At 62.8% G+C, this 230,128-nt stretch carries 204 protein-coding genes and 3 tRNA genes (1 of these 207 cut by a window edge); 87 read left to right on the plus strand and 120 right to left on the minus strand.

The annotated features are described in order from the left end of the window. Positions 1-395, plus strand: a 395-nt coding sequence (locus ACH6CX_RS10735; protein WP_396675392.1) for a hypothetical protein, incomplete at its 5' end; no start/stop codon positions are given. A 146-nt stretch (positions 396-541) separates the two neighbouring features. Here ACH6CX_RS10735 and tyrS read toward each other — a convergent pair. Next, entirely contained in the window at positions 542-1,846 is a 1,305-nt protein-coding gene (gene tyrS / locus ACH6CX_RS10740; protein ID WP_232940863.1) for a tyrosine--tRNA ligase, read from the minus strand. 269 nt (positions 1,847-2,115) lie between these two features. Here tyrS and ACH6CX_RS10745 point away from each other — a divergent pair, with 269 nt between their 5' ends. Both ACH6CX_RS10745 and ACH6CX_RS10750 read left to right on the plus strand, forming a co-directional pair. Then, entirely contained in the window at positions 2,116-3,498 is a 1,383-nt protein-coding gene (locus ACH6CX_RS10745; protein ID WP_232940862.1) for a peptidoglycan DD-metalloendopeptidase family protein, read from the plus strand. A gap of 4 nt (positions 3,499-3,502) precedes the next feature. Then, the gene (locus tag ACH6CX_RS10750) at positions 3,503-4,612 is read left to right on the plus strand and encodes an anhydro-N-acetylmuramic acid kinase (protein WP_232940861.1); all 1,110 of its coding nucleotides are present in this window, start codon (positions 3,503-3,505) and stop codon (positions 4,610-4,612) included. 102 nt (positions 4,613-4,714) lie between these two features. Here the strand turns inward: ACH6CX_RS10750 and erpA are convergent, their stop codons facing one another. From erpA to argC, 4 genes are all read right to left on the minus strand, one after another. After that, on the minus strand, positions 4,715-5,068 hold the full coding sequence (erpA, locus tag ACH6CX_RS10755; RefSeq protein ID WP_232940860.1) for an iron-sulfur cluster insertion protein ErpA: 354 nt from the start codon (positions 5,066-5,068) through the stop codon (positions 4,715-4,717). 156 nt (positions 5,069-5,224) lie between these two features. After that, complete coding sequence (locus ACH6CX_RS10760; RefSeq protein ID WP_232940859.1) at positions 5,225-5,635, minus strand: polymer-forming cytoskeletal protein; 411 nt, start codon at positions 5,633-5,635, stop codon at positions 5,225-5,227. A 72-nt stretch (positions 5,636-5,707) separates the two neighbouring features. Then, positions 5,708-6,451 (minus strand): DUF6776 family protein, encoded by a 744-nt coding sequence (locus ACH6CX_RS10765; RefSeq protein ID WP_232940858.1) that lies wholly within the window; start codon positions 6,449-6,451, stop codon positions 5,708-5,710. A gap of 60 nt (positions 6,452-6,511) precedes the next feature. Next, positions 6,512-7,558 (minus strand): N-acetyl-gamma-glutamyl-phosphate reductase, encoded by a 1,047-nt coding sequence (gene argC, locus ACH6CX_RS10770; protein ID WP_232940857.1) that lies wholly within the window; start codon positions 7,556-7,558, stop codon positions 6,512-6,514. A gap of 112 nt (positions 7,559-7,670) precedes the next feature. Here argC and ACH6CX_RS10775 point away from each other — a divergent pair, with 112 nt between their 5' ends. The 4 genes from ACH6CX_RS10775 to hemL all read left to right on the plus strand — a co-directional run bounded on the left by ACH6CX_RS10775 (position 7,671) and on the right by hemL (position 12,287). Beyond that, on the plus strand, positions 7,671-9,482 hold the full coding sequence (locus ACH6CX_RS10775) for a chloride channel protein (RefSeq protein WP_232940856.1): 1,812 nt from the start codon (positions 7,671-7,673) through the stop codon (positions 9,480-9,482). 58 nt (positions 9,483-9,540) lie between these two features. Then, positions 9,541-9,963 carry a protoporphyrinogen oxidase HemJ gene (gene hemJ, locus ACH6CX_RS10780; RefSeq protein ID WP_232940855.1) on the plus strand — a complete coding sequence of 141 codons (423 nt, stop codon included), beginning with the start codon at positions 9,541-9,543 and terminating at the stop codon, positions 9,961-9,963. Between the two features lie 92 nt (positions 9,964-10,055). Continuing rightward, on the plus strand, positions 10,056-10,844 hold the full coding sequence (locus tag ACH6CX_RS10785; RefSeq protein WP_232940854.1) for a hydroxymethylpyrimidine/phosphomethylpyrimidine kinase: 789 nt from the start codon (positions 10,056-10,058) through the stop codon (positions 10,842-10,844). Positions 10,845-10,997: 153 nt separating this feature from the next. Then, positions 10,998-12,287, plus strand: coding sequence for a glutamate-1-semialdehyde 2,1-aminomutase (gene hemL, locus ACH6CX_RS10790; RefSeq protein WP_232940853.1), 1,290 nt, complete (start codon positions 10,998-11,000; stop codon positions 12,285-12,287). 29 nt (positions 12,288-12,316) lie between these two features. Here the strand turns inward: hemL and ACH6CX_RS10795 are convergent, their stop codons facing one another. Continuing rightward, positions 12,317-12,703, minus strand: a complete 387-nt coding sequence (locus ACH6CX_RS10795; RefSeq protein WP_232940852.1) for an MAPEG family protein — start codon at positions 12,701-12,703, stop codon at positions 12,317-12,319. Positions 12,704-12,835: 132 nt separating this feature from the next. Between ACH6CX_RS10795 and hemB the strand changes: the two genes are divergently transcribed. Beyond that, positions 12,836-13,846, plus strand: a complete 1,011-nt coding sequence (gene hemB, locus ACH6CX_RS10800) for a porphobilinogen synthase (protein WP_232940851.1) — start codon at positions 12,836-12,838, stop codon at positions 13,844-13,846. A gap of 93 nt (positions 13,847-13,939) precedes the next feature. Here the strand turns inward: hemB and ACH6CX_RS10805 are convergent, their stop codons facing one another. Continuing rightward, positions 13,940-14,476: a redoxin domain-containing protein gene (locus ACH6CX_RS10805; protein WP_232940850.1), complete on the minus strand. Its 537-nt coding sequence runs from the start codon at positions 14,474-14,476 to the stop codon at positions 13,940-13,942. Between the two features lie 40 nt (positions 14,477-14,516). Beyond that, complete coding sequence (locus ACH6CX_RS10810; RefSeq protein ID WP_232940849.1) at positions 14,517-15,134, minus strand: NAD(P)H-dependent oxidoreductase; 618 nt, start codon at positions 15,132-15,134, stop codon at positions 14,517-14,519. A gap of 181 nt (positions 15,135-15,315) precedes the next feature. On the opposite strand from ACH6CX_RS10810, the gene ACH6CX_RS10815 reads away from it, so the two are divergent. Then, positions 15,316-15,669: a winged helix-turn-helix transcriptional regulator gene (locus ACH6CX_RS10815; protein ID WP_396675393.1), complete on the plus strand. Its 354-nt coding sequence runs from the start codon at positions 15,316-15,318 to the stop codon at positions 15,667-15,669. A gap of 21 nt (positions 15,670-15,690) precedes the next feature. Here ACH6CX_RS10815 and mrcB read toward each other — a convergent pair whose 3' ends face one another. Further along, entirely contained in the window at positions 15,691-18,345 is a 2,655-nt protein-coding gene (mrcB, locus tag ACH6CX_RS10820; RefSeq protein WP_232940847.1) for a penicillin-binding protein 1B, read from the minus strand. A 219-nt stretch (positions 18,346-18,564) separates the two neighbouring features. Here mrcB and ACH6CX_RS10825 point away from each other — a divergent pair, with 219 nt between their 5' ends. Then, positions 18,565-19,593: an adenosine kinase gene (locus ACH6CX_RS10825; protein ID WP_396675394.1), complete on the plus strand. Its 1,029-nt coding sequence runs from the start codon at positions 18,565-18,567 to the stop codon at positions 19,591-19,593. Between the two features lie 20 nt (positions 19,594-19,613). On the opposite strand, the gene ACH6CX_RS10830 is transcribed toward ACH6CX_RS10825, so the two are convergent. From ACH6CX_RS10830 to ACH6CX_RS10845, 4 genes are all read right to left on the minus strand, one after another. Then, positions 19,614-21,359, minus strand: a complete 1,746-nt coding sequence (locus ACH6CX_RS10830; protein WP_232940845.1) for an EAL domain-containing protein — start codon at positions 21,357-21,359, stop codon at positions 19,614-19,616. Positions 21,360-21,462: 103 nt separating this feature from the next. Beyond that, a complete protein-coding gene (locus tag ACH6CX_RS10835) occupies positions 21,463-22,032 on the minus strand; it encodes a YajG family lipoprotein (protein ID WP_232940844.1) in 570 nt (189 codons plus the stop codon). Positions 22,033-22,088: 56 nt separating this feature from the next. Beyond that, positions 22,089-22,532, minus strand: coding sequence for a copper chaperone PCu(A)C (locus ACH6CX_RS10840; protein WP_334079103.1), 444 nt, complete (start codon positions 22,530-22,532; stop codon positions 22,089-22,091). Beyond that, positions 22,532-23,269, minus strand: a complete 738-nt coding sequence (locus tag ACH6CX_RS10845) for an N-acetylglucosaminyltransferase (RefSeq protein WP_232940842.1) — start codon at positions 23,267-23,269, stop codon at positions 22,532-22,534. Before ACH6CX_RS10845 ends, ACH6CX_RS10840 begins: the two co-directional genes overlap by 1 nt. Before the next feature lie 141 nt (positions 23,270-23,410). Between ACH6CX_RS10845 and ACH6CX_RS10850 the strand changes: the two genes are divergently transcribed. The 11 genes from ACH6CX_RS10850 (at position 23,411) to coq7 (ending at position 35,441) form a co-directional block, all read left to right on the plus strand. After that, on the plus strand, positions 23,411-25,204 hold the full coding sequence (locus tag ACH6CX_RS10850; protein ID WP_396675395.1) for a protein-disulfide reductase DsbD family protein: 1,794 nt from the start codon (positions 23,411-23,413) through the stop codon (positions 25,202-25,204). Between the two features lie 257 nt (positions 25,205-25,461). After that, the gene (aroQ, locus tag ACH6CX_RS10855) at positions 25,462-25,896 is read left to right on the plus strand and encodes a type II 3-dehydroquinate dehydratase (protein ID WP_232940841.1); all 435 of its coding nucleotides are present in this window, start codon (positions 25,462-25,464) and stop codon (positions 25,894-25,896) included. A gap of 42 nt (positions 25,897-25,938) precedes the next feature. Continuing rightward, a complete protein-coding gene (gene accB / locus ACH6CX_RS10860) occupies positions 25,939-26,409 on the plus strand; it encodes an acetyl-CoA carboxylase biotin carboxyl carrier protein (protein WP_232940840.1) in 471 nt (156 codons plus the stop codon). Between the two features lie 15 nt (positions 26,410-26,424). Beyond that, positions 26,425-27,765, plus strand: a complete 1,341-nt coding sequence (gene accC, locus ACH6CX_RS10865) for an acetyl-CoA carboxylase biotin carboxylase subunit (protein WP_232940839.1) — start codon at positions 26,425-26,427, stop codon at positions 27,763-27,765. A 123-nt stretch (positions 27,766-27,888) separates the two neighbouring features. Next, positions 27,889-28,770, plus strand: a complete 882-nt coding sequence (prmA, locus tag ACH6CX_RS10870) for a 50S ribosomal protein L11 methyltransferase (RefSeq protein WP_232940838.1) — start codon at positions 27,889-27,891, stop codon at positions 28,768-28,770. Positions 28,771-28,964: 194 nt separating this feature from the next. Further along, the gene (locus tag ACH6CX_RS10875; protein WP_396675396.1) at positions 28,965-30,101 is read left to right on the plus strand and encodes a DUF3426 domain-containing protein; all 1,137 of its coding nucleotides are present in this window, start codon (positions 28,965-28,967) and stop codon (positions 30,099-30,101) included. A gap of 232 nt (positions 30,102-30,333) precedes the next feature. Further along, positions 30,334-31,272: a tRNA dihydrouridine synthase DusB gene (gene dusB / locus ACH6CX_RS10880; RefSeq protein WP_233006719.1), complete on the plus strand. Its 939-nt coding sequence runs from the start codon at positions 30,334-30,336 to the stop codon at positions 31,270-31,272. Next, positions 31,269-31,580 (plus strand): DNA-binding transcriptional regulator Fis, encoded by a 312-nt coding sequence (gene fis / locus ACH6CX_RS10885; protein ID WP_232940836.1) that lies wholly within the window; start codon positions 31,269-31,271, stop codon positions 31,578-31,580. The genes dusB and fis overlap by 4 nt, the downstream gene beginning before the upstream one ends. A gap of 167 nt (positions 31,581-31,747) precedes the next feature. Continuing rightward, entirely contained in the window at positions 31,748-33,319 is a 1,572-nt protein-coding gene (purH, locus tag ACH6CX_RS10890) for a bifunctional phosphoribosylaminoimidazolecarboxamide formyltransferase/IMP cyclohydrolase (protein ID WP_396675397.1), read from the plus strand. Between the two features lie 141 nt (positions 33,320-33,460). After that, positions 33,461-34,759 carry a phosphoribosylamine--glycine ligase gene (gene purD / locus ACH6CX_RS10895; protein ID WP_396675398.1) on the plus strand — a complete coding sequence of 433 codons (1,299 nt, stop codon included), beginning with the start codon at positions 33,461-33,463 and terminating at the stop codon, positions 34,757-34,759. A gap of 34 nt (positions 34,760-34,793) precedes the next feature. After that, the gene (gene coq7 / locus ACH6CX_RS10900) at positions 34,794-35,441 is read left to right on the plus strand and encodes a 2-polyprenyl-3-methyl-6-methoxy-1,4-benzoquinone monooxygenase (RefSeq protein WP_232940833.1); all 648 of its coding nucleotides are present in this window, start codon (positions 34,794-34,796) and stop codon (positions 35,439-35,441) included. Positions 35,442-35,466: 25 nt separating this feature from the next. Here the strand turns inward: coq7 and ACH6CX_RS10905 are convergent, their stop codons facing one another. After that, positions 35,467-35,874 carry an OsmC family protein gene (locus ACH6CX_RS10905; RefSeq protein WP_232940832.1) on the minus strand — a complete coding sequence of 136 codons (408 nt, stop codon included), beginning with the start codon at positions 35,872-35,874 and terminating at the stop codon, positions 35,467-35,469. Between the two features lie 348 nt (positions 35,875-36,222). Here ACH6CX_RS10905 and crp point away from each other — a divergent pair, with 348 nt between their 5' ends. Then, the gene (crp, locus tag ACH6CX_RS10910; protein WP_255701134.1) at positions 36,223-36,858 is read left to right on the plus strand and encodes a cAMP-activated global transcriptional regulator CRP; all 636 of its coding nucleotides are present in this window, start codon (positions 36,223-36,225) and stop codon (positions 36,856-36,858) included. Between the two features lie 93 nt (positions 36,859-36,951). On the opposite strand, the gene trpC is transcribed toward crp, so the two are convergent. From trpC to ACH6CX_RS10950, 8 genes are all read right to left on the minus strand, one after another. Next, on the minus strand, positions 36,952-37,746 hold the full coding sequence (gene trpC / locus ACH6CX_RS10915; RefSeq protein WP_396675399.1) for an indole-3-glycerol phosphate synthase TrpC: 795 nt from the start codon (positions 37,744-37,746) through the stop codon (positions 36,952-36,954). Continuing rightward, positions 37,743-38,792: an anthranilate phosphoribosyltransferase gene (gene trpD, locus ACH6CX_RS10920; protein WP_396675400.1), complete on the minus strand. Its 1,050-nt coding sequence runs from the start codon at positions 38,790-38,792 to the stop codon at positions 37,743-37,745. Before trpD ends, trpC begins: the two co-directional genes overlap by 4 nt. Positions 38,793-38,816: 24 nt before the next feature. After that, on the minus strand, positions 38,817-39,395 hold the full coding sequence (locus tag ACH6CX_RS10925) for an anthranilate synthase component II (RefSeq protein ID WP_396675401.1): 579 nt from the start codon (positions 39,393-39,395) through the stop codon (positions 38,817-38,819). After that, positions 39,392-40,261 (minus strand): ion transporter, encoded by an 870-nt coding sequence (locus ACH6CX_RS10930; RefSeq protein ID WP_232940828.1) that lies wholly within the window; start codon positions 40,259-40,261, stop codon positions 39,392-39,394. The genes ACH6CX_RS10925 and ACH6CX_RS10930 overlap by 4 nt, the downstream gene beginning before the upstream one ends. Beyond that, positions 40,254-41,786 carry an anthranilate synthase component I gene (trpE, locus tag ACH6CX_RS10935; RefSeq protein ID WP_232940827.1) on the minus strand — a complete coding sequence of 511 codons (1,533 nt, stop codon included), beginning with the start codon at positions 41,784-41,786 and terminating at the stop codon, positions 40,254-40,256. The genes ACH6CX_RS10930 and trpE overlap by 8 nt, the downstream gene beginning before the upstream one ends. Before the next feature lie 250 nt (positions 41,787-42,036). Continuing rightward, positions 42,037-42,702 carry a ribulose-phosphate 3-epimerase gene (gene rpe / locus ACH6CX_RS10940; RefSeq protein ID WP_232940826.1) on the minus strand — a complete coding sequence of 222 codons (666 nt, stop codon included), beginning with the start codon at positions 42,700-42,702 and terminating at the stop codon, positions 42,037-42,039. Positions 42,703-42,717: 15 nt separating this feature from the next. Beyond that, a complete protein-coding gene (locus ACH6CX_RS10945; protein ID WP_232940825.1) occupies positions 42,718-43,425 on the minus strand; it encodes a nucleotidyltransferase family protein in 708 nt (235 codons plus the stop codon). 30 nt (positions 43,426-43,455) lie between these two features. Then, positions 43,456-44,514 (minus strand): phosphotransferase, encoded by a 1,059-nt coding sequence (locus ACH6CX_RS10950; protein WP_334079104.1) that lies wholly within the window; start codon positions 44,512-44,514, stop codon positions 43,456-43,458. Between the two features lie 207 nt (positions 44,515-44,721). Between ACH6CX_RS10950 and ACH6CX_RS10955 the strand changes: the two genes are divergently transcribed. From ACH6CX_RS10955 to ACH6CX_RS10975, 5 genes are read left to right on the plus strand one after another with little or no spacing between them, the layout of a single operon-like run. Then, on the plus strand, positions 44,722-47,298 hold the full coding sequence (locus ACH6CX_RS10955) for an LPS-assembly protein LptD (protein WP_396675402.1): 2,577 nt from the start codon (positions 44,722-44,724) through the stop codon (positions 47,296-47,298). Positions 47,299-47,306: 8 nt separating this feature from the next. Further along, positions 47,307-48,659 carry a peptidylprolyl isomerase gene (locus ACH6CX_RS10960; RefSeq protein ID WP_232940822.1) on the plus strand — a complete coding sequence of 451 codons (1,353 nt, stop codon included), beginning with the start codon at positions 47,307-47,309 and terminating at the stop codon, positions 48,657-48,659. Next, positions 48,656-49,702 carry a 4-hydroxythreonine-4-phosphate dehydrogenase PdxA gene (gene pdxA / locus ACH6CX_RS10965; protein WP_396675403.1) on the plus strand — a complete coding sequence of 349 codons (1,047 nt, stop codon included), beginning with the start codon at positions 48,656-48,658 and terminating at the stop codon, positions 49,700-49,702. The genes ACH6CX_RS10960 and pdxA overlap by 4 nt, the downstream gene beginning before the upstream one ends. A gap of 16 nt (positions 49,703-49,718) precedes the next feature. Further along, positions 49,719-50,516 carry a 16S rRNA (adenine(1518)-N(6)/adenine(1519)-N(6))-dimethyltransferase RsmA gene (rsmA, locus tag ACH6CX_RS10970; RefSeq protein ID WP_396675404.1) on the plus strand — a complete coding sequence of 266 codons (798 nt, stop codon included), beginning with the start codon at positions 49,719-49,721 and terminating at the stop codon, positions 50,514-50,516. Positions 50,517-50,547: 31 nt separating this feature from the next. Then, positions 50,548-51,360: a symmetrical bis(5'-nucleosyl)-tetraphosphatase gene (locus ACH6CX_RS10975; RefSeq protein WP_232940819.1), complete on the plus strand. Its 813-nt coding sequence runs from the start codon at positions 50,548-50,550 to the stop codon at positions 51,358-51,360. A gap of 43 nt (positions 51,361-51,403) precedes the next feature. Here ACH6CX_RS10975 and ACH6CX_RS10980 read toward each other — a convergent pair whose 3' ends face one another. From ACH6CX_RS10980 to ACH6CX_RS10995, 4 genes are all read right to left on the minus strand, one after another. Beyond that, positions 51,404-52,207: a CPBP family intramembrane glutamic endopeptidase gene (locus ACH6CX_RS10980; RefSeq protein ID WP_232940818.1), complete on the minus strand. Its 804-nt coding sequence runs from the start codon at positions 52,205-52,207 to the stop codon at positions 51,404-51,406. Between the two features lie 653 nt (positions 52,208-52,860). Further along, entirely contained in the window at positions 52,861-53,097 is a 237-nt protein-coding gene (locus tag ACH6CX_RS10985) for a Blp family class II bacteriocin (protein WP_396675405.1), read from the minus strand. A gap of 243 nt (positions 53,098-53,340) precedes the next feature. Next, a complete protein-coding gene (locus ACH6CX_RS10990) occupies positions 53,341-55,473 on the minus strand; it encodes a peptidase domain-containing ABC transporter (RefSeq protein ID WP_396675406.1) in 2,133 nt (710 codons plus the stop codon). Continuing rightward, positions 55,473-56,729: an HlyD family secretion protein gene (locus ACH6CX_RS10995; protein ID WP_396675407.1), complete on the minus strand. Its 1,257-nt coding sequence runs from the start codon at positions 56,727-56,729 to the stop codon at positions 55,473-55,475. Before ACH6CX_RS10995 ends, ACH6CX_RS10990 begins: the two co-directional genes overlap by 1 nt. 312 nt (positions 56,730-57,041) lie before the next feature. Here ACH6CX_RS10995 and ACH6CX_RS11000 point away from each other — a divergent pair, with 312 nt between their 5' ends. Continuing rightward, positions 57,042-58,133, plus strand: coding sequence for a CapA family protein (locus tag ACH6CX_RS11000; RefSeq protein WP_396675408.1), 1,092 nt, complete (start codon positions 57,042-57,044; stop codon positions 58,131-58,133). A 54-nt stretch (positions 58,134-58,187) separates the two neighbouring features. On the opposite strand, the gene galE is transcribed toward ACH6CX_RS11000, so the two are convergent. After that, the gene (gene galE / locus ACH6CX_RS11005) at positions 58,188-59,213 is read right to left on the minus strand and encodes a UDP-glucose 4-epimerase GalE (RefSeq protein ID WP_237064243.1); all 1,026 of its coding nucleotides are present in this window, start codon (positions 59,211-59,213) and stop codon (positions 58,188-58,190) included. 370 nt (positions 59,214-59,583) lie between these two features. On the opposite strand from galE, the gene ACH6CX_RS11010 reads away from it, so the two are divergent. From ACH6CX_RS11010 to ACH6CX_RS11020, 3 genes are read left to right on the plus strand one after another with little or no spacing between them, the layout of a single operon-like run. Beyond that, positions 59,584-61,509, plus strand: a complete 1,926-nt coding sequence (locus ACH6CX_RS11010) for a PrkA family serine protein kinase (RefSeq protein WP_237064242.1) — start codon at positions 59,584-59,586, stop codon at positions 61,507-61,509. Positions 61,510-61,525: 16 nt separating this feature from the next. Further along, entirely contained in the window at positions 61,526-62,806 is a 1,281-nt protein-coding gene (locus ACH6CX_RS11015) for a YeaH/YhbH family protein (protein WP_232940813.1), read from the plus strand. Then, positions 62,806-64,386 carry a SpoVR family protein gene (locus ACH6CX_RS11020; RefSeq protein ID WP_232940812.1) on the plus strand — a complete coding sequence of 527 codons (1,581 nt, stop codon included), beginning with the start codon at positions 62,806-62,808 and terminating at the stop codon, positions 64,384-64,386. Before ACH6CX_RS11015 ends, ACH6CX_RS11020 begins: the two co-directional genes overlap by 1 nt. Positions 64,387-64,396: 10 nt before the next feature. Here ACH6CX_RS11020 and ACH6CX_RS11025 read toward each other — a convergent pair whose 3' ends face one another. After that, entirely contained in the window at positions 64,397-64,963 is a 567-nt protein-coding gene (locus ACH6CX_RS11025) for a response regulator (RefSeq protein WP_232940811.1), read from the minus strand. A gap of 515 nt (positions 64,964-65,478) precedes the next feature. Here ACH6CX_RS11025 and ACH6CX_RS11030 point away from each other — a divergent pair. The 6 genes from ACH6CX_RS11030 (at position 65,479) to ACH6CX_RS11055 (ending at position 71,841) form a co-directional block, all read left to right on the plus strand. Next, positions 65,479-66,720, plus strand: a complete 1,242-nt coding sequence (locus ACH6CX_RS11030) for a multifunctional CCA addition/repair protein (protein ID WP_232940810.1) — start codon at positions 65,479-65,481, stop codon at positions 66,718-66,720. After that, positions 66,713-67,447, plus strand: a complete 735-nt coding sequence (locus ACH6CX_RS11035) for a pteridine reductase (RefSeq protein WP_334079112.1) — start codon at positions 66,713-66,715, stop codon at positions 67,445-67,447. Before ACH6CX_RS11030 ends, ACH6CX_RS11035 begins: the two co-directional genes overlap by 8 nt. A 106-nt stretch (positions 67,448-67,553) precedes the next feature. After that, the gene (locus ACH6CX_RS11040) at positions 67,554-68,243 is read left to right on the plus strand and encodes a response regulator transcription factor (protein WP_232940808.1); all 690 of its coding nucleotides are present in this window, start codon (positions 67,554-67,556) and stop codon (positions 68,241-68,243) included. Continuing rightward, positions 68,233-69,480 carry a hypothetical protein gene (locus ACH6CX_RS11045; protein ID WP_396675409.1) on the plus strand — a complete coding sequence of 416 codons (1,248 nt, stop codon included), beginning with the start codon at positions 68,233-68,235 and terminating at the stop codon, positions 69,478-69,480. Before ACH6CX_RS11040 ends, ACH6CX_RS11045 begins: the two co-directional genes overlap by 11 nt. Before the next feature lie 108 nt (positions 69,481-69,588). Further along, positions 69,589-70,692 carry a type 1 glutamine amidotransferase domain-containing protein gene (locus ACH6CX_RS11050; protein ID WP_396675410.1) on the plus strand — a complete coding sequence of 368 codons (1,104 nt, stop codon included), beginning with the start codon at positions 69,589-69,591 and terminating at the stop codon, positions 70,690-70,692. Positions 70,693-70,926: 234 nt separating this feature from the next. After that, positions 70,927-71,841 (plus strand): dienelactone hydrolase family protein, encoded by a 915-nt coding sequence (locus ACH6CX_RS11055; RefSeq protein WP_237064239.1) that lies wholly within the window; start codon positions 70,927-70,929, stop codon positions 71,839-71,841. 87 nt (positions 71,842-71,928) lie between these two features. Here the strand turns inward: ACH6CX_RS11055 and folK are convergent, their stop codons facing one another. Genes folK through tsaD form a run of 3 tightly spaced genes read right to left on the minus strand, consistent with a single transcriptional unit; the run spans position 71,929 to position 73,840 of the window. Continuing rightward, entirely contained in the window at positions 71,929-72,420 is a 492-nt protein-coding gene (folK, locus tag ACH6CX_RS11060; RefSeq protein ID WP_232940804.1) for a 2-amino-4-hydroxy-6-hydroxymethyldihydropteridine diphosphokinase, read from the minus strand. A gap of 2 nt (positions 72,421-72,422) precedes the next feature. Beyond that, positions 72,423-72,803: a dihydroneopterin aldolase gene (gene folB, locus ACH6CX_RS11065; protein WP_232940803.1), complete on the minus strand. Its 381-nt coding sequence runs from the start codon at positions 72,801-72,803 to the stop codon at positions 72,423-72,425. Beyond that, positions 72,803-73,840, minus strand: coding sequence for a tRNA (adenosine(37)-N6)-threonylcarbamoyltransferase complex transferase subunit TsaD (gene tsaD / locus ACH6CX_RS11070; RefSeq protein ID WP_396675411.1), 1,038 nt, complete (start codon positions 73,838-73,840; stop codon positions 72,803-72,805). The genes folB and tsaD overlap by 1 nt, the downstream gene beginning before the upstream one ends. A 358-nt stretch (positions 73,841-74,198) precedes the next feature. Here tsaD and rpsU point away from each other — a divergent pair, with 358 nt between their 5' ends. The 8 genes from rpsU (at position 74,199) to ACH6CX_RS11110 (ending at position 81,769) form a co-directional block, all read left to right on the plus strand. Then, positions 74,199-74,414 carry a 30S ribosomal protein S21 gene (rpsU, locus tag ACH6CX_RS11075; RefSeq protein ID WP_020411530.1) on the plus strand — a complete coding sequence of 72 codons (216 nt, stop codon included), beginning with the start codon at positions 74,199-74,201 and terminating at the stop codon, positions 74,412-74,414. A 232-nt stretch (positions 74,415-74,646) separates the two neighbouring features. Beyond that, the gene (locus ACH6CX_RS11080; RefSeq protein WP_232940801.1) at positions 74,647-75,093 is read left to right on the plus strand and encodes a GatB/YqeY domain-containing protein; all 447 of its coding nucleotides are present in this window, start codon (positions 74,647-74,649) and stop codon (positions 75,091-75,093) included. Between the two features lie 71 nt (positions 75,094-75,164). Next, positions 75,165-77,192 (plus strand): DNA primase, encoded by a 2,028-nt coding sequence (dnaG, locus tag ACH6CX_RS11085; protein ID WP_396675412.1) that lies wholly within the window; start codon positions 75,165-75,167, stop codon positions 77,190-77,192. A gap of 199 nt (positions 77,193-77,391) precedes the next feature. Continuing rightward, entirely contained in the window at positions 77,392-79,260 is a 1,869-nt protein-coding gene (gene rpoD / locus ACH6CX_RS11090) for an RNA polymerase sigma factor RpoD (protein ID WP_232940799.1), read from the plus strand. 119 nt (positions 79,261-79,379) lie between these two features. After that, positions 79,380-79,769 carry a diacylglycerol kinase gene (locus ACH6CX_RS11095; protein ID WP_233006716.1) on the plus strand — a complete coding sequence of 130 codons (390 nt, stop codon included), beginning with the start codon at positions 79,380-79,382 and terminating at the stop codon, positions 79,767-79,769. A gap of 133 nt (positions 79,770-79,902) precedes the next feature. Continuing rightward, entirely contained in the window at positions 79,903-80,907 is a 1,005-nt protein-coding gene (locus ACH6CX_RS11100) for an autotransporter domain-containing protein (RefSeq protein ID WP_396675413.1), read from the plus strand. An 88-nt stretch (positions 80,908-80,995) separates the two neighbouring features. Next, positions 80,996-81,072, plus strand: a tRNA-Ile gene (locus tag ACH6CX_RS11105). Between the two features lie 202 nt (positions 81,073-81,274). Continuing rightward, positions 81,275-81,769 carry a hypothetical protein gene (locus ACH6CX_RS11110; protein WP_396675414.1) on the plus strand — a complete coding sequence of 165 codons (495 nt, stop codon included), beginning with the start codon at positions 81,275-81,277 and terminating at the stop codon, positions 81,767-81,769. Positions 81,770-81,902: 133 nt separating this feature from the next. On the opposite strand, the gene ACH6CX_RS11115 is transcribed toward ACH6CX_RS11110, so the two are convergent. Then, entirely contained in the window at positions 81,903-82,553 is a 651-nt protein-coding gene (locus ACH6CX_RS11115) for a hypothetical protein (RefSeq protein ID WP_396675415.1), read from the minus strand. A 795-nt stretch (positions 82,554-83,348) separates the two neighbouring features. Here ACH6CX_RS11115 and ACH6CX_RS11120 point away from each other — a divergent pair. Then, positions 83,349-83,735, plus strand: a complete 387-nt coding sequence (locus ACH6CX_RS11120; protein WP_237064228.1) for a DUF3775 domain-containing protein — start codon at positions 83,349-83,351, stop codon at positions 83,733-83,735. Positions 83,736-83,980: 245 nt separating this feature from the next. Further along, positions 83,981-84,433 carry a DUF2721 domain-containing protein gene (locus ACH6CX_RS11125; RefSeq protein ID WP_396675416.1) on the plus strand — a complete coding sequence of 151 codons (453 nt, stop codon included), beginning with the start codon at positions 83,981-83,983 and terminating at the stop codon, positions 84,431-84,433. Positions 84,434-84,582: 149 nt separating this feature from the next. On the opposite strand, the gene ACH6CX_RS11130 is transcribed toward ACH6CX_RS11125, so the two are convergent. Continuing rightward, positions 84,583-85,314 carry a hypothetical protein gene (locus ACH6CX_RS11130; protein WP_396675417.1) on the minus strand — a complete coding sequence of 244 codons (732 nt, stop codon included), beginning with the start codon at positions 85,312-85,314 and terminating at the stop codon, positions 84,583-84,585. Between the two features lie 328 nt (positions 85,315-85,642). Between ACH6CX_RS11130 and ACH6CX_RS11135 the strand changes: the two genes are divergently transcribed. Next, positions 85,643-86,128, plus strand: coding sequence for a DUF2306 domain-containing protein (locus tag ACH6CX_RS11135; protein WP_232940792.1), 486 nt, complete (start codon positions 85,643-85,645; stop codon positions 86,126-86,128). Between the two features lie 13 nt (positions 86,129-86,141). On the opposite strand, the gene ACH6CX_RS11140 is transcribed toward ACH6CX_RS11135, so the two are convergent. The 4 genes from ACH6CX_RS11140 to ACH6CX_RS11155 form a co-directional block, all read right to left on the minus strand. Beyond that, on the minus strand, positions 86,142-88,100 hold the full coding sequence (locus ACH6CX_RS11140) for a DUF3604 domain-containing protein (RefSeq protein ID WP_396675418.1): 1,959 nt from the start codon (positions 88,098-88,100) through the stop codon (positions 86,142-86,144). A gap of 244 nt (positions 88,101-88,344) precedes the next feature. After that, complete coding sequence (locus ACH6CX_RS11145; RefSeq protein ID WP_396675419.1) at positions 88,345-89,421, minus strand: lipocalin-like domain-containing protein; 1,077 nt, start codon at positions 89,419-89,421, stop codon at positions 88,345-88,347. Continuing rightward, positions 89,414-91,795, minus strand: coding sequence for an FtsX-like permease family protein (locus ACH6CX_RS11150; RefSeq protein ID WP_396675420.1), 2,382 nt, complete (start codon positions 91,793-91,795; stop codon positions 89,414-89,416). The genes ACH6CX_RS11145 and ACH6CX_RS11150 overlap by 8 nt, the downstream gene beginning before the upstream one ends. Continuing rightward, positions 91,771-92,457 (minus strand): ABC transporter ATP-binding protein, encoded by a 687-nt coding sequence (locus ACH6CX_RS11155; protein WP_396675421.1) that lies wholly within the window; start codon positions 92,455-92,457, stop codon positions 91,771-91,773. The genes ACH6CX_RS11150 and ACH6CX_RS11155 overlap by 25 nt, the downstream gene beginning before the upstream one ends. Before the next feature lie 150 nt (positions 92,458-92,607). Here ACH6CX_RS11155 and ACH6CX_RS11160 point away from each other — a divergent pair, with 150 nt between their 5' ends. Further along, the gene (locus tag ACH6CX_RS11160) at positions 92,608-93,576 is read left to right on the plus strand and encodes an endonuclease/exonuclease/phosphatase family protein (RefSeq protein WP_396675422.1); all 969 of its coding nucleotides are present in this window, start codon (positions 92,608-92,610) and stop codon (positions 93,574-93,576) included. Positions 93,577-93,642: 66 nt separating this feature from the next. On the opposite strand, the gene ACH6CX_RS11165 is transcribed toward ACH6CX_RS11160, so the two are convergent. Next, complete coding sequence (locus tag ACH6CX_RS11165; protein WP_232940786.1) at positions 93,643-94,335, minus strand: CAP domain-containing protein; 693 nt, start codon at positions 94,333-94,335, stop codon at positions 93,643-93,645. Positions 94,336-94,461: 126 nt separating this feature from the next. Here ACH6CX_RS11165 and ACH6CX_RS11170 point away from each other — a divergent pair, with 126 nt between their 5' ends. The 5 genes from ACH6CX_RS11170 (at position 94,462) to ACH6CX_RS11190 (ending at position 99,067) form a co-directional block, all read left to right on the plus strand. Next, on the plus strand, positions 94,462-95,337 hold the full coding sequence (locus tag ACH6CX_RS11170) for an alpha/beta fold hydrolase (protein WP_396675423.1): 876 nt from the start codon (positions 94,462-94,464) through the stop codon (positions 95,335-95,337). A 180-nt stretch (positions 95,338-95,517) separates the two neighbouring features. Then, a complete protein-coding gene (locus ACH6CX_RS11175; RefSeq protein WP_232940784.1) occupies positions 95,518-96,387 on the plus strand; it encodes a putative selenate ABC transporter substrate-binding protein in 870 nt (289 codons plus the stop codon). Beyond that, positions 96,387-97,064: an ATP-binding cassette domain-containing protein gene (locus tag ACH6CX_RS11180; RefSeq protein ID WP_396675424.1), complete on the plus strand. Its 678-nt coding sequence runs from the start codon at positions 96,387-96,389 to the stop codon at positions 97,062-97,064. Before ACH6CX_RS11175 ends, ACH6CX_RS11180 begins: the two co-directional genes overlap by 1 nt. After that, positions 97,061-98,596 (plus strand): ABC transporter permease, encoded by a 1,536-nt coding sequence (locus ACH6CX_RS11185; RefSeq protein ID WP_237064213.1) that lies wholly within the window; start codon positions 97,061-97,063, stop codon positions 98,594-98,596. The genes ACH6CX_RS11180 and ACH6CX_RS11185 overlap by 4 nt, the downstream gene beginning before the upstream one ends. An 87-nt stretch (positions 98,597-98,683) precedes the next feature. Then, positions 98,684-99,067: a DUF805 domain-containing protein gene (locus tag ACH6CX_RS11190; protein ID WP_232940781.1), complete on the plus strand. Its 384-nt coding sequence runs from the start codon at positions 98,684-98,686 to the stop codon at positions 99,065-99,067. A gap of 207 nt (positions 99,068-99,274) precedes the next feature. Here the strand turns inward: ACH6CX_RS11190 and ACH6CX_RS11195 are convergent, their stop codons facing one another. Further along, positions 99,275-100,117 carry a helix-turn-helix domain-containing protein gene (locus ACH6CX_RS11195; protein WP_396675425.1) on the minus strand — a complete coding sequence of 281 codons (843 nt, stop codon included), beginning with the start codon at positions 100,115-100,117 and terminating at the stop codon, positions 99,275-99,277. A 120-nt stretch (positions 100,118-100,237) separates the two neighbouring features. On the opposite strand from ACH6CX_RS11195, the gene ACH6CX_RS11200 reads away from it, so the two are divergent. After that, the gene (locus ACH6CX_RS11200; protein ID WP_232940779.1) at positions 100,238-100,540 is read left to right on the plus strand and encodes a family 43 glycosylhydrolase; all 303 of its coding nucleotides are present in this window, start codon (positions 100,238-100,240) and stop codon (positions 100,538-100,540) included. Between the two features lie 163 nt (positions 100,541-100,703). Continuing rightward, positions 100,704-100,931: a dihydroxy-acid dehydratase gene (locus ACH6CX_RS11205; protein ID WP_396675426.1), complete on the plus strand. Its 228-nt coding sequence runs from the start codon at positions 100,704-100,706 to the stop codon at positions 100,929-100,931. Here the strand turns inward: ACH6CX_RS11205 and ACH6CX_RS11210 are convergent. Both ACH6CX_RS11210 and pepB read right to left on the minus strand, forming a co-directional pair. Continuing rightward, entirely contained in the window at positions 100,928-102,115 is a 1,188-nt protein-coding gene (locus tag ACH6CX_RS11210; protein WP_396675427.1) for a DUF3667 domain-containing protein, read from the minus strand. The genes ACH6CX_RS11205 and ACH6CX_RS11210 overlap by 4 nt on opposite strands. 79 nt (positions 102,116-102,194) lie before the next feature. Then, the gene (pepB, locus tag ACH6CX_RS11215) at positions 102,195-103,484 is read right to left on the minus strand and encodes an aminopeptidase PepB (RefSeq protein WP_396675428.1); all 1,290 of its coding nucleotides are present in this window, start codon (positions 103,482-103,484) and stop codon (positions 102,195-102,197) included. A gap of 234 nt (positions 103,485-103,718) precedes the next feature. Between pepB and ACH6CX_RS11220 the strand changes: the two genes are divergently transcribed. Further along, the gene (locus ACH6CX_RS11220) at positions 103,719-104,621 is read left to right on the plus strand and encodes a tol-pal system YbgF family protein (RefSeq protein ID WP_396675429.1); all 903 of its coding nucleotides are present in this window, start codon (positions 103,719-103,721) and stop codon (positions 104,619-104,621) included. A gap of 131 nt (positions 104,622-104,752) precedes the next feature. Then, positions 104,753-106,156 (plus strand): hypothetical protein, encoded by a 1,404-nt coding sequence (locus ACH6CX_RS11225; RefSeq protein ID WP_237064203.1) that lies wholly within the window; start codon positions 104,753-104,755, stop codon positions 106,154-106,156. Here ACH6CX_RS11225 and ACH6CX_RS11230 read toward each other — a convergent pair whose 3' ends face one another. The 5 genes from ACH6CX_RS11230 to ACH6CX_RS11250 all read right to left on the minus strand — a co-directional run bounded on the left by ACH6CX_RS11230 (position 106,157) and on the right by ACH6CX_RS11250 (position 112,447). Continuing rightward, positions 106,157-107,575, minus strand: a complete 1,419-nt coding sequence (locus ACH6CX_RS11230; protein WP_396675430.1) for a rhomboid family intramembrane serine protease — start codon at positions 107,573-107,575, stop codon at positions 106,157-106,159. Between the two features lie 250 nt (positions 107,576-107,825). Beyond that, positions 107,826-110,000 (minus strand): mechanosensitive ion channel domain-containing protein, encoded by a 2,175-nt coding sequence (locus tag ACH6CX_RS11235; protein WP_237064202.1) that lies wholly within the window; start codon positions 109,998-110,000, stop codon positions 107,826-107,828. Positions 110,001-110,073: 73 nt separating this feature from the next. After that, a complete protein-coding gene (locus tag ACH6CX_RS11240; RefSeq protein ID WP_396675431.1) occupies positions 110,074-110,220 on the minus strand; it encodes a hypothetical protein in 147 nt (48 codons plus the stop codon). 207 nt (positions 110,221-110,427) lie between these two features. Next, positions 110,428-111,258 carry a LytTR family DNA-binding domain-containing protein gene (locus tag ACH6CX_RS11245; protein ID WP_232940770.1) on the minus strand — a complete coding sequence of 277 codons (831 nt, stop codon included), beginning with the start codon at positions 111,256-111,258 and terminating at the stop codon, positions 110,428-110,430. Continuing rightward, positions 111,218-112,447, minus strand: a complete 1,230-nt coding sequence (locus tag ACH6CX_RS11250) for a sensor histidine kinase (protein WP_233006715.1) — start codon at positions 112,445-112,447, stop codon at positions 111,218-111,220. The genes ACH6CX_RS11245 and ACH6CX_RS11250 overlap by 41 nt, the downstream gene beginning before the upstream one ends. A gap of 84 nt (positions 112,448-112,531) precedes the next feature. On the opposite strand from ACH6CX_RS11250, the gene ACH6CX_RS11255 reads away from it, so the two are divergent. Further along, complete coding sequence (locus tag ACH6CX_RS11255; RefSeq protein WP_232940769.1) at positions 112,532-112,993, plus strand: EVE domain-containing protein; 462 nt, start codon at positions 112,532-112,534, stop codon at positions 112,991-112,993. Between the two features lie 32 nt (positions 112,994-113,025). On the opposite strand, the gene ACH6CX_RS11260 is transcribed toward ACH6CX_RS11255, so the two are convergent. The 5 genes from ACH6CX_RS11260 to bioD all read right to left on the minus strand — a co-directional run bounded on the left by ACH6CX_RS11260 (position 113,026) and on the right by bioD (position 117,026). After that, positions 113,026-113,280 carry a hypothetical protein gene (locus ACH6CX_RS11260; RefSeq protein ID WP_232940768.1) on the minus strand — a complete coding sequence of 85 codons (255 nt, stop codon included), beginning with the start codon at positions 113,278-113,280 and terminating at the stop codon, positions 113,026-113,028. A gap of 70 nt (positions 113,281-113,350) precedes the next feature. After that, positions 113,351-114,019 (minus strand): nitroreductase family protein, encoded by a 669-nt coding sequence (locus tag ACH6CX_RS11265; protein WP_232940767.1) that lies wholly within the window; start codon positions 114,017-114,019, stop codon positions 113,351-113,353. Next, a complete protein-coding gene (locus ACH6CX_RS11270) occupies positions 114,019-114,204 on the minus strand; it encodes a DUF3094 family protein (protein ID WP_232940766.1) in 186 nt (61 codons plus the stop codon). The genes ACH6CX_RS11265 and ACH6CX_RS11270 overlap by 1 nt, the downstream gene beginning before the upstream one ends. Positions 114,205-114,379: 175 nt before the next feature. Further along, on the minus strand, positions 114,380-116,161 hold the full coding sequence (locus ACH6CX_RS11275) for an acyl-CoA dehydrogenase C-terminal domain-containing protein (protein ID WP_232940765.1): 1,782 nt from the start codon (positions 116,159-116,161) through the stop codon (positions 114,380-114,382). A 181-nt stretch (positions 116,162-116,342) separates the two neighbouring features. After that, positions 116,343-117,026 carry a dethiobiotin synthase gene (gene bioD / locus ACH6CX_RS11280; RefSeq protein WP_232940764.1) on the minus strand — a complete coding sequence of 228 codons (684 nt, stop codon included), beginning with the start codon at positions 117,024-117,026 and terminating at the stop codon, positions 116,343-116,345. Between the two features lie 324 nt (positions 117,027-117,350). Between bioD and ACH6CX_RS11285 the strand changes: the two genes are divergently transcribed. Further along, positions 117,351-117,836, plus strand: coding sequence for a murein L,D-transpeptidase family protein (locus ACH6CX_RS11285; protein WP_232940763.1), 486 nt, complete (start codon positions 117,351-117,353; stop codon positions 117,834-117,836). A 16-nt stretch (positions 117,837-117,852) separates the two neighbouring features. On the opposite strand, the gene bioC is transcribed toward ACH6CX_RS11285, so the two are convergent. The 3 genes from bioC to bioB are packed head-to-tail and all read right to left on the minus strand — an operon-like array spanning position 117,853 to position 121,741. Continuing rightward, positions 117,853-119,460 carry a malonyl-ACP O-methyltransferase BioC gene (gene bioC, locus ACH6CX_RS11290; RefSeq protein ID WP_334079132.1) on the minus strand — a complete coding sequence of 536 codons (1,608 nt, stop codon included), beginning with the start codon at positions 119,458-119,460 and terminating at the stop codon, positions 117,853-117,855. Then, complete coding sequence (bioF, locus tag ACH6CX_RS11295; RefSeq protein ID WP_237064201.1) at positions 119,457-120,680, minus strand: 8-amino-7-oxononanoate synthase; 1,224 nt, start codon at positions 120,678-120,680, stop codon at positions 119,457-119,459. Before bioF ends, bioC begins: the two co-directional genes overlap by 4 nt. Beyond that, positions 120,677-121,741, minus strand: coding sequence for a biotin synthase BioB (bioB, locus tag ACH6CX_RS11300; RefSeq protein ID WP_233006714.1), 1,065 nt, complete (start codon positions 121,739-121,741; stop codon positions 120,677-120,679). The genes bioF and bioB overlap by 4 nt, the downstream gene beginning before the upstream one ends. 150 nt (positions 121,742-121,891) lie before the next feature. Between bioB and ACH6CX_RS11305 the strand changes: the two genes are divergently transcribed. The 6 genes from ACH6CX_RS11305 (at position 121,892) to ACH6CX_RS11330 (ending at position 127,416) form a co-directional block, all read left to right on the plus strand. Beyond that, a complete protein-coding gene (locus ACH6CX_RS11305; RefSeq protein ID WP_237064199.1) occupies positions 121,892-122,554 on the plus strand; it encodes a ComF family protein in 663 nt (220 codons plus the stop codon). Positions 122,555-122,716: 162 nt separating this feature from the next. Continuing rightward, positions 122,717-123,862 carry a beta-ketoacyl-ACP synthase III gene (locus ACH6CX_RS11310; RefSeq protein WP_334079133.1) on the plus strand — a complete coding sequence of 382 codons (1,146 nt, stop codon included), beginning with the start codon at positions 122,717-122,719 and terminating at the stop codon, positions 123,860-123,862. Positions 123,863-124,218: 356 nt separating this feature from the next. After that, positions 124,219-124,737 carry an L-alanine exporter AlaE gene (alaE, locus tag ACH6CX_RS11315; RefSeq protein ID WP_232940758.1) on the plus strand — a complete coding sequence of 173 codons (519 nt, stop codon included), beginning with the start codon at positions 124,219-124,221 and terminating at the stop codon, positions 124,735-124,737. Further along, a complete protein-coding gene (locus ACH6CX_RS11320; RefSeq protein WP_232940757.1) occupies positions 124,734-125,438 on the plus strand; it encodes an aspartate/glutamate racemase family protein in 705 nt (234 codons plus the stop codon). Before alaE ends, ACH6CX_RS11320 begins: the two co-directional genes overlap by 4 nt. A gap of 180 nt (positions 125,439-125,618) precedes the next feature. Continuing rightward, positions 125,619-126,971 carry a response regulator gene (locus tag ACH6CX_RS11325; protein ID WP_334079134.1) on the plus strand — a complete coding sequence of 451 codons (1,353 nt, stop codon included), beginning with the start codon at positions 125,619-125,621 and terminating at the stop codon, positions 126,969-126,971. A 91-nt stretch (positions 126,972-127,062) separates the two neighbouring features. Further along, positions 127,063-127,416 (plus strand): hypothetical protein, encoded by a 354-nt coding sequence (locus ACH6CX_RS11330; RefSeq protein ID WP_255774772.1) that lies wholly within the window; start codon positions 127,063-127,065, stop codon positions 127,414-127,416. Between the two features lie 80 nt (positions 127,417-127,496). On the opposite strand, the gene ACH6CX_RS11335 is transcribed toward ACH6CX_RS11330, so the two are convergent. The 8 genes from ACH6CX_RS11335 to ACH6CX_RS11370 form a co-directional block, all read right to left on the minus strand. Then, positions 127,497-128,753, minus strand: a complete 1,257-nt coding sequence (locus tag ACH6CX_RS11335) for a DUF945 family protein (protein ID WP_237064195.1) — start codon at positions 128,751-128,753, stop codon at positions 127,497-127,499. 90 nt (positions 128,754-128,843) lie between these two features. Continuing rightward, positions 128,844-129,740, minus strand: a complete 897-nt coding sequence (locus ACH6CX_RS11340) for a hydroxymethylglutaryl-CoA lyase (RefSeq protein WP_232940753.1) — start codon at positions 129,738-129,740, stop codon at positions 128,844-128,846. 2 nt (positions 129,741-129,742) lie between these two features. Further along, a complete protein-coding gene (locus tag ACH6CX_RS11345; RefSeq protein ID WP_334079135.1) occupies positions 129,743-131,740 on the minus strand; it encodes an acetyl/propionyl/methylcrotonyl-CoA carboxylase subunit alpha in 1,998 nt (665 codons plus the stop codon). 68 nt (positions 131,741-131,808) lie between these two features. Continuing rightward, positions 131,809-132,603, minus strand: a complete 795-nt coding sequence (locus ACH6CX_RS11350) for an enoyl-CoA hydratase/isomerase family protein (RefSeq protein ID WP_237064194.1) — start codon at positions 132,601-132,603, stop codon at positions 131,809-131,811. Positions 132,604-132,666: 63 nt separating this feature from the next. Further along, entirely contained in the window at positions 132,667-134,274 is a 1,608-nt protein-coding gene (locus ACH6CX_RS11355) for a carboxyl transferase domain-containing protein (protein ID WP_232940750.1), read from the minus strand. 90 nt (positions 134,275-134,364) lie between these two features. Then, complete coding sequence (locus tag ACH6CX_RS11360) at positions 134,365-135,534, minus strand: isovaleryl-CoA dehydrogenase (RefSeq protein WP_232940749.1); 1,170 nt, start codon at positions 135,532-135,534, stop codon at positions 134,365-134,367. Between the two features lie 25 nt (positions 135,535-135,559). Continuing rightward, complete coding sequence (locus ACH6CX_RS11365; protein ID WP_396675432.1) at positions 135,560-135,991, minus strand: MerR family DNA-binding transcriptional regulator; 432 nt, start codon at positions 135,989-135,991, stop codon at positions 135,560-135,562. 132 nt (positions 135,992-136,123) lie between these two features. Beyond that, positions 136,124-137,185 carry a hypothetical protein gene (locus ACH6CX_RS11370; protein ID WP_232940747.1) on the minus strand — a complete coding sequence of 354 codons (1,062 nt, stop codon included), beginning with the start codon at positions 137,183-137,185 and terminating at the stop codon, positions 136,124-136,126. A gap of 159 nt (positions 137,186-137,344) precedes the next feature. Here ACH6CX_RS11370 and serB point away from each other — a divergent pair, with 159 nt between their 5' ends. Then, the gene (gene serB / locus ACH6CX_RS11375; RefSeq protein ID WP_237064193.1) at positions 137,345-138,406 is read left to right on the plus strand and encodes a phosphoserine phosphatase SerB; all 1,062 of its coding nucleotides are present in this window, start codon (positions 137,345-137,347) and stop codon (positions 138,404-138,406) included. A gap of 27 nt (positions 138,407-138,433) precedes the next feature. Here serB and ACH6CX_RS11380 read toward each other — a convergent pair whose 3' ends face one another. From ACH6CX_RS11380 to epmB, 5 genes are all read right to left on the minus strand, one after another. Beyond that, on the minus strand, positions 138,434-138,559 hold the full coding sequence (locus ACH6CX_RS11380; protein WP_255701128.1) for a hypothetical protein: 126 nt from the start codon (positions 138,557-138,559) through the stop codon (positions 138,434-138,436). A 318-nt stretch (positions 138,560-138,877) separates the two neighbouring features. Further along, the gene (locus ACH6CX_RS11385) at positions 138,878-140,860 is read right to left on the minus strand and encodes a M1 family metallopeptidase (RefSeq protein ID WP_237064192.1); all 1,983 of its coding nucleotides are present in this window, start codon (positions 140,858-140,860) and stop codon (positions 138,878-138,880) included. A 138-nt stretch (positions 140,861-140,998) separates the two neighbouring features. Next, positions 140,999-143,086, minus strand: a complete 2,088-nt coding sequence (locus tag ACH6CX_RS11390; protein ID WP_396675433.1) for an EAL domain-containing protein — start codon at positions 143,084-143,086, stop codon at positions 140,999-141,001. A gap of 160 nt (positions 143,087-143,246) precedes the next feature. Continuing rightward, positions 143,247-144,956, minus strand: coding sequence for a hypothetical protein (locus tag ACH6CX_RS11395; protein ID WP_396675434.1), 1,710 nt, complete (start codon positions 144,954-144,956; stop codon positions 143,247-143,249). A 165-nt stretch (positions 144,957-145,121) separates the two neighbouring features. Next, positions 145,122-146,159, minus strand: coding sequence for an EF-P beta-lysylation protein EpmB (gene epmB, locus ACH6CX_RS11400; protein ID WP_232940742.1), 1,038 nt, complete (start codon positions 146,157-146,159; stop codon positions 145,122-145,124). Between the two features lie 114 nt (positions 146,160-146,273). Between epmB and efp the strand changes: the two genes are divergently transcribed. Together efp and epmA are read left to right on the plus strand one after the other, a co-directional pair. Continuing rightward, positions 146,274-146,846, plus strand: coding sequence for an elongation factor P (gene efp, locus ACH6CX_RS11405; RefSeq protein WP_232940741.1), 573 nt, complete (start codon positions 146,274-146,276; stop codon positions 146,844-146,846). 106 nt (positions 146,847-146,952) lie between these two features. Continuing rightward, positions 146,953-147,906: an EF-P lysine aminoacylase EpmA gene (gene epmA, locus ACH6CX_RS11410; protein ID WP_232940740.1), complete on the plus strand. Its 954-nt coding sequence runs from the start codon at positions 146,953-146,955 to the stop codon at positions 147,904-147,906. A gap of 15 nt (positions 147,907-147,921) precedes the next feature. Here epmA and ACH6CX_RS11415 read toward each other — a convergent pair whose 3' ends face one another. From ACH6CX_RS11415 to acs, 11 genes are all read right to left on the minus strand, one after another. Further along, on the minus strand, positions 147,922-148,722 hold the full coding sequence (locus tag ACH6CX_RS11415) for a GNAT family N-acetyltransferase (protein ID WP_232940739.1): 801 nt from the start codon (positions 148,720-148,722) through the stop codon (positions 147,922-147,924). Positions 148,723-148,883: 161 nt separating this feature from the next. Further along, positions 148,884-149,714, minus strand: coding sequence for a serine O-acetyltransferase (gene cysE, locus ACH6CX_RS11420; RefSeq protein ID WP_232940738.1), 831 nt, complete (start codon positions 149,712-149,714; stop codon positions 148,884-148,886). A gap of 49 nt (positions 149,715-149,763) precedes the next feature. After that, complete coding sequence (locus ACH6CX_RS11425) at positions 149,764-150,750, minus strand: serine/threonine protein kinase (protein WP_237064187.1); 987 nt, start codon at positions 150,748-150,750, stop codon at positions 149,764-149,766. 77 nt (positions 150,751-150,827) lie between these two features. Continuing rightward, on the minus strand, positions 150,828-151,220 hold the full coding sequence (locus ACH6CX_RS11430) for a DUF6632 domain-containing protein (protein ID WP_232940736.1): 393 nt from the start codon (positions 151,218-151,220) through the stop codon (positions 150,828-150,830). 97 nt (positions 151,221-151,317) lie between these two features. After that, complete coding sequence (locus ACH6CX_RS11435) at positions 151,318-152,250, minus strand: DUF6999 family protein (protein WP_396675435.1); 933 nt, start codon at positions 152,248-152,250, stop codon at positions 151,318-151,320. Then, complete coding sequence (locus tag ACH6CX_RS11440) at positions 152,250-152,930, minus strand: iron-containing redox enzyme family protein (protein WP_232940734.1); 681 nt, start codon at positions 152,928-152,930, stop codon at positions 152,250-152,252. The genes ACH6CX_RS11435 and ACH6CX_RS11440 overlap by 1 nt, the downstream gene beginning before the upstream one ends. Positions 152,931-152,934: 4 nt before the next feature. Then, entirely contained in the window at positions 152,935-154,062 is a 1,128-nt protein-coding gene (locus ACH6CX_RS11445; protein WP_396675436.1) for a 3-oxoacyl-[acyl-carrier-protein] synthase III C-terminal domain-containing protein, read from the minus strand. 123 nt (positions 154,063-154,185) lie between these two features. Further along, positions 154,186-154,563, minus strand: coding sequence for a VOC family protein (locus ACH6CX_RS11450; protein ID WP_232940732.1), 378 nt, complete (start codon positions 154,561-154,563; stop codon positions 154,186-154,188). A gap of 159 nt (positions 154,564-154,722) precedes the next feature. Further along, positions 154,723-155,262: a GNAT family N-acetyltransferase gene (locus ACH6CX_RS11455; RefSeq protein ID WP_237064184.1), complete on the minus strand. Its 540-nt coding sequence runs from the start codon at positions 155,260-155,262 to the stop codon at positions 154,723-154,725. Positions 155,263-155,328: 66 nt separating this feature from the next. Continuing rightward, positions 155,329-155,748: a hypothetical protein gene (locus ACH6CX_RS11460; protein ID WP_232940730.1), complete on the minus strand. Its 420-nt coding sequence runs from the start codon at positions 155,746-155,748 to the stop codon at positions 155,329-155,331. A gap of 384 nt (positions 155,749-156,132) precedes the next feature. After that, on the minus strand, positions 156,133-158,070 hold the full coding sequence (acs, locus tag ACH6CX_RS11465) for an acetate--CoA ligase (protein ID WP_396675437.1): 1,938 nt from the start codon (positions 158,068-158,070) through the stop codon (positions 156,133-156,135). A 318-nt stretch (positions 158,071-158,388) separates the two neighbouring features. Between acs and ACH6CX_RS11470 the strand changes: the two genes are divergently transcribed. After that, a complete protein-coding gene (locus tag ACH6CX_RS11470) occupies positions 158,389-158,742 on the plus strand; it encodes a cupin domain-containing protein (RefSeq protein WP_396675438.1) in 354 nt (117 codons plus the stop codon). A gap of 19 nt (positions 158,743-158,761) precedes the next feature. Here the strand turns inward: ACH6CX_RS11470 and ACH6CX_RS11475 are convergent, their stop codons facing one another. The 4 genes from ACH6CX_RS11475 to panC form a co-directional block, all read right to left on the minus strand. Further along, positions 158,762-159,685, minus strand: coding sequence for a histone deacetylase family protein (locus tag ACH6CX_RS11475; RefSeq protein ID WP_237064183.1), 924 nt, complete (start codon positions 159,683-159,685; stop codon positions 158,762-158,764). 50 nt (positions 159,686-159,735) lie between these two features. After that, positions 159,736-161,559, minus strand: a complete 1,824-nt coding sequence (locus ACH6CX_RS11480) for a GNAT family N-acetyltransferase (protein WP_396675439.1) — start codon at positions 161,557-161,559, stop codon at positions 159,736-159,738. A 313-nt stretch (positions 161,560-161,872) separates the two neighbouring features. Further along, the gene (gene panD, locus ACH6CX_RS11485) at positions 161,873-162,259 is read right to left on the minus strand and encodes an aspartate 1-decarboxylase (RefSeq protein ID WP_232940725.1); all 387 of its coding nucleotides are present in this window, start codon (positions 162,257-162,259) and stop codon (positions 161,873-161,875) included. 14 nt (positions 162,260-162,273) lie between these two features. Beyond that, entirely contained in the window at positions 162,274-163,122 is an 849-nt protein-coding gene (gene panC / locus ACH6CX_RS11490; RefSeq protein WP_232940724.1) for a pantoate--beta-alanine ligase, read from the minus strand. Positions 163,123-163,444: 322 nt separating this feature from the next. Here panC and ACH6CX_RS11495 point away from each other — a divergent pair, with 322 nt between their 5' ends. The 6 genes from ACH6CX_RS11495 (at position 163,445) to ACH6CX_RS11520 (ending at position 170,954) form a co-directional block, all read left to right on the plus strand. After that, positions 163,445-164,218, plus strand: coding sequence for a DUF6515 family protein (locus ACH6CX_RS11495; RefSeq protein ID WP_232940723.1), 774 nt, complete (start codon positions 163,445-163,447; stop codon positions 164,216-164,218). 434 nt (positions 164,219-164,652) lie between these two features. After that, positions 164,653-166,575, plus strand: a complete 1,923-nt coding sequence (speA, locus tag ACH6CX_RS11500; RefSeq protein ID WP_232940722.1) for a biosynthetic arginine decarboxylase — start codon at positions 164,653-164,655, stop codon at positions 166,573-166,575. Positions 166,576-166,720: 145 nt separating this feature from the next. Further along, the gene (locus tag ACH6CX_RS11505) at positions 166,721-167,914 is read left to right on the plus strand and encodes a saccharopine dehydrogenase family protein (RefSeq protein ID WP_232940721.1); all 1,194 of its coding nucleotides are present in this window, start codon (positions 166,721-166,723) and stop codon (positions 167,912-167,914) included. An 81-nt stretch (positions 167,915-167,995) separates the two neighbouring features. After that, the gene (gene nspC / locus ACH6CX_RS11510) at positions 167,996-169,189 is read left to right on the plus strand and encodes a carboxynorspermidine decarboxylase (RefSeq protein WP_396675440.1); all 1,194 of its coding nucleotides are present in this window, start codon (positions 167,996-167,998) and stop codon (positions 169,187-169,189) included. A 73-nt stretch (positions 169,190-169,262) separates the two neighbouring features. Then, entirely contained in the window at positions 169,263-170,138 is an 876-nt protein-coding gene (gene speB / locus ACH6CX_RS11515; RefSeq protein WP_232940719.1) for an agmatinase, read from the plus strand. A gap of 114 nt (positions 170,139-170,252) precedes the next feature. Then, positions 170,253-170,954, plus strand: a complete 702-nt coding sequence (locus tag ACH6CX_RS11520) for a DUF6515 family protein (RefSeq protein ID WP_396675441.1) — start codon at positions 170,253-170,255, stop codon at positions 170,952-170,954. A gap of 94 nt (positions 170,955-171,048) precedes the next feature. Here ACH6CX_RS11520 and dnaB read toward each other — a convergent pair whose 3' ends face one another. From dnaB to rpsF, 5 genes are all read right to left on the minus strand, one after another. Further along, positions 171,049-172,494: a replicative DNA helicase gene (gene dnaB / locus ACH6CX_RS11525; RefSeq protein ID WP_232940717.1), complete on the minus strand. Its 1,446-nt coding sequence runs from the start codon at positions 172,492-172,494 to the stop codon at positions 171,049-171,051. A 183-nt stretch (positions 172,495-172,677) separates the two neighbouring features. Next, positions 172,678-173,124: a 50S ribosomal protein L9 gene (gene rplI / locus ACH6CX_RS11530; RefSeq protein WP_232940716.1), complete on the minus strand. Its 447-nt coding sequence runs from the start codon at positions 173,122-173,124 to the stop codon at positions 172,678-172,680. A 37-nt stretch (positions 173,125-173,161) separates the two neighbouring features. Further along, positions 173,162-173,995 (minus strand): hypothetical protein, encoded by an 834-nt coding sequence (locus tag ACH6CX_RS11535; RefSeq protein ID WP_232940715.1) that lies wholly within the window; start codon positions 173,993-173,995, stop codon positions 173,162-173,164. A 44-nt stretch (positions 173,996-174,039) separates the two neighbouring features. Continuing rightward, a complete protein-coding gene (gene rpsR / locus ACH6CX_RS11540) occupies positions 174,040-174,270 on the minus strand; it encodes a 30S ribosomal protein S18 (protein WP_091514984.1) in 231 nt (76 codons plus the stop codon). A gap of 12 nt (positions 174,271-174,282) precedes the next feature. Further along, on the minus strand, positions 174,283-174,735 hold the full coding sequence (gene rpsF, locus ACH6CX_RS11545; RefSeq protein WP_232940714.1) for a 30S ribosomal protein S6: 453 nt from the start codon (positions 174,733-174,735) through the stop codon (positions 174,283-174,285). A gap of 257 nt (positions 174,736-174,992) precedes the next feature. Here rpsF and ACH6CX_RS11550 point away from each other — a divergent pair, with 257 nt between their 5' ends. Then, entirely contained in the window at positions 174,993-175,793 is an 801-nt protein-coding gene (locus tag ACH6CX_RS11550) for an alpha/beta fold hydrolase (RefSeq protein WP_396675442.1), read from the plus strand. Between the two features lie 68 nt (positions 175,794-175,861). Here ACH6CX_RS11550 and ACH6CX_RS11555 read toward each other — a convergent pair whose 3' ends face one another. The 4 genes from ACH6CX_RS11555 to ACH6CX_RS11570 all read right to left on the minus strand — a co-directional run bounded on the left by ACH6CX_RS11555 (position 175,862) and on the right by ACH6CX_RS11570 (position 179,106). Beyond that, the gene (locus tag ACH6CX_RS11555; protein ID WP_237064175.1) at positions 175,862-177,211 is read right to left on the minus strand and encodes a tetratricopeptide repeat protein; all 1,350 of its coding nucleotides are present in this window, start codon (positions 177,209-177,211) and stop codon (positions 175,862-175,864) included. Positions 177,212-177,286: 75 nt separating this feature from the next. After that, a complete protein-coding gene (locus ACH6CX_RS11560; protein WP_232940711.1) occupies positions 177,287-177,829 on the minus strand; it encodes a hypothetical protein in 543 nt (180 codons plus the stop codon). Positions 177,830-177,865: 36 nt separating this feature from the next. Next, positions 177,866-178,528 carry a hypothetical protein gene (locus tag ACH6CX_RS11565; RefSeq protein WP_396675443.1) on the minus strand — a complete coding sequence of 221 codons (663 nt, stop codon included), beginning with the start codon at positions 178,526-178,528 and terminating at the stop codon, positions 177,866-177,868. A 20-nt stretch (positions 178,529-178,548) separates the two neighbouring features. Beyond that, positions 178,549-179,106, minus strand: coding sequence for an RNA polymerase sigma factor (locus ACH6CX_RS11570; RefSeq protein ID WP_232940709.1), 558 nt, complete (start codon positions 179,104-179,106; stop codon positions 178,549-178,551). 493 nt (positions 179,107-179,599) lie between these two features. Between ACH6CX_RS11570 and ACH6CX_RS11575 the strand changes: the two genes are divergently transcribed. Both ACH6CX_RS11575 and ACH6CX_RS11580 read left to right on the plus strand, forming a co-directional pair. Continuing rightward, positions 179,600-180,307, plus strand: a complete 708-nt coding sequence (locus ACH6CX_RS11575) for a 2OG-Fe(II) oxygenase (RefSeq protein ID WP_396675444.1) — start codon at positions 179,600-179,602, stop codon at positions 180,305-180,307. A 496-nt stretch (positions 180,308-180,803) separates the two neighbouring features. Then, on the plus strand, positions 180,804-181,010 hold the full coding sequence (locus ACH6CX_RS11580; RefSeq protein WP_396675445.1) for a hypothetical protein: 207 nt from the start codon (positions 180,804-180,806) through the stop codon (positions 181,008-181,010). A 187-nt stretch (positions 181,011-181,197) separates the two neighbouring features. Here ACH6CX_RS11580 and ACH6CX_RS11585 read toward each other — a convergent pair whose 3' ends face one another. The 6 genes from ACH6CX_RS11585 to rnr form a co-directional block, all read right to left on the minus strand. After that, complete coding sequence (locus ACH6CX_RS11585; RefSeq protein WP_334079147.1) at positions 181,198-182,511, minus strand: hypothetical protein; 1,314 nt, start codon at positions 182,509-182,511, stop codon at positions 181,198-181,200. Positions 182,512-182,601: 90 nt separating this feature from the next. Beyond that, entirely contained in the window at positions 182,602-183,174 is a 573-nt protein-coding gene (locus ACH6CX_RS11590; RefSeq protein WP_237064171.1) for a hypothetical protein, read from the minus strand. A gap of 36 nt (positions 183,175-183,210) precedes the next feature. After that, positions 183,211-183,804: a hypothetical protein gene (locus ACH6CX_RS11595; RefSeq protein WP_232940704.1), complete on the minus strand. Its 594-nt coding sequence runs from the start codon at positions 183,802-183,804 to the stop codon at positions 183,211-183,213. A gap of 18 nt (positions 183,805-183,822) precedes the next feature. Further along, complete coding sequence (locus tag ACH6CX_RS11600) at positions 183,823-184,392, minus strand: RNA polymerase sigma factor (protein WP_396675446.1); 570 nt, start codon at positions 184,390-184,392, stop codon at positions 183,823-183,825. 322 nt (positions 184,393-184,714) lie between these two features. Continuing rightward, positions 184,715-185,470, minus strand: a complete 756-nt coding sequence (gene rlmB, locus ACH6CX_RS11605; protein ID WP_232940702.1) for a 23S rRNA (guanosine(2251)-2'-O)-methyltransferase RlmB — start codon at positions 185,468-185,470, stop codon at positions 184,715-184,717. A gap of 47 nt (positions 185,471-185,517) precedes the next feature. Then, the gene (rnr, locus tag ACH6CX_RS11610; protein ID WP_370636649.1) at positions 185,518-188,322 is read right to left on the minus strand and encodes a ribonuclease R; all 2,805 of its coding nucleotides are present in this window, start codon (positions 188,320-188,322) and stop codon (positions 185,518-185,520) included. 225 nt (positions 188,323-188,547) lie between these two features. On the opposite strand from rnr, the gene ACH6CX_RS11615 reads away from it, so the two are divergent. Next, positions 188,548-188,634, plus strand: a tRNA-Leu gene (locus ACH6CX_RS11615). 166 nt (positions 188,635-188,800) lie between these two features. After that, positions 188,801-188,887, plus strand: a tRNA-Leu gene (locus ACH6CX_RS11620). Positions 188,888-188,952: 65 nt separating this feature from the next. Here ACH6CX_RS11620 and ppc read toward each other — a convergent pair. From ppc to ACH6CX_RS11645, 5 genes are all read right to left on the minus strand, one after another. Then, on the minus strand, positions 188,953-191,616 hold the full coding sequence (gene ppc, locus ACH6CX_RS11625) for a phosphoenolpyruvate carboxylase (RefSeq protein ID WP_396675447.1): 2,664 nt from the start codon (positions 191,614-191,616) through the stop codon (positions 188,953-188,955). A gap of 426 nt (positions 191,617-192,042) precedes the next feature. Next, positions 192,043-196,347, minus strand: coding sequence for a hypothetical protein (locus ACH6CX_RS11630; RefSeq protein ID WP_396675448.1), 4,305 nt, complete (start codon positions 196,345-196,347; stop codon positions 192,043-192,045). A gap of 301 nt (positions 196,348-196,648) precedes the next feature. Continuing rightward, positions 196,649-197,080, minus strand: a complete 432-nt coding sequence (locus ACH6CX_RS11635) for a YqaA family protein (protein ID WP_232940698.1) — start codon at positions 197,078-197,080, stop codon at positions 196,649-196,651. Further along, positions 197,077-197,742: a gamma-glutamyl-gamma-aminobutyrate hydrolase family protein gene (locus ACH6CX_RS11640; protein WP_237064164.1), complete on the minus strand. Its 666-nt coding sequence runs from the start codon at positions 197,740-197,742 to the stop codon at positions 197,077-197,079. Before ACH6CX_RS11640 ends, ACH6CX_RS11635 begins: the two co-directional genes overlap by 4 nt. After that, positions 197,715-198,701, minus strand: coding sequence for an amidoligase family protein (locus ACH6CX_RS11645; RefSeq protein ID WP_232940696.1), 987 nt, complete (start codon positions 198,699-198,701; stop codon positions 197,715-197,717). The genes ACH6CX_RS11640 and ACH6CX_RS11645 overlap by 28 nt, the downstream gene beginning before the upstream one ends. A 294-nt stretch (positions 198,702-198,995) precedes the next feature. On the opposite strand from ACH6CX_RS11645, the gene ACH6CX_RS11650 reads away from it, so the two are divergent. Further along, entirely contained in the window at positions 198,996-200,012 is a 1,017-nt protein-coding gene (locus tag ACH6CX_RS11650) for a succinylglutamate desuccinylase/aspartoacylase family protein (protein ID WP_232940695.1), read from the plus strand. Positions 200,013-200,079: 67 nt separating this feature from the next. Here ACH6CX_RS11650 and ACH6CX_RS11655 read toward each other — a convergent pair whose 3' ends face one another. The 13 genes from ACH6CX_RS11655 to ACH6CX_RS11715 form a co-directional block, all read right to left on the minus strand. Then, on the minus strand, positions 200,080-201,309 hold the full coding sequence (locus ACH6CX_RS11655; protein WP_232940694.1) for a lytic murein transglycosylase: 1,230 nt from the start codon (positions 201,307-201,309) through the stop codon (positions 200,080-200,082). Positions 201,310-201,441: 132 nt separating this feature from the next. Continuing rightward, a complete protein-coding gene (locus ACH6CX_RS11660) occupies positions 201,442-202,110 on the minus strand; it encodes a hemolysin III family protein (protein ID WP_232940693.1) in 669 nt (222 codons plus the stop codon). Between the two features lie 225 nt (positions 202,111-202,335). After that, positions 202,336-203,658: an adenylosuccinate synthase gene (locus ACH6CX_RS11665; RefSeq protein WP_232940692.1), complete on the minus strand. Its 1,323-nt coding sequence runs from the start codon at positions 203,656-203,658 to the stop codon at positions 202,336-202,338. Between the two features lie 70 nt (positions 203,659-203,728). Then, a complete protein-coding gene (locus tag ACH6CX_RS11670) occupies positions 203,729-204,913 on the minus strand; it encodes an ATP phosphoribosyltransferase regulatory subunit (RefSeq protein ID WP_232940691.1) in 1,185 nt (394 codons plus the stop codon). Positions 204,914-205,110: 197 nt separating this feature from the next. Then, positions 205,111-205,989 carry a protease modulator HflC gene (hflC, locus tag ACH6CX_RS11675; RefSeq protein WP_396675449.1) on the minus strand — a complete coding sequence of 293 codons (879 nt, stop codon included), beginning with the start codon at positions 205,987-205,989 and terminating at the stop codon, positions 205,111-205,113. Positions 205,990-206,001: 12 nt separating this feature from the next. Beyond that, positions 206,002-207,150 carry an FtsH protease activity modulator HflK gene (gene hflK / locus ACH6CX_RS11680; RefSeq protein ID WP_232940689.1) on the minus strand — a complete coding sequence of 383 codons (1,149 nt, stop codon included), beginning with the start codon at positions 207,148-207,150 and terminating at the stop codon, positions 206,002-206,004. 73 nt (positions 207,151-207,223) lie between these two features. Then, a complete protein-coding gene (gene hflX / locus ACH6CX_RS11685; protein ID WP_232940688.1) occupies positions 207,224-208,522 on the minus strand; it encodes a ribosome rescue GTPase HflX in 1,299 nt (432 codons plus the stop codon). 144 nt (positions 208,523-208,666) lie between these two features. After that, positions 208,667-208,951 carry an RNA chaperone Hfq gene (gene hfq, locus ACH6CX_RS11690; protein WP_232940687.1) on the minus strand — a complete coding sequence of 95 codons (285 nt, stop codon included), beginning with the start codon at positions 208,949-208,951 and terminating at the stop codon, positions 208,667-208,669. Positions 208,952-209,135: 184 nt separating this feature from the next. Next, positions 209,136-210,059: a tRNA (adenosine(37)-N6)-dimethylallyltransferase MiaA gene (miaA, locus tag ACH6CX_RS11695; RefSeq protein WP_233006713.1), complete on the minus strand. Its 924-nt coding sequence runs from the start codon at positions 210,057-210,059 to the stop codon at positions 209,136-209,138. A 69-nt stretch (positions 210,060-210,128) separates the two neighbouring features. Next, on the minus strand, positions 210,129-212,006 hold the full coding sequence (gene mutL / locus ACH6CX_RS11700) for a DNA mismatch repair endonuclease MutL (RefSeq protein WP_396675450.1): 1,878 nt from the start codon (positions 212,004-212,006) through the stop codon (positions 210,129-210,131). A 61-nt stretch (positions 212,007-212,067) separates the two neighbouring features. Continuing rightward, positions 212,068-213,339 (minus strand): N-acetylmuramoyl-L-alanine amidase, encoded by a 1,272-nt coding sequence (locus ACH6CX_RS11705; protein WP_370636824.1) that lies wholly within the window; start codon positions 213,337-213,339, stop codon positions 212,068-212,070. Positions 213,340-213,537: 198 nt separating this feature from the next. Continuing rightward, positions 213,538-214,020, minus strand: coding sequence for a tRNA (adenosine(37)-N6)-threonylcarbamoyltransferase complex ATPase subunit type 1 TsaE (tsaE, locus tag ACH6CX_RS11710; protein ID WP_232940684.1), 483 nt, complete (start codon positions 214,018-214,020; stop codon positions 213,538-213,540). Next, positions 214,020-215,501 (minus strand): NAD(P)H-hydrate dehydratase, encoded by a 1,482-nt coding sequence (locus ACH6CX_RS11715; protein ID WP_232940683.1) that lies wholly within the window; start codon positions 215,499-215,501, stop codon positions 214,020-214,022. Before ACH6CX_RS11715 ends, tsaE begins: the two co-directional genes overlap by 1 nt. Positions 215,502-215,673: 172 nt before the next feature. On the opposite strand from ACH6CX_RS11715, the gene queG reads away from it, so the two are divergent. After that, positions 215,674-216,792 (plus strand): tRNA epoxyqueuosine(34) reductase QueG, encoded by a 1,119-nt coding sequence (gene queG / locus ACH6CX_RS11720; RefSeq protein WP_232940682.1) that lies wholly within the window; start codon positions 215,674-215,676, stop codon positions 216,790-216,792. Positions 216,793-217,000: 208 nt separating this feature from the next. Here the strand turns inward: queG and orn are convergent, their stop codons facing one another. Then, positions 217,001-217,540: an oligoribonuclease gene (gene orn / locus ACH6CX_RS11725; RefSeq protein ID WP_232940681.1), complete on the minus strand. Its 540-nt coding sequence runs from the start codon at positions 217,538-217,540 to the stop codon at positions 217,001-217,003. A gap of 136 nt (positions 217,541-217,676) precedes the next feature. Between orn and rsgA the strand changes: the two genes are divergently transcribed. From rsgA to ACH6CX_RS11745, 4 genes are all read left to right on the plus strand, one after another. Next, positions 217,677-218,708, plus strand: a complete 1,032-nt coding sequence (gene rsgA, locus ACH6CX_RS11730) for a small ribosomal subunit biogenesis GTPase RsgA (protein ID WP_396675451.1) — start codon at positions 217,677-217,679, stop codon at positions 218,706-218,708. A gap of 67 nt (positions 218,709-218,775) precedes the next feature. Continuing rightward, entirely contained in the window at positions 218,776-219,582 is an 807-nt protein-coding gene (locus ACH6CX_RS11735) for a sulfurtransferase (protein WP_232940679.1), read from the plus strand. Positions 219,583-219,648: 66 nt separating this feature from the next. Next, on the plus strand, positions 219,649-220,500 hold the full coding sequence (asd, locus tag ACH6CX_RS11740; protein WP_232940678.1) for an archaetidylserine decarboxylase: 852 nt from the start codon (positions 219,649-219,651) through the stop codon (positions 220,498-220,500). Positions 220,501-220,560: 60 nt separating this feature from the next. Beyond that, positions 220,561-221,784, plus strand: coding sequence for an MFS transporter (locus ACH6CX_RS11745; RefSeq protein ID WP_237064150.1), 1,224 nt, complete (start codon positions 220,561-220,563; stop codon positions 221,782-221,784). Positions 221,785-221,802: 18 nt separating this feature from the next. Here the strand turns inward: ACH6CX_RS11745 and ACH6CX_RS11750 are convergent, their stop codons facing one another. The 4 genes from ACH6CX_RS11750 to gltB all read right to left on the minus strand — a co-directional run. Next, positions 221,803-223,197, minus strand: coding sequence for an HD-GYP domain-containing protein (locus ACH6CX_RS11750; RefSeq protein WP_396675452.1), 1,395 nt, complete (start codon positions 223,195-223,197; stop codon positions 221,803-221,805). Between the two features lie 169 nt (positions 223,198-223,366). Next, a complete protein-coding gene (gene hemE, locus ACH6CX_RS11755) occupies positions 223,367-224,446 on the minus strand; it encodes a uroporphyrinogen decarboxylase (protein WP_232940675.1) in 1,080 nt (359 codons plus the stop codon). A gap of 125 nt (positions 224,447-224,571) precedes the next feature. After that, complete coding sequence (locus ACH6CX_RS11760) at positions 224,572-225,990, minus strand: FAD-dependent oxidoreductase (RefSeq protein WP_232940674.1); 1,419 nt, start codon at positions 225,988-225,990, stop codon at positions 224,572-224,574. Between the two features lie 15 nt (positions 225,991-226,005). Beyond that, positions 226,006-230,128: the 3' portion of a glutamate synthase large subunit gene (gltB, locus tag ACH6CX_RS11765; protein WP_396675453.1), read on the minus strand. The gene runs 341 nt beyond the window's last position; 4,123 of the gene's 4,464 nt are visible here — the last part of the coding sequence; its start codon lies beyond the right edge, outside the window — the gene reads right to left on this strand; it ends in the stop codon at positions 226,006-226,008.

Consider the following 230,128-nt stretch of genomic DNA (forward strand, 5'->3'; position numbering starts at 1 on the left):
CGATTCGTCGCTCCGCAAGTACCCACACGCATTGCTTGATCGAATTTTTAAACAACTCAGTCGGGCGCCAGGCCCTGACTGCGGGACGCGTATTCTACACATCCGGGCTGCTGAAGCAAGTGCTTTTTCGCAGCTTTTTTTGGCTTCCCGTGCCGGCCGCTCGGGCCTTTCCGGGATCCCCGACCACCGCTTCCGGTGACCGTCGAAGGGGCGCGCATTATATCGGCCTCTTCCTGTTTGGCAAGCCTTTTTTTGAAGGCTTTTTCAGCGCCGGAAACCCATACCCGAAGGCGTCTTTTCCCGACCCTGAAGGACCGCCTGGCCCTTCCGAAGTGGCGCGCATTATAGCGACCTCTCCGTGTCTGGCAAGCTCTTTTTTGAAGAAATTTTCTTAGGAAAATCAATCACTTGGAGCTGCCTCCCCGCCACTTCTCAAGCAGCGAGGGCGCGAACTATACGGGCTCGCCCGGGGGCCTTGCAAGCGCTTTTGTGACAAAACTGTAAAAAAATTACTTCACCCCAAAAAACGCTTAGAAAGCGATCAGCCGGCAAGGGTAAACAGGTGGTATTTCTTCTTGCCCAGGCGAACGATAAAGAAGCGACCACATAGCGCATTGTCGCGACTGAATACGCCCGCGGGATCACTGTTGCGGTCAATCCCCACCGCCTGCCCGTTCACCAGTACGGCATTGCGGCCCAGCGCATCCTTCACCGGCTTGCCGGACGGGGCCATACCAGCCTCCACCAGGACGTGGATCAGGCTCTGGTCGCCAAAGTCTGCCGGCAGGTCGGAGCTGGGAAGGCCATCCTGGCGGAGCTGCTCCAGGTCACTCTCGGACAAGCCGGCACTATCCCCAGAGAACAGCGCACCGGAGATACGCTCGGCCGCGGCCAACCCTTCTTCACCATGCACTTCCCGGGTAACCTCTCGCGCCAGGATAGCCTGCGCTTCCGGCTTGCCGGCACGCTCCGCGTCGGCGCGCTCGATCGCATCGATCTCCTCAACGTCCAGGAAAGTGAAGTAACGGAGGAACTTGTAGGCGTCCGCATCCGCTGTATTCAGCCAGAACTGGTAGAAGGCATAGGGGGAGGTACGCGCCGGATCCAGCCAGATGGTGCCACTCTCGGTCTTGCCGAACTTGGTTCCATCCGCCTTGGTCACCAGGGGCATTGTCATACCGAACACCTTGCCGCGGTGCTGGCGTCGGGTCAGGTCCACGCCGCCGGTAATGTTGCCCCACTGGTCCGAGCCGCCGATCTGCAGGCTGCAGCTGTGTCGGTGATACAGCTCGGAGAAGTCCATGGACTGCAGCAACATGTAGGAAAACTCGGTGAAAGAGATACCCTCCCCCTCACGCTGGATCCGCTGCTTGACGGATTCCTTGTTGACCATGTTGTTGACGGAGAAGTGCTTACCCACATCCCGCAGGAAGTCCAGCACACTGAGGTCCCTGGTCCAGTCCAGGTTGTTGACCACCATGGCGCTGTTATCGCCGCAATCAAAGTCGATGAACTGGGACACCTGCGCGCGAATCTTCTCGACCCAGCCGGAAACCACATCCGGGGTATTCAGGTTGCGCTCTTGCGCCTTGAAGGAAGGATCACCAATCAGGCCGGTTGCTCCGCCAACCAGCGCAATCGGCTTGTGTCCTGCCGCCTGAAACCTCTTCAAAGTCAGCAGGGGTACTAGACTGCCTATATGAAGGGAATCAGCGGTGGGATCGAAGCCGCAATAGAGGGTGCGGGACTGCGCCAGATGCTCGGTGAGCTCCCCATCCCCGGTGGCCTGATTGATCAGTCCCCGGCGGTCCAAGTCTTTCAGCAGTGTCGTATCGACCCCGGCCATTGTTTCCCCTCGTGAATTAACTGACGGTTGCGCCGCCCGCCGGCGGCAAAACGGGCAGCAACATTACCCGATATCGGACGAAATACAAGCGTCTCCCGGGAGCGCCCACCACTGCAGATTGTCAACGCAGAGGAACTCAGTCATGGACAGACAGGTCAATTACCCCGTGAATCACGGTAAGATTTTTGATATAAAGGGTGTTTGGTGTTCGTTTTTTAGACACCGCAAAGCACGCAAGACAAGTACAAACAGCGCCTCCTGTTAAGACCATGCAGAATCATCGCACTACCAAGCCGCGCCTGCTGGGCGCACTGCGCCAGCACTTCCCGCGCACCCATGCCCTCGCGGCAGGTGCCGCAAGCTGCGCGCTGGCACTCGCCATGTTCGTCTCCACCCCAGAGGTAGAGGCGAAGCGCCATTCATTGCCTGTGACCCTGTCCGCAGTTGAGGAAGCTGCTCCCGCCGTGGTCATGGCCGCTGCCGACGCCGCACCCGAGGCCTCTCCAGCAACCCCCGCCCCCACCAGCAGCAAACGGGTGAAGGTTCGTAACGGCGACACCCTCTCCAACCTGTTTGACCGTGCCGGCGTGGATATCCGCCATATGTACGAGCTACTGGAGAGCGGCAAGGAAGCCAAGGGCCTTGCGCGACTGAGCCCCGGTGAGGAACTCACCTTCCATATCGCTGGTGACGGCTCACTCGACAGCCTGGAGGTGCACCGGGATCGCCTCAGCCGCCTGGAATTCAAGCGCGGTGACAGCGGCGACTTCAGCTATGCCCTGCACCAGCGGGAGGCCGACAGTTACCCGGCCTACCGCCAGGCAGAGATCGAGAGCTCCCTGTTTGTTGCCGGTAACAACGCGGGCCTGAGCAATAACCTCATCATGGAAATGGCGCAGGTCTTCAGCTCCGATATCGACTTTGCCCTCGACATCAGGAAAGGAGACCACTTCAGCGTACTCTTTGAGGAAGAATTCCTCGACGGCGAGAAGATCGACAATGGCCCTATCCAGGCGGTGACATTCGTCAACCAGGGGAAAACCTTCAGTGCGGTGCGCTACGTCGACCAGAACGGTGATGCCAACTACTACACCCCTGATGGCAAAAGCATGCGCAAGGCATTTATCCGCACCCCGGTGGACTTTGCCCGCATCAGCTCACACTTCAACCCGAGCCGCCTGCACCCGATCCATAAAACCCGCCGGCCACACAACGGAACCGATTACGCCGCACCGCGCGGCACCCCGGTATATGCTGCTGGCAGCGGGCGCGTAATCAAGGCCGGCTATAGCAGGCCCAATGGCAATTATGTGTTTATCAAGCACGGCGAGCGCTACATCACCCGCTACCTGCACCTGAACAAGCGCAAGGTGAAGGTGGGCGACCGGGTCAAGCAGCGCCAGGTGATCGGCACCGTCGGCGCCACCGGGTATGCAACCGGCCCCCACCTGCACTACGAGTTCCTGGTAGACGGCCATCACCGCAACCCTGCCACCATCGTGCGCAAGCTGCCCAAGGCCAAGTCCATCCCGGATTCCGAGATGGCGCGCTTCCGCGCCCAGACCCAGCCCCTGCTGGCAAAACTGGAAAATTACGAGCAACCGGCGCTGGCACAACGCGGCGAAGAACAAAACCAACAAAACGTCAACTGACCCTATGGGCGAGCTTTATGTCGGCCTGATGTCCGGCACCAGCGTCGATTGTGTCGACGCGGTGCTGGTCGAGTTCTCTGAGGAAACGTCGTCCAGGGCCGATATTATCGCCACGCTGGGCCACCCGATCCCCCCTGCATTGCGCGATGCCGTGCTGGCCCTCTGCGCCCCCGGCCCCTCGGAACTGGACCGGGCCGGCCAGCTGGACTGCCAGCTGGGCCAGCTGTTTGCCGAGGCAACCCTGGCCCTGCTGGATAATGCCGGGGTCAAACCGGCCGGAGTCACCGCTATCGGCAGCCACGGCCAGACCGTGCGCCACCGGCCGCCCGGCACTGTCGCCCACCCTTTTACCATGCAAATCGGCGACCCCAACACCATCGCCACCCGCACCGGTATTACCACGGTGGCAGACTTCCGCCGGCGCGATATGGCCCTCGGTGGCCAGGGCGCCCCACTGATGCCAGCCTTTCACAAGGCGGCCTTCGCGGCCGACCGCGATCGTGCGGTGGTGAACATCGGCGGCATGGCAAATATCACTGAATTACGCGCCGACGGCAGCGTGCGCGGCTACGATACCGGTCCCGGCAATGCCCTGCTGGACTACTGGATTGGCCTGCACCGCAGCCAGCCATTTGACCGCGACGGCGCCTGGGCCGCCAGCGGTCGCGTCAGCCCGGAATTGCTCAACCGCCTGATGGCCGACCCCTATTTCACCGCCCCAGCCCCCAAAAGCACCGGGCGCGAGGCATTCAATCCCACCTGGCTGGAGCGGGCTGGCGAGGGCCTAGAGCTGGCCCCGGCGGACGTTCAGGCGACCCTGGCCGAGGTCACTGCCGCCAGTATCGCGGACGCCGTGCACGCCTTTGCCAACGGCGGTGAGCTGCTGATCTGTGGTGGGGGCGCACGCAATGCGGACCTGATGCAGCGCCTGCACCGGCGCCTGCCCACCTGGTCGATCGCCAGCACCGGCAGTTATGGTATCGACGCCGACTGGCTGGAGGCTGTCGGCTTCGCGTGGCTGGCGCGCCAGACCATGCACGGGCTCCCGGGCAACTGTCCCGGTGTAACCGGCGCGGTTCGCGAAACGGTGCTCGGAGGTATCTACCCCGCCTGAGTGGATGGCGAGCGGCCAGGCGGGAGCAGGGAAGGCAGGAAGATAAGGGACAGCCGAGCTACGGGAACAGGACAGGACCCGGCCCGGGTTCATCCCGGGCGATCAGATGGAGAATGATGACCCGCAGCCGCAGGTGGAGGAAGCGTTGGGGTTTTGCACCACAAAGCGCGAGCCGGACAGGCCCTCTTCGTAGTCCACTGTTGCCCCAACCAGGTACGGATAGCTCATCGGGTCTACCACGACCTCGATGCCATCTTTCTCGACCAGCGCATCGTCGTCAGCCACCAGCTCATCGAAAGTGAACCCGTACTGGAAGCCGGAACAGCCGCCGCCGGTGACGAACACCCGCAGTTTCAGCTCCGGATTGCCCTCCTCTTCAAGCAGGCTCTTGACCTTGGCCACAGCCTTCTCGGTAACGATCACCGGCTCGGGAGAAAAGGAAACAGCTTCTGACATAAGTCTCTCTCGGCAGAATATGGGCCAGCCCACCCATTGTACTGAGCTGGGCCCGGGGGCCGCCATAGTGCTAAAACCGACGAAATCAGTCAAGTATTCGGCCGCATACACCGGCCGGCCGACAGAGGCCGACCAGCCGGTCAAAGAGAGCCGGGATTACTCGGAGTCGACCGAGATCTCCTCGGAATACTCGAGCATGCGCGGCTCACCGGCGTTGTCCATCTCAACGTTGGAAACCAGGGAGCCATTGACCTGTGCGCCCTTGACCATCTCGATCAGCTTGTAGTGCACGTTGCCCTCAACCATTGCCTTGGCGGAGAGCTCCAAGTGGCGAACGGCATACACATCGCCCTTGACGTTGCCATTGATGACCACGTGCGGCACGCGAATCTCACCTTCCACCTTGCCGCCATCGACAATCTGCAGGCGCGCGTCACTGTCGCTGTGTGCGCTGACATTCCCGTGAACGGTGCCCTCAACCACCAGGTTACCGCGGAAATGCAGGTCGCCACTCACTTCGGTCTGGCGGGCGATCAGGGTCGTGTGGTTACTTCCAGAGCTAGCCATAGTCGTCGTCTTCTCTTTCTCTTGCTTTCTAAACATAATCCAGTCAAAACCTCGTGCAATCAGCGCCTGGCATCAGCTCTTCTGAACCAGCCAGCCATAACGCTGCTCGATATTGAACCCCTTACGCGCGCTGGACTTGAGCAACAGCTCAACGCCCTCTGGCTCGAAGCCATGAGGCAACTGTAGCTCGCCCTCAATATTCTGGAAATATTTGAAGCGCAGGGCGATCTTTTCGCTGTCCACCTGCTGCGACAGGGCGCTGAGCGGATAGCGTTTTGGCTGTCCATCCTGACTGCCCACCACGGTGAAGGTCGCGTGCCCCGTCACCACGCTGTGTCGCGTGGCCGACTGCTGCACCAACAGTTTGAACTGGTAGCGCCGCTCATCGGCCATTTGCGAAAGACTGAAACGGCCGATGGAAACACCATCGCCGTCATCATCCGGCGCCATCAGGCCCCGGTAAAAGGAAATTTCCTGCTTGAGTTCGGCGATCCGGTTTTCCTTCTCCACCAGCTCGGCCCGCACTTTCTCGTCCGCCTGCTCACCGATCGCCAGTGACTGCTCGGCCGTGGCCACCCGCAGCCGCAGGGCTTCATTTTCCCTGCGCAGGGAATCGAGCCTGTCCAGGGACTCCTCGTGGGCCATGGTCTTGCGATCCAGCCCCTTACGCAGGTGGTGCTGGCCGGCGAAGTAAGCGGCCGCCGAGGTGACCAGTACCAGCAGCGTCACCCCCAGCAACGTCAGGGCGCCGGAGTAGGGCCGGTGCGGCACTACCTTCATGCGGTACTGTTTACTGCCTTTTACTTTATGTGCCATGACACCCGTGTGTTCTTATCTCGTTATGACTTACTTGTGAGCCTGTTGAATCTGACGATTCTAAGGCAGCAGCGCCGGGCTCTCCAGTCCGAGCTTCTCATTCAGGCCAAACATGATGTTCATATTCTGGATGGCCTGGGCCGAGGCGCCCTTGGCGAGATTGTCGATCACCGACATCACCACCACCGTGTCCCGGTCATCCGGCCGCGCCAGGGCAATACGGCACATGTTGCTCCCCCTGACGCTGCGGGTCTGCGGGTGACTGCCTGGTGGCAGCACGTCCACAAATGGTTCAGCGGCATACCGCTGTTCGTACAGTTCCTGCAGCTCAGCCAGACCGCTATCCCCGTTCAGCCGCGCGAACAGGGTCGCATGGATACCGCGCACCATCGGCAGCAGGTGTGGCACAAAGGTCACCCGCGGCTCGGCACTGCCTGCGGCCTGCACCCGGCGCAGTCCCTGCTCGATCTCCGGCAGGTGGCGATGGCCGCCTGACGCATATGCGCGGAAGCTGTCACTGTTCTCGGCCAGCAGCAACTCGGTCTTGCCCTGCCGCCCGGCGCCGGTGGCGCCGCTCGCGGCACTCGCCACCAGGTGCCCCGGCTCCACCAGGTTGCGCTCCAGCAGCGGGATCCAGCCGAGCTGGATCGCTGTCGGGTAGCAGCCCGGGCAGGCCACCAGCCGTGCCCCCGCAATCTGCTCGCGGTTGACCTCGGGCAGGCCGTACACGGCTTCCGCCGCCAGCTCCGGCGCGGCATGCGACTGGTTATACCAGCGCTCCCAGGTGGCGATATCGCGCAGGCGGAAATCCGCCGACAGGTCGATGACCCTTACCCCGCGTGCCACCAGTTCCGGCACCTGGGCCTGCGCCACCCCGTGGGGAGTGGCAAAAAAGACCACATCGCACGTGGCCAACTGGGCCAGGTCCGGTTCACAGAAAGCCAGGTCACAGTGACCCCGGAGGCTGGGAAAAAGTTCCGCCACTGGCTGCCCTGCCAGGGCGCGGGAGGTGATCGCAGCCAGGCTTACCTGCGGGTGCAATACCAGCAGTCGCAGCAGCTCCACCCCCGTGTATCCGGTCCCGCCGACGATTGCTACTTTGATCACTGTCTGACTCCTCGCTGCTGTATCCGTACCGGGCTCACCCATACACCGCCGGCGCGGCCTGTATAATGGAGGCTGCACTCTACCACAAGCCACCATCGGGAAAGGACGCACGGTGCTCAGGAAAGCGCGCCCCACGGGTAAAAAAAAGCAGCCGAAATGGCCCCTGCGCGAACGGGGACTGGAAAAGTGGCGCCTGCAGCTGTCATCCCAGGAGGCGCTGGCACCGCTGCTGGCCATGGCCCTGCTGACCGGCATCCTCGCGGGAGCGGTGACGGTGGCCTTTCGCCTGCTGAGCGAAATACCGGCGGAGCTGTTCCTGTCCATCCCCGAGCGCTATGAAAGCCTGCCCACCTATTGGCGCTTCGCCCTGCCCGTTGGCGGAGCGCTGGTACTGGGGGCCATCTACCAGCTGTTGAGCCCCGGCTGGCGGCTGGTGGGTGTGGTCCATGTGCTCGACCGCCTGCACAACCACCAGGCCAATATGCCAGTGGCCAACGCGTTACTGCAGTTTTTCGCCGGTGCAATCGCGCTGGTCAGCGGCCAGTCCGTGGGTCGCGAGGGCCCCGCAGTACACCTCGGCGCCGCCAGTGGCAGCTGGCTCGGGCGCAGGCTTAAACTCCCCAACAATTCGGTGCGCAGCCTGCTCGGCTGCGGTGTGGCAGCGGCGATCGCGGCTTCCTTCAACACCCCGCTGGCGGGGGTGGTGTTTGCCATGGAAGTGGTGATGCTCGAGTACTCGGTGGTGGGTTTCCTGCCGGTCATCCTCGCTGCAGCGACCGGAAGCGCCATCACCCAACTGGCCTTCGGCAACCAGCCGGCTTTCAACGTACCCGCGATCCAGCTCAGCTCGCTGGCCGAGCTGCCGGTGCTGCTGCTCTGTGCCGTAGTCATCGGCACCCTCGCCGCACTCTTCATTCGCGCCCAGAGATACCTGGCCCCCATGCAGCGCCGCGCACCGATCCTGCGTTTCCTGGCGGTCGGGCTGGTGACCGGCACCCTGGGCATCTGGGTGCCGGAGATCCTCGGCGCGGGGTATGACACCCTCGAACTGGCAATGCTGGGCGAACTTGCCCTGGGGGCCCTGCTGGTGATCGTGGCGGCGAAAATGGTGGCGACGGCGCTGGCCTCCGGCCTGGGCATTCCCGGGGGCGTGATCGGCCCCAGCCTGTTCCTCGGCGCCTGCATGGGCGGCATAGCCGGCAGCCTGGCCAACCTGTGGCTGGGCGAGTACACCGCCAGCCCGGGCTTCTACGCCATGGTGGGCATGGCCGCGATGATGGCCGCCTTGCTGGATGCACCACTGGCGGCGCTGCTGGCAATCCTGGAACTCACCTACAACCCCAACGTGCTCTTCCCGGGCATGATGATGATCGTGGTGGCCTGCCTGGTGAGCCGCTACTTTTTTGCAGCCCAGGGTATCTTCCAGGAGACCCTGCGAGCCATGGACAAGAGCGGCACCCCCACCTGGCGAGCACAGATGCTGAACCGCGTGGGGGTCGCCAGCGTGATGGAACGGCGCTTTGTGGTGTCACCACAGAAAGTGGGGCGGAGCCAGGCCGAGCGGCTGATTCAGCGCCACCCGCTGTGGGTGCTGGTAGAGTTGCCGGACGAACCCGCGCACCAGTTGTTGCGGGCAGCCGACCTCGCCAGCTTCCTGCAACGGGTGGAGGAAAAGAAAGGTGCCCCGGAGGGCAGCCAGGCGGTGGAGGGGGAGGAGCCCCCGGTGGACCTGCTCAAGCTGCCCGGCGAGCGCTTTGCGGCGGCCGGGCTCAACTGGCGCAGCACACTGCTGGAGGCCCACCAGAAACTGGAAAGCAGCAAGGCCGACGCCCTGTATATCTCCCGCGGTTATTCGGGCATGCTGGACAATGACGCCGCGGGCATTATCCTGCCGGCAGACATCGACAACTTTTATCGCAAGTGACCCCTGCTGCCCCGCGGGCCGGCATGGTCGCGAGGACGAAAACAACAAGGAATACGCAATGCTCTGGGTCAAAGCCTTCCATATTGTGGCCATGGTCTGCTGGTTCGCCGTACTGTTCTACCTGCCGCGGCTGTTCGTCTACCACCGGGATGCCACCGACGCCACCAGCCGCGACCGTTTCTGCATCATGGAGCGGCGCCTGTACCGCGGCATCGGACTGCCGTCGATGCTTGCCACCATCCTGCTGGGCGGCTGGCTGATCACCTTCAACCTCGACTACTACAAGAGCGCCGGCTGGCTGCACGCCAAGCTGCTGCTGGTGGTATTGCTGATCGGCTATCACCATATGTGCGGCGCCTATGTGAAGCAGTTCGCCGCCGGTACCGTCACCAAATCCGGGCGTTATTTCCGCATTTTCAACGAAGTACCAGTGCTGGCACTGGTGGCGATCGTGATTCTTGCGGTGGTGCGGCCGTTTTAGGCACCGGATCATTCCGGCCCACCGCCATATAACAACTAGAATTAGGGCATCTCTGGTCGCGCCCAATACCCCGGATATCGCCCCGACAGGAAATGGATACACGCCAACCCATCATTCTTACCGTCACCCACCACGACCCCAGTGGCAGTGCCGGCATCACCGCGGACACCGAGACCGCGGTGAGCCTGGGATGCCACTGCACTTCCGTGGTGTCCGCTATCAGTGTCTGTGACACCGGCGAACTCCAGGGCGTGGCGCCGGTGGAGGACACGCTGCTGGTGGAGCAGGCCCGGGCGGTGCTGGAAGACCTGCCGGTGGCCGCGATCAAGGTCGGTTACCTCGGCTCAGTGGAAAACGTACGCGCACTCCACAGCGTGCTTGCCGACTACCCCCACATTCCCATCGTGATCGACCCGGACGCCACCCTGGCCGACAAGGAGAGCCTGCTGGCTCCCCCGCTGTGGGAAGCGATGACCTCCCTGCTGTTACCGTTTGCCACCATGGTCTGCCCCAACCGCCGCGAGGCCCGTGCCATGGCCCTGGAGGCTGACGTACTCGATGCCCAGGCACAGGAGCTACTGGAAAGCGGCTGCCGCTACCTGCTGCTCACCGGGGTCCCGGCCGCCGACCAGCAGCTGGAAAACCGGCTTTACGACGAACGCGGCCTGATGCGACAGTTCCTCTGGCGGCGCCTCCCGCCCGCCGCTTACGGCACCTGCGGTACCCTCGCCACCGCCATCGCCTGCCATATTGCGCACGGCCTCACAGTGATCGAGGCAGTGAGTCGCAGCCAGCAGTTCACCTGGAGCGCGATCGCCGACAGCCGCCGGCTGGGGATGGGCCGGCCGGTCCCGAACCGCCTGTTCTGGACCAAGCGCTGAAGCAACCACATAAAGCTTTTGCCCGCCGGCATGCTCCCCATGGCAAGCCCTGTGCAGTGGCTGTCGCCAGTGCGCCGCGCATTTGCTCCCGCCGTCGGCCATCCGGATAATACCCGCCAAATTTCCAGCCAATCAGCAAGGCCGCAGATCGCTATGAGTAAATCCGAGCAACTTTTTGCCGAAGCCCAGAAAGTCATTCCCGGCGGGGTCAATTCGCCGGTGCGCGCCTTCCGCGCGGTCGGGGGCACGCCGCTGTTTATCGAGCGCGCCGAGGGTGCCTACCTGTTTGACGCCGACGGCAAGCGCTATATCGATTACGTGCAGTCGTGGGGCCCCATGGTGCTGGGGCACGCGCAGCCCGAGGTGATCGAGGCGGTGGTGGAACAGGCACAGTCCGGCCTCAGTTTCGGGGCGCCCACCGAGCTGGAAACCGAACTGGCCGAAGAACTGTGCCGGCTATGGCCCAACATGGATCTGGTGCGTTTTGTAAATTCCGGTACCGAAGCCACCATGAGCGCCATCCGGCTGGCGCGCGGCTATACCGGCCGCGACAAAATCGTCAAATTCGAGGGCTGCTACCACGGCCATTCCGATTCCCTGCTGGTGAAGGCCGGTTCCGGCGCCCTGACCATGGGCGTGCCCTCCTCTCCCGGTGTGCCGGCGTCACTGGCCGACCACACCATCACCCTGAACTATAACGACCCGGAGTCGGTCAGGCAGTGCTTTGCCGAGATTGGCGACGAGATTGCCTGCATCATCGTCGAGCCGGTGGCCGGCAACATGAACTGCGTCCCCCCGGTTCCGGGCTTCCTCGAGACGCTGCGGGAGGTTTGTGACCAGCACGGCGCACTGCTGATCCTGGACGAGGTGATGACCGGCTTCCGGGTGAGCCTCACCGGCGCCCAGGGCCACTTTGGCATCGAGGCGGATATCACCACCCTGGGCAAGGTGATCGGCGGCGGCATGCCGGTGGGCGCGTTCGGCGGCAAGCGGGAGATCATGGAGAAGATCGCGCCGCTGGGGCCGATCTACCAGGCCGGCACACTGTCCGGCAACCCGGTAGGCATGGTGGCGGGCCTGGAGACCCTGCGCCTGGTGCAGGCGCCCGGGCTCTACCAGCAACTCAACGACCGGACCGAGAAGCTGGTCAACGGCGTGCTTGAGGCTGCGAAAGAGGTGGGCATTCCCATGACCGCCAACCGTGCCGGCAGTATGTTCGGTTTCTTCTTTACCGAGGAGCCACAGGTAACCAATTACCAACAGGTCATGGCGTGCAACAACGAGCAATTCAACCGGTTCTTCCATGGCATGCTGGACGAGGGAGTTTACCTTGCCCCGGCGTCCTACGAGGCCGGCTTCATGTCCGCCGCCCACAGCGAGGAAGACATCGAGCAGACAGTGGCGGCCGCCCGCCGTGTGCTGGCATCCATCGCCGGTAGCTGACAACAGCCCCGGCCTGGCGGAATCCCCCGTCAGGCCGCCAGGGCTGCCAGCACCAGCAGGCCGATACAACAGGCGAGGCCCGCGAACCACACCAGGGAGCGGGCCCCGTGCCAGTCGCACAGGTAGCAGGCGCCATAAATTACGCGGATGCCGATAAACGCCAGCGACAGGCCCGCCAGCCAGGATTCAGCAACACCCGCCACCATCGCCGCCAGTACCGCCGCGGCAAATACCGGCAGCGCCTCAAAACTGTTGCGCTGTGCCCAGTCCGCCCGCTGGGACAACCCCTCCTGGGCCTCCAGGTACTGGCGCGGGGCACGGTTATCGTAGCGTCCCCGCCCGCTGACCTTGGCGATTACGGTGAACACGTAGGGCATAATTGAGGTTGCCAGCAGGCACCACAGGGCAACGGACATCGATTGTTCTCCTTTTGTTATCATTGCCGCCCGGACAACCCGGTGCGAGTCGCAGCGGGACTGTCCAGCCCGGCAGGCCGGGATACATTTTCTCAATTCTATTCAATTCGTTTCCTCACAAGGTCCAGCCCCATGAGTATCAGCCTTGAGCGCGGCCCCTTCCCCAACACCCGCATGCGCCGCCTGCGCGCACAGGATTTTGCCCGGCGACTGGTGCGCGAGCGGCAACTCTCCTGCGACGACCTGATCCTGCCCCTGTTTGTCATCGAGGGGCACGGCGAAACCCAGCAGGTTGCCTCCATGCCCGGTGTTGAGCGCCTCAGCGTAGACCTGCTCGCGGCCCGGGCGAAAACCCTGGTCGACCTGGGCATCCCCGCGGTGGCCCTGTTTCCGGTGGTCGATCCCTCGGCAAAATCAGACGACGCGCGCGCGGCCTACGACCCGGATGGCCTGGCCCAGCGCGCCGTGCGGGAGCTAAAAAACAGTGCCCCCGAACTTGGCGTGATCACCGATGTGGCCCTGGATCCCTTTACCAGCCACGGCCAGGATGGCCTGATGGACAACAGCGGCTATATCGTCAACGACGATACTGTCGAGGTACTGGTCGAGCAGGCACTGTCCCATGCCGAGGCCGGCGCAGACGTGGTGGCCCCGTCCGACATGATGGATGGCCGTATCGGCGCCATCCGGGCTGCCCTGGAGCACGATGGGCGGGTCAACACGCTCATCATGTCATACGCAGCAAAGTACGCTTCGGCTTACTATGGCCCCTTCCGGGATGCCGTGGGATCGGCCGGCAACCTGAAGGGGGGCAGCAAGGCCAGCTACCAGATGGATCCGGCCAATGGCAACGAGGCCCTGCACGAGTGCGCACTGGATATTCGCGAGGGCGCCGACATGATCATGGTGAAACCGGGCATGCCCTACCTGGATGTGGTTAGCCGGGTGAAGGAAGAGCTGCGAGTGCCCACATTCGCCTACCAGGTGAGCGGGGAGTACGCCATGCACTGCGCCGCTTTTGACAATGGCTGGCTGGCCCGGGAAGCGGTGATTCTGGAGTCACTGCTGGCATTCAAGCGCGCCGGGGCAGACGGTATCCTGACCTACTTTGCCGAGGAAGCGGCAAAGTTACTCAATCGATAACCCCGTTGCGGCCAGTTGGCCACCAGGGCAGCTGCAATGCATTCCGACCCTGATCCCAGCCGCCGGGACTGGCGGCTGGGAGGACGGGATCATTTAACGGAAGGTCCCCCGGACCGGGTAATCATTCTTCGGGTCCCTGATCCACTCGAGCCCGGAAACCAATTGTTCTATATCCGGCCGTGCGAATGGATTATTGGAAATATCCACCACGTGCAGGTTACCGTCCTGATTAACCACAAAAATACCCGGTTCGGCAAAGTTATGGTCCGTTTCCGCGGCAGAACGGGGTACTGAAATATAGACGCCGAGCGCTTGCATCTGCTCAACCGTAAGCCCGTAAGCAACAGGGAAAGAAACTTCCAGCTTTTCCATATGCGCTTGCAGCTGCTCGCGTGAGTCCGCTGACACCGCCATCAGCCCGACCTTGTTGGCACAGAGCCTGTCCCAGTAATTCTCCAACTGGTTCAGGTAGCGGGTGCATAGCGGGCAGTGCTGCCCGCGGTAGACAACCACCATGGTCCAGTCGGCCTCCTCACATGCATGGCCTAACTGGACGGCCTTGCCATCCAGCGTGGTTACCAGCACTTCCGGGAAGGGCTCTCCGGCTGCCGGCCTGCTTTGTCGGCTCATGGGGAATTCCTCGACTTGCTATTCAATTCCGTTCAATCAGTCAGGCTGCACCGCTCTCCCGGGTGGCGCTCCCCAGGTTGAGCTGTTTGCGCAGGTGCTCACGAAAGCGCAGCTTGTCGCTTTCTGTCTCCGGGTTTTTCATCACGTCATAGCAGACAAATGTCTCCAGCGGGGACATGTTGAAAAAGCGAAAATTCATGTGGGTGGGCATGAACAGGTCGTCGACATCCCGCCCCTTGAACAGGAATTGGTTGCCGTCACCGAATGCCTCCGCCGGTGCGTTGAACGTCAGTGAGAGCATATAGCGCTTGTCGCCCAGCACACCGCCAGTGCCATACTGCCTTTCCGGCTGGTCCCGGTGACGGCCATCGCCGTCGCAAAGTCGCCCGGACATACCCGCGGTATAAACCTCATCCATGTATTTCTTGAATGACCAGGGCACCCCCATCCAGTTGACCGGGACCTGTAACAGGATAACGTCCGCCCACTCATGCTTTTCCAGCTCCGCCTCCACGTCATAGGCATCCTGCATGGTGGTGACCTTGACCGCATGGCCGGCGGCCTCTGCCTCTTCCCTGGCGATCGCAACCATGGCAGCACTCAGCTTGCCTTCAGAAAACGGGTAGTACTGGTGGGTATTGATGATAAAGAGATTCACTCGCGGCTCCGCAAATACTGTGGATGGATAAGTCCGCGGAATACTGTTACCTTAGGTTACTACTGTCAACCAGTATACTTTTTGTAACCTTGCGGACATCAGAGCTCAACCGCGCAAGCACGCACAAGCAGTCGCCAGCTAGCGGGAGTCCAGCGGCCAGGCCCGAGAGGAAATGTGACCAATGAGTGAAACCAAGCAAAGATCTCCGGCAAATGCCGGAAACAGTGATACCTGCATGGAGCCCTGCCCGATTGAGAGGGGCATGCGCATCATCGGCGGCAAATGGAAAGGCTCGATTCTGTGGCACCTGCAGGATGGCCCCGTGCGCTTCAATGAACTGGCGCGCCAGCTGGGAGGCGCCAGCAAGAAAATGGTGGACCAGCGACTGAAAGAAATGGAGCAACAGGGACTGGTCAGTCGCGAGGTGCTGAGCACACGTCCCATTGCGGTGGCCTATACGATCACCGAATTCGGTCGCTCATCACTGTCGGTGCTGGATCAATTAAAGGAGTGGGCCGAAGCCCACGATATCTGAGCCCCCTTTAACGGGGTGCCGTCAGGGCCACTGGTCCTCATCGCCGGGCCAGGGCTCTGCCTCTTCCACCGGCACGTCGCCACGGCGCTGCAGCTCTTCCCGGCGACGCTCTTCCTCTTCCAGGCGCCGCTGGAGCTGCTGGCGCTCCTCTTCGGCACGGCGCTCCTCCTGCTGCCAGAGGTCCTCCTGACGCCGCAACCGTTCTTCCTCACCGCGCGGCAACTGCAGGGGTTCATCATCCATGCGCAGCTGCTCCTGCAACTGGCGCTCGCGCTCACGCTGGCGATCGTCTTCATCTGGGTCCACCCCCCAGCCCGGGGTCATATCCTCCCGCGGGGCGGCATCGTCGCGGCGATTGTCGTCCCGGTCATCACCGAAGAAGTCGCGGAACCAGCGGAAACGATCGCGCCCGCGACATTCCGGTGCCGGCTCGAGGCGGGTCTCGTAGGAGAACGGCATTTCCATGCCGCCCCGGCAGTACTCCGGATTCATATACTGGCCGCGCGCGTTCACCGGTTTGAATTCCACGCCCCGCGGCGGCTCCACCCGGCCGTGGCGGTGTGGCAGCTTGCGCATGACCTCGGTCCAGATCGTCAGCGCGCCGGTGGCACCGGTCAGGCTGGTGCGCTCGTTGTCGTCGCGGCCCAGCCAGACCACAGCGGTCACGTCCGGGGAGAAGCCGGCAAACCAGCTGTCGCGGTAGTCATTGGTGGTGCCGGTCTTGCCGGCAAACGCCACACTGCCCGGCAGGCGCCGCATGGCGCTTTTGCCGGTACCCTCTTTCATCGTCTGCTCCATGGCATAGCGCAGCAGGTAGGCCGGCACCTCGTCCACACCGCGGTTGCTGCGCCGGCGGAAGCGCTGTACCTGCTCGCCGTCCGCGTTCGCCACCGCCAGCAGGGTGCGCGGCTCCACATGCTCGCCGCCATTGGCGATGGTCTGATACATGCCTGCCACCTCGAACGGGGTCATTTCCACGGCCCCCAACAGCAGGGCGGGAACCCGTGGCAGGTCCGCCTGCACCCCCAGCCGGCGGATGGTCTGGCGCACGTTCTCCAGTCCCAGGTCCAGCCCCAGCCGGGCAGTCGCCTGGTTGTACGACTTGGCCAGGGCCAGGTACAGGGGCGTCGGGCCATGGCTTTTGTTGCCGAAGTTCGCCGGCATCCAGACATCGCCGTTGTCACCCTCCACGCGGATGGGGGCGTCCTCGATCGGTGTGGCCAGGTTGTACTGGTGCGGCCGCTCCAGCGCCGTCAGGTACACCGCCGGCTTGATCAGCGACCCCACCTGGCGACGCGCCTCCAGGGCCCGGTTGAAACCCGGGTAGTGGGGGCGGCGATCGCCCACCATCGCCAGTACATTACCGCTGTTGTTATCCAGCAATACCGTGGCCGCCTGCAGGGAGTCCTCCTGGATACCGCGGTCCTTCTCGATCTGCTCGGCGCGGGCACTGACCGCGTCCTCGGCCAGCTTCTGGATCCAGGGCGACAGCGAGGTATAAACCCGCAGCCCGGCAGTACGCAGCTCCTCATAGGAGTAGTAGGGGCGCAATTCCTCCAGTAACCGTTCGGTAAACGCCGGGTAGGGATTCTGCGCCGCGGCACCGGCGCTGGCCACATCCAGCGGGCGGGATCGATAGTCCTTGTGGGCCTCCTCGGAGATCAGGCCCTGCTCCATCATTACATCGAGGACAGTGTTGCGGCGCTCGAGCGCCCGCTCCGGATGGCGCCAGGGATTGTAGTAGGACGCCCCCTTGGCCAGCCCCACCAGCAGGGCCATCTCGTGCGGCTCGAGGGTATCCAGCGGTTTCTGGAAATAGAATTCGGCCGCCAGCCCGAAGCCATAAATGGCGCGGCTGCCCTGCTGGCCAAGCCACACCTCGTTGATGTACTCCTGCAGGATATAGGGCTTGTCGTAGTGGAGCTCCATCAGGATGGCCATCAACGCTTCATTGATCTTGCGCTGCAGGCTCGGCTTGTGGTCGAAGAAGATGTTCTTGACCAGCTGCTGGGTAATCGTGGATCCACCCTGCACCACACTGCCGGCCTTGATATTGGCAATCATGGCGCGTGCGATGCCCCGGGGTGAAACACCGAAGTGGTGCAGGAAATCCTGGTCTTCCACGGCGATCAGGGTGTTGGCCAGCAATGGTGGAATATCGGCGAAGCGCACCGGGTTGCGGTCGTCCCCCCCACCCAGGAGGGTGCCAATGGGCGCCGCATCCAGGCGGAATTTACCGATTTTCTGGCCATTTTCGTCGCGCAGGTTACTGAGCTCGTCGTTCCGCAGGCGGAAGGTTACCTGGGCGGCAGGCTCTCGGCCGTCTGCATGGGCGAAATCCCGCCGCCAGATACGGAACTCCATGCCCTCGCGGTGCCACTGGCCCGGCTCGGTCAGCGGTTTCTTCTCCCGGTAGCTGAGGGCATCGAACTCAGCCATCAGTTCATCCGGACGCAGGGGCATCCCCTCCCGCAGGACCAGCGGGCGGGCGAATACCCGGGCCGGCAACTGGTACTGGCGGCTGTCCAGCCGTTCACGCAGCTGCATATCCAGGTAGACCATATAGCCCGCCAGGGCCAGGGCGCCCACCAGCGCCAGCAGTCCCAGCCGCACCAGCCAGCGGTGCAGTCTTGCCTGTTTTGAAGATTTCGCGCGTTTGCGCTTAGTTGCAGCCATAGCGATGCAGTACCAACCCAATACGTAAACTATAGATAGGGGGACGTCCGCGCCGTTCCCAAATTACCTCATGCTTCCCCGGACCGCAGCACACGCCCCGGGCCGGGCATTTATAAGCCCTGCAACGGACATGTCAAACCCGGCCGACTTGCACTTGACCTGCCGGCGGCCATAATGCCCCCTGAACCAGCCCCAATCCATCCCCGAACAAGGACCCCTATGCACCAGTACGATCTCTACGGCATTGGCGCCGCCCTCCTGGACACCGAAATCGAGGTTACCGACGGCGACCTCCAGTCACTGGGTGTCGACAAGGGCGTCATGACCCTGGTGGATGAATCGCGCCAGGCCCAGCTGGTCAGCGACCTGCAGGACCACCTGGTGACGGCCAAGCGCGCTTGCGGGGGTTCCGGGGCCAACACCATCATCACCGCCAGTTACCTGGGGTTGCGCACTTTCTACTCCTGCAAGGTAGCCGGTGATGACAATGGCGACTTCTACCGGGCCGACCTGTCCCGGGCCGGCGTCTCTTACCCTGCGGCACTGGAGCAGGCCGACGCTGGCATTACCGGCAAGTGCCTGGTGCTGGTGACACCGGACGCCGAGCGCAGCATGAATACTTTCCTCGGGATCAGCGGTGAGCTGTCTGTGGCCGAGCTGGACCGGGAAGCCCTGCGGGCCTCCCGCTGGGCCTACATAGAGGGCTACCTGGTTTCCTCCGACACCGGTCGCCAGGCGGCCATTACCCTGCGCGAGGAGGCCGAGACGGCCGGCGTAAAAACCGCCCTGAGCCTTTCGGACCCCGCGATGGTCCAGCTGTTCCGCGACGGGTTGGGGGAAATGATCGGCAACGGTGTCGACCTGCTGTTCTGCAACCGGGATGAGGCGCTGGGATATACCGGCACGGATTCAGTCGAGGCGGCCGCGGCGGCACTGGCCCGGCACTGTCGCAGCTTTGCCATCACCCTGGGCGGCGATGGCGCACTGCTGTGGGACGGCGAGCGCCAGCACCAGGTGGCGGCCCCCAAAGTGCACGCGATCGACACCAATGGCGCCGGCGATACCTTTGCCGGGGCGTTTATCTATGGCCTGAACCGCGGTATGGGCTTTGCCGAGGCGGGCAAACTGGCCTGTCGCGCCGCCGCCCGGGTGGTGAGCCAGTACGGACCGCGCTTGCGGGCCGGGCAATACGGCGACCTGCAGCAGGAGCCGGAACTGGCGGAGGGCAACAGCGGACCCGCCCGCTGAGTGTATACCCGGCAGCGGGATCAGCTGCTGCCGGCTTCCCGGTCGGGAAACTCGGCCGCTGCCGCAATACCGAATCCCTGGGCGTAATCGACACCCATCTGCCGCAATCTCTCCATCAATTCCGGCGTTTCCACATACTCGGCGATGGTGCTGATGCCCATCTGCTTGGCCAGGTGGTCGATGGTGCTCACCATGGCGCTGTCGATCTCGTCGTCGAGCATGTTGCGCACGAAGCTGCCATCGATTTTCAGGTAATCCACCGGCAGCTGCCGCAGGTAAGCCAGGGACGAAGCGCCCTGGCCAAAGTCGTCCAGCGCAAAACTGCAGCCCGCGGCGCGTAACCTGTGGATAAAGATCAGGGCCCGCTGCAGGTTGTTGATGGCACTGGTCTCGGTAATCTCGAACTGTACCCGCGACGGCGCCACCCCTGCGTCCGCCAGCTCCGCCAGCACGAAGTCCACGAAGGCCTCATCCCCCAGGCTCAGGCCGGAGATGTTGATTGCATAGCTTTCCTCGTCGCCGCCGGACTCGGCGGCCATATGCTGGAACACCCGGCGAATCACCCAGCGATCGACTTCCTCGATCAGGCCGTAACGCTCTGCGGCCGGCAGGAACATCCCCGGCGGAATCAGGTCCCCGTCCCGTCCGCGCATGCGCACCAGCACCTCGTAATGGTGGACACCCCGCTCCCCGCCCAGGCTGACCACCGGCTGGCGGTGCAGCAGTAGCCGGTCCTCCCGCAGGGCCGCATGGATTTCAGCCACCCAGATCGTCTGGCGGCGCTTTTCCAGCACCTTGCGTGAATCGCTGAACAGCTTTACCCGGTTGCGGCCCTGGTCCCGGGCCGCGCTGCAGGCATCATTGGCGGAGGCGAGCAGCTGGCTGACGGAACTGGCGTGGTGATCGACTGCTACCGCACCGATGGACAGGGCCACCCGGCTGTCGCTGCCCTCCCACTGGAATGAGAACCCTTTGACCGTCTCCCGCAGGCGCAGTACCACGCGACGAGCCTCTTCGATCGAGCAATCGCGCAACAGGATGGCGAACTCGTCACTACCGACCCGGGCGAACAGGTCCTCCTGCGCGAGGCAGGCCGCCAGCAACTCCGCCAGCTGCACCAGTAACTGGTCTCCGGCGCGGTAGCCCAGGGTGTCGTTCACCACCTTGAACTGGTAAACATCCAGGTAGAGCAGTACATGGTGGTGGCGGCGGTCCTCGCAGGCGGACAGGCTCTGCTGCAGTTCCGATTCAAACAGTTGCCGGTTGGGCAGGTGCGTCAGGGCATCATGGGTATTCTGCCAGCTCAGGCGAGAGGAGAGACGTCGCGCGGCAGTGGTATCGCGCAGGATAATGACAAAGCCTTCAAGCGTGGATCCGTCGCGCACCACGTTCACACCCAGGCTGAGTGGGGCCGGGTCATTGTCGCCGGTGGGGCACTGCAGGTAGGCCGTCAGTTCATGGGAGGCAGCTTCGGCGCCGTCAGGCAACAGCGGTGGCAACTGCTCACCACTCTCGTTCCACAGGGATAGCCTCTCGTTGAGCGACTCCCCCGGCAACAATGCCACCACTCCGCCGGTGAGCTCCGCCACCAGGGGGTTGCAGTAGGTGATCCGCCCGGTCGCGTCGGCGACCAGAACCCCGTCAGCCACGGCGCCCAGCGCCAGCTCAGCGGCAGCTGCGCTGATCCGGCCGGCCGCGGCCTGGGTGTGCCCGGCCTGCGCCAGCGGGCCGAGTTCTGACACGGATTTCGGATCGAATTTGGTCAAGGTTGCGGGCTCACAGTGTTTTCGGCTGTCCCTGCCTCGCGCGAGCTGGGCACCCCAACGGGGCGCGGCGAACGGCACAGCAGTGCCGCTTCACCAGCTCCCGTCAGAGATTCGCTCGCAGGAAGCTCTTGAGTTTTTCGTCTTCGAACGCCCGCTGCAGCGTGGCGCTCAGCAGGCCATTGATACGCCCTTCCACTTCCTCTTTGGCCGGCTTGATCAGGTTGCGATCCTTGCCGCTGGAGCGGTAATTGCCATAGTAAGTGGAACCCCCGATGGTCACCGCCAACTGCACCTCCGCGGAGGAATCCACCTTACTCGTCACCAGCCCGTTGGGGCTGTCGTACTTCAGGCTGGTCAGGCTGGCCACTACCTGGACGTCGGCGCCGCTGAATACCGGTTCAAACGACCAGTTCCGGAACCCTTCTTTCAGGGTCTCAGCCAGGGCGTCCTCGACATTGTTGCCCAGCCGAACCTGAGACTGATCGGCGTAAATGCCCCCCAGGGAACCCAGTCCGCCGCCGGGCAGCTTGTTGGCGCCCTGGACACTGACCGAGAAGCCAGTACCGAAAGCCTCGGGAGCAACATCGACTTGCGGCCGCACCTGGATTTCCACCGGGCTGTGGGCACAGGCCACCATCAGGACTGCCAGCAGACTGATCACAATTTTTTTCATTGATACCTCCAGTTTGTCTTTATCCACCCGCGTGCGCGGGCGCTAAATTCCTATAGTCAGTGGTGGTGCGCCTGGCCGGCGGTACCGCGCACCGGCACACTGATAAGCTGCACTTCACCGTCGGCGAAATGCAGTCGCAATTGGACCTGCCCGCCTGCCCTGAGTTCGGCCCCGCTGAGCATCAGGTGAATCCCCCCCGGCGCCATCGCCACTGAACTGGTCGCAGGAACCGGCAGCGCCGTCAGGGGACGCATACGGCTCACCCCGTTATCTCTGACGGTACTGTGTATTTGCGCCCGGGCGCCCTCGACCCCCGGTAACTCTACCCGTTCCAGGGTGCGGGCGGTATCCCCGCCATTGCGCAGCGTCAGGTATGCTGCCGACATGGTGGCACCCGGCAGTGTCTCGCGGGCATAACCGTCGATATCCAGTGCCGCGGCCGCCAGCGGGCTGCCACTGAGCGCCGCCATTGCCAGGCAACAAAGAAGCCATTGCTTCACTATTCAGCTCCCCCCATGGAGCCGGTCAGGATCACCTGTGGCGTCCCACCGACCTTGATATCCCCGCGCACGCGGTAACCGGGTACCGCCTCGCGCAGCTTCTGGTAGATCCAGCGTCCCTCGGCATCCTGGCGCGCAATGATGATAATACGCTGATTCTCCCGCCGGATACGCTGGGCCAGGTCCTTTAACGTCGCCACCATCTCCGGGGACTTCGCCGACAGGGCGCCGGGTGACAACTTGACCGACTCCCCCTCGGGCAGCCCCGCACTGGCGCGGCTCCGCTCCCGCGCCAGCTGCGCGCGGACTTCGCCGACCAGCGGGTTATCAGGAGCCAGCTCGTCGGCACGGTTCAGGTATGCATTGACCTCACCAAAGGAGCGACGGCGCAGGGCATCCCGCGCGCGCTCGACAAACTCGATCACAATCGTCTGGATACCACTGGCCGCGCGGCGATTGTCCGGATCCAGCTGGCGCACCCGCAGGTAATAGTCAAAGGCACTGGCACCGGGTGGCCGGGTCAGGAAGCCCTGCCGCTGGGCGGCCTCGGCGCGGGCCAGGAAGAACTCCACGTTGCGCTGGCGAATTTCCTCCGGCGTCGGGCCGGCCGGCTTCGCTGGCTCAGGCAGGGGCACCGCCCGCGGGGCGGGGACCGGTGTTGAAGTAACGCACCCCGTAAGCCAGCAGGCCAGCACCATTGCGCCCGCTACTGCACGGAATCCCGAGTGATTCGACAAGCCCAACTCCAGATGTTGTTTTTTTGTACCGTTTTTTTGCACCGCAGTCACCGTTATACTGCTTCCGCCGCCGGTTTCGCAATGAACCCGTGACGGTCCGGACAGTCAGATTAATGCTGACTTTAAAGAATTTGAACTGTGATGACTGTGATGACCAACGGTTTACGAAAAAAATTCCCCCTTTTGCTGGTCCTGGCCACCCTGGTACTCGGCGCGATGCACGCGGTTGCGCAGGCATCACAGTCCCCATTTGGCACTCCCCTGGGCGGGGCCGCACAGGATGAGGCCTTCCTGAAGGTGGACGAAGCCTACCAGCAGGACTTCCTGTTCAGCGACAGCGGCGCCAGCACCATCTTCCAGATTGCCGAGGGCTACTACCTCTATCGCGACAAACTCGCCCTCTACCAGATCGACGGCGACCAGCGCACCGAGCTGCCCCTCAACCTGCCCGAGGGCGAGGTAATCTGGGACGACTATTTCGAGAAAGAGACCGAGGTCTACCGGCTGCAACTGGAAATCCCACTGCCGCAGGCCGAAGGCACCACCAGGGTGGAGGTCCACTACCAGGGCTGCGCCGATGCCGGCCTCTGCTATCCGCCGGAAACACGGGTCTTTGACCTGGACTACGGCAACGGTACCGCCACACCGGCCAGTGGCGGGACGACTCCCCCCGCATCCACTCCCCCCGGTGGCGCGGACCCTGGCGCCGAGGGCTCAAGCCTCTCGCTGCCGCTGGCCCTGCTGGGGGCATTTATCGGCGGGCTGATTCTCAACCTGATGCCCTGCGTGTTCCCGGTGCTATCCATCAAGCTGCTGGCGATCAGTGAGACAGCACGCGTGCCGGCGCAGCGCCACGCCCACGGCTGGGCCTACAGCGCCGGTGTAGTGGCGAGCTTTGTCGCCATCGCCGGCCTGATGCTGGCCCTGCGCGCCGGCGGTGAGGCGATCGGCTGGGGCTTCCAGCTGCAGTCGCCGGTACTGGTGGCGGTACTGGTCTACCTGTTTTTCGCCATGGGGCTGAGCCTCTCCGGGGTCACCGAGTTCGGCAGTCGCCTGATGGGTATCGGCCATGGCGTCAGTAACAGCCCGGGCCTGCGCGGCTCGGTCACCACCGGCGCCCTGGCCACGCTCGTGGCCAGCCCCTGTACCGCGCCATTGATGGGCTCCGCCCTGGGGTTTGCAGTCACCCAGCCCGCCCCGGTTGCCCTGTCGGTATTTGCGGCCCTGGGGGCCGGGATGGCCGCCCCCTTCCTGGCGCTGACCTATGCACCGGGGCTGGTGGAACGGCTGCCGCGGCCGGGGCCCTGGATGGATCGCTTCAAGCAACTGCTCGCCTTCCCCATGTACCTCACCGCAGTCTGGCTGCTGTGGGTGCTGGGCCGCCAGAGTGGCAGCGACGGCGTGGCGCTGGTGCTCGCCGGGGCGGTGGCAATTGCCTTCGCCCTGTGGCTGTGGCCGCGCCCCCAGTGGCATTGGTTCAAGGGCGGTACGGCCATCGCGGCCATCGCCATCGCTGTGGCCCTGCTGCCACGGCTGGAAACCGTGACGCAGGTGGCCACCAATTCGGGGTACTGGGAATCGTACTCACCAGAACGCCTGGATCGCGCCCGCGCCGAGGGCCGCCCGGTACTGGCCAATATGACGGCAGCCTGGTGCATCACCTGCCTGGCCAATGAAAAAGTGGTGCTGTCGAGCGACGAAGTCAGCACCGCCATCGAGAAACTGGGCGTCGTGGCGCTCAAGGGCGACTGGACCAACCAGGACCCACAGATCAGCGAGTTGCTGGCGCGCCACGGCCGCACCAGCGTTCCGCTGTACCTGCTCTACCCCGCTGGTGGCGGCGAGCCCCGCATCCTGCCACAGGTCCTCAGCCGCGACGGACTGCTGGAGGCCCTGGATAGAGCGGCCCGCACGCCCGCTTCCGCCAGCCTGTGACCGGCCGGTCTTTATAGCCAACCAATCTGGCGATCAAGCCACTGCACATCGACTAGTTAGCTAATTTAGCGGCAAAATTCGCCGAACTGCGCCTAACGTCAATAATCCGTGCTCCAGGTCATGGACAGGGGGTCATTTTTGGGGCACACTCGCCCCGATTATGGCCATCCGGGGCGCAAACGTGACCGTTCCCGGCAAGTTAGCCAATTTTCGCTAATTTTTTGTGACCGTTTCGCGCTTTTTCTTCAGGACAAGCTATGGCACGCCTCCTTCTGCTGCATGGACCGAACCTCAACCTGCTGGGCACGCGTGAACCGGCGGTCTATGGTGCGACCACGCTGGCGGAGATCGACCGCGCAGCGCGCCAGCAGTGCGCAGCGGCCGGCCACCAGCTGGAATCCCTGCAGAGCAACAGCGAAGCGGAACTGATCGAGCGAGTGCACGCCGCTGGCCGCGAGGGCATTGATTGCATCGTGATCAACCCCGCCGCCTTTACCCATACCAGCGTGGCCCTGCGCGATGCGCTGGCGGCCGTGGCTATCCCGTTTATCGAGGTGCACCTGTCGAATGTGCACGCGCGGGAGGAGTTCCGTCGCCATTCCTATTTTTCCGACCTGGCCCGGGGCGTGATCTGCGGCTTCGGCCCGGCGAGTTACACCCTGGCGCTGCAGGCGGCGCTAAACGAACTTTAACCAACCCAATACTGTCATCACCCAAGACTGCGAGTGAGAACTATGGATATCCGCAAAATTAAAAAACTGATTGAACTGCTCGAGGAATCGGATATCGGCGAGCTGGAAATCAAGGAAGGTGAGGAATCGGTGCGCATCAGCCGTGGGGTCAGCAACGCCCCACAACCGATGATGGCGCAGATGCCGGCCCAGGTGGCCCCCGCGGCCCCGGCAGCCGCCCCAGCGCAAGCGCCCGCTGCCCCGGCCTCCGAGCCGGAGGAATCCGTCCCGGCCCTGACCGGCCATGCGATCAAGTCCCCCATGGTGGGCACTTTTTATGCCGCTTCCAGCCCCGGCGCGGAACCGTTTGTGAAAGTGGGCCAGCAAGTGAAGCCGGGCGATGTGGTGTGCATCGTCGAGGCCATGAAAATGATGAACCAGATCGAGGCGGACAAGGCCGGCACCATCGAGAGCATCCTGGTCGAGGACGGCCAGCCGGTGGAATTCGACCAGCCGCTCGTCACCATCGTCTGACCGGGATAATCCAGCATGTTTGATAAAGTACTGATTGCCAACCGGGGTGAGATCGCGCTGCGAATCCTGCGCGCGTGCAAGGAGATGGGCATTTCCACCGTCGCCGTGCACTCGCAGGTGGACCGCGACCTCAAGCATGTGCGCCTCGCCGACGAGGCCGTGTGCATCGGCCCCAACCCGTCCCCGCAAAGTTACCTGAATATTCCGGCGATCATCTCGGCGATGGAGATCACCGATTCCGTGGCGGTACACCCCGGCTACGGCTTCCTCGCCGAAAATGCCGATTTCGCCGAACAGGTCCAGAAGAGCGGCTTTACCTTTATCGGCCCGGACGCGGACGTGATCCGGCTGATGGGCGACAAGGTGTCCGCGATCGCCGCCATGAAAAAGGCCGGCGTACCCACTGTGCCGGGCTCCAACGGGTCACTGCCTGAAAACGGCGACCGCTGCATCGAGATCGCCCGGGAAATCGGTTACCCGGTAATCATCAAGGCCGCCGCCGGCGGCGGTGGTCGCGGCATGCGCGTGGTGCATACCGAGGCGGCCCTGCTCAATGCCATCTCCGTGACCAAGTCCGAGGCCGGTGCCGCCTTTGGCGACAGCACCGTCTATATGGAGAAGTTCCTGCAGAACCCGCGCCACGTGGAAATCCAGGTGATGTCCGACGGACAGGGCAATGCCATCCACCTGGGGGACCGCGACTGCTCGCTGCAACGCCGCCACCAGAAGGTGCTCGAGGAAGCGCCGGCCCCCGGCATCCCCGACGATGTCCGCCGCGACGTGCAGGAATCCTGCGTCCAGGCCTGCATCGATATCGGTTATCGCGGTGCCGGCACTTTCGAATTCCTGTACGAGGACGAGCGCTTCTACTTTATCGAGATGAATACCCGCATCCAGGTAGAGCACCCGGTCAGCGAGATGGTTACCGGCTTCGACCTGATCAAGGAGCAGATCCGTGTGTGCGCCGGTGAGAAGCTTTCCATCCGCCAGGAAGACGTGGTGATCCGCGGTCATTCTTTCGAATGCCGCATCAATGCCGAGGACCCGAAGACCTTCTTCCCCTGCCCCGGCAAGGTCAACAACTTCCACACCCCCGGCGGGCTGGGCGTGCGGGTGGACTCACACCTGTACTCGGGTTACACGGTACCGGCCAACTACGACTCGATGATTGCCAAGGTGATCACCCACGCCGAGAATCGCGAGGAGGCGCTGGCACGCATGCGCGTGGCCCTCTCCGAGCTGATCGTTGACGGCATCAAGACCAATATCCCACTGCAGGAGGAGCTGGTACGCGACAGCGCCTTTGCCGAGGGCGGGGTCAACATCCACTATCTCGAGAAAAAGCTCGGTCTCTGACCGACCTACCGGCACACGGGGCCGCACGGCCCCGTGTGCCGGCCCCCTGGGCGATCGCCCTGTTCCCCCCTACACTAGCGCCACCCGAGCGCACGACCACCAATCACTACCCGAGTCCCGAACATGCCCTGGCTCCAGCTCCGCATAGATACCCACCGCGAACAGGCGGAACCCATAGAGGATGCACTGCTCGCCGCGGGCGCTGTCTCCGTCACCCTGCAGGACAATGCCGACCAGCCGATCCTTGAACCGGGGCTGGGAGAGATACCGCTGTGGGACAATACCCGGGTGACCGGCCTCTTCGATGCCGAGGTGGATACCGCCCGCGTCGAGGCCATGGCGGCTTCCGCCCTGGGGCAGCCATTGCCTAATGCGCGCTGGGAACAGCTGGAAGACAAGGACTGGGAAAGGGAGTGGATGGCCCACTACACCCCGATCCAGTGCGACGACAACCTGTGGATCTGTCCCAGCTGGTGCGAACCACCGGATCCCGGGGCGGTGAACCTGATGCTGGATCCCGGACTGGCCTTCGGTACCGGCACCCATCCCACCACCTTTCTCTGCCTGCAGTGGCTCGCCCGCGAACCGGTGGAGGGCAAGACAGTAATAGATTTCGGCTGCGGTTCCGGCATCCTCGGAATCGCAGCACTGCTGCTGGGCGCAAAGCGCGCCCTGGGCACCGATATCGATCCACAGGCACTGCGCGCCAGTGCCGACAATGCGGTCCGCAATGGCCTGGCCCCGGAGCGCTTCCCGGTGTACATGCCGGAAAAGCTGCCGCAGGAGCCGGTTGACCTGGTGCTGGCCAATATCCTTGCGGGCCCACTGGTTGAGCTGGCCCCGCAGCTGGTGGCACTGACCCGCCCGGGCGGGCGCCTGTGCCTCTCGGGCATCCTCGCCAGCCAGGCGGAGCAGGTGCGCCAGGCCTACAGCCAGTGGGTCGATTTCGAGGAAGATGGCCAGCGGGAGGAATGGGTGCGCCTGAGCGGCACCCGTCGTACCTAGGGCCTGACCACGCTAATATCGGCAGCCATTCTGCCTTGCGAAAGAATGACCCCCGTCGCGGCCAACGGTGTTGGCGGGAGCAGGCCTGGCGAGCAGTTACTTACCGTCTGCCGCTTACTCGCCCTTACATGGCCTTGCCCCGCGACTCCGTGGGCGCCTAAACTTGTCCACCGAATAAATTCTGCCAAAGTCGAATGTCGCAACTGGTTACCCGCTGCCCCCACTGCAGCACCTCTTTTCATGTCAGCGAACAGCAGCTGCGCGCCGCCCATGGTGCGGTGCGCTGTGGCTCCTGCCTGCAGGTCTTTCGTGCCGATGAGAATATCCTCTTCGCCGACAGCGAGGTGGACTCGCAGAAGGAACTGGAGGCCCTGCTGGAAGACGACGACTTCCTGATCCACGACGACATACTGCTGGACGATGAGGAGAGTGCGGCCCCGCCCACCGTGCCTGCCAGCGCCGCGACCGACTCCCCGGGGAATGATGAAAGCAGCGCGGATGAAGACCAGCCCCTGATTGGCGACGCTTTTGGCGAAACCCAGTGGCGCGACCTGGATGCAGGCGCTTCCCCCGGCGAGGAGGCGGAAGAGCCGGAGACGGAAGCCGTGCTCCGGGAAGAGGATGAGGAGGAACCGGACTCTTCACCGTGGGAAGCATCCCCCGGATCAAGCCCGGGCGAGCTCGATGCCGCCGGCGATCCATGGGCAGGCTATCGAGAACCTCCCACCGACCCTGCCGAGGCAGACGATCACAGCGACAGGCTTGTCCCGGGCGATGACCGTCCCGAGCGCGAACGCCTGCTTTCCTCGATCGAGCCGGCACCACTGGAAGTGAGCTGGGCCCCACAGCAGCAGCGCCGTGTCCCCGGGTGGCTGTGGGGACTGCTGGCTGTTCTTTTGTCCCTGGCGCTGGTGCTACAGCTGGGCATTTATCGCTTTGACAGCCTGGCCCGGCAGCAGCCCTGGCGTACCGTCTACACCTGGGCCTGCCCGGCCCTGGGATGCCAGCTGCCCGAACTCAGGGACCTGCAGGCAATCCGCACCTCCAACCTGGTGGTCCGCAGCCACCCGGAGATCGCCGGGGCCCTGGTAGTGGACGCGGTACTGCTGAATACCGCCGACTTCGACCAGCCATTCCCGGACCTGCTGCTGCGGTTCAGCAACCTGAAGAACCAGCCAGTGGCCAGCCGGCGCTTCGCCCCGCGCGAATACCTGCAGGGCGAACTGGCCGGGCGCAGGGAAATGCCATCCGGCAGCCCGGTGCATATCGCCATAGAGATCGAGGATCCGGGCCGTGAGGCAATCAATTACGAGCTGCTGACTGCCAACTGACTATACAGACAATAATAAAGTGGCGGAATTGGCGCTTAAAACGGCGAAAATTGCGCAATCATCAACCTAAACGCACAGCTCGCAACCAATTTGCACGGTTTTTCGCTTTTCCAATCCCGGGTCAGCCGCTATCATAGGCGGCTCTTTTGACGCCCACTCCGCGGAGCAGACCTTGTCGAGCAACATCGCCATAGGGCCCTACATTATCGGCAACCCGGTAATTCTGGCGCCAATGGCCGGCGTTACAGACCGTCCGTTCCGCCAGCTGTGCCGGCGCATGGGGGCGGGCCTGGTGGTATCCGAGATGGTCACTTCGGACACGCGCCTGTGGAACAGCCGCAAGTCGCGCCTGCGCCTCGACCACACCGGCGAGGAAGAGCCGATCTCGGTGCAGATCGCTGGCGGCGACCCGGAGATGATGGCCGAGGCGGCACAGGAGAATGTGCGCCGGGGCGCCCAGATCATCGATATCAACATGGGCTGTCCGGCAAAGAAAGTTTGCAAAAAAGCGGCGGGCTCCGCCCTGCTCCGGGACGAAAAACTGGTCGGGGACATTCTCCGGGCAGTGGTTGAGGCGGTACCGGTACCGGTGACGCTGAAGATTCGCACAGGCTGGTGCACAGAGTCCCGCAACGGTGTCACCGTGGCCAGAATGGCAGAGGAGCTGGGCATCTCAGCCCTGGCGGTGCACGGCCGCACCCGTGCCTGTGGCTACCACGGGCACGCTGAATTCGATACCATTGCCGAAATTGTATCCAGGGTGAAGATCCCGGTTTTCGCCAATGGGGACGTAACCGGTGCCGAGCGCGCCCGCGAGGTGCTCGACTATACCGGAGCCGCTGCAGTGATGATTGGCCGAGCAGCGCAGGGACGGCCATGGATATTTCGGGAGATAGCCCACTACCTCGCCACTGGCGAGCGGCTACCCGAACCCTCACCGGAAGAAGTCAGGGATATTTTGCTCGCCCACTTGGGTGAATTGCACCGTTTTTACGGTGAAGTGATGGGGGTCCGTATCGCCCGCAAGCATGTGGGTTGGTACCTGAAGACACTCGCGGACAGCGAGTCCTTTCGCAAGACCTTTTTCCAACTAGACAGCGCAGAAGCACAACATGCCAGCGTTCAAGAGTGGTTTGAACGCCGAATAACGAGAGGGGCACAAGCGGCATGAACAACGAAGCAATCATTCCGGATACGGGCAACGAAGAAGAAGTAGCCACCGGGGGGCAGACGCAACTCCAACAGCCGCAGCAGCAGTCACTGCGCGACGCTGTCGAGCATGCGATGGAGAACTACTTTCGCCACCTGGACGGCCAGATGGTCACCGATGTCTACGACATGGTCCTGTCCGAGATCGAAGCGCCTATGCTGGAAGTGGTGATGAAATACACCCGCCACAACCAGACCCGCGCGGCACAGCTGCTGGGACTGAACCGCGGCACCCTGCGCAAGAAACTGAAGCGCTACGGACTCCTCTGAGCCCGGGCGCCCAGCGCACTGTTTATCGCGAGGGGGGATGGGGACACTCATCCCCCCTCACTTATTTACTGTAAGTCTATTTTACCGGCACCGGAATCTCCCGGGGCCCTGCCGCTGACGGGATCGGCGGCACCAACTCCTTTCAGAAAACAGACGGACCCAATGTTATGACTGACAAGGTTGCGATTCGCCGCGCGCTGATCAGCGTGTCGGACAAGACCGGAATCGTTGAATTCGCCCGCGAACTTGCCGCAATGGGCGTGGAGCTCCTCTCTACCGGCGGTACCCACCGCCAGATCAAGGAAGCCGGCATCCCGGTTGTGGAAGTCTCCGACTACACTGGCTTCCCGGAGATGATGGACGGACGCGTTAAAACCCTGCACCCGAAAGTCCACGGTGGCATCCTGGGCCGGCGCGGCACCGACGACAGTGTCATGTCAGAACACGGCATCACCCCCATCGACATGGTGGTGGTCAACCTCTACCCCTTCGCCCAGACCGTGGCCAAACCTGATTGCACCCTGCCCGACGCCATCGAGAATATCGATATCGGTGGCCCGACCATGGTGCGCGCTGCGGCCAAGAACCACCGGGACGTCGCGATCGTGGTCAACGCCTCCGACTACGACGCCATCATCAGTGAAATGAAAGCCAATGACGGGGCCCTGAACCAGGCGCAGCGCTTCGACCTGGCAGTGAAAGCCTTCGAGCACACCGCCGGCTACGACGGCGCCATCGCCAACTACCTGGGTTCCATCAAGGAGGGCGAGAAGGAGCCCTTCCCGCGCACCTTCAACAGCCAGTTCATCAAGAAAATGGACCTGCGCTACGGCGAGAACCCGCACCAGAAGTCGGCCTTCTATGTCGAGGCCGATCCGGCCGAGGCCGGCATTGCCACTGCCAAGCAGTTGCAGGGCAAGGAACTCAGCTACAACAATATCGCCGATACCGATGCGGCACTGGAATGCGTCAAGGCCTTCGACGAACCGGCCTGCGTGATCGTCAAGCACGCCAACCCGTGCGGTGTGGCCATTGCTGACAGCCTCCTCAAGGCCTACGACCTGGCATTCGAGACCGACAAGGAATCCGCCTTCGGCGGCATCATCGCGTTCAACCGCGAGCTGGATGGCGAGACCGCAAAAGCGATTGTCGAACGGCAGTTTGTCGAGGTGATCATCGCCCCCAGCATTTCGGCAGAGGCGCGCGCCGCCGTGGCCGAGAAAAAGAACGTGCGCCTGCTGGCCTGCGGCGAGTGGGACAACGAGCGCACCCCGGCGCTGGACTACAAACGCGTCAATGGCGGACTGCTGGTACAGGACCGCGATGACGGGGTAATCACCGCTGCAGACCTGAAAGTGGTCAGTAAGCGCCAACCCACCGAGGCCGAGATTCGCGACCTGCTGTTCACCTGGAAGGTAGCGAAATTCGTCAAGTCCAACGCCATCGTCTACGGCAAGGACGGGCGCACCATCGGTGTGGGCGCCGGCCAGATGAGCCGTGTCAATTCCGCCCGTATCGCCGCCATCAAGGCCGAGCACGCCGGGCTGGAGGTACAGGGTTCCGTTATGGCCTCCGATGCCTTCTTCCCCTTCCGCGACGGTATCGACAATGCCGCCAAGGTCGGCATCAGCTGTGTGATCCAGCCAGGCGGCTCGATCCGCGATGACGAGGTGATCGCCGCCGCCGACGAGCACGATATGGCGATGGTGCTCACCGGCATGCGTCATTTCCGCCACTGACCAGAGTCTCACCGACCGCAGTGGCGGCGGCAGGAGCGGGATTTTCCCGACCCTGCCGCCCCGTCACAATCCCGGAGTGAATTCGGGCTAAAATAGCGCAACAAATTTGCATCCAATCGGCCGATACAGGGGGAGTTGAGGATGAACATACTGGTAATTGGCGCCGGCGGCCGCGAGCACGCACTGGCCTGGAAAGCGGCGCAGAACCCTGCGGTCGAGATGGTATTCGTGGCACCGGGTAACGCCGGCACTGCCCGCGAACCCAAAGTGCAGAATCTCGCCATCGGCGTCGACAACTTTTCCGCCCTGGCGGAATTTGCCGAGACCAACGATGTGCAGATGACCATCGTGGGCCCGGAAGCACCGCTCGTCGACGGCATTGTCGACCTGTTCAACAGCCGCGGCCTGCCAATCTTCGGTCCCTCCAAGGCGGCTGCACAGCTCGAGGGCTCCAAGGCCTTTACCAAGGACTTCCTCGAGCGGCACCAGATTCCCACTGCCGCCTACCGTAACTTCACCGAGATTGAGCCCGCCGTTGCCTATATCCGCGAGCAGGGTGCCCCGATCGTGGTCAAGGCCGACGGCCTGGCCGCGGGCAAAGGCGTGATCGTCGCCGAGAGCGAGGAGCAGGCAGAACTGGCGGTACGCGACATGCTGTCCGGCAATGCCTTCGGCGACGCCGGCTGCCGAGTGGTGATCGAGGAGTTCCTCACCGGCGAGGAAGCCAGCTTTATCGTAATGGTTGACGGCGAGCATATCCTGCCGATGGCCACCAGCCAGGACCACAAGCGCGTGGGCGACGGGGACACCGGCCCGAACACTGGCGGCATGGGCGCTTATTCCCCGGCCCCGGTGGTCACCGACCAGGTTTACCAGCGCATCATGGAAGAGGTCATCCAACCCACGGTGCGCGGCCTGGCTGAAGAGGGCATGCCCTACACCGGCTTCCTCTACGCGGGACTGATGATCAATGCCGATGGCGCCCCCAAGGTAATCGAGTACAACTGCCGCTTCGGTGACCCGGAAACCCAGCCCATCCTGATGCGGCTGAAGTCCGACCTGGTGGAACTGTGCCAGGCGGCGGTGGAAAAGCGCCTCGACCAGGTCAGCGTGGAATGGGATTCGCGCCCGGCCCTCGGTGTAGTGCTGGCCGCCAATGGCTATCCCGGCAGCTATCGCAAGGGCGACGCCATCTCCGGCCTGGAGCGGGCCGACGGCGAAAACGCCAAGGTGTTCCATGCTGGTACCGCGCTGGACGGCGAGCGGGTTGTCACCAGCGGTGGACGGGTACTGTGTGCGACGGCACTGGGCGACACGGTTGCCGATGCCCAGGCCAATGCCTATAACGCCGCCCGCGGGATCTACTGGGACGGCGTTTTCTACCGCAAGGATATCGGCTATCGTGCGGTTGAACGGGAACAGCAGTCCACCGAGCAATAACCCGAGCACCTGAGTACTGACCCGGAGGCCAGCCATGTCCAGAGAACGCCAGTTGACCGGCCTGGATCGCCTGCTGCTGCAGGCGGACCGCGCCCTACGCACCCTCAGCCCTGGAGCGCCCTCCCATCCGCGGCCATCTCCGGCCAGGGGGTGCGAGGAGCCCGAGCTGAACGAGCGTGAGCGCCGCCATGTGGCGGGCCTGATGCGGGTCAATCACAGCGGGGAAGTCTGTGCCCAGGCCCTCTACCAGGGGCAGGCACTGACAGCCAAGCTGCCCGATGTGCGCGAGGAGATGGAGCACGCCGCCGAGGAGGAAGTGGACCACCTGGCCTGGTGTGAGCAGCGGCTGCGCGAACTCGACAGCCGCCCCAGCCTGCTCAACCCGGTGTGGTACGGGCTCTCTTTCGGCCTCGGCGCCGCGGCCGGCAAGGTCAGCGACCGGGTCAGCCTGGGCTTTGTGGCCGCCACCGAGGAGCAGGTCTGCAAGCACCTGGACAGCCACCTGGAACAGTTGCCGGCCCAGGACTCCAAGAGCCGGGCCATTGTCGAGCAGATGCGGGAGGATGAAGCCGAGCACCAGCACGCGGCACTCGCCGCCGGTGGCGCCCGGTTTCCGGCCCCGGTAAAAGGCCTGATGACACTGGTGTCGAAGGTAATGACCTCGGCCAGTTACCGGGTTTAATCACTTCGGGGCCCGGGGAGGAGGCTCACGCCTCCTCGATCCGGTAGCGGTGCACAATCTCCACCCCGGCATTCTTCAGCATGATGGAGGCGGAGCAGTACTTGTCCGCAGACAACTCCACCGCCCGGGCCACCTGGCTTTCCTTGATGTTCCTGCCGCGTACGACAAATTCCATCTCGATACGGGTAAAAGGTGCCGGTGTGGCATCCGGCCGCTCCCCAGTAAGTTCACAGTGGCAGGAGATCACGTCCTGCCGGGCTTTCTGCAGGATGGTGACCACGTCGTAGGAGGCGCAACCACCCGCTCCCAGCAGCATCATTTCCATCGGGCGAATGCCGTTGTTCTTCTCGCCGCCCTCCATCACCACGGAGTTGCCACTACCGGCCTCACCGACAAAAGTGACACCGTCCACCCAGGTTACTCTGGCCTGCATGCGCCTGCTCCTCTGCAATCTCAAAAAAACGGGCGGCAAGCTTATCACAGGGGAACTCGACCGCGTCCCGGGAGTCATTACCAATCGTCATCCCAGCCTTTTCGCAGGCGCTCAATGCGGTATAGTAGGCAGCTGTACTGACCGCCCTCTCACAGACTCCGTTGCGAGCCCACATCCGGCCAGAGCAAAAGCAGTTGGCACGGTGACGGTGTTTCAGGTCACAACGCGAGCGATTCCCGGGTGGTGCCACTGTCGGGGACCGGCTTTTCAGGGGATAATTTGCCGGCATCGCGTTGATTGCACTCCCGGCGGGGATCAGGCACAAATTTAAGAATAAGGAGTAGATCCGTGACGGTTGCTACCGAAGAATCCATGTCCACTGGCAATATCGAAGACTTTCTTGCGCATTGCCACCGGCGCCGCTACCCGGCCAAGAGCACAATCATCTATGCCGGCGACCGCTGTGAATCGCTGTACTTCATCATGCGCGGCTCGGTAACCGTCCTGATCGAGGACGACGAAGGGCGGGAAATGATTGTCGCCTACCTGAATGATGGCGACTTCTTCGGCGAGATGGGCCTGTTCGACCAGGACACCCGCAGCGCCTGGGTGCGCACCAAGACCGAGTGCGAGGTTGCGGAAATCTCCTATGGCAAGTTCCAGGAACTCACACGCCAGCATCCGGAGTTCCTCTTCTCCCTGGCCACCCAGATGGCGAGCCGCCTGCGCAATACCACCCGCAAGGTGGGCGACCTGGCATTCCTGGACGTGACTGGCCGTGTGGCCCGCACCCTGCTCGACCTGTGTAACGAGCCGGATGCCATGACCCATCCCGAGGGCATGCAGATCAAGATCACCCGCCAGGAAATCGGCCGTATTGTGGGCTGCTCCCGGGAGATGGTCGGCCGCGTGCTCAAGACCCTGGAAGAACAGGGACTGGTGTCGGTGAAAGGCAAGACCATGGTGGTCTACGGCACCCGCTGAGCCCGCCTTTTCCCCAGCACAAAAAAAGGGCGAACCCACGGGTTCGCCCTTTTTTATTGCTTGCCCGGGCAAAGTCCGGGCAACGTAATCCCGTCAGTTGAACATCTCCAGCAACTTCCGCCCCGGCTCCTTTTCGCGCATGAAGGCCTCCCCAACCAGGAAGGCATTCACGTCATGGCCGCGCATGGCCGCCACATCGTCGGTGGTGTGGATACCACTTTCGGTGACCACAATCCGGTCGTCGGGAATCAGGTCCAGCAGTTTGAATGTGGTTTCCAGCTGGACCTCAAAAGTATGCAGGTTGCGGTTGTTGATCCCCACCAGGCGATTGGGCAGCACCAGTGCACGCTCCAGCTCTGCGCGGTTGTGCACTTCCACCAGCACGTCCAGGCCCAGCTCGAGCGCCAGGGCATTCAGGTCGCGCATCTGCGCGTCGTCCAGGCAGGCGGCGATCAGCAGGATACAGTCCGCGCCAATGGCCCGTGCCTCGAACACCTGGTAGGGATCGACTGTGAAATCCTTGCGCAGCACCGGCAGGCGCACGGCGTTACGGACCTGCTGCAGGTACTCGTCGGCGCCCTGGAAAAAGTCCACATCGGTAAGCACCGACAGGCAGGCCGCGCCACCGCGGGCATAGCTGCTGGCGATCTCGGCGGGAATAAAGTCCGGGCGGATTACCCCCTTGCTCGGCGAGGCCTTCTTGATCTCGGCGATCACTGCCGCCTCGCCGGCGGCAATACGGCCCTCGATCGCGTCCACAAAGCCGCGGCAGTCCGGCTGCTGCTCGGCCAGTGCGCGCACTTCGGCCTGCGGCATCCCGGCCTTGCGTTCGGCCACTTCCTGCCATTTGCGTTCGACAATAGTCTTCAGGATCGTCGGCGTACTCATGATTCCACATCCTCCGGCCGGAAGGCGCTGGTAAACGCCGCCAGGTCCTTGATTTTTTCCCCGGCCAGCCCGCTGGCGATGGCGTCCTGCGCCATTGCCACGCCCTCTTCCGCGCTCGAGGCCACACCACTTACGTAGACCGCAAGGCCGGCATTCAGTGCCAGCATATCGGCGGCTTTCTGCCCCGCGGCACTGTCGCGCTTGCCCAGGGCATCACCGATCAGTGACAGTGACTCACCGGCATCTGCCACCTCCAGCCCCTCAAGGCTGCGCCGCTCGATACCAAAATCCTCGGGCCGGTAGCAGCGCTCGTGCAGCTCCCCGTCTTTGAGTTCCACCGCGTGGGTATCCGCGGCGATGCTCGCCTCATCCAGGCCGTCGCCACTGTGCATGACGATCACATGCTCAGACCCCAGGGTCTGCAACACCTCGGCCAGCATGTGGCAGTAGCGGCGGTCGAAAACGCCGATCACCTGGCGGCGGACGCCGGCCGGGTTGGTCAGCGGGCCGAGCAGGTTGAAAATGGTACGCAGCCCCAGTGCCCGGCGCGGCCCGATGGCATGGCGCATGGCACTGTGGTAACTGGGGGCAAACATAAAGCCCACACCGATGGTCTCGATACAGCGGGCCACCTGCTCCGGCGTCAGGGGCAGGTAGATACCGGCCTGCTCCAGCAGGTCGGCGGCACCGGTGCTCGACGACACCGAGCGGTTGCCGTGCTTGGCCACCCGCGCGCCCGCCGCGGCAGCGACAAAGCTCGCCGCACTGGACACATTGAACAGGTTTGCGCCGTCGCCACCGGTACCGACAATATCGACCGCGTTGGTGAGGTCGATATCCACCGGGGTGGCCAGCTCACGCATGACCTCCACCGCGCCGGCAATTTCATCCACTGTCTCACCGCGCATGCGCAGTGCCACCAGCAGGGCACCTATCTGGGCGTCCTCGGCCTCACCGCGCATGATCTGGCCCATGGCCGCGCGCATGTCAGCCCGGCTGAGGTGTTCCCCCTCCACCAGCCTGGCAATGGCCTGCTTGATATCCATAGCGTTTCCCCTGGTCGTTATTATTCAGGCATCCAGAAAGTTCCTCAGCATGTCGTGACCATGCTGGGTGAGTATGGACTCGGGATGGAACTGCACTCCCTCAACCGCCAGCTCGCGGTGGCGCAGACCCATGATCTCGTCGATTTCACCACTCTCGGTTTCAGTCCACGCAGTTACCTCAAGGCAATCCGGCAGGCTGCCCTTTTCCACCACCAGTGAGTGGTAACGGGTCGCCTCGAACGGATTGGAGAGGTTGTGGAACACCCCGCGGTTGTTGTGCACGATGGGAGAGGTCTTGCCGTGCATCACCTGCCCCGCACTAACCACCCGGCCACCGAACACCTGGCCGATACTCTGGTGACCCAGGCAGATACCGAGGATCGGGATTTCACCAGCAAAGCGACGGATGGCTTCCATGGAGATACCAGCCTCATTCGGGGTACAGGGCCCGGGCGAGATCACGATTTTCTCCGGCGCAAGGCGCTCGATATCCGCCACACTGATCTCGTCGTTGCGCCGCACCTCCACTGTCGCTCCCAGTTCGGCCATGTACTGCACGACATTCCAGGTGAAGGAGTCGTAATTGTCGATCATCAGAATCATTGTTCAGCGGCCTCTCCAGTTGGCTGTGTGGCGGTTCTGTCCATGCGTCTCTGCAGGCGTGCCAGCGCTTCCTGGGTGGCGCGCAGCTCGCGGAGTATCTCTGTCTGGCTGGGCGGCAACTGCAGTTCATCGAGGCGGCGCAGCTTGGCCTCCTCGAGGTTATTCAGCACCACGCCGATAAACAGGTTGATCATCACGAATGCGCCCATCACCACGAAGCTGACGAAATAGAGCCAGGCCCAGGGCATCACCTCCATGGCGGTGTACATGATGTCGGTCCAGTCCTCAAAGGTGACAATCCGGAACAGGCTCAGCAGCGCGATCGGCAGGCTGCGCCAGTGGGTCGGGTCGATTTCTGCAAAAAGGAAATAACCGGCCACTCCGTAAATATAAAAGATGATCCCCATCAGCAGCGCGATATGGAACATGCTTGGCAGGCTGCGCAGCAGTGTATCCACCAGCAGCCGCAATTCCGGAAATGCCGAAACCAGCCGCAGCACACGCAGCACGCGCACCAGCCGCGCCAGCGTGGCCATGGGGCCGGCGGCCGGCACCAGGCTCAGCACAATGATGGAGAAATCGAAGCAGTTCCAGCCGCTGGCGAAATAGCGCCACGGGCGGCTGCCATGTGCCGCCATCTTGACCAGCGCCTCGAGGACGAAGGAGACCAGGATCAGCTGGTTGATGCCGTGCAGGAAACCGCCGAAGCGCTCCATGACCCAGGCCGAGGTCTCCAGGCCAACGGCGACGCCATTGAGCAGGATCAGGCCGATAATTACCTGGTTGAACAACGGCGCCGCTACCAGGCGGGCACAGGCATCGGCAACACCGGTCCGCGCCGGCGCTGTCATTTCCATTTCACTCATGGTTGACCGTCTCACTACTCTCGTCATCACTCGCACCGGTGGCCGGCCGGGATTCACCAGCCACCGCAATTGCCACAGCCCGGAACAGCGCCCGGGCCTTGTTCATGGTTTCGTCCCACTCAGACTGGGGATCCGAATCGGCCACCAGGCCGGCCCCCGCCTGGATAAACACCTGGCCATCCTTGATGACCGCCGTGCGGATGGCGATCGCGGTATCCATATTGCCATTCCAGGCCAGGTAGCCCACCGCACCGCCATAGATACCGCGTTTCTCCGGTTCCAGCTCATCGATGATTTCCATGGCGCGGATCTTCGGCGCCCCGGACAGGGTACCGGCCGGCAATGCCGCCCGCAGGGCGTCGATCGCCGTCAGGCCGGGCTGGATCCGGCCGGTCACATTGGAAACGATATGCATGACATGGGAGTAACGCTCCACCGCCATCTTCTCGGTGACGCGCACGCTGCCGGTCTCGGCCACCCGGCCCACATCATTGCGGCCCAGGTCGATCAGCATCAGGTGCTCGGCCAGTTCTTTCGGGTCCGCAAGCAACTCCCGCTCGAGGGCCTCATCCTCCGCCTCGGTGGCACCGCGCTTGCGGGTGCCGGCGATCGGCCGCACGGTCATGTCGCCATCTTCCAGGTGTACCAGGATCTCCGGGCTGGAGCCCACCACCTGGTGGTCGCCCAGGTCGAGGAAATACATGTAGGGCGACGGGTTGAGGCTGCGCAGGGCCCGGTAGAGGTTCAGCGGCGGCGCACTGTAGGGTGCCGAGAGCCGCTGGGACGGCACCACCTGCATCACGTCCCCGGCCAGGATGTACTCCTTGACCCGGTCGACGCTGTGCTTGAAGGCGGCCTCGCCGTAGTGGGACTCGAAAGCCTCCTCCTCAATGCCGCTGCCGTCCAGGTCCAGCGGCGGGGTATCGGGCAGCGGGCGCGCCAGCTGGGTCACCAGTTCATCCAGTCGCTGCTGGACTCGCTCGAAATCCCCCTCCACCGACGGATCAGCATGGGCAATAAAAATAACCGCGCCGGCCAGGTTGTCGAACACCACCAGCTCGTCGCTCACCATCAGCAGGATATCCGGGTTGTCCAGGGTATCCGGCGGGCAGGTGTCCGCCAGGCGCGGCTCGATATAGCGCACGCAGTCATAGCCGAAATAGCCCACCAGGCCGCCATTGAAACGCGGCAGGCCGGCCAGTTCCGGGGCGCGATAGCGCTGCTGGAACGTCTCGACGAAAGCCAGCGGGTCCTCGACATCGTGGGTCTCCACGACCTCGCCGTCACGCTCTACCGTCACCCGGTGATCCCGCACCCGCAGTATGGTGCTGGCCGGCAGGCCAATAATCGAGTAACGGCCCCACTTCTCGCCCCCCTGCACGGATTCCAGCAGGTAACTGTAGCGGCCGGCGGCGAGCTTCAGGTAAGTGGACAGGGGCGTTTCAATATCCGCCAGCACGCGGCGGACGAGCGGTATGCGGTTGTATCCAGCAGACGCAAGCTGGGTGTATTCACTGGGGGTCATGGCGACTCCGGAGAAGGTTGAAACCAATCGTGTTGATCTGGGTTATCACCCGAGCGGATTGGACAAACTCCGCCCGCGGTATGCCAGGCGCAGGCCTCTCTAAGGGACGCGCCGGTCAGCGGGTCAGTGGCGCCATCGCCAGCTGTGGAAGTGGGAAGCAGGTGCGTTCACGGGGTGGCCTCGTCAGTCGAGCTGGCAAGTTTACAAACCTGCCGCCGAGGGGGCAAGGCCCGCCCCGGCGGGCACCGGGTCAGGGGGCGAGTTCACGGCGCATTGCGCCAATCACTTGGGCGTAGTCGTCCGCATTGAATATCGCCGAACCGGCCACAAAGGTATCGGCGCCGGCGGCCGCGATCTCGGCGATATTGTCCCGGGTGACACCGCCGTCGATCTCGAGCCGGATATCGCGGCCGGAATCATCGATCAGCTGGCGCGCCTCGCGCAGCTTGTCGAGGGTGGCAGGGATAAACTTCTGGCCGCCGAAGCCGGGGTTAACCGACATCAGCAGGATCATATCGAGCTTGTCCATCACGTATTTCACCGATTCCAGCCCGGTAGCCGGGTTCAGCACCAGGCCGGCCTTGCAACCGAGGCCCTGGATCAGCTGCAGCGAGCGGTCCACGTGGCGCGATGCCTCCGGGTGGAAGGTGATGTAGGTGGCCCCGGCATCGGCGAACATGCGGATCATGTCATCCACCGGCTCCACCATCAGGTGCACGTCGATCGGCGCCTCGACGCCATGTTTGCGCAGCGCCTGGCAGACCATGGGCCCGATGGTCAGGTTGGGCACGTAGTGATTGTCCATCACGTCGAAATGCACCCAGTCGGCGCCGGCTGCCAGAACGGCATCCACCTCTTCCCCGAGCCGGGCAAAGTTGGCGGAAAGGATCGACGGGGCAATCTTGAAGTCGGGCATGGTGAGTCCTGTTGCTTATTGTTCAGTTTTGCCGCACAGGCGTGCATCCAGGCGCTGCAGGCGTTCCGGGGTGCCCACATCGCACCAGTCGCCTTCGTAGAGCTCCGCCTGCAGGCGGTCCTCATTATGCACAAAGACTTCCCCGAGACCGAAGCAGGTGCGCCGGCGCGGATAGTCAGTGAGCATTTCGGGCCGCAGCCAGCTGATGCCGGCAAAAGTGTAGCGGGGGGTGGCAGTGCCGGACAGCAGGCCGTTGTCGATGCCGAAGTCGCCCTCGGGGTTGTGCGGCGGATTGGGCACCATCAGCAGGCGGCCCGGACAGCCGGCCGGCAGGGGACGCCCCAGCCAGCCGGAAAGGTCAAAATCACACCAGACATCGCCGTTGACCACCAGGAAGGGATCCTCTCCCAGCAGGGGCAACGCCTTGAGGATGCCGCCGGCAGTTTCCACCGGCTCCCCCTCGACGGAGTAGCGGACCTCCAGCCCCCAGCGCTCACCGCTGCCTACCCGCTCGCGGATCTTTTCGCCCAGGTACCCGAGGTTGATCACCACCCGGCGCACCCCAACCGCAGCCAGGCGATCCAGGGCGTGCTCGATCAACGGCTTGCCCGCCACCGACAGCAGCGGCTTGGGTGTATTGTCGGTCAGGGGCCGCATGCGCTTGCCGAACCCGGCCGCCAGTACCATGGCAGCGGGGACCTGATTATCGTTTGCTTGGCTCATTACAGTCTTCGTGCGCTTCGCAGCTTGGGTTTAACGGGCGCGCTCTCCTGCCGTGCGGTAGTCGCGGTACCAACTCTGACGCTCGGCGAGCGGCAAAAGTTCGGTGCCAAACCACTCGGCAAAGGGCTTTAGCTCGGGATAACGACCGGCGACTTCCAGGGTGTAACGCATTACCAGCGGCAAGTCCGGCAGGTAGCCCTGCTTGCCGTCGCGCAGGAACAGCCGCGGGAAGATACCCAGCACCTTGATGTGGCGCTGAAGGCCCATCCAGTCGAACCAGCGCAGGAAGGTATCGCGATCCACCTCCGGCAGGATACCGGCCGACTGCGCCGTCGCCGCGTAACACAGGGCCCACTTCTCCACCTGTTCACGGGGCCAGCGGATATAGCAATCCCGCAACAACGAGGCCAGGTCGTAGGTAACCGGACCCCAGACCGCATCCTGGAAGTCCACCACTCCCGGGCGTTCGCCCTCCCGCACCATCAGGTTGCGGCTGTGGTAGTCGCGATGCACCAGCACCTGGGGCTGCTCCTCCGCAGAGTCCAGCAACAGGCTGAAGGTCCGGTCCAGCAGTCGCTGCTCATCTGCCCCCAGGGTATAGCCCAGCAGCTTTTCCGCCAGCCACTCCGGCAGGATGCGCATTTCCATCTGCAGCAACTCGCGGCTGTATGGTGGCAACAGCTCCTCCGATCGGGGAATCTGTTGCAGGCACAGCAGCTCGGTCAGCATCTCACCATAAAGACCCTCGACCGTGTCCTCGCTGAGCAGGGACAATAGCTGTCGGTCGCCCAGGTCCTCCAGCAGCATAAAGCCGCGGCTGACATCCGCCGCGATGACCAGGGGAGTATGGATGCCAAAACGACGGAGATAGTCGGCCAGCGCCACAAATCGCGCCGGGTTAGTGCGCTCGGGCGGGGAATCCACCGCAATCAGGCGTGATTCACCAACCGTGCGGAAGTAGCGCCGGAAGCCGGCATCGCCCGACAGCGGCAGCAACTGTACCGGCTGCGCCGCCGACAGTGCCCGCGTGGCCCACTGGCCAAGCTCAGTGCGCCGCATGTCTATCTCATCTGTCGAACGCTCACTCATGCGCCGCTGCTACTCCACCAGTTCCGGGCCGCATTGTAACGGCGCTACTGCCGCCGTCCAGCGAACCCGGCAAAAATTGCCGCCACGCCCGGCTGCCCGCGTGCTATTAGTGTTAACCGTCTCTACATTCAAGTAGAATCACCCGCTGTTTTTTGCACACCGCTCCCTAGGGAAGAGACTCTAAAGATAGTCGGAACTTATCACCTGATGCTGGAAGCCTCCCGCTGGCGCCGCCTGACACTGGCGATCGCCCAGATTTCACGCCCACGAACCCTGGCGATCGGCCTGATGGCCGCACAGCCCGTGTGGGTGCAAGCTGAGGAGCTCCCTCCCGGCGCAACCGGGGGCGACAACCCCTACCTTTTCCTCGACTGGATGCCCGCCTCGCAACTGGCCCCGGAACTGCAGGCCGGCCTGCCGCCGGTCTGTTCTGGCGCGTTTGTGGCACCGCCGCGCGACTACCGCAATGCCGAACTCCCGCCCGAGGAGGCCCCGCTGCGGGCGACCGCGGACAGCTCGGAATGGCTGGATGACGGCACCGCGCAGCTGCGCGGCAACGTGCATATCACCCAGGGTTACCGCCAGCTGTTTGCAGACCAGGTGGATGTCGACCGCCAAAACGGCACTGCTTACCTGCGCGGCGCCATCGAAATGCGCGAACCCAACCTGCTGGTCAGGGGCCGGGCGGCCGAAGTACAGACAGGCAGCAAGGCGGCGGAGATTGAGGACGCCACCTACGTAATCCACGACGAATTTATCCACGGCAGCGCCGCCTACGCTTCCCGCGAGGCCAGCGGCGAACTGAACCTGTCTGCCGGCAACTACACCCGCTGTGAACCGGGCCACGTGGTCTGGCGCATGAACGGCGGCGAGATCAATATCGACAATGTCGAGCGACAGGGCGTGGCGCGCAATGTCCGCCTCGAGATCCTCGATGTGCCGGTATTCTACTTTCCCTACCTGCGCTTCCCCGTGGGGGATGCACGCCTGTCGGGGCTGCTGTTTCCCAGCATCAGCAACAGCGATGAAAATGGCTGGGATATTGCCATCCCCTACTACTGGAACATCGCCCCGCAGATGGATGCCACCATCGTACCGCGCTATATCCAGTACCGCGGTACCGGCGCGGAGTTGGAGGTGCGCCACCTCCACCCCTGGTTCAATACCGAGGTTCGCCTTGCCGGGCTGCCTGACGACGAGGGCGGCGACGATGAGGACGCCCGCGAGCTGATCCGCCAGGGCTTCCCCGAGGAACTGGTGTTACCCGCCAAGGGCGAGGACCGCTGGCTCGTGAACGTGGAACAACAGGGCAGCAGCGGGTCCGCCTGGCGCACCAACGTGGACTACACAAAAGTCAGTGACGCGGACTACTTCCGCGACCTGGACACCTCCAACCTGAGTGTGTCGGCCGAAACCGCGCTCAGCCAGCGGGCCCAGTTCGGCCTGCTGGGCGAGCACTGGACCGCCAACCTGCGCCTGCAGGAATACCAGCAGCTGGTGAAGGACCGCTTTGATACCTACAGTCAGCTGCCGCGCCTGGACATTGACGGCAACTACCGCTGGGGGGACTGGCTGCTCAATCTCGAGCACGAGATGACCAGCTTCGATCACGACGAAACCCAGACCATCCGCTTTATCAATGACACCGGCGACATAAACAGTGTCACCACGCGCACCCGCGATTTCGTTACCGCCGACCGCGCGCGGCTGGATTACGAGCTGGACTGGGACCGCCAGTGGCTGTGGGGCTACTTCACCCCCGGCGTGGCAATGCGCTACCTGAGTTACGACCTGAACGACCAGTTCCTTAAGCCGGAGAGCTCCGATACGCCCGAGGCCTCCGCCGCGCAGTTCACCCTGGATACAGGCCTGTTCTTCGAGCGCAATGGCCAGTTCCACGGCTTCGACTATGTACAGACACTGGAACCGCGCCTGTTCGGCCTGGTCAGCTCCAATGCCGAGCAGGAAGACTTCCTCAATATCACCACCAATCCGGCAGATGGCGGTAACGACCTGCTATTCGATACCTCACTGTTCACTTTCAGCTATGACCAGCTATTCCGTGACAGTCGCTTCAATGGCAATGACCGAATCGATGACGCGGACCGCATCGCCCTGGGCCTGACCACAAGGTTCATCGACCCGACCAGCGGCCGGGACCTGCTGGCGGCCAGTGCCGGCCAGGTCTTTTATTCGGAAGACATCCAGGTCGGGCTCAGGGACCCGATCATCGAATCGCCCCGCTCGGAGTTCGCCGCCCGCCTGGAAAGCCGCCCCCTGCAATCACTACGCCTCAGTAGTGACCTGGTTTACGATGATGAGGATATGGAGCTGGACCGGGGTGACTTCACCGTCCGCTACCTGGACGAAGACCTGCGCCTGTTTAACTTCAGCTATCGCTACCTGCGCAGGGAAGAGAGATTCGACGCCAGCGACAACCTGATCCAGGGTCCCATCGAGCAACTGGACGCCTCCATGGTACTGCCGGTGGCCAACGGCACCTCGATTCTGGCCCGGGCCAACTATGACGTCACTTTCGACCGGGAACTGGAGTACATGGCGGGCGTCGAATATGACAGCTGCTGTTACCAGGTGCGCCTGGCCTGGCGGCGCACGTTGGACAACGACCTGGCGGATGTGGTAACTCCTGAAGAGCTGACCTACGACGAAGGGGTATATATCGAGTTCCAGCTGAAAGGGCTCGCCGGCCTGGGCACCACCGTCACCAACATGCTCAGCCAGGGGATACCCAACTTTCAACAGAGAGAAGTACTGAAACAGTGAAGAATATAATGACAAAGTCCGTCGCAAAGAGAGGCCTGCTGGCACTCGCCGCCGCCTGCGCCCTGTTCACCGGCGCGGCCCTGGGCCAGGTACAGGCCCTGGACCGGGTGGTCGCCGTAGTCGACGACGACGTCGTGATGGCAAGTGAACTGCAACAGCGCCTCAATACCATCCAGAACCAGATCCGCACCCAGCAGGTACAGGCTCCGCCGATGGACGTACTGCGCCGCCAGGTGCTGGAACAGCTGATCATCGAACGGCTCCAGCTGCAGATGGCCCAGCGCGCCGGGGTCAGCGTCTCCGATGCTGAGCTGGAGCAGGCCATAGCCCGCGTACAGCAGAACGCCGGCAGCAGCCCCGAGGAGTTCCGCCAGCGCCTTGAGGCGGACGGCATCACCATGCGCGAGTTCCGCGAGCAGATCCGCCGGGAAATCCTGATCCGCCGCGTAGAACAGGGCAGCGTCAACAACCGGATCCAGATCACCGACCAGGATATCGACAACTTCCTCCGGTCCAAGGAAGGCGAATTCTGGAAATCTCCCCAGTTTGAGCTGGGCCATATCCTGATCCCGGTAAGTGCCAGCGCGCCTGCCGACGAAGTGCAGGAAGCCCGCGAGAAGGCCGAGCGACTGGCGCAACAGATTTCCGCTGGTGCCAATTTCCGCGAACTCGCCATCGCCAACTCTGCAGGCCAGAACGCCCTGTCCGGCGGTGACCTGGGGTGGCGCAAGACCGTGGAGCTGCCCGGCCTGTTTGCCAACGCGCTGGACGGCCTGGGCGTGGGCGATGTCAGTGAGCCGTTCCGCAGTGACGCCGGCTTCCACCTGCTGAAGATCCATGCCCAGCGCGGCTCCAATGAGCAGGTAGTGGAGCAGACCAAGGTGCGCCACATCCTGGTCAAGACCAGTGCTATCCGCGATGACGATGCTGCCTACAACCTGCTGATTGACCTGCGCAAGCAACTCCTGGACGACGAAGCCAAGTTCGATGAGCTGGCCCGCGAGCACTCCGAGGATATCGGCACCATGCTCGCCGGCGGCGACCTGGGCTGGTCCATGCCGGGACAGTTCGTGCCCGAGTTCACCCAGGCCATGAACAACACCCCGGTGGGCGAGATCAGCATGCCGTTCAAGTCCCAGTTCGGCTGGCACATCCTGCGGGTTGACGGCCGCCGCAACCAGGATATGACCGACCAGTACATTCGCAACCAGGCTGCCAACCTGCTGCGCAACCGGCGCTACGAGGAAGAGCTGCAGAACTGGCGCCGCGAAATCCGTGACCAGGCCTTTGTGGATATCAAGCTGCCGGGCGCCGGTGACGATGCCGGGGAATCCGGGGAAGAGGAACAGGAACAGCAATGATTCCGCGCATCGCGCTAACCCCCGGGGAACCCGGGGGTATCGGCCCCGAGCTGGCGGTCAAGCTGGCCAGCCTGGGACCCGAGCGCGCGGTGGACTACGCCTCCGGCAATGGCAATGATCACGGCCACCGGCACCACGGGCCGACACAGATCGTGGCAGTGGCCGATCCCGCGTTACTCGAGGACACCGCCGCACAGCTGCGGCTCCCCCTGCGACTGATTCCCTTTGACCCGGACCAGCCACCAGCGGACACCCCCGCCGGCACACTCTACGTACAGCCGGTGCCCCTCGCCGAACCGGCGCAGCCCGGGGTGCTCAATCCCGCCAATGCCCGCTACGTGCTGGATACCCTGCACAGCGCTGCGCGTGGTTGCCTGGACCGCACTTTCGATGCGGTGGTCACCGGGCCGGTGCACAAGGGCGTGATCAACGACGCGGGCATCGCTTTTAGCGGCCATACCGAACTCTTCGCCGAAATCGCCGGCGTGGAGCGCGTGGTCATGATGCTGGCCGCCGGCGACCTCCGGGTAGCCCTGGTCACCACGCACCTGCCGCTCAAGGATGTCAGCGCTGCGATTACCTCCGAGCGCCTGGAACAGGTAATCACCATCCTGCACCGCAGCCTGCGCGACCAGTTCCGGATTCCCGAACCGCGTATCGGTGTATGCGGGCTCAATCCCCATGCGGGGGAGGGAGGGCACCTGGGGCGGGAGGAAATCGAGGTCATCGAGCCCTCCCTGGAAATGCTGCGGTCCCTGGGCCTGAAACTGCTGGGGCCATTGCCCGCCGACACCCTGTTCACACCGCCGCAATTGTCACGCTGCGACGCGGTCCTGGCCATGTATCACGACCAGGGCCTGCCAGTGTTAAAATTCAAGGGATTCGGGCACGCAGTGAATATCACTCTCGGGCTGCCGTTTATCCGCACCTCCGTGGACCATGGCACCGCGCTCAACATTGCCGGCCGCAACGAGGCCGACAGTGGCAGCCTGCGCGCCGCCCTGGCGCAGGCGGTGCAAATGGCCCGACTGCGCGCACTCTGACTGACAGACTCTTTCTATGGATAATTTTTTCGAGCACAGAGCGCGCAAGCGCTTCGGCCAGAACTTCCTGGTGGATGAAAACATCATCGAGCGCATTGTGCGCGCCATCGGGCCGAAGGAGACAGACCGGCTGGTGGAAATCGGCCCCGGTCAGGGCGCTATCACCGCGCTGCTGCTACAACGCTGCCCCGGCCTTACTGCCATTGAGCTTGACCGCGACCTGATTCCGATGCTGGAGTTCAAGTTTCGCGACTACCCCGACTTCAGCATCATTGAGCAGGACGCCCTGAAATTCGACTTCAGCACCCTGGCCCGGGACAAGCCACTCAGGATCGTCGGCAACCTGCCGTACAACATCTCCACCCCCCTGCTCTTTCACCTGCTCTCTTTCCGCGGCATGGTCCAGGATATGCACTTTATGCTGCAGAAAGAGGTAGTGGACCGCCTGAGTGCCACGCCCGGGAATAAGGCGTACGGGCGGCTGAGCGTAATGGTGCAGTACCATTGCCGCGTACAGGGCCTGTTCCCGGTGCCGCCGCAATCCTTCCGGCCGGCGCCCAAGGTGGAATCCGCTATTGTCCGGCTCACCCCCCGCGACAAACCAGAGCTGGCGGCGAGCGACGAAGGCCTGCTGGAACGCATCGTCAACGTGGCCTTTCAGCAGCGCCGCAAGACCCTGCGCAATGCCCTCAAGCCGCTCTACCCCGACCTGGACACCGCTGCCCTGCCGTTGGATGCCAGCCGCCGTCCGGAGACCTTCAGTGTGAAAGAGTTTGTCGAACTGGCAAACTACTGTGCCACACTCGAATCCTGAATCGGCATAGCAGAGACACAGGGACAGCGTTTTGGCGACCTACGCAATTGGCGATATCCAGGGGTGCTTCGACCCGTTTATGCGCCTGCTGGATAAAATCCACTTCCGCCCCGACCGGGACAAGCTCTGGCTGGCCGGCGACATGGTGCACCGCGGCCACGACAGCCTGAGCACCCTCCGCTTCCTCTACGAACACCGTTCCCAGGTGACCGCGGTACTGGGTAACCACGACCTGCACCTGCTGGCGCTGGCCCATGGCGCCAAGCGCCTGACAGACAGGGAGCACGACCTGGCCAGGGTCCTGCGTGCGAAGGACGCCGACAAGCTACTGACGTGGCTGCAGAGCCTGCCACTGGTAGTCCACAAGAAGGGCTTCACCATGGTCCACGCCGGCATACCGCCCATCTGGAGTATCACCAAAGCAATCGAGCTATCCGGGGAAGTACACCACGCCCTTGCTGACGACGCCCTCGCCAAGGCATTCTTCTACGGCATGTATGGCAATGAGCCGCACTGCTGGAACGAGCACCTGCTGGGCATCGAGCGCCTGCGCTCTATCACCAACTATTTCACCCGCATGCGCTTCTGCAAGGCCGACGGCACTCTGGACCTGGTCACCAAGCGCGGTCCGGAAGCGGAGCATAACGATTACCACCCCTGGTTCAGCTTTCCAGAGCGCAAAACCAGGAAGGACAAGATCATCTTTGGCCACTGGGCGGCGCTGGAAGGAAGGGCTGATACCGAGAACGTTTATGCGCTGGATACTGGCTGTGTCTGGGGCGGGTATCTGACTGCAATGCGGCTTAGTGATGAGAAGTTTTTTTGTGCGGATTGCGGCTCATAAAGCGAGCCAGTATCCCACAGTGAATACTGGCTTGCGGGACGCCTTACAAGATTCCCAGATATATAACCACAACCGCACTGACAAGGTTATTCAGCAAGTGCAGCAGCATCGGCAGTAATACCGAACCGCTCTTCTCCCGTGCCAGCCCCAACAATAGCGCCAGTACAAAAACGAAACTCAACTGCACCCAGTGGTATTGCCCCCAGTGCATCAGGGTAAACAAGCCAGAGGTCAGCAACAGAGTGCCACTGAAACCGAGCCGGGTCTGTCGCCAGGCCCCAAACAGGTATCCCCGAAACAGCAACTCCTCCAGTAACGGCGCGGCGAATACCACCACCAGCGCCAGCGGCAAATGGCGACTGCCCGCCAGCATCTGCATAAATTCCCCCTGCTCGACACCGAGAGACTTCACCGTCACCACCTGTGCGATCATGAATACCACGAGTAATGACAGCCAGCGCCATAGGGAGTCCAACCGGAAACCGGAAATGGCCAGCGTCGCCCGCCGTGTCTGGGTCTCGAATCTGGATGCAAACAATAGCGCAGGCAATATCAGGCAGAACTGGGTCAGGTACATCCCTGCCAACGCAGCGGGCGTCTGGATATGCATCTCCACGGCCTGCTGGATCGACGCTGGATCGACAACCTCCCCCTGCGCTCCCAGCTGCGCACCCAGGTAACCACCATAGCCGGCGATATAGAGAAAAACGCCCACAAAGTGAAGGATTGCGAATACGACAAGCCAGCTAGTGGCGTACCAAGGATTTGGCAACAGTCCGCATTTTGGGAGATGCCCCTGGCCGCATTCCTCTGTATTAGTAGACATACTTTCTTCAGAAAAATTCATTGCTGATTTCCCTTATCATTTTTATCCAGGCTCACGATTCGACGTAAATTTCATCATTTTAAACTGCTAAGAGTCTCACTGAAAAATAAATTGCAGCCATATCGGCTACAATTCAATTACATCTTTATACTATAGATAAAAGCTTGCTCGCTTTCTTCATTCCATTATTTATAAAACCCATCCTCTATCCTCTCAAGTAACGATAGTAAATCGAAACCCCTATAAAGACAGCATTTATAATATAGACAGGCACCCAGCTAAAATTCAGCGATGAAAAATAAACCACCAGAAAGTAAGAAACTAATACAGAGACCCAAAAAAAGATAATATTCATGACCAAATCAAACCAAAATACTCAACCACAAAACAATCAATCAAGACACAAGCCAATTATTCGAAGAACTCTTTACCTAGAGATTAGCCAAACTAAAACATCGGCTCCCATATGAACTCACCGGATAATGCACCACATAAAAGCCTGGAAAAAACGCCTAACCATAAACACATAATAACAGTGTTAGTAATTCCCAAATAGAGTAAGCCCATATCCTCCAGCAGTTTTAACCATGCAACGGCCCCAAAGGATCAATTACTATTCTTAACACCTATTGAATACTAGTGCATGGGCCCTCTAAGCGAGGGCCCTACAAGAACTACCGAAACGCTGCAGCTAGTGCACCGGATATACCTCCAATGCCTGCCCCCATCAACCCAACAACAGCCGCCCCCGCAGGGCCACCGATGGCAAAGCCGATGCCAGCACCGGTAGAAGCACCTGCTAACGCTCCTCCCGACATTCCTCCAATAACCGCCGTCATCTCTGAGCCGCCTACCACAGCCTCAAGTTGATCTCGATTTAACTCTTGCATATCTCCCTCCTTAGTTCTCATTAGTCGCAAATGACCACGCTGCAGAAATACCGCCTACAACGGCCGCCCCCGCCAAGACGCTCAGGCCCAAGGGCGTAGCAGCCACCGTAGCTACTACAACACCTGCTCCAGCGCCCCCTAAAGCTCCCATCAAACCACCAGAGATGGCAGCCTCAGTATCCGTTGCTCCACCCACTACAAGCTCAAGGCTAGCGGCATCCAGTTCTTTCATAACTCTATTTCCTTATCTCAATGAAGATTTGGCTAACTGCCAATCAGTTCTATCTGCCTCCCTGCAGATTCGACCGTCTCCGGCCTATGAGCCACCAATACCCGGGTAATAGCGAGCTGCTTGATATGGTCGTTGACCAAAGATTCATTCGCCACATCCAGGTGACTGGTCGCTTCATCCATGAAAAGTATGCGAGGCGCACGATAGAGCGCACGCGCCAACACAATTCTTTGCTTCTGCCCGCCACTGAGGCTCGTTCCCATATCGCCCACCAGCGTGTTGTACTGCATCGGCATTTCGAGAATTTCCTCGTGTATACAAGCCATTTGAGCACAGTACGCAATGCGCTGCAGATTCGGCTGTGGCTCAAAGCAGGCAATGTTATCGGCTATGTTTCCGGCGAGCAGCTGGTCGTCCTGCATAACACCGGCGATCTGGCAGCGAAAATTAGGCACCTGCTTCAGTGGCTGACCGTCAATCAGTATTTCGCCTTCGTTCGGCTCTAGCAGTCCCATCAGACATTTAAGGAGCGTTGTCTTGCCACAGCCGCTGGGACCAACAATGGCAACAGTTTCCCCTGCTTCGATGGAAAAGTTCAGATTCTGGAAGGCGGGTGCTTCCGCCTCACCGTAGCGAAAGCCCAGATTGCGTACTTCGATAGTGCCGCCAAGGGTCTGCTTAGATTCACCGCCCCCTATCGCCAGGGTATTTACCGAGTCGATTTCTTCGATGTGCGTAAAAACAATATCGGACAGACGATCCAGGTGCAGACCGAGCATCTTGATTTCGATCCATTTAACGATCAGCGCATCCATAGACTCTACAAATCGGGTCTTATAGCTGATAAAGGCGTAAAGCATCCCTACCGTGAAAAGATTTCCCATCACCGCAGTGGCGGCAAAATAGATGACCAGCAGATTTTCCAGACCAAAAAGGAGTCGATTGATGGTGTCATAGCCGATATTCCAGCGCGTGATGCGGATATCCTTGTTGATGGTATCCGCCAGGCGATTTTGCCACTGCGCCTGGCGGTCATTCTCGCGCTGGAATATCTTCACAGTCTGGATGGCGCGCACGGACTCCATAAAATGCGAATCGTGTTTCGCCTGGGCCACGATCTTTTCTTCGGTAAGCAGCCTCAACGGCCGGAAAAGTAGTAGGCGCAGCACTGCATACAGCATCACTATCAGCAGGACTAACAGTGTTAGCTCTACGTCGTAGAAGAACATGACAGTTAGCGTGATAAGGGCCATAACCCCGTCCACCAACGCCGCGACCAGCCCTGTGGTCAACAGTTCCCGAACCTGGCTAAGGGAGCCGAAGCGCGACACCACATCCCCCATATGCCGAGTTGAGAAATAGCTCATTGGCAGCCGGATCAGGTGACGGAAGAGATTGGCGGCCATCTGCATGTTGAGCCGGCTGGAAATATACAGTATCACCCATTGGCGTAGAGCGCTGGTGCCGGTCTGTATCAACAGCAACAAACCGAAGCCTATGGCCAGTACCAGCAACAGGTTTTCGTCACCGCGCAGAATGACATCATCCACCACCGTCTGCACATAGAAAGGGGCGACTACGGCGAAAATCTGCAACAACAGGGACAGCAGCAATACCTGTACCAGGCTGCGCTTGAGCCCCGTGACACGCGACCAGAAATGACGAAGCTTCAGGTGCTTGCGATCTTCACCCGCCTGGAATTCTTGTGTGGGCGTGAGCTCCAGGGCAACACCGGTAAAGTGCTGACCGAACTCTTCACGGGTCAGCACCCGTTCGCCCATCGCAGGGTCGTGAATAGTCACCTTGCTGCGCTGCACCGACTTCAATACCACGAAATGGTTCATATCCCAGTGCAGCACACAGGGAAGTTGAAGCTCTCCCAGCTGCTCCAGCTCCAGGCGCAGCGCGCGGCCTGCCAGATTCAGGCGGCCGGCCATGTCCATCAGGGTTTTGAGGTTGGTACCGTGATTCGAAATACTGAAACGCCTACGTAGCGCTGTCAGGTCCGTATCGTAGCCATGGAAGCCGGCAATCATCGCCAGGCATACCAGACCGCACTCCGCGGCCTCTGTCTGCTGTATTGCCGGCAGGCGTCGACCGGTAGCAAAATGCAGTAGTTGCTCCGGGCGCGGCTGGCGTGCTCCTTGCTGGGCAGTCGCGTCCATTACAGCCGTCCCTTCAGGCTATAGATGGGTTCCAGCAGCCACTGCAGAAGACTGCGTTCGGCGAGCTGCACATCGGCGGATAGAGTCATACCCGGCTTGAGCGGGAAATTCTCGCCATAAGCGCGGACCGATGGCTGAGACAGCTGCGCGGAAACCTTGAACACAGGCTCACGTACCGATACAGGCGTGTTGAGCAGCTCATCTGGGAGCATGACCGTATCGGAGACTTCCAGCACGCTGCCGCTATAGAGCCCGAATTTCTGGAAAGGAAAGGCGTCGTAACGAATATTCAAGGATTGACCCGCATCGAGAAAACCAGCGGAGCGGACTGGCACCAGCAACTGCGCTGTCAAAGCTTGTCCGTCGGGCACCAGGGACAGGACTGGGACTCCTGTTTGCGCCTGTTGCCCCTCTTCAGCCTGTAAATTACTGACTACGCCCGCCCGGGAAGCCTTGACGATGTAGGCGCGTTTCCCATGCAATTGGGCAACCCGCTGCGCCAGATCCGAAAGCCTCGCGCGCAACTGGTCGGCGACATCGGCATGCTCTTCTGGCAGCAACACCATTTTGCTTTTTAATTGTTGGATCTGGCTTTGCAGCTTGACTCGGTTGCGCTCCAGGCTCTGGCGCTCGGCGCGCATTTCCAGTTCCTGCGCCAACACACTTTCCAGCTCTGCAGAGGAAACATGGCCTTTATCGTTGAGAATCCGGTAACGCTCCGCCTGCTCCGAAATTAGTGTGTAGCGACGAGTGTGCGTCACAATTTGCTTTTCCAGCAACGACAGATCCTGTCTCGTCGCAGTAGTCTGTTGCTGTATGTCTTGTAGTTGTTGCCGGTAGATCTTCTCGCTGCGCGCCAACTGCTCATTAAGCAGTTGGCGCTGACTTTTATACTCTGCCAACAGTAGAGATTCCAGGTGCTTGCCATTGTCTAGGATGCGATCGCCATTGACCACGATTAACGGGTGGCCTTCGACAACACTTTCCCCTTCCTCTACCAATACCTGCTTTATGATGCCCGGGCTATCCGTATAGACACGCACCACGCCCGACGCTGGCTCAAGCCAACCCTGCACCGTTTCCTGCCGCGCGTAATTACTGCTGCAAAGCCATGCGACAACTGCAATCACCCAAATCAATAACAGAGCCAGAATAGCCAAATGGGAAAGGCGAGGCAGTAACAGGATCTCCCCGTGCAGGCGATCCGCTTGTCGCTGCAATACCTGGTTACGGAACAACCCTGACACCGCCGACATTCCCCTCTTGAATAAGAAAACAGGGACGGTGTTTTACATGCCATATTGGTAAAATTCAAAACTGTCTCATTACATTTAATTACAAGCCTTGAATAAACATTCAGCTATTGAAAAAAAATGAAAATATTTCTGACAGCTATTAGAAAATTATGCACTAAAATTCTTCATTCGCCCCAAATGCTCGTCAAATCAAGAATCATATGGAGAGTTTAATTTTTTTATTCAATTTTACTTGAGAATATAATTTCAAATGTAGACGAAGAAATTCTGTTATTGGGTTTTTATTTTTGTCTATAAGGAGTGGCCCGGGATATGCGACTGCTTATTGCCGGCGATGTCATGACCGGACGGGGTATCGACCAGATACTCCCGAGCCCCTGCAATCCGAGAATCTACGAGTCCTGGCTGAAATCTGCCTATGACTATGTAGCCCTCGCCGAGCAGCGCAATGGCCCCATTCCCCTGCCCGTCTCACCGGACTACATCTGGGGTGGTGCCCTTACAGTCATGCAGGCCCGTCGTCCAGACTTACGGGTCATTAACCTGGAAACGGCTGTCACCACCAGTGACGACTGCTGGCCGGGCAAGGGTATCCACTACCGTATGCACCCGGTCAACCTGCAATGCCTTACGGTGGCGGAAGTCGACATCTGTAGCCTCGCCAATAACCATGTCCTGGACTGGGGTTATGCAGGACTGGAAGAGACACTGGCGCGTCTTCGCGAAGTGGAAATCAAAACAGTCGGTGCAGGCAACCTGATACAGGATGCCTGCAGGCCGGCTGTCATGGAAGCTGGCACGCAAAGGTTGCTGGTACTTGCCTGTGGTCATGGCAGTAGTGGCATTCCCCCGGTCTGGGCGGCCACGCCGGACACGGCCGGAGTGTGCCGTGCAGACAACCTGTCAGCGGAGATGGCCGACAATATTGTTAGTCGCATCAACGCCATCCGCAGCCCCGGAGACGTCACCATGGTGTCAGTACACTGGGGCGGCAACTGGGGATACGCCGTACCCCCCGAGCAACAGCAGTTTGCCCGCCGGCTGATAGAAGGTGGCATTGACCTGGTCTGCGGCCACTCCTCCCACCACCCGAAGGCGATCGAAGTTTACCGTGGCAGGCCGATTCTGTATGGCTGCGGTGACCTGATTAATGACTACGAGGGTATCGGTGGCCAGGAGGAATTCCGGCCGGACCTGCGGATACTGTACTGCTTGGAGCTGAATGGAGATGGGGAGCTGAAGTCGCTGGAGCTGATTCCATTCCAGTCGCGGCGCTTGCGACTGGAACAGGCGCCGGCGATGGACCGGGAGTGGCTCAGGAAGGAACTGGACCGCGAGTGCGGCCGCTTTGGTGGGCTACTCCGCCCGGGGGCGGCCGATAACAGTTTTTTCCTGAATTGGTAGCAGCACACCCACAACCTGCTCAGGCGTGGGCGCCTATTTCGGGCAAGGTCAGGGTCAGCCCTGGTAACCCTGCGGATTCTGCGACTGCCAGCGCCAGGTGTCTTCCACCATGCGCGGCAGGTCATATTCCGCTTTCCATCCCAGCTCTCGCTCCGCCGTTGTCGGGTCGGCGTAGCATTCGGCGATATCGCCGGGGCGGCGCGGCACCACCTTGAAAGGAATGGCACGACCGGAGGCCTCTTCAAAAGCTTTTACAATTTCCAGCACGGAACTGCCTCGACCGGTCCCCAGGTTGTAGGTGTAACAGCCGCTGTCGGTGTCCCCACGGCCCAACTTCTCCAGGGCTGCCACATGGCCGCGAGCCAGGTCCACCACGTGGATATAGTCGCGTACGCCAGTGCCATCCACGGTTGGGTAATCGTCGCCGAACACCTGCAGCTCGGGCAGGCGCCCCACGGCCACCTGGGCAACATATGGCAGCAGGTTGTTGGGAATACCCTGGGGATCTTCACCGATAGTGCCACTCTCGTGGGCGCCGATGGGATTGAAATAGCGCAACAGACTGACCTTCCAGCCCGCATCAGGAGCCGCGCACAGGTCACGCATGATGTCTTCCACCATCAACTTGCTGGCACCGTAGGGATTGGTGGCGCCGGTGGGGAAATCCTCGCGGATCGGTACGCTGGCCGGATCCCCGTAGACCGTTGCGGAGGAACTGAAGATCAGCTGCCTGACGCCAAACTCCTCCATGACCCGGCATAAGGCCAGGGTCCCCGCCACATTATTCTCGTAATAACGCAGGGGCTGTGCCACCGACTCGCCAACGGCTTTCAGGCCGGCAAAATGAATCACCGCATCTATCTGGTATTGGGAAAATATTTCCCGCAGCACCTGCTCATCGGCGATGTCCCCACGATGGAAACTGACCGGCTGGCCGGTAATGGCCTCGACCCGGTGCAGGGCGGCCTCGCTGCTGTTGCACAGGTTGTCCAGCACCACCGGCTGCCAGCCAGCGCTGATCAGTTCCACGCAGGTATGGGTGCCAATGTAGCCGGCCCCGCCGGTCACAAGTATTGCCATGGGTCTGGCCCTTCATTTTTTAGTTCTCGGGAATGGGGCGTAAGTAGAGCGCAAAACTGCCGCCCTTTTCAACCTGTATTGAGGTCTCTCCGGCGTCTCCCTTTAAGGGAGAGCTATGCTGGAAAAGCGAGAGCAAAAAGTAATTTTCCTCGCCCGGCGCGTCCCGGCAGCGCCGCCCGGTCATCGAGGGACCGGAAATAAAGATAGATTTTGGTTTAAGCGCAGCAGCGCGATTCAGCACCAGTGTCGCCCCCAGGGCGCCACCATCTCGCCGACAGTCCATGGCCTGGTCACCCCCGGCGCAGTATCCCGCGAGCCTGAGCCCCGACTGGAACACGAAGGTCGCCCGACACGCTACAGGGAGTTGTCAATGAATACGATTTTCAATCACTACCAGGAAAGGTACGAGTCCATCCAGGAAGAGGAGCTCAGCATCCAGGACTACCTGGAGCTGTGCAAGGCGGACCCCAGCGCCTACGCCTCTCCGGCGGAACGCATGCTGATGGCGATCGGCGAGGCAGAATTGATTGACACCTCCCGCGATCCACGCCTGTCGCGTATCTTTTCCAACAAAGTGATCAAGCGTTACGCTGCCTTCAGCGAGTTCTACGGCATGGAGGAAGCGATCGAGCAGATCGTTTCCTTCTTCCGCCACGCAGCCCAGGGCCTTGAGGAGAAAAAGCAGATCCTCTACCTGCTGGGTCCGGTGGGTGGCGGCAAGTCCTCCCTGGCGGAGCGGCTCAAGGCGCTGATGGAGAAGATCCCCATTTACGCCATCAAGGGCTCACCAGTGTTTGAATCGCCCCTCAGCCTGTTCTCTCCAGAAGAGGACGGGCAGATTCTCGAGGAGGATTACGGCATTCCCCGCCGCTACGTGAATACCATCATGTCTCCCTGGGCCATGAAGCGACTGCATGAGTACCAGGGCGATATCAGCAAGTTCCGGGTGGTGAAAGTCCGCCCGTCCATTCTCGACCAGGTGGCAATTTCCAAGACCGAGCCCGGCGACGAGAACAACCAGGACATTTCCTCGCTGGTGGGCAAGGTGGATATCCGCAAGCTTGAGGACTTTCCCCAGAATGACCCCGATGCTTACAGCTTCTCGGGCAGCCTGTGCCGCGCCAACCAGGGCCTGATGGAGTTTGTGGAGATGTTCAAGGCGCCGATCAAGGTGCTCCACCCACTGCTGACTGCAACCCAGGAAGGCAACTACAACAGCACCGAGGGCCTGGGCTCCATCCCATTCAATGGCATTATTCTCGCCCACTCCAACGAGTCCGAGTGGCAGTCCTTCCGCAACAACCGCAACAACGAGGCGTTCCTCGATCGCATCTATATCGTCAAGGTTCCCTACTGCGTGCGGGTGCTGGAAGAAATCAAGATCTACCAGAAGTTGCTGGAAAACAGCTCCCTGAACAGGGCCCCCTGTGCGCCCGACACCCTGCGCATGCTGGCGCAATTCTCCGTGTTATCCCGGATCAAGGCGCCGGAGAATTCGAGTATCTATTCCAAGATGCGAATCTATGATGGTGAGAACCTCAAGGACACCGACCCCAAGGCCAAAACCATCCAGGAATACCGTGACAATGCCGGTGTAGATGAGGGCATGAACGGCCTCTCTACCCGCTTCGCGTTCAAGATCCTTTCCAAGGTATTCAACTTTGACGCCACCGAAGTGGCCGCCAACCCGGTACACCTCCTCTACGTGCTGGAGCAGCAGATCGAGCAGGAGCAGTTCCCGCCGGAATACCAGGAGAAGTACCTGGGCTTTATCAAGGAATACCTGGCACCGCGCTATGTGGAGTTTATCGGCAAGGAAATCCAGACCGCCTACCTGGAGTCCTACGCCGAATATGGCCAGAACCTGTTTGATCGCTACGTCACCTACGCCGATTTCTGGATCCAGGACCAGGAGTACCGCGACCCGGAGACCGGCGAGATTCTCGACCGCGGCGCCCTGAACGAGGAACTGGAGAAGACCGAGAAGCCCGCCGGCATCTCCAACCCGAAAGACTTCCGCAACGAGATCGTCAACTTCGTGCTGCGCGCCCGCGCCAACAACCAGGGCAAAAACCCGGACTGGCGCTCCTATGAAAAGCTGCGCGCAGTGATCGAGAAGAAAATGTTCTCCAATACCGAGGACCTGCTCCCGGTTATCTCCTTCAACACCAAGGCTTCAGCGGACGACAAGAAGAAGCACGCCGACTTTGTCGATCGCATGGTGGAACGGGGTTATACCGAGAAACAGGTTCGGCTGTTATCGGAGTGGTACCTGCGGGTACGCAAATCGCAGTAACCGGCTGTAGGGGTTTATGAGCTACATCATCGACCGTCGGCTCAACGGTAAAAACAAGAGCACGGTGAACCGGCAGCGTTTCCTGCAGCGCTATAAAGCGCATATCAAGAAGGCTGTCGGCGAGGCGATGAACAGTCGCTCGATCACCGATATGGAGAAGGGCGAGCGTATCAGTATTCCCACCCGGGATATCAGCGAGCCCATCTTCTCCCACGGCGCCGGCGGTCATGTAGACAGGGTACTGCCGGGCAACAAGCAGTTTTCCACCGGCGACCGGATTCCCCGTCAGGGGCAGCAGTCCGGCTCCGGCGGCGGTGGCGGCAGTGCCAGCGACAGCGGCGAGGGCATGGACGAGTTTGTGTTCCAGATCTCGCAGGAGGAATTTCTCGACTTTATGTTCGAGGGCCTGCAGCTGCCGAACATGGTCAAGCGCCGACTCGCCGGCAATGAATCCTTTCAGGTGGTGCGTGCCGGTATCAGCAACGAGGGTACGCCCGGCCGCCTGAACGTAGTGCGGTCCCTCCGCGCGGCTCACGCCCGCCGGATTGCACTCACCAGCAGCAAGCGCCGCAATATCCGCCTGCTGGAGGAGGAGCTCGAGCAGGAAGAGAACAAGGATCCCGCACTGCGGGACCAGCGCCGCGTGGACCTGCTGCAGGGCCAGATCGCCGACCTGCGTGGACGCGTGAAACGGGTTCCCTTCCTCGACGATTTCGACCTGAAATACAACCTGCTGGTGAAGCAGCCCCGGCCCCGCTCCCGTGCCGTGATGTTCTGCCTGATGGATGTGTCCGGCTCCATGAACCAGGCCACCAAGGACATGGCCAAGCGTTTCTTCCTTCTTTTGTACCTGTTCCTGCAACGCAGCTACGAATACACCGAGGTGGTATTTATCCGCCACCACACCAGCGCCAAGGAAGTGGACGAGGAGGAATTCTTCTATTCACGGGAAACCGGCGGCACCATCGTCTCCAGCGCCCTCAAGCTGATGCGCACGGTGATGCGCGAGCGGTATCCGGCCAGCGAGTGGAACATCTACGGTGCCCAGGCCTCCGATGGCGATAACTGGAACGACGACTCCAGCACCTGCCACAAGATCCTGATCGACGACATCATGCCCCACGTGCAGTACTACTCCTATGTGGAGATTACGCCCCGGGACCACCAGGCACTCTGGGAGGAGTACGAAAGTGTCCGGACGCTGTTTCCCGAGCACTTCGCCATGGAGCAGATCGTCGATGTACAGGATATCTACCCGGTCTTCCGCCAGTTGTTCAGCCAGAAGGTGAGCGCGTAATGTTCGATCAAGCCAGCTCTTCGCCGGATGCGCATGCCGAGGGCCCCATATCCACTACATCCGAGTGGACCTTCGAGCTGATCCGGGAATACGACCGCGCCATAGCCGAGCTTGCCGAGGAGTTTGGCCTCGACACTTACCCCAACCAGATCGAGGTAATCAGCTCCGAGCAAATGATGGACGCCTACTCCTCGGTGGGTATGCCGGTGGGCTACAACCACTGGTCGTTCGGCAAGCAATTCATCAGTGTGGAGAATAACTACCAGCGCGGACTGATGGGCCTGGCATACGAGATTGTGATCAACTCCAATCCCTGTATTGCCTACCTGATGGAAGAGAACACCATGACCATGCAGGCGCTGGTGATTGCGCATGCCTGCTACGGCCACAACTCATTTTTCAAGGGAAACTACCTGTTCCGCTCCTGGACCGATGCCAGCAGCATCATCGACTACCTGATCTTTGCCAAGAACTATATCCGCGAGTGTGAGCAGCGCCACGGCCAGGCCGAGGTGGAAGCCGTGCTGGATTCCTGCCACGCACTGATGAACTACGGCGTCGACCGCTACAAGCGGCCCTACCCAATTTCCGCGGTCGAGGAGGAGCGACGCCAGAAAGAGCGCGAGGAATACCGCCAGCGCCAGCTGAACGACCTGTGGCGGACCATCCCCAAAATGGGAGAGGACGATGAGGGCAACAGCCCACACCGCTTCCCCGAAGAGCCGCAGGAGAACATCCTCTACTTTATCGAGAAGAACGCCCCCCTGCTGGAAAACTGGCAGCGGGAGCTGGTGCGGATCGTGCGCAAGCTGGCGCAGTATTTCTACCCGCAGCGCCAGACGCAGGTAATGAACGAGGGCTGGGCGAGCTTCTGGCACTACACGCTGCTAACCGAGCTGTACAAGCGCGGGCGTGTGACCGAGGGATTCATGATCGAATTCCTGCAGAGCCACACCAATGTCATCTACCAGCCGGCGTTCGACAGCCCGTATTACAACGGCATTAACCCCTACACCCTGGGCTTCAGTATTTTCAGCGACCTGCGTCGTATCTGCGAGGCGCCGACGCAAGAGGATCGGGAGTGGTTCCCGGACATCGCCGGCAGCAACTGGAAGGAGACCCTGCAATTTGCCATGCGCGATTTCAAGGATGAGAGTTTCATCCTGCAGTTCCTGTCGCCCAAGGTAATGCGGGATATGAAACTGTTTTGTATCAGTGATGACGACCGCGAAAATGAAATTGTGGTCAACGCCATTCACGACGAGGACGGCTACCGCCAGTTGCGAGCTAACCTGGCGGGACAGTACAACCTGGGCAACCGCGAGCCCAATATACAGGTGTTCTCGGTGGCCAACCGCGGCGACCGCTCACTGACGCTCCACCACACCCAGCATCGCCGCCGCCCCCTGGGCAAGGACACCAAGGAAGTGCTGCGGCATATCCACCGGCTCTGGGGGTTCGATGTGCACCTGAACAGCCTGCACGGTGATGAGATCACCGCAAGCTTTCATTGCCCGGACCAGGGGCGCGACCGGACAGAACGGGAAGAGGAGTCCATGCTGGTTCCCAAGCCCATCTGAGCCGGGCGCTTCACATTTCCAGCAGCAGCTTCGCCTTGGCCACCAGTTCGGCGCGATCCCCCGGCCCCTGGATTACGGCGTCTGCCCCCGCATCCAGCCAGCGCTGCGAGTCGCTTTCGGACGCTTCGGTCACGACCAGTACCCGCACATTCGCAAACTCATTGCGCGAACGCAGGTGATCGATGATACCGAAGGCGTTGTTGTGCTCGAGGCTGACATCGATAACCAGCAGGGCCGGCTTGGCCGCCGCCAGCATGGTGCCCGCCACAAAACTGTTGCCGGCCACATCCACCTCGCAGCCCCCCTGCTGCAACGCCTGGCGACCCGCAGCAATCAGCTCCTGGCTCTGCGCCATAATCAGGACCTTGCGGCTGGCCGCGGCCAGTTCTGCCGGGACCGGCATGGCGTTGTCGCGCAGGAAGCCAACAAAGTCTTCCACACAGATCCGGTGGTCGCCCCGCCCCGGCAGCTTATAGGCCTTCAACTGGCCCCGCTCGATCCAGCGGATCACCGTACGGAAATTAACCCCACAATAACGCGCCGCTTCCCCGGTGGTGAGCACATGCAGTTCGTTCATCGTTCTTATTTCCCCCAACATCTGCGGTTACTTACAGGCCATGTCGAAATCTGCGCCACCGTACGGGGCCAACACCCCCCGCCGACGCGCATTTATGCTGTGATATCGACCTACCCTTATAAAATATGCTGCTTGCTTTGGCAAAATCAGCCGTTAGCTCGGCCTCATAGTGTATTAACGAACGTAATCCCAAGTCCCTCAATAAAATCTCGAAATGAATTGTTGACAGGTAAGACAGGTTTAATAGAATTGTCATCATCTGGCAGTCAGGTCTTTACTGCCACCCGAGTCGCCCGGCGACTCCGCCCGTCCCCGGGCACAGTCTTTTTCGGCCCCCGGGCCGACGCGTATACCCTAAGACCCTGGGCCCCCTTGTTTTTTCGGGGCCTTTTTTTTATCTTCCAGAAGCTCAATCCCCTCCTCTTTGAACGCTCTCCACGGCGCCGGACGCAAGGAATTACAGTGGTACAGAGCCGAGACCGGCACAGCAGTATTCCCCCCGCGAGGCCCCCGCGATGAAAATCTACCTGGTGGGCGGCGCAGTCCGCGACAGGCTCCTCGAGCGCCCGGTGCACGAGCGGGACTGGGTGGTCGTGGGTGCAACCGAAGACGATATGCGCGCGCAGGGCTTCACCCCTGTAGGCCGCGACTTCCCCGTATTCCTGCACCCGGATACCAGCGAGGAGTACGCCCTGGCCCGCACCGAGCGCAAGAGCGGCCACGGTTACGGTGGTTTCACCGTTCACGCCGACCCCGACGTCACCCTGGAGCAGGACCTGCTGCGCCGCGACCTCACCATCAACGCCATGGCCGAGGATGACAGCGGCGAGCTGATCGACCCCTATAACGGTCGCGCCGACCTTGAAGCCCGGTTGCTGCGCCACGTATCCCCCGCTTTCGCCGAGGACCCCCTGCGCATACTGCGGGTGGCCCGTTTTGCCGCCCGCTACCACCACCTGGGCTTCCAGATTGCCGACGACACCATGGGCCTGATGCGCCAGATGGTTGAGGCCGGTGAGGTCGAGCACCTGGTGGCCGAGCGGGTATGGAAGGAAATCAGCCGGGCAATCACCGAGCCGGACCCGGATGTGTTTATCCGCGTGCTGCGGGAATGCGGCGCACTGAAGATACTGCTGCCGGAAGTTGACCGCCTGTTCGGCGTGCCGCAGCCGCCCAGGCATCATCCGGAGGTGGATACCGGCGAGCATGTGCTGCTCGCCCTGCGGATCGCACCGCCCCGCCTGGAGGTGCGCTTCGCAGTGTTAATGCATGACCTGGGCAAGGGCATCACCCCCGAAGAGGTCCTGCCCAGCCACCGCGGCCACGAAAAGGCCGGCCTGCCGCTGGTGCGCGACGTATGCAAGCGCTGGCGGGTGCCGAAACAACTGACCGCACTCGCTGCCGGCGTCTGCGAATATCACCTGCACTGCCACCGCGCCTTCGAGCTGCGCCCCCAGACGCTGATGAAAATGCTGCGCGCCCTGGATGCCCTGCGACGCCCGGAGCGTTTCGAGGATTTCCTGCTGGCCTGCGAGGCCGACGCCCGTGGGCGCGCGGGCTTGGCAGATCGCGACTACCCCCAGCCGGACTTCCTGCGCAGGGTGCGCGCCGCCGCCGAGGCCGTCTCGGTACAACCACTGATCGAGCAGGGCTACGAGGGTGCGGAACTGGGCCAGGCACTGGACCGGGCCCGGATCGACGCCATTGCGCAGGTCATGAAAGAGAAAGAACAGGAACAGAAGGACGCAGATGCGTAACGCCCTCGTCACCGGCGCCGCCGCCCGCCTGGGTCGCGCCATCGCCCGCGAACTCCACCGCGACCACCGGGTGGTGATCCACTACCGCAGTTCCGGCACCCGGGCCCGGGCCCTGGCCGAAGAGCTGAACGGTATCCGTGCGGACTCCGCCGTTGCCATCCAGAGCCCGCTTGCCAGCCAGGCGGACTGCGAGGCCCTGGCAGCGGCGGCAACGGCGCAGTGGGGCGGCATCGATGCGCTGGTGAACAACGCCTCGGCCTTCCATCCCACCCCCATCGGCGAGGCCGACGAGTCCGCCTGGGATGAACTGGTGGGCAGCAACCTGAAAGCGCCCTTTTTCCTCAGCCAGGCGCTGGCACCCAGCCTTTCCCGCGATAACGGCTGCATCGTCAATATGGCCGATATCCACGCCGAGCGGCCCATGCCGCAGCACACCATCTACTGCGCCGCCAAGGCGGGGCTGGTAATGGTCACCAAGAGCCTGGCGCTGGAGCTGGCACCACAGGTACGGGTCAATGCCGTGGCGCCCGGGGCCATCCTCTGGCCGGAGAGCGAGGACGAGGCCGTGGACAGCGAAACCCAGGCCGGCATCCTCCAGCGTATCCCCATGGGGCGCACCGGCCGCGAGGCGGATATCGCCCGTACCGTGCGCTTCCTGGTCAGTGGCCAGGATTACATCACCGGCCAGGTACTGGCCGTGGATGGCGGGCGCAGCCTGAATATCTGATCCACCCCGGGCGCGGCCCGACCTACGCGGCCCGACCATATTTCACTGCAATTTCACCGGGAAGTTGCCACAATGCCTTTCCACGTCGGTAATCGGAAAGCTCCCGGTGAACAGCCTCAAGATACTCCTGGTCGAAGACAACCCCACCCTCGCCCGCCAGACCGGCGAATTCCTCGAGGGGCATGGCTGGCAGGTGGATTTTGCCGATAACGGGCGGCTGGGCCTGAAGCTGGCCCTGGAACAGGTTTACGACCTGGTCCTGCTGGACCTCAACCTGCCGGACATGGACGGCGTGGAGCTGTGCCGCCAGTTCCGCCAGCGCGCCACGGTCACGACCCCGGTATTGATGCTCACTGCCCGCGACGCCTTCGACGATAAGGCCCTGGGTTTCCATTCCGGTGCCGACGACTACCTGTGCAAACCCTTCGACCCGCGCGAGCTGGCACTGCGGTGCGGCGCCCTGGCAAGACGGCGGGAGCTACATCGCAATGACGAAATCCGGATCGGCGCTTTACAAGTCCGCGGGCGCGGGCGTGAGGCGGAACGCGATGGCGAGCCCCTCAGGCTCACCGCCATCACCTTTAATATCCTCTGGGAACTGGCCTGTGCCTATCCCGAGCCGCTGACCCGCGCTGAGCTCTGCCACCGCATCTGGGGCGACAACCCGCCGGACAGCGACGCGCTGAAATCCCATATCTACAGCCTGCGCCGCCAGCTGGACCGGCCATTCGCAAGCCCCATGCTGCGCACCATCAGCAATATCGGCTACCGGCTGGAGCTGCCAGATGAAGGCTGAGCAGCCGCAGCGGAGCCTGCAACGCCGGGTATTTACGATATTCGGCAGCTTCACCCTGGTGCTCTGCCTGGTTTATAGCGGCATCGGGATCATGGCGGCTTACATCATCGAGGACCAGCTGCTCGATAACCTGATATCGGACGAAGCCCGGTATATCGAGCGACAGTTCCATACCCACGGCAAGCTGCCGACACCACGACTGCCCAATTTTTCCCTGTACGCTTCCGCCGGCGATGCCCCGAGCAACTTCCGGGTCGCCCTGGCAGGCGGCCGGAAAAGCGCCGAGCTGTTTGTTACCGGGGAACAGCATTACCACCTGCGGCGCCTGGAACTCGACGGTGGGCCGGTACTCGCTGCGGACGTGGGCAACCTGCTGACAGTATCGCGCCAGTCCGGCCGTCTCGTATGGCTGTTACTGGCTGCGCTGCTCGCTACCACTGCCCTGGCCCTGTGGCTGGCACACCGGCTGGCCGCCGGTACCATCCGCCCCCTGCTGGGCCTCGCCCGGGAAGTGCAGCAGCAACACAATGACCGTCAGCCAGTCGCCCTTTCCGCCACCGAAAACCAGGACGAGATCGGCTTCCTGGCGCGAACGCTGGAGCGCAGCCTCAACGAGCTGCAGCAGGCCCAACAGCGGGAAGCGGAATTTACCCGCGATGTCAGCCATGAACTGCGCACCGGCCTCGCCATAGCCACCAACACCATCGCGCTGTCCCGGCAGCGGGAATTGCAGGACAGCGAGAAACACGAACTCTGGTCGACGCTGACGGCAATGGAAAAGACCGTCAGCACACTGCTGGTACTGGCGCGCGCCGAATCAATCGAGCGCTCCACTTTTGACCTGCGCCCCCTCCTGGAAGAGAGGCTGCTGGCCCGGCGCGAGATCGCAGCGGGAGAGAATTTCCAATTGGATCTCGCGCTGCCGGACAAGCTGCCGGTCAATGGCAACCCCCGCCTTACCGTACTGCTGCTGGATATCCTCCTGGACAATGCCATTCGGCATGCCGCCGGGCCCGCCCTGCAGATTCATGCGAGCGGCAGTGGGCTGAGCTTCACCAACCCGGTCAGGGAAAACACCGATACCGAAAACCTCTTCCTCGCCGGCACCCGCAGGCCGGGCAGTGACGGTCTCGGCCAGGGACTGTACCTGGCAAGCCGGATCCTCAATGCGCAGGGGTGGGGCTATGGGGCCAACTGCGAGAAACAGCTGTTCTCAATCTCCATCTATCCGGCCTGACATCCCGCCTGGCCCGCGCCCGTTCCTCCACGATATTTCCCGAGGAATTTCACCAGCGCTTCACGCGCACTGCGCCACGATGCTCCTGAAACAGCAAGGAGAATCATCATGGCCAAGAAAATCCTGTTAACAATATTATTCAGCGTGACACTGCTCGCCGGCACCGGCTTTTGGCTGAAAAGCCTGATTCCCCCACCGCCGGATCACCAGACCCTGGCGCAGACACAGCCCGGGGATATCCCCTATCTCCAGCAACCCCGGCCCGCCGGTGACCGCGGCCGAATCCTGATGGTGGTGACCAGTGCCTCCACCATGGGTGAGCACGGCAAGGACACCGGATACGAACTGACCGAGCTCGCGCGGTCCTACTACGTATTTACCGCCAATGGCTTTACCGTGGATATCGCCAGCCCCCGGGGCGGAGAGCCGCCGGCAGTGATCGACCGGGACGATATGGGGCCAATCGAATACGCATTCCTGAACGACCAACTAGTGAAGGCAAAGCTGCACGACAGCATCCCGGTGGCACAGGCCAATGCAGGTGACTACCGCGGTATTTTCTTTGTCGGTGGCAAGGGCGCCATGTTCGACTTCCCCGGCAATGCCGACATCCACAACCTGGTGGCATCCATCTATGGGGACGGCGGTGTCGTCGGCGCGGTCTGCCACGGACCGGCAGCACTTGCCGATATAGAGCTGGAGCCGGGGGTGCCGCTGCTGCAGGGGCGGCGTATCAGTAGCTTTACCAACGAAGAGGAACTGTTCCTGATTCCGGAGGCGGAGGAAGTATTTCCCTTCCTGCTCGAATCCCGGCTGCGGGAGAACGGCGCCGTGTTCGAGGCGGGCCCGGCCTACCTGCGCCAGGTCAGCACCGATGGCAGGCTGGTTACCGGGCAAAACCCCTGGTCGGTATGGGCACTCGCCGAGGAAATGGTGAAAACACTGGGCTATCAACCGGTACAGCGAAAGGTTACCAGTGAAGAAAACACCGTGGAGCTGCTACTGGCCTATGAAACCGATGGCCACCGCGGCGCCCTGACCAGGCTGGAAACATTCCAGCAGGCGGCCAGTGGTGAGGGGGAAGCAATCAACCGGCGATTACTGGCGATGCACGGCATTGTCGCGGTGATGCAGGGACGGGTCGGCAAGGCGGTGGATATCGTGCGGCTGCTGTCCGCTGCAAAAAAGTGGCAACAGGGGAAACAGGTGTAACCAGGACCGTCGCCCCGGCTTCGTATTTCCGTGTGAGCCAGGCCGCGACCGGCCTGCGCACCCGGCCAGGAGCTTTCAATGCCCCCTGCCAGACCCGGTGGGCTCATAGAGCCCACCGCCAGTGAACCAGCCTTCCCCCGGCAATACTGCATCGCACACGCTTCGGCCGGAATTTTCACCTGAATTTTACCGGGCCACCTGCAGACTTCCCCCATCAATCAGGAGAACCAAACCATGAGCAAGAAACTGAAATTTACGACCCGAATGATCCTGCTGCCAGGGCTGGCAATCGGTTGCCTTACCGCCCTCTGGTATACCTTTGTAGCGCTGAAAGAGGAGCCGGTAGCCCGGGATGCAATCGTGGCGTCCTACGCTTACCAAACGCCGGCGGATATCGGCATGTCGATGGAAGAAATCGGGGGAGGCCAGTTTGAGTTTTCGTACCGGAGCTTTGACGGGGCACTGGTCAACGGCCGCATCAGCTATCCCTCCGTAAAACAGGAAAAATATCCCGTGCTGGTCGGCATGGCGGCCATGGGAAGAGGCTACCAGCGCTGGTGGGTGGACTCCTTCAAGGGACGCCCGACAGTGACCCGGGTGAATGAAATCACCGAGCTCGCCAGCGAAAAAGGCTATGTGGTGGTCGCCATCGATGCACGCTTTCACGGCACCAGGAAAGACCCCAACCGCACCCTGGCGTCGATCATGAATGACCTGCATTACTTCGGGGACAAGCGCGACTACGAAGCAATGATCCGGGACACGGTCCTCGATTACCGGGTCCTGATGGACTGGATCGCCCAGCAACCGGACCTGGACGGTGGCAACCTGACCCTGGCGGGTTACAGCATGGGCGCGCAGGTCGCCCTGCTGGCCTCGGCCCTCGACCCGCGCGTGGACCGGGTTATCGCTATGGTGCCGCCACATATCGACGACAAGACGGCGGTCGTGGCGCCCAGGAACCTTGCCGGCCTGATTAAAAAACCCGGAGTTCTCCTGATCACTGCAGAGGATGATGAGTACGCTTCGAAAGAGGACAACCTGCAGCTGTACGATGCGATTGCAAGCGCAGACAAGAAGCACCAGGCGCTCGCGGGAGGCCACATACTGCCAGGTGATTACATCGATGCGGTGCGCGGCTGGCTGTAAGGCAGCGTAGCCGTTGCTCCCAGCGGGTACGCCCGCAGCCCCACGCGCCGGTTTTGGCACTGGGGCCCGGGTGCAGGACAAAGACAGTCAGGGCCAGGGAAAGTGTACCGGCCAGAGTTTCTGCTTGTCCTTGTCGTAATCTTCCCACATCTCGGCAAAGGTCTGGCCGGTGAGGGGGTGGCGCTGGGCTGGCGCCAGCTCGGCCAGGGGCTGCAGCACGAAGGCGTTTTTCACAATCTCGCCGCGGGGCAGTTTTACCCCATCGAATTCGCCGGCCAGGTCGTCGTAGGTGAGGATATCGATATCCAGCGTCCGCGCGCTGAACTTGGGGCCGCTGCGCACCCGGCCATTGGCATCCTCGATCTCCCGCAGTCGCAGTGCCAGCTGGCCCACCGGCAGGTCGGTGTGCAGGCCCACCACCAGGTTATAGAAATTGTCGCCATCGAAGCCCACGGCCTCGCTCTCGAATACCCGCGAGACACTCAGGTTGCCGAATTCAGCGGCCAGCGCATCCAGGCCGGCACGAATATGCCGCCCGCGGTCGATGTTACTGCCGAGACTGAGGTATACCTGTGCCACGCTCACACTCCTGCGGCGGCGCCGCTGGCCGGGCGTTCGCCGCGCTCGATAATCACACCCACATCGCGGGAACCGCGAACGGCCCCCGGCTTCGACAGCCGCAGCCGCAGCCACGGCACGCTGAACTCGTCGCGCACAATGCCTGCCGCCTGTTCCGCCATGGTTTCCACCAGCAGGAACTCGCTGCCCTCGATAAAGCCGATCAGCCGCTTGGCCACCGCCTTGTAGTTGAGGGTGTGCTCGATATCGTCGGTGCGCGCCGCCTCGGAAATATCGAACGCCATCTCCAGGTCCAGGCTCACGGTCTGGCGCACCTCGCGCTCCCAGTCGTAGATCCCGATAATGGTGTTCACTTTCAGGTCCCGTATATAAACGATATCCATCAGCCGGCCAGGCCTCCTTCCAGTTCCGTCATCGGCCAGCGCGGCCGCACTTCCACACCCAGGCCCGACTGCTGCCCGGCCTTGAGGCGCAGGTAGCCGGCGTAGGCAATCATGGCACCGTTGTCGGTGCAGAATTCCTGGCGCGGGTAATAGACCTCCGCGCCATCCCTGGCCAGCGCCTTCTCCAGGCGCTCGCGCAACAGTTTATTGGCGGAGACCCCGCCGGCCACCACCAGGGTCTTGCGGCCCGACGCCTTCAGCGCGCGGCGGCACTTGATCACCAGGGTGTCCACCACCGCTTCCTGGAAAGCCGCGGCGATATCGGCACAGGTCTGGTCGTCCGGGAGCCCGTCTGCCAGGGCGTGGTCGCGCACCGTGGTCAGGGTATAGGTCTTGAGGCCGGAGAAGCTGAAGTCCAGCCCCGGGCGATCGGTCATGGGCCGCGGAAAGGTAAAGCGCGCCGCATCGCCCTTCTCCGCCAGCGCGGCCAGGCGCGGCCCGCCCGGATAGTCCAGGTCGAGCATCTTGGCGGCCTTGTCGAAGGCCTCCCCGGCGGCGTCATCCAGGGACTCGCCCAGCAGTTCGTATTCCCCCAGACCACGCACATCCACCAGCTGGGTGTGGCCGCCGGAGACCAGCAGGGCAACAAAAGGAAAGGCGGGCGGCTTCTCCTCCAGCATCGGCGCCAGCAGGTGGCCCTCCATATGGTGGATCTCCACCGCCGGCACGCCCCAGCCGTATGCCAGGGCCCGCCCGGCACAGGCCCCCACCATCAGCGCGCCCACCAGGCCGGGACCGGCGGTATAGGCAATACCGTCCAGGTCCGCCGGCGCAGTGCCGGAACGCTCCATCACCTGGCGCACCAGTGGCAGCAGTTTGCGCACATGGTCGCGACTGGCCAGTTCCGGCACCACACCGCCGTAATCGGCGTGCAGGTCCACCTGGCTGAAGAGCGCATGCTCCAGCAGGCCCCGTTCGCTGTCGTACAGGGCTACGCCGGTTTCATCGCAGGAGGTTTCGATACCCAGAATCCGCACTTGGTCTCACACTCGTGGCTGAATCAAAGGGCGCCTATCATACTTGAAAGGGTAGTCAGGGTGCAGGCACCCCCCGGGAAGCTGCATATGGCACCCGCAGGCGGGCCAAAGCCCCCGCCAGACGGCCCTCTGGCGCCATTTCCGCTGCTGCCGGGATGCTTTTCTTCCTATATAGGGGCATACCGGCGCCACCGACCCGCAGAGACGGGCGGAAATGGCTATAAACCGGGCGCTGACAGGCTTGCGATCCCCGGACCAAGTGTTTAGAATTTGCGCCCTCGCTGTGAACCGGCCCCCGGATTGCATCTGCGAGAGCAATTGCCGGAAGGCCGAGAGAAACGAATTTTACAGGTAACTTATGCCCTCTGTACGAATCAAAGACAACGAACCGTTCGATATCGCCCTGCGCCGCTTCAAGCGCTCTTGTGAGAAAGCCGGTGTACTGTCTGAAGTACGTCGTCGCGAGTTTTACGAGAAGCCGACTGCCGTTCGCAAGCGCAAGGCTGCCGCGGCTGTGAAGCGTCACGCCAAGAAGCTGCAGCGCGAAAACCGCAAGTTCCAGCGCCTCTACTAAGCAGCGGCCCCCGAGGCTGCTCTCAGCGAGGCCGGCCGGGGCCAGAACCCCGGGGCGGTGATCGAAAAACGGCGTGCGAGCTGGACTCGCGCGCCGTTTTGCGTTGTGCTGGAGTTAAAAGGCGTGGCCCCGCCACCCCACCGGGATGCCCCGAGCATGCCGGCGGCCCGGATACTGACCCGCCGCCCGCGCGGCCGGGTGAATAACAACCCTAAAGACCGGATCCATACCCATGAGCACTCTCAAGGATACCCTCGCCCAGTCCACCAAGGAGGCCATGAAGGCCCGTGCCAAGGAGCGCCTGGCGACCCTGCGCCTGATCAATGCCGAGATCAAGCGTGTCGAGGTGGATGAGCGTATTGAGCTGGACGACGCCCGCATCCTGGCCCTGCTGGACAAGATGACCAAGCAACGTCGCGATTCCATCGCCCAGTACGAGAAAGCCGGCCGCGCCGAGCTGGCCGCCGTGGAACAGGCCGAGATCGACGTCATCCAGGAGTTCCTGCCGGAGCAGCTGAGCGAGGCCGAACTCGCCGAGATCGTCAGCGCCGCGGTCAAGGACACCGGGGCCAGCGGCATGGCCGACATGGGCAAGGTAATGGCCCAGGTGAAGCCGCAGGTACAGGGCCGCGCCGATATGGGGGCGGTGAGCAAAATGGTGAAAGCCCAGCTCGCCTGAGCCGGGCCATTCCTACACTACGCCGGGTGCCCAGCGCCGCCCGGCCGCAGCAAATCTCGTGGAACGACTGAATGGCCGGAAAGATCCCCCAGCATTTTATCGACGACCTGCTCGCACGGGCCGATATCGTCGGGGTGATCGACAGCCGGGTGAAACTGCGCAAGACCGGGAAAAACTATTCCGCCTGTTGCCCGTTTCACGACGAAAAAACCCCGTCCTTTACCGTAAGCCCCGACAAACAGTTCTACTACTGCTTCGGCTGTGGTGCCAACGGCAATGCGATCGGCTTCCTGATGGAATACGACCGCATGGGCTTTCCCGAGGCGGTGGAAAAGCTGGCGGCCAGCCAGGGCCTGGAAGTGCCGCGCGAGCAGCTGGCCCCTGGCGTCGAGCAGCGCCAGCGGGAGAGCCAGTCGCTCTACCAGCTGACCGGCAAGGCAGCGGATTTCTACCGCGCCCAGCTGCGCTCGCACCCCTCCGCGGGGCGAGCGATCACTTACCTGAAACAGCGCGGCCTGTCGGGTGAGATCGCCCGCGACTTCGGTATCGGCCTGGCGCCGCCGGGCTGGGACAACCTGCTCAACGAGCTGGCGGACACCCCGGACAAGGCCGACCAGCTGGAGCGCGCCGGCCTGGCCATTCGCCGCCAGGACAGCAACGGCAACAGCGCCTCCCGCGGACGCCACCACTACGACCGCTTCCGCAACCGGATCATGTTCCCGATCCGCGACCAGCGCGGACGCACCATCGCCTTCGGCGGGCGGGTACTGGGTGACGACAAGCCCAAGTACCTGAACTCGCCGGAAACCCCGATCTTCCACAAGAGCCGCGAACTCTACGGCCTGTGGGAGGCGCGCCAGGCCAACCGCGACCTGCAGCGGCTGATCGTGGTGGAGGGCTACATGGATGTGGTGGCGCTGGCCCAGTTCGGCATCCGCTGCGCGGTCGCCACCCTGGGCACCGCCTGTGGCGAGGAACATATCCAGCTGGCGTTCCGCCATACCGGCGAACTGGTGTTCTGCTTCGACGGCGACCGCGCCGGCCGCGCGGCCGCCCGGCGGGCACTGGAATCCGCCCTGCCGCAGATGCAGGACGGCCGCAGTGTGCGCTTCCTGCTGCTGCCGGAAGGCGAGGACCCGGACACCCTGGTGCGCCAGCTGGGGGGCGAGCGCTTTACGCAACTGGTGGAAGAGCAGGCACGGCCGCTGGAAGACTTCCTGTTCGACCTGGTGGGGGAAGGCATCAACCTGCAGACCATGGACGGGCGCGCGCGCCTGTCCAAGCAGGCCGCCCCCCTGCTGGACCTGCTGCCGGCCGGCGTCTATCGGCAGCTGATGTTCCAGCAACTGGCGGCGCGCACCGGCCTCGACCGGGAGATGCTGGAAGAAATCATCGAGGCAGAGCAGGCCAGCCGCGCCAGCCGCCCACCGGAACCGGCCCCAACCGCGCCGCAGCCCCACAGCGCCCCGCGCAGTGAGCCGGCTGCACCGCGCGGCGAAGCCGCCCCGGGCAGCCCGGACCCGGGCCCCGGGGAGATGCCGCCGCAGCCGCCCCAGGACTATATCGACGAGTTCGACCAGCCCCCGGACATGGCCGCCCCGGAGCCGGCACCGGCAGCCGCCACCCCGCGCCGGCGCAGCGGCCAGTACCGCCTGCCGCCGGAGCGCATGCTGATTGCGCTGCTGCTGCACCACCCGGAGCTGGCGGCACAGATCGCCGACAGCGCGCAGTTCCGCAATCGCGGCGTGGCGGACCTGGCCCTGTTCGCCGACCTGGTGGAGCTGCTTCGGCAGCGGCCAGACTACAATCTGAACCAGCTGCTGGGTTACTGGCGCGCCCACCACGGTGCCGCATCCTGCGACACCCTGGCGCAACTGGCGGCCTCCCAGCTGGTCAGCGGCGTACGCCAGCTGGCCCGCGGCGACGCGGGCCTGGAGTACGACCCCCAGGCCGAATTCAGGGACTGCCTGCAGCAGCTGGAGCGCAGCGAGGCACGCGAGCACAATCGCGGCCTGCTGGAGCAGCTGCGCAGCGGTGGCGGCCAGTTGAGCGACGAGCAGCGGGCGCTGCTGGCCAACTGGCGGCGCAAGGACGACTAGTCAGGTGCCGGGCCTTGAAATACCGGGGCCCAGCACCATATCGATAAACCCCGGACGGGAGACGGGATCGGGAACCGAGCACAACAGACTTCGCACCACGGCGTCACTTGACAGCCAGAGTGGTTATTGCTATCGCAAATACGCTATAATCCCGCGTCTTTGTCCCGACTTTTTAACCCCCAAGATTTCAGGGTTGTGCATGACCGACAAAACCCAACAGCAGACGACTTCCCGCATCAAGGAGCTGATCGCCCGCGGTAAAGAGCAGGGCTACCTGACCTATGCAGAAGTAAACGACCACCTGCCGGAAGATATTTCCGATCCCGATCAGGTGGAAGACATCATCGGCATGATCAACGACATGGGTATCAAGGTGTTCGAGAGTGCACCCGATGCCGAAGAACTGTTGATGGCCGAGGGCGACAGCTCCGCCGATGAGATAGCCGCCGCCGAAGCCGCCGCCGCCCTGGCCGCGGTGGAATCCGACGTGGGCCGCACCACCGACCCGGTGCGCATGTATATGCGCGAGATGGGTACCGTGGAGCTGCTCACCCGCGAGGGCGAGATCGCCATCGCCAAGCGGATCGAGGAAGGCCTGCGTGAACTGATGGCAGCCCTGGCCTACTGGCCCGGTGCCGTCCAGCACGTGATCGACGAGTACAAGCTGATCGAGGAAGGCGAGCGCCGCATCCCGGACGTGATCGCCGGCTGGCTGGACCCGGCCGACGAGGTCCCGCCGGGCGCCCAGACCGGCCAGGCCGCCGCCCCCGCCCCGAGCAGCGACAAGTCCGATGACGACGACTCCGACGATGACGACGACGATTCCTCCGAGGAAGAGGAAGAGAACGTCGGCGGTATCGATCCGGAAGAACTCGCCGAGCGCATGAACAAGCTGATCGCCGCGCAGAAGAAGGCCGACGCCGCCATCAAGAAGCACGGCCGCGACTCCAAGCAGGCCGGCGAGGCCCTGGAGGCCGTGGGCGAGGTGTTCCGCTACTTCAAGCTGGCCCCGCGCCAGTTCGACCCGCTCTACCAGCAGGTGCGCAGCATCCTCGACGAGGTGCGCCTGCAGGAGCGCGCCATCATGCACCTGTGCATCAAGAAAGCCCGGATGCCGCGCAAGACCTTCATCAAGGAGTTCCCGGGCAACGAGACCAACGAGGACTGGATCCCCGGTATCGTCAAGAAGAAGCGCGACTACTCCGACAACCTGCGCCACCTGGCGGAAGACATCATCCGCTGCCAGCGCAAACTGGCCCAGTGCCGCGAGCAGGCCGGGCTGGAGATCGGCCAGATCAAGGAGATCAACCGCCGCATGTCCATCGGCGAGGCCCGCTCCCGCCGCGCCAAGAAGGAAATGGTCGAGGCCAACCTGCGCCTGGTGATCTCCATCGCCAAGAAGTACACCAACCGTGGCCTGCAGTTCCTGGACCTGATCCAGGAGGGCAACATCGGCCTGATGAAGGCGGTGGACAAGTTCGAGTACCGTCGCGGTTACAAGTTCTCCACCTACGCCACCTGGTGGATCCGCCAGGCCATCACCCGCTCCATCGCGGACCAGGCGCGCACCATCCGTATCCCGGTGCATATGATTGAGACCATCAACAAGCTCAATCGCATCAGCCGCCAGATGCTGCAGGAGATGGGCCGCGAGCCGACCCCGGAAGAGCTGGGCGAGCGCATGGAAATGCCGGAGGACAAGGTCCGCAAGGTACTCAAGATCGCCAAGGAACCGATCTCCATGGAGACGCCCATCGGCGACGACGAGGATTCGCACCTGGGGGACTTCATCGAGGACCAGAACCAGTCGTCCCCGGTGGATACCGCCACCCAGACCGGCCTGCACGACGCCACCCGCTCCGTGCTCGGCGGCCTGACCGCGCGCGAGGCCAAGGTACTGCGCATGCGCTTCGGTATCGACATGAACACTGACCACACCCTCGAGGAAGTGGGCAAGCAGTTCGACGTGACCCGCGAGCGTATCCGCCAGATAGAGGCCAAGGCACTCCGCAAGCTGCGACACCCGTCGCGCTCGGAGCACCTGCGAAGCTTCCTCGACGAAGGATAAGCACCCAAAGCCCGGCACCGCCGGGCTTTTTTTTACCAACAGGTTACACAGTCGTGGCCAGGAAACCGCGCCTGACCGATACCACCGCCACAGGGAATGACCGCCGGAGGGAAACCGTAATGCAGGAAGAGTTCGTCAACAAGCCGGGCAAGACCGGTATCCCGCGCCTGATCGATGCCACCAACTACTCCTGGCAGGGGTTGCTGGCCACCTGGCGCAACGAGGCCGCCTTCCGCCAGGAAGTGAGCCTGGCCGTATTCCTGATCCCGCTGGCCCTGTGGCTGGGCGAGACAGGCATCGAGCGCGCCCTGCTGATCGGCGTCACCCTGCTGGTGATGATCGTGGAACTGCTGAACAGCGCCGTGGAGGCCGCGATCGACCGCATCGGCCCGGAAAAGCACCCGCTGTCAAAGATCGCCAAGGACACCGGTTCGGCCGCGGTATCCCTGTCGCTGCTGATGTGGCTATTCACCTGGGTGTGCATCCTGCTGCCGCGCTGGGTCACCTGACCCTCCTGCGGCGTTCGCCGCGCCCATGCACCACTCCTGCCCGCGCCAGGAAATCTCCGCCACCGCGCGCCACAATTCGTACGCCCGTCTAAACTTTCCCCACTGCCCATAAAGCATCAACCACGGAAGGTTTATGGCACCAAAGTTTCTGGCGACTATAGGGCTGCTCGCCCTGCTCTGCGTCGCCCCCGCGCTCTCCCACGCCCAGGCCGCCGATCGTGGCGAGCTCGCCGTGTTCGCCCAGATCAAGCGACTCGCCCAGCAGGTCTCCCTCGAACAGCTCGACGGCTTCCAGCAACGCCGGGAGGAATGGCGCAATGCACCAATGGGCTACAGCAACAGCCGCCTGCAACTGCACTACGGCGGGCTGGAACTGGACTGGCGCGGCGATGCCCCGAGCCGCTTTGACGGCACCCTGACCGGCTTCCGCGCCAGCCACGACTTCTTCGCCGGCCCCACCTGCAACGGCAGCCAGCAGGCCGGGGTCAGCGCCGGCAGCAGTTTCGCCAGCGGCGACAGCTTTGCCCGCCGCCGCGATGGCAGCAATGGCCAGGTGGGCACCAACGACCTGCAGAGCTATTTTGTTGGCGCTTACTTCAGCGACCTGCGCAATAGCGGCCGCTACCTGGACCTGCAGGCCAAGGTCGCCTACCTGCGCGTACAGACCGACACCTATCGCGGCGCCAGCGGCGACACCCACGGCGTGCAGCTCGCTCTGGCCGCGGAAGCCGGCTACGACCTTGCCCTGACCGAGCGCTACGGCATCGAGCCCCAGCTGCAGCTGCTGGCCAACTACACCAACCTGGCAGTGATCGACGCCGGCCGCTACGCGGTCGATTCCGACGTCACCCCGGAGCTGGCACTCCGTGCGGGGGTGCGCGCCTACCGCAGCGACCGCCCGCACTTCGCCTATGCCAACCTGTGGCAGATCCTGGATGGCGACGACGAACTCTACAGCTCCAGCGCCGCAGACCTGCGCCACCAGCGCGGCGCCCGCTGGATGGAACTGGGTGTGGGCACACGCCTGCTCACCCTACCCATGGGGGACCTGTCCCTCGACCTCCGTTACCGCACTTCGGTGGACGATCACGACTGGCAGGGCCTGCGCGCCGGCCTGGGCTTCAGCTGGGCCTGGTAGCACCGCGCGACAGGCAAAAGCCGTTGATTTAATGGGGAAAATCGAGTACTTTTCCCGACCGCCTGCTCCATCAGCAGGCACTCCATGGGGGCCCTTAGCTCAGTTGGTTAGAGCATCCGACTCATAATCGGCAGGTCCTGGGTTCAAGTCCCGGAGGGCCCACCATTCTCCCCTTCCCCACCAAGTACAATCCATATCCGACAAGCTTTGCCGGTTGACGCCCGTAGCAAAATGCGACTTACTGTCGCCAATAGTGCTCGACAAAATAAGATACGCACTGTCGAATCGAATTACGTCCAGAAACAATAACAAGTAAATCAACACAGACCGCGAGCACGGTAGCGTTCAATATGCTCACGCAAAACCAATGACAAACCACCAACGAAAAAATGCAGCAAGTAACGCCGCTGTCGGGGCCGATTTCGAAGAGCTGGTGCACTCGCTCTTAACAGCTTCCTTTCCAGCACTTGCCCGACCATTCTGGCTACCCATCGGCCACCTCAACCAGAAACAACACAAGTTCGACCTGGGATGCGCGGGGCAGAAAGTGATTGTCGAGTGCAAGTCACACACATGGACCGAGGGAGGCAATATCCCGTCCGCCAAGCTGACCACCTGGGACCAGGCAATGTTGTATTTCTACCTGGCTCCGCGCAGTTACAAGAAGATTTTCGCGATAAAGCGCGACCTTAACCCCAAGACGGGCGAGTCCCTGGCCGAATACTATGTACGGACACACTTCCACGTCATCCCTGACGAGGTGGAGTTCTGGGAGGTTGACGAAACGAGGAGCCGCATACGGCGGGTGGCGTTTGATGCGACGGGGCATATTACCGGACTGCCTGAAACAAGCCTGAACTGAAGGAATGGCTTCATTAGTCGAATTAGCCCAAGAATAGGGACATCAATATTTCGCTCTGACCCCAATTATTGATTCATAGCACACCGCTCCAATGACCAACCCCTATCCCAGAAACAGAGACCCCCAGTTGAAGTTAGACCTCAGTCGAGTCAACCTCCTCAAGTAAAAACTCCTCTCCCCTCTTAGTCAGAGAGAGCTTTTTACTTTTACCGCCTACTCCATGAACGTTAACCAGTCCTTTATCGTGCAACTCTTGGACCGTCTCGATTATGTACTGCGGATCTACATCAGCGTCAGCTGCCAGCCGATCGACAGCTATGCCATCCACGTCTGGCGAGTTATTCAGCTCAACTAGCATTCGCCTTGCCGCTAGACTCACTTGTTTAGGGAGGGAATTTCCATCTTCTAATTTACGATACGTCTGATGCTCAATACTGCCTCCACGACCTTGAGACACACCAGGAATATCACCTCGCTCGACAACTTGCTGGACCTTGGAGGCCATATCTTCAACTTGGTCATCATTTAAACTGCCCCAACCTAACCAATCCATGATCTCCATTATCCGGTAGCTTCCTGGGGGCTTGGCTGAAAATACATCAATTAACTTTCTTGCTATATCTATCTTTTCCATCCTTAGTATTTCTTCCGGCTTTAACTCACCCTCACCCGGAAGCAGCTCCTTGTTTTCCTTTCTCAATTCATCATTTTCTTCCGTAAGCTGAGATATTCTAGTCCTCAAGTTAGTTATCCTTGACTCATATCTCGCCTCAGAATCTAACATCCTACGGGTAAGCTCTCTTGACTCATCTAAAGTAAGGAGTTTTTCACCTAGGGCGCGCTCCTTGGCTTGTCTCAGCGTTTTTTGGCAAGTTAAGCTATATTCGTATACGGGCTTAGCTAACAGCGGGTAAATAAATAGAAAAGAGAAATAATTAGGGGCAATGCCACACCGTTTATCAGCTCGCCCTCTATCTGAAATGCGAAATCAAATAAAGAAAAATCAACAGGTCGAAAATACCGGTCGATCTCAGAGAACTGTTGGTCCAACGGCATGTCAGCGAGCAGTATCATCAATACTCGATAATTCCAAAATAGCCAAGAAACACAAAACGCTCCCGCTAGAGGACTGACTGACCTATCGTAGAGAAATGCCTTAATCGAGACTGCTATGTCATTCATTATCTGCTGACTCTTTTTTGACCTGTGCATCGTATGTTTAAGACGCATATATTACGACGAGACGTACTAACAACATATAGGTGCCCGAAACAGGCGAGCATCAATGGGGGCATCTCTTGAACATTGAGACCCGCAACCCTTTTTATACAAGCTGACTTCAGTTGACAGAGGGCCATAGGTAGAACTTCCCGCCCTGCACAAGCAGCCTTTCATAGTAGTGCTGTATGGTATGACGCCCAAGCGTGATCGAGCATTTGCGGATTTCCTGGTGCTGAAATCATCGCGTCCCGCTACATCTCTCCCGACAAAACCGCCTAACCTTTAGAGATTCAGCCAGGGGGCCTGGCGCGATTTGCTCGCTAAGACGGTGCCGCAAACTCGCCTGAAGGAGAACACTATGCTCAGTCTTAACCTCGACACAACCTGCCGCCTCATCGACCTGGCGAAGGAATTTCATGCCCAGGAGGGGGTAAGCTTTCCCGATGAGCCGGACAACGCCAGTGGGGACTGGGCACGGCAGATCCTGGCCAGCCACGGGGGCGACAAGACTTTCCAGGAGTTCAAGTCCATTGTGGAGGACCTTGAGCCGGACCAGCAGCAGGAGCTGGTCGCACTACTGTGGATAGGCCGCGAGGATTACAGCCTGGGGGAGTGGCAGGATGCGCTGGCGCAGGCCGCCGATGACTGGACACCGCAAACCGCAGAGTACCTGGTCGGCCACCCGTTGCTGGCTAATTACCTTGAGAAGGGGCTCGAGCTATTCGGCTACCGCTGCAACGAATAGCGCTTGGCCTGGTCACTCATCGCTGGTGACCCGCCCAATATCTTTGGCTGGTTTTCGCGCCTGATAATCCGATCAACCGGCCGGTGGAGACCTGCGGAAAAGTCCGGTACGCTATCGCGAAAACCCGTGCCATTTATCCAATGCCTTGAGCGTCCGGGCAGCAGGTCGAGAATGCGACCGGGTGTGCACCTGAAAGATAAGCACTTTATCGCCAATAAATATGTGCCTCGTGACGAGCTAGCAATATGGCTTCAACCCCTGAAATCCTCAATGCCAGTGCAAGCGCGATCCAGCTTGCACTGGCGCCCGCTTTCCTGCTGACCGGGATTGCCGGGATGCTCGCCGTCATGACTGGCCGCCTTGCCAGGATCATCGATCGCGGCAGGGCCCTGGCAGAAGGTCAAATTGACCTCTCGCTCATCAAGCCGGACTCGATTGCTGGAGAACTCCGAGCCCTTGATCGCCGGAGACACTACTCCAGTGTTGCCATTACAGCCTCCACGATTTCAGCCCTCTTGCTGTGCGTGGTGATCGCGATGCTGTTTGTTGGTGTGATGATTGATGCACCACTGGGTAGCGTCGTCGGAGCCTTGTTTGCTGCCGCGATGCTGGCGCTGATTGCCGGGCTTGCGTTCTTTTTGCGTGAAGTGCACCTGGCGATGAAGAGCATTCGTATACCGGACTTCAAGGTCGACTAACGCCCCCCCGCAGACGCAACTCAATTGACGCAGGTGGCCTACAGGGCCGAGCTGACATTTCCATGAATGAGCAGCCAGCCGCAGTGCATGTACACCGTGCACCGCAGGGCTCTCTATTTAGTTGGAAGGATTACCAGGCCAGATATCAATCAGGCAGGAAGCCGGTTCCATTCGAAGACCGTGCTCTTACCTTGTAGCGGGCCAACGGCTGCAGAATCCATGGGCTTCTGTTCCGGCGCCGGCAGGCTGTTCTGGTCTTCCTCCAGCGATTGCTCGATGGACTGCTCCATTTCCTGCAGGGCCTTGTCCAGCTCCTCAGAGTAGCGTTCCAGCGCCTCGGAGGCCTGCTTGCCCAGCTCCTGGCCGGCGCCCTCCAGTTCTTCCAGCATGCGCTCCACCTCGGCGTTGGCGTCCTTGGTCGATTGGTCGAACTGCCGCGAGAACTCGCGGCTGAGGCGGTCGAACTGGTTGAACATGTCGCCGAACAGGCCGCCGTTGACGCTGCGGGCGGTGCGGTCGTAGTCCACCAGCCAGGTATCGTCGCGGCGCACCAGGTAGGTGACAAAGGAGCGCTCGCTGTCGCGCGCGCCATCGGGGCGGGCAAATTCCGACACCACGCTGGCCTGGTCGCCATCGATGATCACCCTGCCCCAGGACGGGCGGTAGCCTTCCCAGTCGCGGGCGAAGCCGTCAAAGGCGTCCGGGTGGCCCAGAGTGGAATAGCGGGCCACATCGCCGCCATCGCCATCCACCGCCGCGCCCCAGAAAGCCTGGGTGACCTCCTGCGGGGTCTCCGGCCTGCTGCAGCCCGCAAGCAGGGCCAGGACGGAGGCGGCCAGGGCAAAGGCGGCCAGGATTCTGGCGGGGTACTGGATTCTCATACTGGGTCTCTATTCAGGATATGACTGCTGCACGGCGTCTTGGCGCCGGGCCGGGTAATACCGGCAGGCCATTGTAAATCAGGCGCGGTAGGTTGCGCCAAGGGCGGCTGCCGGGTCATGGATGGCGGATACCGGCCCGGTCCCGGGTGAGAACGGTGGCTTGACCGGGGTCAGGAAATCCGACTTACTGTGTAGCGCGGTATCCGGGCACGGGGCCTGGGCAAAACCACGGGGTAGTAGGGAACAGGCGCTGGTTCACGCGCTGGAAAACAACTAGGGATAGATGCCGGTGCATACAAGCTGGCCCGGCCGGGAGGGAACCTGAATCATGTTGGGCACTATTCACTTTGTACTCGCCTGCGCGTGTCTCGCATTTGGAGCGGTGGCGCTGTTGCAGAAAAAAGGCGGGAGGAAGCATCGTTGGCCGGGCTACCTGTACTGCGCCTCCCTGTTGCTGGCTAACCTGAGCGCGCTGTCGGTGTATGAGGACTCAAGCACCGCCGGCCCCTTCCATATTCTTGCCTGGATCAGCCTCGCCACCCTCAGCGCCGGGTTTATCCCGGCCTTCCTGCGCAGGCCGGCCTACGGGTGGATGAACCTTCACGCCTACTTTATGAGCTGGTCCTATGTCGGCCTGGTGGCCGCTGGCGTCGGGCAACTGCTGACGGAGTACTCGACCCTGTCCGGCACCTTCGCCGTCGGCTTGCCGTCCCTCGTCATCGTGGCCGCTGGCGGGTTGATGATTCATTCGCGCCTGCCGGAGACCCTTACCTCGCTGGCCTCACGGAGTATCCAGCCCCAAGAGACAATCTAGCGGCCCACCCTGCTTACGGCGAATACCAGATCGGCGAGGTCCAGGCGCGTTCCTGGATTGTCTCCGGCAGGCTGTCGGGCGGTTCGCGCCCCAGCTTTGCGGCATCGTAGGTGGACCAGCGCGGTGTGGGGATCTCGATTACCCGGGCGTAATAGAAAGCATGTTGTGCCGGGTCGAATTCCTCGTCCGTCCATACTGCGGAGAGCTGGCCGGAGCCGATATCGTTGGTGTAGGTTGCCTTTTCCACATTGACGGTATTGCCCACCGGCGGCACCTTGCCATCACTGCCGGGCTTGCGATCGCCGGACAGCGCCACATCGTAAATTTTCTTGTGCTGCTTGCCGTCCTTGTCCACCCAGCCCTTGATGATCTGGATGCGGTCCAGGTTAGCCCCGGCGCTGTCTTTCATCGCCTGCACCAGGAAGACCGGTTTCCTGTCGTCACTGCCTGGCTCCAGGTTGCCACCCATGGGGACGCCCTTTTCATAGGCAGCCCTGGCCCAGTCGCCCTGCATACTGTCCTTGTCGTAATCCCAACCACCGAAGAAGCGCACCTGCATCCGGGTGCCGGAAGTTGCGTAGGTTTCCTTGCGCTTGATTGCATCCCAGATGGCTTCCCGTGTATTTTCCGGCGCCCACACCGCGGCAAGGCCACCTGAGCTGAATTCCCGCACGCGCTGGTTGTTCACCTCATCACCGGGTACCGGGCCATCCAGCCGGTGTTCCGCTTTCGACTCGATACCAAATTTACCGGTGTAGTTGTCCTCTTCTATGGTGGCCGCGGAATTGTGGGTATCGGAGTCGCCGATCAGTCCGAACACATAGGGGTTGCCCCTGCCCTTGGCGGCCATGGCCAGCCCATCGAGATAGGCCTGGCGGGCGTAGCTGCCTTTCTTGTTCTTGGGGCGTTCCACCCTGGTGGAGGAGAGGGTGTAATCCCAGATCTCGAAACCCGCGAATTCGTCGTTGGGCGCCAGCTCCGGATGGGTTTCCGATGTGCCCTTGATCTGCGAGACCTCGTATACCGGCTCATTCCGGACCCGGGTCTCGATATAGTCCGCCGTCAGTGGCTCGCCATCGAGCGCCACCGGGAACATCAGCCCGTCACTGGCATTGCCGTTATGAGGAATGGCAAACAGGGTGGCGCCGCCCTCGCGCATCTTCGCCATCCATTTCCACAGGTCGCGGGGATCGTCGGAGTCCAGCGCCGAGTAAGGCATATCCGGAACACCCTCGGAGGTGCGGAATACCACCACCCGGTGCAGGTTCAGCTTGTCCGGGTTCGAAGTCCACTCGAAGGCGGGGAAGGTGGTGAACTTGCCCGGCTTGTAGTGCCTGTCAGCAGTCTCCACCATTTCCTGCCAGATGGGTTTGGTAATCGACGGATCCGACAAGGCCGGGTCCGAGTTGCCCGGCTGCATCGAGTCCAGCACACGGGCATAGGCATCGAATGCCACTTTGGTATCGTCCGAGGTAATTTCCTTCGCGATCGGCAGCTTGCTGGCGGGGCTCTCCGGGTCGTACATCTTCTTGAACACGCCCAGGTACTCGGCGTGGTCGGATACCGAGTAGAAATCCAGTGGCCGCTCGATCTGCAATTCGCCACCCAGTGTCCCGGCGGAGATGGCCTCACCCTTCGCCCAGCGGTAGGCGTCATCCGGGGTGGTGGTGGCGCCATTGGTTACTGCATCAAATGAGTAACTGGTGTGGACGTGGAAGTTCCCGAAATAGACGTCTGTGGCTATGTCGCCGGTGACATTGCCGGCAGCCGCATCGCCATCCCTTTCCCCGGTTGCCGCCTCTGTATCAGTGCTTCCAGTCTCCACATGGCCAGCCGGGACTTCTGGCCCTGCCGACGCCTCACCATTTTCCGCGCCGGCACTTGCATCCGGTTCCGGCGCGGGCTTTTCGTTTTCACCACCGCAAGCGGTGAGCAACAGGGAAAGCAGCAGTAACTGGCTGAAGCGATGCATTTAATCCTCCCGCAGCCGGGCATCGGGGAAACACAATGTTGCAGGAATCATAGGATGGCATTCGAGGCCACGCCGCCTGGCACCGGTGACTGGCGCGCCTATCCTGCGACTTACATCTGCTATTCCGCAACCAGGGTATATTGCCGCGCCGGACCTGCACCCGCGGCGCGATATGGGAAAGGAGGAGGTGCAATCAGGCAGGGGCGGGAAATTTCCCGCGACGCCGGCAGCGCGCCGGGCATATTCAGTTGCCGTAGCCGGTCATCTCCAGGTAGCCCTCACCGGCGTGGCTGCCGCTGACACTGACCGGGCCCTCCCAGTAGCGCAGGCTGCCCGGGTTCCAGTAATCGCCGGGCCAGGAACGGACTACCAGGTCCAGGTTGGCAGCCGGAACCCGCAGCTGCCAGGCGACCGGCACCCGGCCAAAGCGGCTGTCGCGGTGTTCACGGGGCTGCAGGCTGAAGTCGCCGGCACTGAGGTTACGGGTGGTGCCGTCGGCTTCTACTAAAGTGCCGGAAAAATAGGGGTCGGCACCGCGCAGGCGGAACACCATCAGGTGACGGCCATCCTCCAGGTGCAGCGCCAGCCAGTCCCAGCCCTGCTGGTCCGGTTTCAGGTACTGGCTGCTCCACTCCCGGTCGAACCAGCCCCGCCCGCTGACCGGAAAATCCTGGCCATCGACCTGCACCGTGCCGTCAATTGCCAGCATTGGATAGCTGAAATACATCGAGCCGCCGCCACCGGCGGACTTGGCACTGAAGCCGCGCTCACCGTGAAATACCGGGGGCAAACGTGGCTGCAGTTGCAGGCGGTAGGCGAACTCCCCACCGTCCACCGCCAGCGACCAGGGTTTGCCTTCGTCACTTTCCAGCTGCCAGTGGTCAATCCAGGCCCTGAAGGGCCGTACCGTGATGCCGGCCTGGCCGGTGCCGCCGCGGGCACTGCGGGCGGCAAACCGGTGATCACCCGGGCGGCTGAGTGCCGCGTGGGCGAGCCAGACCTCATTGCGGTGCCAGCCGGGCTCAGGGTTTTCAAAGGGCCCGGGCTTCAGGCCAAACCGGAACAGTGTCCACTGCACACCGAAGCGCTCGTCACCGGCGCCCTGCAGGTTGGCGGTCAGGTACCACCACTCGAGGCGGTATTGTCGGTGCGCCCCCATATCCTCCGGCAGGCGGACGGTCATACCCGGTAGCGCCTGCCGAAACTGCCCGGGGGCGTCGCTCAGGGCGCCGAGGGATTCCCCTCCTTCGCTGTTACCGGCGCGCTCGCCACAACCGGCCAGTATCAGAGCAAGCAGTGCGAGCCGGAGCAGGCTATTCATTTTTCAGGGTCTCCAGTCGCACCGGGTTGCGCATCAGCAGGCCCACCAGGGCACCGATCAGCAGGCTGGCCAGCCACACCTGCAGCCAGAAACCCGGGTAGAGTTCCAGTGGCAGGGACCAGCCAAAGGCAACCGGATTGATCCGCGCCACCAGCACCCAGCTGAGGAAAACTCCCAGTGGGGTTGCCACGATTGCCAGCAAGCCAGTGACCAGCATGCTGTGGGCCACCAGCCGCCAGCGCAGCTGCCGCCGCGTCACGCCGTACACATGCAGTAGCGTATAACTGCGTTGCCGCAGGCGGAAAATCACCAGCCCCATCAGTGCCAGGGCGGTACCGGCGAGGGCCAGCGTCAGGATATTCAGCAATCGGGTCATGCGGAAGGTTCGCGCAAAGGCGGCGCTGGCGGCGCGCTTCAGGCCCGGCTGGTCCCGCAGGCGCCCGCCAGCCAGCCAGGGATATTGCTCCGGCCAGTCCTGCCAGCCCGGAGTGGCTGTGTCGTTCACCCCCAGCACAAAGGTGGTGTAGCGCTCGGGCAGGGAGTCCGGCACCAGCGCCAGCGGTAGCAGCAGTTCGCCCTCGGGCCTGCCGTAGTCGGCATAGATACCAATCACTTGCCGTGACAGTGGCGCGCTGCCAAGCCGGAACCGCACCCGGTCCCCCACCGACAGCGACTGTCGCCGGGCCAGCTGCTCGTTGACCATCACTCCCTGTGCGGCAAGTGCGGCCCAGGGCCCGGGAGCGGCAGCCAGTAATGGCCAGTCCCGCACCAGCGGCGAGGCCGGGTCCACGGCCATGACGTCCACCGCCTGGCCGTCGAGCAGGCCGCGACCGCGTACCATGGGCAACACCGTTTTCACTCCGGGCAATTGCTGCAGCTGTTTATTCCACGCGGCGGTCGCCACGGGCCGGCCGGGATCCAGGTAGAGATCGCCCTGCAGGCGCTGGTCGAGCCAGCGCCCGAACGTGGACTCGAACCCGGTGACCATCGCCTGCACCCCGATCGCCGCCGCAATGGCGAATGCCAGTGCCACCAGCGGCAGTTGCAGCAGCCGGCACAGTGCGCGCATCTCCGAACAGGACCACTCCAGCAGCGGCGCACCGCTGCCCATCCCCGCCGCGCGGCTGCGCCGTTCGGCCCGCGCCAGCAGCCGGTCCAGCAGCGCGGGCAACAGCAGGCCGGCGCCCACCAGGCAGCCGGTGGCGGCGAGGAATACCAGCCACAGTTTTTCCGTCGCCAGCAATACAACCAGGGAGGCCGGCACCAGCAGCAGTGCCACCATTAGCAGGGCCAGCTGCCGGCGTCGCCCGCCTTCCAGTTCCGTGCCCGGCCGCACGCGCCGCAGTAGCAGCAGGTCGATACAGGCCCAGCCCACCACCAGCACCAGGATCAGCACCATGCCGAGCCAGGTTTCCAGCGCGGGCGGGCTTTGCGCCAGGATGTCCACGCTGAACAGGCCGCTAAGCGTCCACTGGAAGCCGCCGGCCAGCGCAGATGCCAGCATGGCCCCCAGCCACACACCGACACTGCCGCCCGCCACCGCCAGCAGCAGCACCTCCGCCGCCAACACCAGCCGTAACCGGGCCACCGGCACGCCCAGGCGCACCAGGATCTCGAGGCTGCGGCGTCGCTGCTCCAGCGCAAAACGGTAGATGCTGCGCACTAGCAGCGCGGCCACCAGCAGTGCCAGCGCCCCCAGCGCATCCAGGTTGAGCAGGAAGGCTTCCACCAGCGACTCCGGTTCGACACCGTAGTCCTCGACCCGGGTGGTATACCCCGGCGGCAGCGCCCGCCCCTGTAATTCAGCCGCCGGCAGCAGGATCTCGAGGTCGGCACGCCCGCCGGAAGCCAGCTCCGCGGCGACGGCGATATCCGCCAGCAACAGGCCCGGCGGTATGCCCTCGGCCGGTTGCAGCCGGTAATCGCCGCTGCCCGGCAGGGAGAGTTGCCGCCAGCGCGCCAGGTCCCGCGCATTGCCCAGCAGCAGGGGGCGGTCGGACCCGGCCAGCAGTTCTTCCACCAGCGGAGATCCGCCGCTGTACTGCCGCAGGCAACCGGCCGTGAACGGATCGATACCCACGACTTCAGGCGCCTCGCTCACCGGTATATAAACCTGCAACCGCGGCGAGGCACACAGCCCCGCCCGGCGCAGGCGGGCGAAATCCTCCACCCCCACGGCACGGCCGTCGACGCGCAACACACTCAGGCGCGGCTCCAGCGCCGCCCGGGACTGGGCGACGGCCTCCTCCGCGCGGCCGGTCAGGGAGCGCACCCCGCTCCACAGGGTGGCGGCGCAGGCCAGGATCAGCAGCAGGCCGGCCAGTTGCCCGGGATGGCGCCGGTAGTGGCTCAGGAAGACAGTGCCGAGTCCCATGGCTCCAGGGCTCCCTGCCGCAGTTCCAGCACCCGGTCACAGCGCCGGGCAAGCTCGGTATTGTGGGTGACGATCAGGGCGCCCAGCGCCCGCTCGCGGATGGCGTCGAAGAACAGCGGCGTTACCCGCCGGGCGGTGGCCTGGTCCAGGCTGCCGGTGGGCTCGTCGGCCAAAATGATTTCCGGCTCCATGATGAAGGCGCACGCCAGTGCCGCCCGCTGTCGCTGGCCGCCGGAAACCTGGTCGGGATAGCGCCGGGCAATGTCGGCAATATCCAGGCGCTCCAGCAATGCCTGGCCACTATGCTGCTGCAGGCCGGCGAGTCCGGCGCGAAAGGCAATATTGCGCTCCACTGTCAGCGTGGGAACCAGGTTGCCGTCCTGGAATAGGGTGGCAATGTGCGTGCGGCGCAGCCGGGCCCAGTCGTTTTCTGCCAGCCCGGCCGCGTCCCGGTCGAGCACCCGCAGGCTGCCGCTGTCCGGTTGCAGCAGGCCATTGAGCAGGTTCAGCAGGGTGCTCTTGCCGGAGCCGGACGGGCCGATAATGGCCACCGCCTCACCGCGCCGCAATTCCAGCGACAGTCCCCGCAGCACGTCGATCCGCTCGCGCCCGTTGCGATAGGACACGCACAGGTCCCGCGCCTGTATCAGGACTTCGTTCATGGCTTCCCCGGTTGGAGTCGGCCCCGGCCGACAGCAAAACGCATCAGGCGACATGCCGCTGGAGATCAAAGTATAGGGCCCGGCAGGACTATGCTTTCAGCAACAGGGTACGCCGTCAACGGGATACCGGACGCCCGCGCCGGAGGGACAATGGCCTCGATCCATGACAATCCACCTGCAGCCGTCCGCGCCGAGCTCGACGCGCTGCGCGCTGCCCTGGATGCCGAGATTCCGCCAAAGGCCACCAGCAACCTGCTGATCGCAACCTGGAATATCCGCTCGTTCGCCTCATTGACGCGCAAGTGGACCGCCACCGGTGATGACAGTCCCAAGCGCGACCTGCGCGGCTTGCGGGCGATCATTGAGATCCTCTCGCGGTTCGATGTGATTGCCATCCAGGAAGTAAAGGGTGACCTGCGCGCATTGCGGGATGCACTGGCATTCCTCGGTGAGGACTGGGCCTTCCTGATGACCGATGTAAATATCGGTGACGCGGGTAATGATGAGCGGCTGGTATTCCTGTTCCAGCGCTCACGGGTACGCCCTTCAGGACTGGCTGCGGAGATTGTCATCCCCCCAGAGCAGCTGCAAGACACCGGGCAGGAAGTGCTGCACGAGCAGTTCGTGCGCCCGCCATATGCCGTCAGTTTCCAGCGCCGCGACACCACCTTTATCCTGGTGACACTGCACGTGCTTTATGGTGACCGGGAGACAGACCGGCTGCCAGAACTCAGGGGCGTGGCAAACTGGATGGCCGACTGGGCGCGGCGCTCGAACCGCTTCCATCACAACCTGCTGACGCTCGGCGACTTCAACATAGACCGCCAGGGAAGTCCCGGGCACGATGTTTTTATCTCCTCCGGCCTGACCGTGCCGGACATCCTGATCAACCAACCCAGGACCATCTTCGATGATCCCGGGGATCCGGACGACGACGCTTTCTATGACCAGATTGCATGGTTTATCGTCGGCGACCAAGCCCTGCTGGACATGGAAGTGCGTAGCGGCGGCAGCTTTGACTTTATGCCCCACCTTTATGCCGGGCTGGGCCTGAGCCGCACATCGGTCTCCTACCGGATATCCGACCATTACCCATTATGGATCGAGTTCGGGATCTGAGTGATTGCCGGACCCGGTCGAAAGCCGCTGTTGCTGCAGCGGCACGGATAAAAGTCCCGGCCCATGTTATTCCGCGCGGTAGGGAAGCTTGCCCCTGAAGTTGCCCGCCGGCGCATAATTACAGGCGATATAGGTTTTGTACCACTTGCCCGACCGACACTGGTATGAACCACAGCCCACCGCCTTGGGCAGCCGGTTGCCGGCGCTGTCGAACACTTCCGTGGCATTCCAGACCAGCTGGGTGTAATGGCCCACTACCGGGCCGCGGCTGGTGAAGGGCCGGTAGCGGTACTGGTTGGCCTCGGACAGCCAGGAATCCACCGCCCGGCTGATGGCCCCTTCCCCCACCGGGAAAATATCCCCCCGGGTGGATGAGAATACGGCCAGGTTCTCACCAATGTGCCGGTAATGCGGGTTGCCGCCATTGGCGTGGAAATCCCGCACCCGGTTGCGGTTGTGCCTCATGGCGTCGCGCTCGCACATCTGCCGCGCCCAGTTAAATGCGGTGATGCCCAGGGCCCGGTCGTGCACCAGCATATCCACCGGTGGCAGGGGTTTGGGGCTGTTGGCCAGCCGGCCGCGATTCAGTTGCTTGCGCACCGCATTGTGTAGCCGCACCGCCGCGCAGGCGTCCCCGTCCAGGCAGAGCCCCGGGTGGCTGTCCGGTAGCGAGGAGGCGGGGCCGGCAACGGCGAGTTTGGCTCCTGGCATTACCAGCAGGGCCAGCAGCGACAGGCAGAAAATAAATGTACGTTTCATCGGTGTCCCGGGGTGGTGGTCTTCCCAAACCTTAGTGATGCGCTGCCACGCATTCAAGCGGAAAAAGGGCCGGGCGGCGGGGGTTCGCTATGCTTGTAGCGTTCATGCCGGGGAGGACACCACCGCGTGCTTCATGCCGTTTTCCGTTTCAGCATTCTTGCCAGCCTCTTCCTGGGCCAGCTCGCCAATGCGCAGGTCGCGGGGTCGGCGGACGGCAACTGGCAGCGTTCGGTGGTCGACCTGGGCAGGGCCAAGCTGGAAATTTTCCAGCAGGGCAGTGGCAGGCCGGTGCTGATGCATCCCTCCCTGGGTCGCCCGGCGCAGGACTTTATGCAGGTGGGCGAGAGCGTGGCGGCGGCGGGCTACCGGGTGGTCCTGGTCAACCCGCGGGGCATCGGCGGCAGCACCGGGCCAATGGATAACGTCAACCTGCAGGTGCTGGCGCGGGATCTCTGGGCCGTGGCCGACAGCCTGCAGCTCGACCGGGTGTTTATCGTCGGCCAGAATTTCGGTAACCGGGTGTCACGCGCGGCCTCGTGGCTGCAACCGCAACGGGTGACTGGCCTGGTATTGATGGCCGCCGGTGGCGAGATTGAGCCGGACCGGGCGGTATGGGAGGAATTCCAGAAGGTGTTCGATCCCGACCTGCCGCAGGAGCAGCACCTGCAGGCAGTGGCCGACTCTTTCTTCTCCCCCGGCAACGACCCCTCGCTGTGGAAGGATGGCTGGCATGGCGAAACCGCACAGAAACAGATGGAGGCCGCCCGGCAGACCGATTTCGAGCCCATCTACCTGGGCGGCACGGCACCGGGGCTGGTAATCCAGGGGCTGGACGACAGGATCGCGCCGCCGCAGAACGCCTGGAACCTGGTCCAGCGTCGCCCGGACACCCGCCTGGTGGCCTATCCCAATATGGGCCACGCGATGCTGCCCGAGCAGCCACAGGCGCTGGCCAACGCATTGATTGATTTCCTCGACAGCGTGGCAGCTCCGGACCAGTAGGGTCCTGCCCATGCACCAGCATGGGTCACCTGACAGAGAATTCATCCGCACTTTCCCCCGCCCCTGCCCCTACCCCGGATTCGGGCGGGCAATGCGCCGGCAGGGCGCTTGTATAATCGCGCCCCCTGGGCTAAAACGGCCCCCCGCAATTCCACCATTTCCATCGCAAGGCACCGAAACATGCGCTACCTGTTCGCCGTACTGGCACTGCTGGTATCCCTCGGCAGCACCGCTGCCGATAACCAGCGCCCGCAATTTACCTTCACCGCCATTCCCGACCAGAACGAGGCCGAGCTGGTGCGACGCTTCCAGCAGGTGGCCGATTACCTTTCCAAAGAACTGGATGTCGATGTGAAATACATGCCGGTAAAGAGCTACCCGGCGGCCATTACCGCGTTTCGCAACAACCAGGTGCAGCTGGCCTGGTTTGGCGGCCTGTCCGGTGTGCAGGCGCGGCGCGCCGTGCCCGGTTCCGAGGCCATTGCCCAGGGCTACGAGGACCAGTTCTTCAAGACCTACTTTATCGCCCACGCCAGCGCCGGCCTGCAACCAGCCGAAACCCTGTCCGACACCCTGCGCGGCAAGACCTTTACCTTCGGCTCCAAGGGCTCCACTTCCGGGCGCCTGATGCCCGAGTTCCACCTGCGCGAAACCTTTGGCGAGGCCCCCGGCGAGATTTTCTCGCGGGTGGGTTTCAGTGGTGACCACAGCCGTACCATTGCCCTGGTGCAGTCCGGTGCCTACCAGGTGGGCGCGGTGAATTACGCGGTGTGGGAAAAGGCCGTGGACAAGGGGGAAGTGAACCCGGACCAGGTATCGGTGATCTGGACCACGCCCGCCTATGCCGATTACCAGTGGACCGTGCGGGGTGATATCGACCGGCAACTGGGTGCCGGCTTCAAGCAGCGACTGACCCGTGCGCTGCTGAAACTCGAGGACGAATCGATCCTGCGGGCCTTCCCGCGCTCCCGCTTTGTCCCCGCGGATAACGACGTTTACCGGGCGATCGAGGAAACAGCCACCGCCATTGGCCTGCTCGACGACTTCTGATGCCGATTGCGATTGAGCTGCGCGACTGCGACCTGTCCTACCCGGCCCCGGACGCGGGCGGGCCGGAGCAGCTCGCCCTGCGCATCGGGCACCTGGCCATCCGCGAGGGGGACCGTATCGCCCTGTTGGGCAGGAGCGGCTCCGGCAAGAGCACCCTGCTGCGCCACCTGCGCAGCCAGCTCCCCGGCACCGCCAGCTGGTGCCCGCAGGAGACATCGCTGGTGCCGCAACTCAAGGCATTCCACAACATTTACGCCGGCGGCCTGGACCGCCACTCCGGGCTGGCCAACCTGAGGACGCTGTTCCTGCCGTCAGCAACGTGCAAGGCGGAGATCGGCGAGATCGCCGCCGCCCTGGGCATCGACGAGCTGCTCTGGCGCAAGACCGATGAACTGTCCGGCGGCCAGCAGCAACGCGTGGCCGTGGCCCGGGCCCTGTACCAGCAGAATCCCTTCCTGCTTGCCGATGAGCCGGTATCGGCACTGGATCGCCAGCAGGGTGAGCGGGTGCTCACGCACCTGCTGGGCCAGCACACCACCGCGGTGGTGGCCCTGCACCATGCGGACCTGGGACTGCGCACCTGCAACCGGGTGATCGGCCTGCAGGACCGGCGTATCCAGTTCGACCTGCCCGTGGAGCAGCTGGAAGAAAGCGCCCTGCGGCGGCTCTACCAGTGACCGCGGCGCTGCGCTTTTTCAGCCAGCGCCGCAGCCTGCGCCGGCTCAGTTTTTACTTCGCGGTATCGGCGCTGCTGTGCCTGGCACTGGCGGATATCGAGATCAGTGCGCCGGACCCGGGCCACGAACTGGGGCTGATGCTGGCGGGCCTGTTCAGCCCGCGCATTGCCGACCTGGACCAGTGGCTGGATGCCAGCCTGACCACCGTGGCGTTCGCGCTGCAGGGCGTGACACTGGCGGCGGCGCTGGGGCTGGTGCTGTCCGCGTTTTACCAGCGACCCTGGGCGCGGCGGCTGGCGGCGGGCCTGCGCTCGGTGCACGAGGTTTTCTGGGCGCTGATTTTTATCCAGGTGTTCGGCTTTTCTTCCCTGACCGGCGTGCTGGCCATCGCCCTGCCTTTCTGCGGCACCATCGCCAAGGTGTTCGGTGAGCAGCTGGAGGAAATCGACCAGCGTCCCGCCCGCGCGGTTTCCCCCGGTCGCGGCGGTATCAGCCATTTCTGTTATACCCGCCTGCCACTGGCCCTGCATGCCATGCGCAATTACACCGCCTACCGCATGGAATGCGCGATTCGCTCATCAGTGGTGCTGGGTTTCATCGGCCTGCCCACTATCGGCTTTCACCTGGAGACCGCATTGCGCACCGGTGAGTACAGCGCCGCCAGCGCCCTGCTGCTGACAGTGCTGGCGCTGGTGTACTCCCTGCGTTTCTGGTTCCGCGCCCGCTGGCTGCTGTTGCTGGTACCGGCTGCCTTTGTCGCCAGGCCGGTCACTGCGGAGTGGAGCGCTGCCAACCTGCTGCGTTTCCTGTGGGAGTGTGTGCCGGCGCCACTGCGCCAGGACTGGCCGCTGGAGAAAACCCAGCGCTGGCTGGGCTGGCTGGGTGAGCAGGTCCTGGCCGGCACCTGGAACACCGTGCTGCTGGCCCAGGTGGCGCTGGTGCTGACCGCCCTGTTCGCGCTACTGGCATCACCACTCAATTCCTCCCACTTTGTCAGCGGCTGGTCCCGCCGCGCCGGCGACAGCCTGCTGCTGGTACTGCGCTCGCTGCCGGAGTACCTGCTGAACTTTATTTTCCTGATTGTGCTGGGCCCCTCGATGCTGCCTGCGGCACTGGCCATGACGCTGCACAATGGCGCCATCATCGGTCACCTGCTGGGCCGGCACAGCGATGAAGTCCCGCCGCCACCCGTACCGGCGGGCCCGCTGGGCCGCTTCGCCTACTTCTACGTGCCCACCCTGTACCAGCGCTTCCTGGCCTACTGCTTTTACCGCTGGGAGATCATTATTCGGGAGACCGCCATGCTGGGTGTGCTGGGCATCCCCACCCTGGGGTTCTATATCGATTCGGCCTTCCAGTTTATGCGCTTCGACGTGGCCATCCTGCTGATCGGCGTCAATGCCGCGCTGATTCTCGGCGCCGACTGGCTGTCGCGCCGGCTGCGCCGGCAGTTCCTGCTGGCAGCGCCACTGGCGGGACCGGCATTGCCGGCAGAATCCGGCGCCTTCCGGAGGCCACTGCCAGGCGCCTGACTGCCCGGGACTGGTCTAACCTCAAGTTAAGGTGCGGTCCCGTGGCCACATCGAGGCAACAGGCGTAACCGGCAGCGGAGATTCCCCATGAACTGGTACCTGGCAGCCCTGCAAAAATATGCGGTATTCCGCGGCCGGGCCCGGCGCAAGGAATACTGGTACTTCGTGTTGTTCAATATCCTGATCAGCCTGGTGCTGGGCGCGGTCGACAGCGCCACCGGCATGTTCCACCCGGAAACCGGGCTGGGCACGGTGAGCGGCATCTACGCGCTGCTGGTGCTGGTCCCCTCCATCGCCGTCACGGTGCGCCGCCTGCACGATACCGGCCGCAGCGGCTGGTGGTTCCTGCTGGCGCTGATCCCCGTGCTGGGCACCATCGTGTTGCTGGTATTTATGCTGCTGGACAGCGAACCCGGCCGGAACGAGTACGGCACCAACCCGAAAACCGGCCTGCGGGACGTGCTGGAATAGGCGCCCGCGTACCACCCGCCGGCCCGGCACCGGATATCGCTCTCCGGCAAAGAAACTCCATCGGCATACTAACCGCTCAGCAGCCCATGCCCATGGGGCTCAGTTCGGGCTCACTATAGGGCCGTTTGTGCCGGTGATGCACAGCTCCTCCCATCAGGAATTACGGGCGCATTGCCGGTCGCCCCCGGGTCCCGGCAACGGAATTGATTACAGGTTTTCTACCGTCGCCTTGCGGAACTGCTGCGGCGTGACGGAGAAAAGTCGCTTGAACTTGCTGCAGAAGTGGGCGCTGTCACTGAACTCGCACTGGCAGGCAATATCGGCGATACGCAGCCGGGTATTCACCAGCAGGTAGACCGCGTGCTGCAGCTTGCGCTTGAGGAGAAAGTCCTGGTAGCGGAGGTTCAGGGTCTGGTGGAACAGCCGCGAGAAATGGCTGCGGGAAATACCGCAAAGTGCTGCCGCATCATCCAGCGGCAACGACAGCTGCTTGCTGTCCTTGAAGTGCTGCAGTACCGGTTCCAGCCGCCCCACCGCCGACGAGCGCCCAGCCAGGCCGGCGCCCCGGCTCGCCACCAGCTGTGACAGGTTGTGCACCAGCAACTGCATGACCCGGTTGCGCAGGGTTACCTGTGCCGGCCGCTCATTAATATCGCAACACCAGTCCAGCAGCATCGTCAGGCGCTCCAGCTCGCGGCCGTCCACCCGGTTCAGGAAGGGGGCAAACTTCTGCAGGTCGGCTTCCAGCTCCTGGCCCTCCAGCAGGGAGGGATCGAACTGCAGCAGGAAAAAATCCTGGTCGCCGCCCTCCATGTGCAACTCGTGCACCGTCAGCGAAGACAGGAACAGCACACTGCCGGACTCGATATCGAAGCGCTCGCCATCCAGCATGGCGTAACCCCGGGCGCGGACGAACACCATCACTTCCAGCAACATATGAAAATGCGGTGCAATTTCCAGCGGGTTGCCCTCGGGAAAGTGGTAGCGCGCCACCTTGACCGCCTGCCCCGCCGGCAGGTCGACGTTTTCGTACACCAGAGCGCTGTGCATCTTGATTCCCCGGATACGGTGTTATCAATATTTTTATATTTATTAAGGTTTTTCTTACAAGCTTGTGCAGTTCACATCAATATCATACTGCAAATAATGGTTTTGCACACGGGGATACCCATGCAGTCCCCACCACCGCCGGCCACCACCCACCGCATCCGCAACCCCATCCTGCCCGGCTTTAACCCGGACCCCGGCACCATCCGTGTAGGCGACGATTTTTATATCGCCACTCTACCCTCGAGTGGTTTCCGGGTGTTCGCATCCACCACTCCCGCGGCCTGGTCAACTGGCGCCTTGTGGGGGGAAGTGCTGACCCGACGGGAACAGGCAGACATGCGCGGCCGCGGAGCGGGCGATAAGCACGTCCACAATTTCACCTTCCGCCACCTGGGCCTGGAAGGCCGACGCCAGCCTCGGTGAGGGCCCCACTTGGGTTCCGGTCGAAAGAACCCGGTATCGGGTGGATATCATCGGACAGCGACTCTTTCGCTATATGCCGGCCACAGAGAGATGAGGAAGCTGGGTCACCAGTTCACTACCCTGGCACCGCGATAGGGTGGCGGCTTCGTCGGGACTTTGCGCAATGACATTACGCTGCTCGAACTCCCTGGCCGAGAGCGGTCCGGTGGGTTTCCCCGGCTCGGGGGAGGTAGTGAAGGTGCTGCCGCCGAGGGCGCTGGTAAAGCGGGGCACCACCTGCCTGCCCACCATGGGAGGGGGGCGCCAGAGTGGTACCCCGGGCAGCCCCCCGATCCTCAGCATCCCTCCCGAGGCAGCCATCGGCGGAGGCCTGGAGGAGCATCAGAGCTAGAGACTGACCAGGGTTGCCAGCGCTGTAATGGTGGTCGCGAGGCCCACCAGAATACAGTACAGGATACCCAGCACGCTGTATTTAAGCAGGGTCATGGCCCAGCCCTGTGCATACACCCGTTTTTGCATCAGCAGCAGGTACAGCGGCATCCACAGGGCCAGCAACATGCCAGCCCACCCCACGGCACCCCGCAGGACCCCCGGTGCCAGGGTATCCTCCACCTCGCTCAACAATTCAATCAGCAACAGCGCCAGGCACAGGAAGGCGTGGCTGTGGAGGGCGACTATCAGGTGCTCCATGTACAGGCGACGCTGGAAAACATAGAGCACCCACAGCATCAGGGAGAAAAGCGGCAACAGGACCAGCAGCATGGAGGGAATAGCCCCGATAAGAGCCTCCCGAAACAGGTTCGGGTCGTCACGGATTACCCGGGCATTTTCATCCACGCGTTGCAACCGCTCGCTCAGCCAGGCGTTCACCCCCGGACTGAAGTTTTTCACTTCAGTCCACTCGCTGCCATCGGGTGATCCAGGCTCTTCCGCGCTCGTCACCGCCTCGGATTCCACCGGAGCAGATTCTGTGGGCAACTCACCACCCAACTGTTCGATACGCCGGTCGGCCTGGCGTTCGACCTGCTTCCGTGCAGCTGCAAGACCATCATTCAGTACGCTCGGAACATTCTCCTGCTGGCCCTCGACGATGGCTTTGTCCAGCCCGGCAAGCGCCTCCCGGCGCAGCTCCTCGACTTCCGCCACCGTTTCCGCATCGGCAAAATCGCCCATCACTACCTTGTCGGGTACCAGCTCCGTACCCCAGTCAGTGGTCAGGCGCATCACGAAAAAGGTGGTCAGGCAGAGGAAGATAAACAATCGCACGGGGCTTACATAGCTTACCCGACGGCCCGCCAGGTACTCCCGGCTGAGATATCCCGGTCGCAATAACAGCGGCACCAGGGTGCGCCAGATGCGGGAGTCGAGCGCCAGTAGCGTATCGAACAGGTCGCCAATCACACTCGAGAAGTGCCGCACCAGCCCCTTGACCGGCTGTCCACACTGGTGGCAGTGCGGCCCCAGCAATTGCGTCTGGCAATTGGCACAGGCTCGCGGGTGGGAGGGGGTAGCGGTGTCTGTCACGGCTTCCCCGGTAACAACCGGCTCCCCCGCTGTGACGGTTTCAGTGTGCATCTCAGTGATTTCCGTTTTTTATTATTGGGTTGCTCCGGCGCCGGCCGGCCCCGCCCATCAGCGTGGCCGGCCGATTATGTCAGCAGTCCTGCAGGAAACGCGCGATGGTGCGCAGGCCGTGCCCCTTCGCCCCCTGGGCCCACTGGTCGTTGCCGGATGGCAGGTAGGAGCCGGACAGGTCCATATGCACCCAGTTGCGGCCGGTATCACGCACAAAGCGGGCCAGGAATGCCGCGGCAGTGGAGGCTCCGGGACTGCCTTCCACGCCCACATTGGCAATCTCCGCAAAACCGGAGGGGATCTGCTCCAGGTGGAAGCTGTCCAGCGGCAGGCGCCAGGCCTTCTCGTATTCTGCGGCGGCGGCGTCCAGCACCCGCTGGGCGGTGTCATCCTCAAAGCTCATGACAGAATTGTAATCGCGGCCCACCGCCATCTTGGCGGCACCGGTCAGCGTGGCGGCATCAAGGATCCAGCGGGGCTCCTCTTCCGAGGCGGCAATCAGGCCATCCGCCAGCACCAATCGGCCCTCCGCATCGGTGTTGAGGATTTCCACCGTCACACCGTTCTTGTAGCGGATGATATCGCCAAGCTTGTAGGCATGACCGGAAATCAGGTTTTCCGCGCAGCACAGGTACAGTTTGACACGCTTTTTCAGCCCGCGCGCAATCGCCAGCGCGAGGCCACCGCTGACCATGGCTGCACCACCCATATCGGATTTCATCGCCGCCATATTGTTCGACGGTTTGATGCTGTAGCCACCGGAGTCGAAGGTAATCCCCTTGCCCACCAGGCAGATATCCACCGGCGCCTCGGGGTCACCGCCCGGGTTGTAGTCCAGCTGCAGCATGGCCGGCTCGCGTACGCTGCCGCGGCCCACATTGTGGATACCGGCAAACCCCTGTTCGAGCAGGGAATCCCCGGCAATGATCTGGTAACTGATCGCATCCGGCGCGAGCTTCTGCAGCATGTTGGCCGCACTCTCCGCCAGTACCCGCGGGGAGATATCCTCCGGCGTGCCGTTGGTCACCTCCCGTACCCAGCGCGCCGCGGCCTCCCGGGCCTGCAATTCCTTCAGCTGGCGACCGGAAGACAGGCCCCAGTCCAGCTGGTTGTCCTTCAGCGGGTTGTAGTAACCGGCCCAGAATGCCCAGCGACTTTCCAGGTCCCAGCCGTCCCCGGCCAGCTCCACGGCCGGTACACCCATGCCATCGAGCCGTCGCGCAGCCCGCTGCGCCGCAACATTGCCGTCACCGTTGGCACCTGGCGTGTGTACCGTGGCCACGGCGCCGGAGAAACTCAGCAGTGCCTTGTCACCCCATGCTTCTGCCGCGGAGTTCTGTTCCAGCTTGACCTGCATTGCTTTCGTCATAGTCCACCTTGTTGTGAATTGGCTTACAGTTTGTTCCATCGATTTGCGCAATATTCTAACAGGCGCAGGCGGCGATACCTGCCTGCTCGGTCGCGAGCCGCCCATGGGTCGGCGCTCAGTACCTGTTTCCGCCGCCGCAACAGATTCCGGGAATTCATTATGGCAGCCGCCTGCAATTACCATCCGGCCAACCGGGCCACCCATAACTGCGAACGCTGTATACGGGGGTTTTGCATGGCCTGCTTTCCCGCTGCCGCAGCCGATCCTCAACAGTGGCGGGAACGATCGCTGCGCTGCCCACTGTGCCGCAAGCCCCTTACCCCCCGCGCCCCGGTTGGCCTGCACCGCTGGCTGAGTGTTCTCGCTCCACTGCGCCACCCGCTGCCCCTGGCCCTGCTGGCGCTTGCAGCGTCCGCAAGTTTTTTCCTCCCCTCCGGCCCACGGTGGCAGGTCCCGGCAGTCTGGGGCGTAACGGTTACCCTCATCGTACTATTTATCCTCGCACGGCGACGCAGGCCGGCAGCCAGCGTAACCGCGGTAACACCACGCACCGAACGGCGCAGGAGCCCCGCAACACCCGAAGACACTGACCGCGACAGTGCTCTGGCCCGGGCCAGGATCCTGACCGTCGAGGGGGATTACAATGGCGCCCGACGTGTGCTGATGGATGCCTTGCGCCGGTACACCGGCGATCCGGAACTCAACGAGCGCTACTACCGGCTGCTGCTGGTTTCAAAGGATACCCGGTCCCTGCGGGAACTGGCCCCGCACCTGCTGGAAAAGCTCGTGCGGCTCAATCGCACCCACAAAGCGGCCAGGTTTTACCTGGCCACGACACCCCGCCCGATTATTGACAAGTCACACCTGCGCCACGCCCTGGCCGAGGCCCTGTTCCGCCAGCGCAAGTTTGTAGAGGCGGCACACCTGCTCAGAAACCTGCACCGCGAGGACAGCCACTACCGGCAACTGGAGGCGGCCTACCTGCTATTGGCACGCATTTACCTGGAGGGGCTCAAGCGCCCGGATGATGCTGCGCGGCTGTTGCTTTACCTGCGGCGGGAATTCCCGCGCGGTCGCCTGGCTCGCCAGGTCCAGGCACTGCAGCAGCGCGTGGCAAACACCCGACAGCCGGCCTGACGCCTTTTCTTACCCATATCCATAATGCGAGGCCCGAGGTGGTGTAATCCGGTGAAATTGCAGGCGTTTCAACGGACCGTTTACACTTGCGCCAATTAAAAGGAATTTCTGCCAGATTCAGGGAAGGCACAATGGCGCAATCCTGCGATTACCACCGCCGCTCGACTGCCGAATGGCACTGCGCGTCCTGCGCGAAAGATTTCTGCCGCGGCTGTATACCGGGCGCCGCTGCCAACTACCACAACGGCCAGCCCGAGTGCCCGCTTTGCCGCAAACCGCTGGAATACACAGGTGCCTGCAATAATGCCCGGCCCTTCTGGCAGATGGGCCCCTTTTTCTTCCGCTATGCCCTGCAACCCGGCCCCCTCACCGTTGTCGCCCTCAGTGCCCTGGCGAGCCTGCTGATTTCCGGCCTGAACCTGCTGTCCCTGGCGATGCTGGTGGGCGCCATGGCCCTGGTGACCCGCTACAACCTGCTGGTAATCGAGACCCTGGCCCGGGGTCGCATGAAGGCCCCGGCGCTGGGTGAAGCCCTGGATGGGCGCAGCGCCGTATTGTTCCTGAAGGTGATCGCGATGATGCTGGTGGCCGGCTTTGTCGGCTACAAGTTGATACCGCTGGGGGAACGGGCGCTACAGCTGTACTCGATCGCTCTGTCCCTGCTGGCGCCAGCCGCCATGATCATCCTCGCGGTGGAAGGCAGCCTGCGCGCAGCCATCAATCCGTTGAAGCTGTTTTATTTCACGGTGGTCATAGGCTGGCCCTACTGGCTGTTGTGGCTCACCACCGGTGCCGTGTCTTCGGCGCCGGGGTACCTGATCCTGGCAATCGGCGACGAACTGCCGCGCTGGGCCATCATGCCGGTCATCGCCGCCAGTACCGGCTATTTCTATATTGTCACCAGCGCCATGATGGGCTACATCTGCCTGACGCGACAGCGGCAACTGGGTATCAGCCCGGACCTGGAAGACGATGCAGAGCTGATGGACGAGGCAGAATTCGAGCGGGCGAGGACGCTGGCAGAAACCCACATCCTGCTCAGTGAAGGGGATTATTCAGGGGCGCGCCAGGCGCTGGTGCAGACACTGCGGCGTTACAGTGAGGACCCAGCCCTCAACGAGCGCTACTACCGGCTGCTACTTGCCCAGCGCGATACCGGGGCCCTGCGGGAACTGGCGCCCCACCTGCTGGAGAAGTTCGTCCGCCTGGACCGGGCGTACAAGGCAGCAGAACTGTACATGGCAACTGACCCGGTGCCTGTCATCGACAACTCGCGGCTTCGCCACGCCCTGGCCGATGCGCTCTACCGGCAACAGAAATTCCGCCCGGCGGCGCAGCTGCTGAACAACCTGCATCGCGACGACCCCGCTTACGGCGCACTCGACGCTGCCTACCTGTTACTCGCCAGGGTCTATATCGACGGGTTCAACCGCGAGGACACGGCGCGCAAGCTGCTCAGTTTCCTGCGCAAGAACTTCCCGGACAGCCAGTTGCGCGATGAGATCAGTACCCTGCAGGGAATCCTGGCCGGCTGATCAGTCCGGCGCTCCGGCGGTCTGTGTCAGCCGCAGGATTTCCCGCGCCCGCACTTCCTCCCCCAGTCGCCGGTAGTGCTCCACCAGCGCCATTCCCAGCCGTGGCAGCAGCGGGTGCTGTACCTGCTGCTGGTTGAGGCGGTGGAGCAGGTCCTCGAGCCAGCCCCAGTTGCGATCGCGGGCGGCCCGGCGGGCCAGCAACAGACAGGCGCGGCCGGTCAGAGCCCGCGGTTGTGCAGTCAGGTCCAGGTAGCGGTAGTAGTTGGCTGCGAGCGTATGCCCGTCTACAGCGGCATCGTCAGCCAGCCCGAACAGGGCCAGATTGGCGCGGTGGAAACCCTCGCTGTCCGGCGCGACGGCATTGAGGCTGATCGCGAGTTCAATCAGCGGCACGGAGCGGGGGAATGACCCCAGCGCGGCCAGCGATGCCCGGGCCGCCTCGCCCAGCCGCCCCTCTTCGTGCAGGTGACCGATACGCTCCAGGGCGTGGTGTTCACCGGAGGGCAGCTCTCCCTCGTCGGTCGCGCCCTCCACAGGCAGTGCGTGAACCCCGCCGCGGTAGGCGACATAGGCCAGCGCGGCGATGAAACCGGCCACCAGGCCGCCGAAATGCGCCCAGTAGGCAATGCCCGCATCGCCGTAGAAGTAGCCGAATACTTCCTTGCCCAGCCACAGCGGCAGGACCAGTAACGCCGGCGCGCTGAATTCGCCGAACAGGAACCCCACCGTGTAAAAGAAGCGCAGCCGCCGCACACCGTAGACAGCCACGAACATCCCCATCACCGCGGATACGGCACCGGATGCCCCCACCATCGGCACCGCACTGCCGACCTCCACTGCCATATGCAGTCCGGCCGCGGCCAGCCCACCGAGCAGGTAGAAGGCGGCAAACCAGATTCCGCCGAGGGCCAGCTCCACCGACAGCCCGAATAACAGCAGGAACAGCATATTGCCGATCAGGTGGTCCCAGCTGCCGTGCAGGAACATATGCCCCAGCAGGCCTTTGGCGTCGGGATCCGCCGGCACCAGCCCCAGTGCCAGCGTGCTCACCCGGTCCCGCAACCCGGCAAAGTGCTGCCGCTGGGCAAGCCATTCCGTTTCGCCCTCACTGCGTAACTGGGGCAGCAACCACTGGTGGAACTCGACATTCCACAGCAGCTCGCGGTACACGAAATCCTCCCCCATGGCGTCCATCTGCATGCGCCACTCGGGGTGCTCTTCATTCACGTAGATCAGGAACCGCTGCTCCTCGAGGACCGGCAGGTCACTGGAGAAATAGTAATTCTCGGCTTTCTGCCAGCGCTCCTCATCCCCACCCTGGTAGAAAACGAACATCAGCAGGTTGATCGCGATCAGCACAAAGCACATCAGCGGGGGCCGGCGCCAGTCGGGCTTGTTCTGGACAGGGATAATCAGCAATGGGATGTCCTTGCAGGTCGCGTCATGGTGCCAGCACCGGGTATGGATGGAAGGCCGGGCGCAGAACGCTGTTCCTTCTTTCTTTTTCCATGCGCAAAAATGTCTTATCGGGCACCGATCGTCAAATTGCTTTCGGGACTCCGGGGGAAATGTGGGTCATGCCGGTGCAATGCCCACATGTTGCGTCATATTCGACCTTACCAGACACACGGGAAAAGTTTTAGCTCGCCGGTGCCCGGGACCTGCCTCACTATTCCCGCTCGCCCCGTTGCAGGTGTAGTGGTACCGGCGGCTCCCAGCTGCGTACGTGCACATCGCGCTGCGGGAAGGGTACCTCGATGCCGCGCTGGTTGAACTCGCGCAACAGCTCCAGGTTATAGAGGGCGTAGGGGTCCCCCAGGGGCGAAACCATATTGCTGTTTACCCAGACCACCAGCTTGAAGTTCAGTGCGTTGTCACCGAATTCCATCAGCCAGACCTCGGTCTTGCGCTGCCAGTCGGTGTGGGTGATGTTCACCCGCTCGGCCGCTTCCATGGCCGCCTCGCGCACGACATCGGGATCCGAGCCGTAGGCAACCCCGAACGGCACATGGATACGCCGCACCGGGTCATCCAGTGTGTGGTTGATCACCCGCCCGGCAACGAACTCGGTGTTGGGCACCAGGATATCGATATTGTCGCGCGTGGTAATGCGTGTGGAGCGGACATTGATGTCGCGTATACGGCCGAACACCCCCGACTCCAGCTCCACCAGGTCGCCGACCCGCAGCGGCTGTTCGAACAGCAGGATCAGGCCCGAGATAAAATTGGAGAAGATTGCCTGCAGGCCGAAACCGATACCCACCGACAGGGCACCGGCAACCAGTGCCAGCTTCGACGTATCCAGTCCCAGCATGACCAAAGCCACTAACAGGCCGGTTGCGATCAGGCAGTAGTGCAGCACCCGCCCCAGATTATACATGGACGATTCGCTGGCCCGGTTTTTGGCCACCAGCCGGCCGAGGAAGCGGCGGGCGAGGTTGGAAACCACAAAGGCCCCGATCAGCACCAGCAGGATTTTGGCGATGTCCCGCAGGGAAATCGGGTTTTCCGCGATACTGAACAGTTTGTAATTCGCCAGGTTGCGCCAGCTGGTGGCCACCACATTACCCAGGTAACCGGCCTGCTCGCGCACGGTGCGCCACCACCCCTGGCGCTGCTGGAATACCTTGAGGGCCGCGGACTCATAACGCAGGGCATCCTCAACCAGGTCATCGATGCGGGTTACTGCGTTACTGACTTTTTCGAAGTAATTCCACCAGCGGTTCATTACCTCACTGTCTTCCCGCCGCCAGCTGGCCACCTGTCGCTGGCGTACGTTCAGCTCGCGTAACGTCTTATCCACCACGCCCCGCGCTCGCTCCACCAGCTCGCGACTCTGCACCAGGTTCACGTCTTCCGCGTCCGGGTTGAGGACGTTGTTCATGGCCAGCAATTGCTCCAGCTTGTGCCGGCGCAACTGCTCTTCCGTTTCCTGCAGGCGCAACTCCATCAGTCGCAGCTCGCGCTCCAGTCGCAAGCCGGGATCGGCTGAGCGCGGCCGGGTTTCGGCCAGCTGCTTCTCCTGGGCGGAGGTCTCGCTGATCGCCTCCTCCTTCTTCTCGATATCCTGCTGCAGTTTTTCCGCGGCCGCTTCACTGTACTGGAGTTCCGCCAGCATGCGCTCCAGCTGCTGCTCGGCGAGCCGGATTTCCTCTTCCCAGGCAGAGGTCCGTTCCGCCACGGTCTTGCGGCGCTCCACCACATCCAGGTGACGCAACTGGGCCAGCAGCAGGTTCAGGGTGGCCACCTGCACCGCGGTGGGATCGCCACTCACTTCCCGCAGCGCCGCCACCTGCTTGCGCAACCGGTCGAGGGAGGCGGCCTGGGATTCATCGAGACTCTGCGCTTCCAGCTGCATGCTGGAAAGGCGCCGGCGGGACTGGGCGACAATCTGGTCAGTCTGGGCCCACTGCAGGACATTGGGGTTCTGCGGGTATTCGACGTCGGGCAGGAAGGGGGTTTTCTGGTATTCCCGGTAACGGTCCCAGGTATTGTCGATGTCCTCCAGCGTGGTAGTGATCGAACGGGCGAGATCCTGTACCGGTTTGCTGTCCGGTAGTTTTTCGCGTCGCTCCTGCCAGGCTTCCCGCAATTCCCCATACCACTGCTCCCGTTGTTCCCGGGTGGCGTCGGGCCAGCCGGTCCACCAGTCAGCGGAGAGGTTATCGAAATCGGGAATCTCCGGCGCAAACTCCTCGGGCTTCTTGGTGCCGGGTAATTGCGCCAGTGCCTGGCAGGAAAAAAGAGTCAGCAGTAATGCCAGCAGGAAAGCTGCCGCCCGGGAGGGCAATGGCAGTGTTGCGCCACGAGCGCACGGAGGGGAAAGTCCGGGATCACCCACCATAGCCGTATCAGTCCATGAAAGTCCCTGGCGCAAGAAATGCACGAGCGCGCGGGTGCCGGATGCATCCGCGGACTCAGTTTTCAGTGTAGTCCAGCCGCTTTTCCAGCCTGTCAGCACCGATAGATTCGCGCCAGGTCGGAGCGGTTGCGGCTGTCCCGGTCGCGATAGTGACGGTGGCGGTGGCGGTGGCGGTGGCGGTGGCGGTGGCGGTAATGTGCATGGCAGGCACTCAACCGCCCAAGTCCATGCAATGGACGCAGAACCCCACAGTCAATGTGGCATCCGGCTGCTGGAGAACCGCCTCAGCTGGCGCCGCCGCGAGCCACGACCGGTCCCGCAACCAGATCACGACACTGGCCAGGATTAGCCTTCAAAGTCCGCCGGCTAGCGGCCGGCGCGGGAGGGACTATGCAGCGGCCAGCGGATGTCAGAGAAAGTGCTGGACCTTGTTCTTGTAGCTGCGACTCATCTTGAGGCGTTCGCCATTATTAAGCACCAGGTGGTACTCGCCGTTGATATGCGCGCATATCTCCCGCACCCGGCCCAGGTTGACGATAGTGGAGCGATGGATCCGCTGGAATTTCGCCGGGTCCAGCTGCTGCTCCAGCTCCTTCATGGTGATACGCATGACATGGGTCTCGCCATTGGCGTGCACGCACATGTAGTCACCGGCGGCATCGATCCAGTCAATGTCGGCGGCGGGCACCAGGGTGATCCGGCCCGCATCCTTGATGGCTATCTTTTCCGGGTAGCGGCTACCGCCCCACTCCCCCTGGAGATCTCCCGCCGCCAGTTTCTGTTCCAGCACCTCGGGGGATTCGCTGGTAAGGTCCGCCACCGCTTCCAGCAGCTGCTCCCGCTGGGTGGCAATATCAGCGCTGGCGATCTTGTTCCGCACCCGCTCCATGGCGGTCCGCAACCGCTCTTCCTCGATGGGCTTGAGCACGTAGTCCACGGCATTGACCTCGAACGCCTCCACCGCGTACTGGTCGTACGCAGTGACAAAGACCACCTGCGGGATCTCTTCCCGCGGCAGTTGCTGGACCATCTGCAAGCCGTCGACCCCGGGCATCTGGATGTCCACAAACAGGACATCCGGCCGCAGTGCCGGCACCTGCTCCAGGGCCTCGCGACCATTGCTGCACTCGCCGATCACCTCTACATCACCCAGGGCCTGCAGCCGCAGGCGCAGGCCCTTGCGGGCCAGGGGTTCATCGTCAATGACGATGGCTCTCAGTCTGTCTCGGTTGCCACTCATGTCTCGATTCCTGTTGGTAGGGAATTCTTATATGCACTGCCAGCCCTCCCTCATTGCGGTTGCGGAAGCGCACCTTCTGCTCCGGGCCATAGAGTGCACGCAGGCGCTCGCAGGTGTTGCGGATACCCACGCCCTGCCCGGACCCTAGGCCAGCCAGCACCTCCTCGGATACGCCAGGGCCATTGTCGCTTACCTCCAGCAACAGTTCACCGGCAAACACCCGCGCCTTGATATTGATCTCGCCGCCCCACTCCCGCTGTGAGATAGCGTATTTGATCGCATTTTCCACCAGCGGTTGCAGCAACAGGCTGGGCACCAGTGCCCGCGGCGAGTCGCCATCCAGGTCGACGTTTACCGCCAGGCGGTCATCGAAGCGCACCTTCTCGATATCCAGGTAGAGCATCAGCGCCTCGACTTCCTTGGCCAGGGTGACCTTCTGCATCGGGTCGTTATCCAGCGAGTGGCGCAGGAACTGCGACAGGCGCGACACCATGTCGTTGGCCGTGCGCCCCTGGCTGTCCAGGATCAGCGTGGAGATGGCATTGAGGGTATTGAAGAGGAAATGCGGATTGAGCTGGTAGCGCAGCATCTTGAGCTGCGCCTGGTGCGCCATGGACTCGGCACGCAGAGCCTTGGCCTGCTGCGCCAGCGAGGTCTGGTAGTACTTGATGCCGTAATAGAGCGCCGCCCAGGTCATCAGGATCAGGAATGAGTAGGAAAACCAGTAGACGGCCAGGACTGCCGGGTGCTCGCCCTTCTCGGTGCCGTAAAGCCAGGCCGAGCCCGCGAACTTGATTGCCGCCCAGAGGACCGCCGCCAGCGCCACCACGCCCAGGGACCCGAACAGTCGCAGCGCCGGGGGCTTGTTCCACAGGCGCTGGAAACCTCGCCGCATGACCTCGGACAGCAGCACGCCGGACGCGGTGGCCGCGGCGATATAACCGGTATGCAGCCAGTGGTTCTCCACCCAGAAGAAGCTGCCGACAAACGTGAGCAGGGTGTAACCGCCCCAGCCGGAAAGCTGCAGGGCCCGGTATTGCCAGCGATGCGTGGCGAGCCTCTCGGCCAGCCAGTGAAAGACATTGTTGCCCATATGGTTCCGCAATTGCGCGCGGACCGGGATCCGCGCAGAATTTACTGCCGGGAAGCCGCCGATGCGGCCACTGGGGCCGAACGGGGCCCTTCCCACTTTGGTCAAACATACTAATTGCCCGCTGCCCCGGGCGAAATACCGCCGGGCGCAGCCTGGCAACAGACTGCCGCAGGAGCCCCCTTGAACTACTGGCTTTTCAAGTCCGAACCCGATGAATACAGCCTGCAGGACCTGGCCGCTGAGCCGGACCGCACGGGACGCTGGGACGGGATCCGGAACTACCAGGCGCGCAATTTCCTGCGGGACCGGGTGCGGGAAGGGGACGGGGTGCTGTTTTACCACAGCGCCTGCCGGGTGCCGGCCGTGGTGGGCACCGCCGTGGTGGTCCGGGAGGCCTACCCGGATCCGGCCCAGTTCGACCCCGAATCAGCCTATTTTGACCCCAAGGCGACGCAGGAAAAACCGCGCTGGTTTTGCGTGGATATACGCTGGCAGGGAGAATTCGCGCGGCCGGTGCCGCTGGCGACGATCAAGGCCGACCCCGACCTGCAGGAAATGGTGCTGGTAAAGCAGGGACGCCTGTCGGTGCAGCCGGTGGCCGCGGGTGAATGGCGCCACCTGCTGCGAATGGGACGGGGCTGATCCCCGGCGCCGCTTATTGGGCAGGGGCCGGTTCAGCGGGGGCCAAGGACATCCCCCGGTGTGGGTTGCTGGTTGGAGGGACCGTCGCAGGAACAGCCCCGGCGGCCGGTTGAGGTCTCCCACTCGCGGTAATTCTCCCCGCGACACTGCATACGCAGGCTCTGGCAATGGGAGCTGTAGCGAATCCGGCTGTCACTGGCATTCTCCAGGAATATCTGTGCCAGGCTGCTACAACCGCCCAGGCCCATCACAAGGCCCAGCGTGAGAATAAATTTTCTTATTTTCATAGTTTAAAGGCCCATTATGCTCTTGCCAGCTGACTATAGCCCGGCCGGGGCACCGCAGACCAGCAGTGGGCTAGACAAAGTCCGCGATTTCCCCCAGCGGCTTCTTGTCGATGGCCGGCACCTCCGCCCCCTCGGCCGGCAGGCCCGCCACCAGGATCATATACGGCTTTTCCGTGGCCGGGCGCCCGAGGATCTGGTTGAGGAACCTCATCGGGCTGGGTGTGTGGGTGAGTGTCGCGACGCCGGCGTTGTGGAGGGCGGCGATCAGCATACCAGTGGCAATGCCCACCGATTCGGATGTGTAGTAATTCTTGCGCCGCTCGCCGTCCCCGGCACTGGTGAATTTTTTCAGGAACACCACGATCAGGTAGGGCGCCGTCTCCAGGAAGGGTTTGTGGGCGTCGGTGCCCAACGGCTCCAGGGCCTGCAGCCACTCCTCCGAGGCACGACGCTGGTAAAATTCACGCTCCTCCTCTTCCGCCGCCAGGCGGATCCTGCGCTTGATCTCCGCACTCTCGGCCACCACGAAATGCCAGGGCTGCATATTGGCCCCGCTGGGGGCGCTGCCGGCAGTGCGGATCGCATCCTCGATGACCGCACGGGGCACCGGCGCGGCACTGAAGTCGCGCACCGTGCGCCGCCGGCGCATCAACTGGTAAAACGCGCTGGCGCGGCTGCACATCTCTGTCTCACCCAGCGGCTCAAACTGCAGCGGCACAAACTCACCCGGGGCCCCCATCAGACCACCCCCTTGGTGCTGGCAATAAAGAGGCTGAGCAATGAGAGCAGGGTCAGCACCCCCACGATCACACCGAGCAACAGCAGCGGGCGGAACGGCTTGCGCTCGGTCTCGTTGACGCCGCTGTGGAGGAATCTGTCGACCCGTGCCTGGTCCTCGTCGGAAAGTTTTTTCTTATCGTTCATGGGATATTTCGCCTGTTGTTATGCCCCCGGGTCCGCGCGGAGAGTTCAGGAGCAGTTTAGGAGAAAGCCGCTGACGGTAAAAGCGGCCGGCAAGCAGGCAAAAAAAAGCCCCGCTGGGCGGGGCTGGCAAGGCTGCTTGGAAACAGGTCGAGGGGGCCGCTTACAGCGGGGCTGCCTACAGCAGCTCCTCCTCGATATCCATCAGGCTGTGGCTGCCGGCATCGACACTGGCGGCCAGTCCGCGGGTGCGCGGCAACAGGCGCTGGAAATAGAAGCGCGCGGTCTTGACCTGTCCTTTGTAGAAGCTGTCCCCATCCACTTTAGGCAGGGCCACGGCGGCAGCCTTGGCCCACATAAAGGCGTAGGCCACGTAACCGAACAGGTGCAGGTACTCCACCGAGGCGGCGCCCGGCGCGTGGGGGTCGGCCTTGGCGGCCTCGATGATCTTTCCGGTGACATCCCGCAGCCGCTGGAGCTCTTCCGCCAGCGGCTGTACGAACTCGGCCAGGTGTTCGTTATCGATGTGCGTGTCGACGAACGCCTGCACGTCGTCGGCAAACAGGTTGAAGAAGGCCCCGCCGTTGGCGACGGTCTTGCGGCCCACCAGGTCGAGAGCCTGGATACCGTTGGTGCCCTCGTAAATCTGGGTAATGCGCACGTCGCGCACCAGCTGCTCCTGGCCCCATTCGCGGATATAGCCGTGGCCGCCAAACACCTGCTGGCCGGTCACGGTGCAGTCCAGGCCCATATCGGTGAAGAAGGCCTTGGCTACCGGGGTGAGCAGGGCCACCATCGCTTCCGCGTTTTTCTTCTCATCACCCTCACCGAACTTGGCGATATCCAGCCACTGCGCCACGTAAGTGGACAGGGCGCGGCCGCCACCGATCAGCGCTTTCTGGGTAAGCAGCATGCGGCGCACATCCGGGTGTACGGTGATCGGGTCAGCGGCCTTGTCGGCCTGCTGCGGGCCCGCCGGGGAGCGGCTCTGGATACGCTCGCGGGCGTACTCCAGCGCGTTCTGGTAAGAGCGCTCGGAGGCGCCCAGGCCCTGGATGCCCACACCCAGGCGCTCGTAGTTCATCATGGTGAACATGGCCGCCAGGCCCTTGTTCACCTCGCCCACCAGCCAGCCGGTGGCGCCGTCGAAGTTCATCGCGCAGGTGGCGGAGGCCTTGATGCCCATCTTGTGCTCGATGGAACCGCAGTTGACCGCGTTGCGCTCGCCCAGGCTGCCGTCCTCGTTCACCAGGAACTTCGGCACCAGGAACAGGGAGATCCCCTTGGGTCCCTTCGGCGCATCGGGCAGCTTGGCCAGCACCAGGTGGATGATGTTCTCGGACAGGTCCTGGTCGCCGCCGGTAATAAAGATCTTGCTGCCGGTGACCTTGTAGCTGCCGTCGTCCTGCGGCTCGGCCTTGGTACGGATAATGCCCAGGTCGGTACCGGCGTGGGGCTCGGTCAGGTCCATGGCACCGGACCAGGTACCCTCGTACATCTTCGGCAGGTACTTCTGCTTCAGCTCCTCACTGCCGTGGGCATCGAGCGCCAGGCAGGCACCGGCAGTCAGCACCGGATAGAGGGCGAAGGAGATATTGGCGGAGTTGATCATCTCCTCGACCTGTGCGCCCAGCATTTTGGGCATGCCCATGCCGCCGTATTCCGGGTTGCCCAGCAGTGCGCCCCAGCCGCCCTCACAGAAAGTGGCATAGGCTTCCCTGAAGCCCGCCGGAGTAGTGACCACGCCGTCGTCCCACTGGCAGCCCTCTTCGTCGCCGGAGCGGTTGATCGGGTCCAGGGTGTTGGCGGCGAGCTTGGCCATTTCCTCGAGAATCGCGTCAGCGGTCTCGCGATCCACCGCGCCGGCCAGCCCGGGCAGGCGTGCCCAGAGCTCATCCGCAGCAAAAACTTCGTGCAGCAGGAAGTTCATCTCCCGCAGGGGGGCCTTGTAGTCAGCCATGCTCCGTGTGCCTCATTCAGTTGTTTCAAACAGCCGTTTGAATCTAGGCGCGCAGCAGGGACTTGTCAACTGTCTTTGCATGCACCGGAGGCGCGGACAGGCAGATGGGGGGATGCGGGCTCTCGACCGGATACCCGCAGCCCGGGCCAGTGGACTCCAGCGGGAACCCACTGGCCCGTGCTCAGGAAAGGAGCGGATCCAGGCCCAGGTGCTCCGCAGCGACACGGTAGTCGGCCGCCTCATCGAACGGCACCACCCCGAGCAGCGGGGCCGGCAGGAGGTGGTGCAGTGTGGCCAGGTTTTCTTCCGGGCGCGCCATGCCCTCGCGGGCAAAGTTGGCCACCCAGCCGGCCAGCTGCAGGCCATCACGGCGTATCGACTCTGCAGTCAGCAGTGCGTGATTGATGCAGCCCAGCTGCATTCCCACCACCAGGATCACCGGGATATCCAGCTCCCGCGGCAGGTCGGACAGGAACCCGCGCGGCCCCAACGGGGTGCGCCAGCCCCCCGCCCCCTCGATCAGCACCAGGTCGGCACCGCTATTCATGACCCCGCGGCACACGCCGGCCAGGCGCCCCACGTCCAGGCGCTTGCCCGCCTCCATCGCAGCAATATGGGGGGCGATGGCCGGTTCGAGCGCGATCGGGTTGACCTGCTGGTAGGGCAACTCCATGGTCATCGCTTCCTGCAGCAGCAGCGCGTCGGCGTTGCGCAGGCCCTCATGGGTGCACTCACAGCCGGAGGCCACCGGCTTCACCGCTGCCGTCTGCAGCCCGCGAGCGGCAGCAGCGGCCAGCAGGGCCGCGGTCACATGGGTTTTACCGACCTCTGTGTCGGTGCCGGCAACGAAAAAGGATCTGGCCACTGGTACCCCTCCTGAATTTGCAGTTTTTTTCTTGACGCCTCTTTAAACGCCGTCTACTTGCTGATAAATTACCCACTTAGAGTAATTATTAATCAGCCGGCCGCTGTATATAGCCCCGGGTTAGGATAATTTCTCCAATGAAAGTCCCGGGTTTACCGGGCTGGCAATCAAGGACAGCGCTGTCACCCAGCATTGCCATCAAAGTCGCACCGTATGTGCCGTGCCGCCGGAGCCACCCAGCGTGACTCCTGACCGCCGCGCCATGCGATAGCAGGGAAGCTGACACAACCGGAACCTTGACCAACCAGACGCGTTACCGAGATTATGCGATACATTGCTTTTGCCCTGTTGCTGCTTGCCCCGTTCTTTGCCTCCGCCGCTGTGACCAAGGCGGACGAGGTCGTCGTGTACAAATCCAAGGCGCTGATGCAGCTGAAGAAAAATGGCCGCGTGCTCAAGAGCTACAAGGTCTCTTTTGGCGACAACCCCCGTGGTCACAAAATCCAGCAGGGTGACGAGCGCACGCCGGAAGGCCGCTATACCCTCGACTGGAAAAACCCGCAGAGCCGCTTTTACCGCTCGATCCACATCTCCTACCCGAACCGGGCGGACAAGGCCCGCGCACGGCGCCTGGGTGTCAATCCCGGTGGCGATATCATGATCCACGGCATCAAGCCGCAGTGGACCGGTATGGAAGATTACCTGAAAAGGATGAACTGGACCGACGGTTGTATCGCGGTGAACAACCGTGAGATGGACGAGATCTGGGCCATGGTGGATACCCCCACCCCTATCTCCATCTACCCCTGATCCCCTCCGGGACCAGCTAGATCATCCGACGGGCGCCCGCTGTACAGCCGGCGCCCGTTTTGTTTTTCGACGCCTGCCCGGCCTCGAGATCCAGGTAGAGCAGCTCGTAACTGGCCGGCAGGCCGGCGGGCGTCCGCCACTGCTCATAGGCTTCCGCCAGGGCCTGCAGGCGCGCGCGGCCGGTCAATCCGCGCCCGGCATCGCGATTGACGTTATGGGCACCGATGGTTTTCAGCTCCCGCATCAATTCCATCACGGTATCGAAGTGCAGCACCCGGCCCTCGGACTTCAGCGCACCGGACAACCCGGCCCCCCTCGCAGCCGCTAGCCAGTCACCGGCGGGGAGAAAACGATTGACGTGCACACCGCCATCCACGGCGGCCCAGCTGCGCCGCAGTTCATCCAGGGTCCCCGGGCCGAGTGTTGCCACCTGGCAGCTGCCATTGTCCGCCAGCACCCGGCGCAGCTCGGCAAACAGCCCCGGCAACCGGTAACACCACTGCAGCGCCATGCTGGAGAACACCAGGTCGACACTGGCGTCCGCCAGCGGCAGGAATTCCGCGTCGGCGGCAATATAGTGGTCTGCCACCGGGCGTTCGCGACGCGCGTAGTCCAGCATGCCCTCGGCCAGGTCCAGCGCGATGATCTCGGCGTCGGGATATCGACGGCGCAGCAGCTCACAGCCGTAACCGGTGCCGCTTCCCAGGTCGAGAATCCGCTGCGGTGGCCGGCTGGTTTCCAGGCGGCCCAGCAGCTGCCGGCACACGGCCCGCTGCAGGTGGGCTGCCCGGTCGTAACTGCTGGCGGCGCGCCCGAAGGAGCGCGCCACCGCGCGCTTGTCGAAGGGCGCCCCGTCGCTTTCGGTTTCGTGGATTCCCTGGAGAAAAACACAGAGTTGCTTCGCCACCAGTCCGGGGCAGGAGAGCTGCGGCATATGGCCAGCCCCCTCCAGCACCCGCGCATCGGCGCCCAGCGCCCGCAGCTCGGCCGCTGCTGCCACGGGCACAAGCGCGTCACCCTCACCGAGCAGGTGCAGGGCGGGCACGCGCGAATCCTGCCAGCCGGCTATCAGGGCGCGATTATCCCAGCGCCCCAGAACCTCCAGGGCCCGCCCCCAGGCGGGCCCGGTCACGGGCTGTATCCACTGTTTCAGTTGTTTCATGACTGGCCGCATCGCCCGGTCGCCCCGGGCCTGCAGGCCGCAGAACTGCGCCTGCGTCGCCGCCGGATCCGCGGCAAAGCCGCGGCAGAACTGTTCGAATACCCGCGGCTCCATCCCCGGCCACTGCTCGCGCCCGACAAAACTGGCGTTGGCTCCGATGGTGCACAGGCCACGGATTTTGCCGTTGCCGTCCCGGGCCTCGTGCGCCGCCAGCCGCAACGCCAGCATGCCCCCCAGGGAGTGCCCCACCAGCACACAGGGCCCGGGTAAACGGGCGGCGATATCGGCGAGCAGGGTTTCGTCATCGGGCCAGGGTTCGCCGGCGCGACTGCCGAAGCCCGGCAGGTCGATGGTGACTGTGGGCAGGTCGGAGGATTCCCCCAGCTGCGTGCACAGTGGCTCCCAGATGCGGCTGTCACCGCCCCAGCCGTGCAGGAATACCAGCGAGAGGGACTCATTCACGATTGCTCTCCCGTGGTCACATCGCGGGTAACGCCACCGGGCAGTGCCGCGGCCAGGGCGGCGAGCAGGCCCTCGACCTGCGCTGCGCTGTGGGCGGCGGACAGGGTAATTCGCAACCGCGCGGTACCGGCGGGCACCGTCGGTGGGCGGATGGCACCTACCAGGTAGCCCTGTGACTGCAGCCGGGCGGCGACCTGCACCACAGTTTCCTCGCACCCCAGCTGCAGTGGCTGGATGGCGCTGGCGGAGGGCATGAGAGGCAGCCCGAGCTCGCCTGCCCGCTGGCGGAACTGGTCGATACGTGCCTGCAAACGGCGGCGGTGGGCGGGCTCGCCCTGCATCAGCTCCAGCGCGGCGATGCTGCCGGCGGCCACCGCCGGCGGCATACCGGTGGTATAGATATACGGGCGGGCGAACTGCACCAGGAAATCCACCAGTTGCCGCGAACCGGCAATAAAGGCACCAGCGTTGCCCGCCGCCTTGCCCAGGGTACCCATCAACACCGGTACCTGCTCCGGTCCCAGGCCCGCAGCCGCCGCACTGCCGGCGGCAGGCAGCTCATCGCTGCCCATGACCCCGAAGCCGTGGGCCTCGTCCACCATCAGCCAGGCGTCGTACTGCCGGCACAGCGCGGCAATCCCGGCCAGGGGGGCACAGTCGCCGTCCATGCTGTAGACACCGTCCACCGCCACCAGGATATTGCCGCCGTTGCGCTGCGCCCGCTGCAACTGGCGCTCCAGTGCAGGCAAGTCGCTGTGGGCAAAACGCAGGCTCTCGGCGCGGCACAGGCGCGCGCCGTCGATCAGGGAGGCGTGGTTGAGCTTGTCGGAGATGATGTTGTCGCCGCGCCCCACCAGGGCACAGATGGTGCCGACATTGGCCATATAGCCGCTGGAGAATACCAGCGCCGCCTCGCGGCCGGTAAGTTCGGCGATTTTCTGCTGTAGCTGCTCGTGCACCTGCAGGTGCCCGTTGACCAGGTGGGAAGCGGTCGCACCGGCGCCCAGCCCGGCCCCGGCCTGCTGCGCGGCAATGACCGCCGGATGGGTGGCCAGGCCCAGGTAGTCATTGCTGCTGAAAGCCACCAGCGGAGCGCCGTCCACTTCCGCTTCCGGCCCCGGCGCGGCGGCCAGGGTTTTCAGCTGGCGGTAAAGCTTGCGCTCGCGGCGCTCATCGAGGCGCTGGCGGAGCATATCCGCCAGCGGACTGGCGGCAGTCATTTTGCGGCGTCGTAGAAGTAGGGGTCGTTTTCCTGTTCGGCGATGCGGGCACCGAGGTCTGCCTCCACCTCGGATTCATCCGCGTACTGCTGGTACTCCTCCGGCTGGATGCCCAGGCGGGCGAACAACTGCATGTCCTCGTTGGCCTCGGGGTTACCGGTAGTGAGCAGCTTCTCACCGTAGAAAATCGAGTTGGCACCCGCCAGGAAGGCCAGCGACTGCATCTCGTCACTCATCGCCTCGCGCCCGGCGGACAGACGCACGTGGGACTTTGGCATCATGATGCGGGCCACGGCAATGCAGCGGATAAACTCGAACGGGTCCAGGTCCTTCTCATCTTCCAGCGGGGTGCCGGCCACTTTCACCAGCATATTGATCGGCACCGACTCCGGGTGCTCCGGCAGGTTGGCCAGCTGCATCAGCAGCCCGGCACGGTCCTTCTCGCCCTCGCCCAGGCCGACGATACCGCCCGCACAGACTTTCATGCCCGCGGCGCGAACCCGGTCGAGGGTTTCCAGGCGGTCCTGGTAGGTGCGGGTGGTGATGATCTCGCCGTAGTACTCCGGCGAGGTATCCAGGTTGTGGTTGTAGTAGTCGAGCCCCGCCTCGGCCAGTTCGCGGGCCTGTTCGTCCTTCAGCATACCCAGGGTCATGCAGGTCTCCAGCCCCAGCGCTTTCACTTCCCGCACCATGCGGGTGACATACGGCATGTCCTTTTTCTTCGGTGAGCGCCAGGCGGCCCCCATGCAGAAACGGGTGGCGCCACTGGCCCTGGCCGCACGCGCCTCCTCGACCACCTTTTCCACCTTCATCAGTTGCTCCCGCTCCAGCCCGGTATCGTAGCGGGCGCTCTGTGGGCAGTAGGCGCAATCCTCGGGACAGGCGCCGGTCTTGATGGAACAGAGGGTGCTCACCTGTACCCGGTTGGGATCGAAGTGCATGCGATGCACCTGCTGGGCGGTAAACAACAGGTCATTGAACGGCAGCGCGAACAGGTCCAGGACCTGCTGGCGGGTCCAGTCGTGGCGCTCCCCGGCGTACAGGGAGGAGGCGTTGGTCATTTGCTGGGCGGCGGTCACAGGGGTAGTCTCCCATCGATTATTGGCGGCGGCTTGTTATGGATGGCACCGGTAAAGTCGCCAGTTTAGCGGTGGCCGGACCGCTGTCAACCAAATGGCCAGGGAATGGTTTACAGACTGATTTCACATTTTTTGTCACGCAGGCTGGCACTGTGCCTGCTGTGCAGCCGCCCTGCGGGCACTGCCGCCGGCATCTGCCATGCCTGCAGCGCGGATCTGCCGCAACTGCAATGCGCCTGCCCCCGCTGCGCCCTTCCCCTGCCGGTGGCGGCCACCTGCCCCCGGTGCCTGCGCCGGCCTCCGGCCTTCGACGCGGCACACTGTGCCTGGCACTACGCCTACCCGGTGGCGCAGCTGGTGCGACGCTTCAAGGACCGGGGGGATATGGCGGCGGCGCACAGTCTCACAATGCTGGCGGCTGCACAGCTCGGCCCCCCGGCCCCACCGCCCGATATCCTGGTCCCTGTTCCCCTGCACTGGCGCCGCTACTGGCAGCGTGGCTTCAACCAGGCCCAGGTGATCGCGACAAAGCTGGGGGATGCGTGGGGGCTCCCGGTCCATACCGGCAAGCTGCGCCGGGCCAGGGCCGGCGCCAGCCAGCGGGGACTCGACCGGCGGCAGCGGCTGCGCAACCTGGAGGGCTGCTTTGTCGCCCGCGGGCGATTCGATGGCCTGCATGTGGGGCTGGTGGATGATGTGATGACCACCGGCGCCACCCTGGAGGCGGCGGCGCGCACCCTGCACTCCGCCGGTGCCGTGTCTATAAGCGCCTTCGCACTGGCCAGAACCCCCTGACACTCCGTCCTCAACGGAAATAGACCGGAAAACGACATCCCGTCAGAATAGCGCCCCACGCCAGCCTGGCACCGGAGTCTCAATCCGGGGGCAGCGCTGCTAACGTTATACCTAGTGACCAGCCGCTCGCACGCCGTCGAGCGCCAGACGGGAATCCCAGCGATGAGTGACAACAAGCTGCCGCGCAGTGTGGTGATCAGCGGCACCGGCCTCTGGACACCGCCCCATTCGATCAGCAACGAAGAGCTGGTCGACGCCTACAACCGCTTCGCCGAGCGCTTCAACGCCGAACATGCGGATGCCATCGAGGCCGGAGAGATAGCTGCCAGGCCGCTGTCATCGGCGGAGTTCATCGAGAAGGCGTCGGGTATCAAGAGCCGTTTTGTGGTCAGCCGCGAAGGTATCCTCGACCCGGAACGCATGCGCCCCTACCTGCCTGAGCGCGCTGACGACGAGCTCTGCCTGCAGGCGGAGATGGGCCTGGCCGCCGCCAGGGACGCGCTGGCCGCCGCCGGCAAGAAACCGGGGGATATCGATGCGGTGATCGTGGGCGCATCCTACCTTCAGCGGGCCTATCCCGCGATCGCCATCGAGATCCAGGGTGCACTGGGCATCGACGGCTTTGCCTTCGATATGGAAGTCGCCTGCTCATCCGCCACCTTCGCCCTGCAGCGCGCGGTGGATACCATCTGCTCCGGTGCGGCGAAAACCGTGCTGGTGATCAATCCGGAGCTGGCCTCGCCCCAGGTCGACTACACCGACCGTGACAGCCACTTCATTTTTGGCGATGTGGCGGTGGCGAGTGTGGTCGAGAGCGCCGAGACCTGTACCGCCGACGATGCCTGGGAGATTCTCGGCACCCGCGCAAAGACGGTGTTTTCCAACAACATCCGCTCCAACTTCAGCTACACCTCCCGCGCCGCGGATGTGGATCCGTTCGGCGATGGCAAGCTGTTCCGCCAGAACGGCCGCAAGGTGTTCAAGGAAGTCTGCCCCATGGCCGCCGCGCACATTGAGGAACATGTCCGCGAAACCGGGGGCGCCCCTGCAGAGCTGGCCCGCTACTGGCTGCACCAGGCCAATATCAACATGAACAACCTGATCGCGCGAAAGCTGATGGGCGATGGCGCCAGTGAAGAGCGCGCCCCGGTGGTACTGGACCGCTATGCCAACACCGGCTGCGCCGGCTCGGTCATTGCCTTCCACCTCTATCGCGACGACCTGCAACCGGGCGACCGGGGGGTCATCTGCTCCTTCGGTGCCGGCTATTCCATTGGCAGCCTAGTAGTGGAAAAGGCCCGCCGCTGATTGCGGCTCCTGCCGCTGGAAACGGGTGGTCCGGCGACCACCCTGCCCCCTCAATTGCCGCTCAACCCCACCTTTCGCCCCTTTGCCCCTTTGCCCCCACCCGGCACCCGCGGGCCCGCACCCTCTTCACTGCCCACCCCGGCTGTCCCGATCAGTGATGACCAACCTTACTCGAAGACCGGCTTGAGAGTGATATTTGCTCCAATAAAAAGCATAGATCGAGATATACAGTTTATTTTTCACATATTCTTAATATATGCAGACTAGATTTTATCCGAACTGTAGATATAATCGCCGCCTCATCCAGTGATTGAACCCAACGGCCCGCTTAGCGGCCCCCGATATCCAGAAGTACCATGTCAACTGCCACCACCATTACTCCACCGGAGATGCCCGCCATTGAGGCGCCCCCCGGCCACACCCTGTGCCGGCGACGGGAGCTAGTGCTGGACATCTTTGCCATGAACAGCTTCTCCTGGGCCGTTGCCATCCCGATCGAGCTGCTGCTGGCCGGCATGAGCCTGCAGGAGCATATCCAGGTACGCCTGATGGCGGTGGTGTTCAATACCCTGATCGCGCGCCCGTTCGGGGTCTATCGCCACTGGGTGGCGGACCGCTTTGGCGGGCGTGGGCCGGTCAATGCCTACCTGCTGGACACCTTTGTTTTCCTCAGCTTCCAGTTCCCGCTCTACGTGGGCAATATGTTGCTGGGCGGCGCCAGCTGGGCCGAGATCGCCACGGCCAGCGCCACCTTCCTGGTCATTGCCGGCGCCCTGGGCCGGCCCTACGGAATTTATCTCGACTGGCTGCGCCGGATGTGGATAAATAGGCGGTCCCGCGGCATCGACGCCACCATGACGCTGGATCCGCAATGAGGTCAGTAGTGCTGGAAAACGAGATAAAGAACAGTGACCTGACCATCGGCATCGTCGCCGGCACCGCCACAGACACCCAGTTCGGGCTCACTTTCCTTGCCGAGCGCCAGGTCCGGGGTATCGGCCTGTCCCTGTCCGCATCTCCCCAGGCCCAGACCAACCTGCAGGCCCTGGATCGCAACGCCCTGACCAGCCAGCTGGTGGATGCAATTGTCGAGCTGCACCGGGCCGGCGCCGATGCGGCCATGATCTACTGCAACTCCCTTTCCGGTGCCGTGGACCTGGAAAAGGTGCGCGCCTCGGCCCCGATCGAGGTGATTTCCCCACTCGATGTCTATGCCGAACTGACCGGGCGCTATCGCAACTTCGGCCTGCTGGCGGCCAACTGCCAGAGCTGTGCCAATATCGAGCGCGAGATCCTTTCGCGCAACAATACCGCCAAGGTCATCGGTATTGGCAATCTGCAGATCGTCGAGGACATCGAGGACCAGATCCCGCCGGAGGTGATCGTGCGCCAGCATGCCCTCGACGACCTGGCCGCCGCCCTGGTCAAGAGCGGTGTGCAGATCCTGATCCTCGGTTGCACTCACTTCGATTATTTCTATCCGGAGCTGCTGCGTCACTGCGAGGGCATCCACCTGTTCCTGCCCTCTGAGCGCATGCTGCAGTTGTTGCGGCAGAGGCTGCCCTGCGCCGCCTGACAGGGCGCCTCAGTTAGTACCAACGCACCCCAAACTGTCCGGTTTATCCCCCCATCTCGCTTGTATAGTGCAGACTTTTGCATTATCTAGTATTGAGGATTGAACCGCAGGGTGGTTACGACCGCCCCAATACCCCCGGACCGCAGGAATTGGTCCGCTCCACAGCGAATGGTTACAAGGATGATAAATACCATGGATCGCGCTGGCATTCCCGTGCGCGCCGCCCTGGCGGTGCTCGCCTTCGCCGGTGCCGCCCCCGTCTCCGCTGCCCCCCTGCCGGAGTTGTTTACCGATACCCAGGTGGCACTCGTATGGCCAGTGTTGCTGGCCACAGCGCTGGTGGCGACAGCGGTTGCCGCCCTTTTTATACGGCAGCGCGCCGGGCACGCCGCAATGCAATCGAGCGCCACTATCGAGCGCCTCAAGTCCGACAACACCAAGTTGTACCGGCGCCTGCAGGCCACCAACAACGAGGTCGCCCGGCGCGACGTACAGCTTAGTGAAACCCGCGACACCGTTGAGCTGCTCCGGCAGGAGCGCAACGATGTGCACGCCACCATCAACCACCGGCTCCAGCGCCCCCTGGAAGCTGTGCAGGGTACCCTCAACCTGCTCCTGCGGGGTGGCGACCCCGAGTCGGCCGGGCTGGCGGAAATGGCACAGCGGCAACTGGAAGCCGCCCTGCAGGCCCTGTCCCAACTGCGGCGACGCGGCGGTGCAGATATCCCGGTCGCAGAGCCCGGCACCCAGCCCGCCCGCTCATCGGGCAGCCTGTCGGTATTACTGGTGGAGAACGAAGAGCAGGACACCCTGCTGGGGGCGCTGGAGCAACGGGGACACCGGGTCGTGCGTATGACCAATGGCCTCGACGGCGCCGAGGCCGCGGGCCGGGACAAATTCGACCTGGTGCTACTCGACTGCGACCTGGGCCAGCTGGATTGTGTCGAGGTGACCCGCAAGATCCGGCGGCATTCCGGCCGCGACCTGCCGATTTTTGCGCTGGTCAATGCCCTGCTGGGCGGCGAGAAGGAGCGCTACCAGGCCGAGGGGCTGACCGGGGTGCTCGCCCGGCCGGTGATGGATACACAGCTGCAGCAGCTGCTCAACTGGGTCTCCCGCCGCGCCCGGCAACAGCCGCGCCGCCCGGCCAAGGCGGACACCTCCCGCCTGCTGAACCCCGCCACGCTGGAGCGCCAGCGGGACACGCTGGGCCACCTGGCCTTTGCCGAGTTGCTCAGCAGCCGCATTGCTGCCCTGCCCAAGCGCATCACCTCCCTTACCAGCGCCCTGACTGGCCGCCATTGGCTGGATGCGGAACAGCAGGCGCGCTCCGCGGCCGCCAGCTCCGAGGAAGTCGGCCTCGAGGCCATCGCCTCTCGCCTGCGCACGCTGGCCGACTCTCTGGGCACCGACAGTGAGCGCGAGTACTGTCGCCACCAACGCACGGAAGTACTGAATATGATGCGCTCTTCCATCCAGCAGCTGAAGGCCTGGCGGGACCGCAACGTGCACACCGCCTGGGCGTTAAAGTGAGCCGCGCACGCGGCGGTGCGAAATGGGGTCCGGCTTGAAAAGCGGTATCGGGGCCGCACTATAATGGCCGGAACCCCTTGTGAGAGAAGCGATGACCGAGCAATACCCGATCCAGAACCAGGAAGCACGCGAGCAGTCCGGGCGTGACCTTGCCACCCTCGTTTACCTGATCCAGGCCATCAGCCTGTTTACCGCGGTGCCCTTCTTTGTCGGGGTGCTGATCAACTACGTCAAGCGCGGCGACGTGCGCGGCACCATGGCCGAGTCGCATTTCCGCTGGCAGATCCGTACTTTCTGGTTCAGCCTGCTGTGGTTTGTGATCGGCTCCCTGACCTGGTGGATCATGGGCCTCGGCTTCCTGATCCTGGGCATCAGCTGGGTGTGGGTGGTCTACCGCGTGGTACGTGGCTGGCTGACACTGGCAGACAACCGGCCCGCTTACTGACCGGTAACCGACCTCGCATACCAGCCCGCTGCCTTGCTGGCGGCGGGCGACATTATCCCCTCCAGCGCCAATTGCACCGCCTAGAAACCGCCGCCCAGGGCCAGCATAAAGAGGTCCGGTGGCAGTTGCTGGCCGTTTACCCGCAGGTCACCGCGATTGACCTCCAGGAGCATCTGCAGCTCATCACCCTCCTGCAGCAACAGGCCGTATTCCCGCAACGCGATGGCCTGCCCCACCAGCGGCGACTGCATCAATGCCTGCTCGGCGGAAGTGAACGTCATGGTCCCCACCAGCGGCTGCAGCCACTGGCCGGGGGCCTGCTTTGCCGGCCGCATCCCCGCCGGCATGCCACGCCAGTCCATATCCAGGTCCATCAGCATGGGACCATTGGCCGACTGGATTGCCGCCTGTTGCTGGAGCTGCAATGGCCTGCGCATGATCTCGGGCCAGTCGCGCTCTGCCGCGGGCACCAGCAACAGGGCATGGAGGAAATGCCCCAGGTCCGCCAGCGCAATATCCGGCAGGGTTACCTGCTGCTGCAAGGATGAGACCGGGGTGGCAGACTGGACCTGTGGCACCTGTAGATCGGAGTGGACTTCGAGGTTCCCGGTATCGAGCCGCCGGGCCCGCAGTGCCAGCGTAGCCTCACGGATTTCCACCGGGCCGGCATCGGAGTCGGCCTTCAGTTCCGGCAGCGACAGGGACAATTCCCCGGATTCGCCCGGAATAAAGCTGAAGCGACCTGTCACTGCAGCGGACGAAAACTTGTCCAGCGCGAACTGGCGACGCTGCACAGCGCCGATCTCCAGCGTACCGGCGACCGCAGTGCCGGCATAATCGCTCTCGACCACGATTTCGGCCCCGCCGAAACTCAGCTCACCGCCGCTGTCGCTGCGGGTGAAGGGCTCCAGCCTGAGCACATTGCGGACCCTGTTGTCGGCACCCACCAGTGATTCCAGCACCGCCGGGCTATGGTCGAGGCGCCCGTAAATTTTTTCCAGCTGGGCCCGCAGCGCCGGTGCCAGTTGTTCCACCGACAGGCGGGTCTCGCTGTAGAGCAGGCCCACCCGCGGGCCTGCAGCCGTAAACACCACCGGGCCGTGCTGGATCTCGCTGCGCAGTCGGGTGTCACCGTCACGACCACTGACCCGTGTGCCCGCCTCGGCTCCGAACCAGCCCCGCTGGTAGCCGGTGTTATCGGCCCCCTGCAGGCGCGCGAACTGCTGCTGCCACTGCTGCTCCACCTGAGGACCGATAAATCCGGGGGCGGCGAGGGCAACAACAACCAGCAGGAACGTGAGGGCGAGGAGGGAAATCTTCAGCAGTTTCATCGGCATTGCAGTTTCGGTGACTTTGCGCCGATGTTAGCAGATTCTGTATGGCAGGGGCCGCCCGAAGGGGCTCAGGCAGCCCCCGGGCGGTGGGGATCAGCCAGTGATGGCCCGGGCAACACGGGAGTTACTCTCGCGGCCCAGCTCGGCGGAGATGAAGTTTCCGGCCGCAACCAGCTTGTGCAGGTCGACCCCGGTGTCGATATCCAGGCCATTGAGCATATAGAGCACATCCTCGCTGGCCACATTGCCAGAGGCACCGCGGGCATAGGGACAGCCTCCCAGCCCGGCCACGGCCGAATCCACCACCGTCACCCCGGCCTGCAACGCCGCATAGATGTTTGCCAGCGCCTGGCCGTAGGTATCGTGGAAGTGCACCGCCAGCTTTTCCATGGGCACGCACGCGGCCACCGTCTCGACCATTTTGCGTGCGGCCTCCGGGGTGCCGACGCCGATGGTGTCACCCAGTGAAATCTCGTAACAGCCCATCTGCAGCAGCGCGGCGCTCACCTCGGCTACCTTTTCCGGAGCGATATCGCCCTCGTAGGGGCAGCCCAGCACACAGGACACGTAGCCGCGCACCCGGATACCGTCAGCGCGCGCCTGCTCCAGCAGCGGGCGAAAGCGCTCCAGGCTCTCGGCGATGGAGCAATTGATATTCTTCTGCGTAAACGACTCGGACGCGGCACCGAACACCGCCACCTCGTCGGCGCGGGCCTGCAGGGCCCGCTCGTAGCCCTTCATGTTTGGGGTCAGCGCGCTGTAAGTAATTCCGGGGCGGCGCTCGATCGCAGCCAGAACTTCCTCACTGGCGGCCATCTGCGGCACCCATTTCGGGCTGACAAAACTGCCCGCCTCAATCACCGGCAGGCCGGCGGCGCTGAGACGGTCCACCAGCGCCACCCGCGTGGCCACGGAAATTTCCTGTTTTTCATTCTGCAGGCCATCGCGCGGGCCCACCTCAACCATTTTTACTTTTGCTGGCAGCGACACGCTTATTCCTCCGCGACAAAATCAATCAACAGGCTGCCGCCGTCCACCAGTTCCCCGGCGGCACAGAAATACTGCTGCAGGGTACCGGCAGCCGGCGCGCGCAGGGTGTGCTCCATTTTCATTGCCTCCATCACCAGCAGCGGTTGATCCTTTTCCACCGCACTACCGGGTTCCACCAGCAGGGAGACAATGGTGCCGTTCATGGGCGCTTCCAGTCCCAGCGCATGTTCGCCGCCCTCACCGATATCCGGCGGCAGCAGGCGGTACTCTACCTGCCCGCCATCGAAAAAGACCGAGCCGCCCTCCACGGTATCCACACTGGTCAGTGTCACGCGGCGGCCGTCCGGCAATGAAATATCTTCGCCGGGTAACAGGCGCAGTTCGCCGTCCAGGTCTTCCGCATCGTCGGCGGAGCATTGCCATTGCAACCGGTCACCCACCACCGAGAAACTGAGCTGTGCGTGCAGGCCGTGGTAGTCGACCACATGGTTGCGCTGGCTGGTCAGGTTGCTGCGCCAGTTATCCCCGGCATGCCATGGCGAATACTGGTCCCCGGCCGGTGCCCGCCCACGCATCTCGCGCACTTCGCGGCGATGGATCGCCACCGCCATAGCTGCGCACTTGAGCGGCGTGAGGCTCCGCTGCGGCTGCAATACCTCATCGGCATGGTCGTCGATAAAGTGGGTGGTGACACGACCTTCGGCAAAGTCCGGCTGGTTGATCACCCGGCGCAGGAATTCAATGTTGTGGCGCACCCCGGCGATCTGGTATTCCCCCAGCGCGCGGTCCAGCTTCGCCAGGGCTTCGCGGCGATTGCGGCCATGGCAGATCAGCTTGGCGATCATCGGGTCGTAATGCACGCTGATTTCATCGCCGTCACGCACACCGGTATCCACGCGCACGGAATCGGTCTCGCTCGGCGGGCGATGACGCAGCAGCGTGCCGGTAGCCGGCAGGAAATCGCTGTCCGGATCCTCGGCATAAATCCGCACTTCCATGGCGTGGCCATCGATCTGCAGGTCGTCCTGCTCCAGGGGCAGTGGCTCGCCCGCGGCCACTGCCAGCTGCCAGGCCACCAGGTCCTGGCCGCTGATCATCTCGGTCACCGGGTGCTCAACCTGCAGGCGGGTATTCATTTCCATGAAATAGAAGTCGCCGCTGGCATCGAGCAGGAATTCCACCGTGCCGGCACCCACATACCCGATGGCATGGGCCGCGCGCAGGGCCGCCTCACCCATTTCACGACGCAGGTCCTCGTCCAGGCCCGGCGCCGGCGCTTCCTCCACCACCTTCTGGTGGCGGCGCTGCACGGAACAGTCGCGCTCGAACAGGTAGACACCATTTTCCTGCCCATCACAGAAAACCTGGATTTCCACATGGCGCGGGCTCAGAACATAGCGCTCCACCAGCATCAGGTCGTCCCCGAAGGCGTTCTGGGCCTCGCGCTTGGCCGCTTCCAGCGCGTCATGGAAGTCCTTCGCACTGTCCACCCGGCGCATGCCCTTGCCGCCGCCGCCGGCCGCCGCTTTCAGCAGCACCGGGTAACCGATACGCTCGGCGTGTTCGGCCAGGGTCCCGGCATCCTGGTCGTTGCCGTGGTAGCCGGGCACCAGCGGGACATTGGCTTCCTCCATAATCCGCTTGGCCGCGGACTTGGAGCCCATCGCTTCGATGGCAGAAGCCGGCGGCCCGACAAAAATAATGTCCGCCTCGGCGCAGGCACTGCAGAACACGGCATTCTCGGACAGGAAACCGTAACCCGGGTGAATGGCATCGGCGCCAGTCTGCCGGGCGGCCCCGATTACCTTGTCGATATCCAGGTAGGATTCCCGTGCCGGGGCCGGCCCCAGGCGCACCGCCTCGTCGGCCAACTGCACATGCAATGCGTTGGCGTCGGCATCGGAATACACGGCCACAGTCGCCACACCCAGGCGACGGGCAGTGCGGATTACGCGGCAGGCGATCTCGCCGCGATTGGCAATCAACAGTTTGCGAATCATGCTTTGCTCTTCATTCACTGTGGCCGCCGGCTATCGGCCCGGCAGCCTGTCTTGCTGTTAAAGGGCGCTCAGTCGCTGCCTTTCATCCACTCCGGGGCACGCTTGTCGAGGAACGCCTGCAGGCCTTCCTGCCCCTCCGGGGAAACGCGCACCGCGGCGATCAGGGCACTGGTCTGACCCTGCAACTCCTCGTTCACCACGCGGTTGGACATGGACATCGCCAGCTGCTTGGCCATCGCCACAGCGCGGGGGCCATTGTCGGTGATCGCGTTGACCAGCTTCTGCACGGTCAGGTCCAGCTCGCCCTCGGGGCAGACCTCGGATACCAGGCCGATCTCCCGCGCACGTTCGGCGGAGAAACGTTCGGCGGTGACAAAGTAGCGGCGCGCCTGGCGCGCACCGATGGCGTTGATCACGTAAGGGCTGATGGTGGCCGGCAACAGGCCGATCTTGACCTCGGACAGGGAGAAGCTGGCACGCTCGCTCGCCACAGCGATATCGCAGCAGCTCACCAGCCCCACGGCACCGCCGAAAGCTGCGCCCTGGACGCGGGCGATGGTGGGCGCGGGGAAGTTATCCAGCTTGTACAGCATCGCCGCCAGGCCCGCGGCATCGCGGCGGTTGTCCTCCTCGGAATAGTTCGCCATGCGCTTCATCCAGTTGAGGTCGGCACCGGCGGAAAAGCTTTTGCCCTCCGAAGCCAGCACCAGCGCGCGTACCCCGGGCTGCTGCGACAGGCGGTCGAAAGTTTCGCCCAGCTGGTGGATGAGGTCATCGTCGAAGGCGTTGTGAATTTCCGGTCTGTTGAGGGTAACCGTAGCCACACCTTCGCTGTCGACTTCGCTCAGCAGCTTGTCACTCATAATCGGGTCCTTGTCTTCGGGCGTGTTTCAATTTCTTGCAGGAGCAGCCACCGGCCGCCCCATTTACATCCGGAATACGCCGAACTTGGTCTCTTCCGGCTCGCGATGGGTTGCGGCAGCCAGGCACAGGCCGAGAACACGCCGGGTATCCGCAGGGTCGATCACCCCATCGTCCCACAACCGGGCGGATGCATAATAGGGATGCCCCTGGTGTTCGTAGTCATCGACGATCGGCTGCCGGAATGCCTGCTCCTCATCGGCGCTCCATTGCTCGCCGCGGGCCTCCATCTGGTCGCGCTTGACCTGGGCCAGCACCCCGGCCGCCTGCTCACCGCCCATCACCGAAATACGGGCGTTGGGCCACATGAACAGGAAATTGGGGTCGTAAGCGCGGCCGCACATGCCGTAATTGCCGGCACCGAAAGAGCCGCCGATCAGGATGGTGATCTTCGGCACCCTGGCAGTGGCAACCGCGGTCACCATCTTGGCACCGTGCTTGGCGATGCCGCCAGCCTCGTACTGCTTGCCTACCATAAAGCCGGTGATGTTCTGCAGGAATACCAGCGGGATATTGCGCTGGGCGCACAGCTCAATAAAGTGCGCGCCTTTCTGGGCGCTTTCGGCGAACAGGATGCCGTTGTTGGCGACGATACCCACCGGGTAGCCATGTATACGGGCAAAGCCGGTCACCAGGGTGGTACCGTACAGGGCCTTGAACTCATCGAACTCGGAACCATCCACCACGCGCGCGATAATTTCGCGCACGTCGTAGGGCTGGCGCGAGTCGGCGGGAACCACACCGTAGATTTCCTCTGGCGGGTAAATTGGCTCCACCGGGCGCTGCACATCCAGGCCCGGTTGCTTCATGCGGTTGAGGCGGCTGACCGAGCGGCGTGCCAGCTCCAGCGCATGCACGTCATTGTTGGCATAGTGGTCGGACACACCGGAGGTCCTGCAGTGCACCTCGGCCCCACCCAGCTCCTCGGCCGAGACCACTTCCCCGGTTGCGGCTTTCACCAGCGGCGGGCCGGCCAGGAAAATGGTGGCCTGCTCTTTTACCATGATCGACTCGTCCGCCATCGCCGGCACGTAGGCGCCGCCAGCGGTACAGCTGCCCATCACCACGGCAATCTGCGGAATATTTTTCGCCGACAGGTTGGCCTGGTTGAAGAAGATACGGCCAAAGTGCTCGCGGTCCGGGAAGACATCATCCTGGCGCGGCAGGTTGGCACCGCCGGAATCCACCAGGTAAATACACGGCAGGTTATTCTGCTCGGCGATGGCCTGGGCCCGCAGGTGTTTTTTCACCGTCAGGGGGTAATAGGTCCCCCCCTTTACCGTGGCGTCGTTGGCGACAATCACACATGGCTGGCCGGACACTGTGCCGATCCCGGTGATGATACCGGCCGCCGGCACTTCCTCGCCGTAAACATCGTGGGCGGCGAGCTGGGAAAACTCCAGGAAAGGGCAGCCCGGGTCCAGCAGCGCGTCAATGCGATCCCGCGGCAACAGCTTGCCGCGGGCCAGGTGTTTTTCCCGAGCGCGCTCACCGCCGCCCCGGGCAATGGTTTCCACTTTGTCGCGCAGGTCCGCGACCAGTTTTTCCATCTGCTCGCGGTTTGCCGTGAAAGCCCCGTCGCGGGTGTTAATTTTGCTCTGTAGCTGGTTCATAAACTCTGATTCGCCTTTGAAGGTAAACCTTGTCTGGGCTGTAGGGGCGGCCCGGGGCCGCTCCTACGACAATTTTGCGGTGGTGACCGGTCAGCGGGTCTCGTTAAACAGCTCGCGGCCGATCAGCATGCGGCGCACCTCTGAGGTGCCGGCGCCGATCTCGTACAGCTTGGCGTCGCGCAGCAGGCGTCCGGTGGCGTACTCATTGATATAGCCATTGCCGCCCAGGGTCTGGATTGCCTGCAGGGCCATCTGGGTAGCGCGCTCGGCGGTAAACAGGATCACCGCAGCAGCATCCTTGCGCGAGTCTTCACCGCGATCACAGGCTTGCGCCACCGCATACAGGTAGGAGCGGCTGGCGTTGAGGTCGGCGTACATGTCGGCGAGCTTGCCCTGCATCAGCTGGAACTCGCCGATCGCCTTGCCAAACTGCTTGCGTTCGTGCACATAGGGCACCACGACATCCAGGCAGGCCTGCATGATGCCCACCGGGCCGCCGGAGAGGATAGTGCGTTCGTAGTCGAGGCCGCTCATCAATACCCGCACGCCGCCGTTCAGCTCGCCGAGGATATTTTCTTCCGGCACTTCACAGTCCTCGAATACCAGCTCACAGGTGTTGGAGCCACGCATGCCCAGCTTGTCGAGTTTCTGCGCCTGGGAGAATCCCTTGAAGCCGCGCTCGACGATAAAAGCGGTGATGCCACCGGAACTGATGCCCGGTTCGGTGCGCGCATAGATCACGTAGGTATCGGCATCGGGACCGTTGGTGATCCACATCTTGTTGCCATTGAGGATAAAGCGATCGCCTTTCTTCTCCGCGCGCAACTGCAGGCTGACCACGTCAGAACCGGAGTTGGGCTCGCTCATGGCCAGGGCGCCGACATGTTCGCCGGAACAGAGCTTGGGCAGGTATTTCGCCTTCTGCTCGCGGGTACCGTTCTTGCGGATCTGGTTGACGCAGAGGTTGGAGTGGGCCCCGTAGGACAGGCCAACGGAAGCCGAGGCGCGGGAGATCTCCTCCATCGCCACCGCATGGGCCAGGTAACCCATGTTGGAGCCACCGAATTCCTCCTCGACGGTCATCCCCAGCAGGCCCAGCTCGCCAAACTTTTTCCACATGTCGGCCGGGAACAGGTTGTCCTCGTCGATCTGTGCCGCCCGTGGCGCCAGTTCTGCCTGGCAGAACTTGTAGACCATATCGCGCAGCATATCGATCTCTTCGCCGAGGCCGAAGTTGAGGGTGCGGTAGGCGGTATTCATAGCGACTCCGTGTATCTGTCTCTCATCAGTGATCTCTGGTTTTTGCCAGCGAGGCCCGGGTACGGGCCTCCGCTTCGTCCAGTTCGCCCATCAGGCTCTGGATATCGCGCAGCTGTTGCTGCAGCTGCGCGCGTTTCTGTTTGATGTGTTGCAGCAGTCGCTGCAGCTGTTCGACATTGCCGTGTTCGGGGTCGTACATGTCGATGATTTCGCGGCTCTCATCCAGGGAGAAACCCAGTCGCTTGCCGCGCAGGATCAGCATCAGCCGTACCCGGTCCTCGGGGCGGTAGACACGGGTCTGGCCGCGGCGGGCCGGGCTGATCAGGCCCTTGTCCTCGTAAAAGCGGATGGCGCGGGTAGTGATACCGAACTCGCGGGCCAGGTCGGAAATGCTGTAACTGCTGGGTTCGGCACCCGCCACGGATTCCGTTTCGGGTTTGCTCTGCTCGGACTTCATAGTGGCTTCCTGAAAGAGTGTCAGGAGCCTAGCAGAGCTTTACGTTAACGTAAACGTAAAGGGAGGAGGTAAAACCGACCCAGGCAGATCCGCCAGTCACACTGGCGGGCCGGGCGGTAAGGAAAAGAGGAATCAGGCGCCCTGCAGTTGCCGCAGTTGGCTGTCCAGCAGCTTCTGGTAGGTGTCATCCAGGCCGGTAACCGCGGCACCCCAACTGGCGGAGTGCACCGCGATGCGCCCTTTCAGGGACGGTGCCTCGAGCAGGTCATCGTGCAAGGCCAGGTCGCGGGCCTGGCCCAGCAACGGCTCACCGCCGAAATCCGCCGGCTCCAGCGCTGCCGGCACCACAGCGGTGGCCAGCTGCAGGCCACTGGAGCGGCCGCCGGCCTGTAACTCGCGCAGCAACAGGCCACAGCAAACGGCCCGGAAAGCGGCATCGTCACCGCAGAAGCCCAGTCCCTGCTGGGGACCGGCATGCTTCAGCGGCCGCGCGTCGTAGATCCTGCCCAGCAGGGCCAGGCGTTCCCGCAGCTCATCCTGCAATCGCTCCAGCGCCGAGCGGCTCAACTGGTTACCCAGCTGGCTCCAGTTCAGCGGGCGCAGGTAGAGTCCCACCAGGACCTCCGGCTCCGGTTGCGGCGCCGGGCGGGCCGCCACCACCGGCGTGCGCCGGGCCGCCAGGCTGCCGACCGCCAGAGCCGCCGCCGCACTGACCGGCAGCGCGAACACCAGGCTCAGTAACAGGCTTGCCCAGGGGTAGCGCACGCCCTCGCCCGGCTGCAGGTGGACAATCACGTTGCCGGCGATACTGTCGTGCAACACCACCGGTGCGCTGACGGTCTCCCCACTATCCAGGTCGCCCCCCTGCGCCAGCGCGCTGGACTCCACGTCCTGGATCGCGATCCCGGAGATCACCGGCATTTCCAGCATATTCCTGGCCAGCAGCTGCAGGCTGATGCGATCACCAGCGACGATACTCTCGAGGCTCTGGCTGGCCACGAAGGCCGCGGCCACCTCCGCGGTGACCCGGTCGCGGGCGATCGCCGCGTCGCGCTGGCCGGCATAGTAGTTGCTGAGCGCCACCGCGCAGAAACAGGCCAGCACCAGCCAGATACCGGCGGCAATCAGCTGCTGGCGGAGGTGCCGCGGCATCCCGGCGTAAACTCGCTGGATTTCTTTTTTCAGGGCATTCATGGATAGGGCGCGTATTCTTGGGTTTATCACGTTGCCGTGGATTTTAGCGAATAAAGTCCCGGGGGCTATAATGCCCGCCCCGCAAAAACCAAAACACGGAAGGGCACTATGGGCGCAACGCCAGACTACCGGGAATTCCGGCTCCCCCTGGAAACACTGATGGAACCTGCAACGGACTGCCCATTGCACTACCTGGATTACCAGGGCGGCGCAGCGCGGGTCGGGATCGGGTACCGGGACACCCCACCCTTCGACGCCAGCCCGTCGGACACTGTCGCGATGCCCGACACCGCCGCCGCGGTCACGGCCCCCTGGTGCGTCACCCTGCTCTCGCCTGCGGCGACCCTGGAGCAACTGCGCGCCCTGCTGGGATTTTTCCGCGAGCAGGGCTGGGCCCTGCAGGCCGCAGACACCCTGTCGCGAGCGCGGGAGCGCACGGTGATCCGCTTCCAGTTGCAGGCGGAACTGGAATTCAACCCGGCGCGGCACGCCTGCCTGCAACTGGCGGAAAGGCTTGGCGTGGACCTGGTGCTGCAGGCCGGCGTTACCCAACAGCCACCGCGACTGGCCGGCTTCGACATGGACTCGACCCTGATCGACGCCGAGGTAATCGACGAGCTGGCCCGGATCACCGGCATTGGCGATCGCGTGGCTGCCATTACCGAGGCTGCCATGCGGGGAGAACTGGATTTCCGCCAGAGTTTCAAAAAGCGCATGGCCCTGCTACAGGGTTTCTCCGAGCAGCGCCTGGCTGACATCGCCCCGCAGCTGCCGATCAAGGAGGGCGCGCGCGAACTGCTGCAGGCCCTGCGGGCCCTGGGCTGCAAGACGGCAATCCTCTCTGGTGGGTTTACCTATTTCGCACACTACCTGCAGCGGGAAAAGCTGGCGGTGGATTTCGTCCACGCCAATGAGCTGGAGTTCGCCGACGGTGTACTCACCGGGGAAGTCATCGAACCGATCGTGGACGGCCAGCGAAAGCGTATCCTGCTGGAGCAGATGGCCGCGGAACATGGCCTGGCACTGGAGAGTGTGATTGCAGTGGGAGACGGGGCCAACGATATCCCCATGCTGAACCTGGGGGCACTGGGCATCGCGATTCACCCCAAACCCAAGGTGCGCCTGGAAGCCCCCCAGGCCATCACCCATTTCGGGCTCGATGCGGCTCTTTACCTGTTTGGCCTCAACGACCAACAGATTGCCCTGCTGCAGGCCGACTGAACTGCAGCAGTGAGCTGCCGCTACGAATCAGCTGACGGCGAAGGCGTGCGGGAAAGGCAATGACGGTGGCTTGCCGCGCTCGAAGCACGCCTGCTCACTGCAGCCGGCAAAGGCCAACAATGCGAATAAACCAAAAATTTTTAACCAGCGCATCGTCCCGCGGCTCCTGTGTGTTTCTGCCTGAATCGCTCGTCCGTGAACGGGCCCGGATAGCCGGGGGAACAGGCCAAAAATAATCCGTCCCGACCACCATATCTGACCACTTTACTGTACTTCCGGTTTCCGCGGGTAGCCGCCCGGATGCCAAGGTGGCAGCTGATTCTACAACTCTTTCAATCGCTGTGAACCCCTGCGCGGGTGGGCGGTGCCCGGCCGGGCATTGGCAGGTTACCGGTGTCCGCGTTACCGGCACTGGTGACTGAGGTTCCCGGCCGGGCACCGCGGGTGGCGGGCCAGCCGGGATCGCGGCTGTTACTGGGCGTCGTCGCCGTAAATGATGCGGCTGTTCACCTTGACTGTCAGCGGGTGATAGCCGGGCTTGGCCTCTTCAAAAATCTCCGCCGCCATTTCCTGCTTGCCGCTCTCCACCAGGTTGCGATACAGCGGGCGCAGGAACTTATTGCGACCGATTTCGGTGAGGAAGCTCTCCAGGCGCCCGAAGGCGGGCTGGTAGTCGTTGCGCACGGCAATCATCAGCCAGCTGAAAGCGATCTCGTTGTTTGTTGACTCGGTCAGGTTGAAGGCGCTGTCCAGCTCCTCCAGCTGCTCGTCACTGAGCTCTTCCGGCATACCATCGAGGAAATACTTCCACTGGTGATAGGTCCACTCCCCGGTATCGATGTCCTTCGCGGCGATCTCGCCGTCCAGCCACTGCTGGCGCACCGGGTCGATCTTGCTGAAGGCATCGGACTGCGGCTGCGGCGCACCCTCGGGGATGCCCGGTTCAAAAATCCACTCGCGGATCCGCGCCTCATCGAGCTTGTCCGGGTACTGCTTGAGCAGGGTCTGCTGCAGGTACTCGATAAAGTCCTCAGTGGTGATGCTCTCGAACGCGAAGTTGTTGAAGTACTCCAGCAGGAACTGGTCAAACGCCTCGCGGCCAATCTTCTGTTCCAGCTCATACAGGAACAGGGAGCCCTTCTCATAGGGGATATTGGAAAACACCTTGTCCGGGTCGCGACCACGCAGGTCGATGGCCATGATCTCGTCGCGGCTGTCCAGGTCTTCCAGGTCCGCCTGCAGGTCGTCATAGCCCAGCGCCATCTCCATACGATAGCGCTGGTCACCGTAGATATTCTGCATGATGCGGTTGGTCAGGTATGTGGTGAAACCCTCGTTCAGCCACAGGTCGCGCCAGCTGGCATTGGTCACCAGGTTGCCGGACCAGGAGTGCGCCAGCTCGTGAGCAATCAGGGCCACCAGGCTCTTGTCGCCGGCGATCACGGTCGGGGTAATAAAGCTCAGGCGCGGGTTCTCCATGCCGCCGAAGGGGAAACTGGGTGGCAGGATCAAGAGGTCGTAGCGGTCCCAGCGATAGGGGCCATAGGCCTCTTCGGTCGCCTCGAGCATGGACTCGGTATCCTCAAATTCCGCTGCGGCGGAATCGAGCAGCTCCGGCTCGGCATAGACGCCGGTGCGCTCGCCCATGGGCTTGAACTCCAGGTCGCCCACGGCCAGCGCCAGCAGGTAAGACGGGATCGGCTGCGGCATTTCAAACTCGTAAACGCCGTCTTTCTCCGTCTTTGGGTCATTGTTCGCACTCATCACCGCCAGCAGCTCTTCCGGCGTGCGGATGGTGGCGTTGTAGGTGATGCGCACCTGCGGTGAATCCTGCAGCGGCACGAAGCTGCGCGCGTGAATGGCCTGCGCCTGGGTAAACAGGAACGGGTGTTCACCGCCGGCGGTCTGCTGCGGCTCCAGCCATTGGACACCGGAAGCGGCCGGCGAGGTCTGGTAGCGGATGGCGACACGGGTGGCATTCTTGGGCAGCTGGATGTTCAGCGGCGTCCCCAGGTCCGGGTCGGTTTTACCCATGGAGAACTCTACCGGCTTCAGTTCCCCGCCGTGGCCGGCGCGCACCGCCTCAACCTTGATGTCGCGGGTATCCAGCACCATCGGCGGATTCTTTTGCGTCAGGCGCTTGAAGTCGAGTACCGCTTCGCCCTCGAGTACCTTGCGGTCAAAATCCACCGTCAGGTCGAGGTCCAGGTGCCGTACACGGTAGTCACCGGTGTTGGCGAAAGAGTGATAGTCCACACCCGATTCCGGCGCCTGGGCACTCCCCTGGTCCTCCGCGGCGGGCGCTGCATCGGCACCATTCGCGGTAGGCTGGGTTGCTTCGACCTCGGGTTTTGCGGGCTCGCCCGCCGCGCCGTCGGATTCCGGTTTGGAGCAGCCGCTCGCAAGGACGAGGGCGCTGCAGAGCAAACTGCTACAGAGTATGCGGGGCAACATAGATGACTCCAGGTCAATTCTGCTTATTGGTGCTGTAAGGGAAAATCCGGCAAAGCATACCCAAATGACTGCCCGCCGGGAAATCTGTGTCCTGCGGGCCTGTGGGCCCGGCAGGACGAGGGAAGCATCTGTGGCGGGTCAATCGAGACTGAAATCGAAATTCAGGTGCTCGGCGGGCGCCTGCACATAATAGCCCTGGATATAGTCGGTGCCGCTCTGCCAGAGGGTCGGTAACATACTGGCCTGCTCCACATGGGGCACAATCACCCGCGTATTCGCCTCGGCCAGCTGCTGCACCATGTTTACCAGGGTATCGCTGTTCTCCCCCTCATCCTGTACTTCCCGGACAAAGGACGGATCCACCTTGGCGATATCCACGGTGACATGCTCGAGGGTCTTGAAAGGATTGAGACCGGCGCCGAAGCGGCTCACCACTACCCGGCTGCCGAACTCACGCACCTGCTTGATGAAATCCCGTGCCGCATGCAGGTTACTGTTGATATCGCCCTGGCTGACCTGGAATGACACCGATTTCGGTGCCACCTTGGCCGCCTTGAAGGCAACCTTCAGCCAGGCGGTCAAGCCGGAATCCTTCAGCGACGCCGCGGAAATATGTAGCAGCAGGGAAACATCCTTGCCCCGGGCGCGCTGGGCGGCAGCCGCCTTGATTGCGGTCAGGATTATCCAGCGGTCCATCTTGATCGCCAGGCTGTCGTCTCCCAACCCCTCGAGGAATGACAGGGGTGAGAGTTCCTCCTTGCCATCCACCATGCGCACCAGCACCTCGTACATCTGTTCGCCGGTGCCCTGCAGGCTGAGCACCGGCTGGTACAGCAGTTTGAGGTTGCCGGCCTCCAGCGCCTGGATTACCCGCGCGCGGTGGTAGGTATCGGCATCGCCCTCCTGGTCGGCGCCCGGCTCGAACAGCGCGAAACCATTGCCCTGCTCGCTGTCCTGCAGTGCCTGCTCGTGGGCCTGGAGCGCCTGGTCAAGAACCTTCTGGGCATTAACGGAGGCTTCGCTGAGCAGGGACACGCCAATCGATACGGTGACCTGTACCGTCTTGCCGGCAGCATCGAAGATGGTGTCGGCGATTTTCTTCATCAGCTCCCGGGCTCGGTGCTCGGCACTGTCCGGGGTGGTCTCTGCCATCATCAGGCAAAAGCTCTTTTCGCCGTAGCGGGCCACTACGTCACCGCGACGCACGCTCGACTGCAACAGCTCCGCTATTTTCTTCTGCAGCGCATCGGCACCCGCGACGCCGACCGCTTTCTGTACGGTTTCCTCGAAACGATCCACTTCGATATACATCAGGCCACCGGTACGCTGGGAGCTGGCGGCGGCCTTGATCGCGGCGTCGAGCATGCGCAGGAAATGCTGCCGGTTGTAGAGGCCGGTGAGGGGGTCACGGCTCTTGATGTCGCTGAGCTGTGCTTCCAGTTCCTCGGTATTGCCGGAGCTCGCCGCGATACGGACCTGCAGGCAGTTCTCCTCATCGTAGACAGTGGAGAGCACCTCGGCGCGTACCGGCACTGGCCGGCCGGAGGCGGACCTGGCGGTGAATTTCCACTCCTGCGCCTCGACATCGTTATTGTCGATTGCACATTGGCGCAGGAAGGCGCGAGCGTCTTCTTGCTCCCCCTCGGTCACCATATCGATCAGCGGTTGGTACTCCACATCGTCCCGGTCCTTGTACCCGAGGCGCTCGGCCAGGGACTGGTTGGCATAGACGATCAGGCCGTCGGAAATGTAGGCAATAGCGTCCTTGGAGCTGTCGAGCAGCTCCTGGGCCCGGGCCAGCCCGGCGTGATAACGGCGATCATGCATGCGCGCCTGGCGCCGGTTGCGCAGCGCGGTGATCTCCCGCTGGATCACCATCAGCAGGTGCTGGTCCTCATCCACGGTCACCACATCCCGGGCCCCGAGCTTGAGGCCCTCCACCACCGGCTGGGCGCCGCTGCGCTCGGTGAGCAGCAGGACCGGTACATCTTTCTGCAATTTGCTGATGGTGCGCAGGGCCACGGGTGGCGGCACCTGCTTGCTGCTTTCCGCGGCAATCAGGAGATCCCAGGTATTGTCCTGGAGCAACTTTGTCAGTGCTGGCTCACTGGGCACGTGTTGGGCACGATTGGGGCGGCCGGCATTGTGCAGCATGCTGACCAGGCGCTGGGCTTCAGAGGGTGTGTCGTGAATCAGAAGGAGACGAATCGTGTCGTTGCTGCTCATTTATTATGCTCTTGATACTTACATCTGCGGTCCCGGGACGGTGTTACGGGCCGTCAGTGCGCCGCCGCTGGGACAGCGGCGCAAGAGCGCTAAGTGTAGGTCGCGGCGTCGGTGGCTTACAAGAGCGGGTAGCCACCGCACACGGGTATGGAGATAGACCTCACACAAAATCGAACCGGGCAACGGAGGGGGTTGCCACCGTCTGTCGCTGCAGGCTAACCGGGCGGGTCACACTGCCGGTAATCACCTCGACCTCGTCGTAGGCCTTGAACAGGGGGACTGGCAGGACCAGGGCAACACACTTGCCGTCACCCTCGCGGGTCAGCAGGGCCGGGATTGGCGCCGAAGCGCGACCGGCGGAATTGCGCCGGCGAACCTCCACCGGCGCCACGTGGCGAGCCAGGATCTCGACACCGGCATCGCTGTAGTCCACCCGGCTGAGGTGCCAGCGGATCACCCCCACCTGCCAGCCATTTGGCATGCGCACGCCGACCAGCTCACCAACCCGCAGGCGCTCTCCAGCGGCCGGCGAGAGCCTCAACCCCAGACCGCGGGCACTGCGGTTGAATACCTCGGCGACTTCGGTCTGGTAGTGGCGGGCGGCGCCGCTGGTCCCCGCACTGCGCTCGCTCCTGAGACTCGGTGCGCAGGGCAGGCTGACATCGTATTCCGCCATGGTGCGGCCGGACTGGTAATCCACCGCTGCCGCCTCCAGGCATACGCGCTCCTCTTCCCGGTCTAGCCAGGCAGTCATATCGCCAGTACCCGGCCCGCTGCCATCCTTTTCCCGCAGGTTGAAACAGGTAGCCCCGAGGCCGATGCTGACCACGCACTCCGCCTGCCCCGGCTTGCGCTCCTCGCCACGGCCCGTGGCACCGCCCCATGCATCGCGGGCACGCTCCACCAGGGGATCGAAATTCTTTTCCAGGTGCTTTTCCACCCGCTGCAGGACCGCTGACAGGTCCAGCCTCCAGCCCCGCGGCGCACGGAACCGGTCGCTGTCGACCGCCCTGGCGGACAGCCTGCCCGCGGGCAGGGGCGCCTGGTCGAGCTCCGTGGAGGCCACCAGGCTATCGCCCGTTTCGGTGTAGTTCTCCTCCAGCGTGCCGAGGCGGCACCAGTCCCGGGTCCGGCACCAGAACGCATCCTGCTGCTCGCCGTCCAACTGGCCGGGATTGGCACTGAAAAACAGCGCCGCGCTGATATAGGCATCTACCGCACTGGTGCGGCCGCGGGATTCCAGTGGATCCGACACCCGCCGCCACGCCACCTGCTGCGGGAAGCCGCGCTGCAGGAGCAGATGCAGGTTGCGCCAGCAGTTCTCCGGGGGCGCCAGGCCGAACAGGGAAGTGACCCGCAGCAGCCGGCCGCCGGCATCGACGGCCCGGTGCAGGGTCCGGGCACGTTTTTCCCGCATCAGGAAAGGAACACCGGCGGTGTCCTCCAGCTGCACCCACAGGCTGGCGTAGGCCACAAAGAGTTTCTGCAGCAGCCCCACCACCGGTTGCAGGCTTCGGCGCAGCTTTTCCAGTTGCGTGGCACTGAGCGCACTGCGCTGGGTGACGATGGCATCGCCGCAAGTGACGGCATGCTGGCGCAGCAGTTCCAGGATTGGCAGGCGGGTGGCTGCCGGTGCGCGCCACTGGGCAACTTCCTCCACCAGCCCTGCCAGCAAAGTCACCAGCCGCTGCTGGTCGGAGGGGTGGAAAGGATGCAGCTCGTACTGGCTCAGCCACCGGTCCAGCTGGCTTTCGCTGGCGCAGCCGCAACTGAGGGCGGGCAGCGCACGTGAGGGCAATCCGAGCTTGCTGGCAAAGCTCGCGGGGGCGCTCGCCCGGGCCGGGGCGGCGGCATCTATATCATCCATCATTATTACTGTAACCGTCCGTTGGGTTACAGCAGTATAAGAAGAGCGAAATTAGACTCACAAGCCCATAAAGAAGCTTTATGCGACAATATTGAGACAAAGATCACGCCAAAAGCGCCAAACAGGTCTAACCCGACATGCTTCTGCCAGCGCTGTCACCCAGCTAAACTAGATTGGCGTTTTCGACCTTTCCCCGGGTATCTCCCGCACCAGTCTCGGCACCAGGTAACCGGGCAGGCTCTCCCTCAGGCCTCGCACCAGGTCCCGCGCAGTCCCATCATCCACCTCGAAGTGGGCCGCGCCACGCACCCGGTCCAGCTGGTGCAGGTAATAGGGCAGCACCCCGCTGGCGAACAGGGCCTCCCCCAGTGCCGACAGGGCCGCCACCGAATCATTGACGCCCCGCAGCAGCACCGCCTGGTTAAGCAGGGTGACACCTGCAGCGCGCAGCTTCCGCAGTGCCGCCCGGACTTCATCGTCGATCTCGCGGGCGTGGTTGCAGTGCAAAACCAGCACCGGCCTGAGGCGCGAACCGGTGAGCCATGTCACCAGCTCATCGGTAACCCGGCTGGGGGCCACCACTGGCAGGCGGGTGTGCAGGCGCAGCTTGTCCAGGTGCGGTACCGCGGCCAGCTCTTCCACCAGCCGTGCCAGCTGGCGGTCATTGAGCACCAGAGGATCACCGCCGCTGAGGATGACCTCACGCAGCTCGTCCTGCGCGCGAATATAGTCGAGCGCCCCCTGCCACTGGCTGCGGGTCAGGTGATTGTCGCTGTAGGGGAATTCACGGCGGAAACAGTAGCGACAGTTGATGGCGCACTGGCCCGCGGCGATCAGCAGCAGGCGCCCGCGATACTTGTGCACCACGCCCGGCACCGGGTTGGCCTGCGCCTCCGCCAGCGGGTCACTGGTGAATCCCGCCGCCGGCTCCAGTTCCGGGGCCCCCGGCAGCACCTGCAACAACAGGGGGTCGCGGGGGTCCCCCGGGCGCATGCGGCGCAGATAGGGCCGCGGCACCCGCAGGGCAAAGCCGTCGGCGGCGCGCAGGGCGGCGGGGAGCTGTTCCGGGTCCAGCCCGAGCAGCTTCACCAGCTCGGCGGGGTCCGTGACCAGGTCGGTCATCTCTTCCTGCCAGCGGCGGCCGGAGGCAGCGGGAGCCTCCTCCCGGGCAACGATTTCACTGGCGGCTGGGACGTGCTGTATCATAAGCGGCTATTCTGTGGCGCAAAGCGCGCAAATTTTAAGCAGTTACAGTGAAATTTAAAGAGCGGGCGGTGCTTTTTATGCGAACCGCACCGTTTTTCTGATTTAGAGGAACTCATGGCTAGTTATTCCACCAACGAATTCAAGGGCGGTCTGAAAGTAATGCTGGACGGCGATCCCTGCTCCATCGTGGAGAACGAATTCGTCAAACCCGGCAAGGGCCAGGCATTTAACCGGGTCAAGCTGCGCAACCTCAAGACCGGCCGGGTCTGGGAGCGCACTTTCCGTTCCGGCGAGAGCCTCGAAGCCGCCGACGTGATGGACCGGGAAATGGAGTACCTGTACAACGACGGTGAGTTCTATCACTTCATGGAGCCGGACACCTTCGAACAGCACCCGGCCAGCGTCGAAGCGGTGGGTGATGCCGCCAAGTGGCTGAAAGAGCAGGATATCTGCACCGTCACCCTCTACAACGGCTCCCCGCTGGCAGTGACCCCGCCCAACCATGTAATCCTGGAGATTACCGATACCGACCCGGGCCTGCGCGGCGATACCGCCCAGGGCGGCAACAAGCCCGCGACCCTGTCCACCGGCGCCGTGGTCAAGGTACCGCTGTTCCTGGAGATTGGCGAGACCATCAAGGTCGACACCCGTACCGGCGAGTACCTGGGTCGCGCCAAGGACGACTGATTCCGGCACACTATTTCCTGTATGGGCGGCCGCTGGCCGCGATTGAGGGTGGCCCGGGCCACCAGCGGTCGCGGCCAGCGGCCGTTCCTGCATGAGGCCCCGCACAATGACCGAACATACCTGGCAACCTACAGCGTCCCTCGCGGCACTGCGCCAGCGCGCCGCGCTGCTGGCCCGGGTGCGGCAGTTTTTCGCCGAGCGCCAGGTGCTGGAAGCGGAAGTTCCGGTGCTCTCCCGCCGCGCCACCAGCGACCCCCATATCGATTCCATTACCGCCCTGCTTAACGGCGACGCGGCCTATCTCGCCACCAGCCCGGAATTTGGGCTCAAGCGCCTGCTGGCGGCCGGACTGGGCGACTGCTACTACCTGGGCAAGGCTTTCCGCGAGGGAGAGGCCGGCGGTCGCCACAACCCGGAATTCACCATGCTGGAGTGGTACCGCTGCGGCTGGGACGACCGCGCCCTGATGCTCGAGGTGGGCGAGCTGCTGCGCACCCTGCTGGATATCGAAACGGTGGAATCCCTCAGCTACCGGGAGTTGTTCCTGCAACACCTGGGGCTGGACCCCCATACCGCCGGCATCGAACCGTTGCGCGAGTGTACCGCCGAAAATGTGGAACTCTCATTCGCCCCTGCCGATCGCGACGAATGCCTGGACCTGCTGATGAGCCATTACCTGGAGCCGCGGATGGGACCGGGCATTACCCTCCTGTACGACTTTCCCGCCAGCCAGGCGGCACTGGCCAAGGTGCTGCCCGATGATACCGGCAGGCCGGTGGCGCGGCGGTTCGAGGCCTACGTCGGCGGACTGGAACTGGCCAACGGCTACTGGGAACTGACCGATGCCGAAGAACAGTTGCGGCGCTTCGAGGCCGATCACCGCTACCGCGGCGCGCACAAGCTGCACGTCTATCCCTATGAGGAACGGCTGGTGGAGGCGCTGCGGGCGGGCATGCCCGAGTGTGCCGGTGTGGCCCTGGGTATCGACCGGCTGCTGATGCTGGCCGGCGGCTACCGGCGGATCGAGGAAGTCATCGCCTTTCCGGTCGGGCGCGCCTGAGCTGCTGGCGCGGACTCAGGGCTCGAACAGGTAGCGGCTGACCTGGCCGACCGCGAAAAAGCCGGCGTCCAGGTACGCACTCTGGCGGTTCTCCGGGGTCAGTGCCACCGCATATTTGTGGTGGCTGTGCAGGGCCTGGGCCAGCAGGTGGTTGAACAGCGCACGGCCGATGCCCTTGCCACGATGAGCCTCGACCGTTTCCAGGTCATAGATCCCCAGCGCATCGGCCGAGGCAAACAGGCAACCCGAGGCTACTGCCTCGCCATCCAGACGGGCCAGGTAAAACTTCAGGCGGCTGCGCTTCTGCTCGGGGATTTCCGCCAGCTTCTGGTAGAACTTGCGCACCTGCGGCGCCTCCCGGGTGCCGTCAAAGGGCTGGGCCTGCAGGTCGCCGTATTCCCCCAGCTGCTCAGCGCCCACAGCCACTATCTCCAGCCGGTCGCGCAGCTCATCCGGCAGATTCTCGTCCGCCGCCAGCCGCTGTATCTCAATGGCCATCGCCACCAGGGTGTCACGGTGGGCCAGCCCCAGCTCTGCCAGTTCCGCCTCGTCCATCGGCTTGCTGGCACAGTGCCAGAGGGTGAACGGGCTGTGGCGCTCGGCAAAATAGTCCACCACAAAGCGCTTCAGGATCATCGCCGGGACCACCGCATTGGTGACCGCCTGGTTGAAGTTATGCGAAAGCAACCCGCTGTCGCTGCGCACAATGCTGGTGATTTCCCGGGTCTGGTCCGGGTTGGTCAGCCCGGCGCAATAACTGGCGCGTGATTCCAGGTTGCGGCAGACAAGGTTTTTGGCGCTGAGACTGTATTTCATGGCTATCAGGATAGTTGTGTTTACCGATCACCCGTGCCACCGGCGTTCCCCCGGCCGGAGCCGGGCAGAACAACGGTTGCGCATAGTCTAGGCACAGGAGGAAGCAATTCCGACAACAAACGGGAACAATTGATCCAGGCGGGTCACTTTGATGGCAGTAATCAGGGCAGCTGCCGGTCCACCTGGGTCAGGGCGCAGTGGTCCATGGAAAGGGCCGGCGCGTCGCAGCTGGCATCGCAGATCACCCGGGCCGGCACGCCGGCCACCAGCTTCTTCGCCGGCACTGATTTGAGTACCACGCTGCCCGAGGCCACCTGCGCACAGCGCCCGATCTCGATATTGCCCAGCACCTTGCTGCCGGCGCCAATCAGCACACCCTCGCGCACCTTCGGGTGCCGGTCGCCGCTCTCCTTGCCGGTACCGCCGAGAGTTACCGACTGCATGATGGACACATTGTCCTCCACCACCGCGGTCTCGCCGATCACGATGCCGGTGGCGTGGTCCAGCAGGATGCCCTGCCCCAGCGTCGCCGCCGGGTGGATATCCACGCTGAACACCACCGAAATACGGTGCTGCAGGAACAGCGCCAGTGAGCGCCGCTGCTGCTGCCACAGCCAGTGGGCCACCCGCCAGGCCTGCAGGGCGTGGAAGCCCTTGAAGTAGAGAAAGGGCTCATACAGCGAGGAACAGGCCGAGTCCCGCTGCTGTACCGCCTTCAGGTCGGCCCGTGCGGCGCGGCCGATGGCCGGGTCACTGTCGAGCGCCTCGTCGATCACTTCGCGGATCAACAGCGCCTGGGCTACCGGGCTGTCGAGCTTGTTGGCCAGGTGGAAGCTCAGTGCGGATTCCAGCGTGCTGTGGTTGAGTATCGTGGCATGCAGGAAGCTGGCCAGGATCGGCTCGCGCTCCACCTGCTGCGCCACGTCAGCGCGGATCTGCTGCCAGAGTGCATCGCCCTCCCGGGCGGCGGTATTGAGCTGATGGGCTTCCATCGGGTATCGCTCCTTGGCGGCGCAAGCAACCGCGCCGTTCGCTGTGGATTCAGATCGCGCCGAGGGTCAGCGGCGGCTCCAGCAGGGCCGACTGTTGCTCGCGCAATGCCAGTATATGCTCCGCCCAGTAACGCGGGCTGTTGAACCACGGAAACGCCAGGGGGAACGCCGGGTCTTCCCAGCGCCGCGCCAGCCACGCCGCGTGATGCATCTGCCTCAGGCAGCGTAACGGTTCAACCAGTTGCAACTCTTGAGGGTTGAAGGGAGAAAAAGTTTCATAGCCCTCGATCACTGTGTCCAGGTAAGCGGTCTGGTCGGCACGGTTGCCCGAGAGCAGCATCCAGATATCCTGGATTGCGGGCCCGGTCAGGCAATCGTCCAGGTCCACAAACCAGGGCGTGTCGTCGCGCCACAGGAAATTGCCCGCGTGGCAGTCGCCGTGCAGGCGCAGCGTCTCCCAGTCTCGCTCGAACAGGGGCGCTATCTCGTCGATGATATGCCCGGTCACCGTGGCATAGGCGTCGCGGTTTTCCCGCGGCAGGAAATCCCCGGCGAGGATGAATTCGCGGCTGTCGATGGCAAAGTGCTGCAGGGACAGTGCCGGCCGGTGCTCAAAGGGCCGCGCCCGCCCAACGGCGTGAATCCGGCCGAGCATGGTCCCCACCTGCTCCAGGTGCTCGAAGTTATCCAGCTCCACCTGGCGCCCCCCGCGGCGCGGGAACAGCGCGAAACGAAAGCCGTGCGCCTCCATCAGGGTGCGGCCATCGAACTCCAGCGGCGCCACCACGGGGATCTCGGCCGCGGCCAGCTCCAGTGAAAAGCTGTGCTCCTCGCGAATCTGGGCATCGCTCCAGCGACCCGGCCGATAGAACTTGGCAATCAGCGGCTCACCGTCCTCGATTCCCACCTGGTAAACGCGGTTTTCATAGCTGTTGAGCGGAAATATGCGCGCATCGGACAGCAGCCCGGTGGTCTCCACGCAGTCGATGACCACGTCGGGTGTCAGGCCATCGTAGGGATGTGGGTTTGCGGACATATCGGCAACCGGCTTGATAATGGGCAGCTATGCTAACGCGCCGCCCCGGCCGCGCACAAACCTCGCAGGCGGCCTGCCTAGCCGGCGGGCGCGGGGCTGGCCCGGCGCATCAGGTAGCCCAGCACCGCAGCCAGGATCAACAGCGCCGGCACATCCCCCAGCAGGTTGGCCCGCTCGGTACTGTCGACAATGGCCTGTACCAGCATGATCAGGCCATGTACCAGACTGGACCAGACGGTAAACCAGATCAGGCTGGCATTGGCCAGCGGGTCCCGCGCGGCGAGAACCAGGAACACGCCCAGGGTGGCGTAGATACCCATGATCATCTGTTCATACTCGGGCTGCCGTGGCGTCCAGCCCCAGCCCTCGGGCCAGACCCACATCATCATGGCGTAGATGCCAAAGATGAAAAACAGCCCGGTAATAACCAGGACAATCCTGAGAACACTGAGGGCAGCATGGGGTCGCATGGCGATATCCTTGTAGTTGATGCTGGAAGCCCAGCCAATCCTGTTCCGGAGCAAGGCGAACCTGTCGCCCCGGCTCCGCGTTCATCACTGCCGCCAATCAGGTCCCGGCAACGGCATGTTCGCGTCCCTCATCACTCACCTGCTCCGCTGCCCCGGACTGGCCCGCCCGTTTCAGCTGTCGCAGGTAGCCGTGCAGGATCTCTGCATCCAGGCCATGTAGCATCAGGCGGAACCCCGCCTGCAATGTTGTGTGGGGGACCATAGGGTGGCGATTATTGACCAGCGACAGGGCCGTACTGTCGTTTAGCAACTTACCAATATAGATCGAAATGGTTTCATCCAGCTGCAGGGAGTTACTGGCACGCCAGAAATCGTGATCTGAAAGGAAAAGAGCGTAAAGGGGGGTGTACAACTCGATCGCCGTCTGCAGGTCCAGGACGCTGGTGGCATACTGCCCGCCCGGCTCAAGGTCAAAATCCCCATCGGAGATGGCACTGAAGTCCAGCTCAGTTGCCGGCAGGATCTCGCGCCCCTGCTCCGCCAGCTGACTGTTCAGGTCGCCGATAAAATTATAAATATTGAGGTCATGGACCAGGAATGTATCATCCAGCAGGTCTGCCAGCTCCCGCGGCCGCAACGGGTGGGTACTGCCGATCTCAACGCCGCCGACATTGTCGGCAATAAACTGCAGCAGTTCCGTGCCGATATTGAAGTGGCGCAGGATTAGGTAGTTGGCGTCCGCACGCACAAAGTACCGCAGTCCCCAGTAAATGGTGCGATGTAATATCCGCGAGGAATGCCAGCGCTCCGGGATCAGCAGGCGGAGCAATTGCACCAGCACAATGGAGAGACGGGCCAGCGGCCGCACCACCGGCAACAGCAGCCGGCGCGACCAGGTATTGTGGCCGGCCAGCAAGGCGCGCTTGGCACCGTCATGGATTGGCAGGCTGCGATCGAGGTAGAGCACCAGCCAGGGATTTGGATCCGAATGGTTCAGGTTCGACTGTTCAAAATCGCTTTTCCAGCCCATCAGTAATTCCCCAGCTCTTCCAGCTGCAACAGGTAAAGACGACCGGTCACCCGCGCGGTGTGCGCAATACGCCCCGCCATTCCCGGCACCTCCAACAGGCCCGAATCGAACACGTCGTGGAGCTGCTGCAGGTGATCTTCATCATGTGCGGCGTGGTAGCGGTAAAAACTCACCTGGCTATCCTGCAGGTTCAGGTGCTGCTGAAGGGCGCGGGCAAAAATACCGGCGAAATGCTTGCCGAGCCCCTCGATGATAAACATGGCCCCCAGCAGGTCCAGTGGATCCGGCTGCGAAGCCCGTTGCATCATCCAGGCCGAAAGTGCAGTGGCCCCGATGTTCTTCTGCCCCTCTCGCAACTGTCGCAGTTCACCACCGACTTCCTGGTAATCCCGTTCCAGCATCTGGTAATCCCGGTGTTCGGTGCCCGCGTGGCGCAGGAACTGCGAGCGCAGCTCGAGATGCTCGCGGCCAATTGAGGAGGCCGCCCGGGATATCCAGCAGGCGCCGTCAATAACCTGCTGGTAGTGATCGTGCAGTAACTGGCGGTAATCCTCCAGGCGAATGGCCCCCCTTAGCGCCCGTGCGATAATGGGCACCTGTACCAGCTGGCTTTCAAACTCCGCCCAGGTCTGCCCCAGCTCGCGGACCAGCCTCTGGGCCTCGCTCAATTCGCTTCCCATATTTTCATACCACCGTCAGGCACATAAATGCGGCCAGGCAACGGCCGCTCTCCGGGACAAAGCACAGGACCCTGTCCCCCTCCTGTAGCTGCTCTTCCCTTAACAGGCGGTCGAGCAACAGGAAAATTGAAGCACTGCCCACATTACCGACCTGGTCCTGGTGATTGCGCCATCGCTCTTCCGGAATCATCGCCCCGGCACTTGCAAGCAATTGCTTCATCCGCTCCCCCAGGGCCCGGGCCGAATAGTGGGGCAGGAAAAACTTCACCCGCGCTGGGTCCAGCCCCCGGCGTTCCAATACTTCCAGGTAATAGCCAACCCACACCGGGAACATCTGTTCCAGCAGGGCAAAATCCTGGCGTAGCGGAAAGGCCGCCCCTTCGATGGCACCGGCCGGGGAGCCGAAATGCGCCCAGGGACGGTGATTGCCATCTGGGCCGGGGGAACTGCCAGCGGACATGCAGGAGGGGAAACGGTGGGCAAAGGATTTTTGTTCGATCCAGTCGATACGCAGGCAGGGCACACCGGGCTGTGGTTCCGTCTCCATCAACAGTGCGCCGGCGCCGTCGGACAGTGTCCAGCGCAGGAATTCATACTGGAAAGCTTCCCCGGTCCCCATCGTGGAAAAGTCAACTGAATCGTAAAACCCGGGCTGGAACCAGCGACTCGAGAACTCGCTCCCGCAGGCGGCCGCGCGCCGGTGCTCCCCTGCCTTCACGCCGAGGTACGCTGACTTGATCGCCATCATGCTGCTGGCGCATACGCTCTGGAACGACCCCAATTCCAGCGCGCCATTGCCCAGCTCACCATGAACGGCACAGGCATGGCCGGGCACCAGCATATCCCCCTGGGTGGTGCTGGCGGCGAGGTAGTCCAGGCTGCTGCTGTCCACCCGACCCCGGTCACATGCAGCCTCGACCGCCCGCGCAGCCATTTCCGCATTGGTAAACAGGTAGTCGCCACCTGCACCTATTGCATAGTGTCGCTGCCGAATTCCATTCTGGCGCAGGGTCGCCGACTTGAGGCGACGGCTGTGGGGGCCGAGCAGGCCAATGCGCCCTTCCATTTCCCGGTTATCCACCGGCAAACCGGGCAGGAAGCTGCCACTGCCGGTAATAAATACATTCTGCATGGTTGCTGGTTATTTATTGTTAATATTGGTGACCAGGCAGGATACCGGAAAAGAAAAGAGGCTGCCCGGACCGCATTACCGGGCCGTCGGCCCCCGGCGCAACCCGGGGGCTAACCCTGCGGCTCAGGGCTCGGACAGTTCCGGCAAGTGGCAAACCACTTCCACATTGTTGCCATCCGGATCCAGTACGTATGCCGCATAATAATCTGCATGCTGTTCCGGCCGCAGGCCGGGCTCTCCATTGTCCTTGCCGCCTGCCTGCAGCGCGACCCGGTGAAATTCCCGCACCGCGTCGCGGTCTTCGGCCCGGAAAGCCAGGTGCAGGGCCGGGGTCATGCTGGTCCCGCCCCGGATCCACAGGCTTGGCCGGTCGGCCCAGCCAAAGCCGGCCCAGCCCGCATATTCCAGGATCAACTCGTAACCCAGCGGCGCCAGGGCGAGGCGGTAAAATTCCTTGCTGCGTTCATAGCTGTGCACATGCACGCCAACATGGTCGAGCATTAACGACTTCCTCCGGCGAATCGGGAAAAAGGGAACAGGGCTTCAACGATATGCCGGAAGTGTAGTCAATCTCTCCCGCCCTGAAGGCGGGCATGGGATACATGCAGGGGGCCGGGCACAGGGGTACCGACAGCTGCCTGCACCGGGTGACCCGGGTCACTATCTACCGACAGGCTGTGAATCCGTGGCGGGTATTCCCTGCCACTCCCGCGCCAGCAGCCCGTAGATCAGGGCATCCTGGTAACCGTCCTGCTCCCGGTAGCGCTCCCGCAGCAACCCCTCTCGTGCAAACCCCAGTTTTTCCAGCAGCCGGATGGAGGCGGTATTGCGCGGGTCCACATCTGCCTCGATACGGTGCAGCGCCAGGAAGCGAAAAGAGAAGCCAAGCAGTGCCCGGGTGGCACGTGCCATCAGCCCGCGCCCGCGATGGGCGCGCTCCAGTGCAAAGCCGATCTCCGCATGCCGGTTGTCGCGGTCGATACCCGCCAGGGTACAGGTCCCCACGAGCTGCCCTCCCGCTTCCAGGCCCCACTGGTACAGGCTGCCCTCGAGAAACCCCTCGACAATGGACTCCAGGAAAACCTCTGCCTGGGCTCGTGTTTCCAGGCGGGACAGGGCCATGAAGCGCACCACCTCGTCATCACCGAAAAGCCGCTGTAATACAGGAAGGTCCGCCGGTTCCAGCCACCGTAACTGCACACCGTCCCCATTTAGTGTGGGCAAGCGGGATTGAAAGCCATCCGGGTTCAAGGTGATTCCCCCGATTTATACCAGCCACTGCCAGAGGCCGTAAAAGGCCACTCCGGCACCGAAAATAAACTGCGCTGCCAGTAACGCGCGGATCGCAAATGTGAACCGCACCAGCCCGCCCCGTTCCTCGCTGTCGCGGGTAAATATACGCGCTGCCGGCGGCAGGTCTGCCTCCAGCAGTTTCAACCCCGGTTTGGCCATGGCCAGCAGTTGCCGGCTGCGGGCGTCCACCAGCCAGAAAACACAGCATAGAATCAGCACAAAGCCGCCCAGCAGGGTAAGGATCAGCGGGTGGAAGCCTTTCTCAACAGCAGTAAAGATACCGCCCTCGGCAAAAATCGACAGGACAACAAAGAAATTAAACCCCTTCAGGCGCTGCTCCGCATTAAAGCGATAGTGCTCACAGAGATATTGCTGCTGGTTCAATGGTGTCATGTCTTCGTTCGCGGGGCTATCGGGGGACATGCAGGACATACTACCCGACAAAATAATCGAGCACACCAGTGCTCCTGGTTTTCGGGCAGCGATACACTTCAGTGTGAATGCACCAGCAGCGGGGTACCGCGATCCGTTGAAGCGTGAGGGCACCGAAATTTTTAAGGCGCGCTGCCGGCAGCGCGGATCCCGTCGACGCCCTGTTTTCTGGTCGGTAGTTCCTGCAGGCCTTCTTGATACCTTCCCTGCCTCCGGGCACAGGAATGCAATTCCGCTGCATCCCTCGATTCCGGGCACCGACCTCCAGCCGGAAAACAAAAAAAGCGAACCCCTGGGGTTCGCTTTTGCGGCCGGGCTACTGCCGGCAGGTAGCCAGCGCCAGTATCAGCGGTTGGCTCGCTGCTCGATCAAGTCCTCCACCACCGAGGGGTCCGCCAGGGTGGACGTATCCCCCAGCGAACCCAGCTCGTTGCCGGCAATCTTGCGCAGGATGCGGCGCATGATCTTGCCTGAACGTGTCTTGGGCAGGCTCGGGGCCCACTGGATGATATCCGGCTTGGCGATGGGCCCGATTTCCTTCACACACAGGTCGATCAGTTCCTGCTTGAGCGCATCGGAGGGTTCGTGGCCGGCTTTCAGCGTCACATAGGCGTAGATGCCCTGGCCCTTGATATCGTGGGGATACCCCACCACCGCCGCTTCGGCAGTGTCATCATGCAGGACAATAGCACTCTCGATCTCTGCCGTGCCCAGGCGATGGCCGGACACATTCAGCACGTCGTCGATACGCCCGGTGATCCAGTAATCGCCATCCGCGTCGCGGCGCGCGCCGTCGCCAGTGAAGTAGTAACCGGGAAAAGTGGAAAAATAGGTATCGATCATGCGCTGGTGGTCACCGAACACCGAGCGGATCATGCTGGGCCAGCTGGCCTTCATTACCAGGGCACCCTCGCCCTCCCCGTCGATTTCCCGGCCCTTTTCGTCCAGCAGTGCCGGCTGCACACCGAAGAACGGTCGGGTGGCGGAGCCGGGCTTCATATCCATGACCCCCGGCAGCGGGGTAATCAGGTGGGCACCGGTCTCGGTCTGCCACCAGGTATCCACGATCGGGCAGCGGCCGTCGCCCACCACCTCGTAATACCATTCCCAGGCCTCCGGGTTGATGGGCTCCCCCACCGTACCCAACAGCTTGAGGGAGCCGCGGTCGGTTTTTGTCACGAACTCATCGCCGGCCCCCATCAATGCACGAATAGCAGTGGGCGCGGTATAGAAAGTATTGACCTTGTGCTTGTCCACCACCTCCCAGCAGCGGGAAGCATCCGGGTAAGTCGGCACACCCTCGAACATCAGCGTTATGGCGCCGGCACAAAGCGGGCCGTACACGATATAGCTGTGGCCGGTGATCCAGCCCACGTCCGCGGTGCACCAGAACACTTCCCCTTCCTTGTAATCGAAGGTGAACTTGAATGTCATGGTGGCCATGAGCAGGTAGCCGGCGGTGGTATGCAGCACGCCTTTCGGTTTGCCAGTGGAGCCGGAGGTGTAGAGGATAAACAGCGGGTCTTCCGCGTTCATTATCTCGGGCTCGCACTCTGCTTCCTGCTCCGCCACTGATTCCGCATACCAGATATCGCGCTTGCTGTCCCAGTCCACATTGGCACCGGTGCGCTTGACCACGATGGCAGTGTGCACATCCGGGCAGTTGGACAGCGCCTTGTCCACATTGGCCTTGAGAGGAATCTTGCGCCCCCCGCGAACACCCTCGTCGGCGGTGATCACCAGGCGGCAGTCGCTGTCGAGAATGCGGTCTTTCAGTGAATCGGGGGAGAAGCCGCCGAAGACCACCGAGTGCACAGCCCCGATGCGGGCGCAGGCAAGCATGGCATAAGCGGCCTCGGGAATCATGGGCATGTAAATACAGACCCGGTCGCCCTTTTTGACGCCGCGGGCCTTGAGCAGGTTGGCCAGGCGGCATACCTGCTCGTGCAACTCGGCATAGGTGATGTGCTTGCTGTCAGCGGGATCGTCACCCTCCCAGATGATCGCAGTCTGTTCTGCGCGCGCGGGCAGGTGCCGGTCGATACAGTTGACGGTGACGTTCAGCTCGCCATCGGCGAACCAGGCCGCATGGCCTTTCTTCAGGTCCTCTTCCACCACCCGGGTGAAGGGTTTTTCCCACTGCAGGAAATCCTTGGCCTGCTGTGACCAGAACCCCTCTGGGTCTTCCACGGACTGTCGGTATAACTCCTGGTAGTCCTCCGCACTGATATGCGCGTCGGCGGCAAATTCCGGGGGTACGGGATGAGTATGGACTTCGGACATCGTTTTCTCCCTTATTAGAATTATCGGGCTGTTGGCGTACGCCCTGGCTGACATGTCTCCAGAGGGTAGCGCATTGGCCGGCGGCAGAGCGGCTGCTGGGCACGCCGGCCAGTATCCCGACCTGTTATACCACTGGCAACGACAGGATGACAACGCTGTCAGCCAGCCTTCCAATTCATCATAACGCGCAGGCAAAAATGAATCCCGGTCGCCCACGGATTCACGTGCCATTTTTGCCGCTCGCTGGCACAATAAGCACCCATAAAAAAGTGATCATATTTTTGTGATTGGAGAATCATAAGAAGGAGTACCGGCAACATGGCCGTTAAACTGTTGCGAATCGAAGAGGGCGCCGGGGAGCGCGAGGCGGGCCCGGTGGCACCGGACAAATTGCTGGCGGGACAGCCGCAGCAACTTACCGAGCACTTTTTCACCAATTCCAGGGATAATTTTTTCTGTGGCATCTGGTCGTCCGATGCCGGTAAGTGGGAGCTCACTTACAGTGAGGACGAGTATTGCTACATCATCGAGGGGGAGGCAGCGATCACCGACAGCGATGGACACAGCGAGCGCGTGGCCACCGGTGATGCCTTCTGCATACCAGCAGGCTTCAGGGGCACCTGGGAGACCCTGGGATCGGTAAAGAAGTTCTACGCCATCTACGAGGAATAGCCCGCCCCTGGCGCCGGGCTCAGTTGCCAATCAGCCCCTGCAGGTGGGCCGCGACGCTGCGCCCCAGGGCACCCAGTGCGTAGCCGCCCTCCAGGGTGGATACAATGCGTCCCTGCGCATGGCGCCCGGCCAGTTCCCGCACCCGGTCGGTTACCCAGCGGTAATCCTCCTCGACAAAACGCAGTTGTGCCATGTCGTCCTCGATGTGGCCGTCAAAGCCGGCGGAGATGAATACCATCTGCGGCCGGAAAGCCTCCAGTGCCGGCAACCAGTCTTCTTCCACCACGCGACGCAGCTCGCCCCCCCCGGCACCGGGTGCCAGTGGTGAATTGATGATATGTGCCGGGAGGTCGCCGGTACCGGAAAACGGGTAGAACGGGTGCTGGAAACTGGAGCAGAACAGGTAGCCCTGCTCACCGCGCACGAAATCCTCGGTGCCGTTGCCATGGTGCACATCGAAATCGACGATCGCCACGCGCTCCAGGCCGTGGTGCTGGCGGGCATGGGCCGCGCCGATGGCGATATTGTTGAACAAGCAGAAGCCCATGGCGCGATCGCGTTCGGCATGGTGCCCCGGGGGGCGCACGGCACAGAAAGCAGAGGGTATTTCGCCGGCCATAACCCGGTCCACCGCCGCCACAGCCGCACCGGCGGCGTGCAATGCGGCCTCCAGGGAATCCGGGCACATGGATGTATCCGGATCCAGGATCTCGCGGCCATCACTGGGCGCCCGGGCGAAGATGGACTCCACATAGGCGGGCTCATGTACCCGCTCCAGCTGCGCCCGGGTGGCCGCCGGGGCCTCGAAGTGGCGCAGGACAAAATCCAGCCCGCTGCTCAGCAGCTGGTCCTGGATCGCGGCCAGTCGGGCGGGCCGCTCCGGGTGGCCCTCACCCATCTCGTGCAGGGAGCAGGCCGGGTGGGTAAAGAAACCGATGGACATGCTGCGCTCCTGGCGGTTGCTGCCTGAGGCCAAACGGGAAGAGGACCCCACTATGCCGGTTTTTCCCCACCGAGATCCAGAGCCAGCGTGACCTCATCCAGGTCTTCGCCGGGTATGGCCTGGAAGCCGCGATTCTCGAATACCGCCAGCATCGGGTGATTGTCCCGGCGCACACAGGCCACCATGCGGTCTATCCCGCGACTGCGGGCAATGCCCTCCATCTCCTCCAGTAGCGTGGTGGCTATCCCCTTGCCCCGGCGGCTCTCCTTGATCACGAATGCCACTTCGCAGCTGTTGTCGGCAGCAATGTAGTAATAGCGCCCCACTCCCTGGATCACCTCGGCCTGCCCCTGGCGATCGGTAAAACACAGCGCCAGGTCGCGGCGCTGGTCAACGCTCACAAGGCTGCAGGACTTTTCCCGCGACATCTGCGTCACGTGGTGGTTGTAGCGCATCAGCAGGGTCTCCTTGTTGTGGGTGTAGAAGAATTCCTGCAACAGGCGCTCATCCGCAGGCCGCAATGGGCGCAGGGTGTAGCGGATACCGTCAAAGGCAAACCGCTTCGATTCCACCGGCCCCAGTTCCGGCACCGAGGTGGGCGCCAGCTCCTGGTATTCAGGTACCCAGTAAAATTTCCGCACTTGCTCGAGCAGTTCGCGGCGGAACCTGGGGTGGGCAATGCGGATCAGCTCCAGGGCGCGCTCGCGGATACTCTTGCCGTGCAGCGACGCAATGCCGTACTCGGTGACAATGTAATGCACGTGGCCGCGGGAGGTAACGACCCCGCCACCGGGAGTAATAGTGGTCACGATACGGGAGTGCTGCCCGTCACGGGTAGTGGACGGCAGGGCGATAACCGGTTTGCCACCGCGGCTGAGGGCCGCACCGCGGATAAAATCCACCTGGCCGCCGATACCACTGTAGAACTTCCGACCAATGGAATCGGACACCACCTGCCCGGTCAGGTCTACTTCAATGGCACCATTGATGGAAACCATTTTGTCATTGCGGGCAATCCTGGTGGGGGAATTGGCATGTTCCGCCGGGTAGAACTCCACGTGCGGATTACCGTCAACAAAATCGTAAAGGCGACGCGTGCCCATGCAGAAAGTGGTCACGGCCTTGCCGCGGTGAAAGGTTTTCCTGCGGTTATTGATCACCCCACTCTGCATCAGGTCGATAATACCGTCGGATATCATCTCACTGTGCACCCCCAGGTTGCGGTGGTTGCCCAGGTAACGCAGTACGGCATCGGGGATCTTGCCGATACCCAGCTGCAGCGTGGCCCCGTTATCCACCAGCAGCGAGACGTACTGGCCGATCTGCTCGGTGACCTGGTCCAGCTCCGGCGGCTGTATTTCCGGAAGCTCCTGCGCCTGTTCCAGCCAGGCATCAATCTGCTGCACGTGCACGAAACTGTGGCCACTGGTGCGCGGCATCCGTGGATTGACCTGGGCCACCACCCTGCGGGCAAACCTTACTGCGGCCGAAACCACATCGACACTGACCCCGAGCGAGCAGTAGCCGAACTCATCCGGGGGGCCGACCATCACCAGCGCCGCGTCCAGGGGCAGGACCTGCTCACGGAACAGCTGTGGGATTTCCGACAGGAAACAGGGCGTGTAGTCGGCACGGCCCTCGGCAATCGCATCGCGCACCTTCTCGCCACCGATAAACAGTGAATTCACCTTGAACAGGTCCCGGTAGCGGGGTTCGGCCCACACGTTGTCGGACAGCGTGAGGATATGGGTGACCTCGATGTCGTGCAGGCCACGGCTGTGATCGATCAGGTCCGCCACCAGGGCGTTGGGAACAGCGGCATTGGAGCCGATAAAGATCCGGCACCCGGATTTCAGCAGGTCTGCCCAGGGCACTGCCTTTCCGGATTTCGGGCAGGTAAGCATGACGGTGCCTGTCGGGTTGCGGGCAACAGGCAGATGGTAGGCTGGGGATTGCCGGCTCCCAAGGCCCCCAGATGGGCGGCGTGACTGGCGAATGGAACCCGCCGTGTATCCATTAGCTCTGGGGAATATGCCGCAGGAGCGGATCTTGTCTCCGCCCGTTCCCGCCCACCGCCCCGGCGAACACAGGGCTCGCCCCTACAGGGGCGGGGAGCAAATAAAGTTCAGTGGAGACGGGCCCGGGGGAGATCCGGGTGCTGGTTGATCCCCGGTCGCTTGCGGTGACTCAGGCCTCGGCCAGCTGCACCGGGATAGTGTTGGTACTGCGCTCGACGCGGTTGTGCTCGTCGAGGTAGACCAGCTTCGGCTTGAAACTGTCCGCCTCGGCTTCGCTCACCTGCGCATAGGAAGCGATGATGATGCGATCGCCCACCTGTACCCGGCGCGCGGCCGCACCGTTCATGGAGATGATGCCGGAGCCGCGCTCCGCCAGGATCACATAGGTATGGAAGCGTTCGCCGTTACTGACGTTGTAGATATCGATTTTCTCGAACTCGCGCAGGCCCGCCAGCTCTACCAGGTCCTGGTCGATGGCACAGGAACCGTCGTACCAGAGTTCAGCCTGGGTCACTGCCGCCATGTGCAGCTTGCACTTCAACATTTCGATCTGCATCGGGCTACCTCCCCTCAGAGTTCCAGGGAAACATTGTCGATCAGGCGCGCGGCACTGGTGTACATGGCGCCCAGGATGGTGATTTCGGTATCGTCGTGTGCGGCCGGCTCGAGGTTACGGCTGTTGCAGATGGAGAAATAGTCCACCTTGAAACCCGACTGCTCGATGCGTTTCCACGCCTCTGCCTCGAGATCGGCAAAATCGCGGCGCCCGCCCTCGATCTCCTCCTTTACCCAGTTCAGACACTGGTTGAGCACCGGTACCCGCGGGCGCTCCTGTGCCGTGATATAGCTGTTGCGGGAGCTCATGGCGAGGCCGTCGGGCTCCCGGTGTACCGGTGCCGGGACGATTTCCACCGGGATGCACAGGTCCTCCACCATGCGGCGGATCACCGCCAGCTGCTGGAAATCCTTGATCCCGAAGACCGCCTTGTGCGGCTGTACGATATTGAACAGCTTGGCCACCACCGTGGTGACACCCTCAAAGTGCCCGGGGCGGCTGGCGCCACAGAGCACATCGGTCATGGCCGGGCAGACGACGCGGGTCTGCTGGTCCATGCCGTTGGGGTAGATCTCGCTCTCCTCCGGGTGGAACAGGAAGTCGCACTCGGCCGCCCGCAGGCGCGCCATATCGTTTTCCAGCGTGCGGGGATACTTGTCCCAGTCCTCATTGAGGCCGAACTGCAGCCGGTTGACGAAAATGGATACCACCACCACGTCACAGTGCTGCCGGGCGGTCTCGACCAGCTGGATATGGGCATCGTGGAGGTTGCCCATGGTGGGCACGAAACCGATGGTCTTGCCGGCGCTGCGGGCCTCGGCCAGCGCCTCACGCAGGCTGGCCACATGGTGGAATACTTGCATCGCAATCACTTCAGGGGTAGCGAAAGGGGTCTCGAATAGCGCCGCATCATACTCGCTGGCTATCCGTTGGACAATATAAGCAGCGCCACAGAATCGCCCATCTCCGCCAAAAACGCGGCGAAAACACCCCTAAAAGCCGGCAGATTCGCCAAACCAGAACAATTCCTCGGTTTTATCCCCCGGTCCGCGCTGCCGCACCGCGGCAACCTGAATGGAAATCTGTGCATCGGTTCAGGAAAGATTCAGTCGCATCCCGTCACACTGTGCCCCACAGTACGAGAGGTGGCCCCCTGCGCCTCGATCGCACGATGGAGACAGAGCCATGAAAAAACTGATTACTGTAATCGCAGCCACCAGCCTGCTTCTGGCGGGCCCGGCGTTTGCTGACCGGGAAGGCCGTAGCGGTTTCCGCGGTTACCAGAAAGACTCCCAGCTGTCCGGGTCGGCCTTTGACGACGCCATGCGCAAGCACCGCCGCGCCGAGCGTGAGGACCACGGCAAGCGCCGCGGTGACCACAAGCGCAAGCGTCACGACCGCGGTGACTACGACGGTGATCGCCGGGGTCGCGGCCGGGGTGATTACGACGGCGATCGCCGGGGCCACGGTGATCGCTACAAGCATACCGGCAGGGGCCACGATGGCCACCCGGGACGCGGACACGACAAGCACTGGAAAAAACACGAGCGCAAGCACTGGAAGAAACACGAGCGTAAGCACTGGAAGAAACGCCACTACAAAGAGCGCCATTACAAGGACCGCTATTACACCAAGCGCCACTATCGCAAGCACCGCCACCACTGGCGCCCGTCACACTACCACTACGGTTACCGCTGGCGCCACCTGCCGCGCAACTATGTTCGCATCAGCCTGGGTGGCATCGGCTTCTTCTACAGTGACGGGATCTTCTATCGTCGCCACGATCACGGCTATGTAGTGGCCCGCCCGCCCATCGGCGCGGTGGTCACCAGCCTGCCCGGCACAGCGATTTCCCTGACCTTCGGCGGGCTCAATTACTACGTGGCCTATGACACTTATTACGTCTGGGATCACAGACACCGCGGTTACCGGATTGTCGAGAACCCCGGGTTCTATTGATCCCCCAGGCGACTCCATCAGCAGACCTGTAGCGGCCCCCGGGCCGCTTTTTTATGCCTGCCCGCTGCCCCTACCAATCCAGTCACCGATCCCTCCCGGCATTAATTTGCCCGGCGCCATAAAGTAACCAGCGCCACAAAACTGAAACTTCATTCATTTCTTGTCGGCGACCCGCAGCCCGGCGAAAAGATGCCGGCAGCTTGCCGAAGTGCGCTGTGTTTCACGCTCCTGTGCGCGCAAACCGGGCAGCATGGAGCCTATCCAGGCTCCTCCAGGGAAAGCTTTTCACGCCGACAAAACCGGCCGCGAAAAAACCGAATAAAAATTTAATTTTTCCGCTGTAAAAAAGCGGTTTTTTTGAATCTATAGTTATTGCTTTCGGAAAGCGATGGGCCCAAGATTCGCGCCCGAACAAACGCAACAGATAAGACGCCATGAAGCAGCAGCAGATAATAGACTGGACCCGGGAAGATTCCGCGGACCTGTATGGTATCCGCAACTGGGGGGCAGGATATTTCGACCTTAACGAGGCAGGCGAGATTACCGCGCAGGCACCCACTACTGATGGCAACACGCAGTCCGTGTCCATGCTGGAAATTGCACGGGGCGCCATGGAGCGCGGCCTGGGCATGCCGCTGCTTTTGCGCATCGAAAACCTGCTGGACGCCCAGGTTGCGCTGATCAACACGTCCTTCGCACGGGCCATCGAGCAGTGCGGCTACAACAATGTGTTCCGTGGCGTCTTCCCGATCAAGGTGAACCAGCAGTGCCAGGTGATCGAGGAAATTGCACGCGCTGGCAGCCCGTTCAATCATGGCCTGGAGGCGGGCAGCAAGGCTGAGCTGATTGCGGCGCTGTCGACACTCGACAATACCGAGTCCCTGATTGTCTGCAACGGCTACAAGGATGAGGAATTTATCAATCTGGGCCTGCAGGCGCAGCGCCTGGGCGTGCAGGTATTTTTTGTGGTGGAGACACCATCGGAAGTGGCCACCATTATCGCCTGCGCCGAACGGGAGCAGGTGCGCCCCAATATCGGCGTGCGCATCAAGCTGGCCTCCAAGGTGGGCGGTTACTGGAATGCCACCAGTGGCGACCGCAGTATTTTCGGCCTGGGCAGTAACGACCTGATCGCCATGGTGGACCAGTTGCGCCACCACGATATGCTCGACTGCCTCAAGCTGCTGCACTACCACCTGGGTTCACAGGTACCGAACATCCGCGACATTCGCACCGGCGTTCTGGAAGCGTGCCGCTATTATGCGGACCTAGTGGAAGAAGGCGCCGCGATGGGCTACCTGGACCTGGGCGGAGGCCTGGCAGTGGACTATGACGGCTCCAAGACCAACTACACGCACAGCAAGAATTACTCCCTCGACGAGTACTGCGTGGATGTGGTGGAAGCGATCATGGGCACCCTGGACAGCGAGGGCGTGGCCCACCCGGTGATCATTACCGAATCGGGCCGCGCCACCGTGGCCTACTCCTCGGTACTGCTTTTCGACATCCTCGACACCACCCGCTTTGAGCCGGTGGAACTGGAACACACGAAAATCACCGAAGACGACCACCCGATGCTGCGTTATCTCCAGGATGCGGCTAACAATGTGACCGCAAAGAACCTGCAGGAGAGTTATAACGATGCCCTGTACTACCGCGATGAAGTGCGCTCGCTCTATCTGCACGGGCAGGTGAGCCTGCGCGAGCGCGCCAACGCGGAGAACCTGTTCCTGCAGGCGGCGCAGAAAATTCGCGCCCTGCTCGACGAGGCCGAGGAAATCCCGGTGGACCTGCAGGCGCTACCCGAGGTGCTGTCTGATATCTATTACGCCAATGTGAGTGTGTTCCAGTCACTGCCGGACATGTGGGCCATCGACCAGGTCTTCCCGGTCGTACCGATTCATCGCCACGATGAGGCGCCTACCCGCTCGGCGATCATCGCGGATATCACCTGTGACTGCGACGGCAAGATCGACCGCTTTATCGGCCGCCAGGAAGAACAGAAAACCCTGCCGCTGCACCCCCTGAAAGACGGCGAGGACTATATCCTGGGCGCCTTCCTCGTGGGCGCCTACCAGGAAACCCTCGGGGACCTGCACAACCTGTTCGGCGACACCAATGTGGTCAATGTACGGATCAACGGCGACGGCAGCGTCGATTACAACCGCGAAATACAGGGTGACAGCATTGCCGATGTGCTGAGCTACGTTGAGTACCGCCCTCAGGACATGTTCGAACGGTTCCGCAAGCTGGCGGAAAAGGCAGTCAAGGACGGCCGCATCAGCCCGCAACAGCGCAAGCAGATACTGCACACTTATACCGCCAGCATGAGCGGTTATACCTATTTTGAGAAATAGCCACGGGGCTTTTGAAAATAGCCATGGGCGCCGCCTGGGAAATAACCCCGGGCGCTCCCTGAATTAAGGCCTTTTTTAGTAACCGGGTAGCGGGCTACCAGAACAATTACCGTTACCCGGGCACGGAAATTAACGGAGGATTTGCATGGCCAACGTATTGATTGTCGGCGCCGGCGGCGTCGGCCAGGTAGTGGCACACAAGTGCGCCCAGGTCGAGGAAGTGTTCGAGCACATCACCCTCGCCAGCCGCACCAAGAGCAAGTGCGACAAGATAGCCGGGATGCTGCCGCGCAAGATTGATACTGCAGAGGTAGATGCGGACAACGTGAAGGAAATGGTCGCCCTGATCGAGAAGGTCAAGCCGGACATGGTGATCAACGTTGCATTGCCCTACCAGGACCTGCATATCATGGATGCCTGCCTGGAAACCGGCGTGCACTACCTGGACACCGCCAACTACGAACCACCCGAGGAGGCCAAGTTCGAGTACAAGTGGCAATGGGCCTACCAGGAAAAATTCGAGAAGGCCGGCCTGATGGCCTTGCTGGGCAGCGGTTTTGATCCCGGCGTCACCAGTGTGTTTACCGCCTATGCAAAAAAACACCATTTTGACCGCATCAAGACGCTGGACATCATCGACTGCAACGCCGGTGACCACGGCCTGCCGTTTGCCACCAACTTCAACCCCGAGATCAATATCCGCGAGATTACCGCCAACGGCCGCTACTGGGAAAACGGCGAGTGGATCACCACCAAGCCGATGGAAGAGAAGCGCGTGTTCGACTTCCCTGCGGGCATTGGCGAGAAGGACATCTACCTGCTCTATCACGAGGAGCTGGAGTCGCTTTCGAAGCATTTCCCCGAGATCGAGCGCGCCCGTTTCTGGATGACCTTCGGTGCCAGCTACCTAAAGCACCTGGAGGTGCTGCAGAACGTGGGCATGACCAGCATCGAGCCGATCGAGTTCCAGGGCCAGGAGATTGTGCCGATCCAGTTCCTCAAGGCGCTGCTGCCCGACCCGGCCAGCCTCGGACCGCTGACCAAGGGCAAGACCTGTATCGGCAATATCGTCCGCGGCAACAAGGACGGCCAGGAAAAGATCTACTACGTCTATAACATCTGTGACCACCAGGAGTGTTACCGGGAGGTAAAATCCCAGGCCATTTCCTACACCACCGGTGTACCGGCAATGATCGGTGCCAAGATGATGCTGGAGGGCAAATGGATGAAGCCCGGGGTGTGGAACCTGGAACAGCTGGACCCGGATCCCTTTATGCACGACCTGAACCAGTACGGCCTGCCCTGGCAGGAAACCTGGCTGGACGAGCCATTCCAGTAACGCCCTCCCACACACCAGCCGGGACCGCCGCTGTCGCCCCGTCACAGGGGGGCGGCGCCCGGCATGTAACAATGAGCACCTATGGACCTGACGCCCCGCAAAGATTATTTCGGTAATTTCGATCCCTCCCGGGTTCCCTCCCCCTGTTTCGTGGTGGACGAGGCGGCACTGCGGGACAACCTCGCTGTGCTGGCCGATGTGCAGGAACGCAGCGGCGCCAAAGTGCTGGCCGCGCTGAAGGCTTTCTCCATGTTCCGCACCGGGCATCTCATCGCCGAGTACCTGAGCGGCACCTGTGCCAGCGGCCTGCACGAAGCGCGCCTCGGTTACGAGGAGTACGGCGGTCGCGACCAGGGTCGTGAGGTGCATGTTTTCAGCGCCGGCTACAAGGAGGACGAGCTGCGCCAGATCCTTGGCATTGCCCACCATGTGATCTTTAACTCCTTTTCCCAGTGGAAGCGCTACCGTGCGCTGTGCCTGGAGGCACAACAACAGCGCCCGGAGCTACGCTTCGGCCTGCGGATCAACCCCGAGCACTCCGAGGGCACCAACGCCCTCTACGATCCCTGCGCGCCCTGCTCGCGGCTGGGAATCCCGCGTGCGCTGTTCGAGGACGAGGACCTGGCCGGTATCAGCGGCCTGCACTTCCATACCCTGTGTGAACAGGATTTCGCCCCGCTGGCGCGCACGATTGCCGCGGTGGAGGAGAAGTTCGGCGAGCTGATACCCCGGATGGAGTGGATCAACTTCGGCGGCGGCCACCATATTACCCGCGGTGACTACCAGGTGGATGCGCTGGTGGATGCCGTGCGGGCCTTCTCGGCACGCCATGGCGTGCAGGTCTACCTGGAGCCCGGCGAGGCCATCTCGCTGTTTTCCGGTGTGCTGGTGGGCGAGGTAGTGGACCTGGCATGGAACGGCGTCGACCAGGCAATCCTGGATGTATCTGCCACCTGCCATATGCCCGACACCCTGGAAATGCCCTACCGACCCGACATCACCGGTGCGGCACGCCCGGGGGAACTGCCGCATACCTACAAGCTGGGCGGCCAGAGTTGCCTGGCCGGCGACAGTATCGGCGAGTACAGTTTCGCCGAGCCCCTGCAGGTGGGCGACCGGCTGGTGTTCGAGGAGATGGCGTACTACACCATGGTCAAGACCAACACTTTCAACGGCATTCCACTGCCAGCCATCGCGCTGTGGAATTCGTCTACCGACGCGCTGGAGATCGTGAAGGAGTTCGGCTATGAGGACTTCAAGGGCCGCCTCTCCTGACTGCCAGTGCGCAGGTGGCCGGCCAGCCCGGCGCAACCCGTTAACCCAATCCGCCCCGAAGGGACGAGCAACAATGCTTTCAGACAAAGATTACCCCATCTTCCTCGGCTCCGAGATCGACCAGCCCCGCGCCGAGGATGCCCTGTTCCATATTATCCCCATCCCCTATGAGGAAACGGTGTCTTACGGTGGCGGTACCGGCAAGGGGCCGGCATCGATCCTCGAGGCCTCCTGGCAGCTGGAAACCTTTGATAATTTTTCCTCACCCTGCGAGCTCGGCATCCATACCCGCTCGCCGGTGAATGTTTCCGGCACACCGGAACAGGTGATGGAAAACATTGCCGCCGCTACCCGCGAGGTGCTGGAACTGGGCAAGATGCCGGTAGGAATTGGCGGTGAGCACTCTGTCACCTGGGGAGTCATCAAGGGCCTGCTGGATGCAGGGGTGGAGGATTTCGGCGTGGTCCAGATCGATGCCCACGCCGACCTGCGCGACCGCTACGAGGGCCAGAAGCACAGCCACGCCAGTGTCATGCGCCTGGTGGTGGAGGCCGGTGTGCCACTGTTCCAGCTGGGCATCCGTGCCTACTGCGAGGAGGAAATGGGGGCGCGACAGAAGTACGGGGTGCACTACCTGGATGCCCACGAGCTGGTACCTGCCAATGTCCAGGAGTTTGCGCTGCCCGAGGACTTTCCCAGCAGGGTGTTCTTTACCCTGGACGTGGACGGGATCGACCCATCGGTCTTCCCCTCCACCGGCACCCCGGTCCCCGGGGGGCTCGGCTGGTACCAGACGCTGAACCTGTTCGAATCGGTGGCCCGGCAGCGGGAGATCATTGGTTTCGACCTGCTCGAGTTCGCCCCCATCGAGGGCTTCCACGCCTATGACTTCGCCGCCGCCCAACTGCTCTACAAACTGATGGGTATTGTCCAGCGCAACCGGCAGTGACCGGGGGTTTCCGGACGGAGCAGGCAACAATTCTTAACAAATGGCCATGGCGCCGGGCCAATGAAAGGGGTTAAAATTTAAACTAATGTAAGTACTCGCTTCGCCGGAGAAGCCATGAAATCGTTGAAAACGACGCTATGGGTGGCCGCCGTGGTGGTGCTGACTGCCTTTGCGTTTGCCCCCGCCGCCGACGCCCGCGGCGCCGGCTACGAGCGCCACGGCTACGGCCATCATCACTTCAAGCGCCATCACCACGGCCCCCGCCACTGGCGCGGCAGCCGCGGCCCGCGAATCTCGCTGGGGCTGACCTTCCCGGTACTGCCCCATGGCTTTGTCAACCTGAGTGTCGGTGGCAGGCCCTTCTACTACCACGGTGGCCACTTCTACCGCCACGGTCCGGCCGGTTACGTGGTGGTCTCCGCCCCCCTGGGTGCCTCGGTGGTCTCCCTGCCGGGCAGCGCCGTGCGGGTGGAAATCGGTGGCGCGATCTTCTACCAGTACGCCGACGCCTTTTACCAGTGGCATCCCGCGCGCCGGGTCTATGTGGTTGTCCCCCCGCCCGCCGGGGCCAATATAGCGGCACCCGCGCCACTCGCGCCACCCGTGCCACCCGTGCCCGCAGCCCCGATAAAAGGCGGCAGCGGCGGGCCGGTCAAGGGTGGCACTGGCTACGCACCGGGAGAAGTCCTGGACAGCCTGCCGACAGGCTACACGGCGGAGATTATCAACGGGGTCCAGTACTACCGCTACGGCGACCAGTACTTTATGCCCACCCAGCGCGATGGCCAGGAGGTCTACGTAGTGGTGCAGTTATAGGGCAGACCGCACAGCCAGGTGATTACGGCTGTGGATATGACAGGGGCGATCCGGGTGGATCGCCCTTTCTGTTTCAGGAGGGGGCAACGGGGCGTCAGTCGTCGCCCTGGTAATACTCCGGCGCCAGGTTGTCGAAGCGCGTGTACTTGCCCACGAAGGCCGCGCGGCAGGTGCCGATCTCGCCGTTCCGCTGCTTGCCGATAATCAGCTCCGCCATCCCCTTGTCGGGGCTGTCCTCGTTGTAATACTCGTCGCGGTAAATAAACAGGATCACGTCCGCGTCCTGCTCGATTGCACCGGATTCCCGCAGGTCAGAGTTCATCGGCCGTTTGTTGGGGCGCTGCTCCACACCCCGGTTCAGCTGTGACAGGGCGATGACCGGGCATTCGTACTCTTTCGCCAGCCCTTTCAGGGAGCGGGAAATCTCCGAGATCTCCTGGGTACGCCCCTCGGTGGCCCCCTTCACCTGCATCAGCTGCAGGTAATCCAGCATGATCAGGGCCGGCTGGCTCTTCGCCTCGGCGTCCTCACGGCTCATCTGCGGATTCTCCCGCAGCAGCTTGTTGGTGTGATCGCGCACGGTGCGCTTGGTCCGCGCCCGCACCTCACTGGGGGACAGCGCGGGGGTGTCATCGATATACAGGGCCTTGCCCTTCATCTTCTGCACCGCACTGGAGAGCTTGGGCCAGTCATCTTCCTGCAGTTTGCCATTGCGGATACGGCCCTGGTCGATGCGCCCGATCGAGGACAGCATCCGCATTACCAGGGAGTCGGAGGGCATCTCCATGCTGAACACGAGCGTCGGTCGCTCCTGGCTGAGCATCGCCGTCTCGATAAAGTTGAGTGCCAGCGCGGTCTTGCCCATGGACGGGCGCGCGGCGAGGATGATCAGCTCGCCGGGCTGCCAGCCGGAGGTGCGCTGGTCAAGTTCGGTGAGGCCGGTCCCCAGGCCGGTGAGGTCGCCCTCGGTCTTGAAGAGTTCGTCGATCCGCTCGACGGTCTTTTTCAGCAGCGCGTCGACACCGACAAAGCCACCGTCCTTCGCCCGCCCCTCGGCAATTTCCGCCACCCGGCGCTCGGCCATCTGCAGCAGGTCCGCCGAGGCCAGGCCGCCGGGGTTGAAGCTGGTACGACTGATCTCGCCAGCAGCGGCAATCAGCTGGCGCAGCATCGAGCGCTCACGCACGATCTTGGCGTAGGCGACGATGTTTGCCGCGGAGGGGGTGTTCTCGGCCAGTTCAGCCAGGTAGGCAGGCCCGCCGACGTCTGCCAGCAGGTCGCGACTGGCCAGGGCCTCGGCCAGGGTGACGATGTCCAGCGGCTGTTCCGCGTCCGCCAGCTGGGTCATTACGCCAAAGATCACCCGGTGACTGGCGACAAAAAAGTCCTGCTCGCCCAGCTGCTCCGCCACACTGTCGATGCGGCTGGAATCCAGCATCAGGCCGCCCAGCACCGACTGCTCCGCCTCTACAGAGTGCGGCAGGGGCGAGGTCTCCTCGGTCTGCAGTTCTTCTTCCGCTGCGGCGTATTCTTCGTTCATTGCAATAACTGACTACCAGAAACAGATCGGGCGCTGGATCCACAGGGAATCCAGCGCCCGATTGTAGCGCGACTGGGCCGCAGATGGGCATCCCATTGGAGTGAACCAGGTTCACCCGGGAGAATGCCCGGCCCGGCGGGCGAACCGCAGGGGCCGCCCGGCCGCCAGATAAGCGCGTGGCGCTTATTCTGCGACGATCACAACCTTGACGGTGGCGACAACGTCAGCGTGCAGCTGTACGTCGATGTCGTACTCACCGGTCTCACGCAGGGTGCCTTCCGGCAGGTTGACCTCGGCCTTGGCCACTTCAACGCTGTCGGCAGTAATTGCCTCGGCGATGTCACCGGCGCCCACGGAACCAAACAGCTTACCCTCATCGCCGGCATTGGCGGTGATGGTAACAGTCAGGCCGGACAGCTTCTCGGCACGCTCCTCGGCAGCCTTCACCTTCTCGGCGGCGGCAGCTTCCAGCTCGGCGCGCTTGGCTTCGAACTCGGCGATGTTGGCGGCAGTAGCACGGATGGCCTTGCCAGTGGGCAGCAGGAAGTTGCGGCCGAAACCGGCTTTGACCTCAACGCGGTCACCCACGTTGCCCAGCTTGCCTACTTTATCGAGCAGAATAACTTCCATCTCGGTTTCCTCAATTTCAGTATTGTGCGGCCCGTTCCTACTTGTTGGCGGAACGCCCGCGAATATCAATCCAGCTATCGATCAGCGCCAGCCCACACAGGAACCCGGCCAGCGGCAGTGCCGCGATTACCAGCGCCACATACATGGCCACCAGTGGACCGCGCCCCCAGCCCCGCTGGGCTACCAGCGAGTGGATCAGCGCAATGCCGGCCAGTACCAGCGGGAAGGCGACCACTGCGCCCCAGAAAGCCAGCCCCGGGGTCAACAGGCAGAACACCCACAGCAACATGGCCGTCGCCGCCAGCGGCAGCGGCATGCGCAGCTGGTGGAACTCCTCACGCAGCCCGCCAGGGTTGTACAGCAGCGCCTGCCACCAGCGGCCCAGTACCAGCGCCAGGGTGGCGGTAATCGCCGACACCAGTGCCAGGTAACCGGTGGCCAGGGCCTCACTGTTGAAGACCTGGCGCAACTGGTCGGCCTGTGCACCACCGGATTCCGTGGCAGCCTGCAACAGGGTCTCCAGCAGGCCACCGCTGAAATGCGATGTCGCCAGGATTCCCGCTGAGGCTACTGCGGTGAGCACCACCAGCCCCGACGTCCAGGAGCGGGTCCCGCGCAGTGCCAGGGCACCACAGAAGACCGCTGCCAGGTGCGTGGCTCCCAGGCCTGTCATCAGCGGGGAAAAGACCCCGCTCATGCCACCGGCAACCACCGGCAACAGGGCCCAGACCAGCACCATCAGGCCATCGTTGGTCCCCTTGCGCAGGCTCACCAGGGCCAGCGCTGCCGGGCTGATCAGGGGGATACCCACCATCGCAGTGAGCACCGCCCGCACGCGCCCGCGCATAATAAACTCAGCCAGGGCGCGCATATTTAGATAGCTTCTCTTGTAACGATTCTAAGCAAAACGGCTGCTTAGGCTTCGTGGCTGTCCGTGTACGGCAGCAGTGCCAGGTAACGAGCGCGCTTGACCGCAGTGGCCAGCTGGCGCTGGTAACGGGCCTTGGTACCGGTGATACGGCTCGGTACGATCTTGCCGGTTTCGGAAACGTAGGCCTTCAGGGTATCGAGATCTTTGTAGTCGATACGCTTTACACCTTCCGCGGTGAAACGGCAGAACTTACGACGACGGAAAAAACGTGCCATCTGGTAACCCCCTTACTCTTCGCTTGCCTGGTCGGAAGATTGCTCTTCGCTGGGCTTGGATTCGCCGGAAGACTTGTCGTCCTTCTCGGCGCGCTCGCGGCGCTCACTGCGCTCGGCACGGGCGGCCTTGCGCTCGCGGCTCTCTTTTTCCGCCTTCATGATCGGGCTCTCTTCGGTGATCGCTTCATCTTCGCGAATCACCATATTGCGCAGCACGGCATCGTTGTAACGGAAGTTGGTGGTCAGCTCTTCCAGAGCTTCTTCGGTGCACTCGACGTTCAGCAGAACGTAGTGCGCCTTGTGGATCTTGTTGATCGGGTAGGCGAGGCGGCGACGACCCCAGTCTTCCAGGCGGTGAACCTGGCCACCGCTGTCCTTGATGGTGGCGGTGTAACGCTCCACCATGCCGGGTACCTGCTCGCTCTGGTCCGGGTGAACCAGGAATACAATTTCGTAATGACGCATTTTTGCTCCTTACGGGTTAAACAGCCTCCCGGACAGTCCGGTGAGGCAAGGAGAGCGACGGCCCTGTTTGCGGGGGCACATCGCGGGCGGCGTATTCTATGCACTTGCCACCCTGGTTGCAAGTTGATCAATCGATCCAGCATACCCTCAGCCACCCCCGGGGCAAGTGGCCAACCGGTTTCATCTTTCCAGTCATGTCAGCATCCGCCGACCGGGGGTAACTTACTCCCCTCCACCCCGGAAACTCAGGAGCTGCCATGGCACCCAGCCAGGAGATACTCGATCACCAGTTCGGTCCCTTCCGGGTACCGGTCATGCTTCGCAGGCCCCGCGGCGACGCCCCGCTGCTGCTTGTGCTGCCCGCCCTGGGCGTGCCCGCCTCCCGCTACCAGCGCCTGCAGGAGAGCCTGGCGGAAGCCGGCTACAGCAGTGCGGTCACCGAGCTGCCTGGCACCGGGACCAGCCGGCCGCGCCCATCGCGGCGCTCGGACTTCGGTTACAACGACCTGGTGCACGGGTTCCTGCCTTCATTGCTGGAGCGGCTGGGATTGCCGACGGCAGTTCTCGGCCACAGTATCGGCGGCCAGGTGGCGACACTGGCTGCGAGGGAGGGGCTGACGGGACAGGCGCGTATTGTCACGGTCGCCGCGGGACACCTGCATTTCCGCTGCTGGCAGGGCAGCATGCGTATGAAGGTGCTGGCCCTGGCGGGGCTGGCCTGGGGCAGCGGCCACCTGCTGGGCTATTTCCCCGGCCGGGTACTGGGTTTTGGCGGTCACGAGGCGCGCGGGGTAATGGCGGACTGGGCAGCCTCAGTATTCAGCGGACGCTTCGCGCCGGAGCGGCGGCAAACTGGTGAGAACCGGGCAGGACCCTCCCTGCACCTGGCCATCAGCGGCGATGACTTCGCGCCACCGGCGGCAACTGCGCGACTGGCCTCGTTGCTGGGGGGCGAGGTACGCCACCTCGACCTACCGCTGACCGGCGGCAACCCGCACCTGAGCTGGCTGCGGGCACCGGACGCCATCGTTGCGGAACTGCAACGCTGGCTGGAATAAAGCCGGCACGCTTCCCTGTGCGCCGGGAAAAACTGTCGGCCCGCTTGTCGACGGGCCGTCGGGGACAATCAGAAGGTGTAGGTGACGCCGAGGCTGGCCTCGGTTTTGTCGTGGTCATACACCGCGAAATTCTCCTCGTTGTTGGTGAATGTCAGGTTGCCCGCCAGGCGCAGCCGCGGCGACACCAGCCACTGGGAGCCCAGCCACGCCTTGAGGCGATCGGCTTCCCGCTGCGCCTCGCGCACGACACCGTCGGTGTCAACCAGCCGGTTCTCACCGTCATAGGTACTCAGCCGGTACTCGGAACCTGCAGACAGTAACCAGTTGCCAGCGAGCGACCACTGCACCTCGGCGCCGAAGGTGTGCCGGACCGGGGAGTAGCTATAGAAGTTGTCGCCCGTCTCCGTGGCAACCAGCAGGTCGTCGCGGTCATTCAGGTCCAGCTGGTAGCCCACTTCCAACTGCGCGCGGCCCAGGGGCTGTTCCCAGTCGGCCCCGAACCGCTGGCGCGTCCCATCCAGGTATTCGTAGCCACTGCCACCGGAAAACCGTGAGGGCATAAACGAGAGCTCCAGCTCGCCGTCACCGATCCGCTGCCGGGCCTTGGCCTGGAGGCGCAGCTGTCGGAAAACCTCTTCGCCATCGAGGCCCACCTGTTCGGCCGCACCGCCCAGCTCAAGCTGCCAGGCCCCCCAACTCAGGTCCCGGGCGACACCGGCACTGAGGCTGCTGAGATCGAGGGAGCTGTACTCGGAGTAAGAACGCCGGAAGGCGTACCCCTGCAGGCGCCAGCCGTCGCTTGGCGTGCCTGCCAGCCGGTACTGGCCCCAGGCAAAAAGATCCGTATAGCTATCCTCCCCTTCGGACGCACCCGCCAGCAGCTCATCCCGCAGGGCGTAGGCGTTGTCATCGTAGCCCGCGGCCAGTCTCAGCAGCGCCGAGCCGCGCCGGCCGCCACCGCGGGCCGCCCCGCTGTCACGCGCGGGCCCGGCAGGCCTGGCTGGGTCATCCAGGTGATCCAGCCGGACACCAGCGAGGCGACGCAGCTTTTCCGAGCGCGACGCCGCTACTCTTTTATAGCGCCGCTGCGCCAGCTTTCGGTCACCCTGCTTCTCTGCCACCAGCCCCAGCTGGAACAGTGCCAGGTCGTGCCACTGCGGGCTGTCGAGCAGGGACTCAAACCAGACGCTGGCCTCCGGATAGCGCCCCAGCCTGTACAGGGTCACCCCCAGGTTGTAGGACAGGTTGTTACTACGGTTGCCACGCGCACGGGCGGCCTCGAAACGCTCCAGGGCCACGCCATAGTCTCCGCGCTTGAATGCAGTGGTCCCCTGGGAGAAAGCATCCTGCTCAGCGCTTGCCACGGTCGCACTGGAGGCGAGGCAACAGGCTGCCAATGCATTTATTATCGTGCGCACAAAACACCTCTTTTATATACACAAAAAGGCCGGGCATTCCTGCCCAGCCTGAAACCACATTTTTCCTTGCGCGAATCACCCGCCCGATGGCGTGTCGACCTCGGGGGTTTCTATATCCGGCCTGTTATCCAGCACTTCGTTTAACCTGTCCAGCACATCCTCAGGCAGGTTCTCAATCACATCGTCCGGGATATTCTCCAGGATTTCCTCAGCGGACCCCCCACCGGAGAGCGCATTATTAATAGCCTCACGAGCGGCCTCATTGGCATTGGCTGCCGCTTCGGCCAGTGCTGCTTCCGCATTCATGGCCGCTTCTTCAGCAGCCTCTACATCCCCGGCCACCTCTTCCAGCTCCTGGTCATCACCGCCCAGTTCGCCACTGCGTGCCGCCTCGGCCACCGCCAGGCCACCTTCCTGGATCGCCATGCGGGCAACATCACTGATCGCCTCCGGCAGCTCGATATTGTTGACAGCGTCTGCGGCGCTCTCGTTTGCCTCGACCACGGTTACTTCAATATCGAGGTCGTCATTATCGGCCTCTTCCTGTCCGAGCGCTGGTAGTGCAACCTGGGACGACAGGAATACGGCTGCAATCAGCAAGTTCTTATAAGCTTTCATTGTCCACCTCATCGTGGTTCGCTTTTCAACTTCTCTCTATATCTTTTGCATTCCCTGTGCATCCTGCCCCTGCAAGACGGCACCATTACCGCCGGGGACCGGTACCCGGAATTCCCGGCGGGCACCGTCGTGCTCTATCTCGATCAGAATCACATCATTTTCGCGATCATTACGCTGGCGTATCGGAAGTGTCAGGCGGTTGGCCCCGGCCTTCAGGTCCGTGCGCCACTGCAGGTCGCGCTGGTTCTCGAATCCGTCCACTTCCAGGTGCTCTGGCATTACCACCCGGATTTTTGCACCTGCCAGGTCCCGCCCACTCTTCAGGGCAAGTGTTACCGGCATCACCCCTGGGCTCACGGTTCCCGCCAGCTGCCCAACCGGCTCCGCTGGAGCCGGCGCCTGCCGGGGCAGGGCCAGGAAGATCGCCAGCAGCAGGCTCGCGGCAGTGGCCAGTTTCCAGCCGACAGCATTCGCCCCCTGCGGCACCCCGCGCGACTGGCTGATCGCAGTGCGCAGAACACGACTCTCGAAGCCTGCCTCCGGCTCGGGAGCCGGCATGGTACGCAGCAGGCGAGCGACCCGCAGGTCCTCGGCATATTCCCGGCAATCATGACAGCGACGCAGGTGTGCCAGCAGATCCGGCTCATTTTCGGGCTTGAGCTGTTCAAGCTGCTGCTGTGCCTGTCTGCAATGCATCATCATTCGCTCCCGTTTGTCCCTTAACACGACTCGGCAACGGTTTTGGTTCCCGTTTCCAGCGCCAAACGCAATTTTTTTCGTGCACGGTGCAATCGCGATTTCACCGTGCCCACACTCAGGTCGAGGATTTCGGCCACTTCCAGCACCGCATAACCCTCTACATCGTGAAGCAGAACCACATCCCGCCAGCCGCTGTCGATCGAGGACAGGGCCCGGTTGAGTTCGCGCTGCAGGATCAACCTCTCCAGCTGCTCACTCTCTACGGTGAGCCGCTCGTCAAACAGTGCATCATCCCCGGAGGGCTCGACACTATCGTCAATGGGGGAGTTGGCATTGCGACGATAGAGGTCGACAAAGCGCCGATACAGCACCCGGACCAGCCAGGGGCCCAGCTTGTCCACCCTCTCCAGCTCGTCGACTCTCGGAAACAGGCGGGTGAGGATGTCCTGCACCAGGTCCTCAGCCTCGTCGTTATTCTGTGTCCAGCGGTAGGCCATGCGATGCAGGAGGCGCAGGTGCGGGCGCACCAGGGCGGTAAACCGGTCTTCCGGTCTTTTCGGCCAGCGTAAAAACGTCATCGGGCTTACCCGTTCCCCCTAGAAATCGCACACAGACTGCTTGTGCATCCTACACGTGTCAGACAGGGAAAAGGTTCCCGGGCAGGAGCAATTATTTTCCCAACGCCCCACAGGCTTCGCCCAAACAGGTGTTCCGCACAGTTTTGCTGCAATGAAAAACCATTAACTGCCGGCAAGGAGAAACAGGGATCTCAAAGACAGGCATACAACGCGATCACGATTGCGCAAGCCATTGACTGGCTTCGACCCGCACCCGCCAGAAGAATTCCCCCGGCAACACTCGTGGGGCAAATGCCCGCACAGTGATGACAATGGGCACCGGGGACTGCAGCACTGGTGACCGGGACGGCAACCCGTGCCTGGTCCCCGGCCATTGTCACGATCTCCACCGCTTTCCTGTCCCCGCACTACATGCGAATATTCCGTAGCGGCACTGCAGGCCTTGCACTGCGGGCGCCACGATCACAAGAATAACTACAGAGAGGCGGTTTTCATGGATTCCCTGGTCGCAATGTTTGAAGATGCGGTTCCGGCAGAAGTATGCGATCACCTGATACAGCGCTTCGACAGCGCACCGGACAAGCAGGCGGGCCGCATCGGCTCCGGTGTGGACAAGAGCAAGAAAAACAGCTCTGACCTGTATATCTCCAGCATGGAGTCCTGGCGGGAGGAGTGCACCTCCGTCAACCAGGTGGTGCTGCGCGCACTGATGGCCTATTGCCGGCGCTACCCGCATATGCTTACCGGCGCCCTCTCCCCGACCATCTACGATGACAGCCTGCAGGCGCCACGGAACCTGGCCAGCGACGATATCGCGCAGCTTCCCGATGAGCAGCTGCGGATGCTGGTCTCCGGGATCTTCCACTTCGACGGCATCAATTTCCAGCACTACCGCCAATCCACCGGCGGGTTCCGTCACTGGCACTCGGAACACTACCCGCACCCCACCGATCCCGGGCAGAAATCCCTGCACCGGGTGCTGTTCTGGCTTCTTTACCTGAATGATGTGGAGGAGGGGGGCGAGACCGAGTTCATTTACCAGGATATTCGCCTGAAGCCGCGGCGGGGTAGCCTGGTACTGTCACCCTGCGGTTTCACCCATACCCATCGGGGCAATGTACCCACCTCCGGTGACAAGTATGTGCTCACCTCATGGGTGATGTACCGCCCGGCGACCGAGCTCTATGGCACCCGGCAGTAAGCGGCGGCCTGTTGCCGCCCCCCAGGCACTTGCGCAGGTAACCCAACAGGGAATGCGATGCCGGCAGGAACACCCGCGCATACACACCCTCCAGGTCCGGGGGGATAGAACAACTGGTTCACGCGGTAGCTCACACGGCCCTGCGGGTGAAACAGGTGCAGCATCTTGAAATCCACTACCTCACTGAGGTTGGTGGCGGTCACTGGGCAGTCGAGCCCCCTTCCTCCAGTTCCGGCTCGCATAACAGCGCAGGCAGAGGCGGGATCACTGCAGATGCTGGCGTTACTGGCGTTACTGGCGTTACTGGCGTTACTGGCGTTACTGGCGTTACTGGCGAAGGTGCCATCCTTATTCAGGCAACCGGTAGTATTACCCACGCAGGTTACGCAGACCGTATCGCACCATTCCCGGGTAAACCCCCGTGCGCCGGCCGGAAGTGACATGGCCAGGGTTCTCATCACTGCGGCAGGTCACAAGCGAAAGCACGGCAAATCCAATGGCGGCAAATTTTGGCGCAGCAATAATCTTGCTTACCTTTTTGGCCCGGCATGACCGCGACCCAACCAACAAAGCAGGCAAAAACCAGGGAAGCAATAATTTAAGACTCACAAAGGCAAAAGAGAGGCAATTCGGTCAGGGATTGAAGATTGAGGGGCCACTCGAAGAAAAATATATTTTCTATCGGGCTTCGCCCCCTGAATAAGGGAAAGTGCGAAGCATAAATAGATTACCAACGAACATGAAACTGTAATTAAAAATGGCGGCTTCACGGCATAGACAAGGGAGAGGTCTACAGGATTCGATGAAGCCGCCGGAAAAGCACCTCTGGCCAGGGCGTGACGGGCAGGGAAAACGTGCAGCTCTACCCTCCCCGGCCGATTCCGCCGGGATCAGAAAATATAACTGACCCCCAGGCTGAACTCGGTTTTATCGAATGTATAGATATCCCGGTTTTCACGGTTATCGATATTGAGCACCTTACCATCGAGGCTGAATCTCGGGCTCAGCCGGTAGCGCGTCTCGACCCAGGACTTTATTCGATCAGACTCACGCTGATACCGCACGACAGAGCCGTCATCACCGGTCAACTGGTTGGTGCCGTCATATACACTCTGGCGCAACTCCATCCCGGCGGAAACACTCCAGCGCAGTGTCAGCGGCCATTCCAGCTCAGCGCCCAGCGAGTTGCGGGCCGGCGAGTAGCTGTAATAATCCCGGGCCTCCCGCTCCAGGTCGGCACGGTCGTTACTGTCGTACTGGTAGAATGCCAGCAACTCTCCCGCCAGCAGCGGACGGCGCCACTTTAACGCCACCCGCTGACGCCAGCCGTCCAGGTATTCGTAGCCCTCCCCGCCCAGGTAATAACCCGGCAGGTAAGACAGTGACAGGCTACCCAGACCGAACTCCCTCACAAGCCGGCCCACAAGATTGAGCTGGCGGGAAACCTGGTCGCCACCAAGGTAGATAAACTCGCCGGCCACCCCCAATTCCGTGTCCCAGCCCCACCAGCGCCGATCCCGGGACAGGGCTGCGCTCACGCTGTTGAGATTCAGGTTCTCCAGCTCCCGGTAGCGGCGACTGAACGCGTATCCATGCAAGCGCCAGCCATCCACCGGGCTACCGTGCAGACGGTACTGCCCCCAGGCAAAAAGCTCTGTGAAACTGTCTTCCCCTGTTTCCACATCGGCGAGCAGGTCATTTTGCAATGCGTAGGCGTTGTCGTCATAGCCGGCGGAAAGACTGACGAGACCCAACCACTGGCGGGACAGGGCCCCGCGCTCTTCTGCAGCCAGGGCGTTGAGCCGGCTCGTGGCGAGCTTGCGCAGTTTTGCCGAATCCGTAGTCTGCGTCACCTGTCGGTAATGCTTTGCTGCCAGCAGTGGCCGGTCACGCTTTTCCGCTGTAAGCGCCAGGTTGTAGCGTGCCAGGTCGCGCCATTGCGGGTCGTTGAGGAGCTGGTAGAAGTAGGTACCGGCCTCCCGGTATCGCCCCAGCTTTACAAGAGTGACGCCCATGTTGTATTTCAATCGCGGACTATCCTGTCCACGTGCCTCCAGCGACGAAAAAGCGGTGAGCGCACGCTGGTAGTCCCCGGTCTTGAACGCTTTCACACCGTCACCGAACTCTACTGCAGCCACGGACTGTGATACCGCACTCAGTGCAGCCATCAGTGCCAGGCCTCTCAGGTATTCCTTTACCTTCACTTTGCTTACCCCATTGTTCCCTATCAGTATTACCAGTTACAGTCCCGGCACGGGGCACTTCCCCGCGCCAGGCACACATATACTCCACTGTCAGGTTTCGGGGGTATCAGTGGTGGTCCCTTTCGCCTCCTCGATCAGGGTGTTGATATCAGCAGGCATCTGCTCGCGCACATCCTCCGGCAGGCTATTGAGAATATCCTGCATCATCTGGTCGATAATGCCCTCGACTTCCGCACCGGTGAGGCCGTTTTTAACCGCTTCCTCGATCGCCTCGCGGGCGGCCTCAGCGGCCAGCTGTGCGTCGGCTACTGCAGCATTGGCGGCGGCGGTATTACTTGCGGCCATCTCGCGGCTGCGCTCCAGGGCCTCGGCAAATCGCGCCTGTGTCTCGGGATCGAGACTGGCCTGGTCTTCACCGGATGACTCCCCTGCCCGGGCCGCTTCCATCGCCGCCAAGATGGCTGCCATCTGCTGCTCCGCCACTTCCCGCAACTCCGGTGGCAATTCAATGCTGTTCAGCACATCCTGTGCATCCTGTGCGTCCTCGACAACCGACATGGTGACATCCAGGTCGGCCTGGCTTTCAACTTCCTGAGCATGGGCTGGCAATGCCAGGCAGGCGCCAGTGGCCAGACCCAGGACGAGTAGATTTTTCCGTAACATCTTCCTTTACCTCTTCTGGAAAAAAACAACCTGCTTTCAGGTTTTGGTGATGGACGCACCGCCGCCATCCGGTGGCGACGGGATTGAAATTTCCAGCGCCTTGCGCGCGCCGCCATGCTCTATTTCCACCTGGACAGTCCCGCCGCTGATACCCTCCTGCACCAGAAGCGGCAGGGACAGCCGGTTGCCACCGGCAGGAATATCCGCCTGCCACTGCAGGGTATCGACATCGCGGTACCCCTCCAGCACAGCACCGGCCGGCAAGGTCACACGGATGATTGCGCCCCGCAGCTGGCGCGGGCTATCCAGCACCACATGCACTGTATGCGGAGTTTGCCCAACCGGAGCCCATGCCTGGCCCGCCATCGGCGACCGTTCCCGCAGTGCGCCCTGGGAGAAAACCAGGGTGAGCAACATGATGGCGGCAGCTGCCACCGGCCAGCGCGTCGGCTGGAAAAACCAGGCCGGACGCTTATTTCGGGCTTGCTGCGAATCCAGTACCGCACGGAGTACCCGGCGCTCGTAACCGGCGTCCGGCTGCGGGACTGGCATATCCCGGAGAACGCCAATTAACTCATTGTCGGCCAGTTGCGCGGGGGCGGGATGATTCACTGTGTGCCTCGATCGCATGAGCTGCTCCTATGCTCACTAACACGCTTCAGAAATCTGAAGGGTTCCGGGGGAGAGACTTTTTTTAAGCTTGGCGCGGGCGCGATGCAGGCGGGACTTCACAGTCCCCACACTGATATCCATGATGTCCGCCACCTCGATTGTGGTGTAGCCCTCCATATCGTGCAGTAACACGATATCGCGCCATTCATCGTCCAGCTCCTGCAGGGCCCTCTGCAATGCGCGCTGCATTTCAGTACGCCTGAGATCTTCACCGCCATCACCGGGCAATCGACTCTCCTGATCCGTGTCATCCAGCGACTGGCTGGGATCAATGGGTGATGCGCAGCGGCGGCGGTAAAGATCGACAAAGCGCCGGTAGAGCACCCGTACCAGCCAGGGTCCCAGCCGATCGACGCTTTCCAGCTCTGCCGTCCTCGGCAACAGCCGCACCAGCACGTCCTGCACCAGGTCTTCGGCCTCGTGAGCATTCAAGGTCCACCGGTAAGCCATGCGGTACATTCGGCGCAGGTGGGGCGAGACAAGGGACACAAACCGGTCTTCCGGTGAGCGCGGGGCATGGAAAAAACGCGTCAGCCAGGTATTCAAACCACTACTCCCGATTGGCTGGAACTTGGGGTAATGCCGGCCCAATGCGGAAGTCCCCGGAGGGGAGGCATACTGCTGAGGCGGCCTGTCGCTGTTACACGAGCGGGCGGGACAGAGGGTTCCGGAAAATTCTGCCGCGGGGAAAATTTAGCAGGAGGGGGGTGTATTCTGACGCAACGCCTGAACCCAGGCGTCGATTACCGCCGGATTTTGCGAGAGGTTTCAATTGCCTGGCAAAAAAAGGCTTGCCGGCCACTATCGCAACCGGCACAGCTTTCAGCAATGGGATAACGCAATGGCGGCGGGACCGCTATTCCGGGGTTCAGCTGGCGCGCTGGCGCACCGCCTCGAACAGGCAGACACCAGTGGCAACGGAGACGTTGAGGCTGCTCACCTCTCCAGCCATGGGAATGCGAATCAGGTGGTCGCAGTGCTCCCGGGTCAGGCGACGCAGGCCCGAGCCCTCCGCACCCATGGCGAGGGCGACACCACCCGTGAGGCTGGCAGCAAACACATCCTGCTCGGCCTCGCCGGCGGCGCCGAAAATCCATACCCCCGCCTGCTGCAGTTGCTGCATGGTGCGCGCCAGGTTGGTGACTGTCACCAGCGGCAGGACTTCGGCTGCGCCACAGGCAACCTTGCGCGCAGTCGGTGTGAGACCGGCGGACTTGTCCTTGGGCACAATCACCGCGTGTACCCCCGCGGCCTCGGCGGAGCGCAGGCAGGCGCCCAGGTTATGGGGATCGGTTACGCCGTCGAGGATCAGCAGGAAAGGCGCCTCGGATTTCTGGTCGAGCGTTTCCAGCAGTTCCTTGAGGAACCGTTCATCGTAGACTTTCGCGGCCCCCGCACATACGGCCACCACGCCCTGGTGGTTGCCATCGTCTCCCACCTTTTCATCCAGGGCCCGACGGTCCACATAGCGCAGGGCAATATCATTTTTCTCCGCCTGGCGGACCAGCTTTTGCAGCTTCTGGTCCCGCCGCCCACGGAGTAGCAGCAGTTCCTGTACCTGCTGGGGAGAGCTTTTCAGGAGAGCCTGCACTGCGTGCAGGCCATAGACGATCTCTGTGGCCATAAATCCAATTCAACTGGTTGGGTCAACGGGAACCTGCACGTGCCTGGCTACTTTTTCTTCTTGCCCTTGGCGGCGACATGCTTCTTGCGGACTTTCTTCTTGCCCTTGCCGTTACCGGCCTTGGCGGCTTTCTGCGCCGCCTTGCGTGCGGCCACTGCGGGGCGCTTGCCTCCCTTGCGGGGAGGGGTCCGGCGCGGACCGCGCCGGCGGGGCGCCTCTTCCCCCTGTTCACCACCGGCAGGGGCGGATTCCCCTGTGGCCGGGGTCGCTGCAACCGGTTCGGTCTCAGCGGATCCCACCTTGCGCTTGCGGAATGGCGTTTCGCCCGGGGGTGTTTCCGGGCGCTTCTTCCAGGGGCTACCGGCGGCACGGCCGGCTTTTTTTGCAGCATCCCGTTCCGGGCCCTTGGCGCCACCCGAGCCATTGCGCCGGCCCCGCTCTTGCTGGTGTTCAACCGCCATCTCCATGGCGCGCGGGCTGACCCGGGTCTCTTTCTCTTTGCCTCCGCTCTCTTTACCCCCGCTTCCTTTACGCGGGCGCTTGCGCTTGGGGCTCGTCAACAGCTCTTCCAGGGTGAAATCCACCTTGCGCTCTTCCAGGTCCACCCGTGCCACCTGCACGGTTACCGAATCGCCCAGGTGGTAGCGGGTACCACTGCGCTCACCCACCAGGCGCTGGTGCGCCTGCTCGAAGTGGTAGTAGTCCTTGGGCAGCGCGGTGACATGTATCAGCCCCTCGACATAGAGCTGGTCCAGTTCCACGAACAGGCCGAAGCCGGTGACCGCACTGATCACCCCGGGATAGACCTCACCCACGTGGTCCTGCAGGTATTCACACTTGAGCCAGCTGACCACATCGCGGGTGGCGTCGTCGGCCCGGCGCTCGGTCATCGAGCAGTGCTCACCCAGCTGGACCATGGCGGGCATGTCGTAGGGAATGATCTTTTCCCGGGGAATGGCTTCAGCACCCGGCACCGGGTGAACCTTTTTGGCCACCGCCGCCGGGTTGGCGCTGCCATTGCGAATCAGCCAGCGCAGTTCGCGATGCAGCAGCAGGTCCGGGTAGCGCCGGATCGGCGAAGTGAAATGGGCATAGGCCTCATAGTCCAGGCCGAAATGCCCGCGATTCTCGGGCTGGTACACCGCCTGGTTCATGGAGCGCAGCATCATCATCTGGATGATGTGGGCGTCGGCACGCCCCTCCACCTGCTCCATCAACACCTGGAAATCCATCGGCTGTGGCTCTGCCCCGCCTGGCAGGCGCAGCCCCAGCTCACCCAGGTACTCCCGCAGGTTGGTGAGCTTTTCCTCCTTGGGGGTATCGTGCACACGGAAGAGTGAAGGCAGTTCCGACAGTTCCGCCAGCTTGGCGGCACAGACGTTGGCCGCCAGCATGCACTCTTCGATCAACTTATGGGCGTCGTTGCGCTGCACCGGCACGATGCGCTCGATCTTGCGCTGCTGGTCGAACAGGATCCGGGTTTCGGTGGTCTCGAAATCGATCGCGCCGCGCCGGTCCCGCGCGCCCCGCAGTGCCCGGTAGAGGTCGTGCAGGTTATCCAGGTGTGGAGTGAGCGCGGCGAACTGCTTGCGCAGGCCACTGTCGCGGCTGTCGCGCTCCTCGATCATCTGCCCCACCTGGGTATAGGTCAGGCGCGCATGGCTTCGCATCACGCCCTCGAAGAAGCGGAAATCGCGGATCTCCCCGCGCTGGTCAATCTGCATTTCGCAGACCATGCACAGGCGATCAACCTCCGGATTCAGGGAACAGAGGCCGTTGGACAGTTTCTCCGGCAGCATGGGCAGCACGAAATCGGGGAAATACACCGAGTTGCCGCGACTGTGTGCCTCCTCGTCCAGGGCACTGCCCGGGTGCACATAATGGGACACGTCGGCGATGGCCACCAGCAGCTTCCAGCTGTTGTCCGGCATCAGCTCGCAGAACACGGCGTCATCGAAATCGCGGGCATCCTCGCCATCGATGGTCACCAGCGGCAGCTGGCGCAGGTCGACCCGCGCCTTTTTGTCCGCTTCCCCCACCTCATCGGCGATGGCATCCACCTCTTTCTGCACCGCTGCCGGCCAGGTATGGGGCAGGCCGTAATTGCGGATGGCGACATCGATCTCCATCCCCGGCGCCAGGTGGTCGCCCAGCACTTCCGCCACCTCGCCCTGGGGCAGGCTGTCGCGGCTGGGCTGGGTGACGATATCCACCACCACGTACTGGCCGTGCGCCGCACCGGCCACCTTGTCCGCCGCCACCATGATGTCCTGGTTGATGCGCGGGTTGTCCGGGCGCACGAAGCAGATGCCATTTTCCTGGTAAAGGCGACCTGCCAGCTGCCGGGTATTGTGCTTGAGCACCCGGACCACCGCCGCCTCGCGCTTGCCGCGGAAGCCACCGGGGGTCTCGCGTACCAGCACCTCGTCCCCATCGAATACCTTGCGCATCTGCCGGTGGGACAGGAACAGGTCGTCGCCACCGTCACGGGGCGAGACAAAGCCAAAGCCGTCGCGATGGCCGATCACACGCCCGCGCACCAGGTGCATCTTGTCCAGCACACCGAAATCCCCGGCGCGGTTACTGGCAATCTGCCCGTCCCGGGACATGGCGATCAGGCGCCGGCGCACGCCCTCGCGGCGATCCTCATCGTGGATATCCAGCAGTTCCGCCACCGCCTCCCAGGACACCGGCTCATGCTGTTGCTCCAGCAGCTGCAGCAGGTATTCGCGACTGGGCACCGGCTTGTCGTATTTCTCCGCCTCGCGCTGGGCGTGGGGATCGGCGTCGGTATGGTTTGTAGGTTTGTCTCGTGTCAAAACATCGTCCGTTGTTGGGGAACCGCGGCTCATCCACGGTCGCCGGGATCATCCGGCGGAGTCTGCAGGCGGCGGGGAATTGAGAATATGGCCGGGAACCGGCCGGTCGGTGTTGCCGCTCATTGCTGGCAGTATAAGCGATTTCCCCGCGTTTCCCGACCATACCAGAAAAAGTTGAATTAAACGCAAAAAAGGCCGTTGACACCCTGCGGCCAAATCTCTATAGTTCGCGACCTCAACGGCACACGCCGCTGAATTGCCCAGGTGGCGGAATTGGTAGACGCGCTAGCTTCAGGTGCTAGTGACCGCAAGGTCGTGGAAGTTCAAGTCTTCTCCTGGGCACCAATTCCGAAAAGGTCGACTCGCGAGAGTCGGCCTTTTTTCGTTGGGGCGCCCTGCCCCCTGTCCTACGCCGCACTAACGATTCGGGTCGCACCGGTCACAGTCGGCGATTGACACGCCCCGGAAATTCTTTATATTGCGCACCCTCGACGGCGCACACCGTCGAATTGCCCAGGTGGCGGAATTGGTAGACGCGCTAGCTTCAGGTGCTAGTGACCGCAAGGTCGTGGAAGTTCAAGTCTTCTCCTGGGCACCAATTCCAAAAAAGGCCGACTCTCGCGAGTCGGCCTTTTTTATTTCTGCCCCATCCGGCGGCGGGCATCAGCCGGTATTGCGCATCCCCGCGGCGATGCCGGCAATGGTGACCATCAACGCGCTCTCCAGCACCGGGTCGGTATCGCGCTCGCGCAGCCGCGCCATCAGCTCCGCCTGCAGCAGGTGTAGCGGATCCGTATAGGGGTCGCGCACGCGAATCGACCAGCGCATGACCGGGTTGTTGTCGAGCAGGCTCTCATGGCCGGTCAGTTCATGCAGCGCCGATACCGTGTGAGCCAGCCGCTCACGCAGCAGGCCACCGAGGCGAACCAGTTCAGCGTCGCCGGTGAGCCGCTCCTCGTACCAGGACGCCACCCGGGTGTCGGATTTCGCCAGCACCATCTCCAGCATATCCACCGCGGTCTGGAAAAACGGCCACTCCCCGCTCATGGTGCGCAGGGTGGCGGCGCCCTCCTCGCTCTGCAGGGCACTCTCCAGCGCCGCGCCGGTGCCCAGCCACGCGGGCAGCATCAGCCGGATCTGGGTCCACGCAAACACCCAGGGAATTGCCCGCAGAGTCTCGACCCCACCGCCGGGCTTGCGCCGTGCCGGCCGGCTGCCCAGGGCCAGGCGGCTTAGCTCGGTTTCCGGCGTGACGGTGCGCAGGTAACCCACCAGCGCCGGATCGTCGCGCACCACTTCGCGATAGCTGTTGACCGATACCTCGGTGAGCCGGTCCATGGCCGCGCGCCACTCGGGGCGCGGCTCCGCCGGGGGCAACAGGGTGGCCTCCAGGGTGGCGGCCACGTACTGCTCCAGGTTGTAGGCGGCCACGGACGGCCGCCCGTACTTGAAGCGGATCATCTCGCCCTGCTCGGTGACCCGGATACGGCCGGCGACCGACCCCGGCGGCTGCGACAACAGCGCCATGCGGGTGGGCGAGCCACCGCGGGAAATGGAGCCACCGCGACCGTGGAACAGGGTGAGCGGGATACCGTGCTCGCGGAAAATTGCCGTGAGTCCCTCCTGTGCGCGGAACTGGGCCCAGGCCGCGCCCAGGAAGCCGGCATCCTTGGCGGAATCGGAGTAACCGATCATCACTTCCTGGCCCTTCGCCACACGCTGCCGGTAAGACGGAATCTCCAGCAGCGCGCTCATGATATCGCCGGCGTTGTTGAGGTCATCGAGGGTCTCGAACAGCGGCACCACCCGCATGGGTTCCTGCACCCCGGCAATCTTCTGCAGCAGCATTACCGCCAGCACATCGGACGAGGCCCGGGCCATGGAAATCACGTAGGCACCCAGCCCCTCCGGTCCCTGCTCTGCAATCACGCCACAGGTCTCCAGCACCTGGCGTACCTCGTCATCACAGAAGTCGCTCTGGTAGAAGGCGCTGTCGACCAGCGGCCGGCGATTCTCCAGTTCCGCCAGCAGGAAGCGCTGCCGGGTCGGCTCGTCCCAGTCCCCGTAACTGCCGAGGCCCAGGTAGCGGGTGATGGCATCGAGTGCGTCGCTGTGGCGGGTGGACTCCTGGCGGATATCCAGGCGCAGCAGGGTGATGCCGAAACAGTTTAGCCGGCGCAGGGTATCCTTCAGCTGGCCATCGGCGATGGCGGACAGCCCTACCTCGCGCAGGGAGCGATCAATCAGGCGCAGCTCGCCGGCCAGCTGTGCGCCGCTGGTGTAACCCTCTCCCGCCGGCTCTGGATTGCCGTTGACCCGCGCTTCCATCTGCTCGCGGGTCAACTGCAGCTGGTCGCGAACCTGTCGCAACAGTAACCGGTAGGGTTCATGACTGGGCCCGGTGCGCGCCAGCAACTCATCACTGGCGCGATGCATGGACAGGTCAGCCAGCAGGTTTTCCACATCGCGCAGGTACAGGTCCGCGGCCATCCAGCGGGCCAGTTGCAGCACCCGGCGGGTAACAGCGGCAGTCACATTGGGATTGCCATCGCGGTCGCCGCCCATCCATGAGGCAAAGCGGATCGGCACCCAGTCTGCCGGTAGCGGGTCCAGGCCCGCCAGCTCCAGCTCCGCCTCGATTTCGCGCATGACTGCCGGCACCGCTCGCCACAGGGACTGTTCGATAGTGGCGAACCCCCACTTGGCCTCATCCACCGGCGTCGGGCGCTCACGGCGGATCTCGTCGGTGCTCCAGGCGGACAGGATCTGTTCGCGCAGGTGGCGGCGCAGGTGCTCCGCCTCCTCCTCGGTGAGGTCGGGCCGGTCCCGGTCGGTGAGCAGGTCGGCAATCCGGTCGTACTTGCGAATCAGGGTGCGGCGGGTGACCTCAGTAGGATGTGCAGTAAGCACCAACTCCACAGACAACTGGTCCAGCACCGAGCGCACCTTAGCCTTGTCGACACCGGCTTTTTTCAGCTCGGCAAGTACCTGTCGCAGGCCCTGGTCGGTGTCCGGGTCTCCCGGAAAACGCTGGTGATGCCGGTGCAGGCGCTCGCGATGGCGCTGCTCGGCAATATTGGCCAGGTTGAGGAACTGGCTGAACGCCCGCGCTACCTCCAGCAGGGTGTCATCGTCCAGCGGGTCCAGCAGTTTGCGCAGGCGCCCCGCCTGCATCTCACCCTGGCCACGGCTCTCCACCGCCGCCTGGCGTATGGTTTCCACGGTTTCGAAGAGCGGTTCGCCGGCCTGCTCACGCAGAACCGATCCGAGCTCCTCGCCAAGCAGGCGGACATCCTCTCGCAACGGTGCGTTCTGGTCCTGATTCACGAATCATTATCTCCCTGGCAGAAATTTGGCGTTATGTTCGCATATTTCCGCCTGTCGGTTGCCGGGTTGCGCGACAAGCCGGACCACTGGCGGCACGAGTGGCGCAACAGGACCCCAGAATGAAAAGGGGCGACGCAATAACTTCGGCGCCCGCAGTGCGCCGCGCGGAGACTGCGTGCTTTTTACCTGGTGCGGGCAACCAGTATTCCGGCCGCGGGCCTGTATAGGAGTAGTTCAGCTCGGAAGCAGGCAGCTGCAGCTGGCCAGCCGACTGGGATAGAGTCGCCAATAATGGGACCAGCCCGGTTGCTCGACAAAGCCACGCCAAGGCATCGCATTCCGCCTGTTGAAGCTTCTTACGAACCTGCCAGCAAAATCCGCGATCAACCCCTGCCGAGAGAGTCCTGCCCGAAGTGTGTACGGTGGCTAGCGCAGGTTCTCATGAATCATCCGCGCGCTGCCAACCAGGCTGCCAATGCTACCCAGCAATCCCATCACTGTGGCCACTATCAGGTAAATCGAGTTCCCCGAGCTGATGGCGATTGCCCCAACCAGCAGCAGGATCACCAGCGTCACCGGCAACCGGTAAGTGAGCCAGGCGCCCTGGTGACCGCTCTCCAGCAACTGGCGCATGGACTCCAGATCCTCGGCGTTCAGGACAAAGTAGGCAAAGCTGTTGTTCACGATCTGCACGCGGCCGTTTTCGATGCGCACCAGGCCCTGTATCGCCAGCTGTTCAAGTACCTGGGTGTTTGCGGGATTGATGCGCTTGCCGCGCGCAAGGTAGTACAGGGCCAGCTTCTCTTCACTTGAGCAGGCTTCCCACTGGTAGCGGAAACGGGCGCCGGCCTTTAGCAGGATACACAGGATCGAGGCCCACTCCGGCCCGGTCTTGTGCCGGTCCAGCAGGGTGCGCCAGCCCTGTCGCAGGCGACCGCTTGACCCGCGCGCGTGCTCGGCAAGTTCAGGGATCAGGTAGCGCAGCAACCGGCCACCCCGGCACTCCTCAATCACAAAAGCCGGATCTGCGCGCTCCACCAGCGCCTGCGGCAAGTCGACGGTAAAGTCCATCAGCAACTCGGCCCAGGCTGCCCGCTCCTGCGCATCGGGCCAGCTGCGTCCGGGCGCCGGCGCATGGGCATTGAGCAACAAGGTCTCGAAGCACTGGCTCTCCAGGCACAGGCGCAGTTCCGACAAACGTCCTGACAGCTGCATGGACTTTAACTGCCGGACCAACTGCAGCAACCGCGCGCGCCCCGGCGGGGTAGCGAGGCAGGTCTCGATATTTTCCAGGCAGATTGCTGGCGCCTTGCCGGCGACCGGTGCCCCGCCCCGGGAACCCATCCCATTGAGCCGGACACGCACCTCGGGAAACTGCTCTTCATCCTCACTGCTGGTACGCAGCGCCGGGCAGTGGGCCAGCAGCAGGTCCAGTACCGGCGTGGCGGGACCATTGTCCTGGCCGGCCTGGTGCACCAGCATATCCAGGCCGATACCCGTGACTTCCTTATCACACAAATCCACAACCAGTCCTGGTGCCGGCCGAACGCCGCGCAGGCGCCCGCCCGGTCCTGAGAGCTGCTTCAGGTGCACAAGGAAATCCGGCGTACCAAACATCCTGGGAGTAATAACACGCCGGTAGAACATCAGCCAGAGACGGCAGATCACCAGGAATACCAGCACCTGCAGAACAACATACAACGCCATGTGGCCAGCCAGCTGTAATGTGCCGTCACCAGCAGGGCTGGCATCGGGGAGTTCTGCCTGCCCACCGCCAGGGCTGTCGACTTTCCCAACATCGTCGCACGGATCGGGCGCGTGGCCTGCCCGCCAGCGACCGTCATTGGTCCATCCGAGCACATAGCGTCGAAGCCAGTTCGCCACCCCAGTGGTGGCTGTGAGCTGGCTAAAGGTGCCGATTTCTGCCGGCAGCCGATGCCGCTGGTTCGAAGGCTTGCCGTCGCGGGTGCAGGCCAGCGCCGTCCGCCAGCGCGGGCTGATCGGTAACAGGTCCAGCGGATCAGCAGCAAATCGCTTGATAGTATTGGGGTAACGGGTCAGCGCGATCGTTTCCAGTTCGGCCAGCTCCTGGTTGAGACGTGCCGGGTAGAGCTTGCTGGAAAAGTACCAGTGCATCGCCGAAACCGGTGTATTCCCGACACGCTGCAGCTGGCCAATAATCGCCAGGCCAAACAGGAAATACAGCGTCAGCAGGACCAGCAGCCCGCGATCCGGTGCCAGCCCTGCATCACCACCGGAGACGCGCCGCATGTGGAAATAGCGACAGCACCCCCAGGCCAGCACCAGCAACAGTGCGATAACGGGCGCCCATACCGGGGCCGCCGTCGATACAGGGCCCTCGCCGAGCTCCCCCTGTATCACCGAGCCCATGCGGAAACCCAGGTAGAGGCTGGCAATCAGGATTGAAGTAAACAACAGTGTGTTATGGCGGTTGATCGCCAGCGGGATACCCAGCCGCGCTTTGGGATCCCCAAAAATGGCGGGCAGTGCGTATAGCAGTGCGGTCACCAGCAGCAGCGAAAGTCCCATCCCCGCCGTCATCGACAGGAAGAAATTCGTCATCAGGCTGTCGGTACCATCGTCGGGAATAAACGCCACAGCCACCCATTGCTCCAGCGGCAACCGCCCGGCAATAAAATCACCCGAGATGCCGCGGTAAAACCCGGGCACCGCCCGGTTGCGATACAGGCCCGAGCGAATCACCTGACTGATTGCTACCGTTCCCTGCCCCGAGTGAAACAGGTTCTCCACCATGGTCCGTCGGTGATCCATATGAAACAGGACGTCACCTGTGGAGCGATCCACCACCATCAACACCAGGTCCTGCAATTTTTGCGGCTCGTGCCACTCATTAAGCGTCATCGAGGGCAACAGGATATCGGAACCGAGGATATAGTCGCCGGGCGGCCAGTCGGCACCATCTGCCGCCCCTACCCCTTCTTTAGCCAGCGGCATACCGACCGTGGTGCCGCGAGTTCCGCTGCTGAAGTTCAACAGGCGCTGGATATAAAAATTGTGGATACTGCGGGTATCCCCTTCGTCGATGCCATGCTCCGGGTCGGCGCAAGTGGCCCAGCATCCACTGACCGGCGCAGGCCCGCTACCGCGCGCGAAAACCCCGTGCCAGCCTGTACCCGCGCGCACTTCGCGAAAATAATCCCGGTGCCCAAGTGGATAACTGATCGGCGTTTTGTTGCTTTCGACAAACTGGAAGGTCGGCAACACCCGGTCGCCGCTCTGGTTCATCAGGAAGACATTGATCAACTTGGGTCCGCGTTGTGCAGCCATCTGGCTGCTATCGAACCTCTCGCCGACCTCGCCTGGCGTGACAAGTCGCGCACCACAACCAAACAGGTAAACCTGAGAAAACGGAAGCAGCCCCTCAGAACGCTTGTCGGTGATACTGCGTGCAACCGCAACCTCATCAGGACTGAGGGTCCATTCCTTTTCAGCTTCCTCGGGTCGTTCATAGCCGCTCCCGTCTCCTAGGGTCACTGCCTCAACCTGGCGGCAATTAACATTCCCCCCTGGCAGCACCAGTAACCCGGGATCCCGTAGCTCGCCCGCAGCGCCGGGCGTGCCTTCAGGTTTCGTGCCTGCCTCTGGGTGAACCCCGGATGACAACAGCCGGGCGTAATAGGTGTGGAAGCTCTCCAGGTCGCGGAACAGCCAGTAGAGCTCGCTCTCCAGGCGCGCGGAGGTCTCCTGTAACAATTCCCTTGCGTTGGCCTGTTTGCGGGCGACCTCTGCGGCGCGCTCACCCCAGGCGAGCCACAGGGCCACAACCATAATGAAGACAACAAAAGTACCCGCAAAGGTGGCGCAGTAAAAAAACGTACCCAGCGGTTCGTTGCGGGACATCATCACCAGCCGCGCGACGGTCCAGCAGGAAGCCAGGAACATGATTGAGAGCAGCAGCAGGCTGAGATTCCAGCGCTTGTCCTCCTTCAGGTCCAGCAACCGGTCGGGCAGCACCCCTATCAGGTACAGGTGGTCTGATGGCGCGAACCCCTCCCCATTCTCTCCATCGCTCCGCGGAATCAGTAAATCGACTCCCGAGCGCAGGCGGTATGGCTGGATATATACCCGCGACGCCCCGGAACTCAGTACCATATCCACGTAATAGCTGTGCCCTGGCAACTCTTTCCTTTCGTCGATCTCGGGGCCCTCTTTCTTCGAGACCAATCCCAGCCAGCTCTGTCCTCCCTGCGCCTGGATTTCACGACTGATCGCGCGCGTATCGATGATCGAAAGACCTGAGGCCCCGCCAGTGCTGCCGAGAACCCTGCCACCCGCATCCGCGAGCAGGTAGAGGACAAAGTCGCCGCCCGGATCAGGAAGCACATCACTGATGGAAACCTCGTAACCCCTGCCGGAACCGAGACAGCCGATGACATGGCTTCCCTTCAGGGTAAAGACGGAATCGTGGGCCTTCTGCTCCCCTTTTCGCACTACTTCCCTGACCCCGAGGCAATCCGCGTCAGAGGCCGGTTTATACGTCGGGAAAATAGAAACTATCTTGACGTCGCTCTCGCCCCACCAGTTTACGTTGTAGAGCTGCTCAAGGCGTGTATCCAGTTCTGCGGCGACTTCCTGCAGGGTGCGGAAGTAGTAGGTATTGGTAAAGACCTCCTGCTGCTCCTGGTAGCGGATGTAAAAGTAGAGCGATGCCAGCGACGCCAGGGCCAGCAATATCAGCCACCCACGCACCTGCCGCTTACTCGCGGCTCCGCCGTTTGTCTCACTTTGCTTGTCCGCCGCCATGTCCCCAGCCCGACAAGAGAGGGTAATCCCAGGATCCCAGGCCTGTCACAGCGGACGCCCGGGCACATCTACACAATAGTTGGTATGCAGTCCCAGCCTAGTCCAGCGCCCCGGGCCCCGCTAGCACCTGCTGCTGTGACAGCGTCCGGTACAAAGCAATACGGGAAGAGACAATGGTGAAGGGTGCCCTGCCCCGGCAGGGCACAGGGGGCTTAAGCGATTATTTTCGACTAGTGCCGCTACGGAACTACCAGGCCGACCATTGCTGCAGGTACACCACAGAGATATAGCGCAAACATTTGCCGATCCCCACCAGCAGTACGAATAGCCACAGGCGCACGCGCATGATGCCGGCGATCAGGGTGAGGGCATCACCGCCCACCGGCATCCAGGCCAGCAAAAGGGACCAGAAACCATAGCGCTGGAACCACTCCTGGGCACGGCTGATCTGCTTGCGGGAGAAATAAAACCAGCGCCGGTCCTGGAAATGCAGCAGGTAGCGCCCCAGCACCCAGTTCACCACGGCACCGAGGGTGTTCCCCAGTGTTGCCACCGCCACCAGCAGTGCCGGGTCACCACCTTCCCGCAACAGCGCGAACAGTACCACCTCAGAGTAAAAAGGCAGGATGGTCGCGGCGAGAAAAGCAGAGGAGAAAAGGATCAGGTACTCGACTATCACCCGGCACATCTCCGCAACCAGCGAAACAGCCCGAACTGGGAGGGCAGGTAGAACAGGTACTCAGGGTGCCACTGGACACCGATGATGGGCTGCCCCGAGGCACTCTCCACGGCCTGGGTGAAATGGTCGAGGTCCTCACCGACGATTCGCAGGCCCCGGCCCAGCCGGTTGATTGCCTGGTGGTGCAGGCTGTTGACCCGTAACTTTTTGCGTGAGGCCAGGCGCGACAATGCCGATCCCTCTGTGAGGAACACCTGCTTGGTGGGCAGCAGCCCGGGACGGTTGTAGGTTTTCCGCCGCAATGGCCGGATATCCAGGTGCAGGTCGCCACCGAGCACCACATTGATCAGCTGGGCGCCGCGACAGATACCCAGCAGTGGCAGGCCATGCTTGAGGGCATATTCAATCCAGTGAATTTCCAGCAGGTCGCGCTCGGGGTCGGATTTCACTTTTTCCCGCAGGTCCCCGTGATAGTGTTCCGGGCTGATATCGTCGCCACCACCAATGACCAGCCCCTGCAGGGGGCGGCCCGTGGGCTTATGGCGGACGCTGATACGCTCCGGTGTCGCGCCCGCCAGTCGCAGCGCAGCGGCCGTACACCACCAGCCCGGCGACCAGCGGCTGGCCGTGCCGGTTACACCAATCCGTGGTCGCTCAGCCATACCGACATAAACTCAGTCCAGTTTCCACGGTTCACGCCCAGCAGGGGCTGGCTCCGCGCCAGGTATGCCTCGCCCAGTTCTGCCAGCCATTCCGGTCGCGCTGCCAGGGCCTCTACCACGCACCAGGTATTCCAGCTGGAGGCCAGCGACCAGCCCGGCTTTTCAATCTGGCAGTTGGGCAGGCGGTAGTGAAAAGCCGGGCGCGGCTTGATGCGGGGGTCGTCCACGGCCCGGCGCACACGCGCCTCGTCAATTTCCGCCAGCAGTGGCAACAGGTCCAGGGCGCGGTTGCGAGTCGCATTGTGCTGCAGGTAATCGCGGAAGACGTTGTCCAGGGTGGGTTTTTCCCGCTCCAGCAACAGGCGGATATAGGTTTCCGGGTAGAGGTCGATATAGGGACTGACACGCCGGGCGATATCCACCCGATGCGCCTGCACCAGCCACCACTGCAGCAGGGCGAATGCGCGCAGGTAAGCGTCGAGCGTCTCGGCATTCAGTTGCGGGATTTCGGCATTGATATGCACCCCGTAAGCGGCGATCAGCGAATCCTCGGTACCCCTCGCACCGGCCTCGCGCAATGCCGGGGCCAGCGGCTCCAGATCCTTTAGCCGATCGAGGGACAATGGCGGGCAGACCACCTCAATCGGGACCACCAGGGACGCCGCCTGGCTGAGCAACTCCAGCCAGCCGTCGCCACCCTCCTCGGCCCCCGCTTCGGCGGCCTCGCGCTTGAGGAAGTCCCAGTCGATTTCGATGTTGAAGCGGCCCAGCTCGTTGTGCAGCGACAGCTCGGCCACGGAATCGGAGTGTAATTCCCCACCCAGCGCCGACTGTACCGCTTCACCGGCCTGCTTCAGCGTCACACCGGAGAACTCGAGCTCAAAACCCACCCGGCGGCGCTCGCCGGATTTGGTGTCGAGCAACGGCGGCATGGCAAAACCGGATTCTTTAATAGCCACGGTTATTCCCCCAGGCAAATTTCCAATCGTTGCGCCAGATTGCCTACCCTAACACGGACGGCAATCCGCTGCCGGCGGCTGCCCCGATCATACACCTGTTACCTGTTCGCAAAACTGCGGTTACCGTGTGCCCAAAGGCTGCCACCACCAGCCCCTGTCACCGGTACTTCTGTCCCGCGGAATAGCCCTGTCGGAAGGATGACTCCCGGCCTGCCAGGCGCAGAAATCATGGCCATCGCTTTCCCGACCCTATTGCACCTACAATGAGTGCCAGCAGCAGCCAGGAAGGGAGCAATGGCAGAAAAGTTTTCTATTGGCGGTGTCGAGGTTGCCCGGGGGGAAACCCGCCGCATCGAACTGCCGATTGTCCGGCTTTATACCGGCACAGACATGGCGATCCCGGTTTACGTCAAGCGCGGCAAGAAACCGGGTCCAACCATGTTCGTCTGTGCCGCCATTCACGGCGATGAACTGAACGGTATCGAAATCATCAGCCGACTTATTGGCAGTCGCAGCCTCAAGAACCTGCGCGGCACCCTGATCGCGGTACCGGTAGTCAATGTGTATGGGGTTCTGGAGCAGTCCCGCTACCTGCCGGACCGGCGCGACCTGAACCGCTCCTTCCCCGGTTCCGACAAGGGTTCACTGGCTGCGCGTATGGCCCATGTGTTCCTGGAGGAAATTGTCTCCAAGTGCGACTACGGTATCGACCTGCATACCGGCGCCATCCACCGCAGCAACCTGCCGCAGATTCGCGCCAACCTCGACGACCAGCCCACCCGTGACATGGCCCGCGCCTTCGGTGTGCCCGTGCTGCTGAACAGCACCCTGCGCGACGGCTCCCTGCGCCAGGCGGCAGCCGACCTGGGCGTGCGTATCCTGCTCTACGAGGCCGGCGAGGCCCTGCGTTTTGACGAGTTCTGCGTACGGGCGGGCCACAAGGGCATCATCAATGTCATGCGTCACCTGGAAATGCTGCCGCGAGTGAAGAAAAAGGGCAATATCGAACCCTTTGTGGCCAGGCGCAGTGGCTGGTTGCGGGCCACCGGCAGCGGCATAGTTAACTATCGCAAGGACCTGGGTGACCATGTACTGAAAGGTGAGGCGCTGGCTTCCATCTCCGACCTGTTCGGCGAGGAGATCGACCGGGTACCCTGTAATGCCGATGGCATTGTGATCGGGCGCCAGAACCTCCCGCTGGTGCAGGAAGGCGATGCCATGTTCCATATTGCCTACTTCCATGAACCCCAGGAAGTGGCCGAGAACCTGGAACTGTTACAGGACAGCCTGCTGCCGGATGAGAACTTTTAAGCGGCCCTGAAACAACAGTGCCGGGCTGAAGCCCGGCACTGTTTGGATTAAACAGGGGTTTTCACTATTACTGGCGCTCGCGCAGGGCTTCCAGCACCTCCTTGCTCGGGTAGCCCTGGACCTCAACACCGATCTCCTTCTCAAACTGCTGCACCGCCTTGCGGGTACCCGAGCCGGCCTTGCCGTCGATCTCACCCTCGTAATAGCCGCGGGCCTTCAGCAGTTTTTGCATTTCCTCCACCTGGGCCGGGTCCAGCGGGGTAAACGGGCGCGGCCAGTCCTTGACCAGTCCCTTGCCGCCGCCGATCTGGTCCGCCAGCAGGCCCACCGCCGTGGCATAGCGATCGGAGTTGTTATAGCGCTTGAGCACAAAGAAGTTTTTCAGCATCAGGAAAGCCGGGCCCTCGCGACCGGCGGGAAGCTTCAATTCGGCAATATCATCCGGGCGCGGGAACGGCTTGCCATTGACCCGCTTGACGCCGAGCTGCTCCCACTTGCGCAGCGGCAGCTTGCCGGCAGGCAGCTTGCGCTCGGGGATCGTCACCTCATAACCCCAGGTCTCCCCGCGGCGCCAGCCGTTACTGGAGAGCAGGCTGGCGGCCGTGGCCAGGGCATCCGGTACGGAGTTCCAGATGTCGCGCTTGCCATCGCCGTCGATATCCACCGCATAGGCCTGGTAGCTGGTGGGGATAAACTGGGTATGCCCCATGGCGCCGGCCCAGGAACCCACCAGGTGCTTCTCGTCGACGTCGCCACTCTCGAGGATTTTCAGCGCCGCCAGCAGCTGCTGGCGACCGAACTTGCTGCGCTTGGGATCCGCATAGGCCAGGGTTGCCAGCGACCGCACCACATTGCGGATTACCCTGTCATTATCGAGGATGGCACCGAAGCTCGATTCAATCGACCAGATCGCCAGCAGGATATTGGGATTGACCCCATAGCGCTGTTTTATCTTGTCCAGCCAGGGTTGCAGCTCTTCTTTCTTGGCACGGCCCATGCGGATCGCGCGCTTCTGCACCCGGTTGTCAAAGTACTGCCACACCGGCGCCTTGAACTCCGGCTGGTAGCTGGCCTTGTCCAGTACCCACTGATCCGGAGAATCAATGCCCTCAAAGGCGCGATCGAACACTTCCGGGGAAATACCGTTATTCAGGGCGGTCTGGCGAAATTCCTTCACCCATTGCTGGAAGCCCGCATCAGCGGCCAACAGTGGTGTGGAGAAAACCAGGCACAGGGCAAGCCCCGCACGAGTGAGCCATTGGGACAGTGCGGGCCGCAATACGGGCAGACTGGACATGCAAACTCCTTCGACAGTCAGTGCTCGCCATAGGGTAGAGCCGGCGACGGCAAACTGAAAGTCGAATCGTGTAGAGCGTGACGCCGGTCAAGCACTGGCGCCAACCCCGTCGTCACCCACGGCACGCCGGAATCAGGGGATAACGTAAATCAGCACGGCAAAGAAATGCAGGATACCGCCGGCCAGCACGAACAGGTGCCAGATGGCATGGTGAAAGCGCAGGCTGCGCCAGAGGTAGAAGGCGATACCCCCGGTATAACAGAGGCCGCCGATCAGCAGCAGCCACAGGCCACCGGGTGCCAGATTATCCAGCAGTGGCTTGGCCGCCACCACCACCACCCACCCCATCAGGGCACTGAGGGTAATCGACAGGGCACGCACCTTTTTCAGCGGCGTAAACTGGATCACCAGCCCCGCCAGGGCAAGCCCCCAGATAATCCCGAACAGCCACCAGCCCCAGGAGCCCGCGGGCGAGGAAGCCTCGCGCAGGGTAACCAGGGTAAAAGGCGTGTAGCTGCCGGCGATCAGCAGGAAGATGGAGGCATGGTCAATGGTGCGCAGGACGCCCTTGGCGCGCTCGTGGGTGACACTGTGATAGAGGGTCGAGGCACCGAAACAGAGAATCAGCGTGGCAGCGTAGATGCTGCAGCTGACAATATGCCAGGCATCCCCATAGACCGCGGCGAACCCGCACAGTATGCCCAGCCCGGCAATGGCGAGCAGTGCGCCGATGCCGTGGGTGACGCTGTTGGCGATTTCCTCGGCGAGACTGTAGCGCGAGACGGCGGTGCTGGATGACATGGACTACCCCGGAAAATCATGAGTCTGGAGTATGGCACAGGAATGTGACCAAATTCTGAAAACGGGTTCCATCATCAACAGAGATGGGGAGGAAAGCAAGGGCCATGACGGACCGGCTGTTCACAATACAGGCAGGAGGAATTGGTCAACGTGAGCCCCCGGCCGGGGGCTCCGGCAACGCGACCGGGCAGGCTCCCGGCCGCGCTGGCTATCGATCCCGGCGGCTCAGACGCTGGGGTTGTGGATACCCATCTCGCACAGGGCCGAGGTTTCACGCACGATGGTCTCGCTGCGATCCGGGCCGGTGGAGACGATGTCGATCGGCGCACCCACCAGTTCCTCGATACGGGCAATATAGGCACGCGCATTGGCGGGCAGGTCAGCCTCGCGGCGGACGCCAAAGGTGGTATCACTCCAGCCGGGCAGGCTCTCATATACCGGCTCGACTCCCTCCCAGCCAGCGGCGTCGAAGGGTACCGGCACTTCCTCACCGGCGCTGTTGCGGTAGCCGGTGCAGATCTTCACCTCGTCCAGGCCATCGAGCACATCCAGCTTGGTCAGGCACAGGCCGGAAATACTGTTGATGCGGATGGCATGGCGCACCGCCACGGCGTCGAACCAGCCGGTGCGACGCTGGCGCCCGGTGGTGGCGCCAAACTCGTGGCCCTTCTCGCCCAGGTGGCGGCCGACGTCGCAGCCCAGCTCGGTGGGGAAAGGACCGCCGCCGACGCGGGTGGTATAGGCCTTGGTGATACCCAGTACATAGTCCAGGTAGAGCGGGCCGAAACCGGAGCCGGTGGCGGTGCCCCCGGCGGTGGTGTTGGATGAGGTCACGAACGGATAGGTACCGTGGTCGATATCCAGCAGGGAGCCCTGGGCCCCCTCAAACAGGATGTGCTCACCGCGCTCGCGGGCGCAGTGCAGCCAGTCGGCCACGTCGGTGATCATCGGCACCAGCTGGTCGCGCCACACCTTCGCCTCCGCCACCATGTCGTCATAACTGACCGGGTCCACCTTGTAATACTGCGTCAGGGCAAAGTTGTGGTATTCCAGCAGTTCTTTCAGCTGTTCGCAGAAGTAATCCCAGTTGCACAGGTCGCCCAGGCGCAGGCCGCGGCGGGCCACCTTGTCCTCATAGGCCGGGCCGATGCCGCGCCCGGTGGTACCGATGGGGTTATCGCCGCGTGCCTTTTCCCGGGCCTGGTCGAGGGCCACATGCACCGGCAGGATCAGCGGGCAGGCCGGGGACAGGCGCAGGCGCTCACGCACCGGCACGCTCTTGTCCTCCAGCTCGGCCATTTCCTTCAGCAATGCTTCCGGCGACAGCACAACGCCGTTGCCGATCAGGCAGGTGACACTGGGGCGCAGGATGCCCGAGGGAATCAGGTGCAGGACGGTTTTTTCACCGTCGATGACCAGGGTGTGGCCGGCGTTGTGCCCGCCCTGGAAGCGGACCACCAGGGAGACCTTTTCGGTCAGCAGGTCGACGATCTTGCCCTTGCCCTCGTCGCCCCACTGGGTGCCCAGCACTACTACGTTCTTACCCATTTGCCTAAATCTCTGAATCCACGTGATACTGCAGCGGCCGCCGCTGCAAATTCAATAATCTTAGTCCGGTTCAGCCCCGCGGCTGCACCACCCATTCACCATCGCGCTCAACCAGTTCACGGTCGCAACGTTCCAGGATCTCCCCCTCACCGATATCGGGCATGGCGGTAATCACCACCTCTCCCGCGCGGCGCAGGGCATCCACCTTGCGCCACAGGGACTCGCCATCCACCTGCGGGGCAAAGATTGCCCCGGGCTCCGCCAGTGAATCGCGGCCGAGGGTATTCAGGGCCACCAGGTCAGTACTGAAGCCGGTGGCCGGACGCTCGCGACCGAACACCGACCCGATACCGTTATAGCGGCCGCCATTTGCCAGAGCCTGGCCGTGGCCCGGGGTATAGGCGGCGAACACCAGCCCGGTTTCGTAGTCGTAGCCACGCACTTCGCTCAGGTCAAAGAAGAGCTCCACTGCCGGGTAGCGCTGCGCCAGGGCGTCAGCCACCTGCTGCAGGTCCGCCAGTGCCTCCCGCAGGGCCTGCGGCGCCTCGTCGAACAGCTCCCGCGCCCGTGCCAGGCAGTCATTGCCGCCGGCGAGGCCCGGCAGCGCACACAGCCAGCTGGCGATGCGGGTTTCACCAATATTGTCGGCGACCCACTGCTGGATATCGGCGCTGGCCTTGCTCTGCAGCATCCCGAACAGCTCACCCTGCTGCTCGGCATCCAGGCCGGCGGCTGCCGCCAGGCTGCGGTAGATTGCCACATGACCCAGGTCCAGGTGGATCTGCTCCACCCCGGCGGCCAGCAGGCTTTCCAGCATCAGCGAGATGACTTCGATATCGGCCTGCAGGCTGTCGACACCATAGAGTTCGGCACCGATCTGGATCGGGGCCCGGGAGCCCATGGCTGTGCGCGGGCGCGTATGCAGCACCTGGCCGGCATAGCACAGCCGGTTGGCGCCGGCACGCGGGAAGCTGTGAGCGTCAATGCGCGCGGCCTGGGGAGTGATATCCGCACGAATGCCCAGGGTGCGCCCGGACAACTGGTCGGTCACCTTGAAGGTGCTGAGGTCGATATCGCGGCCCATGCCGATCAGCAGGGAATCGGTAAACTCCACCATCGGCGGGATTACCAGTTCGTAGCCCCAGCTGTGATAGAGGTCCAGCAGGCGACGGCGCAACGTTTCGATGCACTTGGCGTCCGCGGGCAGGATTTCGGCGATGCCTTCCGGCAGCATCCAGCGATCTGGTTGGGTCATGATTGCAACAGGCGCTGATTGTGAAGCGACGGGAACCGGCCGGACAGGCCGGCAGCCCACAAAAAAACCGGGCGACGCCCGGTTTGCATGATTTTACCATCAAGTGGCCGGCGGAAGGTAGGGGTAACAACCGGGCCGGGGGCACCATGCCCCCCCGGCACCGCATTATGTGCCCTGACCGGCCGGTTAGGGGGGACTCAGTCCCTCTTCCCCTCGGCATCCTTGAGGTAGCGGAAGAACTGGCTGTCCGGCTCGATCAACAGCATATCCGCGCGATCGTTGAAGGACTCCCGGTAGGCCTTGAGGCTGCGGGTAAAGCGATAGAACTCCGGGTCCTTGCTGAAGGCGGCCGCGTAAATGGAAGCTGCCGTGGCATCCCCCTCACCGCGCAGCTCCTCGGCCTTGCGCTCGGCCTCGGCCTCGATCTCCACCACCTGGCGGTCCGCATTGGCGCGGATGCGCTCACTGGCCTCCTGGCCCTTGGCGCGGTGGTCACGGGCTTCCAGCTCCCGGCCGGCACGCATCCGCTGGAACACGGATTCCGACACTTCCGGCGGCAGGTCGATGCGCTTCACCCGCACGTCAATCACTTCCACGCCCAGGTTTGTCTGCGCCACCTCATTGAGGTTCGTGGTGATTTCGGACATCAGCTCATCACGCTGGCCACTCACCACCTCGTGCAGGTCGCGCACACCGAACTGGTTACGCAGGCGGTTATTGATCTGCTCGGAAAGCAGGCGCACCGCGTTGCGTTCGTCGCCGCGGGTGGCGACATAGAAACGGCTCACGTCAAAGATGCGGAACTTCGCATAGGAGTCCACCATCATGAACTTGTTTTCCGAGTTGAGCATCCGCACCGGCTGTGAATCGACCGTCTGGATTCGCGCGTCGAACTTGCGCAGCTCATGTACCAGCGGAATCTTGAAATAAAGACCCGGCTCATAGTCGGTCCGCACCAGTTCACCGAAACGCAGCAGCACCGCCTTTTCGGTCTCCTTGACCACGAAGGCACTGGAGGAGATCGCCAGCACTGCCAGCAGCAGCGCGGCGATGATTACGAGAGTTCTGTTGTTCATGCTTCTCCCCCCTTACCGTACATCGCGATTGCGGCGGCTGTTGGCAGCCTCGGTGCGCAGGCGCTCCACCACACGCTGGTAGATCTCGTCGATCACCTGGGGGGAAGTATCCTTGCGCTGGGCCGCATTACTGGCAGTGCCCTCGGCGAGCTTGTCGAGTGGCAGGTACATCATATTGTTGCCGCCCTCGACATCCACCATCACCTTGGAGGTATTGCTCATCACGTCCTGCACTGTGTCCAGGTACAGGCGCTCGCGGGTCACCGCCGGGGCCAGCTGGTATTCGGTCAGCAGTTTTTCAAAGCGGACTGTCTCACCCCGGGCCAGCTCGACCACGCGGGCCTTGTAGGCCTCGGCCTCCTCGATCATGCGCTGGGCGCTACCGCGTGCCACCGGGATCACCTGGTTGGCGTAGGCCTGGGCCTCGTTCTTGAAGCGCACCTCGTCCTCGCGGGCCTTGGTCACGTCATCAAAGGCGTCCTGCACCTCGCGCGGCGCCTTGGCATCGGTCAGGTTGACCACGTCGACGCGGATACCGGTCTGGTAGAGGTCAAGGTACTCCTGCAGGCGCTGCTGGGTGTCGGCAGAGACCTGGGTCCGGTTCTGCGAGATAACCCCGTTCAGCGTCGCCGAGCCGACCACATGGCGAAGCGCGCTGTCGGTGGCTTCCTGCAGGCTTTTGAGGGGGTCGGCCACCCGCAGCACAAAGGACTCCGCGTCATCGATATGCCACTGGACCGTGAGCACCACCTCGACGATGTTGGCGTCCTCGGTGAGCATCTGGCCGGTGGTGCGCTCGGTACGCACTTCGGTCATGTTCACCTTGGTGACACTGTCGATCAGCGGCGGATTCCAGTGCAGCCCCGACATCTCGGTGCCGTGGTACTTGCCCAGGCGCATGATCACGGCCGACTCGTTGGCGTTGACCTGGTAGAAGCCCAGCAGACCATAGAGGACTGCCACGACAATCACCACCAGCGCCCACGGGAAGCGGCCGGACTCGCCGCCGCTGGCGGGGCCACCGCCACCGAAAATGCCGCTCAACTTGCGCTGCAGCTTGCGCAGCAGCTCATCCAGGTCCGGCGGGCCGCCGTTGGGATTGTTACCTCCACCGCCGCCCCAGGGGTCCTTGTTATTACCACCCGGCTCGTTCCAGGCCATCGACTTACTCCAACTCTCTGAGAATCTTGTTCGTTGCGGCGCGATTCTAGCATTGATCGCTACCGGTTTTCCGTCACTCCGACGCCCGCCACTGCGGTCCGTCGCCGGCGTCGGCATAGGGTGCCAGTAATCGCTGCAGGTCGCCCCGCGGCAATACCAGCTCCAGCTCGACGTCGCCGTTGTCGCGGTAGGCTTCGTGCTTGACCGCGTTGATTTCGTACAGCTGTGCCCGCAGGCGCCCGTGGCGCGGGGCAACCAGCAGCTGCCCCCGCACCATCTGCTCGCCCAGGCGTTCGGAAATGGCCTCCACCAGCAGGTCACACCCGGCCCCGGTGACCGCCGACACCCACACCGCCCGCGGCACGCCGTCGGCATCGCGATCGATGGTGGGCTCTTTCGCCGCCAGCAGGTCGATCTTGTTGTACACCACCAGCTGCGGCAAGTCAGCGGCGTCAATTTCCTCGAGTACCAACTGCACCTCCTCCATCAGGTGCAGGCGATCGTCCGCAGCAGCATCCACCACGTGCAGCAACAGCGTGGCACTGGCCGCCTCTTCCAGGGTGGCGCGGAACGCCTCGACCAGCCGGTGCGGCAGGTGCGAGACAAAGCCCACGGTATCGGCCAGGATCATGCCACCCACGCTCGGCAGCTCAACCCGTCGCATGGTGGGGTCGAGCGTCGCAAACAGCTGGTCCCTGACATATACGCCGGCATCGGTCAGCCGGTTGAATAACGTGGACTTGCCCGCGTTTGTATAGCCTACCAGGGATACCGTGGGCACCTCGGCACGGGTGCGGGCGCGGCGCCCCTGGTCGCGCTGTCGGCGTACCTTTTCCAGGCGCTTCTCGATGGAGTCGATACGGGCCCGCAGCAGCCGGCGATCCGTTTCCAGCTGTGTCTCACCGGGCCCGCGCAGGCCGATACCACCCTTCTGGCGCTCCAGGTGGGTCCAGCCGCGCACCAGCCGCGTGGCCATATGCCGCAGCTGTGCCAGCTCCACCTGCAACTTACCCTCGTGGGTGCGGGCGCGCTGGGCAAAGATATCCAGGATCAGGCCGGTGCGATCCAGCACCCGGCAGCGAAGCTCACGCTCGACATTGCGCTCCTGGCTGGGCGACAGGTTGTGGTCAAAAATCACCAGCTCGGCGCCGTGCTCTTTGACCGCCTGCTGGATTTCCTCCAGCTTGCCGCGCCCCACAAAAGTACGGGGATCGGGCTTGGCGCGCTGGCCAAAAATGAACGTGACCGGGTCCGCACCGGCGGACAGGGCCAGCTCTTCGAATTCGCGCGGGTCCTCGGGGCTGTCGACTGCTGACAGTTCCAGGTGCACCAGCACCGCCAGTTCACCGGATTCCGGTCGATCAAAAAACAATGGGAATTCTCAACTGTTGCCGGGGAATCACGGTTACCGCTCCCCACGGCAGAAAAGGCTTGTTGCGGGCACGGCTATTGCCGCCCCCCAACCGCAAAAGCCCCGGCGGGCCGGGGCACTCACTGCGTTTCGGGCAGGGCGGGATCAGGCGAAGCTGTCGCGCTCACCACCTTCACCAGCACCTTCAGCACCACCCTGGGCCGCCGGGTTCAGCAGCGGCACGCGCACCGCACGGGACGGCACTACGGTGGAGATGGCGTGCTTGTATACCATCTGGCTCACGGTGTTCTTGAGCAACACCACGAACTGGTCAAAAGATTCAATTTGCCCCTGAAGCTTGATGCCATTTACGAGATAGATGGAAACCGGGATACGCTCTTTGCGCAAAACGTTGAGGTAAGGGTCTTGTAAGCTGTGCCCTTTTGACATCTTTTTTCTCCTTGTCAAAAGCTGGAAGCCGTATGCAGGCCATAATCGCGCTCGCGAACGCCGCGAACTAAAGAACGGTTACGGTTGAATACGCGTACAAAATGAGCCGGAAATCGCCGGACTCTGTGATAATAACTGACTGATCAATACCGACCTGAGGACGGCACACCCACGTTATGGCTGCTCATGCGAGAAATTTCAAGGCTTCCGCCAAGATTTCGTCATTTTTGCGCAATGTGCCATCCGGCGCCTGGAGGTAAATCCGCGCCAGGTCCGGCCAGCGCCGCAGCCAGGTGAGTTGGCGCTTGGCCAGTTGCCGGGTGGCGGCGATCCCCGCGGCGACCATTTCGTCGTAATCCAGCTCACCGGCCAGGTACTGCCATACCTGCCGATAGCCCACTGCGCGAATCGCCGGCAGGTCCGCGTGCAGGTCGCCCCGCGCGTGCAGGGCGCGCACCTCATCCACGAACCCGTGCTCCAGCATCCGCAGGAAGCGTCGCTCTATGCGCTCGTGCAACAGCGCGCGGTCCCGCGGCAGCAGTGCCAGCTGGGTCACGCGGTAGCGATCGGTGAGCGGGTCGCGAGCCTGCTCGCGCCGCAGCTCCGACAGCGGCCGCCCGGTAAGGCGGTAAACCTCCAGGCCCCGCTCGATTCGCACCGAATGGTTCGGATGCAGCTCGCCAGCCAGTTCCGGGTCCACCCCGGCCAGCTCTGCGTGCAGTGCCGGCCAGCCCTCCCGCGCCGCCCGCGCCTCGATCTCGGCACGCACGGCCGGATCCGCCGCAGGCAGTTCAGCCATTCCCTCCAATAGAGCACGGAAATACAGCATTGTTCCGCCAACCAGCAAAGGGATGCGCCCGGCGGCAGTGATTTCATCCATGGCCGCCAGCGCATCGCGGCGGAAATCACCGGCGGAATAGGATTCGGCCGGATCACAGATATCGATCAGGCGGTGGGGGTATTGCGCCAGCTCGGCGGCACCGGGCTTCGCCGAACCGATATCCAGGCCGCGATAGACCAGCGCCGAATCGACGCTGACCAGCTCCACGGGCAACCGGTCGGCGATCGCCATGGCCAGGTCGGTCTTGCCCGAGGCCGTCGGGCCCATCAGGAAAATGGCGGGCGGCAGGTCGCCGCCGTTGGCATTTTTCAAGCTTGCATCATCCTTGCCGCGGGTTCACTGGCCGCGCATAAACCACTTATCCATGTCGCCCAGCTTCACCTGGGTCCAGGTGGGGCGGCCGTGGTTGCACTGCCCGCTGCGCTCGGTGCGCTCCATATCCCGCAACAGGGCGTTCATCTCCGGCACCGTCAGCTTGCGATTGGCCCGCACCGAGCCGTGGCAGGCCATGGTGGACAGCACCTCGTTGATGCGCTCCCCGATCCGGTCGCTGCCACCCTGGGCCAGCAGGTCAGAAAGTACGTCCCGCACCAGCTGCTCCACCTCGGCGCCATGCAGCATGGTGGGTACCTGCCGCACCAGCAGGGTCTCCGGTCCCGCCCGCTGCAGAACAAAGCCTAGCGCGGTAAAGACCTCACTGCGCTCCTCAAAGCAATCCGCCTCGCGCTGGCTCACCGCCAGGCTCACCGGCACCAGCAATGGCTGTGCCTGGATACCGCCGGCGGCATGGGCGGTCTTCATCTGTTCATAAACGATACGCTCGTGGGCCGCATGCATATCCACCACAATCAGCCCCTGGTCATTCTGCGCCAGGATATAAATGCCATGCAGCTGCGCCAGGGCAAAGCCCAGGGGGGGCGCCGCGGCGTCATCGGCCTCAGCCGGCAGGGATGCATTCCAGCCCTGCGATGCCGGGGCGGCAGGTGATGCCTCGGCCACCGCGGCGCCACCAGCATAGGGCTGGTGCAGCGCCCCGTACCTCTGCATCTGGCCCTGCAAACGCTCCGGCGAAGGTGAGGAGGACAGGGGCATACGCTGCTGGCCGGCAAACTCCCCCGCCGCCACTCCCGCGACCGCCGGCGCCGGCGATGGCTGTAGCGGCTGGCCCGCGGGGGCCTCGCCGCCATTGGCGTCGTCCCGGTCCCCCGGCCGCACGGAAGCCAGCGCCCGGTGCAGGCTGCCGAAGAGGAAATCGTGCACCAGGCGGCTGTCGCGGAAGCGCACCTCGTGCTTGGTGGGGTGCACATTGACATCGACCGAAGCCGGGTCGAGCTCCAGGTACAGGACAAACGCGGGATGGCGGCCGTGGTAGAGTACGTCGGCGAAGGCGCGCCGCACTGCGTGGCTGACCACCTTGTCGCGAATGGCGCGCCCATTGACGTAGAAAAACTGCAGGTCGGCCTGCGAGCGCGAGAAGGCCGGCTCCGCCACCCAGCCCCACAGGCGCAGGCCACTGCGCTCAACGTCGATGTGCAGGGCATTCTGCATAAACGCCGGGCCGCAGACCTGCGATACCCGGCGCTCCATTTCCACCCGGCCACTGCCGGCGCGCAGGTTGTGCACCCCCTTGCCGTTGTGCCGCAGGGTAATGGCGACATCGAACCGCGACAGCGCCAGGCGCTTGATGGTGTCGTCAACCCGGTTGAACTCGGTCTTCTCGGTGCGCAGGAACTTGCGCCTTGCGGGCGTATTGAAGAACAGGTCGCGCACATCGACGGTGGTACCGCGCGGGTGCGCGGCGGGGGCCACCTGCGCCTGCATGTCGCGCCCCTCGGCACTGACCTGCCAGCCCTTGCCACTCTCGTCGCGGCTGCTGGTCAGCGCCAGGCGCGCCACTGACGAGATACTGGCGAGCGCCTCGCCGCGAAAACCGAGCGTGGCCACCGCTTCCAGGTCTTCCAGCGCATGGATCTTGGAGGTGGCGTGGCGGGCCAGGGCCATGGGCAGGTCATCCTGGCCGATGCCCTTGCCGTTGTCCCGCACCTTGATCCGCTTGATGCCGCCGTTGTCGATCTCCACGTCCAGGCGCGTGGCGCCGGCATCGAGGCTATTTTCCAGTAACTCCTTGATCACGGACGCGGGGCGCTCGACTACCTCGCCGGCGGCGATCTGGTTGGCGAGGCGCGGGGAGAGTTGCTGGATCTTGTCGTGCATAAACGGGAATAACGGCCTGTGACCAGGCTCCTGTATCGGGGGTCTTTTTATGTGACGGGCCTCAGCCCGAGGGAATCCTCAGCGTCTGGCCCACCCGGATCACCGAATTGCTGATGCCGTTGACCTTTTTCAGCGCGGTAACCGAAACGTTGTAGCGCGCGGCAATCGCCGACAGGGTATCCCCGCGGGCGATGGTGTGTTTGCGGTTCTGGCCGGCATTGGCGGCGAGCCAGGATCCCGCCGGCGGGCGGCTACTGAAGTGCGCCACTATACCTTCGCTGAGTTTTTGTGCCAGCCTGCGCTGGAATGACGGGTCACGCAGCCGGCGAGCCTCATGGGGGTTGGTGATAAAGCCGGTCTCCACCAGGATCGAGGGCACATCGGGCGAGCGCAGCACCGAGAAATTGGCCTGCTCCACCTGCTTCTTGTGCAGGTGGGTCACCTGGCCCAGCTGCGCCAGGACACTCGCGCCCACATCGAGGCTGGCATTCATGGTTGCCGTCATCGACAGGTCCAGCAACACGCCAGCCAGGGTGTCGTCCTTGTCGCCCAGGTTGAGGCTGCCGGCACCGCCAATCAGGTCGGACTCGTTTTCCCGCTGCGCCAGGAAGCGCGCGGTTTCACTGGTGGCCCCGCGGGAGGAGACCGCGTACACACCGGCGCCGCGGGCATCCTTGCGGGTAAAGGCATCCGCATGGATGGACACGAACAGGTCAGCACGCATCTTGCGCCCCTTGTTCACCCGCTCGCGCAGTGGAATATAGTAATCACCGGTGCGCACCAGCTTGGCACTGAAACCGGGACGACTGTCGATCGCCTTGTGCAGCTGCCGGCTGATGGCCAGCACCACATCCTTCTCGCGCAGCCCACCGGGACCGGATGCGCCCGGGTCCTCGCCGCCGTGGCCGGCGTCGATGGCGATCACGATATCGCGCTCCCGGCTGACCTCGAGCACGGTTTTCTCCTGCTGCACGACGTGATCGTAGAGGTCAATCACCAGGCGATCGGGTTTTTCGTCCAGGCGTCGCAGGGCGAAACTGCGCGGCTTGGTTTCCTGCTTCAGGTCCAGCACCACCCGCAGGTCTTTCTTGTTGTGCCGGGCATGGCGCACCTGCTCGATAGGCGTGTTTTCCAGCTCCAGCCCCTCAATCGCTGCCGCCAGGCGGGTGTCGTCCACATCGATCACCACCCGGTGCGGGTTATTCAGGGTAAACAGCTTGTGCTCGGCGGGACCGCTGAGGTCGAATACCAGTCGTGTGTGGTCCGGGGCCCGCCACAGGCGTACCCCCTGGACTTCGGTCGCCAGCGCCCCCCCGGCAGGGAGCAACAGCACTGCAATAAGGGCCAGTGCCCCCGGCAAAGTTAGACGCTGTTGACCGCGATGCTGCGCGAGAAGCCGTGAAAGATGTCGAGGAAAAAGTGCCGCTGCCCGCACACAGGCCGGGCCGCTAAGTCGACGCCAGACTCGATTCATGGTTCAGCCCTGTTAACGTTATTCTTGCCGCTTGTCCCTGCCCTGTCGGCGGTAAGTTTATCCCAACAGGGGAGCAATTGCCCTGAGCACCCGCTCCCCCTGCCCGGATTGCGCATGCATGCGCAGTGCCCGCCCCTGTTGCGGCACCGACAGTGCCACCACCAGGTCCGCGGGCGGCAGTACACCCTCACCCCGCTCCGGCCATTCCACCAGGCTCAGGCTATCGGGCGCAAAATAGTCGCGCACCCCCATAAACTCCAGCTCCTCGGCGTCGCCCAGGCGGTAGAGGTCGAAGTGGTACACCCGCTGCGGCCCCTGCTCATAGGGCTCCACCAGCGTATAGGTGGGGCTTTTGACTGCGCCGCGATGGCCGAAGGCCCGCAGCACGCCCCGACAGAATGTCGTCTTGCCCGCGCCCAGCTGGCCGTGCAGGTGCACAGTCATGCCGGCCGGCATCCCCACTGCCAGGCAGGCGCGACCCAGCGCCTCCCCCGCTGCCACAGTGGACTCTTCGTCAGCCAGCTGCCGGTTCAGTTCCATCAGTCCACCAGTTTTCTTATCCAGGGCAGCAGGTCGGTGGCCAGCAGGCCGCGCTGGCCATCTGTGGCTGCGCGGTTACCCGCCTCACCATGGAGCCACACTGCCAGCTGCGCTGCCTTCGGCAGCGGCATGTGCTGCCCAACCAGCGCAGCGACGATCCCGGTAAGCAGGTCGCCCATGCCCCCGGAGGCCATGCCCGGGTTGCCGCTGTTGACCAGGTCCACCCCGCCCTCGTGGGCAATCAGGGTTCCCACTCCCTTGAGTATCACCACACCGCTGAACTTCTCCTGAATCGCCTGCGCGGCACCGCGCGGGTCAGCCAGCACCTCGGAAGTCTCCCAGCCCAGCAGCCTTGCCGCCTCACCCACATGGGGCGTAAGAATCCAGTCGTCGCGCCGGTGCCCCGCCAGCACGCGCCCACCGGCGAGGATATTGAGGGCATCCGCATCCAGCACCACCGGCACCTGTGCGCGGGCAGCGCGCGCCAGCAGTTGTTCGCCCCAGGGATCGCGACCCAGCCCCGGGCCCACCGCTATCACGCTGGGAGCATCCAGCAGCGGCTCGAGCTCCTGCCCGGAAATCACCGGGCGCGCCATCACCTCAGGGCATCGCGTCAGCGCCGCCGGCAGGTGCTCGGGCCGGGTGGCGAGGGAAACCAGGCCGGCGCCGGTGCGCGCTGCAGATTCCGCCGCCATCATCGCCGCGCCACCGAAGCCGCGATCACCCCCAACCACCAGCACGTGGCCGAACTGGTTCTTGTAAGCATCCGCCGGGCGCTCTGGCAGCCGTGGCACACTGGCGCCGTCGTAACGTTGCGCCAGTAGGGGCATATCCCGATATACCGAATCCGGCGCACCCAGGCCGGCAAACACCACCTCGCCGCTCAGCGCCGCACCGCGGCCGCAGAACAGGCCGAACTTGCGCGCGATAAAGGTTACCGTGATATCTGCCTGGACCGCGGTCCCGGCTGCCCCACTGTCAGACTCCACCCCGGAGGGCATATCCACCGCCAGCACCGGCGCCGGGGACTTGTTGATGCGTTCGATGGCATGGGCCATATGCTCCCGCACCGCACCGGAAAAGCCCGTGCCCAGCAGGGCATCGACAATCACGGTATGTGCGTCGGCGCTGTCCATCTCGGCCAGCGAGGTCACGATATGCACGCCCTCGCGTTCTGCGTAGCGGAAGGCCTCCTGCGCATCGCCGGACAGTTTCTGCGGTTCCACGCATGCATAGACAGTCACCGGGATCTGCTTCTGCGCCGCCAGGGCCGCAATCACGTAACCGTCGCCGCCGTTGTTGCCTCCACCGCAGAACACCTGCACACGCCCCACCTCGGGCCAGCGCGCCTGCAGCTGGGCGAAGGCGGCACGGCCGGCGCGCTTCATCAACGTGATCGACGGGATCTTGAGCGCGGCGATGGTGCGCTGGTCCAGCTCGCGGACCGACTCGGCGCTGTAGAGGGGATGTGGGACTTCCATTGCGCTTCCCTGGGAGGCTCCAGTGTGGTTAATTTTTAATCTGTGGCAGAATAGCCGCCGCCGGGCCTTCCCCGGCCCTGCGGAATACCCGGGAGTATACCTTTCCGGGCGTATAATTTGTCCCCTGTCCCACGATCCCGCCGCCTCCTGAGGCGCGGCCCAACGGAGCCCCATGAGCGACACCGCTGCGACCGACAAACTGCTCTCTGAACTGGCCGCCAGGATCAGGACCTGGGCGCGGGAGCTGGGCTTCCAGCAGGTAGGCATTACCGACTGCGAGCTGGAGAGTCACGGTGAGCGCCTGCAGCAGTGGCTCGACGCCGGCCACCACGGTGATATGGACTGGATGGCGGCCCACGGCGCCAAGCGCTGGCGGCCGGACCTGCTGGAGCCCGGCACCCTGCGCGCCATCAGCGTGCGCCTGGACTACCTGCCACCAGACACCCAACCCGTTCGGGTACTGAAGGACCCGGGCAAGGCTTATGTATCCCGCTATGCCACCGGCCGCGATTACCACAAGCTGATCCGCAAGCGGCTGGCCAGGCTGGCGGCACAGATCGAAGCATTCTGCGCGGACCACGGCCTGGACGCCCGCGGCCGCGCCTTTACCGACAGCGCCCCGGTGATGGAGCGGGCACTGGCGGAAAAGGCCGGGCTGGGCTGGATCGGCAAGAACTGCATGGTACTGAACAGCGGCGCCGGCTCGTGGTTCTTCCTCGGTGAAATCTACACCAACCTGGCCCTGCCGGTGGATCACAGTGAACAGCCAAACCAGTGCGGCGAGTGCACCGCCTGCCTGAAGGTCTGCCCGACGGATGCCTTTGTGGGCCCTTACCAGCTGGATGCGCGGCGCTGCATTTCCTACCTGACCATCGAGAACAAGGGCGCGATTCCCGAGGAATTCCGCGAGCCCATGGGGAACCGGGTGTTCGGCTGTGACGACTGCCAGATCATCTGCCCCTGGAATAAATTCGCCAAACCCACCGCGGAAGCGGATTTCCACCCGCGCCACGGCCTCGACGACGGCGAATTGCTGACCCTGTTTGGCTGGACCGAACAGGAGTTCCTGGATCGCACCGCCGGCTCAGCCATCCGCCGCATCGGCTACGAGCGCTGGCAGCGCAACCTGGCGGTGGCCCTGGGCAACGGCGAGGCAAGCCCGGAAGTGATCGCGGCGCTGGAACAGCGCCTTGCAAGCACCACGCCGCTGGTTGCGGAACATATCCAGTGGGCGCTGGCGCGCCTGCGCAGCGGGCGACGTCGAAAACGCAAAATCAGGCGGGAGCCATAGGAGAAACCCTGCGTTTGTCACCGCTGCCAGCCGGCAACCGGGCGAATACAAGATCCGCCCCTACGGTCCAGCGTTGAAACCGGCCCTCGCCCACCTCTCCGGGGCCCGTCACGCCCGTAGGGGCGCACCTTGTGTGCGCCCTACTGACCGCTGGCACAAAAGGGCAGATCTTGTGTCCGCCCTTTTGTGCCACCACTCCCGCAGAGCATCAGAGCCGGAAGAAGTTGTCCCGGTAATGGCGCAGCTCGTTGATGGAGTCGCGGATATCGTCCAGCGCCAGGTGGCTGCTTTCCTTCTTGACCCCCTCCAGCACATCCGGGCGCCAGCGCCGGGCCAGCTCCTTGACTGAGCTCACATCCAGGTTGCGATAGTGGAAATAGCTCTCCAGCATGGGCATATAGCGCACCAGGAAGCGGCGGTCCTGGCCGATGGAATTGCCGCACATGGGGGAGGCCCCCTCCGGCACCCACTGGCGCAGGAAGTCGATGGTTTCCCGCTCGGCCTCGCGCTCGGATATAGTGGATTCGCGCACCCGCTTCACCAGCCCGGAACCACCGTGCTGCTCGGTGTTCCACTCGTCCATCGCATTCAGCAAGGCGTCGCTCTGGTGAACGGCCATGGTGGGCCCCTCGGCCAGTATGGTCAGCCGCGAGTCGGTAACGATGGTGGCAATTTCGATGATGCGCTCTTTTTCCGGATCGAGGCCGGTCATTTCCAGGTCGATCCAGATAAGGTTGTTCTGGTCCACTGCGGGTCTCCTCTGCATGGCAGCAAGTTACCGCAACTGCCCCCGGATGCAAACTAAACCGCGAAAACAACGCCGGGCGCTTCGGTCAGGCTATAATCCGCGACGAATCGCCACCGGCACCGATTACGATGAGCAGATGAGCAAACGCAAACTGAACCGGCGCCAGAAGTGGCGCATTGAGAAAATCCAGCAGGAACGCGAGGCGCGTGCCCGCAAACGCGCGGAAGGTGCTGAACACGTCCTCGAAGAAGGCGACCTGGGGCCGGAACAGACCGGACTGGTGATCGCCAACTACGGTACCCAGGTACTGGTGGAGAGCAGCAGCGACCCCGAGCTGCGCCAGCGCTGCCATATGCGCGCCAATATCGACACCCTGGTGACCGGGGACCGGGTGGCCTGGCGGCCAGCCTTCGGGGAGCGCAGCGGTGGCACTGGCGTCGTCGGCGCTCGCCTGGAAAGACAGTCGGAATTACAGCGGCCGGATCGCTATGGTGACCAGAAGACCGTGGCCGCAAACATCGATCGCATCCTGATCGTCATCGCCCCCTACCCCGAGCCCTTCGCCAATGCCATCGATCGCTACCTGGTCGCCGCCGAAACCACCGGGATACACCCGCTGCTGGTTCTCAACAAGATCGACCGGATCGACGACAGCAACCGCGCCGCGCTCGAGGACCTGCTGGCTCCCTACCCCGGGCTGGGATACCCGGTATTGCGGCTGTCCACCAAAACCGGGGAGGGGCTACCAGGGCTGCTGGAAACCCTGGCACAGGGCACCAGTGTATTCGTGGGGCAGTCCGGCGTGGGCAAGTCATCGCTGGTCAATGCGCTGCTGCCGGAGGCCGGAGCGCGCACCGGGGAGCTGTCACAGGCGACCCAGAAAGGCACCCATACCACCACCGCGGCAGAACTGTTTCACCTGCCCACCGGCGGTGATCTGATAGACTCCCCCGGCATTCGCGAATTCGGCCTGTGGCATATGAGCGAGGCGGACCTGCTCGAGGGCTTCGTCGAGTTCCGGCCATTTATTGGTCACTGTCGTTTCCGGGACTGTCGCCACCAGGGCGAACCGGGCTGCGCCATCAACGAGGCCCTGGCCCGGGGCGAAATCAGCGAACGACGCATGAACAGCTTTATCCACCTGCGCAACAGCCTGCAGGAGGAATGATCGCCGATCCGCCGGTTGCGCCAGCGGAGAGCGGGATCAGCGGGAATCGAATGAAAGGAGACGCACCTTGTCCGCATCACTGCCACTGATCGTCGAACCGGAGCAGCTCGCCGCCCGGCTCGGGAACGAGGACCTGCTGCTGGTAGACCTGAGCTCCCCCCAGAATTATGCCAGCGGCCATATTCCCGGCGCCCTGCACCTGCCCTTCCAGGCCCTGCTGGCGGGAACTCCACCGGCACCGGGCAAACTGCCCACTGTCGAGCGCCTGACCCAGGTGTTCCGCGCCATCGGCCTGCGCCCGGACCTCCACGTGGTGGCCTTTGATGACGAGGGTGGCGGCTGGGCCGGTCGCTTCCTCTGGACCCTGGAGGTTATCGGGCACCGGCAGTACAGCTATCTCAACGGCGGCATGCACGCCTGGCGCGCTGCAGGCCTGCCATTGACGACCGACGAGCCCGAAATTACCCCCAGCGAGATCTCCCTGGCAATCGACCCGGCACCGCTAATGGATACTGACGAGATCCGCCAGCAGCTCGACTCCCCCAGCTTCTGTGTCTGGGATGCGCGCTCACCGCAGGAATACAGCGGCGAGAAAGTGGTGGCGATGCGCGGTGGCCATATTCCCGGCGCCATCAACTGCGAGTGGACCCAGCTGATGGATCCCGGTCGTAACCTGCGCATCCGCGCGGATGCGCGGGAATTCCTGGCGGCGCTGGGCATCGACGACAGTAAAAAAATCGTAACCCACTGCCAGAGCCACCACCGCTCCGGGTTTACCTGGCTGGTGGGCAGGTCCCTGGGCCTGGATATCCGCGCTTACCCAGGATCCTGGAGCGAGTGGGGCAACCTGCCGGACACCCCGGTGGAAACCTAGGCACTCACCCGGCATCGATATATTCCAAGTTTTACCAGTTAGGAGCCTGGCCAGCAGGCATTTGATATGCATCCAAAAGTCTTTACCACACTGCAGTACCTTACCCCGCAACACGCCCTGTCCCGCGCCGCCGGCTGGCTGGCGGAGACCCGCATCAAGGCGATCAAGGACCCGTTTACCCGCTGGTTCGTGGAGAAATACGGCGTCGACATGAGCGAGGCTGCAGAGCCGGACTACACCGCCTACGCATCCTTCAATGATTTCTTCACCCGGGCACTGAAAAACGGTGCACGGCCGGTGGTCGAGGGGGAGAACTCCATTGCCTGCCCGGCCGACGGCACCATCAGCCAGCTCGGTGAAATCCAGAACGGCCGCGTTTTCCAGGCCAAGGGCCACGACTACAGCCTGATGGAGCTGGTGGGCGGGGATGCCCAGTTGGCGGCCCAGTTTACCGGTGGCCACTTCGCCACGGTGTATCTCTCCCCCAGGGACTACCACCGTGTGCATATGCCGGTGGACGGCACCCTGCGCAGCATGACTTACGTCCCCGGGCAGCTGTTTTCCGTGAACGACGTGACTGCCGAGCACGTACCGCGACTGTTTGCCCGTAATGAGCGTGTGGTCTGTGTTTTCGACACGGCGGCCGGGCCCATGGCAATGATCCTGGTGGGGGCCATGATCGTCGCCAGCATCGAGACCGTCTGGGCCGGCCTGGTGGCCCCGCTGAAGCGCCGGGTGCAGACCATCAACTATCGCGACAGCAAACCGGTAGAGCTGGAGAAAGGCGAGGAAATGGGACGTTTCAAACTGGGCTCCACCGTGATCATGCTGTTCGGCGCCGAGCGGGTGAACTGGCTCGAATCCCTGACGGCGGAAACCGAGGTCCGCATGGGCCGGCACTTCGGCGATATTGCCTGATCCACACACCATAGCGGCCCCGGCGCGGGGCCGCTCCCTCCCACGGATGAATTGACTGCAATGCCACAGCTTCCCGCATTCATGCGCGAACGCGCCCACCTGGTATTTTTCGCGCTGCTCGCCGTGGCCGCCTCCGGGTTCGGGCAGACTTTTTTTATCTCGATCTTCGGCGGTGCACTGCGCGAGGAATTCGCCCTCAGTAACGCCTGGTACGGCGCCAGCTACAGTGCCGCCACCCTGGTTTCGGCCCTGGCCCTGCTGGCCTGCGGCAGCCTGGTGGACCGCTGGCCGCTGCGTCGCATCACGGCCCTGATCGTTGTACTACTGGCGGCAGCCTGCCTGGTGATGGCGTTTGCCAATCACGCCCTGATGCTGCTGCCCGGGTTCTTCCTGCTGCGCTTTGCCGGCCAGGGCTTTATGACCCACCTGGGTATGACCACCGCGGGGCGCTATTTCAGCAGCAACCGGGGCAAGGTGATCGCAGTGGCCGCACTGGGCTTTCCACTCGCCGAGGCCTTGCTGCCCACCGGCGGTGCCTGGCTGATCGAGGCATTCGGCTGGCGCAGCGCCTGGATCGCATCAGCACTGTTGCTGCTGGGCCTGGCACTGCCCACCCTGCTGTGGCTCGCCCGCGCCGGCCAGCACAGCCAGGCCGGAGGGGACGGGAACGAGGACGCCGGGGAGGGTTTCAGCCGGGCCCAGGTATTGCGGGACCCGGGCTTCTACCTGCTGCTGCCGGCGATCCTGATGACCCCGGTAGTCGTAACCGCCGTTCTTTTCCACCAGGCCGCAATCGGCGAGGCCCGGGGCTGGTCCCTCACATTACTGGGGACCGCTTTCAGCGGTTATGCGGCGGGCCACCTGCTGATGCTCTTCCTGGCCGGCAGCCTGGTGGATAGGTTCGGTGCGCAGCGCAGCCTGCCGCTGGCCCTAGTGCCCATGGTGGCGGGACTGCTGTTACTGGCCCTGTTCGAGGCTCCCTGGGCACCACTCGCCTACCTGACCCTGTTCGGCATCACCCAGGCGGGCACCGGCACTGCCGCCGGCGCCCTGTGGCCGGAGCGTTACGGCACCCGCCACCTGGGCGCAATTCGATCGGTGTCGCAGGGTGTGATGATCCTGTCGACCGCTGTGTCGCCGTTAGTGGTGGGGATTTTGCTGGATCAGGGAATCAGCGTGGCCACGCTGGCGGGTTCACTGGGAGGCATGGTGGCCGGGTCAATACTGCTAGCGATGCTGGCCGGGCCCATCCCCCGACAGCCGAATACCGCCGGCAACAAGTAAGGCCCGGGCAACAGGAATCTAGCGGGAGAACAGGCGGGTAAATACGGCCGCGATGCCGCCATCCTTGAGCAGGTAGTGATCCCTTATCGCGGCAACATCCACACCGGGGTAACGGCTCGGCTCGAGATCCTGGACGATGGTGATCTTGTCGTTGGGACCCAGCTTGCCGCGCTCTATCAGGCGCTGCTTGCGATCGTCATCCACGGCCAGGTCCAGTAACCGGGGCTTGGGCAGCGCCTGCCCGTCCCGGTCCAGCACCACCATTACCCGCGGGCGAAGGCGATGATGGTATGTCTGCTCCACCACTACCGCCACCTCGCCGGTGGACAGCTCGACCTCAGTGCCGGTGGGGTACAGGCCTATTGCCTGGATAAACTCCACCACCAGCTGTTCCTGGAAGCCGATCCCCCGCAGGTCGTAGAGCTGGGCGACCGCCCGGGATGGTGCCACCGGGAAAGCCTCACTGCGGGGATTGGTGGCCTCATCGTAAAACGTGACGATGCCGCACATGCGTGCCAGTACCGGGATCTTGTCTCCCCGCAGGCCCCTCGGGAAACCACTGCCGTCATGGCGTTCACAGTGGCAATGGACAATATTCACCACCTGCGGATCCAGGCGGGGCTCTGTGGACAGCAATTTGACGCTGTAATCGACAAAGCGGCGATACTCCCGCTCAACCTTGGCATTTCTCCGCCCCGCCCGCAGCACCCTGTCGTCCAGCTGCAGCTTGCCGACATCCTTCAGCAGGCAGGCGAGTCCCAGCTGCACCAGTTCGTGACGCCCCAGGCCAATATGGCGACCGAAGATGACCGCCCAGATGCCGGACCGCATCGAGTGCTTGTAGGTGTATTCGTCTTTTTCCCGCACCCGGGCAAGCCAGGCTGCGGCGTCGGGGCTGCGGAGCACATTGTCCACCAGCTCTTCCACCACGGCAGTTACCTGGGGGATGGGCAGCGGCCCCTGGCTACTGACCTGCACCATCACCTCGTGCAGGCATGCCTCGAGTTGCCGGAGTAGTCTTCGTGCCCTGGGTGCGGCCTTGCGTGCGGCGACCGGCGGCGGATAGGCCTGGTGGGAAACCTGCACGGGCCGGCAGGGTATGAGGGCAGGTACTTTTGCCCGGTTGCGGGATGAAGCGGCCACGGGCTCCCTGTCACCGCCCGCATTCAGGCGTGACAACCGTCGCAAACTGGCGCCTACATCGCCCACCGTCTTGGTGATATCGACATAGACGTAGCGGCAGTATTTCTGCAGCTGGCGAACTTCCTCCAGGTCACGGATGTAGAAGCCCTGCAGCGCAAAGGGTGTATGCGTCCACGGCCGGTCGAGCCGGGATACAAACATGCCGCGCTGTAGCTGCTCCGTATAAACCTTGACCTGCTGGATCGCCACGCTCGTGAGGGTTTCCGTCAAATTTTATTTATTTCACATTATTTAAGTGACGCAGTGCTCACCCGCGCCTGTACCAGTTCGTCTTTATAGCACGAGATTCCACTCTGGTGCACGATCTCGATAGTTACAGTGACAGAAACCGCCAGTTTCCTGCCAGAACAGGAAACTTCCTTCCGCCCCAACGGAAACTTTACTGGTGGTACAGGGGGGACAGCTCGCAGACCGCCTCGATCATGGCCCGTGCATGTTCCGGATCGACTTTCGGTGTAATGCCGTGCCCCAGGTTAAAGATATGCCCGGAACCGTGACCAAATGACTCCAGCACCGCCGCCACCTCGGTGCGGATTTTCTCCGGTGAGGCATACAGTACAGCCGGATCCAGGTTCCCCTGCAGGGCCACACGATCCCCTACCCGCTGGCGCGCGGCGCTGATATCCGTGGTCCAGTCCAGGCCCAGGCCAGTGGCGCCGGTATCAGCCATGGCCTCGAGCCACTGGCCACCGCCCTTGGTGAACAGGATCGCCGGCACGGGGCGCCCGTCCGCCTCCTTGATCAGTCCCTGCAGGATGCGCGCCATATACTGGAGGGAGAACTCCCGATAGGCACCGTGACTCAGGGCACCCCCCCAGGTGTCAAAAATCTGCACAGCCTGGGCGCCGGCGCGGATCTGGGCATTGAGGTAATCAGTAACAGAGTCGGCCAGCACCCCCAGCAGGTGGTGCATCAGCTCGGGCTGGGAGTAAAGCATCTCCTTGCAGCGTGCGAAATCGCGACTGGAACCGCCTTCCACCATATAGGTTGCCAGGGTCCAGGGACTGCCGGAAAAACCGATCAACGGCACCCGGCCGTTCAGCTCGCGACGGATAGTGGTCACGGCATTCATGACATAGTCCAGGTCACGGGCGCTGTTCACCACCTCCAGCGACTCGATTTCGGCCCGCGTGCGGACCGGCTTGCGGAACTTGGGCCCCTCGCCCTCTTCGAAATAGAGCCCCAGCCCCATGGCATCGGGGATGGTGAGGATATCGGAGAACAGGATGGCGGCGTCCAGCGGGTAGCGCTCCAGCGGTTGCAGGGTCACCTCGCAGGCCAGTTCGGTATTGCGGCACAGGTCCATGAAACTGCCCGCCTGGGCCCTCGCAGCCCGGTACTCCGGCAGGTAGCGACCGGCCTGGCGCATCATCCATACGGGGGTGCGATCCACCGGCTGGCGCTGCAGGGCACGGAGGAAACGGTCGTTTTTCAGTTCGGGATAGCTGCTGTCGGACATGGGTGCTTTGGCCGCGGTCGAAAAATGGGCGGCCATTGTACAGAGGACAGCAGGTCTAGGACAGTGGGAGGCAATTGCGCCCCCGGCCGCCAGGAGTACGGCGACCGGGGACCGGATGGCAGGGATCAGACGTCGAGGTAGTCGAGGATGCCCTCGGCAGCCTGGCGCCCCTCCCAGATGGCGGTCACCACCAGGTCGGAGCCGCGCACCATGTCACCACCCGCAAAGACCTTTTCATTGGAGGTCTGGAACTTGAACTCCTGCTCCTCCGGCGCCACCACACCGCCCCAGTCAGCGGTGTCGATCTTGTGCTCGCCGAACCAGTCCGCCGGGCTGGGACGGAAACCGAAGGCCACCAGCACCGTGTCCGCAGGGATGATCTCCTCCGAGCCGGGCACCACCTGCGGGCGGCGGCGGCCGTTTTCATCCGGCTCACCCAGCTCGGTGGTCACCACCTTGACGCCTTCCACCTTGCCATCGCCAACGATCTCGACCGGCTGGCGATTGAACAGGAAGCGTACGCCCTCTTCCTTGGCATTGGCCACCTCCCGGCGGGAGCCGGGCATATTCTCTTCATCCCGGCGGTAAGCACAGGTAACGCTGCGCGCCCGCTGGCGGATGGAAGTGCGGTTACAGTCCATGGCGGTATCACCACCGCCCAGTACCACGACGCGCTTTCCCTCAACAGAGATAAACTCTTCCGGGTTCTTCTCCCAGCCCATGTTGCGGTTTACATTGGCCACCAGGAACGGCAGTGCGTCATGCACACCGGGCAGGTCCTCGCCGGGGAAACCGCCTTTCATGTAGGTGTAGGTGCCCATACCCATGAACACTGCATCGTAGTCATTCAGCAACTGCTCAAAGCTGATGTCCTTGCCGATCTCGGTATTGAGGCAAAACTCGATGCCCATCTCGGTAAAGATCTCGCGCCGGCGCTGCATCACCGACTTCTCCAGCTTGAACTCGGGGATGCCGAAGGTGAGCAGGCCGCCGATTTCCGGGTACTTGTCGAACACCACGGGCTGCACGCCATTGCGCACCAGCACGTCGGCACAGCCCAGACCCGCCGGGCCGGCGCCGATCACGGCAACGCGCTTGTCGGTCTTGACCACATGGCTCAGGTCCGGCCGCCAGCCCAGGGCAAAGGCGGTATCGGTAATGTACTTCTCCGCATTGCCGATGGTAACTGCACCGAAACCATCATTCAGGGTACAGGCACCCTCGCACAGGCGATCCTGGGGGCATACCCGGCCACACACCTCCGGCAGGGTATTGGTCTGGTGGCTCAGCTCGGCCGCTTCCATGATGTTGCCGTCGGAGATCAGACGCAGCCAGTTGGGAATAAAATTGTGTACCGGGCAGCCGGTCTCGCAGTAGGGATTACCGCAATCCAGGCAGCGGTGCGCCTGGTTGGCGACCTGGCGCTCACTGTACGGCTGGTAAATTTCCACAAACTCATTGGTGCGGGTGATGATGTCTTTTTTCGGCGGATCGGTGCGATCCACATCGATAAACTGGAAATCATTGCTCAATCGATCTTTCATATTTTCATCACCCCTTTATTCGCCACGCTTGCGCACATCCGCCAGCAAGCCGGCGAGGCTCGCGGCCTTGGGTTTCACCAGCCAGAAGCGGTGGAGATAATCGTCGAAGTTATCCAGTAACTCCGCGCCCCATTCACTGCCGGTCTCGTTAACATACTCCTCGATCACCTCGCGCAGGTGGCTCTGGTTGGGCTCGAGGGTCTCACTGCTGATCCGGCGCAGCTCGATCAGCTCGTGGTTACACTTGTCGAAGAAGTCGCGTTCCAGGTCCAGCACGTAGGCAAAGCCGCCGGTCATCCCGGCACCGAAGTTGACCCCGGTCTTGCCCAGCACCGCCACCATACCGCCGGTCATATATTCACAGCAGTGGTCACCGGCACCCTCCACCACCGCAAAGGCACCGGAATTGCGCACGGCAAATCGCTCGCCCGCACGGCCGGCGGCGAACAGCTTGCCGCCGGTCGCGCCGTAAAGACAGGTGTTGCCGACGATACTGGTTTTCTGTGACTCGAAGCTGCTGCCCGCCGGTGGACGGATGACCAGCTTGCCACCGGCCATTCCCTTGCCCACATAGTCGTTGGCGTCACCGTCCAGGTACATCTCCAGGCCACCGGCATTCCATACGCCGAACGACTGGCCGGCAACACCCTCCAGGCGCAGTTTCACCGGTGCGTCCACCATGCCCTGGTTGCCGTGGCGCTTCGCGATCTCACCGGACAGGCGCGCACCAATGGAACGATCGCAGTTGGTCACGCGATAGCTGAACTCGCCGCCGGCAAGCTTGTCGATCGCCGGCAGGATTTCGGCAACCATTTGCTCCGCCAGCTCGCCCTTGTCCCAGGGATCGTTCTGCGATACCTGGCAGGTCTGCGGCTTGCTGGCCAGCAACTCGTCGGTATGCAGCAGTGGCGACAGGTCCAGCTTTTTCTGCTTGTCCGTATCCCCATCCAGGGCCTGCAGCAGGTCCACGCGGCCCACCAGCTCATCCATAGTGCGCACACCCAGGCGCGCCATCCACTCGCGCGTCTCCTCGGCAACAAACTTGAAGAAGTTCATCGCCATTTCGACGGTGCCGATATAGTGCTCATCCCGCAGCTGCTGGTTCTGGGTGGCAACACCGGTGGCGCAGTTGTTCAGGTGGCAGATACGCAGGTACTTACATCCCAGCGCCACCATCGGCGCAGTGCCGAAACCGAAACTCTCGGCACCGAGCATTGCCGCCTTGACCACATCCAGGCCGGACTTGAGCCCGCCATCGGTCTGCACCCGCACATTGCCGCGCAGGTCATTGGCCCGCAGGGTCTGGTGGGTTTCCGCCAGGCCCAGCTCCCACGGGGAACCGGCGTAGCGGATCGAGGTAATCGGGCTGGCGGCAGTGCCACCGTCATAACCGGAAATGGTGATCAGGTCCGCATAGGCCTTGGCCACGCCCGCGGCAATGGTGCCGACACCCGGCCGCGATACCAGCTTGACCGAAACCAGCGCATCCGGGTTGACCTGCTTGAGGTCATAGATGAGCTGCGCCAGGTCCTCAATGGAATAAATGTCGTGGTGCGGCGGCGGGGAAATCAGGGTCACCCCGGGCACGGAGTAGCGCAGGCGCGCGATCAGGTCATTGACCTTGCCGCCTGGCAACTGGCCGCCCTCACCGGGCTTGGCGCCCTGGGCCACCTTGATCTGCAAGACTTCGGCATTGACCAGGTAATGGGGGGTGACACCGAAGCGGCCGGAGGCGATCTGCTTGATCTTGGATACCTTGTCGGTGCCGAAGCGCGCCGGGTCCTCACCGCCCTCGCCGCTGTTGGAGCGGCCGCCGAGACGGTTCATCGCCTGCGCCAGCGACTCGTGGGCCTCTGGGGAGAGTGCCCCCAGGGACATGGCGGCGCTGTCGAAACGGCGCAGGATACTCTCCGCCGGCTCCACCTCTTCCAGGGGTACCGGCTGCAGGTCGTCGCGGAAGGCCAGCAGGTCGCGCAGTGTGGCCACCGGGCGCTTGTTCACCAGCTCGGCGTAGTCGCGCCAGGCGGAGTAGTCGCCGGTGCGCACTGCCTGCTGTAGCGACATGACCACATCCGGGTTGAACGCATGGTATTCCTGGCCGTAGACAAACTTGTGCAGCCCGCCCGGGGAAACCGGCTTGCGGGACTTCCACGCGATCTTCGCGCGCGCGGCCATATCCGCCTGCAGGTCAGCGAAGCCCGCCCCCTGGATACGGCTGGCAGCGCCCGGGAAACACAGGTCCACCACCTCGCGGTCCAGGCCCACCAGCTCGAACAGCAGCGCGCCGCGATACGAGGCCACGGTGGAGATGCCCATCTTGGACAGGATCTTCAGCATCCCCTTGATGATGCCATTGCGGTAGTTCTTCTGGGCCTCGGCGGCGTCCAGCAGCAGCTCCCCGGTCTCAATCAGGTGATTGATGATGCTGTAGGAGAAGTACGGGTGCACCGCGGTCGCGCCCACGCCCACCAGGCAGGCGAGCTGGTGCGCATCGCGGGCGCTGGCGGTATCCACCACGATATTGGAATCACAGCGCAAGCCGGCATGCACCAGGTGGTGGTGTATGGCACCGGTGGCCAGCAGCGCGTCGATTGGCAGCTTGCCGTCGGCTATTTCGCGATCCGACAGGACCACCAGCACGATGCCGTCATCACGAACCGCCTTTTCCACGTTGGCGCAGAGCTGCTCCACGGCTGATTTCAGGTCGAGCTTGGACGGATCGTAATTCAGGTCGAAGATCCGCGATTCAAAGCCCACCCGGTTGACGTCCAGCAGCGCGGTGTACTTCATGTGCGAAAGTACCGGCGACGAGAGGATCACGCGATTGGCGTGCTCCGGCGTTTCCTCAAACACCGACTTTTCCCGTCCCAGGCAGGTTTCCAGGGACATGACGATGGTTTCCCGCAGCGGATCGATCGGCGGGTTGGTCACCTGGGCAAACTGCTGGCGGAAATAGTCGTAAATCGAGCGGTTGTAGCGCGACAGCACCGCCATGGGCGTGTCGTCCCCCATGGAACCCACTGCCTCCTGGCCGGCTTCGGCCATCGGGCGCACGACAGAGTCACGCTCCTCCAGCGAGGAGCTGAACAGCTTCTGGTAAACCTTGAACTGTTCGTAGGAAAAATTGTTGTCCACCGGTGCAGTCACCAGGGTGGAGCGGATACGGCGCGCCTTGTCCTTCAGCCAGCGCTTGTAGGGCTGGCGCTGCTTGAGCATGTTGTCGATGTCGGCAGTGTGCTGCAGCTTCCCCTCGCGGGTATCCACCGACAGCATCTGGCCCGGGCCCAGGCGGCCCTTCGCGACCACATCCTTCGGGTCGTAGTCGTAGGTGCCGATTTCCGACGCCACGGTGATGAAATCGTCTTTGGTAATCACCCAGCGCGACGGGCGCAGGCCGTTGCGGTCCAGGGTGCAGACAGCGTAACGCCCATCAGTCATTACCAGGCCAGCGGGGCCATCCCAGGGCTCCATGTGCATGGAGACGTACTCGTAAAAGGCGCGCAGGTCGGAATCCATCCCCTCCACGTTCTGCCATGCCGGCGGCACCAGCATGCGCACCGCATGGTGCAGTTCCATGCCGCCGATGGTCAGCATTTCCAGCATATTGTCGAGACTGGAGGAGTCGGACCCCTCGCGATTCACCAGTGGTGCCAGTTCCGCCAGTTCCGGCAGCAGCTCGCTGGCGAACTTCGGTGTGCGGGCCACAGACCAGTTGCGGTTGCCGGTAATGGTGTTGATCTCGCCGTTGTGCGCCAGCAGGCGGAACGGCTGCGCCAGTGGCCAGCGGGGCATGGTGTTGGTGGAGAAGCGCTGGTGGAACACGCAGATCGCAGTTTCCAGGCGCGGGTCAGCCAGCTCGGGGAAAAAACGAGGCAGGTCGGCGGGAATCATCAGGCCCTTGTAGGACACAACCTGGGCCGACAGGCTGGCGATATAGACCTCATCCAGGCCCTGTTCGGCCAGCTTCTGCTCTGCGCGGCGGCGGGCAACAAACAGGCGGGCATTGAAGCGTGCCTCGCCCATCGGCTTTTCCGCATCGTTGATCAGCAGGTGTTCGAAACGGGGCTGGGATTCCAGGGCAATGGGCCCCAGGCACTCGGGGTTGGTCGGCACCTCTCGCCAGCCGGCCACACGGAAC

Source organism: Microbulbifer sp. JSM ZJ756, assembly GCF_044383805.1.
In the GTDB taxonomy this organism is placed as follows: domain Bacteria; phylum Pseudomonadota; class Gammaproteobacteria; order Pseudomonadales; family Cellvibrionaceae; genus Microbulbifer; species Microbulbifer zhoushanensis.

What these genes read in the sequence shown, in the direction of transcription:
- tyrS (WP_232940863.1), bottom strand. Translation starts at nt 1,846, where the DNA reads ATGGCCGGGGTCGATACGACACTGCTGAAAGACTTGGACCGCCGGGGA.
- ACH6CX_RS10745 (WP_232940862.1), top strand. Translation starts at nt 2,116, where the DNA reads ATGCAGAATCATCGCACTACCAAGCCGCGCCTGCTGGGCGCACTGCGC.
- ACH6CX_RS10750 (WP_232940861.1), top strand. Translation starts at nt 3,503, where the DNA reads ATGGGCGAGCTTTATGTCGGCCTGATGTCCGGCACCAGCGTCGATTGT.
- erpA (WP_232940860.1), bottom strand. Translation starts at nt 5,068, where the DNA reads ATGTCAGAAGCTGTTTCCTTTTCTCCCGAGCCGGTGATCGTTACCGAG.
- ACH6CX_RS10760 (WP_232940859.1), bottom strand. Translation starts at nt 5,635, where the DNA reads ATGGCTAGCTCTGGAAGTAACCACACGACCCTGATCGCCCGCCAGACC.
- ACH6CX_RS10765 (WP_232940858.1), bottom strand. Translation starts at nt 6,451, where the DNA reads ATGGCACATAAAGTAAAAGGCAGTAAACAGTACCGCATGAAGGTAGTG.
- hemJ (WP_232940855.1), top strand. Translation starts at nt 9,541, where the DNA reads ATGCTCTGGGTCAAAGCCTTCCATATTGTGGCCATGGTCTGCTGGTTC.
- ACH6CX_RS10785 (WP_232940854.1), top strand. Translation starts at nt 10,056, where the DNA reads ATGGATACACGCCAACCCATCATTCTTACCGTCACCCACCACGACCCC.
- hemL (WP_232940853.1), top strand. Translation starts at nt 10,998, where the DNA reads ATGAGTAAATCCGAGCAACTTTTTGCCGAAGCCCAGAAAGTCATTCCC.
- ACH6CX_RS10795 (WP_232940852.1), bottom strand. Translation starts at nt 12,703, where the DNA reads ATGTCCGTTGCCCTGTGGTGCCTGCTGGCAACCTCAATTATGCCCTAC.
- hemB (WP_232940851.1), top strand. Translation starts at nt 12,836, where the DNA reads ATGAGTATCAGCCTTGAGCGCGGCCCCTTCCCCAACACCCGCATGCGC.
- ACH6CX_RS10805 (WP_232940850.1), bottom strand. Translation starts at nt 14,476, where the DNA reads ATGAGCCGACAAAGCAGGCCGGCAGCCGGAGAGCCCTTCCCGGAAGTG.
- ACH6CX_RS10815 (WP_396675393.1), top strand. Translation starts at nt 15,316, where the DNA reads ATGAGTGAAACCAAGCAAAGATCTCCGGCAAATGCCGGAAACAGTGAT.
- mrcB (WP_232940847.1), bottom strand. Translation starts at nt 18,345, where the DNA reads ATGGCTGCAACTAAGCGCAAACGCGCGAAATCTTCAAAACAGGCAAGA.
- ACH6CX_RS10825 (WP_396675394.1), top strand. Translation starts at nt 18,565, where the DNA reads ATGCACCAGTACGATCTCTACGGCATTGGCGCCGCCCTCCTGGACACC.
- ACH6CX_RS10835 (WP_232940844.1), bottom strand. Translation starts at nt 22,032, where the DNA reads ATGAAAAAAATTGTGATCAGTCTGCTGGCAGTCCTGATGGTGGCCTGT.
- ACH6CX_RS10850 (WP_396675395.1), top strand. Translation starts at nt 23,411, where the DNA reads ATGACTGTGATGACCAACGGTTTACGAAAAAAATTCCCCCTTTTGCTG.
- aroQ (WP_232940841.1), top strand. Translation starts at nt 25,462, where the DNA reads ATGGCACGCCTCCTTCTGCTGCATGGACCGAACCTCAACCTGCTGGGC.
- accB (WP_232940840.1), top strand. Translation starts at nt 25,939, where the DNA reads ATGGATATCCGCAAAATTAAAAAACTGATTGAACTGCTCGAGGAATCG.
- accC (WP_232940839.1), top strand. Translation starts at nt 26,425, where the DNA reads ATGTTTGATAAAGTACTGATTGCCAACCGGGGTGAGATCGCGCTGCGA.
- prmA (WP_232940838.1), top strand. Translation starts at nt 27,889, where the DNA reads ATGCCCTGGCTCCAGCTCCGCATAGATACCCACCGCGAACAGGCGGAA.
- ACH6CX_RS10875 (WP_396675396.1), top strand. Translation starts at nt 28,965, where the DNA reads ATGTCGCAACTGGTTACCCGCTGCCCCCACTGCAGCACCTCTTTTCAT.
- dusB (WP_233006719.1), top strand. Translation starts at nt 30,334, where the DNA reads ATGGCCGGCGTTACAGACCGTCCGTTCCGCCAGCTGTGCCGGCGCATG.
- fis (WP_232940836.1), top strand. Translation starts at nt 31,269, where the DNA reads ATGAACAACGAAGCAATCATTCCGGATACGGGCAACGAAGAAGAAGTA.
- purH (WP_396675397.1), top strand. Translation starts at nt 31,748, where the DNA reads ATGACTGACAAGGTTGCGATTCGCCGCGCGCTGATCAGCGTGTCGGAC.
- purD (WP_396675398.1), top strand. Translation starts at nt 33,461, where the DNA reads ATGAACATACTGGTAATTGGCGCCGGCGGCCGCGAGCACGCACTGGCC.
- coq7 (WP_232940833.1), top strand. Translation starts at nt 34,794, where the DNA reads ATGTCCAGAGAACGCCAGTTGACCGGCCTGGATCGCCTGCTGCTGCAG.
- ACH6CX_RS10905 (WP_232940832.1), bottom strand. Translation starts at nt 35,874, where the DNA reads ATGCAGGCCAGAGTAACCTGGGTGGACGGTGTCACTTTTGTCGGTGAG.
- trpC (WP_396675399.1), bottom strand. Translation starts at nt 37,746, where the DNA reads ATGAGTACGCCGACGATCCTGAAGACTATTGTCGAACGCAAATGGCAG.
- trpD (WP_396675400.1), bottom strand. Translation starts at nt 38,792, where the DNA reads ATGGATATCAAGCAGGCCATTGCCAGGCTGGTGGAGGGGGAACACCTC.
- ACH6CX_RS10925 (WP_396675401.1), bottom strand. Translation starts at nt 39,395, where the DNA reads ATGATTCTGATGATCGACAATTACGACTCCTTCACCTGGAATGTCGTG.
- ACH6CX_RS10930 (WP_232940828.1), bottom strand. Translation starts at nt 40,261, where the DNA reads ATGAGTGAAATGGAAATGACAGCGCCGGCGCGGACCGGTGTTGCCGAT.
- trpE (WP_232940827.1), bottom strand. Translation starts at nt 41,786, where the DNA reads ATGACCCCCAGTGAATACACCCAGCTTGCGTCTGCTGGATACAACCGC.
- rpe (WP_232940826.1), bottom strand. Translation starts at nt 42,702, where the DNA reads ATGCCCGACTTCAAGATTGCCCCGTCGATCCTTTCCGCCAACTTTGCC.
- ACH6CX_RS10945 (WP_232940825.1), bottom strand. Translation starts at nt 43,425, where the DNA reads ATGAGCCAAGCAAACGATAATCAGGTCCCCGCTGCCATGGTACTGGCG.
- ACH6CX_RS10950 (WP_334079104.1), bottom strand. Translation starts at nt 44,514, where the DNA reads ATGAGTGAGCGTTCGACAGATGAGATAGACATGCGGCGCACTGAGCTT.
- ACH6CX_RS10955 (WP_396675402.1), top strand. Translation starts at nt 44,722, where the DNA reads ATGCTGGAAGCCTCCCGCTGGCGCCGCCTGACACTGGCGATCGCCCAG.
- ACH6CX_RS10960 (WP_232940822.1), top strand. Translation starts at nt 47,307, where the DNA reads ATGACAAAGTCCGTCGCAAAGAGAGGCCTGCTGGCACTCGCCGCCGCC.
- pdxA (WP_396675403.1), top strand. Translation starts at nt 48,656, where the DNA reads ATGATTCCGCGCATCGCGCTAACCCCCGGGGAACCCGGGGGTATCGGC.
- rsmA (WP_396675404.1), top strand. Translation starts at nt 49,719, where the DNA reads ATGGATAATTTTTTCGAGCACAGAGCGCGCAAGCGCTTCGGCCAGAAC.
- ACH6CX_RS10980 (WP_232940818.1), bottom strand. Translation starts at nt 52,207, where the DNA reads ATGAATTTTTCTGAAGAAAGTATGTCTACTAATACAGAGGAATGCGGC.
- ACH6CX_RS10985 (WP_396675405.1), bottom strand. Translation starts at nt 53,097, where the DNA reads ATGAGAACTAAGGAGGGAGATATGCAAGAGTTAAATCGAGATCAACTT.
- ACH6CX_RS10990 (WP_396675406.1), bottom strand. Translation starts at nt 55,473, where the DNA reads ATGGACGCGACTGCCCAGCAAGGAGCACGCCAGCCGCGCCCGGAGCAA.
- ACH6CX_RS10995 (WP_396675407.1), bottom strand. Translation starts at nt 56,729, where the DNA reads ATGTCGGCGGTGTCAGGGTTGTTCCGTAACCAGGTATTGCAGCGACAA.
- ACH6CX_RS11000 (WP_396675408.1), top strand. Translation starts at nt 57,042, where the DNA reads ATGCGACTGCTTATTGCCGGCGATGTCATGACCGGACGGGGTATCGAC.
- galE (WP_237064243.1), bottom strand. Translation starts at nt 59,213, where the DNA reads ATGGCAATACTTGTGACCGGCGGGGCCGGCTACATTGGCACCCATACC.
- ACH6CX_RS11010 (WP_237064242.1), top strand. Translation starts at nt 59,584, where the DNA reads ATGAATACGATTTTCAATCACTACCAGGAAAGGTACGAGTCCATCCAG.
- ACH6CX_RS11015 (WP_232940813.1), top strand. Translation starts at nt 61,526, where the DNA reads ATGAGCTACATCATCGACCGTCGGCTCAACGGTAAAAACAAGAGCACG.
- ACH6CX_RS11020 (WP_232940812.1), top strand. Translation starts at nt 62,806, where the DNA reads ATGTTCGATCAAGCCAGCTCTTCGCCGGATGCGCATGCCGAGGGCCCC.
- ACH6CX_RS11025 (WP_232940811.1), bottom strand. Translation starts at nt 64,963, where the DNA reads ATGAACGAACTGCATGTGCTCACCACCGGGGAAGCGGCGCGTTATTGT.
- ACH6CX_RS11030 (WP_232940810.1), top strand. Translation starts at nt 65,479, where the DNA reads ATGAAAATCTACCTGGTGGGCGGCGCAGTCCGCGACAGGCTCCTCGAG.
- ACH6CX_RS11035 (WP_334079112.1), top strand. Translation starts at nt 66,713, where the DNA reads ATGCGTAACGCCCTCGTCACCGGCGCCGCCGCCCGCCTGGGTCGCGCC.
- ACH6CX_RS11045 (WP_396675409.1), top strand. Translation starts at nt 68,233, where the DNA reads ATGAAGGCTGAGCAGCCGCAGCGGAGCCTGCAACGCCGGGTATTTACG.
- ACH6CX_RS11050 (WP_396675410.1), top strand. Translation starts at nt 69,589, where the DNA reads ATGGCCAAGAAAATCCTGTTAACAATATTATTCAGCGTGACACTGCTC.
- ACH6CX_RS11055 (WP_237064239.1), top strand. Translation starts at nt 70,927, where the DNA reads ATGAGCAAGAAACTGAAATTTACGACCCGAATGATCCTGCTGCCAGGG.
- folB (WP_232940803.1), bottom strand. Translation starts at nt 72,803, where the DNA reads ATGGATATCGTTTATATACGGGACCTGAAAGTGAACACCATTATCGGG.
- rpsU (WP_020411530.1), top strand. Translation starts at nt 74,199, where the DNA reads ATGCCCTCTGTACGAATCAAAGACAACGAACCGTTCGATATCGCCCTG.
- ACH6CX_RS11080 (WP_232940801.1), top strand. Translation starts at nt 74,647, where the DNA reads ATGAGCACTCTCAAGGATACCCTCGCCCAGTCCACCAAGGAGGCCATG.
- dnaG (WP_396675412.1), top strand. Translation starts at nt 75,165, where the DNA reads ATGGCCGGAAAGATCCCCCAGCATTTTATCGACGACCTGCTCGCACGG.
- rpoD (WP_232940799.1), top strand. Translation starts at nt 77,392, where the DNA reads ATGACCGACAAAACCCAACAGCAGACGACTTCCCGCATCAAGGAGCTG.
- ACH6CX_RS11095 (WP_233006716.1), top strand. Translation starts at nt 79,380, where the DNA reads ATGCAGGAAGAGTTCGTCAACAAGCCGGGCAAGACCGGTATCCCGCGC.
- ACH6CX_RS11100 (WP_396675413.1), top strand. Translation starts at nt 79,903, where the DNA reads ATGGCACCAAAGTTTCTGGCGACTATAGGGCTGCTCGCCCTGCTCTGC.
- ACH6CX_RS11110 (WP_396675414.1), top strand. Translation starts at nt 81,275, where the DNA reads ATGACAAACCACCAACGAAAAAATGCAGCAAGTAACGCCGCTGTCGGG.
- ACH6CX_RS11115 (WP_396675415.1), bottom strand. Translation starts at nt 82,553, where the DNA reads ATGTTAGATTCTGAGGCGAGATATGAGTCAAGGATAACTAACTTGAGG.
- ACH6CX_RS11120 (WP_237064228.1), top strand. Translation starts at nt 83,349, where the DNA reads ATGCTCAGTCTTAACCTCGACACAACCTGCCGCCTCATCGACCTGGCG.
- ACH6CX_RS11125 (WP_396675416.1), top strand. Translation starts at nt 83,981, where the DNA reads ATGGCTTCAACCCCTGAAATCCTCAATGCCAGTGCAAGCGCGATCCAG.
- ACH6CX_RS11130 (WP_396675417.1), bottom strand. Translation starts at nt 85,314, where the DNA reads ATGAGAATCCAGTACCCCGCCAGAATCCTGGCCGCCTTTGCCCTGGCC.
- ACH6CX_RS11135 (WP_232940792.1), top strand. Translation starts at nt 85,643, where the DNA reads ATGTTGGGCACTATTCACTTTGTACTCGCCTGCGCGTGTCTCGCATTT.
- ACH6CX_RS11140 (WP_396675418.1), bottom strand. Translation starts at nt 88,100, where the DNA reads ATGCATCGCTTCAGCCAGTTACTGCTGCTTTCCCTGTTGCTCACCGCT.
- ACH6CX_RS11145 (WP_396675419.1), bottom strand. Translation starts at nt 89,421, where the DNA reads ATGAATAGCCTGCTCCGGCTCGCACTGCTTGCTCTGATACTGGCCGGT.
- ACH6CX_RS11150 (WP_396675420.1), bottom strand. Translation starts at nt 91,795, where the DNA reads ATGGGACTCGGCACTGTCTTCCTGAGCCACTACCGGCGCCATCCCGGG.
- ACH6CX_RS11155 (WP_396675421.1), bottom strand. Translation starts at nt 92,457, where the DNA reads ATGAACGAAGTCCTGATACAGGCGCGGGACCTGTGCGTGTCCTATCGC.
- ACH6CX_RS11160 (WP_396675422.1), top strand. Translation starts at nt 92,608, where the DNA reads ATGGCCTCGATCCATGACAATCCACCTGCAGCCGTCCGCGCCGAGCTC.
- ACH6CX_RS11165 (WP_232940786.1), bottom strand. Translation starts at nt 94,335, where the DNA reads ATGAAACGTACATTTATTTTCTGCCTGTCGCTGCTGGCCCTGCTGGTA.
- ACH6CX_RS11175 (WP_232940784.1), top strand. Translation starts at nt 95,518, where the DNA reads ATGCGCTACCTGTTCGCCGTACTGGCACTGCTGGTATCCCTCGGCAGC.
- ACH6CX_RS11180 (WP_396675424.1), top strand. Translation starts at nt 96,387, where the DNA reads ATGCCGATTGCGATTGAGCTGCGCGACTGCGACCTGTCCTACCCGGCC.
- ACH6CX_RS11190 (WP_232940781.1), top strand. Translation starts at nt 98,684, where the DNA reads ATGAACTGGTACCTGGCAGCCCTGCAAAAATATGCGGTATTCCGCGGC.
- ACH6CX_RS11195 (WP_396675425.1), bottom strand. Translation starts at nt 100,117, where the DNA reads ATGCACAGCGCTCTGGTGTACGAAAACGTCGACCTGCCGGCGGGGCAG.
- ACH6CX_RS11200 (WP_232940779.1), top strand. Translation starts at nt 100,238, where the DNA reads ATGCAGTCCCCACCACCGCCGGCCACCACCCACCGCATCCGCAACCCC.
- ACH6CX_RS11205 (WP_396675426.1), top strand. Translation starts at nt 100,704, where the DNA reads ATGACATTACGCTGCTCGAACTCCCTGGCCGAGAGCGGTCCGGTGGGT.
- ACH6CX_RS11210 (WP_396675427.1), bottom strand. Translation starts at nt 102,115, where the DNA reads ATGCACACTGAAACCGTCACAGCGGGGGAGCCGGTTGTTACCGGGGAA.
- pepB (WP_396675428.1), bottom strand. Translation starts at nt 103,484, where the DNA reads ATGACGAAAGCAATGCAGGTCAAGCTGGAACAGAACTCCGCGGCAGAA.
- ACH6CX_RS11220 (WP_396675429.1), top strand. Translation starts at nt 103,719, where the DNA reads ATGGCCTGCTTTCCCGCTGCCGCAGCCGATCCTCAACAGTGGCGGGAA.
- ACH6CX_RS11225 (WP_237064203.1), top strand. Translation starts at nt 104,753, where the DNA reads ATGGCGCAATCCTGCGATTACCACCGCCGCTCGACTGCCGAATGGCAC.
- ACH6CX_RS11235 (WP_237064202.1), bottom strand. Translation starts at nt 110,000, where the DNA reads ATGGTGGGTGATCCCGGACTTTCCCCTCCGTGCGCTCGTGGCGCAACA.
- ACH6CX_RS11240 (WP_396675431.1), bottom strand. Translation starts at nt 110,220, where the DNA reads ATGCACATTACCGCCACCGCCACCGCCACCGCCACCGCCACCGCCACC.
- ACH6CX_RS11245 (WP_232940770.1), bottom strand. Translation starts at nt 111,258, where the DNA reads ATGAGTGGCAACCGAGACAGACTGAGAGCCATCGTCATTGACGATGAA.
- ACH6CX_RS11260 (WP_232940768.1), bottom strand. Translation starts at nt 113,280, where the DNA reads ATGAAAATAAGAAAATTTATTCTCACGCTGGGCCTTGTGATGGGCCTG.
- ACH6CX_RS11265 (WP_232940767.1), bottom strand. Translation starts at nt 114,019, where the DNA reads ATGGGGGCCCCGGGTGAGTTTGTGCCGCTGCAGTTTGAGCCGCTGGGT.
- ACH6CX_RS11270 (WP_232940766.1), bottom strand. Translation starts at nt 114,204, where the DNA reads ATGAACGATAAGAAAAAACTTTCCGACGAGGACCAGGCACGGGTCGAC.
- ACH6CX_RS11275 (WP_232940765.1), bottom strand. Translation starts at nt 116,161, where the DNA reads ATGGCTGACTACAAGGCCCCCCTGCGGGAGATGAACTTCCTGCTGCAC.
- ACH6CX_RS11285 (WP_232940763.1), top strand. Translation starts at nt 117,351, where the DNA reads ATGCGATACATTGCTTTTGCCCTGTTGCTGCTTGCCCCGTTCTTTGCC.
- bioF (WP_237064201.1), bottom strand. Translation starts at nt 120,680, where the DNA reads ATGACTGCCGCCAGTCCGCTGGCGGATATGCTCCGCCAGCGCCTCGAT.
- bioB (WP_233006714.1), bottom strand. Translation starts at nt 121,741, where the DNA reads ATGACCAACGCCTCCTCCCTGTACGCCGGGGAGCGCCACGACTGGACC.
- ACH6CX_RS11310 (WP_334079133.1), top strand. Translation starts at nt 122,717, where the DNA reads ATGAGTGACAACAAGCTGCCGCGCAGTGTGGTGATCAGCGGCACCGGC.
- alaE (WP_232940758.1), top strand. Translation starts at nt 124,219, where the DNA reads ATGTCAACTGCCACCACCATTACTCCACCGGAGATGCCCGCCATTGAG.
- ACH6CX_RS11320 (WP_232940757.1), top strand. Translation starts at nt 124,734, where the DNA reads ATGAGGTCAGTAGTGCTGGAAAACGAGATAAAGAACAGTGACCTGACC.
- ACH6CX_RS11325 (WP_334079134.1), top strand. Translation starts at nt 125,619, where the DNA reads ATGATAAATACCATGGATCGCGCTGGCATTCCCGTGCGCGCCGCCCTG.
- ACH6CX_RS11330 (WP_255774772.1), top strand. Translation starts at nt 127,063, where the DNA reads ATGACCGAGCAATACCCGATCCAGAACCAGGAAGCACGCGAGCAGTCC.
- ACH6CX_RS11335 (WP_237064195.1), bottom strand. Translation starts at nt 128,753, where the DNA reads ATGCCGATGAAACTGCTGAAGATTTCCCTCCTCGCCCTCACGTTCCTG.
- ACH6CX_RS11345 (WP_334079135.1), bottom strand. Translation starts at nt 131,740, where the DNA reads ATGATTCGCAAACTGTTGATTGCCAATCGCGGCGAGATCGCCTGCCGC.
- ACH6CX_RS11350 (WP_237064194.1), bottom strand. Translation starts at nt 132,603, where the DNA reads ATGAGTGACAAGCTGCTGAGCGAAGTCGACAGCGAAGGTGTGGCTACG.
- ACH6CX_RS11355 (WP_232940750.1), bottom strand. Translation starts at nt 134,274, where the DNA reads ATGAACCAGCTACAGAGCAAAATTAACACCCGCGACGGGGCTTTCACG.
- ACH6CX_RS11360 (WP_232940749.1), bottom strand. Translation starts at nt 135,534, where the DNA reads ATGAATACCGCCTACCGCACCCTCAACTTCGGCCTCGGCGAAGAGATC.
- ACH6CX_RS11365 (WP_396675432.1), bottom strand. Translation starts at nt 135,991, where the DNA reads ATGAAGTCCGAGCAGAGCAAACCCGAAACGGAATCCGTGGCGGGTGCC.
- ACH6CX_RS11370 (WP_232940747.1), bottom strand. Translation starts at nt 137,185, where the DNA reads ATGAATGCCCTGAAAAAAGAAATCCAGCGAGTTTACGCCGGGATGCCG.
- serB (WP_237064193.1), top strand. Translation starts at nt 137,345, where the DNA reads ATGGAACCTGCAACGGACTGCCCATTGCACTACCTGGATTACCAGGGC.
- ACH6CX_RS11380 (WP_255701128.1), bottom strand. Translation starts at nt 138,559, where the DNA reads ATGCGCTGGTTAAAAATTTTTGGTTTATTCGCATTGTTGGCCTTTGCC.
- ACH6CX_RS11385 (WP_237064192.1), bottom strand. Translation starts at nt 140,860, where the DNA reads ATGTTGCCCCGCATACTCTGTAGCAGTTTGCTCTGCAGCGCCCTCGTC.
- ACH6CX_RS11390 (WP_396675433.1), bottom strand. Translation starts at nt 143,086, where the DNA reads ATGAGCAGCAACGACACGATTCGTCTCCTTCTGATTCACGACACACCC.
- ACH6CX_RS11395 (WP_396675434.1), bottom strand. Translation starts at nt 144,956, where the DNA reads ATGATGGATGATATAGATGCCGCCGCCCCGGCCCGGGCGAGCGCCCCC.
- epmB (WP_232940742.1), bottom strand. Translation starts at nt 146,159, where the DNA reads ATGATACAGCACGTCCCAGCCGCCAGTGAAATCGTTGCCCGGGAGGAG.
- efp (WP_232940741.1), top strand. Translation starts at nt 146,274, where the DNA reads ATGGCTAGTTATTCCACCAACGAATTCAAGGGCGGTCTGAAAGTAATG.
- epmA (WP_232940740.1), top strand. Translation starts at nt 146,953, where the DNA reads ATGACCGAACATACCTGGCAACCTACAGCGTCCCTCGCGGCACTGCGC.
- ACH6CX_RS11415 (WP_232940739.1), bottom strand. Translation starts at nt 148,722, where the DNA reads ATGAAATACAGTCTCAGCGCCAAAAACCTTGTCTGCCGCAACCTGGAA.
- cysE (WP_232940738.1), bottom strand. Translation starts at nt 149,714, where the DNA reads ATGGAAGCCCATCAGCTCAATACCGCCGCCCGGGAGGGCGATGCACTC.
- ACH6CX_RS11425 (WP_237064187.1), bottom strand. Translation starts at nt 150,750, where the DNA reads ATGTCCGCAAACCCACATCCCTACGATGGCCTGACACCCGACGTGGTC.
- ACH6CX_RS11430 (WP_232940736.1), bottom strand. Translation starts at nt 151,220, where the DNA reads ATGCGACCCCATGCTGCCCTCAGTGTTCTCAGGATTGTCCTGGTTATT.
- ACH6CX_RS11435 (WP_396675435.1), bottom strand. Translation starts at nt 152,250, where the DNA reads ATGGGCTGGAAAAGCGATTTTGAACAGTCGAACCTGAACCATTCGGAT.
- ACH6CX_RS11440 (WP_232940734.1), bottom strand. Translation starts at nt 152,930, where the DNA reads ATGGGAAGCGAATTGAGCGAGGCCCAGAGGCTGGTCCGCGAGCTGGGG.
- ACH6CX_RS11445 (WP_396675436.1), bottom strand. Translation starts at nt 154,062, where the DNA reads ATGCAGAATGTATTTATTACCGGCAGTGGCAGCTTCCTGCCCGGTTTG.
- ACH6CX_RS11450 (WP_232940732.1), bottom strand. Translation starts at nt 154,563, where the DNA reads ATGCTCGACCATGTTGGCGTGCATGTGCACAGCTATGAACGCAGCAAG.
- ACH6CX_RS11460 (WP_232940730.1), bottom strand. Translation starts at nt 155,748, where the DNA reads ATGACACCATTGAACCAGCAGCAATATCTCTGTGAGCACTATCGCTTT.
- acs (WP_396675437.1), bottom strand. Translation starts at nt 158,070, where the DNA reads ATGTCCGAAGTCCATACTCATCCCGTACCCCCGGAATTTGCCGCCGAC.
- ACH6CX_RS11470 (WP_396675438.1), top strand. Translation starts at nt 158,389, where the DNA reads ATGGCCGTTAAACTGTTGCGAATCGAAGAGGGCGCCGGGGAGCGCGAG.
- ACH6CX_RS11475 (WP_237064183.1), bottom strand. Translation starts at nt 159,685, where the DNA reads ATGTCCATCGGTTTCTTTACCCACCCGGCCTGCTCCCTGCACGAGATG.
- panD (WP_232940725.1), bottom strand. Translation starts at nt 162,259, where the DNA reads ATGCAGATCGAAATGTTGAAGTGCAAGCTGCACATGGCGGCAGTGACC.
- panC (WP_232940724.1), bottom strand. Translation starts at nt 163,122, where the DNA reads ATGCAAGTATTCCACCATGTGGCCAGCCTGCGTGAGGCGCTGGCCGAG.
- ACH6CX_RS11495 (WP_232940723.1), top strand. Translation starts at nt 163,445, where the DNA reads ATGAAAAAACTGATTACTGTAATCGCAGCCACCAGCCTGCTTCTGGCG.
- speA (WP_232940722.1), top strand. Translation starts at nt 164,653, where the DNA reads ATGAAGCAGCAGCAGATAATAGACTGGACCCGGGAAGATTCCGCGGAC.
- ACH6CX_RS11505 (WP_232940721.1), top strand. Translation starts at nt 166,721, where the DNA reads ATGGCCAACGTATTGATTGTCGGCGCCGGCGGCGTCGGCCAGGTAGTG.
- nspC (WP_396675440.1), top strand. Translation starts at nt 167,996, where the DNA reads ATGGACCTGACGCCCCGCAAAGATTATTTCGGTAATTTCGATCCCTCC.
- speB (WP_232940719.1), top strand. Translation starts at nt 169,263, where the DNA reads ATGCTTTCAGACAAAGATTACCCCATCTTCCTCGGCTCCGAGATCGAC.
- ACH6CX_RS11520 (WP_396675441.1), top strand. Translation starts at nt 170,253, where the DNA reads ATGAAATCGTTGAAAACGACGCTATGGGTGGCCGCCGTGGTGGTGCTG.
- dnaB (WP_232940717.1), bottom strand. Translation starts at nt 172,494, where the DNA reads ATGAACGAAGAATACGCCGCAGCGGAAGAAGAACTGCAGACCGAGGAG.
- rplI (WP_232940716.1), bottom strand. Translation starts at nt 173,124, where the DNA reads ATGGAAGTTATTCTGCTCGATAAAGTAGGCAAGCTGGGCAACGTGGGT.
- ACH6CX_RS11535 (WP_232940715.1), bottom strand. Translation starts at nt 173,995, where the DNA reads ATGCGCGCCCTGGCTGAGTTTATTATGCGCGGGCGCGTGCGGGCGGTG.
- rpsR (WP_091514984.1), bottom strand. Translation starts at nt 174,270, where the DNA reads ATGGCACGTTTTTTCCGTCGTCGTAAGTTCTGCCGTTTCACCGCGGAA.
- rpsF (WP_232940714.1), bottom strand. Translation starts at nt 174,735, where the DNA reads ATGCGTCATTACGAAATTGTATTCCTGGTTCACCCGGACCAGAGCGAG.
- ACH6CX_RS11550 (WP_396675442.1), top strand. Translation starts at nt 174,993, where the DNA reads ATGGCACCCAGCCAGGAGATACTCGATCACCAGTTCGGTCCCTTCCGG.
- ACH6CX_RS11560 (WP_232940711.1), bottom strand. Translation starts at nt 177,829, where the DNA reads ATGAAAGCTTATAAGAACTTGCTGATTGCAGCCGTATTCCTGTCGTCC.
- ACH6CX_RS11565 (WP_396675443.1), bottom strand. Translation starts at nt 178,528, where the DNA reads ATGATGCATTGCAGACAGGCACAGCAGCAGCTTGAACAGCTCAAGCCC.
- ACH6CX_RS11570 (WP_232940709.1), bottom strand. Translation starts at nt 179,106, where the DNA reads ATGACGTTTTTACGCTGGCCGAAAAGACCGGAAGACCGGTTTACCGCC.
- ACH6CX_RS11575 (WP_396675444.1), top strand. Translation starts at nt 179,600, where the DNA reads ATGGATTCCCTGGTCGCAATGTTTGAAGATGCGGTTCCGGCAGAAGTA.
- ACH6CX_RS11580 (WP_396675445.1), top strand. Translation starts at nt 180,804, where the DNA reads ATGGCGGCAAATTTTGGCGCAGCAATAATCTTGCTTACCTTTTTGGCC.
- ACH6CX_RS11590 (WP_237064171.1), bottom strand. Translation starts at nt 183,174, where the DNA reads ATGTTACGGAAAAATCTACTCGTCCTGGGTCTGGCCACTGGCGCCTGC.
- ACH6CX_RS11595 (WP_232940704.1), bottom strand. Translation starts at nt 183,804, where the DNA reads ATGCGATCGAGGCACACAGTGAATCATCCCGCCCCCGCGCAACTGGCC.
- rlmB (WP_232940702.1), bottom strand. Translation starts at nt 185,470, where the DNA reads ATGGCCACAGAGATCGTCTATGGCCTGCACGCAGTGCAGGCTCTCCTG.
- rnr (WP_370636649.1), bottom strand. Translation starts at nt 188,322, where the DNA reads ATGAGCCGCGGTTCCCCAACAACGGACGATGTTTTGACACGAGACAAA.
- ACH6CX_RS11640 (WP_237064164.1), bottom strand. Translation starts at nt 197,742, where the DNA reads ATGGCTGAGCGACCACGGATTGGTGTAACCGGCACGGCCAGCCGCTGG.
- ACH6CX_RS11650 (WP_232940695.1), top strand. Translation starts at nt 198,996, where the DNA reads ATGGCAGAAAAGTTTTCTATTGGCGGTGTCGAGGTTGCCCGGGGGGAA.
- ACH6CX_RS11655 (WP_232940694.1), bottom strand. Translation starts at nt 201,309, where the DNA reads ATGTCCAGTCTGCCCGTATTGCGGCCCGCACTGTCCCAATGGCTCACT.
- ACH6CX_RS11660 (WP_232940693.1), bottom strand. Translation starts at nt 202,110, where the DNA reads ATGTCATCCAGCACCGCCGTCTCGCGCTACAGTCTCGCCGAGGAAATC.
- ACH6CX_RS11665 (WP_232940692.1), bottom strand. Translation starts at nt 203,658, where the DNA reads ATGGGTAAGAACGTAGTAGTGCTGGGCACCCAGTGGGGCGACGAGGGC.
- ACH6CX_RS11670 (WP_232940691.1), bottom strand. Translation starts at nt 204,913, where the DNA reads ATGACCCAACCAGATCGCTGGATGCTGCCGGAAGGCATCGCCGAAATC.
- hflC (WP_396675449.1), bottom strand. Translation starts at nt 205,989, where the DNA reads ATGAACAACAGAACTCTCGTAATCATCGCCGCGCTGCTGCTGGCAGTG.
- hflK (WP_232940689.1), bottom strand. Translation starts at nt 207,150, where the DNA reads ATGGCCTGGAACGAGCCGGGTGGTAATAACAAGGACCCCTGGGGCGGC.
- hfq (WP_232940687.1), bottom strand. Translation starts at nt 208,951, where the DNA reads ATGTCAAAAGGGCACAGCTTACAAGACCCTTACCTCAACGTTTTGCGC.
- miaA (WP_233006713.1), bottom strand. Translation starts at nt 210,059, where the DNA reads ATGGGCCCGACGGCCTCGGGCAAGACCGACCTGGCCATGGCGATCGCC.
- mutL (WP_396675450.1), bottom strand. Translation starts at nt 212,006, where the DNA reads ATGCACGACAAGATCCAGCAACTCTCCCCGCGCCTCGCCAACCAGATC.
- tsaE (WP_232940684.1), bottom strand. Translation starts at nt 214,020, where the DNA reads ATGGAACTGAACCGGCAGCTGGCTGACGAAGAGTCCACTGTGGCAGCG.
- ACH6CX_RS11715 (WP_232940683.1), bottom strand. Translation starts at nt 215,501, where the DNA reads ATGGAAGTCCCACATCCCCTCTACAGCGCCGAGTCGGTCCGCGAGCTG.
- queG (WP_232940682.1), top strand. Translation starts at nt 215,674, where the DNA reads ATGAGCGACACCGCTGCGACCGACAAACTGCTCTCTGAACTGGCCGCC.
- rsgA (WP_396675451.1), top strand. Translation starts at nt 217,677, where the DNA reads ATGAGCAAACGCAAACTGAACCGGCGCCAGAAGTGGCGCATTGAGAAA.
- asd (WP_232940678.1), top strand. Translation starts at nt 219,649, where the DNA reads ATGCATCCAAAAGTCTTTACCACACTGCAGTACCTTACCCCGCAACAC.
- ACH6CX_RS11745 (WP_237064150.1), top strand. Translation starts at nt 220,561, where the DNA reads ATGCCACAGCTTCCCGCATTCATGCGCGAACGCGCCCACCTGGTATTT.
- hemE (WP_232940675.1), bottom strand. Translation starts at nt 224,446, where the DNA reads ATGTCCGACAGCAGCTATCCCGAACTGAAAAACGACCGTTTCCTCCGT.
- ACH6CX_RS11760 (WP_232940674.1), bottom strand. Translation starts at nt 225,990, where the DNA reads ATGAAAGATCGATTGAGCAATGATTTCCAGTTTATCGATGTGGATCGC.